The organism is Pseudomonas sp. Tul2A7, from assembly GCF_054790505.1.
In genome coordinates this window covers 2,198,295-2,426,557 of sequence record NZ_CP186499.1, presented here as the reverse complement: position 1 = coordinate 2,426,557, position 228,263 = coordinate 2,198,295, and the positions used below count along the sequence as shown (strand labels likewise).

At 59.2% G+C, this 228,263-nt stretch carries 207 protein-coding genes, 1 other RNA gene and 2 pseudogenes (1 of these 210 only partly in view); 80 read left to right on the top strand and 130 right to left on the bottom strand.

All coding sequences use genetic code 11. The annotated features are described in order from the left end of the window. Window positions 1-144: 144 nt before the first annotated feature. The 10 genes from gcvP to ACOYXJ_RS10810 form a co-directional block, all read right to left on the bottom strand. Window positions 145-3,018: an aminomethyl-transferring glycine dehydrogenase gene (gene gcvP / locus ACOYXJ_RS10855; RefSeq protein ID WP_460369399.1), complete on the bottom strand. Its 2,874-nt coding sequence runs from the start codon at window positions 3,016-3,018 to the stop codon at window positions 145-147. A 253-nt stretch (window positions 3,019-3,271) separates the two neighbouring features. Next, the gene (gcvH, locus tag ACOYXJ_RS10850; protein ID WP_122596654.1) at window positions 3,272-3,655 is read right to left on the bottom strand and encodes a glycine cleavage system protein GcvH; all 384 of its coding nucleotides are present in this window, start codon (window positions 3,653-3,655) and stop codon (window positions 3,272-3,274) included. A 49-nt stretch (window positions 3,656-3,704) separates the two neighbouring features. Beyond that, window positions 3,705-4,787 (bottom strand): glycine cleavage system aminomethyltransferase GcvT, encoded by a 1,083-nt coding sequence (gcvT, locus tag ACOYXJ_RS10845; RefSeq protein ID WP_460369397.1) that lies wholly within the window; start codon window positions 4,785-4,787, stop codon window positions 3,705-3,707. 156 nt (window positions 4,788-4,943) lie between these two features. Continuing rightward, entirely contained in the window at window positions 4,944-6,560 is a 1,617-nt protein-coding gene (locus ACOYXJ_RS10840; RefSeq protein ID WP_460369395.1) for an ABC transporter permease, read from the bottom strand. A gap of 244 nt (window positions 6,561-6,804) precedes the next feature. Next, the gene (locus ACOYXJ_RS10835; RefSeq protein WP_016772637.1) at window positions 6,805-7,809 is read right to left on the bottom strand and encodes an extracellular solute-binding protein; all 1,005 of its coding nucleotides are present in this window, start codon (window positions 7,807-7,809) and stop codon (window positions 6,805-6,807) included. Window positions 7,810-8,030: 221 nt separating this feature from the next. Further along, the gene (locus tag ACOYXJ_RS10830; RefSeq protein WP_460373122.1) at window positions 8,031-9,248 is read right to left on the bottom strand and encodes a 2-octaprenyl-3-methyl-6-methoxy-1,4-benzoquinol hydroxylase; all 1,218 of its coding nucleotides are present in this window, start codon (window positions 9,246-9,248) and stop codon (window positions 8,031-8,033) included. 9 nt (window positions 9,249-9,257) lie between these two features. Then, window positions 9,258-9,743 (bottom strand): DUF4442 domain-containing protein, encoded by a 486-nt coding sequence (locus ACOYXJ_RS10825; protein ID WP_150793745.1) that lies wholly within the window; start codon window positions 9,741-9,743, stop codon window positions 9,258-9,260. Further along, on the bottom strand, window positions 9,736-10,923 hold the full coding sequence (gene ubiH / locus ACOYXJ_RS10820) for a 2-octaprenyl-6-methoxyphenyl hydroxylase (RefSeq protein WP_123454486.1): 1,188 nt from the start codon (window positions 10,921-10,923) through the stop codon (window positions 9,736-9,738). The genes ACOYXJ_RS10825 and ubiH overlap by 8 nt, the downstream gene beginning before the upstream one ends. Further along, window positions 10,920-12,254: a Xaa-Pro aminopeptidase gene (gene pepP, locus ACOYXJ_RS10815; protein ID WP_102901403.1), complete on the bottom strand. Its 1,335-nt coding sequence runs from the start codon at window positions 12,252-12,254 to the stop codon at window positions 10,920-10,922. The genes ubiH and pepP overlap by 4 nt, the downstream gene beginning before the upstream one ends. 27 nt (window positions 12,255-12,281) lie before the next feature. Further along, window positions 12,282-12,842 (bottom strand): YecA/YgfB family protein, encoded by a 561-nt coding sequence (locus tag ACOYXJ_RS10810; RefSeq protein ID WP_460369391.1) that lies wholly within the window; start codon window positions 12,840-12,842, stop codon window positions 12,282-12,284. Between the two features lie 118 nt (window positions 12,843-12,960). Here ACOYXJ_RS10810 and ACOYXJ_RS10805 point away from each other — a divergent pair, with 118 nt between their 5' ends. The 4 genes from ACOYXJ_RS10805 to ACOYXJ_RS10790 all read left to right on the top strand — a co-directional run bounded on the left by ACOYXJ_RS10805 (window position 12,961) and on the right by ACOYXJ_RS10790 (window position 14,378). Continuing rightward, window positions 12,961-13,170: a TIGR02449 family protein gene (locus tag ACOYXJ_RS10805; RefSeq protein ID WP_016985919.1), complete on the top strand. Its 210-nt coding sequence runs from the start codon at window positions 12,961-12,963 to the stop codon at window positions 13,168-13,170. Continuing rightward, on the top strand, window positions 13,167-13,484 hold the full coding sequence (locus tag ACOYXJ_RS10800; RefSeq protein WP_034151990.1) for a cell division protein ZapA: 318 nt from the start codon (window positions 13,167-13,169) through the stop codon (window positions 13,482-13,484). The genes ACOYXJ_RS10805 and ACOYXJ_RS10800 overlap by 4 nt, the downstream gene beginning before the upstream one ends. 30 nt (window positions 13,485-13,514) lie before the next feature. Further along, window positions 13,515-13,693: non-coding RNA, 6S RNA (gene ssrS / locus ACOYXJ_RS10795), on the top strand. A 79-nt stretch (window positions 13,694-13,772) separates the two neighbouring features. Further along, window positions 13,773-14,378 carry a 5-formyltetrahydrofolate cyclo-ligase gene (locus ACOYXJ_RS10790; protein WP_016985918.1) on the top strand — a complete coding sequence of 202 codons (606 nt, stop codon included), beginning with the start codon at window positions 13,773-13,775 and terminating at the stop codon, window positions 14,376-14,378. A 36-nt stretch (window positions 14,379-14,414) separates the two neighbouring features. Here the strand turns inward: ACOYXJ_RS10790 and ACOYXJ_RS10785 are convergent, their stop codons facing one another. Continuing rightward, window positions 14,415-14,570 (bottom strand): hypothetical protein, encoded by a 156-nt coding sequence (locus ACOYXJ_RS10785; RefSeq protein WP_016985917.1) that lies wholly within the window; start codon window positions 14,568-14,570, stop codon window positions 14,415-14,417. Window positions 14,571-14,767: 197 nt separating this feature from the next. Between ACOYXJ_RS10785 and ACOYXJ_RS10780 the strand changes: the two genes are divergently transcribed. Next, a complete protein-coding gene (locus ACOYXJ_RS10780) occupies window positions 14,768-15,220 on the top strand; it encodes an EVE domain-containing protein (RefSeq protein WP_150706313.1) in 453 nt (150 codons plus the stop codon). A 141-nt stretch (window positions 15,221-15,361) separates the two neighbouring features. Here ACOYXJ_RS10780 and ACOYXJ_RS10775 read toward each other — a convergent pair whose 3' ends face one another. Next, on the bottom strand, window positions 15,362-15,769 hold the full coding sequence (locus ACOYXJ_RS10775) for a flagellar basal body-associated protein FliL (RefSeq protein WP_191626866.1): 408 nt from the start codon (window positions 15,767-15,769) through the stop codon (window positions 15,362-15,364). Between the two features lie 150 nt (window positions 15,770-15,919). Here ACOYXJ_RS10775 and ACOYXJ_RS10770 point away from each other — a divergent pair, with 150 nt between their 5' ends. Then, window positions 15,920-16,897: an NADPH:quinone oxidoreductase family protein gene (locus ACOYXJ_RS10770; protein WP_150793749.1), complete on the top strand. Its 978-nt coding sequence runs from the start codon at window positions 15,920-15,922 to the stop codon at window positions 16,895-16,897. Between the two features lie 54 nt (window positions 16,898-16,951). Here the strand turns inward: ACOYXJ_RS10770 and ACOYXJ_RS10765 are convergent, their stop codons facing one another. After that, a complete protein-coding gene (locus ACOYXJ_RS10765) occupies window positions 16,952-17,563 on the bottom strand; it encodes an energy transducer TonB (RefSeq protein WP_460369386.1) in 612 nt (203 codons plus the stop codon). A gap of 185 nt (window positions 17,564-17,748) precedes the next feature. After that, complete coding sequence (locus ACOYXJ_RS10760; protein WP_095119867.1) at window positions 17,749-18,366, bottom strand: flagellar basal body-associated protein FliL; 618 nt, start codon at window positions 18,364-18,366, stop codon at window positions 17,749-17,751. 224 nt (window positions 18,367-18,590) lie between these two features. Here ACOYXJ_RS10760 and glpT point away from each other — a divergent pair, with 224 nt between their 5' ends. Next, on the top strand, window positions 18,591-19,940 hold the full coding sequence (glpT, locus tag ACOYXJ_RS10755; protein WP_016985912.1) for a glycerol-3-phosphate transporter: 1,350 nt from the start codon (window positions 18,591-18,593) through the stop codon (window positions 19,938-19,940). On the opposite strand, the gene ACOYXJ_RS10750 is transcribed toward glpT, so the two are convergent. The 7 genes from ACOYXJ_RS10750 to ACOYXJ_RS10720 form a co-directional block, all read right to left on the bottom strand. Beyond that, the gene (locus ACOYXJ_RS10750) at window positions 19,916-20,584 is read right to left on the bottom strand and encodes a gamma-glutamylcyclotransferase (protein WP_150793751.1); all 669 of its coding nucleotides are present in this window, start codon (window positions 20,582-20,584) and stop codon (window positions 19,916-19,918) included. The genes glpT and ACOYXJ_RS10750 overlap by 25 nt on opposite strands. A gap of 197 nt (window positions 20,585-20,781) precedes the next feature. Beyond that, the gene (locus ACOYXJ_RS10745) at window positions 20,782-21,750 is read right to left on the bottom strand and encodes a CDP-6-deoxy-delta-3,4-glucoseen reductase (RefSeq protein ID WP_034151997.1); all 969 of its coding nucleotides are present in this window, start codon (window positions 21,748-21,750) and stop codon (window positions 20,782-20,784) included. Then, entirely contained in the window at window positions 21,750-23,216 is a 1,467-nt protein-coding gene (ubiD, locus tag ACOYXJ_RS10740) for a 4-hydroxy-3-polyprenylbenzoate decarboxylase (protein ID WP_008081413.1), read from the bottom strand. The genes ACOYXJ_RS10745 and ubiD overlap by 1 nt, the downstream gene beginning before the upstream one ends. An 80-nt stretch (window positions 23,217-23,296) precedes the next feature. Beyond that, window positions 23,297-25,252, bottom strand: coding sequence for an acyltransferase family protein (locus tag ACOYXJ_RS10735; protein ID WP_460369382.1), 1,956 nt, complete (start codon window positions 25,250-25,252; stop codon window positions 23,297-23,299). A 140-nt stretch (window positions 25,253-25,392) separates the two neighbouring features. Next, window positions 25,393-26,652, bottom strand: coding sequence for a transcription termination factor Rho (gene rho / locus ACOYXJ_RS10730; protein ID WP_003229334.1), 1,260 nt, complete (start codon window positions 26,650-26,652; stop codon window positions 25,393-25,395). 250 nt (window positions 26,653-26,902) lie between these two features. Beyond that, the gene (gene trxA / locus ACOYXJ_RS10725) at window positions 26,903-27,232 is read right to left on the bottom strand and encodes a thioredoxin TrxA (RefSeq protein ID WP_003206727.1); all 330 of its coding nucleotides are present in this window, start codon (window positions 27,230-27,232) and stop codon (window positions 26,903-26,905) included. Between the two features lie 120 nt (window positions 27,233-27,352). Next, window positions 27,353-28,060, bottom strand: coding sequence for a FadR/GntR family transcriptional regulator (locus tag ACOYXJ_RS10720; RefSeq protein ID WP_460369380.1), 708 nt, complete (start codon window positions 28,058-28,060; stop codon window positions 27,353-27,355). Between the two features lie 256 nt (window positions 28,061-28,316). Between ACOYXJ_RS10720 and ACOYXJ_RS10715 the strand changes: the two genes are divergently transcribed. From ACOYXJ_RS10715 to ppx, 5 genes are all read left to right on the top strand, one after another. Then, window positions 28,317-29,102 carry a transporter substrate-binding domain-containing protein gene (locus ACOYXJ_RS10715; protein WP_007911166.1) on the top strand — a complete coding sequence of 262 codons (786 nt, stop codon included), beginning with the start codon at window positions 28,317-28,319 and terminating at the stop codon, window positions 29,100-29,102. 21 nt (window positions 29,103-29,123) lie between these two features. After that, the gene (locus ACOYXJ_RS10710; RefSeq protein WP_460369378.1) at window positions 29,124-29,792 is read left to right on the top strand and encodes an amino acid ABC transporter permease; all 669 of its coding nucleotides are present in this window, start codon (window positions 29,124-29,126) and stop codon (window positions 29,790-29,792) included. Next, window positions 29,789-30,439: an amino acid ABC transporter permease gene (locus ACOYXJ_RS10705; RefSeq protein ID WP_460369376.1), complete on the top strand. Its 651-nt coding sequence runs from the start codon at window positions 29,789-29,791 to the stop codon at window positions 30,437-30,439. Before ACOYXJ_RS10710 ends, ACOYXJ_RS10705 begins: the two co-directional genes overlap by 4 nt. Continuing rightward, complete coding sequence (locus ACOYXJ_RS10700) at window positions 30,426-31,163, top strand: amino acid ABC transporter ATP-binding protein (protein ID WP_007911148.1); 738 nt, start codon at window positions 30,426-30,428, stop codon at window positions 31,161-31,163. The genes ACOYXJ_RS10705 and ACOYXJ_RS10700 overlap by 14 nt, the downstream gene beginning before the upstream one ends. Before the next feature lie 220 nt (window positions 31,164-31,383). Continuing rightward, window positions 31,384-32,886 carry an exopolyphosphatase gene (gene ppx / locus ACOYXJ_RS10695; RefSeq protein ID WP_016985904.1) on the top strand — a complete coding sequence of 501 codons (1,503 nt, stop codon included), beginning with the start codon at window positions 31,384-31,386 and terminating at the stop codon, window positions 32,884-32,886. Window positions 32,887-33,132: 246 nt separating this feature from the next. On the opposite strand, the gene ppk1 is transcribed toward ppx, so the two are convergent. Then, window positions 33,133-35,358: a polyphosphate kinase 1 gene (gene ppk1 / locus ACOYXJ_RS10690; RefSeq protein WP_038359078.1), complete on the bottom strand. Its 2,226-nt coding sequence runs from the start codon at window positions 35,356-35,358 to the stop codon at window positions 33,133-33,135. A gap of 18 nt (window positions 35,359-35,376) precedes the next feature. Further along, window positions 35,377-36,390 (bottom strand): porphobilinogen synthase, encoded by a 1,014-nt coding sequence (gene hemB, locus ACOYXJ_RS10685; protein ID WP_077574993.1) that lies wholly within the window; start codon window positions 36,388-36,390, stop codon window positions 35,377-35,379. A 207-nt stretch (window positions 36,391-36,597) separates the two neighbouring features. On the opposite strand from hemB, the gene ACOYXJ_RS10680 reads away from it, so the two are divergent. Together ACOYXJ_RS10680 and elbB are read left to right on the top strand one after the other, a co-directional pair. Beyond that, on the top strand, window positions 36,598-37,248 hold the full coding sequence (locus ACOYXJ_RS10680) for a DedA family protein (RefSeq protein ID WP_150730804.1): 651 nt from the start codon (window positions 36,598-36,600) through the stop codon (window positions 37,246-37,248). A 279-nt stretch (window positions 37,249-37,527) separates the two neighbouring features. Then, complete coding sequence (gene elbB / locus ACOYXJ_RS10675; protein WP_038359087.1) at window positions 37,528-38,196, top strand: isoprenoid biosynthesis glyoxalase ElbB; 669 nt, start codon at window positions 37,528-37,530, stop codon at window positions 38,194-38,196. Window positions 38,197-38,313: 117 nt separating this feature from the next. Here the strand turns inward: elbB and ACOYXJ_RS10670 are convergent, their stop codons facing one another. Together ACOYXJ_RS10670 and ACOYXJ_RS10665 are read right to left on the bottom strand one after the other, a co-directional pair. Continuing rightward, window positions 38,314-38,769 carry a YaiI/YqxD family protein gene (locus ACOYXJ_RS10670; protein WP_007911138.1) on the bottom strand — a complete coding sequence of 152 codons (456 nt, stop codon included), beginning with the start codon at window positions 38,767-38,769 and terminating at the stop codon, window positions 38,314-38,316. Between the two features lie 105 nt (window positions 38,770-38,874). Beyond that, window positions 38,875-40,770 (bottom strand): FTR1 family protein, encoded by a 1,896-nt coding sequence (locus ACOYXJ_RS10665; RefSeq protein ID WP_460369372.1) that lies wholly within the window; start codon window positions 40,768-40,770, stop codon window positions 38,875-38,877. 189 nt (window positions 40,771-40,959) lie between these two features. On the opposite strand from ACOYXJ_RS10665, the gene ACOYXJ_RS10660 reads away from it, so the two are divergent. The 5 genes from ACOYXJ_RS10660 to ACOYXJ_RS10640 all read left to right on the top strand — a co-directional run bounded on the left by ACOYXJ_RS10660 (window position 40,960) and on the right by ACOYXJ_RS10640 (window position 45,723). After that, window positions 40,960-42,360, top strand: coding sequence for a COG3014 family protein (locus ACOYXJ_RS10660; protein ID WP_460369370.1), 1,401 nt, complete (start codon window positions 40,960-40,962; stop codon window positions 42,358-42,360). A gap of 207 nt (window positions 42,361-42,567) precedes the next feature. Continuing rightward, on the top strand, window positions 42,568-43,962 hold the full coding sequence (locus tag ACOYXJ_RS10655; RefSeq protein ID WP_460369368.1) for a COG3014 family protein: 1,395 nt from the start codon (window positions 42,568-42,570) through the stop codon (window positions 43,960-43,962). A gap of 15 nt (window positions 43,963-43,977) precedes the next feature. Then, on the top strand, window positions 43,978-44,352 hold the full coding sequence (locus ACOYXJ_RS10650; protein ID WP_460369366.1) for a YcfL family protein: 375 nt from the start codon (window positions 43,978-43,980) through the stop codon (window positions 44,350-44,352). A 36-nt stretch (window positions 44,353-44,388) separates the two neighbouring features. Next, window positions 44,389-44,976 (top strand): penicillin-binding protein activator LpoB, encoded by a 588-nt coding sequence (gene lpoB, locus ACOYXJ_RS10645; RefSeq protein ID WP_016772610.1) that lies wholly within the window; start codon window positions 44,389-44,391, stop codon window positions 44,974-44,976. A 3-nt stretch (window positions 44,977-44,979) separates the two neighbouring features. Next, a complete protein-coding gene (locus tag ACOYXJ_RS10640) occupies window positions 44,980-45,723 on the top strand; it encodes a penicillin-binding protein activator LpoB (protein ID WP_460369364.1) in 744 nt (247 codons plus the stop codon). Window positions 45,724-45,837: 114 nt separating this feature from the next. Here ACOYXJ_RS10640 and rhtB read toward each other — a convergent pair whose 3' ends face one another. From rhtB to ACOYXJ_RS10625, 3 genes are all read right to left on the bottom strand, one after another. Beyond that, entirely contained in the window at window positions 45,838-46,470 is a 633-nt protein-coding gene (rhtB, locus tag ACOYXJ_RS10635; protein ID WP_038359113.1) for a homoserine/homoserine lactone efflux protein, read from the bottom strand. A 193-nt stretch (window positions 46,471-46,663) separates the two neighbouring features. Continuing rightward, window positions 46,664-47,245, bottom strand: coding sequence for a mechanosensitive ion channel family protein (locus tag ACOYXJ_RS10630; protein ID WP_102901420.1), 582 nt, complete (start codon window positions 47,243-47,245; stop codon window positions 46,664-46,666). Further along, window positions 47,245-49,155 (bottom strand): ATP-binding cassette domain-containing protein, encoded by a 1,911-nt coding sequence (locus ACOYXJ_RS10625; protein WP_102901421.1) that lies wholly within the window; start codon window positions 49,153-49,155, stop codon window positions 47,245-47,247. Before ACOYXJ_RS10625 ends, ACOYXJ_RS10630 begins: the two co-directional genes overlap by 1 nt. A gap of 50 nt (window positions 49,156-49,205) precedes the next feature. Between ACOYXJ_RS10625 and ACOYXJ_RS10620 the strand changes: the two genes are divergently transcribed. Then, complete coding sequence (locus ACOYXJ_RS10620; protein WP_460369361.1) at window positions 49,206-49,667, top strand: TIGR02444 family protein; 462 nt, start codon at window positions 49,206-49,208, stop codon at window positions 49,665-49,667. Here ACOYXJ_RS10620 and ACOYXJ_RS10615 read toward each other — a convergent pair. Further along, window positions 49,664-50,884, bottom strand: a complete 1,221-nt coding sequence (locus ACOYXJ_RS10615) for an AlgP family protein (protein WP_460369359.1) — start codon at window positions 50,882-50,884, stop codon at window positions 49,664-49,666. The genes ACOYXJ_RS10620 and ACOYXJ_RS10615 overlap by 4 nt on opposite strands. Window positions 50,885-51,076: 192 nt before the next feature. Between ACOYXJ_RS10615 and ACOYXJ_RS10610 the strand changes: the two genes are divergently transcribed. After that, window positions 51,077-51,742 carry an FKBP-type peptidyl-prolyl cis-trans isomerase gene (locus tag ACOYXJ_RS10610; protein ID WP_460369357.1) on the top strand — a complete coding sequence of 222 codons (666 nt, stop codon included), beginning with the start codon at window positions 51,077-51,079 and terminating at the stop codon, window positions 51,740-51,742. Window positions 51,743-51,802: 60 nt separating this feature from the next. Here the strand turns inward: ACOYXJ_RS10610 and ACOYXJ_RS10605 are convergent, their stop codons facing one another. The 7 genes from ACOYXJ_RS10605 to ACOYXJ_RS10575 form a co-directional block, all read right to left on the bottom strand. After that, the gene (locus ACOYXJ_RS10605) at window positions 51,803-52,261 is read right to left on the bottom strand and encodes an Rsd/AlgQ family anti-sigma factor (protein WP_016985889.1); all 459 of its coding nucleotides are present in this window, start codon (window positions 52,259-52,261) and stop codon (window positions 51,803-51,805) included. A gap of 183 nt (window positions 52,262-52,444) precedes the next feature. Then, complete coding sequence (locus tag ACOYXJ_RS10600; protein ID WP_150706298.1) at window positions 52,445-52,996, bottom strand: disulfide bond formation protein B; 552 nt, start codon at window positions 52,994-52,996, stop codon at window positions 52,445-52,447. 218 nt (window positions 52,997-53,214) lie between these two features. Next, the gene (locus ACOYXJ_RS10595; RefSeq protein WP_102901425.1) at window positions 53,215-54,453 is read right to left on the bottom strand and encodes a heme biosynthesis protein HemY; all 1,239 of its coding nucleotides are present in this window, start codon (window positions 54,451-54,453) and stop codon (window positions 53,215-53,217) included. After that, window positions 54,450-55,592: a uroporphyrinogen-III C-methyltransferase gene (locus ACOYXJ_RS10590; protein WP_102901426.1), complete on the bottom strand. Its 1,143-nt coding sequence runs from the start codon at window positions 55,590-55,592 to the stop codon at window positions 54,450-54,452. The genes ACOYXJ_RS10595 and ACOYXJ_RS10590 overlap by 4 nt, the downstream gene beginning before the upstream one ends. 16 nt (window positions 55,593-55,608) lie before the next feature. Beyond that, window positions 55,609-56,370 (bottom strand): uroporphyrinogen-III synthase, encoded by a 762-nt coding sequence (locus ACOYXJ_RS10585; RefSeq protein ID WP_460369354.1) that lies wholly within the window; start codon window positions 56,368-56,370, stop codon window positions 55,609-55,611. Then, window positions 56,367-57,308, bottom strand: a complete 942-nt coding sequence (hemC, locus tag ACOYXJ_RS10580) for a hydroxymethylbilane synthase (protein ID WP_150793768.1) — start codon at window positions 57,306-57,308, stop codon at window positions 56,367-56,369. Before hemC ends, ACOYXJ_RS10585 begins: the two co-directional genes overlap by 4 nt. A 138-nt stretch (window positions 57,309-57,446) precedes the next feature. Then, window positions 57,447-58,193 carry a LytR/AlgR family response regulator transcription factor gene (locus tag ACOYXJ_RS10575; RefSeq protein WP_095119840.1) on the bottom strand — a complete coding sequence of 249 codons (747 nt, stop codon included), beginning with the start codon at window positions 58,191-58,193 and terminating at the stop codon, window positions 57,447-57,449. A gap of 470 nt (window positions 58,194-58,663) precedes the next feature. Between ACOYXJ_RS10575 and argH the strand changes: the two genes are divergently transcribed. Then, complete coding sequence (gene argH / locus ACOYXJ_RS10570; RefSeq protein ID WP_077575009.1) at window positions 58,664-60,058, top strand: argininosuccinate lyase; 1,395 nt, start codon at window positions 58,664-58,666, stop codon at window positions 60,056-60,058. 106 nt (window positions 60,059-60,164) lie between these two features. Here argH and ACOYXJ_RS10565 read toward each other — a convergent pair whose 3' ends face one another. Beyond that, window positions 60,165-60,824 (bottom strand): glutathione S-transferase family protein, encoded by a 660-nt coding sequence (locus ACOYXJ_RS10565; RefSeq protein ID WP_460369351.1) that lies wholly within the window; start codon window positions 60,822-60,824, stop codon window positions 60,165-60,167. Window positions 60,825-60,947: 123 nt separating this feature from the next. On the opposite strand from ACOYXJ_RS10565, the gene ACOYXJ_RS10560 reads away from it, so the two are divergent. The 3 genes from ACOYXJ_RS10560 to ACOYXJ_RS10550 all read left to right on the top strand — a co-directional run bounded on the left by ACOYXJ_RS10560 (window position 60,948) and on the right by ACOYXJ_RS10550 (window position 64,762). After that, window positions 60,948-61,238, top strand: coding sequence for a hypothetical protein (locus tag ACOYXJ_RS10560; RefSeq protein ID WP_095119838.1), 291 nt, complete (start codon window positions 60,948-60,950; stop codon window positions 61,236-61,238). Between the two features lie 253 nt (window positions 61,239-61,491). Beyond that, window positions 61,492-61,737, top strand: coding sequence for a TIGR02647 family protein (locus ACOYXJ_RS10555; protein WP_003229392.1), 246 nt, complete (start codon window positions 61,492-61,494; stop codon window positions 61,735-61,737). Window positions 61,738-61,918: 181 nt separating this feature from the next. Beyond that, complete coding sequence (locus tag ACOYXJ_RS10550; protein ID WP_460369348.1) at window positions 61,919-64,762, top strand: class I adenylate cyclase; 2,844 nt, start codon at window positions 61,919-61,921, stop codon at window positions 64,760-64,762. A gap of 7 nt (window positions 64,763-64,769) precedes the next feature. On the opposite strand, the gene rnk is transcribed toward ACOYXJ_RS10550, so the two are convergent. The 3 genes from rnk to cyaY all read right to left on the bottom strand — a co-directional run bounded on the left by rnk (window position 64,770) and on the right by cyaY (window position 65,895). Beyond that, window positions 64,770-65,189 (bottom strand): nucleoside diphosphate kinase regulator, encoded by a 420-nt coding sequence (gene rnk / locus ACOYXJ_RS10545; RefSeq protein WP_223026484.1) that lies wholly within the window; start codon window positions 65,187-65,189, stop codon window positions 64,770-64,772. A gap of 147 nt (window positions 65,190-65,336) precedes the next feature. After that, window positions 65,337-65,558, bottom strand: a complete 222-nt coding sequence (locus tag ACOYXJ_RS10540; protein WP_150776008.1) for a DUF1289 domain-containing protein — start codon at window positions 65,556-65,558, stop codon at window positions 65,337-65,339. 4 nt (window positions 65,559-65,562) lie between these two features. Continuing rightward, window positions 65,563-65,895 carry an iron donor protein CyaY gene (gene cyaY / locus ACOYXJ_RS10535; protein WP_077575013.1) on the bottom strand — a complete coding sequence of 111 codons (333 nt, stop codon included), beginning with the start codon at window positions 65,893-65,895 and terminating at the stop codon, window positions 65,563-65,565. Window positions 65,896-66,179: 284 nt separating this feature from the next. On the opposite strand from cyaY, the gene lptM reads away from it, so the two are divergent. From lptM to ACOYXJ_RS10505, 6 genes are read left to right on the top strand one after another with little or no spacing between them, the layout of a single operon-like run. Then, the gene (lptM, locus tag ACOYXJ_RS10530) at window positions 66,180-66,353 is read left to right on the top strand and encodes an LPS translocon maturation chaperone LptM (RefSeq protein ID WP_042561715.1); all 174 of its coding nucleotides are present in this window, start codon (window positions 66,180-66,182) and stop codon (window positions 66,351-66,353) included. A 9-nt stretch (window positions 66,354-66,362) separates the two neighbouring features. Further along, on the top strand, window positions 66,363-67,610 hold the full coding sequence (lysA, locus tag ACOYXJ_RS10525; RefSeq protein ID WP_008084572.1) for a diaminopimelate decarboxylase: 1,248 nt from the start codon (window positions 66,363-66,365) through the stop codon (window positions 67,608-67,610). A 3-nt stretch (window positions 67,611-67,613) separates the two neighbouring features. Then, window positions 67,614-68,444, top strand: coding sequence for a diaminopimelate epimerase (gene dapF, locus ACOYXJ_RS10520; RefSeq protein ID WP_007911094.1), 831 nt, complete (start codon window positions 67,614-67,616; stop codon window positions 68,442-68,444). Between the two features lie 13 nt (window positions 68,445-68,457). After that, window positions 68,458-69,183, top strand: coding sequence for a DUF484 family protein (locus ACOYXJ_RS10515; protein WP_102901433.1), 726 nt, complete (start codon window positions 68,458-68,460; stop codon window positions 69,181-69,183). A gap of 2 nt (window positions 69,184-69,185) precedes the next feature. Next, the gene (xerC, locus tag ACOYXJ_RS10510; protein ID WP_460369343.1) at window positions 69,186-70,085 is read left to right on the top strand and encodes a tyrosine recombinase XerC; all 900 of its coding nucleotides are present in this window, start codon (window positions 69,186-69,188) and stop codon (window positions 70,083-70,085) included. Further along, window positions 70,082-70,789 (top strand): HAD family hydrolase, encoded by a 708-nt coding sequence (locus ACOYXJ_RS10505; RefSeq protein ID WP_460369340.1) that lies wholly within the window; start codon window positions 70,082-70,084, stop codon window positions 70,787-70,789. Before xerC ends, ACOYXJ_RS10505 begins: the two co-directional genes overlap by 4 nt. Before the next feature lie 183 nt (window positions 70,790-70,972). Here the strand turns inward: ACOYXJ_RS10505 and sutA are convergent, their stop codons facing one another. The 4 genes from sutA to glnK all read right to left on the bottom strand — a co-directional run bounded on the left by sutA (window position 70,973) and on the right by glnK (window position 73,757). Continuing rightward, window positions 70,973-71,299, bottom strand: coding sequence for a transcriptional regulator SutA (gene sutA / locus ACOYXJ_RS10500; RefSeq protein WP_007920420.1), 327 nt, complete (start codon window positions 71,297-71,299; stop codon window positions 70,973-70,975). A gap of 102 nt (window positions 71,300-71,401) precedes the next feature. Beyond that, the gene (locus ACOYXJ_RS10495) at window positions 71,402-71,827 is read right to left on the bottom strand and encodes a secondary thiamine-phosphate synthase enzyme YjbQ (protein WP_007920418.1); all 426 of its coding nucleotides are present in this window, start codon (window positions 71,825-71,827) and stop codon (window positions 71,402-71,404) included. A gap of 215 nt (window positions 71,828-72,042) precedes the next feature. Next, on the bottom strand, window positions 72,043-73,380 hold the full coding sequence (locus ACOYXJ_RS10490; protein WP_038359173.1) for an ammonium transporter: 1,338 nt from the start codon (window positions 73,378-73,380) through the stop codon (window positions 72,043-72,045). Between the two features lie 38 nt (window positions 73,381-73,418). After that, window positions 73,419-73,757, bottom strand: coding sequence for a P-II family nitrogen regulator (gene glnK, locus ACOYXJ_RS10485; protein ID WP_002555808.1), 339 nt, complete (start codon window positions 73,755-73,757; stop codon window positions 73,419-73,421). A gap of 414 nt (window positions 73,758-74,171) precedes the next feature. On the opposite strand from glnK, the gene ACOYXJ_RS10480 reads away from it, so the two are divergent. Both ACOYXJ_RS10480 and ACOYXJ_RS10475 read left to right on the top strand, forming a co-directional pair. Next, window positions 74,172-74,432, top strand: coding sequence for an accessory factor UbiK family protein (locus tag ACOYXJ_RS10480; protein WP_007920416.1), 261 nt, complete (start codon window positions 74,172-74,174; stop codon window positions 74,430-74,432). 359 nt (window positions 74,433-74,791) lie between these two features. After that, window positions 74,792-75,319 (top strand): BRO-N domain-containing protein, encoded by a 528-nt coding sequence (locus ACOYXJ_RS10475; RefSeq protein WP_460369337.1) that lies wholly within the window; start codon window positions 74,792-74,794, stop codon window positions 75,317-75,319. Here the strand turns inward: ACOYXJ_RS10475 and ACOYXJ_RS10470 are convergent. Beyond that, a complete protein-coding gene (locus ACOYXJ_RS10470) occupies window positions 75,202-75,510 on the bottom strand; it encodes a helix-turn-helix transcriptional regulator (RefSeq protein WP_460373120.1) in 309 nt (102 codons plus the stop codon). The two genes, ACOYXJ_RS10475 and ACOYXJ_RS10470, sit on opposite strands and share 118 nt — an antisense overlap. Window positions 75,511-75,786: 276 nt before the next feature. Between ACOYXJ_RS10470 and ACOYXJ_RS10465 the strand changes: the two genes are divergently transcribed. Next, complete coding sequence (locus tag ACOYXJ_RS10465) at window positions 75,787-75,984, top strand: hypothetical protein (RefSeq protein ID WP_150793774.1); 198 nt, start codon at window positions 75,787-75,789, stop codon at window positions 75,982-75,984. A 146-nt stretch (window positions 75,985-76,130) separates the two neighbouring features. After that, a complete protein-coding gene (locus ACOYXJ_RS10460) occupies window positions 76,131-77,624 on the top strand; it encodes a YifB family Mg chelatase-like AAA ATPase (RefSeq protein ID WP_150706288.1) in 1,494 nt (497 codons plus the stop codon). Here ACOYXJ_RS10460 and ACOYXJ_RS10455 read toward each other — a convergent pair. The 3 genes from ACOYXJ_RS10455 to ACOYXJ_RS10445 all read right to left on the bottom strand — a co-directional run bounded on the left by ACOYXJ_RS10455 (window position 77,621) and on the right by ACOYXJ_RS10445 (window position 82,132). Next, complete coding sequence (locus tag ACOYXJ_RS10455) at window positions 77,621-78,835, bottom strand: aldose 1-epimerase family protein (RefSeq protein ID WP_460369335.1); 1,215 nt, start codon at window positions 78,833-78,835, stop codon at window positions 77,621-77,623. The genes ACOYXJ_RS10460 and ACOYXJ_RS10455 overlap by 4 nt on opposite strands. Before the next feature lie 219 nt (window positions 78,836-79,054). Further along, the gene (locus ACOYXJ_RS10450) at window positions 79,055-81,031 is read right to left on the bottom strand and encodes a methyl-accepting chemotaxis protein (RefSeq protein ID WP_460369333.1); all 1,977 of its coding nucleotides are present in this window, start codon (window positions 81,029-81,031) and stop codon (window positions 79,055-79,057) included. A gap of 180 nt (window positions 81,032-81,211) precedes the next feature. Continuing rightward, window positions 81,212-82,132, bottom strand: a complete 921-nt coding sequence (locus tag ACOYXJ_RS10445) for a LysR substrate-binding domain-containing protein (RefSeq protein WP_034152038.1) — start codon at window positions 82,130-82,132, stop codon at window positions 81,212-81,214. Window positions 82,133-82,291: 159 nt separating this feature from the next. On the opposite strand from ACOYXJ_RS10445, the gene ACOYXJ_RS10440 reads away from it, so the two are divergent. After that, window positions 82,292-83,689, top strand: coding sequence for a NorM family multidrug efflux MATE transporter (locus ACOYXJ_RS10440; RefSeq protein ID WP_150793794.1), 1,398 nt, complete (start codon window positions 82,292-82,294; stop codon window positions 83,687-83,689). A 110-nt stretch (window positions 83,690-83,799) separates the two neighbouring features. Here the strand turns inward: ACOYXJ_RS10440 and ACOYXJ_RS10435 are convergent, their stop codons facing one another. After that, on the bottom strand, window positions 83,800-85,473 hold the full coding sequence (locus tag ACOYXJ_RS10435; RefSeq protein ID WP_150793795.1) for a putative bifunctional diguanylate cyclase/phosphodiesterase: 1,674 nt from the start codon (window positions 85,471-85,473) through the stop codon (window positions 83,800-83,802). Window positions 85,474-85,735: 262 nt separating this feature from the next. Between ACOYXJ_RS10435 and rep the strand changes: the two genes are divergently transcribed. Together rep and ACOYXJ_RS10425 are read left to right on the top strand one after the other, a co-directional pair. After that, window positions 85,736-87,745, top strand: a complete 2,010-nt coding sequence (rep, locus tag ACOYXJ_RS10430) for a DNA helicase Rep (RefSeq protein ID WP_150793796.1) — start codon at window positions 85,736-85,738, stop codon at window positions 87,743-87,745. Between the two features lie 57 nt (window positions 87,746-87,802). Further along, window positions 87,803-88,375 (top strand): xanthine phosphoribosyltransferase, encoded by a 573-nt coding sequence (locus ACOYXJ_RS10425; protein WP_102901445.1) that lies wholly within the window; start codon window positions 87,803-87,805, stop codon window positions 88,373-88,375. Between the two features lie 120 nt (window positions 88,376-88,495). Here the strand turns inward: ACOYXJ_RS10425 and srmL are convergent, their stop codons facing one another. After that, complete coding sequence (gene srmL / locus ACOYXJ_RS10420; RefSeq protein WP_460369329.1) at window positions 88,496-89,644, bottom strand: PheS-related mystery ligase SrmL; 1,149 nt, start codon at window positions 89,642-89,644, stop codon at window positions 88,496-88,498. Between the two features lie 455 nt (window positions 89,645-90,099). On the opposite strand from srmL, the gene ACOYXJ_RS10415 reads away from it, so the two are divergent. Further along, on the top strand, window positions 90,100-91,038 hold the full coding sequence (locus ACOYXJ_RS10415; protein ID WP_460369327.1) for a hypothetical protein: 939 nt from the start codon (window positions 90,100-90,102) through the stop codon (window positions 91,036-91,038). Window positions 91,039-91,149: 111 nt separating this feature from the next. Here the strand turns inward: ACOYXJ_RS10415 and ACOYXJ_RS10410 are convergent, their stop codons facing one another. From ACOYXJ_RS10410 to dadA, 6 genes are all read right to left on the bottom strand, one after another. Continuing rightward, the gene (locus tag ACOYXJ_RS10410) at window positions 91,150-93,072 is read right to left on the bottom strand and encodes an acetyl-CoA hydrolase/transferase C-terminal domain-containing protein (RefSeq protein ID WP_460369325.1); all 1,923 of its coding nucleotides are present in this window, start codon (window positions 93,070-93,072) and stop codon (window positions 91,150-91,152) included. A gap of 361 nt (window positions 93,073-93,433) precedes the next feature. Further along, entirely contained in the window at window positions 93,434-93,847 is a 414-nt protein-coding gene (locus ACOYXJ_RS10405; protein ID WP_460373118.1) for a c-type cytochrome, read from the bottom strand. A gap of 181 nt (window positions 93,848-94,028) precedes the next feature. Further along, window positions 94,029-94,577 (bottom strand): cupin domain-containing protein, encoded by a 549-nt coding sequence (locus ACOYXJ_RS10400; RefSeq protein ID WP_007920393.1) that lies wholly within the window; start codon window positions 94,575-94,577, stop codon window positions 94,029-94,031. 88 nt (window positions 94,578-94,665) lie between these two features. Further along, the gene (gene alr / locus ACOYXJ_RS10395; RefSeq protein ID WP_460369323.1) at window positions 94,666-95,739 is read right to left on the bottom strand and encodes an alanine racemase; all 1,074 of its coding nucleotides are present in this window, start codon (window positions 95,737-95,739) and stop codon (window positions 94,666-94,668) included. Window positions 95,740-95,833: 94 nt separating this feature from the next. After that, window positions 95,834-96,187 carry a RidA family protein gene (locus ACOYXJ_RS10390; RefSeq protein ID WP_038359209.1) on the bottom strand — a complete coding sequence of 118 codons (354 nt, stop codon included), beginning with the start codon at window positions 96,185-96,187 and terminating at the stop codon, window positions 95,834-95,836. Further along, a complete protein-coding gene (gene dadA / locus ACOYXJ_RS10385; RefSeq protein ID WP_095113224.1) occupies window positions 96,159-97,463 on the bottom strand; it encodes a D-amino acid dehydrogenase in 1,305 nt (434 codons plus the stop codon). Before dadA ends, ACOYXJ_RS10390 begins: the two co-directional genes overlap by 29 nt. A 156-nt stretch (window positions 97,464-97,619) precedes the next feature. On the opposite strand from dadA, the gene ACOYXJ_RS10380 reads away from it, so the two are divergent. Continuing rightward, window positions 97,620-98,108, top strand: coding sequence for an Lrp/AsnC ligand binding domain-containing protein (locus ACOYXJ_RS10380; RefSeq protein WP_003177284.1), 489 nt, complete (start codon window positions 97,620-97,622; stop codon window positions 98,106-98,108). Window positions 98,109-98,218: 110 nt separating this feature from the next. Here the strand turns inward: ACOYXJ_RS10380 and ACOYXJ_RS10375 are convergent, their stop codons facing one another. Beyond that, complete coding sequence (locus ACOYXJ_RS10375; RefSeq protein ID WP_064389779.1) at window positions 98,219-98,572, bottom strand: YkgJ family cysteine cluster protein; 354 nt, start codon at window positions 98,570-98,572, stop codon at window positions 98,219-98,221. Window positions 98,573-98,720: 148 nt separating this feature from the next. Between ACOYXJ_RS10375 and ACOYXJ_RS10370 the strand changes: the two genes are divergently transcribed. Then, window positions 98,721-100,031, top strand: a complete 1,311-nt coding sequence (locus tag ACOYXJ_RS10370) for an NAD(P)/FAD-dependent oxidoreductase (protein ID WP_460369320.1) — start codon at window positions 98,721-98,723, stop codon at window positions 100,029-100,031. Window positions 100,032-100,089: 58 nt separating this feature from the next. Here the strand turns inward: ACOYXJ_RS10370 and ACOYXJ_RS10365 are convergent, their stop codons facing one another. Next, window positions 100,090-100,335: a DUF1127 domain-containing protein gene (locus ACOYXJ_RS10365; protein WP_460369318.1), complete on the bottom strand. Its 246-nt coding sequence runs from the start codon at window positions 100,333-100,335 to the stop codon at window positions 100,090-100,092. 179 nt (window positions 100,336-100,514) lie between these two features. Between ACOYXJ_RS10365 and ACOYXJ_RS10360 the strand changes: the two genes are divergently transcribed. Next, on the top strand, window positions 100,515-101,948 hold the full coding sequence (locus ACOYXJ_RS10360; protein WP_150793803.1) for an aminotransferase-like domain-containing protein: 1,434 nt from the start codon (window positions 100,515-100,517) through the stop codon (window positions 101,946-101,948). On the opposite strand, the gene ACOYXJ_RS10355 is transcribed toward ACOYXJ_RS10360, so the two are convergent. The 4 genes from ACOYXJ_RS10355 to ACOYXJ_RS10340 all read right to left on the bottom strand — a co-directional run bounded on the left by ACOYXJ_RS10355 (window position 101,935) and on the right by ACOYXJ_RS10340 (window position 106,389). Next, a complete protein-coding gene (locus ACOYXJ_RS10355; RefSeq protein WP_460369316.1) occupies window positions 101,935-102,435 on the bottom strand; it encodes a DUF1120 domain-containing protein in 501 nt (166 codons plus the stop codon). The genes ACOYXJ_RS10360 and ACOYXJ_RS10355 overlap by 14 nt on opposite strands. A 14-nt stretch (window positions 102,436-102,449) precedes the next feature. Next, on the bottom strand, window positions 102,450-104,843 hold the full coding sequence (locus ACOYXJ_RS10350; RefSeq protein ID WP_460369314.1) for a fimbria/pilus outer membrane usher protein: 2,394 nt from the start codon (window positions 104,841-104,843) through the stop codon (window positions 102,450-102,452). Further along, on the bottom strand, window positions 104,840-105,556 hold the full coding sequence (locus tag ACOYXJ_RS10345) for a fimbria/pilus chaperone family protein (protein WP_150793806.1): 717 nt from the start codon (window positions 105,554-105,556) through the stop codon (window positions 104,840-104,842). The genes ACOYXJ_RS10350 and ACOYXJ_RS10345 overlap by 4 nt, the downstream gene beginning before the upstream one ends. A gap of 161 nt (window positions 105,557-105,717) precedes the next feature. Continuing rightward, window positions 105,718-106,389 carry a DUF1120 domain-containing protein gene (locus ACOYXJ_RS10340; RefSeq protein WP_150793807.1) on the bottom strand — a complete coding sequence of 224 codons (672 nt, stop codon included), beginning with the start codon at window positions 106,387-106,389 and terminating at the stop codon, window positions 105,718-105,720. 356 nt (window positions 106,390-106,745) lie between these two features. On the opposite strand from ACOYXJ_RS10340, the gene ACOYXJ_RS10335 reads away from it, so the two are divergent. Next, window positions 106,746-108,308 carry a phospholipase D family protein gene (locus ACOYXJ_RS10335; RefSeq protein WP_150793808.1) on the top strand — a complete coding sequence of 521 codons (1,563 nt, stop codon included), beginning with the start codon at window positions 106,746-106,748 and terminating at the stop codon, window positions 108,306-108,308. 85 nt (window positions 108,309-108,393) lie between these two features. Here the strand turns inward: ACOYXJ_RS10335 and ACOYXJ_RS10330 are convergent, their stop codons facing one another. Both ACOYXJ_RS10330 and ACOYXJ_RS10325 read right to left on the bottom strand, forming a co-directional pair. Beyond that, entirely contained in the window at window positions 108,394-109,539 is a 1,146-nt protein-coding gene (locus ACOYXJ_RS10330; RefSeq protein ID WP_150793809.1) for an MFS transporter, read from the bottom strand. A gap of 192 nt (window positions 109,540-109,731) precedes the next feature. Further along, on the bottom strand, window positions 109,732-111,225 hold the full coding sequence (locus ACOYXJ_RS10325; protein WP_122596715.1) for an aldehyde dehydrogenase: 1,494 nt from the start codon (window positions 111,223-111,225) through the stop codon (window positions 109,732-109,734). Between the two features lie 239 nt (window positions 111,226-111,464). On the opposite strand from ACOYXJ_RS10325, the gene ACOYXJ_RS10320 reads away from it, so the two are divergent. Both ACOYXJ_RS10320 and ACOYXJ_RS10315 read left to right on the top strand, forming a co-directional pair. Beyond that, window positions 111,465-111,827, top strand: coding sequence for a cupin domain-containing protein (locus ACOYXJ_RS10320; RefSeq protein WP_150793810.1), 363 nt, complete (start codon window positions 111,465-111,467; stop codon window positions 111,825-111,827). 159 nt (window positions 111,828-111,986) lie between these two features. Then, the gene (locus ACOYXJ_RS10315; RefSeq protein WP_007920378.1) at window positions 111,987-112,196 is read left to right on the top strand and encodes a hypothetical protein; all 210 of its coding nucleotides are present in this window, start codon (window positions 111,987-111,989) and stop codon (window positions 112,194-112,196) included. A 76-nt stretch (window positions 112,197-112,272) separates the two neighbouring features. On the opposite strand, the gene rpmG is transcribed toward ACOYXJ_RS10315, so the two are convergent. Together rpmG and rpmB are read right to left on the bottom strand one after the other, a co-directional pair. After that, the gene (rpmG, locus tag ACOYXJ_RS10310; protein WP_003177274.1) at window positions 112,273-112,428 is read right to left on the bottom strand and encodes a 50S ribosomal protein L33; all 156 of its coding nucleotides are present in this window, start codon (window positions 112,426-112,428) and stop codon (window positions 112,273-112,275) included. An 11-nt stretch (window positions 112,429-112,439) separates the two neighbouring features. Next, a complete protein-coding gene (gene rpmB / locus ACOYXJ_RS10305) occupies window positions 112,440-112,673 on the bottom strand; it encodes a 50S ribosomal protein L28 (RefSeq protein WP_007920377.1) in 234 nt (77 codons plus the stop codon). Between the two features lie 448 nt (window positions 112,674-113,121). Here rpmB and ACOYXJ_RS10300 point away from each other — a divergent pair, with 448 nt between their 5' ends. Continuing rightward, on the top strand, window positions 113,122-114,708 hold the full coding sequence (locus ACOYXJ_RS10300; RefSeq protein WP_460369309.1) for an ABC transporter substrate-binding protein: 1,587 nt from the start codon (window positions 113,122-113,124) through the stop codon (window positions 114,706-114,708). Between the two features lie 132 nt (window positions 114,709-114,840). Here ACOYXJ_RS10300 and radC read toward each other — a convergent pair whose 3' ends face one another. Next, window positions 114,841-115,515, bottom strand: coding sequence for a RadC family protein (gene radC, locus ACOYXJ_RS10295; protein WP_150793813.1), 675 nt, complete (start codon window positions 115,513-115,515; stop codon window positions 114,841-114,843). Window positions 115,516-115,648: 133 nt separating this feature from the next. On the opposite strand from radC, the gene coaBC reads away from it, so the two are divergent. The 4 genes and pseudogenes from coaBC (at window position 115,649) to argB (ending at window position 119,943) form a co-directional block, all read left to right on the top strand. After that, window positions 115,649-116,857: a bifunctional phosphopantothenoylcysteine decarboxylase/phosphopantothenate--cysteine ligase CoaBC gene (gene coaBC, locus ACOYXJ_RS10290; RefSeq protein ID WP_102901457.1), complete on the top strand. Its 1,209-nt coding sequence runs from the start codon at window positions 115,649-115,651 to the stop codon at window positions 116,855-116,857. A gap of 5 nt (window positions 116,858-116,862) precedes the next feature. Next, complete coding sequence (dut, locus tag ACOYXJ_RS10285; protein WP_034152055.1) at window positions 116,863-117,318, top strand: dUTP diphosphatase; 456 nt, start codon at window positions 116,863-116,865, stop codon at window positions 117,316-117,318. A 325-nt stretch (window positions 117,319-117,643) separates the two neighbouring features. Beyond that, a pseudogene (locus tag ACOYXJ_RS10280) lies at window positions 117,644-119,020 on the top strand (phosphomannomutase/phosphoglucomutase); the annotation flags it as partial. Between the two features lie 17 nt (window positions 119,021-119,037). Beyond that, on the top strand, window positions 119,038-119,943 hold the full coding sequence (gene argB / locus ACOYXJ_RS10275; RefSeq protein ID WP_007954443.1) for an acetylglutamate kinase: 906 nt from the start codon (window positions 119,038-119,040) through the stop codon (window positions 119,941-119,943). A gap of 168 nt (window positions 119,944-120,111) precedes the next feature. On the opposite strand, the gene pyrE is transcribed toward argB, so the two are convergent. Beyond that, entirely contained in the window at window positions 120,112-120,756 is a 645-nt protein-coding gene (gene pyrE, locus ACOYXJ_RS10270; RefSeq protein WP_008078597.1) for an orotate phosphoribosyltransferase, read from the bottom strand. 82 nt (window positions 120,757-120,838) lie between these two features. On the opposite strand from pyrE, the gene ACOYXJ_RS10265 reads away from it, so the two are divergent. Next, window positions 120,839-121,618 (top strand): exodeoxyribonuclease III, encoded by a 780-nt coding sequence (locus ACOYXJ_RS10265; RefSeq protein ID WP_007920349.1) that lies wholly within the window; start codon window positions 120,839-120,841, stop codon window positions 121,616-121,618. An 80-nt stretch (window positions 121,619-121,698) separates the two neighbouring features. On the opposite strand, the gene gltS is transcribed toward ACOYXJ_RS10265, so the two are convergent. The 3 genes from gltS to rph form a co-directional block, all read right to left on the bottom strand. After that, a complete protein-coding gene (gltS, locus tag ACOYXJ_RS10260; protein WP_150793816.1) occupies window positions 121,699-122,910 on the bottom strand; it encodes a sodium/glutamate symporter in 1,212 nt (403 codons plus the stop codon). Between the two features lie 357 nt (window positions 122,911-123,267). Then, window positions 123,268-123,636 carry a DUF4870 domain-containing protein gene (locus tag ACOYXJ_RS10255; RefSeq protein ID WP_150793817.1) on the bottom strand — a complete coding sequence of 123 codons (369 nt, stop codon included), beginning with the start codon at window positions 123,634-123,636 and terminating at the stop codon, window positions 123,268-123,270. A 28-nt stretch (window positions 123,637-123,664) separates the two neighbouring features. Continuing rightward, window positions 123,665-124,387, bottom strand: coding sequence for a ribonuclease PH (gene rph, locus ACOYXJ_RS10250; RefSeq protein WP_016985814.1), 723 nt, complete (start codon window positions 124,385-124,387; stop codon window positions 123,665-123,667). Window positions 124,388-124,657: 270 nt separating this feature from the next. Here rph and ACOYXJ_RS10245 point away from each other — a divergent pair, with 270 nt between their 5' ends. From ACOYXJ_RS10245 to ACOYXJ_RS10220, 6 genes are all read left to right on the top strand, one after another. Continuing rightward, entirely contained in the window at window positions 124,658-125,521 is an 864-nt protein-coding gene (locus ACOYXJ_RS10245; protein WP_095119905.1) for a YicC/YloC family endoribonuclease, read from the top strand. A gap of 12 nt (window positions 125,522-125,533) precedes the next feature. After that, entirely contained in the window at window positions 125,534-126,154 is a 621-nt protein-coding gene (gmk, locus tag ACOYXJ_RS10240) for a guanylate kinase (protein ID WP_008078609.1), read from the top strand. 168 nt (window positions 126,155-126,322) lie between these two features. Then, window positions 126,323-126,586 carry a DNA-directed RNA polymerase subunit omega gene (gene rpoZ / locus ACOYXJ_RS10235; RefSeq protein ID WP_016985812.1) on the top strand — a complete coding sequence of 88 codons (264 nt, stop codon included), beginning with the start codon at window positions 126,323-126,325 and terminating at the stop codon, window positions 126,584-126,586. A 57-nt stretch (window positions 126,587-126,643) separates the two neighbouring features. After that, window positions 126,644-128,749 (top strand): bifunctional GTP diphosphokinase/guanosine-3',5'-bis pyrophosphate 3'-pyrophosphohydrolase, encoded by a 2,106-nt coding sequence (gene spoT, locus ACOYXJ_RS10230; protein WP_064589822.1) that lies wholly within the window; start codon window positions 126,644-126,646, stop codon window positions 128,747-128,749. A gap of 24 nt (window positions 128,750-128,773) precedes the next feature. Then, complete coding sequence (locus tag ACOYXJ_RS10225) at window positions 128,774-129,154, top strand: RidA family protein (protein ID WP_003229509.1); 381 nt, start codon at window positions 128,774-128,776, stop codon at window positions 129,152-129,154. 68 nt (window positions 129,155-129,222) lie between these two features. After that, window positions 129,223-129,963, top strand: a complete 741-nt coding sequence (locus ACOYXJ_RS10220) for a hypothetical protein (RefSeq protein WP_460369304.1) — start codon at window positions 129,223-129,225, stop codon at window positions 129,961-129,963. A 139-nt stretch (window positions 129,964-130,102) separates the two neighbouring features. On the opposite strand, the gene ACOYXJ_RS10215 is transcribed toward ACOYXJ_RS10220, so the two are convergent. Continuing rightward, a complete protein-coding gene (locus ACOYXJ_RS10215) occupies window positions 130,103-130,960 on the bottom strand; it encodes an SDR family oxidoreductase (protein WP_460369302.1) in 858 nt (285 codons plus the stop codon). A gap of 188 nt (window positions 130,961-131,148) precedes the next feature. Here ACOYXJ_RS10215 and exbB point away from each other — a divergent pair, with 188 nt between their 5' ends. The 6 genes from exbB (at window position 131,149) to ACOYXJ_RS10185 (ending at window position 138,051) form a co-directional block, all read left to right on the top strand. Continuing rightward, the gene (gene exbB, locus ACOYXJ_RS10210; protein ID WP_460369300.1) at window positions 131,149-132,102 is read left to right on the top strand and encodes a tonB-system energizer ExbB; all 954 of its coding nucleotides are present in this window, start codon (window positions 131,149-131,151) and stop codon (window positions 132,100-132,102) included. Between the two features lie 6 nt (window positions 132,103-132,108). Beyond that, complete coding sequence (gene exbD / locus ACOYXJ_RS10205) at window positions 132,109-132,537, top strand: TonB system transport protein ExbD (RefSeq protein WP_007920333.1); 429 nt, start codon at window positions 132,109-132,111, stop codon at window positions 132,535-132,537. Continuing rightward, a complete protein-coding gene (locus tag ACOYXJ_RS10200; protein WP_116028517.1) occupies window positions 132,534-133,280 on the top strand; it encodes a TonB family protein in 747 nt (248 codons plus the stop codon). Before exbD ends, ACOYXJ_RS10200 begins: the two co-directional genes overlap by 4 nt. A gap of 276 nt (window positions 133,281-133,556) precedes the next feature. Continuing rightward, a complete protein-coding gene (locus tag ACOYXJ_RS10195; RefSeq protein WP_007920331.1) occupies window positions 133,557-134,486 on the top strand; it encodes a hydrogen peroxide-inducible genes activator in 930 nt (309 codons plus the stop codon). A 9-nt stretch (window positions 134,487-134,495) separates the two neighbouring features. Then, a complete protein-coding gene (gene recG, locus ACOYXJ_RS10190) occupies window positions 134,496-136,571 on the top strand; it encodes an ATP-dependent DNA helicase RecG (RefSeq protein WP_460369297.1) in 2,076 nt (691 codons plus the stop codon). Window positions 136,572-136,650: 79 nt separating this feature from the next. Beyond that, entirely contained in the window at window positions 136,651-138,051 is a 1,401-nt protein-coding gene (locus tag ACOYXJ_RS10185) for an aminoacyl-tRNA deacylase and HDOD domain-containing protein (RefSeq protein ID WP_034152069.1), read from the top strand. Between the two features lie 62 nt (window positions 138,052-138,113). Here the strand turns inward: ACOYXJ_RS10185 and ACOYXJ_RS10180 are convergent, their stop codons facing one another. Beyond that, window positions 138,114-139,475 (bottom strand): NHL repeat-containing protein, encoded by a 1,362-nt coding sequence (locus ACOYXJ_RS10180; protein WP_460369295.1) that lies wholly within the window; start codon window positions 139,473-139,475, stop codon window positions 138,114-138,116. Between the two features lie 173 nt (window positions 139,476-139,648). Continuing rightward, window positions 139,649-140,032 carry a helicase gene (locus ACOYXJ_RS10175; RefSeq protein ID WP_039757355.1) on the bottom strand — a complete coding sequence of 128 codons (384 nt, stop codon included), beginning with the start codon at window positions 140,030-140,032 and terminating at the stop codon, window positions 139,649-139,651. Between the two features lie 581 nt (window positions 140,033-140,613). On the opposite strand from ACOYXJ_RS10175, the gene ACOYXJ_RS10170 reads away from it, so the two are divergent. Beyond that, a complete protein-coding gene (locus ACOYXJ_RS10170) occupies window positions 140,614-140,985 on the top strand; it encodes a DUF6124 family protein (RefSeq protein WP_016985802.1) in 372 nt (123 codons plus the stop codon). Window positions 140,986-141,047: 62 nt separating this feature from the next. Here the strand turns inward: ACOYXJ_RS10170 and ACOYXJ_RS10165 are convergent, their stop codons facing one another. The 37 genes and pseudogenes from ACOYXJ_RS10165 to tssA form a co-directional block, all read right to left on the bottom strand. Continuing rightward, window positions 141,048-142,151, bottom strand: a complete 1,104-nt coding sequence (locus ACOYXJ_RS10165; protein WP_460369293.1) for a hypothetical protein — start codon at window positions 142,149-142,151, stop codon at window positions 141,048-141,050. Window positions 142,152-142,214: 63 nt separating this feature from the next. Further along, entirely contained in the window at window positions 142,215-143,231 is a 1,017-nt protein-coding gene (locus ACOYXJ_RS10160) for a hypothetical protein (protein WP_460369291.1), read from the bottom strand. A 24-nt stretch (window positions 143,232-143,255) separates the two neighbouring features. Continuing rightward, window positions 143,256-144,017 carry a lysozyme inhibitor LprI family protein gene (locus ACOYXJ_RS10155; RefSeq protein WP_238156312.1) on the bottom strand — a complete coding sequence of 254 codons (762 nt, stop codon included), beginning with the start codon at window positions 144,015-144,017 and terminating at the stop codon, window positions 143,256-143,258. Further along, on the bottom strand, window positions 144,014-144,877 hold the full coding sequence (locus ACOYXJ_RS10150; RefSeq protein WP_460369289.1) for a tetratricopeptide repeat protein: 864 nt from the start codon (window positions 144,875-144,877) through the stop codon (window positions 144,014-144,016). The genes ACOYXJ_RS10155 and ACOYXJ_RS10150 overlap by 4 nt, the downstream gene beginning before the upstream one ends. 4 nt (window positions 144,878-144,881) lie before the next feature. Beyond that, the gene (locus ACOYXJ_RS10145) at window positions 144,882-145,337 is read right to left on the bottom strand and encodes a hypothetical protein (protein WP_460373115.1); all 456 of its coding nucleotides are present in this window, start codon (window positions 145,335-145,337) and stop codon (window positions 144,882-144,884) included. A gap of 86 nt (window positions 145,338-145,423) precedes the next feature. Next, the gene (locus tag ACOYXJ_RS10140) at window positions 145,424-145,933 is read right to left on the bottom strand and encodes a hypothetical protein (RefSeq protein ID WP_460369287.1); all 510 of its coding nucleotides are present in this window, start codon (window positions 145,931-145,933) and stop codon (window positions 145,424-145,426) included. Then, window positions 145,930-148,380 carry an alpha/beta hydrolase gene (locus ACOYXJ_RS10135; RefSeq protein ID WP_460369285.1) on the bottom strand — a complete coding sequence of 817 codons (2,451 nt, stop codon included), beginning with the start codon at window positions 148,378-148,380 and terminating at the stop codon, window positions 145,930-145,932. Before ACOYXJ_RS10135 ends, ACOYXJ_RS10140 begins: the two co-directional genes overlap by 4 nt. Before the next feature lie 9 nt (window positions 148,381-148,389). Beyond that, window positions 148,390-149,784: a TIGR01777 family oxidoreductase gene (locus tag ACOYXJ_RS10130; protein ID WP_460369283.1), complete on the bottom strand. Its 1,395-nt coding sequence runs from the start codon at window positions 149,782-149,784 to the stop codon at window positions 148,390-148,392. A gap of 139 nt (window positions 149,785-149,923) precedes the next feature. Continuing rightward, window positions 149,924-151,291 (bottom strand): lysozyme inhibitor LprI family protein, encoded by a 1,368-nt coding sequence (locus tag ACOYXJ_RS10125; RefSeq protein WP_460369281.1) that lies wholly within the window; start codon window positions 151,289-151,291, stop codon window positions 149,924-149,926. Between the two features lie 20 nt (window positions 151,292-151,311). Then, window positions 151,312-151,773 (bottom strand): XAC2610-related protein, encoded by a 462-nt coding sequence (locus ACOYXJ_RS10120; protein ID WP_460369279.1) that lies wholly within the window; start codon window positions 151,771-151,773, stop codon window positions 151,312-151,314. Between the two features lie 38 nt (window positions 151,774-151,811). Further along, entirely contained in the window at window positions 151,812-152,741 is a 930-nt protein-coding gene (locus ACOYXJ_RS10115; protein WP_460369277.1) for a tetratricopeptide repeat protein, read from the bottom strand. Between the two features lie 293 nt (window positions 152,742-153,034). Then, window positions 153,035-153,622: a hypothetical protein gene (locus tag ACOYXJ_RS10110; RefSeq protein WP_460369275.1), complete on the bottom strand. Its 588-nt coding sequence runs from the start codon at window positions 153,620-153,622 to the stop codon at window positions 153,035-153,037. Window positions 153,623-153,756: 134 nt separating this feature from the next. Beyond that, window positions 153,757-154,857, bottom strand: coding sequence for a tetratricopeptide repeat protein (locus tag ACOYXJ_RS10105; protein ID WP_460369273.1), 1,101 nt, complete (start codon window positions 154,855-154,857; stop codon window positions 153,757-153,759). Next, complete coding sequence (locus tag ACOYXJ_RS10100; RefSeq protein ID WP_460369271.1) at window positions 154,854-158,000, bottom strand: hypothetical protein; 3,147 nt, start codon at window positions 157,998-158,000, stop codon at window positions 154,854-154,856. The genes ACOYXJ_RS10105 and ACOYXJ_RS10100 overlap by 4 nt, the downstream gene beginning before the upstream one ends. Further along, window positions 158,000-159,001, bottom strand: a complete 1,002-nt coding sequence (locus ACOYXJ_RS10095; RefSeq protein WP_141232666.1) for an SEL1-like repeat protein — start codon at window positions 158,999-159,001, stop codon at window positions 158,000-158,002. Before ACOYXJ_RS10095 ends, ACOYXJ_RS10100 begins: the two co-directional genes overlap by 1 nt. A 38-nt stretch (window positions 159,002-159,039) precedes the next feature. Next, window positions 159,040-161,076, bottom strand: a complete 2,037-nt coding sequence (locus ACOYXJ_RS10090) for a type VI secretion system Vgr family protein (protein WP_460369269.1) — start codon at window positions 161,074-161,076, stop codon at window positions 159,040-159,042. A gap of 28 nt (window positions 161,077-161,104) precedes the next feature. After that, window positions 161,105-162,106: a serine/threonine-protein kinase gene (locus tag ACOYXJ_RS10085; protein ID WP_460369267.1), complete on the bottom strand. Its 1,002-nt coding sequence runs from the start codon at window positions 162,104-162,106 to the stop codon at window positions 161,105-161,107. Further along, the gene (locus tag ACOYXJ_RS10080) at window positions 162,103-162,831 is read right to left on the bottom strand and encodes a PP2C family protein-serine/threonine phosphatase (protein WP_007920303.1); all 729 of its coding nucleotides are present in this window, start codon (window positions 162,829-162,831) and stop codon (window positions 162,103-162,105) included. The genes ACOYXJ_RS10085 and ACOYXJ_RS10080 overlap by 4 nt, the downstream gene beginning before the upstream one ends. Next, window positions 162,831-166,370 (bottom strand): type VI secretion system membrane subunit TssM, encoded by a 3,540-nt coding sequence (tssM, locus tag ACOYXJ_RS10075; RefSeq protein WP_460369265.1) that lies wholly within the window; start codon window positions 166,368-166,370, stop codon window positions 162,831-162,833. The genes ACOYXJ_RS10080 and tssM overlap by 1 nt, the downstream gene beginning before the upstream one ends. Window positions 166,371-166,383: 13 nt before the next feature. Continuing rightward, window positions 166,384-167,259 carry a type IVB secretion system protein IcmH/DotU gene (icmH, locus tag ACOYXJ_RS10070; protein ID WP_016985783.1) on the bottom strand — a complete coding sequence of 292 codons (876 nt, stop codon included), beginning with the start codon at window positions 167,257-167,259 and terminating at the stop codon, window positions 166,384-166,386. 5 nt (window positions 167,260-167,264) lie between these two features. After that, window positions 167,265-168,596: a type VI secretion system baseplate subunit TssK gene (gene tssK, locus ACOYXJ_RS10065; RefSeq protein WP_007920300.1), complete on the bottom strand. Its 1,332-nt coding sequence runs from the start codon at window positions 168,594-168,596 to the stop codon at window positions 167,265-167,267. A gap of 2 nt (window positions 168,597-168,598) precedes the next feature. Continuing rightward, window positions 168,599-169,099 (bottom strand): type VI secretion system lipoprotein TssJ, encoded by a 501-nt coding sequence (tssJ, locus tag ACOYXJ_RS10060; protein WP_007920299.1) that lies wholly within the window; start codon window positions 169,097-169,099, stop codon window positions 168,599-168,601. A 5-nt stretch (window positions 169,100-169,104) separates the two neighbouring features. Then, the gene (gene tagH / locus ACOYXJ_RS10055) at window positions 169,105-170,301 is read right to left on the bottom strand and encodes a type VI secretion system-associated FHA domain protein TagH (protein WP_007920298.1); all 1,197 of its coding nucleotides are present in this window, start codon (window positions 170,299-170,301) and stop codon (window positions 169,105-169,107) included. Between the two features lie 18 nt (window positions 170,302-170,319). Further along, a complete protein-coding gene (locus tag ACOYXJ_RS10050) occupies window positions 170,320-170,460 on the bottom strand; it encodes a hypothetical protein (RefSeq protein WP_007920296.1) in 141 nt (46 codons plus the stop codon). A 93-nt stretch (window positions 170,461-170,553) separates the two neighbouring features. Beyond that, the gene (locus ACOYXJ_RS10045) at window positions 170,554-172,074 is read right to left on the bottom strand and encodes a sigma-54 interaction domain-containing protein (RefSeq protein ID WP_460369262.1); all 1,521 of its coding nucleotides are present in this window, start codon (window positions 172,072-172,074) and stop codon (window positions 170,554-170,556) included. A 10-nt stretch (window positions 172,075-172,084) separates the two neighbouring features. Beyond that, window positions 172,085-174,742, bottom strand: coding sequence for a type VI secretion system ATPase TssH (gene tssH, locus ACOYXJ_RS10040; RefSeq protein ID WP_460369260.1), 2,658 nt, complete (start codon window positions 174,740-174,742; stop codon window positions 172,085-172,087). Window positions 174,743-174,753: 11 nt separating this feature from the next. Then, entirely contained in the window at window positions 174,754-175,761 is a 1,008-nt protein-coding gene (gene tssG, locus ACOYXJ_RS10035) for a type VI secretion system baseplate subunit TssG (RefSeq protein WP_034152087.1), read from the bottom strand. Next, window positions 175,725-177,512: a type VI secretion system baseplate subunit TssF gene (gene tssF / locus ACOYXJ_RS10030; RefSeq protein WP_122596749.1), complete on the bottom strand. Its 1,788-nt coding sequence runs from the start codon at window positions 177,510-177,512 to the stop codon at window positions 175,725-175,727. The genes tssG and tssF overlap by 37 nt, the downstream gene beginning before the upstream one ends. A 27-nt stretch (window positions 177,513-177,539) precedes the next feature. Continuing rightward, on the bottom strand, window positions 177,540-177,992 hold the full coding sequence (locus tag ACOYXJ_RS10025) for a hypothetical protein (RefSeq protein WP_460369257.1): 453 nt from the start codon (window positions 177,990-177,992) through the stop codon (window positions 177,540-177,542). Continuing rightward, window positions 177,989-178,348, bottom strand: coding sequence for a hypothetical protein (locus tag ACOYXJ_RS10020; RefSeq protein WP_007920282.1), 360 nt, complete (start codon window positions 178,346-178,348; stop codon window positions 177,989-177,991). The genes ACOYXJ_RS10025 and ACOYXJ_RS10020 overlap by 4 nt, the downstream gene beginning before the upstream one ends. A gap of 40 nt (window positions 178,349-178,388) precedes the next feature. Next, window positions 178,389-178,766 carry a hypothetical protein gene (locus ACOYXJ_RS10015; RefSeq protein ID WP_460369255.1) on the bottom strand — a complete coding sequence of 126 codons (378 nt, stop codon included), beginning with the start codon at window positions 178,764-178,766 and terminating at the stop codon, window positions 178,389-178,391. Between the two features lie 22 nt (window positions 178,767-178,788). Then, window positions 178,789-179,172, bottom strand: coding sequence for a hypothetical protein (locus tag ACOYXJ_RS10010; RefSeq protein ID WP_460369253.1), 384 nt, complete (start codon window positions 179,170-179,172; stop codon window positions 178,789-178,791). A 1,239-nt stretch (window positions 179,173-180,411) separates the two neighbouring features. Beyond that, window positions 180,412-180,705 (bottom strand): annotated as a pseudogene (locus tag ACOYXJ_RS10005) (PAAR domain-containing protein); the annotation flags it as partial. A gap of 11 nt (window positions 180,706-180,716) precedes the next feature. Next, window positions 180,717-181,124: a type VI secretion system baseplate subunit TssE gene (gene tssE / locus ACOYXJ_RS10000; RefSeq protein WP_123454704.1), complete on the bottom strand. Its 408-nt coding sequence runs from the start codon at window positions 181,122-181,124 to the stop codon at window positions 180,717-180,719. Window positions 181,125-181,133: 9 nt separating this feature from the next. Further along, entirely contained in the window at window positions 181,134-182,609 is a 1,476-nt protein-coding gene (gene tssC / locus ACOYXJ_RS09995; RefSeq protein WP_016772499.1) for a type VI secretion system contractile sheath large subunit, read from the bottom strand. 25 nt (window positions 182,610-182,634) lie between these two features. Next, window positions 182,635-183,138 carry a type VI secretion system contractile sheath small subunit gene (gene tssB, locus ACOYXJ_RS09990; protein WP_003229587.1) on the bottom strand — a complete coding sequence of 168 codons (504 nt, stop codon included), beginning with the start codon at window positions 183,136-183,138 and terminating at the stop codon, window positions 182,635-182,637. A gap of 32 nt (window positions 183,139-183,170) precedes the next feature. Then, window positions 183,171-184,733, bottom strand: coding sequence for a type VI secretion system protein TssA (tssA, locus tag ACOYXJ_RS09985; RefSeq protein ID WP_038359349.1), 1,563 nt, complete (start codon window positions 184,731-184,733; stop codon window positions 183,171-183,173). Window positions 184,734-185,447: 714 nt separating this feature from the next. Here tssA and tssI point away from each other — a divergent pair. Genes tssI through ACOYXJ_RS09970 form a run of 3 tightly spaced genes read left to right on the top strand, consistent with a single transcriptional unit; the run spans window position 185,448 to window position 190,552 of the window. Then, window positions 185,448-188,798 carry a type VI secretion system tip protein TssI/VgrG gene (gene tssI / locus ACOYXJ_RS09980; RefSeq protein ID WP_460369251.1) on the top strand — a complete coding sequence of 1,117 codons (3,351 nt, stop codon included), beginning with the start codon at window positions 185,448-185,450 and terminating at the stop codon, window positions 188,796-188,798. After that, window positions 188,791-189,459 carry a DUF2931 family protein gene (locus tag ACOYXJ_RS09975; protein ID WP_460369249.1) on the top strand — a complete coding sequence of 223 codons (669 nt, stop codon included), beginning with the start codon at window positions 188,791-188,793 and terminating at the stop codon, window positions 189,457-189,459. The genes tssI and ACOYXJ_RS09975 overlap by 8 nt, the downstream gene beginning before the upstream one ends. A 13-nt stretch (window positions 189,460-189,472) precedes the next feature. Beyond that, window positions 189,473-190,552 carry a hypothetical protein gene (locus ACOYXJ_RS09970; RefSeq protein ID WP_460369247.1) on the top strand — a complete coding sequence of 360 codons (1,080 nt, stop codon included), beginning with the start codon at window positions 189,473-189,475 and terminating at the stop codon, window positions 190,550-190,552. Window positions 190,553-190,647: 95 nt separating this feature from the next. On the opposite strand, the gene ACOYXJ_RS09965 is transcribed toward ACOYXJ_RS09970, so the two are convergent. The 3 genes from ACOYXJ_RS09965 to ACOYXJ_RS09955 form a co-directional block, all read right to left on the bottom strand. Continuing rightward, a complete protein-coding gene (locus ACOYXJ_RS09965; protein ID WP_003213368.1) occupies window positions 190,648-190,923 on the bottom strand; it encodes an HU family DNA-binding protein in 276 nt (91 codons plus the stop codon). Between the two features lie 190 nt (window positions 190,924-191,113). Next, window positions 191,114-192,262: an NAD(P)/FAD-dependent oxidoreductase gene (locus tag ACOYXJ_RS09960; protein WP_460369245.1), complete on the bottom strand. Its 1,149-nt coding sequence runs from the start codon at window positions 192,260-192,262 to the stop codon at window positions 191,114-191,116. Window positions 192,263-192,282: 20 nt separating this feature from the next. Continuing rightward, complete coding sequence (locus tag ACOYXJ_RS09955) at window positions 192,283-192,450, bottom strand: rubredoxin (RefSeq protein ID WP_003437744.1); 168 nt, start codon at window positions 192,448-192,450, stop codon at window positions 192,283-192,285. 201 nt (window positions 192,451-192,651) lie between these two features. Here ACOYXJ_RS09955 and ACOYXJ_RS09950 point away from each other — a divergent pair, with 201 nt between their 5' ends. Continuing rightward, window positions 192,652-193,212, top strand: coding sequence for a chorismate--pyruvate lyase family protein (locus tag ACOYXJ_RS09950; protein WP_460369243.1), 561 nt, complete (start codon window positions 192,652-192,654; stop codon window positions 193,210-193,212). Further along, complete coding sequence (ubiA, locus tag ACOYXJ_RS09945) at window positions 193,212-194,102, top strand: 4-hydroxybenzoate octaprenyltransferase (protein WP_110718154.1); 891 nt, start codon at window positions 193,212-193,214, stop codon at window positions 194,100-194,102. Before ACOYXJ_RS09950 ends, ubiA begins: the two co-directional genes overlap by 1 nt. A 112-nt stretch (window positions 194,103-194,214) precedes the next feature. On the opposite strand, the gene ACOYXJ_RS09940 is transcribed toward ubiA, so the two are convergent. After that, the gene (locus tag ACOYXJ_RS09940) at window positions 194,215-194,598 is read right to left on the bottom strand and encodes a COG4315 family predicted lipoprotein (protein ID WP_460369241.1); all 384 of its coding nucleotides are present in this window, start codon (window positions 194,596-194,598) and stop codon (window positions 194,215-194,217) included. 151 nt (window positions 194,599-194,749) lie between these two features. Between ACOYXJ_RS09940 and phoB the strand changes: the two genes are divergently transcribed. The 3 genes from phoB to ACOYXJ_RS09925 all read left to right on the top strand — a co-directional run bounded on the left by phoB (window position 194,750) and on the right by ACOYXJ_RS09925 (window position 198,251). Next, window positions 194,750-195,439, top strand: a complete 690-nt coding sequence (gene phoB, locus ACOYXJ_RS09935) for a phosphate regulon transcriptional regulator PhoB (protein WP_007896474.1) — start codon at window positions 194,750-194,752, stop codon at window positions 195,437-195,439. Between the two features lie 74 nt (window positions 195,440-195,513). Next, complete coding sequence (gene phoR, locus ACOYXJ_RS09930) at window positions 195,514-196,800, top strand: phosphate regulon sensor histidine kinase PhoR (protein ID WP_263597610.1); 1,287 nt, start codon at window positions 195,514-195,516, stop codon at window positions 196,798-196,800. A gap of 110 nt (window positions 196,801-196,910) precedes the next feature. Continuing rightward, window positions 196,911-198,251, top strand: a complete 1,341-nt coding sequence (locus ACOYXJ_RS09925) for a hemolysin family protein (protein WP_007920256.1) — start codon at window positions 196,911-196,913, stop codon at window positions 198,249-198,251. 128 nt (window positions 198,252-198,379) lie between these two features. Here the strand turns inward: ACOYXJ_RS09925 and ACOYXJ_RS09920 are convergent, their stop codons facing one another. The 8 genes from ACOYXJ_RS09920 to ACOYXJ_RS09885 form a co-directional block, all read right to left on the bottom strand. Beyond that, window positions 198,380-199,276 carry a peptidoglycan DD-metalloendopeptidase family protein gene (locus tag ACOYXJ_RS09920; protein ID WP_460369238.1) on the bottom strand — a complete coding sequence of 299 codons (897 nt, stop codon included), beginning with the start codon at window positions 199,274-199,276 and terminating at the stop codon, window positions 198,380-198,382. 208 nt (window positions 199,277-199,484) lie between these two features. Next, entirely contained in the window at window positions 199,485-200,441 is a 957-nt protein-coding gene (locus tag ACOYXJ_RS09915; RefSeq protein ID WP_150649061.1) for a response regulator, read from the bottom strand. A 176-nt stretch (window positions 200,442-200,617) separates the two neighbouring features. Beyond that, the gene (gene phoU / locus ACOYXJ_RS09910; RefSeq protein WP_007954334.1) at window positions 200,618-201,379 is read right to left on the bottom strand and encodes a phosphate signaling complex protein PhoU; all 762 of its coding nucleotides are present in this window, start codon (window positions 201,377-201,379) and stop codon (window positions 200,618-200,620) included. A gap of 71 nt (window positions 201,380-201,450) precedes the next feature. Continuing rightward, a complete protein-coding gene (gene pstB / locus ACOYXJ_RS09905) occupies window positions 201,451-202,284 on the bottom strand; it encodes a phosphate ABC transporter ATP-binding protein PstB (RefSeq protein ID WP_034152104.1) in 834 nt (277 codons plus the stop codon). A 132-nt stretch (window positions 202,285-202,416) separates the two neighbouring features. Beyond that, window positions 202,417-204,087 carry a phosphate ABC transporter permease PstA gene (gene pstA, locus ACOYXJ_RS09900; protein ID WP_077575089.1) on the bottom strand — a complete coding sequence of 557 codons (1,671 nt, stop codon included), beginning with the start codon at window positions 204,085-204,087 and terminating at the stop codon, window positions 202,417-202,419. 16 nt (window positions 204,088-204,103) lie between these two features. Then, entirely contained in the window at window positions 204,104-206,137 is a 2,034-nt protein-coding gene (locus tag ACOYXJ_RS09895) for an ABC transporter permease subunit (protein WP_191622651.1), read from the bottom strand. Window positions 206,138-206,559: 422 nt separating this feature from the next. Then, window positions 206,560-207,558: a phosphate ABC transporter substrate-binding protein PstS gene (locus tag ACOYXJ_RS09890; RefSeq protein WP_150793849.1), complete on the bottom strand. Its 999-nt coding sequence runs from the start codon at window positions 207,556-207,558 to the stop codon at window positions 206,560-206,562. Window positions 207,559-207,798: 240 nt separating this feature from the next. Beyond that, entirely contained in the window at window positions 207,799-209,097 is a 1,299-nt protein-coding gene (locus ACOYXJ_RS09885; RefSeq protein ID WP_186613271.1) for an MFS transporter, read from the bottom strand. A 376-nt stretch (window positions 209,098-209,473) separates the two neighbouring features. On the opposite strand from ACOYXJ_RS09885, the gene ACOYXJ_RS09880 reads away from it, so the two are divergent. Beyond that, window positions 209,474-209,878, top strand: coding sequence for an acyl-CoA thioesterase (locus ACOYXJ_RS09880; protein WP_003229628.1), 405 nt, complete (start codon window positions 209,474-209,476; stop codon window positions 209,876-209,878). 57 nt (window positions 209,879-209,935) lie between these two features. Beyond that, on the top strand, window positions 209,936-210,835 hold the full coding sequence (locus ACOYXJ_RS09875) for a D-hexose-6-phosphate mutarotase (protein WP_460369234.1): 900 nt from the start codon (window positions 209,936-209,938) through the stop codon (window positions 210,833-210,835). Between the two features lie 126 nt (window positions 210,836-210,961). Here ACOYXJ_RS09875 and ACOYXJ_RS09870 read toward each other — a convergent pair whose 3' ends face one another. The 5 genes from ACOYXJ_RS09870 to ACOYXJ_RS09850 form a co-directional block, all read right to left on the bottom strand. Then, entirely contained in the window at window positions 210,962-211,498 is a 537-nt protein-coding gene (locus ACOYXJ_RS09870; RefSeq protein WP_460369231.1) for a DUF3299 domain-containing protein, read from the bottom strand. Between the two features lie 92 nt (window positions 211,499-211,590). Further along, entirely contained in the window at window positions 211,591-211,836 is a 246-nt protein-coding gene (locus ACOYXJ_RS09865; protein WP_007920223.1) for a GlsB/YeaQ/YmgE family stress response membrane protein, read from the bottom strand. Between the two features lie 110 nt (window positions 211,837-211,946). After that, the gene (locus ACOYXJ_RS09860) at window positions 211,947-213,029 is read right to left on the bottom strand and encodes a 5-(carboxyamino)imidazole ribonucleotide synthase (protein ID WP_150793852.1); all 1,083 of its coding nucleotides are present in this window, start codon (window positions 213,027-213,029) and stop codon (window positions 211,947-211,949) included. A 10-nt stretch (window positions 213,030-213,039) separates the two neighbouring features. Continuing rightward, window positions 213,040-213,531, bottom strand: coding sequence for a 5-(carboxyamino)imidazole ribonucleotide mutase (gene purE / locus ACOYXJ_RS09855; RefSeq protein WP_007920220.1), 492 nt, complete (start codon window positions 213,529-213,531; stop codon window positions 213,040-213,042). Between the two features lie 331 nt (window positions 213,532-213,862). Then, the gene (locus ACOYXJ_RS09850) at window positions 213,863-214,771 is read right to left on the bottom strand and encodes a LysR substrate-binding domain-containing protein (RefSeq protein WP_095113189.1); all 909 of its coding nucleotides are present in this window, start codon (window positions 214,769-214,771) and stop codon (window positions 213,863-213,865) included. Between the two features lie 180 nt (window positions 214,772-214,951). Between ACOYXJ_RS09850 and aspA the strand changes: the two genes are divergently transcribed. The 3 genes from aspA (at window position 214,952) to ACOYXJ_RS09835 (ending at window position 219,502) form a co-directional block, all read left to right on the top strand. Next, window positions 214,952-216,376, top strand: coding sequence for an aspartate ammonia-lyase (gene aspA, locus ACOYXJ_RS09845; RefSeq protein ID WP_064116482.1), 1,425 nt, complete (start codon window positions 214,952-214,954; stop codon window positions 216,374-216,376). Window positions 216,377-216,873: 497 nt separating this feature from the next. Next, window positions 216,874-218,325 carry an alanine/glycine:cation symporter family protein gene (locus ACOYXJ_RS09840; RefSeq protein WP_460369228.1) on the top strand — a complete coding sequence of 484 codons (1,452 nt, stop codon included), beginning with the start codon at window positions 216,874-216,876 and terminating at the stop codon, window positions 218,323-218,325. A 172-nt stretch (window positions 218,326-218,497) separates the two neighbouring features. After that, on the top strand, window positions 218,498-219,502 hold the full coding sequence (locus ACOYXJ_RS09835; protein ID WP_150793854.1) for an asparaginase: 1,005 nt from the start codon (window positions 218,498-218,500) through the stop codon (window positions 219,500-219,502). A gap of 72 nt (window positions 219,503-219,574) precedes the next feature. On the opposite strand, the gene ACOYXJ_RS09830 is transcribed toward ACOYXJ_RS09835, so the two are convergent. After that, window positions 219,575-220,006, bottom strand: a complete 432-nt coding sequence (locus ACOYXJ_RS09830) for a hypothetical protein (RefSeq protein ID WP_150793855.1) — start codon at window positions 220,004-220,006, stop codon at window positions 219,575-219,577. Window positions 220,007-220,412: 406 nt separating this feature from the next. Here ACOYXJ_RS09830 and ACOYXJ_RS09825 point away from each other — a divergent pair, with 406 nt between their 5' ends. From ACOYXJ_RS09825 to ACOYXJ_RS09815, 3 genes are all read left to right on the top strand, one after another. Next, complete coding sequence (locus ACOYXJ_RS09825; protein WP_460369226.1) at window positions 220,413-221,405, top strand: AraC family transcriptional regulator; 993 nt, start codon at window positions 220,413-220,415, stop codon at window positions 221,403-221,405. A gap of 124 nt (window positions 221,406-221,529) precedes the next feature. Further along, on the top strand, window positions 221,530-222,561 hold the full coding sequence (locus ACOYXJ_RS09820) for a histone deacetylase family protein (RefSeq protein WP_460369224.1): 1,032 nt from the start codon (window positions 221,530-221,532) through the stop codon (window positions 222,559-222,561). 132 nt (window positions 222,562-222,693) lie between these two features. Further along, window positions 222,694-227,295 carry a dermonecrotic toxin domain-containing protein gene (locus tag ACOYXJ_RS09815; RefSeq protein WP_460369222.1) on the top strand — a complete coding sequence of 1,534 codons (4,602 nt, stop codon included), beginning with the start codon at window positions 222,694-222,696 and terminating at the stop codon, window positions 227,293-227,295. Here ACOYXJ_RS09815 and pdxR read toward each other — a convergent pair. Then, window positions 227,252-228,263: the 3' portion of a MocR-like pyridoxine biosynthesis transcription factor PdxR gene (pdxR, locus tag ACOYXJ_RS09810; protein WP_460369220.1), read on the bottom strand. The gene runs 542 nt beyond the window's last position; only the last 1,012 of its 1,554 coding nucleotides appear in the window; its start codon lies off the right edge, out of view — the gene reads right to left on this strand; the stop codon is at window positions 227,252-227,254. The two genes, ACOYXJ_RS09815 and pdxR, sit on opposite strands and share 44 nt — an antisense overlap.

Here is a 228,263-nt window from a genome sequence, read left to right as displayed (position 1 = left end):
TTGCCCGGATTTCAGATTCACCACAATCCCTCGTAGGAGTGAGCCTGCTCGCGATAGCGGTGTATCAGACAAATTCTCCGGTGACTGATCCACCGCTATCGCGAGCAGGCTCACTCCTGCAGGGGAACTGTGTGGGCCTAAGTATCAGCGGTAGTCGTCCACCGGGACGCAGGCGCAGAACAGGTTGCGATCGCCGTAGACATTGTCGACCCGATTCACCGCCGGCCAATACTTGTGCGCCTTCGTGTGCGCATCCGGGGTAATTCCTTGCTCAATGCTGTACGGCCGCTCCCAGACTCCAGTGACATCCGCCAAGGTATGCGGTGCCCGCTTCAGCGGATTGTCCTCGGCCGGCCAGTTGCCGTTCTGCACTTCGCTGATTTCCGCACGAATGCTCAACATTGCGCCGATAAACCGATCCAGTTCCGCCTTGGATTCACTCTCGGTCGGTTCGACCATCAACGTCCCCGGCACCGGGAATGACATGGTCGGCGCGTGAAAGCCGTAATCCATCAGACGCTTGGCTACGTCTTCCTCACTGATGCCGGTCTGCGCCTTCAACGGTCGCAGGTCGAGAATGCATTCATGAGCCACACGCCCGTTGCGTCCTGTGTACAACACCGGGAACGCGCCGGATAAATGTTGCGCCAGGTAATTCGCCGCCAGGATCGCCACTTCACTGGCGTCCGCCAATTGCGGCCCCATCATGGCGATGTACATCCAGCTGATCGGCAAAATACTTGCGCTGCCCCATGGCGCCGCGCTGACGGCGCCGTTCTGCGCCAGTGGCCCAGCAATCGGCACCACCGGGTGATTGGCGACGAACGGCGCAAGATGCGCGCGAATGCCGATCGGGCCCATACCCGGCCCACCGCCGCCATGAGGAATGCAGAAGGTCTTGTGCAAATTCATGTGCGAGACGTCGGCGCCGATGTCCGCCGGCCGCGCCAGCCCGACCTGCGCATTGAGGTTGGCGCCGTCCATGTACACCTGACCGCCGTGTTTGTGGATAACTTCGCAAATCTCGCTGATGCCCTCCTCGTACACACCGTGAGTCGACGGATAGGTTGCCATCAGGCACGACAACTTATCCCCAGCCTCGGCGGCTTTCGACTTCAAATCTTCCAGATCGACGTTGCCGGCCTCGTCGCACTCGACGATCACCACACGCATGCCGGCCATTTGCGCCGAGGCCGGGTTGGTACCGTGAGCCGAGGACGGAATCAGGCAGATATCCCGCGCGCCCTGCTGCCGGCTCTCGTGATATTTGCGGATCGCCAGCAGCCCGGCGTATTCGCCTTGGGCGCCGGAGTTGGGCTGCATGCAGATTGCATCGAACCCGGTGATTGCGCAGAGCCAGCGCTCCAGTTCTTCGATCATCAAGGTGTAACCAACTGCCTGCTCACGCGGCACGAACGGATGCAGGTTGGCGAATTGCGGCCAGGTGATCGGGATCATTTCGCTGGTGGCGTTGAGCTTCATCGTGCAGGAACCCAGCGGGATCATCGACTGGTTGAGCGCCAGATCCTTGTTCTCCAGTTGTTTGAGATAGCGCAGCATCTCGGTTTCGCTGTGATGGGCGTTGAATACCGGATGGCGCAGATAAGGCGTCTTGCGCTGAAGGTTGTCGGGGATGCCGGAAACCAGTACTTCGGCGTCGAGATCGTCGACGTTCAACCCGTGATCGGCACCGAGCAGTACATCGAACAGTTTCGCCACGGTGCGTTCATCGCAGGTCTCATCGAGACTCAGCCCGACCCGACCACGGCCGAGAATCCTCAGGTTGATCTGTGCAGCCTGGGCGCTCTTGATAATCGCGGTTTGCGCACCGCCGACGTCCAGCGTCAGCGTGTCGAAGAACTGCGTATTGACCCGGCTGATGCCTTTGCGCTCAAGCCCCGCCGCCAGAATGCAAGTCAACCGGTGCACACGCTGGGCGATGCGTTTCAAGCCTTCCGGGCCGTGATAGACCGCGTAGAAACTGGCGATGTTGGCCAGCAATACCTGCGCCGTACAGATGTTCGAATTGGCCTTCTCCCGGCGGATATGTTGTTCGCGGGTTTGCAGGGCCATGCGCAGTGCCACGTTGCCCCGGGCGTCCTTCGACACACCGATGATCCGCCCCGGAATCGCCCGTTTGTATTCCTCACGACTGGCAAAGAACGCTGCGTGCGGCCCGCCATAACCCATCGGCACGCCGAATCGCTGAGACGAGCCGAACACCACATCGGCACCCAGCTCGCCCGGCGGCGTCAGCAACAGCAGACTCAACAAATCCGTAGCGACACAGGCCAGCGCCTGTTGTGCATGCAAGTGATCGATCAGTGGACGCAGATCGCGAACCTCGCCATGGGTGTCGGGATACTGCAGCAGTGCGCCGAACACCTGATGCTGTTTCAGGTTATCCACAGCGTCGATGATCAGCTCGAAGCCGAAGCCTTCGGCGCGGGTCTGCACCACGGAAATGGTTTGCGGGTGGCAGTTCTCATCGACGAAAAACAGATTGCTCTTCGACTTCGCCACACGCTTGGCCAAAGCCATGGCTTCCGCCGCCGCCGTGGCTTCATCGAGCAGCGAGGCGTTGGCCAATTCGAGGCCGGTGAGGTCGATGGTCAACTGCTGGAAATTCAGCAGCGCTTCGAGTCGGCCTTGAGCGATCTCCGGTTGATAGGGCGTGTACGCGGTGTACCAGCCTGGATTTTCCAGCACGTTGCGCAGAATGACGGTCGGCGTGAGGGTGCCGTGGTAACCCATGCCGATCAGACTGGTCCAGACCTGGTTCTGCTCGGCGTAACCGCGCAGTTTGGCCAGCGCGGCCTGTTCATCGAGGGCGGGCGGCAGATCCAGTGCGCGATTGAAGCGAATGCCCGGCGGCACGGTCTGCTCGATCAGTTCGACCCGGCTGCCGAGGCCGAGGCTGTCGAGCATCGCCTGTTGTTCGGCAGCATCGGGGCCGAGGTGACGGCGCAGGAAGGCATCGGGGTCGCGTAACTGGCTCAGGGACGGCAACTGGGACATGACGGGCTCTCTCTTGGCTGGCGCTCAGCGTCAATGCAACACGGTCAAACCAGCATAGCAGCCCACATCGCCACCCATTTTCAGAGCAACCGCTTTCCCCTTGTGGGAGCGAGCCTGCTCGCGAATGCGGTGTGTCAGTCAATTCAAATGTTTCTGACACACCGCATTCGCGAGCAGGCTCACTCCTACAGGGGATTTGTATCGCCCATGAAAAAGCCCCGACGAGTCGGGGCTTTGGGGTGTTGCTTAACACTTACTCGCCGATGGCAGCCTTATAAGCAGCAGCATCCAGCAGCTTGTCCAGCTCAGCCTTGTCGCTTGGCTTGAGCTTGAAGATCCACGCACCGTACGGGTCGGAGTTCAGCAGCTCCGGCGAGCCGCCCAGCTCTTCGTTGATTGCGATGACTTCACCGCTGATCGGCGAATAGATGTCGGAAGCAGCTTTCACCGATTCAACGACGCCAGCCTGATCTTCAGCGGCGAACACCTTGCCCACTTCAGTCAGCTCGACGAACACCACATCGCCCAGCGCTTCCTGCGCGTGATCACTGATGCCCACGGTGACGGTGCCGTCAGCTTCCAGACGTGCCCATTCATGACTTTCGGCAAAACGCAGTTCAGCGGGGATATTGCTCATCTTCGGTGTCCTCGGAATTGGGTCAGCGGTCATGCCCGCCGGAAAAAGGTTAGATCAAAGTTTTGCCATGGCGTACGAAGGTCGGTTTGACCACTCGTACCGGGTACCACTTGCCACGGATTTCCACTTCGGCGCGGTCGGCGGTGGCCATCGGAACACGCGCCAGGGCAATCGATTTGCTTAGCGTAGGAGAGAAACTACCACTGGTGATCTCCCCTTCGCCAACATCGGCGATACGAACCACTTGATGAGCACGCAAAACACCGCGCTCTTCCAGCACCAGGCCGACCAGTTTGTGTGCAACACCGGCGGCTTTTTCCGCTTCCAGCGCGGCGCGGCCGATGAACTGGCGCGTAGTCGGTTCCCAGGCAATGCTCCAGGCCATATTCGACGCCAGTGGCGAAACATCCTGATGAATGTCCTGACCGTAGAGGTTCATTCCGGCTTCAACGCGTAGCGTGTCACGGGCGCCGAGGCCGATCGGGGAAATGCCGGCGCCGACCAGATCGTTGAAGAACCCCGGCGCCTGACTGGCCGGCAGGCAGATTTCCAGACCATCTTCACCGGTATAACCGGTACGGGCGATAAACCAGTCACCGTCGGTGTAGCCTTCGAAGGGTTTGAGGTGCTGGATCAGCGTGGCGCGGGACTGGGTCACCAGTTCGGCAATCTTGTGCCGGGCCTGCGGGCCTTGTATGGCGAGCATCGCCAGCTCGGTGCGCTCCTGCAGTTGCACGTCGTAATCGCCGCGCTGCGCGTTCATCCAGGCCAGATCCTGATCGCGGGTGGAGGCGTTGAACACCAGACGATAAGCGTCATCGAGGCGGTAGACGATCATGTCGTCGACGATGCCGCCGCGCTCATTGAGCATGGTGCTGTACAACGCACGGCCGGGGCGGTGCAGGCGGTCGACGTCATTGGCCAGCAAATGCTGCAGCCAGGCTTTGGCCTGGGGGCCGGTGACATCGATCACGGTCATGTGGGATACATCGAACACCCCGCAATCGCGGCGCACTTCGTGGTGCTCCTCGACCTGCGAGCCGTAATGCAGGGGCATGTCCCAACCGCCAAAATCGACCATCTTCGCGCCGAGGGCGAGATGCAGGTCATACAGAGGCGTACGCTGTCCCATGGGTTTCTCCTTCCGGGCGTGGCGAAGGTGCGGACAGTCGCTGCACAGCGTGAAAGCCTTGTAATAGAAGGCCTTCAGCCAATTTCAGCGAAAAGATCTGTCAGACGAACCGCACCGAATGCCGCGCATTGTAGCCGCATGATTCAGGACTCACTACTAAGTGTTTCGATGGGCGGAGCGGCGAATCAGGCCGATGACCGGTAACAATCCAACCAGAACCAGAGTCAGCGCCGGCAAAGACGCCCGCGCCCATTCGCCTTCGCTGGTCATTTCAAAGATGCGTACGGCCAGCGTATCCCAGCCAAACGGGCGCATCAGCAGGGTCGCGGGCATTTCCTTGAGCACGTCGACGAACACCAGCAACGCCGCGCTCAGCGTGCCGGGCAGCAACAGCGGCAGATACACTTTGAAAAACAGTCGCGGCCCACTGACACCCAGGCTACGTGCCGCTTCGGGCAAAGAGGGCCGTATACGCGCCAGACTACTTTCCAGCGGGCCGTACGCGACCGCCACAAAACGCACCAGATACGCCATCAGCAACGCGGCCAGGCTGCCGAGCAGCAACGGTTTGCCTGCGCCACCGAGCCAACTGGAAAGCGGAATCACCAGTTCACGATCCAGATAACTGAACGCCAGCATGATCGATACCGCCAGCACCGAGCCCGGTAGGGCGTAGCCAAGGTTGGCCAGAGCAACACCAGAGTTGATCGTCTGCGTGGGTGCCAAGCGCCGGGCAAACGTCAGCAGCAAAGCAACGCTGACAGTGATCAACGCCGCCATGCCGCCTAGATAAAGGGTATGCAGGATCAGCCCGGCGTAGCGTTCATCCAGATCGAATCGCCCGCGCTGCCAGAACCAGACAACCAGTTGCAGCACCGGAATAACGAAGGCGCAGGCGAACACCAGGCCGCACCAGCTCATCGCCGCAAAGGCCTTCAGTCCGCGCAGGTGATACAGCGCTTTCACCCGCGGCCGCTCGTTGCTTGCCCGGTTGGCGCCGCGGGCACGACGCTCGCCGTACAGCACCAGCATCACCACCAGCAGCAACAGGCTGGCCAGTTGCGCCGCACTCGACAGGCTGAAGAAGCCGTACCAGGTCTTGTAGATCGCCGTGGTGAAGGTATCGAAGTTGAACACCGACACTGCACCGAAATCTGCCAGGGTTTCCATCAGCGCCAGCGCCACACCCGCGCCAATCGCAGGGCGCGCCATCGGCAATGCCACACGCCAGAACGCTTGCCACGGCGATTGCCCGAGCACCCGCGCCGCTTCCATCAGGCCTTTACCTTGGGCGAGGAACGCGGTGCGCGCCAGCAGGTAAACGTACGGGTAGAAGACCAGCACCAGCACGATAATCACCCCGCCAGTGGAGCGCACCCGTGGCAGGCGCAGACCGGTGCCGAACCATTCCCTGAGCAGTGTCTGCACCGGGCCGGCAAAGTCGAGCAGGCCGACGAAAACGAAGGCCAATACGTACGCGGGGATGGCGAACGGCAGCATCAGCGCCCAGTCGAGCCAGCGCCGCCCGGGGAATTCACAGAGGCTGGTGAGCCAGGCGAGGCTGACGCCGAGCAGCGTTACGCCGACACCGACGCCGACGACCAGCGTCAGGGTATTGCCCAGCAGGCGTGGCATCTGGGTTTGCCACAGGTGCGACCAGATTTGCTGATCGATGGTTTGCCAAGAGAGCAGCAGAACACTCAGGGGCAACAGCACCAGCGCGGCGATGGCGAAGACGATGGGGTACCAGCGGCGTTGGGCGGGGTGGGCCACTTTTGGGTCTCTGGGGGGATTGGGTGTTCTTGGATTGAGTATTTCAGGTTGGGATTTTTGCCCTCACCCTAACCCTCTCCCAAGGGGAGAGGGGACTGACCGCGTAGTTTATGAGAATTACGCCGACCTGAGATATCGAGTCGAACTCAAGTTTCGAAAACAACACAGATCGGCTCCCTCTCCCTCCGGGAGAGGGCTGGGGTGAGGGCAGCGATCTAAAGTGAACAGTGTTATCGGAAAAGCCTCAATTCCAACCCGCCCGATCCATCATCCGGATCGCCTCGGCCTGACGCTTGCCCGCCACTTCCACCGGCAAGGTATCGGCGATGAACTTGCCCCACGCCGCCACTTCTTCCGAAGGTGCCACCGCCGGGTTGGCCGGGAACTCCTGGTTCACGTCAGCAAAAATCTTCTGCGCTTCAGGCGTGGTCATCCACTCGACCAAAGCCTTGGCCGCTTCCGGGTGCGGCGCATGTTTGGTCAGACCGATGCCCGACAGGTTCACGTGCACGCCACGATCGGCCTGATTCGGCCAGAACAGCTTCACCGGCAGCTCCGGCTTCTGCTTGTGCAGGCGACCGTAGTAGTAAGTGTTGACGATGCCGACGTCGCACTGGCCGGCGTTGATCGCCTCGAGCACCGCAACGTCATCGGAGAACACGTCAGTGGACAGGTTGTTGACCCAGCCCTTGAGGATTTTTTCGGTTTTCTCGGCGCCATGGACTTCGATCATGGTCGCGGTCAGCGACTGGTTGTAGACCTTCTTCGCCGTGCGCAGGCACAGGCGCCCTTCCCAGTTCTTGTCAGCCAGTGCTTCGTAGGTGGTCAGCTCGCCCGGTTTCACGCGTTCGGTGGAGTAGGCGATGGTCCGCGCGCGCAGGCTCAGGCCAGTCCAGGCATGGGTGGACGAGCGATATTGCAGCGGGATATTGGCGTCGATTGTCTTCGAGGTGAACGGCTGGAGAATGCCCATCTGCTCGGCTTGCCAGAGGTTGCCGGCATCGACCGTGAGCAACAGGTCGGCAGTGGCGTTTTCACCTTCGGCCTTGATCCGCTGCATCAGCGGCGCTTCCTTGTCGGTGATGAACTTGATCTTCACCCCGGTCTTGGCGGTGTAGGCATCGAACACCGGTTTGATCAGCTCATCGATGCGCGACGAGTAAACCACCACCTCATCAGCGGCCTGGGCCGTTGTGCTGCCGATCAGGGTCAGGGCCAGTGCGGTCAGAAGACGCTTGGGTGCCAACATGGGAGTGGTCTCTCGGTCGGGAATTGTGGGCCAAATGATAAGGACTCACATTTACCACCTCAATCGAACTCTTTTTGAAGGAGTTACCAGATGTTGCACAGTTTGAAAATTGTGGTGCCTGGACGGGCGCCTTCGCGAGCAGGCTCGCTCCCACATTGGAATGCATTTCAACTGTGGGAGCGAGCCTGCTCGCGAAGAGGCCATCAGCAGCAACGAAAAGATCAAGGCTTGGCGAGGGCCGGTAGATCGCCCGTCAAACCAAGGGCCTCACGCACAAACAGCGCCTTCGCCTCCGGCATCTGCTCCACCAGCTTCAACCCGGCATTCCTCAGCCAACGCACCGGCAACGGATCAGCCTGGAACAACCGCTCAAAGCCCTCCATCGCCGCCATCAACGCGAGGTTATGCGGCATGCGCCGACGCTCGTAACGGCTCAGCACTTTCACATCCGCCAAACGCTCACCGCGCTCCGCGGCCTGCAACAGCACTTCCGCCAGCACCGCCGCATCGAGGAAACCCAGGTTCACACCCTGCCCCGCCAACGGGTGAATGGTGTGCGCCGCATCGCCGATCAACGCCAGGCCTTCCGCCACATAACGCTTGGCATGGCGCTGACGCAGCGGCACGCACAGTCGCGGATCGGCACTGATGACTTCGCCGAGACGCCCCTCAAAGGCACGCTCCAGCTCACGGCAGAAAGCCGCCTCATCCAGCGCCATCAATCGCTCGGCCTCGCTCGGCGTGGTCGACCAGACGATCGAACACCAATCCTGCTGCCCGTCACGTTCCAGCGGCAGAAACGCCAGCGGCCCGTGATCGGTAAAGCGCTGCCACGCAGTCATCTGATGCGGTTTGCTGCTGCGCACGCTGGTAACGATGGCGTGATGCAGGTAATCCCACTCACGCGTCGCCACACCAGTGAGACGGCGAACAGCTGAGTTGGCGCCGTCAGCGGCAATCACCAGCGGCGCGCGCAACTGCCGACCGTCAGCCAGCGTCAGCAGCCAGTCATCACCCGAGCGACGCATCTGTTCCAGCCGCGCATTGGCCAGCATGCCCAGATCGCAATCGTGCAAACGGTCGAGCAAGGCGTCCTGCACCACACGGTTTTCGACGATATGACCCAGCACCTCGGCGTGCACACTGCTGGCCGAGAAATGAATCTGCCCGGTGCCGCTGCCGTCCCAAACGTGCATGTCGGTGTACGGGGTGCTACGGCGTTTGGCGATGCCGTCCCAGACGCCGAGGCGTTCAAGAATCCGCTGGCTGGCCGCCGATAACGCGCTCACCCGCGGTTCAAACGCCGCGCCGGCATCGAACGGTTTGACGCTCAGCGGGCTGCCGTCGAGCAGCAGGACTTCGAGTCCGCTGTCCTGCAACGCCAACGCCAAAGCGCTGCCGACCATTCCGGCTCCGACAATCAGCAGATCTGCGCGCATTTCCATGCTTTAAGCCTGTCTCGCTTGCGGCTTGAGCCGCACGTAAAGGGTTTTACCGACCCGCGCCACCAGATTGCCGGCGCCGTCATGAATGTCGACCTGCAACTGCGGCAGGTATTTCCCGCCATCGGCGGTCTGCCGGCGAATCTCGGCGAGCAAGGTCTCGTCGATAGTGAAGCGGGCGAACACCGGGCCTTTACCCGGCGCAATGAAATCGATATCAGCCGCCTTGTCCCAGACGATGTAACGCGAACCGAGGTTTTCCATGAGCATCAGCATGAAAAACGGATCGACCATTGAATACAGGCTGCCGCCGAACTGGGTACCGACGTAGTTGCGGTTGTACCAGCCCAGCCCCATCGACACCTGCACGTCGCGAAAGTCATCGCTGATGTGCCGAACCCGAACACCGGCGCCAAGGTACGGCGGGTAGAACGTCATGACCCAGCGCATCAACCGCGCCTTGCCGAATTTAGCGGTCAACCACTTAAGCATCCGGTCGCGTTCCCAAACCCATGGCCTGACGCGCAAACCAGCGCTTGGCCGGCGGCAACAGATCGAGACCGAGCAAACCGATGTTGCGGCCCAGCGAAACCAGCGGCTGGGTGCTGCCGAACAGGCGCGTGACCTGATCGGAGAAGCCGACGGTGAGATCCTGATCGAGACGCTGACGCTCGCGATACGCCTGCAACGTGGCGAAGTCGCCCAGCGGTTTGTCGCTGGCGAGCAGCGCGGCAGCGAGGGCATCGGCATCACGCAGGGACAGGTTGAAACCCTGCCCGGCAATCGGGTGCAAACTGTGCGCAGCATTGCCGAGTACGGCCAGATGCGAGCGCACCTGCTCTTCGGCCTCGACCAGCGTCAGCGGATATAAATGCCGCGCGCCGACCTGTTTCAGCGTGCCGAGGCGGTAACCGAATACGCCCTGCAATTCGCTGAGGAAGTCGCGCTCGCTCAAGTCAGCCAGACGCTGCGCGTCCATGCCCAGACGGGTCCAGACCAGTGCGCAGCGGTTGTCCGGCAGCGGCAGCAGCGCCATCGGCCCTTCGTCAGTGAAGCGCTCGAAGGCCATGCCGTTGTGCGCTTCGCTCGGGGTGATGTTGGCGATCAGCGCGCTCTGGTTATACGGACGCTTACGCACATTGATGCCCAACTGTTCGCGCAGCCCGGAGCGACCGCCATCAGCGAGCACCGCGAGATCGCATTCAAGGGTGGTTTCATCGTTGAGGGTCAGGCGATAACCGTCGGGCAGCGGTTCCATGCGCGTGACTTCCGCCGGGCAACGCCAGCTGATCACGTCTTTATCGATGTGCTGCCACAGGCACTGGCCGAGCCAGGCGTTTTCCACCACATAACCGAGCGCCGGCACACCCTCTTCCATCGCAGACAAACGCGCGGTAGAGAAGCGACCACGGTCGGAGACGTGAATCTGTTTGATCGGCTCGGCGCGGCGGGAGATTTCCTGCCACACGCCCAGACGTTGATAAATCTGTCGCGAACCGAAGGACAGCGCCGACGAACGTGCGTCATAGCTCGGCTGCCAGCTGTCGCCGGGAGCGAACGGCTCGATCAGCACAATTTTCCAGCCACGTGCCTTGGCCCCGGCCTGCAAGGCCAACGCCAGACTGGCGCCGACCAGACCGCCACCGATGATTGCCAGATTGACTCGACTCATGCCGCGTGTGTCCTTGCTTGCGCCATCAGCGCTTCGATGTCGGCGACGGTTTTCGGTACGCCGGTGGTGAGGATTTCACAGCCCGTTTTGGTCACGACCACGTCGTCCTCGATACGCACGCCAATGCCGCGCCATTTCTTCGCGACGTTCTGATTGTCCGGGGCGATGTAGATGCCCGGCTCCACGGTGAGTGCCATGCCGACCTCGAGCACACGCCATTCGCCGCCGACCTTGTACTCGCCGACGTCGTGTACATCCATGCCCAGCCAGTGACCGGCGCGGTGCATGTAAAAGGCTTTATAGGCTTCGCTGGCGATTAACTCGTCGACCTCGCCTTGCAACAATCCGAGCTTCACCAGCCCCGTGGTGATCACTCGCACTGTGGCTTCATGCGCCTGATTCCAGTGCTTGTTCGGGGCGATTTCGGCGAACGCGGCTTCCTGCGAGGCCAGCACCAACTCGTAGATCGCTTTCTGCTCGGGCGAAAACTTGCCGTTGACCGGCCAGGTGCGGGTGATGTCGCTGGCGTAGCAGTCGATTTCGCAACCGGCGTCGATCAAGACCAGGTCGCCATCCTTGAGCAGCGCGTCATTCTGCTGGTAATGCAGGATGCAGCTGTTGCGCCCGGCGGCGACGATCGAGCCGTAGGCCGGCATCTTCGCCCCGCCCTTGCGGAATTCGTAATCGAGTTCGGCTTCGAGGCTGTACTCGTAGAGCCCGGCCCGACTGGCCTGCATCGCCCGAATATGCGCTTGCGCCGAGATCCGTGCGGCTTCGCGCATCACCTTCACTTCTGCCGCCGATTTATACAGACGCATGTCGTGCAGCAGATGATCCAGGGCAACGAATTCGTTCGGCGGCTGGGCGCCAAGGTGCGCTTTGGAGCGGATCACGTTGATCCAGTCCATCAGGTGGCGATCGAATTCGGGGTTGCTGCCCATCGCCGAATACACCCGGTCGCGGCCTTCGATCAGGCCCGGGAGGATGTCGTCGATGTCGGTAATCGGGAAAGCGTCGTCGGCACCGAAGTCGCGGATCGCGCCTTCCTGCCCCGCGCGCAGACCGTCCCACAACTCGCGTTCGGCATTGCGCTCACGGCAGAACAGCACGTACTCGCCATGTTCGCGGCCGGGCATCAGGACGATGACGGCTTGCGGCTCGGGAAACCCGCTGAGGTACTGGAAATCACTGTCCTGACGGTAGACGTGCTCGACGTCGCGGTTGCGAATAGCGACCGCGGCGGCCGGCAGGATCGCGATGCTGTTGGGTTCCATCTGCGCCATCAGGGCCTTGCGGCGACGGCTGTATTCCGCTTTCGGGATATGGGTCATGGGCAGATGGCTTTCCCTGGCACGCGATTAATGCAGCGACGGCTTGGCGGCTGGCGGCACGTCGGTTTTCTTGGTTTCCGAGAACAGCAGCAACGGCGCGACGCGCAGGTACTCCATGACTTCCATATAGTCGGTTTCGCCGTCTTCGGATTCTTCGAGGGCGTCCTGCACTTGGGAAATGGCGGCCAGATCCTGCAGCACTTCGGTGGCTTCAGTGCTGAGCATGCTGCTGTCGCGGCAGTTCAGGCCGAAACCGCTGAGGAAGCCCTGGCACCATTCGCCCAGTGCAGCGGCGCGGTCGGCCAGCGGTGCGTCATCGGTCGGCAGCAACAGAACAACGGTGACGTCGTCGCCGGTCAGCTCGCCTTTGACCATCTCTTGCAAGCCGATCAAGGCGTTGCGGACGTTGTCCTGAATGTCGCCTTCGAGCAGTTCGGCGGCGTCGATCAGCCAGCCTTCGTTATCGAAGCCGGCACCGGCGCAGCTGCGTCCGAGCAGCACGCCATGCAGTTCGGCAGGCGAGACGTTGTGGCCGCTGGCAGTCAGCAGGGTGGCAAAGGCTTGGTACGGGGAATTCGCAATGGTCATGGGCAGCTAGGCGCCAGACGGCGCTATGTCTAGAATGAAGGCCTTGTATCCTACATCGACAGACTCGCCAAGACTATTAAAGGCTGTCCGCCAGCTAACCCATCAGACAGTGAAACCAATGGAAGACAACGACCTGCAAGCGCTGATGGCCAGACTCGAACTGCTGATTGGCCGAGTCGAGCAACTAAAGAGTCAAAATGCACTCTTACTAGCTCAGGAAAAGACCTGGCGCGAGGAACGCGCTCACCTCATTGAAAAAAACGAAATCGCCCGGCGTAAGGTCGAATCGATGATTTCGCGCCTCAAGGCCCTGGAGCAAGACTCATGAGTTCAAGCAATAGCGTCACCGTGCAGATCCTCGATAAAGAGTATTCGATCATCTGCCCGCAGGAAGAACGCAGCAATCTGGTCAGCGCCGCCCGTTATCTGGATGGCAAAATGCGCGAAATCCGCAGCAGCGGCAAAGTCATCGGCGCCGATCGCATTGCCGTGATGGCCGCGCTTAACATCACCCATGACCTCTTGCACAAAGAAGAGCGCCCGGATATCCAGGCCAGCGGTTCGACCCGTGAACAGGTGCGCGACTTGCTCGATCGTGTCGATCTGGTGCTTGCCGACGATCAGAACACCACCAAGGGCTGATTCGACTGGCCGCTTGCGGTATACTCGCGGCACTCCCTGGGGTGCTTGCCAGTTGACGATGTCCCTGAGCCGATTCGCACTACCCTGGAAGTTGCACGTTGGGCTGGTGTGCATGTCCGCCAGACGGAAAGCCTTAAAGTCTACTGCATCTTCCACCTTGAACTTTCGGGTTCAAGGGCTAAGTTGACAGCGGTTCATCCGGGGAGCCTGATTCGAATCCGATGTCGGTGAATGCCGACATCGGATTTTTTATGCGTACGTTTTCGTCCAACCTGCCGAAGCCGAACCATGACCGAACCCGCGCTGCTACCCCGCCCGCAACTTCGTCGCCTGCTGCGCAAGGCGCGCCGCGCGCTCACGCCGGGCGAGCAACGCCAGGCAGCCAAAGGCCTGTTCCGGCAGTTGGCCCAAGACCCGCACTTTCGTCGGGCGAAACACATTTCCCTGTACCTGCCCACCGACGGTGAAATCGATCCGCGCCTGCTGCTGCGTGAAGCCCAGCGCCGAGGCAAAGCCACGTACCTGCCAGTGCTCAGTGCCTGGCCGCGAACCAAAATGGTCTTCCAGCGCATTCGCCCCGGCGAGAAGCTCAAAGCCAATCGCTTTCGCATTCTTGAGCCGCGGGCCAATCTGGCTCGGCAACGCAAGGTCTGGGCGCTGGATCTGGTGTTGTTACCGCTGGTGGGTTTTGATGACGTCGGCGGACGCTTGGGAATGGGCGGCGGTTTTTACGATCGCAGCCTCGCGTATCTGGCCCGGCGCCAGAACTGGCGCAAGCCGACGCTCTTAGGGCTGGCTCATGAATGTCAGAAGGTCGAACGCTTGGCGCAAGCAAGCTGGGATGTACCGTTGCAAGGCACGGTCACCGATAAAGCGTGGTATTTCGCGGGATAGGACGCCGCACAGAACAGCGGCGTCGAGAAAGCAGTTTCAGCGCTTGAAAGCGGTCGACTGTTGAACCTGTTGCGCGACTTCAATCGGCGCATCGGCCTTGTTCGACCACAGGCTCTGCGCGTAACCGGTGGTCACGACACCCAAGCCAAACAAAATTACCAAAGTCCATAGTAAATCCGGTTTGCGTTTCATCGATTGCCCCCCTCAAGGCACATCATCACGATGACAGCAGCGGTTTCCGTTTGTAGGCCGTGCAGCAGCGTCAAGCTTTAAAGGCCGGCATTTTGCGACAACGTGAACCTGCGCGCAAACGCTGACGTCAACCGACCGTCGGTTTGTCATAAAATTGCCCGACAACCTGCCCAATGACCGTTTCAGGAGCAAAAACCATGGCCTATTGGCTGATGAAGTCCGAGCCCGAAGAACTTTCGATCAAAGGCCTGGAAAAACTCGGCAATGCGCGCTGGGATGGGGTTCGCAACTATCAGGCGCGTAATTTTCTGCGCGCGATGGCAGTGGGCGATGAGTTCTTTTTCTACCATTCCAGCTGCCCGGAGCCGGGAATTGCCGGGATTGGCAAAATAATCGAAGCGGCGTACCCGGATCCCACCGCACTGGAACCGGAGAGTCATTACTTCGATCCCAAGGCCACGCCGGAGAAAAATGCCTGGAGTGCGATTGACGTTGAACACGTCGAGACGTTTGCGCGGGTGTTGAAGCTGGATTATCTGAAACAGCAGACGGCGCTGGCGGAGATGCCGTTGGTGCAGAAGGGTTCGCGGTTGTCGGTGATGCCAGTGACGGCGGAGCAATGGGCGGCGGTGATTGCGCTGAAACCCTGATTCATTGGCGCCTGATAAATCGCTTTCGCGAGCAGGCTCGCTCCCACAGGGTTACTCGGTGAATGCAAAAATGTGCATCACTACAAATCCACTGTGGGAGCGAGCCTGCTCGCGAAGAGGCCCGCCCGGACAACAAATGACTTACTGAATGATCAGGTTGTTGAACAACAGATCTTCAACCACCGGCTTGCCGGTCTCGTCATTCATCACTTGCTGGGTCTGTTTCAACGCTTCCTGACGCAGCTTCTCTTTACCCTCGATGCTGCCCATCGCATCGGTGGTCTGCTGAGTGAACAGCGCTACCAACTGATTGCGGATCAAAGGCTCGTTGGCCTTGACCAGTTTGCTCGCCTCTTCACCGGTCACGCGCAATGCCACATCGGCCTTGTATACCTTGAGCTTTGGCGTGCCGTCCAGCCCGTAGTTGCCCACGAACGGCGGGCTCAGGGTGATGTAGCTTACCTTCGGCGCCTCGCCTTCTTTGGCTTCTTCGGCCAGCGCTGCCACAGGCAGAGACAGGGCCAGCAACAACATGATCCACGCTTTCACAATTCGCTCCTTATCCGGTTTGCGGCCTAGCATAACGACCCGCCGCGCAAGCACAAGCTTATGGCTGACTATCAGGGCCGGGCATGCTCGTTGACCCGTTGACTGACACACCTACACTTATCGGCCATCACTCCCAAAGGAATAGCCCTGATGAAAGCCGTGCTGTGCAAAGCCTTCGGCCCTGCCGAATCGCTGGTGCTGGAAGACGTCGCCAGTCCTGTCGTGAAGAAGAACGAAATCCTGCTGGACGTGCACGCCGCCGGGGTCAACTTCCCGGACACGCTGATTATCGAGGGCAAGTACCAATTCAAGCCGCCCTTTCCGTTTTCACCGGGTGGCGAAGCGGCCGGCGTGGTCACGGAGGTCGGGGAAAAGGTCAGTCATCTGAAGGTCGGTGACCGGGTCATGGCTCTGACCGGCTGGGGCAGTTTTGCCGAACAGGTCGCGGTGCCGGGCTATAACGTGCTGCCGATTCCACCGTCGATGGATTTCAACATCGCTGCTGCCTTCAGCATGACCTACGGCACCTCGATGCACGCGCTCAAGCAGCGCGCCAATCTGAAAGCAGGCGAAACCCTGCTGGTGCTTGGCGCATCCGGTGGCGTCGGCCTGGCGGCGGTGGAAATCGGCAAAGCCATGGGCGCCCGCGTCATCGCTGCCGCCAGCAGCGCGGAGAAACTGGCAGTGGCCAAAGCTGCCGGCGCCGATGAGTTGATCAATTACGGCGAAACCAGCCTCAAGGACGAAATCAAACGCCTCACCGACGGCCAGGGTGCCGATGTGATTTACGACCCGGTCGGCGGCGATCTCTTCGATCAAGCCATCCGCGCCATCGCCTGGAATGGTCGTCTGCTGGTGGTCGGCTTCGCCAGCGGGCGCATCCCGGAGTTGCCAGTCAACCTCGCCCTGCTCAAAGGCGCGGCGGTGCTCGGCGTGTTCTGGGGCTCCTTCGCCCAACGCCAGCCGCAGGACAACGCGGCGAACTTCCAGCAGTTGTTCGCCTGGTTTGCCGAGGGCAAGTTGAAACCGTTGGTGTCGCAGGTCTATCCGCTGAGCAATGCGGCGCAGGCAATCAATGATCTTGGCCAGCGCAAGGCGGTGGGCAAGGTGGTGGTGCAGGTGCGCTGAGTGACCTTTCGATAAAGGCCAGAATCTCCGGTTCGGTCGTTCTGGCCTTTGTTATCAAAGCAACTCACGAATCTCCTCCGGCAACAGGCTCATGAATTTGCGCGTAGGGCTGTCTCGACAAGCCCTGACGATCTTCTCAACCTGCCGGTTCATCTTGGCAATCATTGCCAGACGTTGTGCGTCCGGTAACTGGGTTTTATGGAAGACGTTCGTAAGATAGGCGCGGGTTTGTGCGAACGCCGCCGAATCGATCCATGAATACTCGGCAATGTTGGCGAGATTCTCGTTAACCGTTCGGCATCGCAAGACTTTCAGTTGCTGATTGACATGAATGGGCTGATCCAGATCGAGCCGAAAGGCTATCGGCGCGACGACTTCCTGCTTTTCGGGTTTGCCCTCCTCAACGTCCCAAGGTTCGAAACGCCACTGCGCCAGCGCGACTCTGACCGCCTCGGCCAGATCGGGGTGATCGCTGTTCAGAATGCTGATCTCGCTGACCGAGCCGTCCGCCCTGGCGATGAAACGGGCCTTCACCTCACCCGTAATCCCTGCCCTGGACAGCGCTTGAGGATAAACCGGTCTGGGGTTGTCTTCAGGAATCAAAAGCACCTCTCCCGGCGCAACACCGCCGACGACCAACAAAAACAACGCCACAATCCACCGCATACCCCACCCCTAGCGCTCGAATGCCAATCCCGGCAACAACACAAAGGTTACGGAGCGATGACGCTTAACTGAATGGCGCAACTTCTGCTTTGGGTGCAGGACATTTCCCAAGACAACACGGTAAATCGGGCGAAAGCGCCACGCGAATGCTCAGAGGTAACTCTTCTGACGGATTCCTTTACCACTCAGCCTGCAATATCACCCGGCATCAGATGTTCCTGAACCTTTTCGCTACGCGACTGGATTAACTGCCCCTTGTCATCGAAGCGCAGAACAATCAGCCAATCGTAAACATCGACCGGCCATTTCGGCTGGCCGATCAGTGCCGGGCCGTCTCCACCGAACGCCGCAATCAGTTTGTTGATATGGCTGTGGTGCCAGGCGATCAACACGGTTTTCGCCTGATTATTCTTGCGCAGCGAGCTGACCAGTTTGTCGACGTCGTTATTGGCGTAGGGCTGCTCGATCGGCAGTTGCAGGCGTTGGGACAGTGGAATCAGCGTCTGTCGCGGGCGGATGCTTTCCGGGCTGTCAGCGGTAGCGATCAGACGTTGAGGCGTGAGTGTCTGGTCATCCAGTTGCAACGAGGTGAAATAGTCCGCGTAAGCGGCGGCGCGCTGTTCGCCCCGGGCATTGAGTTCTCGGCCGACATCAGGCTTTTCCGCATGGCGGACGATCAATACGGTGACATTGCGCAGGCCTGGTGCTGCAGAACCTTGGGCGAAGCTCAGTGCCAACACTGAAACAGTCACCGCGGCGACCATCAACAGCCTGGGCAATAGCCTGCGAACTTTCGGGGTCATCGTTTATCTCGAGATATCAGTCGATCTGTAGATCGCGAGTCTAAGTCACAACGTCCCGAGCGCGACAAAAACGCCCTGTTCTTACAGCTGAGCGACAGGTTCGTAAAGGAACACGCGACATCCAACATTTTCCGCTATTTGCTCGATGCGAACCGGTGCTATTTTCGGTAACGAAACTGTAACATTCGCATCCGCAGTCAAAACAAGAAATCTGGAGCTCTTGAATGTTTGCTTTCTTTCGTCCTGCCGCACATCAGGCTCCATTGCCTGAAGAAAAAATAGACAGCACGTACCGACGCCTGCGCTGGCAGATCTTCGCCGGTATTTTCTTTGGCTACGCGGGTTACTACCTGCTGCGCAAAAACTTCTCGCTGGCCATGCCGTACCTGATCGACGAAGGCTACAGCCGCGGCGATCTGGGTCTGGCGATGTCGGCAATCGCCATTGCCTACGGTCTTTCCAAGTTCCTCATGGGCCTGGTGTCCGACCGTTCCAACCCGCGTTACTTCCTGCCGTTCGGCCTGCTGGTGTCGGCCGGTGTGATGTTCATTTTCGGTTTCGCACCTTGGGCAACGTCCAGCGTGACCATGATGTTCATCCTGCTGTTCATCAACGGCTGGGCCCAGGGCATGGGTTGGCCGCCAAGTGGCCGGACCATGGTGCACTGGTGGTCGCAGAAGGAACGTGGTGGCGTGGTGTCCGTGTGGAACGTGGCGCATAACGTCGGCGGCGGTCTGATCGGCCCGCTGTTCCTGCTCGGCATGGGCTTGTTCAACGACTGGCATGCAGCGTTCTACGTACCGGCAGCCGTGGCGTTGGGTGTGGCCGTGTTCGCGTTCATCACCATGCGCGACACCCCGCAATCGGTTGGCCTGCCGCCGATCGAGAAGTACAAGAACGACTACCCGGAAGGCTACGACGCCAGCCACGAAGACGAATTCAGTGCGAAAGAGATCTTCGTCAAATACGTGCTGCGCAACAAAATGCTCTGGTACATCGCCATGGCCAACGTCTTCGTCTACCTGCTGCGTTACGGCGTGCTGGACTGGGCGCCGACCTACCTGAAAGAAGCCAAGGGTTTCACCGTCGATAAAACCTCGTGGGCCTATTTCTTCTATGAGTGGGCGGGTATTCCGGGCACGCTGCTGTGCGGCTGGATGTCGGACAAGATCTTCCGTGGCAACCGTGGCCTGACCGGCATGGTGTTCATGGCGCTGGTGACCGTTGCGACCCTGGTTTACTGGCTGAACCCGGCCGGCAACCCGACCGTCGACATGATCGCGCTGTTCTCGATCGGCTTCCTGATCTACGGCCCGGTGATGCTGATCGGCCTGCAAGCGCTGGAACTGGCACCGAAGAAAGCCGCTGGCACCGCTGCCGGGTTTACCGGTCTGTTCGGTTATCTGGGTGGCTCGGTCGCGGCGAGTGCGGCGATGGGCTACACCGTTGACCATTTCGGCTGGGACGGTGGTTTCGTGCTGCTGGTGGGCGCTTGCCTGCTGGCGATGGCCTTCCTCGCCCCGACGCTATGGCACAAGCAAGTCGCCAGTCAGAGCCGTGAAGCGGTCGCTTGATCAGTCTGTGACTTACAGCGCTTGAGCCGCGCCTCCAGATTTCGATCTGGCATGGCGTGGCTGCGCAGGGCGTGTGCGGTCTGCTCGACATAATCGCGAGTGGTGCCGTAACGCCCGCTGGCGCTTTCGAACACCTGGCTCAGCACGTGATCCGGCAAGTTGCCGGCATAGCTGGGCAGGTGTCGCTCCAAAACGAATCCCAACGCCTGAACCTGACTGCCATCTTCGAGCCGGCAGTTGAGCCAGTGTGGCCGATAGGACGGCACCGGCATTTCGCGTTTCCACAAGGCGTACAGCGCAGTGTCGAGATTGTCTTCCGGCAAGCGATAGGCGAAGCCGCTGCACGAACCGCCACGATCCAGACCAAACACCAGACCGGGCATTTCCGGCGTCCCGCGGTGCTCGTGGGACCACAGGTACAAGCCGCGATGGTAGCCGTGCACGCGCCCCCGTACGCGTTCCACTGCCGAACATTCCGGCCGCCAGATCAGCGAACCGTACGCGAACAGCCACACCGGCCCGCCCTTGTGGCGCGCCATGGTCGATTGCATGGAAGCGAGAAGTTGTTCGTGCGTCAGCTGCGGCCCAAGATCGAGCCGCGGAGGGTAATTCAGATTCAGAAAAGCGTTTTCAATGGCACTCATGGCGAATAGCGTTCAGCTCCCCGCGGGTAAAGAATTACTTAATAGAACGCACCGCTGTAACAATAAGGCACATATGTTTTAAGGCAATTTGAGTGCCATGGCACAGTTCTTAATTGATTGCCTGATTGATATATAACCTAGCGGTATTTATGCAATTACATAAATACCGATCGGCTATATAGAGAGTTATAACGGATTCAGGAGCGGGGAGCGTAAGCGAACACGTCGGCACGCATTTGATGGGCGTCCATCCCGGCTTCGACCAATGCGTCCAGCGTGCCGTAGACCATGGCCGGCGAGCCGCTGGCATAGACGTGCAGCGGTTTCAGGTCAGGGAAGTCTTCACAGACCGCCTCGTGCAGCATGCCGCAGCGCCCTTCCCAACCGCATTGATCGCTGACGACTTTGTGCAGGAACAGATTGGGCAACTTCAGCCATTCATCCCAATGTTCGATCTCATAGAAATCTTCTGGGCGGCGCACGCCCCAGTACAGATGCACCGGGTGTTTGAAGCCGTTGGCGCGGCAGTGCTCGATCAGCGCATGAATCTGGCCCATGCCGGTGCCGGCGGCAACCAGCACCAGCGGTCCATCCGGCAATTCTGCCAAATGCGTGTCGCCGAACGGCAGCTCGACCCGCACCATCGCGTTGCGTTGCAGCTGTTCGATCAGGCTCAGTGCACTGGCTTCGCGCGCCAGCACATGGATTTCCAGATCACGCCCACCGTGCGGCGCCGAGGCCATGGAGAACGCTGACTTCTCACCGTTCTCACGCTCGATCATCAAGTACTGCCCGGCGTGATAACGCGGCGGCTTGCCCGCCGGCGCACGCAAACGCACGCGCCAGGTGTCGCCACCCACATCGCGGCATTCGATGACCTGACATGACAGGCTACGCACCGGCAGTTCTCCCAATGCGAGCACGCCATCCCACAGCAGGATGCAGTCTTCCAGCGGCTCGGCTATGCAAGTGTAGAACTCGCCGTGGTCATGCACCTTGCCGTCCTGCGCGACACTACCTTCAACCAGCAGCGCCGCACACACATGACAATTGCCGTTGCGGCAGCTTTGCGGGCATTCGTAGCCCAAGCGCCGCGCGCCGTCGAGAATCCGCTCACCGGGCTGTATCTCAAGCACTGCTCCGGAGGGCTGCAGGGTTACACGCATCAATCTATTCCTAACTGATTCCAGATGGCATCGATCCGTTGGGTGACGGCGTCGTCCTTGACGATCACGCGGCCCCACTCGCGAGTGGTTTCGCCCGGCCACTTGTGGGTGGCATCGAGGCCCATTTTCGAACCCAGGCCGGAGATCGGCGAGGCGAAGTCGAGGTAGTCGATCGGCGTGTTGTCGATCATCACCGTGTCGCGCTTGGGGTCCATGCGCGTGGTGATGGCCCAGATCACGTCGTTCCAGTCACGGGCGTTGATATCGTCGTCGGTGACGATAACGAACTTGGTGTACATGAACTGTCGCAAAAACGACCAGACACCGAGCATCACGCGCTTGGCATGGCCCGGATACGACTTCTTCATGGTCACGATGGCCATGCGGTACGAGCAGCCTTCCGGCGGCAGGTAGAAATCGGTGATCTCAGGGAATTGCTTCTGCAGGATCGGCACGAACACTTCGTTCAGCGCCACGCCGAGAATCGCCGGCTCATCCGGCGGACGGCCAGTGTAGGTGCTGTGGTAGATCGGTTTGATCCGGTGGGTGATGCGTTCGACGGTGAACACCGGGAAGCTGTCGACTTCGTTGTAGTAACCGGTGTGGTCGCCGTACGGGCCTTCGTCGGCCATTTCGCCCGGATGAATCACGCCTTCGAGGATGATCTCGGCAGTGGCCGGCACTTGCAGGTCGTTGCCCCGGCACTTGACCAGTTCGGTGCGGTTACCGCGCAAGAGACCGGCGAAAGCGTATTCGGAAAGGCTGTCCGGCACTGGCGTCACCGCGCCAAGGATGGTCGCCGGATCCGCACCCAGGGCCACGGACACCGGGAACGGCTGACCCGGATGCTTCTCGCACCACTCACGGAAGTCGAGGGCGCCGCCACGGTGGCTGAGCCAGCGCATGATCACCTTGTTGCGGCCGATCACTTGCTGACGGTAGATGCCGAGGTTCTGGCGCTCCTTGTTCGGGCCTTTGGTGACGGTCAGGCCCCAGGTGATCAACGGGCCGACGTCGCCGGGCCAGCAGGTCTGCACCGGCAGCATCGCCAGATCGACGTCGTCGCCTTCGATGACCACTTCCTGGCACACCGCGTCTTTGACGACTTTCGGCGCCATCGAGATGATCTTGCGGAAGATCGGCAGTTTCGACCACGCGTCTTTCAAGCCCTTCGGCGGCTCCGGCTCCTTGAGGAAGGCCAGCAGCTTGCCGATTTCACGCAGCTCGCTGACCGACTCGGCGCCCATGCCCATGGCTACCCGTTCAGGCGTACCGAACAGATTGCCGAGCACCGGAATGTCATAGCCAGTCGGTTTTTCGAACAGCAGCGCCGGGCCCTTGGCCCGCAGCGTGCGGTCGCACACCTCGGTCATCTCCAGCACCGGCGAGACGGGAATCTGGATGCGTTTCAACTCTCCGCGCTGCTCAAGCTGCTGCACGAAATCCCGAAGATCCTTGAATTTCATTGACGATGGCACCCTCAAAATAGGCGTACATCCTACCTGCTCTGACGGGCAAACAGCAGCCCGTCAGGCACCGGCATCGCTCAATTGTGCCTCGCGCCCAGCAGCAACGGTGCAAACAGCGGGCTCAGTCGGGCGCTGCCGACATCCGACAGGTGATCCTCATCCTTGTACTGCGAATGACCATTGACCTCGATACTGCAGATTCCGTTCGCACACATCAGCGGTGTTGGATCGATCACGTGAACCCCCGGATCGGCAGCGCTCATGGCGTCGAACAAGGTACTGAGGAACTGCTGTCGCGCCAGATGCTCTTCAAGCGGACGGCCCAGCCCCTCGGCCGAACGCCCGATGCGCGCCAGACTGGTCAACCGGTTGATGATGCCTTTACGTTGTAAAGGCACTTCTTTGAACAACCAGACTTGCGCGCCCGCCGCTCTCAGCGCGGCCACTCGCGCCTTGAGTGCAACGGCCATGCGTTGCTCGGCCTGGGCAGTAGTGTCGTGGGCGTTGAGCAGTACTTTTTTATCGCCGTCTTCACGGCCGTACACATAAAGGCTCCAGTTCGAGGCCAGCACTACGTCCTTGATACCCAGGCTGCGCACACGCTCCATGGTTTGTTCGTTGAAGTCTTTGCAACGCTGACGCGGATCATCGCTCAGAATCGGTGGGCAGGCGCTCATGCTGTACAGCCACACCGGACGTCCTTCGCGGCGGGCATTGCTTTCGATGGCCGGCAGCAACGCAGCGGTGTGGCTGTCGCCCCAGAACAATTGCGTGGCCGGGACATCCTCGCGCCCACCCACCAGGCATGCCTTGTCCAGCGACTTGTCCTGGGTGACCAACATGCACTTCATCTGCCCGGCGCGCCATTCCCGCGACTGTGCATATTCCAGCGCTTTGCCGGTCAGCCGTTGTGGCACACCGTCAGCTGAACGGATCGCCGAGCCCGTCGCCACCAACACGACAATCGCAGCCACAGCCCCGGCCAATATGGCGTTACGCCCGGCCAGCAGGCGTTTTTCCCGAAACGGCAACTCGACATAGCGCAGGCTCAGCCACGCCAGTCCCAGCGCCATGGCCATCCAGGCGAACGCCTCGACAGGCTGAATACCGTCGATGGAAATCGCGTTGGCGTAGACAAAGACCGGCCAATGCCACAGGTACAGCGAATAGGAGAGCAACCCGACCCAGACCAACGGCCGCAGGCTCAAGAGTTGCGCGGTCCAGCTCTGACCCTGCGCGCCCGACCAGATCAATGCCGTGGTACCCAGTACTGGCAGCAACGCCGCCCAGCCCGGAAACACCGTAGATTTGTCGAACGTAAACACCGCAAACAGCACGGCAGCCAGACCCGTGATGCCAACCGTTTGATACAACCACGGGCGCACCGCCTGCTTCGGCGCCGGTGTCACCGCGAGCATCGCGCCGCAGAGCAGCTCCCAGGCCCGGGTCGGCAGCGAGAAGAAGGTGAATTCCGGTTTGTGTTCGATATACGCGATATTCAAGCCGAACGACACCAGCAACACCGCGAACAACATCCAGCGCCAATGCCGGACATAACGGATCAGCACCGCCATCAGCAGCGGAAAGAAGATGTAGTACTGCTCTTCTACCGCCAGCGACCAGGTATGCAGCAGCGGCTTCAGATCGGAGGCCGGCTGGAAGTAGCCATCCTCACGCATGAACAGGATGTTGGAGATGAACAATGACTGATAGCGCACTGTTCGCCCAAGTTCGGAGAAGTCCTTGGCCGTCAGCAGCAGCCAGCCCAGCGCCAACGTGACCAGCATGACCACGCTCAGCGCAGGAATGATGCGACGGGCACGGCGCGCCCAGAAATCAATGAACCTGAAGCGCTGTGCGCTGATTTCTCGGAACAGAATGGTGGTGATCAGGAATCCGGAAATGACGAAAAAGACGTCCACCCCGACAAATCCGCCACTGAATGTACTGAATCCGAAATGAAACAGTACGACAGGAATAACCGCCAGTGCCCGTAATCCGTCGATATCACGGCGATTGCCAAACGTGTGCATGAAAACCTTTCTCTTTTTGGATACAGCGTCCCTGGAAAGCGCGAAAGTTATCAGCAGCGTACATTTCAATCCAGACACAAATAATCCGGCGCAAAAAAAAACGCCCCTTTCGGGGCGTTCTTTTTCAAACCGCTTACGTATTACTTGCGCTTCATCGACAAGAAGAACTCGTCGTTGGTCTTGGTCGTTTTCAGCTTGTCGACCAGGAACTCGATGGCAGCCACTTCGTCCATCGGGTGCAGCAGCTTGCGCAGAATCCACATGCGCTGCAGTTCGTCGTCGGCGGTCAGCAACTCTTCGCGGCGGGTGCCGGAGCGGTTGATGTTGATCGCAGGGAACACGCGCTTCTCGGCGATCTTGCGATCCAGAGGCAGTTCCATGTTGCCGGTACCCTTGAACTCTTCGTAGATCACTTCGTCCATCTTCGAGCCGGTTTCAACCAGCGCGGTGGCGATAATGGTCAGCGAGCCGCCTTCTTCGATGTTCCGCGCAGCACCGAAGAAACGCTTTGGCTTCTCCAGAGCGTGGGCATCGACACCACCGGTCAATACCTTGCCGGAGCTCGGGATCACGGTGTTGTAGGCACGGGCCAGACGGGTGATGGAGTCGAGCAGGATCACCACGTCCTTCTTGTGCTCGACCAGGCGCTTGGCCTTCTCGATCACCATTTCAGCAACCTGCACGTGACGGGTCGGCGGCTCGTCGAAGGTCGAGGCAACCACTTCGCCGCGCACGGTGCGCTGCATTTCGGTCACTTCTTCCGGACGTTCGTCGATCAGCAGCACGATCAGGTGAACTTCAGGGTTGTTACGGGCGATGTTCGCTGCAATGTTTTGCAGCATGATCGTTTTACCGGCTTTCGGCGGTGCAACGATCAGACCGCGCTGGCCTTTGCCGATCGGGGCGCACAGGTCGATTACACGACCGGTCAAGTCTTCGGTGGAACCGTTACCGGCTTCCATCTTCATGCGCACGGTCGGGAACAGCGGGGTCAGGTTCTCGAAGAGAATCTTGTTTTTCGCGTTCTCGGGACGATCGAAGTTGATCGTGTCGACCTTGAGCAGAGCGAAATACCGCTCGCCTTCCTTCGGAGGGCGGATCTTGCCAACGATGGTGTCACCGGTGCGCAAGTTGAAGCGGCGGATCTGGCTTGGCGAGACGTAGATATCGTCCGGGCCGGCCAGGTAGGAAGCGTCAGCGGAGCGCAGGAAGCCGAAGCCGTCCTGGAGAATCTCCAGCACGCCATCACCGGAGATTTCCTCGCCGCTTTTCGCGTGCTTTTTCAGCAGGGAGAAAATCACGTCCTGCTTGCGCGAACGGGCCATATTTTCTATGCCCATCTGTTCGGCCAATTCGAGCAGTTCGGTAATCGGCTTTTGCTTGAGTTCAGTCAGATTCATATAGGAATGACGTAATCATTTATGGAGGGGGGGAAATTAAGCTTTTGGCTTAATGAGGCCGCGCCGCGGAGAAGGCGACAGGATCGCGAACTAATTCGAAAAGGAGTGCGTCGGCGACGGCTAGCAGGGGGCAATGGAGAAACCAGTGCGGGGCCGAATGTACCACCTGAGTTTCAGAGCGTCTAGCCCTGAATACGCAAAAAGCCCCGCTATTTTGCGGGGCTTTTTTTCAGGCACTTTACAGCGACGCTTAGATGTTGGCGTCGAGGAAAGCAGCCAGTTGCGACTTCGACAGGGCGCCGACTTTGGTCGCTTCAACGTTGCCGTTCTTGAACAGCATCAGGGTCGGGATACCACGCACGCCGTGCTTGGCCGGGGTTTCCTGGTTCTCGTCGATGTTCAGTTTGGCAACGGTCAGCTTGCCTTTGTAAGTCTCGGCAATCTCGTCCAGTACCGGAGCGATCATTTTGCAAGGACCGCACCATTCAGCCCAGTAATCGACCAGGACAGCGCCTTCGGCCTTGAGTACGTCGGCTTCGAAGCTAGCGTCGCTAACGTGTTTGATAAGATCGCTGCTCATGGAATTCTCCAGGTTGTAAGCAAAAAAACGTGGCCCATCATAGCCGCCCTTCCCCTGTTCAGGAAGCCGCAGTTGATTGAGTCTTGCTATGGCACTCGATGAGTTTGGGTATAGCTCAAGTCACGCCGTGGCGGGGGCGATGAAGGAAATTCCGGTACGCAGGGCGGCGTTGCGCACGTGTTCCTGCATGGCTTTTTGCGCAGCAGCAGAGGCCCGGCGAGCGAGGGCGCGGAGGATCTTGCGGTGTTCCTGCCAGGTTTCCATGGCGCGTTCGGCACGGATGAACGGTAGTTTCTGGCTCTCCAAGAACATTTCAGCGCTGGCCGTAAGGATGCTCAGCATCGCCTGATTGCCGCTGGCCAGCAGAATGCGTCGGTGGAACTCGAAGTCGAGTTTCGCCGCCGCGTCAAAGTCGCCGGCCTTCAACTGATCGCGCATGGCCGCGACATTGTCTTCCAGCGCATCCAGATCGAACGTGCTCAACGTCACCGCCGCCAGCCCCGCCGCAAATCCTTCCAGCGCATAGCGCAGTTGAAAGATGTCCAGTGGCGACGCCTGCGCCGCGAACGACCAGCCCGGTGCGTTTTCGCCACGCGACAATTCCACTGGCGACTGCACGAACACGCCCTTGCCCGGCTGAATGCTGACCACACCCAGCGCACTCAGCGACGACAACGCCTCACGCAACGACGCCCGACTCACGCCCAATTGCAGCGCCAGATCCCGTTGCGACGGCAAGGCATCACCCGCGCCGAAACCCTGCTCGGTGATCAGTTTGCGGATCGCTTGCAGCGCCACTTCGGGTACCGCACGGGAAATCGAATTCATGTTTTTTCAGACGCGCCAGGCCAATGTGCGGCTAGTTGTAAAGCTATTCGCCGAGTCCGGCAAGTCGTGCCCCAGCGGGGTTCGGTGCTGCGGAGCGATGCGCGATAGCGGTGCGAAAAACAACCTGACTGTTCAGACCAGTAAGACCGAACAAACCCGCTGAAACCGCGGCCTGCCACGACGAAAGCCACGTATTGGCACGGCCCATGCTCTGTCCGAACGCAGAAATCACTTCCCGCCGATCCGGAGATTGTTCATGACCAAGCGTTACAGCGCCCTCCTCGCCGCCCTGTTTTCCTCTTTGTTGCTCAGCCAGGCTCCCGCTCACGCCGACGGTCTGGACGACGTGGTCAAGCGCGGCACGTTGAAAGTCGCCGTGCCCCAGGACTTCCCGCCATTCGGCTCGGTCGGCCCGGACATGAAACCTCGTGGTCTGGACATCGACACGGCGAAATTGCTGGCCGATCAACTCAAGGTCAAACTCGAACTGACCCCGGTCAACAGCACCAACCGCATTCCGTTCCTGACCACCGGCAAGGTCGACCTAGTGATCTCCAGCCTCGGCAAAAACCCCGAGCGCGAGAAAGTCATCGACTTCTCCCGCGCTTATGCACCGTTCTACCTCGCCGTGTTCGGCCCGCCAGACGCGGCGATCGCCAGCCTCGACGACCTCAAGGGCAAGACCATCAGCGTCACCCGTGGCGCCATCGAAGACATCGAACTGACCAAGGTCGCCCCCGAAGGCGTGACCATCAAACGCTTCGAAGACAACAACTCGACCATCGCCGCTTACCTCGCCGGCCAGGTCGACCTGATCGCCAGCGGCAACGTAGTGATGGTCGCGATCAGCGAGAAGAACCCGAAACGCGTGCCGGCGTTGAAAGTGAAGCTCAAGGATTCGCCGGTCTACGTCGGCGTGAACAAGAACGAAGCGGCGCTGCTGGCCAAGGTCAACGACATCCTGACCACCGCCAAGGCTGACGGCGCACTGGAAAAGAATTCGCAGACCTGGCTGAAAGAGCCGCTGCCGGCCGATCTCTGATCGACTGCGCGGGAGACCTTCATGGCTTATCAGTTCGATTTCATGCCGGTGGTGCAGAACACCGACCTGCTGTTGCGCGGGGCGCTGTTCACCCTTGAGCTGACGGCCATCGGCGCGTTGCTCGGGGTTGGCGTCGGGATTGTCGGGGCACTGGTGCGAGCGTGGAACATCCGCCCGTTCTCGGCGATCTTCGGCGTCTACGTCGAGTTGATCCGCAACACGCCGTTTCTGGTGCAGTTGTTCTTCATCTTCTTCGGTTTGCCGTCGCTTGGCGTGCAGATTTCCGAGTGGCAAGCGGCGGTGCTGGCGATGGTGATCAACCTCGGCGCCTATTCGACCGAGATCATTCGCGCCGGCATTCAGGCGATCCCGCGCGGGCAACTGGAAGCCGCAGCGGCATTGGCGATGACGCGCTTCGAGGCGTTCCGCCATGTGGTGCTGCTGCCGGCGCTGGGCAAGGTCTGGCCGGCGCTGAGCAGCCAGATCATCATCGTCATGCTCGGCTCGGCGGTGTGTTCGCAGATCGCCACCGAAGAGTTGAGTTTTGCCGCCAACTTCATTCAATCGCGCAACTTCCGCGCCTTTGAAACCTATGCGCTGACCACGCTGCTCTACCTGTGCATGGCGCTGCTGATCCGCCAGTTGCTGAACTGGATCGGCCGGCGCTACATCAGCAGGAGCCGCGCATGAGCGATTTCACCTTCTGGGACATCCTGCGCAACCTGCTCACCGGCCTGCAATGGACATTGGCATTGTCGCTGGTGGCGTTCATTGGCGGCGGGATTGTCGGGTTGCTGATCCTGATCATGCGCATTTCGAAAAATACGCTGTCTAGCAGCATCGCCCGCACCTGGATCGAGCTGTTCCAAGGCACGCCACTGCTGATGCAGCTGTTTCTGGTGTTCTTCGGCGTAGCGCTGGCCGGGATCGAAATCTCGCCGTGGATGGCCGCAGCGATTGCCCTGACCTTGTTCACCAGCGCCTATCTGGCAGAGATCTGGCGCGGCTGCGTCGAGTCGATCTCCAATGGCCAGTGGGAAGCCTCGGCGAGTCTGGCGCTCAATCCGCTGGAGCAACTGCGCTATGTGATCCTGCCGCAAGCACTGCGCATCGCCGTGGCACCGACCGTGGGCTTCTCGGTGCAAGTGGTCAAAGGCACCGCCGTGACCTCGATCATCGGCTTTACCGAGCTGACCAAGACCGGCGGCATGCTCGCCAACGCCACGTTTGAACCGTTCATGGTCTACGGCCTCGTCGCCCTCGGCTACTTCCTGCTCTGCTACCCCTTGTCCCTCAGTGCGCGCTACCTGGAAAGGAGACTGCATGCCTCTGCTTAGAATTTCCGCCCTGCATAAATACTACGGCGATCACCACGTGCTCAAAGGCATCGACCTCAGCGTCGAGGAAGGCCAGGTGGTAGCAATCATCGGCCGCAGCGGCTCGGGCAAATCCACCCTGCTGCGTACGCTTAATGGTCTGGAGTCAATCAACGACGGCGTGATCGAAGTCGACGGCGAATACCTCGACGCCGCCCGCGCCGATCTGCGCAGCCTGCGGCAGAAAGTCGGCATGGTGTTTCAGCAATTCAACCTGTTCCCGCACCTGACCGTCGGCGAAAACGTGATGCTCGCGCCGCAAGTGGTGCAGAAAGTGCCGAAAGCCAAAGCGGCGGAACTGGCGCGCGAGATGCTCGAGCGCGTGGGTCTTGGGGAAAAGTTTGATGCGTTCCCGGATCGACTCTCTGGCGGTCAGCAGCAGCGCGTGGCGATTGCCCGGGCGCTGGCGATGTCGCCGAAGGTTTTGCTCTGCGACGAAATCACCTCGGCGCTCGACCCGGAACTGGTCAATGAAGTGCTCAGCGTCGTGCGGCAACTGGCCAAGGAAGGCATGACGCTGATCATGGTCACCCACGAAATGCGCTTTGCCCGCGAGGTGGGAGACAAATTGGTGTTCATGCACCATGGCAAGGTGCATGAGGTGGGGGATCCGAAGGTGTTGTTTGCCAATCCGCAGACGGCGGAGCTGGCAAACTTTATTGGCACGGTTGAAGCGACAGCCTGAATCTGCCTCATCCTGATCGTTCCCACGCTCCGCGTGGGAATGCAGCCAGGGACGCTCCGCGTCCCGAAAGCGGACGCAGAGCGTCCGGTGAGGCATTCCCACGCAGAGCGTGGGAACGATCAGGTTCGGGGGGCGCGCTCCGGCGGTTTGAACCATGCGCGTTGGCGCCAGCGTTTGATCGTGGCACGATGTCGGGGTTATCGACCGAGACCCCCTGACCATGCCGCAATCCCAAGCCAAGAATCTGTCCCTGATCGCCGCAATCGACCTGGGCTCGAACAGCTTTCACATGGTCGTGGCCAAGGCCCAGAACGGCGAAATCCGCATTCTCGAGCGCCTCGGCGAGAAGGTTCAACTGGCTGCCGGCATCGACGATGAGCGCAAGCTCAACGAAGAATCGATGCAGCGCGGCCTCGATTGCCTCAAGCGCTTTGCCCAACTGATCAACGGTATGCCGCTCGGCGCCGTGCGCATCGTTGGCACCAACGCTTTGCGTGAAGCGCGCAACCGCCTCGAATTCATCCACCGCGCCGAAGAAATCCTCGGCCACCCGGTGGAAGTCATTTCCGGCCGTGAAGAAGCGCGTCTGATCTATCTGGGCGTATCGCACACCCTCGCCGACACCCCGGGCAAACGTCTGGTCGCCGACATCGGCGGCGGCAGTACCGAGTTCATCATCGGCCAGCGTTTCGAGCCGCTGCTGCGTGAAAGCCTGCAAATGGGCTGCGTCAGCTTCACCCAACGCTATTTCAAGGACGGCAAGATCACCCCGGCCCGCTACGCCCAGGCGTACACCGCAGCACGGCTGGAGATCATGAGCATCGAACACGCCCTGCACCGCCTGACCTGGGATGAAGCCATCGGTTCCTCGGGCACCATCCGCGCCATCGGCCTGGCACTAAAGGCCGGCGGTCATGGCACTGGCGAAGTGAATGCCGAAGGTCTGGCCTGGTTGAAGCGTCGGCTATTCAAGCTCGGCGACGTCGACAAGATCGACTTTGAAGGCATCAAGCCGGACCGCCGAACAATCTTCCCGGCAGGTCTGGCGATTCTCGAGGCGATTTTCGACGCCCTCGAACTGCAACGCATGGATCACTGCGACGGCGCCCTGCGTGAGGGCGTGCTCTACGACCTGCTCGGTCGCCATCATCATGAAGACGTGCGCGAACGTACGTTAACTTCGCTGATGGAGCGCTATCACGTCGATCTGGAGCAGGCGGCGCGTGTGGAACGCAAAGCCTTGCACGCGTTCGATCAGGTCGCGGTGGACTGGGAACTGGATGACGGTATCTGGCGCGAACTCCTCGGCTGGGCGGCGAAAGTGCACGAAGTCGGCCTCGACATCGCTCACTATCACTATCACAAGCACGGCGCTTACCTGATCGAACACTCGGACCTCGCCGGCTTCTCCCGCGAAGACCAGCAGATGCTCGCGCTATTGGTGCGCGGCCACCGCCGCAACATTCCCAAGGACAAGTTTGCCGATTTCGGTGACGACGGCGACAAGCTGATTCGCCTGTGCGTATTGCTGCGCTTTGCGATCCTGTTCCATCACATTCGTGGCACGCAGGCGATGCCGCAGGTGGTGTTGCACGCTAAGGGCAACACTTTGGATGTGGAATTCCCGGAGAACTGGCTGGATGAGAATCAACTGACTCAGGCGGATTTCGGGCTTGAGGCGGATTGGCTGACGCGGGTGGGGATTGTGCTGACTGTTCACTGAGTTAAATCTTAGGCGCAAAAAAGGCGATCCTTCTGGATCGCCTTTTTTATAGGGTTCGACTTGAGAGCGGAGGTGAACCTTCCCCTCACCCCAGCCCTCTCCCGAGGGAGAGGGAGCCGATTTGTGGACTTTTCAAAACCTGAGTTCGACTCGATTTCTCAGGTCGGCGTATAGCGTGAGACACCTCGGTCAGTCCCCTCTCCCTCCGGGAGAGGGCTAGGGTGAGGGGCTCTTTTGCTCTTGGCTTTAGCTGCTCACCGGCAATATCGGGCTACCCAACCGCTCCAGCAACGTCGCCTGCGCACTCCTCGGGTTCTGGTTACCGGTCGGCGTGTTGCGGATGTAACGACCGTCCGACTGCAAGCTCCAGCTATGAGTGTTATCAGTCAGATACAGCTCCAGCTCTTTCTTCACCCGGGTCAGCAGTTTTTTGCCTTCGACCGGGAAGCAAGTCTCGACGCGCTTGTCGAGGTTGCGCTCCATCCAGTCGGCGCTGGAGAGGAACATCTGCTCGTCGCCGCCATTGAGGAAGTAGAACACCCGCGTGTGCTCAAGGAAGCGGCCGATGATCGAGCGCACATGAATGTTGTGCGAAACCCCGGCAATCCCCGGACGCAGACAGCACATGCCGCGCACCACCAGATCGATGCGCACGCCTGACTGGCTGGCCTTGTACAGCGCGCGAATGATCTTCGGATCGGTCAGCGAGTTGAACTTGGCAATGATGTGCGCCGGCTTGCCTTCGACGGCGAACTGGGTTTCGCGGGCAATCATGTCGAGCATGCCCTTCTTCAGAGTAAACGGCGCATGCAGCAGCTTCTTCATGCGCAGGGTTTTACCCATGCCGATCAACTGGCTGAACAGTTTGCCGACGTCTTCGCATAAAGCGTCGTCGGAGGTCAGCAAGCTGTAGTCGGTGTACAGCTTGGCGTTACCGGCGTGGTAGTTACCGGTGCCGAGATGCGCGTAACGGACGATTTCGCCGGCCTCACGCCGCAGGATCAGCATCATCTTGGCGTGGGTCTTGAAGCCGACCACGCCGTAGATCACCACCGCACCGGCCGCTTGCAGACGGCTGGCCAGTTGCAGGTTGGACTCTTCGTCGAACCGCGCACGCAGCTCGATGACCGCCGTGACTTCCTTGCCGTTACGCGCGGCATCCACCAGCGCATCGACGATCTCGGAGTTGGCGCCGGAGCGGTACAGGGTCTGGCGTACAGCGAGAACGTGCGGGTCTTTCGCGGCTTGACGCAGCAGGTCGACCACCGGGGTGAACGACTCGAACGGGTGCAGCAGCAGAATGTCCTGCTTGCTGACTACGCTGAAGATGTTTTCGCTGTTCTGCAGCAGTTTCGGGATCTGCGGGGTGAACGGCGTGTATTGCAGCTCCGGATGGCTGTCCAGACCGGTGATGCTGAACAGCCGCGTCAGGTTGACCGGGCCGTTGACCTGATACAGCTCGCTCTCGCTCAGGTTGAACTGCTTGAGCAGATAGTCCGAAAGGTGTTTCGGGCAAGTGTCAGCGACTTCCAGACGCACCGCATCGCCGTAGCGGCGCGAGAACAACTCGCCACGCAGGGCGCGGGCCAGGTCTTCGACGTCTTCGGAGTCGAGCGCGAGGTCGGCGTTTCGGGTCAGACGGAACTGGTAGCAGCCCTTGACCTTCATCCCCTGGAACAGATCATCGGCGTGGGCGTGGATCATCGACGACAGGAACACATAGTTGTCGCCGGGGCCACCAACTTCTTCCGGCACCTTGATGATCCGTGGCAGCAGGCGCGGCGCCGGGATGATCGCCAGACCGGAGTCGCGACCGAAGGCGTCGATACCTTCCAGCTCGACAATGAAGTTCAGGCTCTTGTTCACCAGCAACGGGAACGGGTGCGTCGGGTCGAGGCCGATCGGGGTGATGATCGGTGCGATCTCGTCACGGAAATAGCGGCGCACCCAGGTCTTGATCTTGACCGTCCAGTGGCGGCGACGGATGAAGCGCACTTGGTGCTTTTCCAGCTCCGGCAACAGAATGTCGTTGAGGATCGCGTACTGACGATCGACGTGACCATGGACCAGCTCGCTGATCCGCGCCAGCGCTTGATGCGGCTGCAAGCCGTCAGCACCGGCCTGTTCACGGGCGAAGGTAATCTGCTTCTTCAGGCCGGCGACGCGAATTTCAAAGAATTCGTCAAGGTTGCTGGAGAAGATCAGCAGGAACTTCAGGCGTTCCAGCAACGGATAGGACTCGTCCAGCGCCTGTTCCAGCACGCGGATATTGAATTGCAGTTGCGAAAGCTCACGGTGGATGTACAGGCTGCTGTCATCCAGGCCCGGTATCGCAATCACTGGCGCCGCCGCGACAGGTTCGGCGACGGGCGCGGGTGGCGCAGGCTCCAGCTCCGGCGGGGTCTCGGTGATTTGCTCGACCACCGGTTGAGCTTCTTTTACTGCAACTTCCGTGAGTCCTTCGGTATTCATTGAATGTTCCTGGGAGGGCTATTTCTGCTCTCGTAACAATTGAGCGGCGCGGACAGCAAAGTAAGTCAGGATGCCATCAGCGCCGGCACGTTTAAAGGCGGTCAGTGATTCGACAATCACCGCCTCGCTCAACCAGCCATTCTGGATCGCCGCCATGTGCATGGCGTATTCGCCGCTGACCTGATAGACGAAGGTCGGCACTTTGAAGGCATCTTTTACCCGGAAAAGAATGTCCAGATACGGCATGCCCGGTTTGACCATGACCATGTCCGCGCCTTCAGACAAGTCCGCACCGACTTCGTGCAGCGCTTCGTCGCTGTTGGCCGGGTCCATCTGATAGGAGGCCTTGTTGGCCTTGCCAAGGTTCGAGGCTGAACCCACGGCATCGCGGAACGGGCCGTAATAGGCGCTGGCGTACTTGGCCGAGTAAGCCATGATCCGCACGTTGACGTGACCGGCGATTTCCAGTGCTTCGCGGATTGCCTGAATGCGACCATCCATCATGTCCGACGGCGCGACAACCTGAGCGCCGGCTTCGGCATGGGACAAGGCCTGACGGACCAGCGCGTCGACGGTGATGTCGTTCTGTACGTAGCCTTCTTCGTCGAGAATGCCGTCCTGACCGTGGGTGGTGAACGGATCAAGCGCAACGTCGGTGATCACCCCCAGTTCCGGGAAACGCTCTCGCAGCGCGCGGGTGGCGCGCTGGGCGATGCCTTGAGGATTCCAGGCTTCGGCGGCGTCGAGGGATTTCAATTCAGGTGGAGTGACCGGGAACAGCGCCAGCGCCGGAATCCCCAGTTCGACCCACTTCGCAGCCTCTTCGAGCAACAGATCGATAGTCAACCGCTCTACACCGGGCATCGAGGCCACGGCTTCGCGGCGGTTTTCACCGTCGAGCACGAACACCGGCAGGATCAGGTCATCGACCGTCAGCACATTTTCCCGCACCAGCCGACGCGAAAAATCATCACGACGATTGCGGCGCAGGCGTGTGGCAGGGAACAGACGATTGGCAGGGGTAAAGCTCACGGCGGACTCCTGAGCCCGCGCAAACGGGCGAGCGTGACAGTTATAGACGGCCATTATGACGAACAGATGACAGTTATGTGTGCCCCGTGACATGTAGCCGCATTCCATTGTCAGTGTAGGAATTGTTCACGTCGAGACACATTTGGACACTTTCATGAATGTGTCCGAAGGGTTAGGCTGCGCGTTCATTTCGCCAGCACCCAGACAATGCTCCAACAATTTCTGCATGACTTTGGCTACTTTGCCTTGTTCCTCGGCACGTTTTTCGAAGGCGAAACCATTCTGGTGCTCGCGGGCTTCCTCGCGTTCCGTGGATACATGGACATCAATATGGTGGTGGTCGTGGCGTTCTTCGGCAGCTATGCCGGTGATCAGCTGTGGTATTTCCTGGGGCGCAAGCACGGACGCAAATTGCTCGCGCGCAAACCGCGCTGGCAGATGATGGGCGACCGCGCGCTGGAGCACATTCGCAAGCATCCGGACATCTGGGTTCTGAGCTTCCGCTTCGTCTATGGCTTGCGCACAGTGATGCCAGTGGCGATCGGTCTGTCGGGTTATCCGCCGGGGCGTTATCTGCTGCTCAACGGCATCGGTGCAGCGATCTGGGCGACCGCGCTGGCCGCTGCGGCTTACCACTTCGGGGCGGTGCTGGAAGGCATGCTCGGCAGTATCAAGAAGTACGAGCTGTGGGTGTTGGGTGCATTTCTGGTGCTGGGCGTTGGCCTGTGGCTGCGCCGTCGTTTCAAGAATGCCCGTCTCGCCAGGCAGGTCTACGCCGACGAGCAAGCCGCAAAAGCTGCACTGCTGAATCAAGCTGAAGTGAGCAAACCTGCCGAACCGAAGACGCCAGCCGAGTAACTCGCTGGCGACTGGCGTACAGCCCTGTGCACTGCGCGGGCTGGCCGCCTCTTTCAGTCATTTATCCCCCTCTGCGCTAGCGGACTTCCGTTCGTCAGCGGCGTTCTCACGCCAAAAATCACCCGCTCATCACGCAACAGACTTGCCAAATAATGAACACCCCGCCGTTGTTGCGATCCATGTAGAAAGCGCTCCATGCAGGTGCAGCCGCGACTTGGGCCTATGGCAACGCGCGACAATTTAGTGGACATTTAGCGCCATGAATCTGGAGAGAAACCCATGAGCAAAAAAGTTGCAGTGATCCTGTCCGGCAGTGGCGTGTACGACGGCGCCGAGATCCATGAAAGCGTCATCACCCTGCTGCGCCTCGACCAACGCGGCGCGCAGGTGCAGTGCTTCGCCCCGAACATCGCGCAATTGCATGTGATCAATCACCTGACCGGCGAAGAAATGCCCGAGTCGCGCAACGTCCTGGTGGAATCAGCGCGGATTGCCCGCGGCAACATCAAGGACATCCGCGAAGCCGACGTCGACGACTTCGATGCGCTGATCGTGCCGGGTGGGTTTGGTGCGGCGAAGAACCTTTCGAACTTTGCCGTTGAAGGCGCAGGCTGCAGCGTGCAGCCGGAAGTGTTGGCACTGGCCGAGGCATTTGCCGAAGCGGGCAAACCGGTGGGCCTGATGTGCATTTCCCCGGCATTGGCGGCGAAGATCTATGGCCCGGGCGTGACCTGCACCATCGGCAACGACGCCGACACGGCCACGGCAATGAACAAGATGGGCGCCACCCATGAAGATTGTGCGGTAACGGAAATCATCGAAGACAAGGCGCGCAAACTGGTGACGACCCCGGCTTACATGCTGGCGCAGAACATCAGTGAGGCGGCTTCGGGGATCAACAAGCTCGTGGATCGCGTCCTCGAACTGACCCACGAAAACGACGCCTGACACGGTCTACTGTAGGAGTGAGCCTGCTCGCGATGGCGGTGTATCAGGCACATATCTGTTGAATGACCGACCGCTATCGCGAGCAGGCTCACTCCTACAAGGGGATTTGTGTAGGGCTTAAGGTTTGCGCGTCAGGCGGGTGAGGATCCGGTCCAGCGCATTGGCAAACGCTTGTTTCTCGCGATCGCCAAACGGTGCAGGTCCACCGCTCATCTGGCCTTGTTCACGCAGGTCAGTGAACAGATTGCGCACGGCCAGGCGCTCGCCCATGTTCTGCGCATCGAACTCCTTGCCACGCGGATCCAGCGCCGCGACACCCTTCTTCACCAAGCGATCGGCCAATGGAATATCGCTGCAAATCACCAGCTCACCCGGTACCGCGTGCTCGACCAGATAATCGTCTGCCGCATCCGGGCCGCTCGGCACCACGATCAACTTGACGATGGCCAGCCCCGGTTTGATCTGCGGCTGCCCGGCCACCAGCACCACTTCAAACTGACGCTTGAGCGCAAACTTCACCACCAGATCCTTCGCCGCCCGTGGGCAGGCGTCGGCATCGATCCATACACGCATTTTTCTAACCTCCAAAAACAATTCGCGAGCAGGCTCGCTCCCACAGAATACACACCGTCCCTGTGGGAGCGAGCCTGCTCGCGAATGTGAGCGCAGCGAATGCTGTTAAGCGACTACCCGTCGCTTCTCAGCCATCCAACTGCGCCCATACAACACAGCAATCGCCAGAATCGCCACCGCCTGCGCCGTCAGCGAATAGGCATCGGCATGAATCCCCAGCCAATCGAATTCAAAGAACGCCACCGGCCGCGTGCCGAAGATCCCGGCTTCCTGCAACGCCTTCACGCCATGCCCGGCAAACACCACCGACAACGCGCAGAGCAGCGCCGCGTTGATGCTGAAGAACAGCGTCAGCGGCAGTTTCGCCGAACCGCGCAGAATCACCCACGCCAGCCCCACCAGCAGCACCAGCGCCGTCGCACCGCCGGCGAGTACCGCGTCATGCCCGGCCGGGCCGGCCTGCAGCCACAGGGTTTCGTAGAACAGGATCACTTCGAACAACTCGCGGTACACCGAGAAGAACGCGAGGATCGCGAAGCCGAAACGCCCGCCGCCGCCAACCAGGCTGCTCTTGATGTAATCCTGCCAAGCCGCGGCATGGCGACGGTCGTGCATCCACACGCCCAGCCACAAGACCATGACACTGGCGAACAGCGCCGTCGCACCTTCGAGCAGTTCACGCTGCGAACCGCTGACGTCGATCACATACGCCGCCAGCGCCCAGGTGCCCAAACCCGCCAGCAGCGCGAGGCCCCAACCGACGTTGACGCTGCGCACCGCCGATTGCTGGCCGGTGTTGCGCAGGAACGCGAGGATCGCCGCCAGCACCAGAATCGCTTCCAGGCCTTCGCGCAGCAGAATCAGTAAACCGGAGATGTAGCTCAGCGACCAGCTCAGACCATCGCTGCCAAGCAACCCGGCGGACTCTTTCAACTTCGCCTTGGCCGCGTCCAGACGCTGCTCGGCCTGCTCGACCGGTAAGCCGTCCTGCAACGATTGCCGGTACGCCATCAGCGATTTTTCAGTGTCCTTGCGCACGTTGGCGTCGACGTTATCCAGCGAGCTCTCGACCAGTTCGAAGCCTTCCAGATACGCCGCGACCGACAGGTCGTAAGCCTGATCGTGTTCGCCGGCGCGGTAAGCGGCGAGGCTCTTGTCCAGCGTTGCGGCGGTGTAGTCGAGCAACTGCGCCGGGCCACGCTTGACCTGCGGCGGCTGCCCGCGTTGCGCACGGAACGTCGCCGCCGCTTGCGGGCCTTCGGCAGCCTGCACTTCGGCCGGGGTCTGGCGGGCCAGATCGGCGATGTTATAGGTCTTCTCGGCTTTGGCCGCCGCCGGATCGGCGCTGAAACCGGCGATGTAAGTCGCCAGATCCCAACGCTGGCGATCATCGAGCTGATCGGCAAACGCCGGCATGTCGGTGCCTTCGACGCCTTGGCCGAGGGTGTTGTAGATCGCGTACAGGCTCAGGTGATCCAACCGCGCCGCATCACGCAGATTGGCCGGTGCCGGGGTCATGCCGAGTCCCGCCGGGCCATCACCGGCGCCGCTGTCACCGTGGCACACCGAGCAATTCTGCGCATAGAGCGGTGCGCCGCGAGTCGGATCCGGAGTGATGATCGGTGCCTGGCTGACTTCATACGCCACCGCCAGTTGCGCGCCCAGTTGCCGCGCCTGACGGGCCACTTCGGCGCCGTCCTGCTTCGCGGTGATCGCTGCCTTCAATGCGCTGACACCTTGCTCCAACGCAGCTTTTTCAGGCTTGGCCGGCATGCCGGCGATCAAGCCTTGCAGCGCTTGGGTGAACTCCAGTTGCTCGCGATATTCGGAGTCATCGACCACCTTGCCTGCGGCTACCGTCGGCGGGTAGTCGGCGCTGATGTAGTCGAGCAGGTGCAGCGCTTGCGGTGCGCCTTCCACGGTATCGGCCAGCAGATTGAAGCTGCTCAGGGCAAACAGCGGGAACACCAGCCAGGCCAGAAAACGGGACGAGGCAGTCATGGAGGATTCTCAAATGGAAATGCGAAGTTACATATTGTTCACTTCGAACGCGTTTCCCTCAAGCTTTGTCGACGTAGCGCCACACATGACGCAAGCCATCGGCCTACAAAAATGCCACATCACTTAGCCACTATTGCACCCTATACTGCGCGACCTGTCGCATTTCCCGCTCAAGGATGAACCCCTTTCATGCGCCATCGCTTGCACTTGCCCCTGTTGATCGCCGCCGTTGTGCACCTGAGCGGCTGCGGTGCGTATCGCAATTACGATCTGGAACTGCAACAGACCACCGATCAGTTCAAGGCCGGCAACATCAACAGCACCCTGTCCGTGATCGAGGCGAACAACCCGGCTGCGGAAAAAGACCTGCTCTACTATTTCGAAAAGGGCACTGTACTGAGTGCCGGCGGCGAGTTTGCGCAGAGCCAGACAACCTGGCGCAGCGCCGAGCAGATGATCATCGAGCGCCAGGACACCATTGAAACCACCGGCGACAAGTTGCTCGCCGCCATGGGCGATCACTGGGGCAGCATCATCAATGACAAGCTGCGCCGCTACGATGGCTACGACTACGAAAAAGTCATGCTCACCACGCAAATGGCCCTCAACCAACTGGCCTTGAATGACTTTGACGGCGCCCGTGCCGACATCAAGAAAACCCACGAGCGCGAAGCGCTTATAGCCCGCCAGCGGGAGCTGGAATACGAGCGTGTCGAAGAAGCGGCCAAGGCCCAGGGCGCGCGCGTGCATTACAAGGATCTGCAGGGTTACCCCGTGGTAATGCTCGAATCGCCTGCGGTGATTGCTCTGAAAAACGGTTACCAAAGTGCATTCAGTCACTATCTCGCCGGCTTCACTTACGAAGCGCTGGGCGAGAAAGATCTGGCAGCGCCCGGCTATCGTCAGGCAATAGAACTGCGTCCGGACATGGCGTTTTTCCAACAGGCATTGCGCGACCTCGACAGCCCTGGCTTGAAGGCAGACGAAAGCGATGTACTGATCATCGTGCAGAGCGGCCTGGCGCCGGCCCGAAGCTCCGTGCGCGTGCCCTACCCGGTGAAGCTCGCGGACGGGCAAGTCATCGTTGCCAATGTTTCGTTTCCTGTGATGGTTCCCGACACCTCGACCCCGGCATTCAATCAAGTGGCTATTGATGGTCGTCAGAAAAAGCTGACTGCGGTCAACAGCATTACCGACATGTCCCTGCGCACCCTGCGTGACGACATGCCGGGCATTATCCAGCGCACAACCTATCGGGCATTTCTGGCGGCCGATGTTCAGGCTACGGACAATCGACGCGATCCGAGCAAAGCCTCCTACGTCACGCACTGGGATGGCTTCGAGCAGGCCGACACCCGCACCTGGCGCACCCTGCCCAACCTCACCCAGGTTGTGCGGCTACGCCTGAAAAAAGGTGACCACCTGATCAGCCTGCCTAACGCGTCCGGGGCTGCGCCACTGAAAATCCGTATCGACCAGAACCGCCAGGTTATCGGCCTGCGTGCCTTGGGTGATCGGGTGTTTGCCAATGGCAGCGCATTTCAGTCGGATGGGGCGCCGGCAAAGAGCGTGGTATCCAACCTGAAATAAGTAATGGCACCAAACTAACAAGTGCGATTAAAAAGCTATTACATAGCCATCACCGCCTGCTTATAATGCCGCGCCCGCGTTATTGCGATCGGGCATTAAAGCTCCTCTAGTTATGAGGAATTGGCAGGAGGCCAGCGCCACTGTCGATGGGTCACACCAGCCCGACCAGCATCCGCGGCTGTATTACTCCAGGGAAGAAGTACCCCCATGGCATTCCGCGCCCCCACTCTGATCGCGCTCAGCGCCGTCACTCTGCTGTCCGGCTGTTCGGCGTTTCGCAACTACGACTCCGAACTGGCACAGACCAACCAGCAACTGGCCTCCGGCAACGTCGACGCCGCGCTGACTCTGCTGGAAAAGAACAACACCGGCCCCGACAAAGACCTGCTCTATTACTTCGAGAAAGGTGAGTTGCTGCGCGCCAAGGGTGACCTCTCCGGCAGCCAGAATGCCTGGAGCAGCGCCGATGGGGTGGTCGGTCAGTGGGAAGATGCCGTCAAGCTCGACACCGGTAAGTACCTGGCCCAGTTCGGCAGCTTCATCGTCAACGACAAAGTGCGTCGCTACGAAGGCTACGACTACGAAAAAGTCATGCTGACCACGCAGATGGCCCTGAACCTGCTGGCGGTCAATGACTTCGACGGTGCGCGTACCGCGATCAAGAAGACTCACGAACGTGAAGCGGTGATCGCCGAGTTGCGTGACAAGGAATACCTCAAGAGCGAAGAAGAGGCCGAGAAAGAAGGGATCAAGACGCAGTACAAAGACCTGCAGGGCTATCCGGTCGCCAGTCTCGACGCGCCGGAAGTGGTCGGTCTGAAAAACAGCTACCAGAGTGCGTTCAGCCATTACCTGTCCGGTTTCGTCTATGAAGCGCTGGGCGAAAAAGGCCTGGCTGCACCGGGCTACCGCAAGGCCGCCGAACTGCGTCCGAACACGCCGCTGCTGGAACAGGCGCTGGTCAACCTCGACAAGCCGAGCAAATCCGACGACAGCGACATCCTCATCGTTGTCCAGAGCGGTCTGGCCCCGGCCCGTGACTCGATCCGCGTGCCGTTGCCATTGCCGATTTCCAACAACGTGGTGATCACACCGTTGTCGTTCCCGATCATCAAGCCTGACACCTCCACGGCGACTTTCGCGCAGATCGGCGTCGACGGTCAGCAGGTCGACCTGACCGCGCTCAACAGCACCACCGCGATGTCCCGCCGCGCCCTGCGCGACGATATGCCGGGAATCATTGTGCGCACCACCGTGCGGGCGATCACCAAGGGTGTAGCGCAGAAGCAGATCAACGAAACCAACCCGCTGGCCGGTCTGGCCGTCGGTATCTCTTCAGCTGTGCTCGAAGGTGCCGATACCCGTACGTGGCGCACCCTGCCGGATTACACCCAAGTGGTGCGTCTGCGTCTGAAAAAGGGTGAGCATCAGGTTACCCTGCCAAGCGCCGTCGGCGGTTCAGTGGTCAAGGTCACTGTCGATCAGCGTTATCAAGTGATCACCCTGCGCGCCGTGGGCAACCAGGTGTTCGCCGGTGGCCTCGCCGCACACGTCATCCCGAGCGCCGGCGCGACCAACGTCGCCAGCCTCAAACAACCTTAAGAACGGAGTCTTTGCATGCGCTTCAAACTCATCGCCGTCGCCGCCCTCGCCTTTTTGGCGAGCGGCTGCGCCACCCCGCCACCGCCAGAGCCGGGCAGCGCCGCGAGCAAAGTCGTGGCCATGGGTCCGCAGAAACACATCGTCGTCGGCGCCATGCGCGTCGCCCGCGAAAACGGCTTCATGACGGTCAATGTGCAGTTGAGCAACACCCTCAACAGCAACAAGATTTTCTACTACCGCTTCGCCTGGCTCGGCGCGGAAGGCTTCCCGATTGCCGAAGAAGAAGTGTGGAAAAGCCAAATGATGTACGGCGCCCAGACCAGCTTCATTCAAGGCATCGCCCCGACCCCGAAAGCCGTGGACTTCCGTCTGGAAATCAAGACGCCGTAAGCCTGCCACCCTATTCCTGTTTTAGAGAGCACTCCCATGTTTGCACGCTTTTCCTGCATCGCCGTCATCGCCCTGCTGGCCTCCGGTTGCGCCAACACCTCGCCGACCCTGGGCAGCAAGAACATCAGCTACGGCGACACCAAAGCGGTTGAAACCGTGACCAACGAATTCGGTTCGACCGACCTGCAAATGATCGCCGAGTCGATGACCCGCTCGCTGGCTCAGTCCGGCATCCTGCAGGGCCGTCCGGTGGTTCAGGTCTACGACGTGAAGAACAAGACCAGCGAGTACATCGATACCCGCGAAATCACCACCAGCATCAAGACCCAACTGATGAAGACCGGTGTGGCCCGCTTCGCCAGCGACAACAACGCGATGCAAAGCCAGGTTGACCAGCTCAAGCTGCAAAACCAGAGCGGTCTGTACAAGAAAAGCACCGTGGCCAAGACTGGCAACATGGTTGCCGCCAAGTACCGCATCGAAGGCTCGATCAGCTCGATCGTCAAGCGCAGCAGCGACTACAAGGACGTCTTCTACAAATTCAGCCTGCAACTGATCGACGTTGAAAGCGGTCTGGCCGAGTGGATGGACGAAAAAGAGATCCGCAAAACCACGGAGCGTTAATCAATGCGCACATGGATTGGCATGATGGCCCTGGCTTGCGCGTTCAGCGCGCAGGCGGCCCCGAAAGTCGCGGTGACGGATCTGGCGTATCAGGAACGTGTGGAGCAATACATCCACATCGTTTCGGCCCAGAGCAATCATCGCGAGGGTTACTACAGCTCCAGCGGCTCGTCGAGCTACAACGAGATTGAAGCAACGACCAGCTACATCGAACAGACCGAGCTGCGTAAATTCACTGGCGACATCAAGGGTGAAATTCTGCGTACCGGTATGTTCCAGCTGGTGCAGGGCACGCCGTACACCGCGTCGTCCAAAGGTGACGTCTATGACGTGATCAAGCGCATCAAGGCCGGCAACTTCAAAGGCGCCGACTATGTGCTGTTTGGTACGGTGTCGGACATCGACTTCACTCAGGACATCAACGAGCTGGCGAACACCGACAGCTATTCGGCGGTGCTGGGCCTGACATTGGTGGCGGACTTCAGCCTGATCAACACCAAGACCTTCGAGATCACCTCGGCCTTCACGGCGATGGGCGAAGCGCAGGACACCAAACTGGTGAACCACCGCGACATCAAGATCTCGCTGAACCGTCCACGGGTGGTGCGTGACGTGTCCAAGGCCTTGGGTGAAGACGTGGCCGGGCAACTGAGCATGCAGCTCGGTGGCGGCGGTTACGAGCAGCCTCGTGAAGCACCGCAGCGCAACAATCTGCCGCGTGATACCGCGCCGGTGATTTTGCGCTGATGACTGGCCCCTGATCTTTCCCATGCACCGCGTGGGAATGCATCCCGGAACGCTCCGCGTTTCAGCCACAAAAAAGGCGACCCGCAAAGGTCGCCTTTTTTCTGCCCGCGATGTTTATGCCGCCGCTTTACGCAACGTCGCCATAAACGCCGCCGCGCCGATGAACAACCCGGCAAACGTGCGGTTCATGCGCTTCTGCTGCTGCGGTGTGCGCAACAGACGCAACACCTTCGACGCCAGACCGGTGTAGCCGGCCATGACGATCAAATCAACGCAGATCATCGTCACGCCAATCACCAGATACTGAATCAGCAACGGCGCATGCGGGTTGATGAACTGCGGCAGCACCGCGAGCATGAAGACCAAAGCCTTGGGGTTGCTGATGTTCACCAGAAAGCCACGGAATATTAGCGCCAGCGGTTTGCCGATCGGCCGCACCGCCGCGTCATCACTCATGTCCATGGGCAGCGCGCGCCATTGCTTGATGGCCAGGTACACGAGGTAAGCCACACCAAACCATTTGATCGCGTGGAAGGCCGTTGCCGAAGCGGTCAGGATCGCGCCAACACCGGCGCCGACAATCGCGATTTGCACCGCCAGACCAATCTGCAGGCCAAGGGCGTTCCAGTAACCGCGCCAGAAACCGTATTGCAGACCGCTGGACATCGACGCAATGGCGCCAGCACCCGGAGACAGACTGATCACCCAGCAGGCGGCAAAAAACGCCAGCCATGTTTGAAGCTCCATCGCACACCTCGACTCATGCTCGTGACAAATGCCTAAGCTAATGCGGGTTTGAATGGATGACTACCGATTTTTTGCTGAATGTTGCAGGTGCTGCTGAGGGCCCCTTCGCGAGCAAGCTCGCTCCCACAGTAGACCGCGATCTACTGTTGGAGCGAGCCTGCTCGCGAAGGCGCCAGATCAGACGCCGCAGAAATCACTTTTCGAAACCGCTCGACGGAAACACATCCGTCCCACGCCAACGCCGCACCGAACGCTGGAAGAACAAGCTGTTCGGCACCTGCACCATCGCGCTGCCAGTCCCCAACTCTTCCGCCTCGATCAACGTGGTGTAAAGCAGATTGATCGCCACCACTCGCCCCTTCACGCCGGGCTTGTCGGTGGTGTCCACCAGCTCAACGATATCCCCCAACCGAAACGGCCCGACCGTGAAGATCAGAATCGCGCAGAGCAAATTCGACAGCACGCTCCACATCGCAAAGAACGCCACCGCCGCCACCGCGACGAAACCCGACAGCGCCGTCCACAACACCGTGGCCGAGACACCGAGGCGCTCCAATACGAAGATCAGTGCACTGCCCATGATCAGCCAGCGCAGCACACCACGCAGCGGCATCAGCAACTGCGGCGGGAACGGATAGCGCTCACCCAATCTTGTCAGACCTTTGGCAACGAAGCGCTGGGTAAGGTAACCGGCCAGCAGGATCAGCAGAATCTGCACCGTGAACCAGACCGGCTCGACCCACACCGCCGGCAGCGGCAGCTTGAACGCATCCATCAGGACAGCGCCTCCAGCTCCGCCTGCATGCTTTCCAGCACCTCGAGGGCTTCCATCCACGCTTCTTCCAGCTCGCCTTCGCGAACCTTCAGTTTGGCCTGTTCGGCGAGCAGATCACGCAGTTCGTTCTTGCGCGCCGGCTCGTAGATGTCGCTGTCGCCGAGGCTGGCATCGACCTTGGCGAGTTTCTCGTGAAGCTTGCCCAGTTCGGCTTCGAGCTTGTCGGCTTCACGCTTGTGCGGGGCCAGTTGCTGACGCAACGCGGCGGCCGCCTGACGCTGAGCCTTCTTGTCGGTCTTGTCCGGATTGACCGGGGTGTTGCTGACCGGCGCGTTGCGCTGGCGGTATTCCACCAGCCAGCGTGCGTAGTCTTCGAGGTCGCCATCGAACTCTTCGACCTTGCCGTCAGCGACCAGGTAGAAATTGTCGGTGGTGCTCTTGAGCAAATGCCGATCGTGAGACACCACCAGCACCGCGCCGCTGAATTCCTGCAGCGCCATGGTCAGCGCCAGGCGCATTTCCAGATCGAGGTGGTTGGTCGGTTCGTCGAGCAGCAACAGGTTCGGACGTTCCCAAGCGATCAACGCCAGGGCCAGACGCGCCTTTTCACCACCGGAGAAATTCAGCACTGGCTCGTCGATGCGCGCACCACGGAAGTCGAAACCGCCGAGGAAGTCGCGCAGGGTCTGCTCGCGTTCGGTCGGCGCCAGACGCTGCATGTGCAGCAACGGGCTGGCCTTGGAATCCAGCGAGTCGAGTTGATGTTGAGCGAAGTAGCCGACCACGGTGTTCTCGCCACGGGTCAGGCGCCCGGCGATCGGTGACAGCTCGCCGGCGAGGTTCTTGATCAGCGTCGATTTACCCGCACCGTTCGGGCCGAGCAGGCCGATCCGCGCACCCGGGGTCAGTTGCAGCTTGACCTTCTCCAGGATGGTTTTTTCGCCGTAACCCAAGCTGGCATCGGACAGGTCGATCAGCGGGCTGGAGATCTTGCTCGATTCGCGGAAGACGAAGTCGAACGGCGAATCGACGTGGGCCGCCGACAGCTCTTCCATCCGCTCCAGTGCCTTGATCCGGCTCTGCGCCTGACGGGCCTTGGTCGCCTGCGCCTTGAAGCGGGCGATGTAGCTTTCCATGTGCGCACGTTGCGCCTGCTGCTTCTCGTAGGCCTGCTGTTGCTGGGCCAGACGTTCGGCACGCGCACGTTCGAACGCGGTATAGCCGCCACGATAAAGAGTGATCTTGCGCTGATCGACATGCGCGACGTGATCGACGACTTCATCGAGGAAATCACGGTCGTGGGAGATCAGCAGCAAGGTGCCCGGGTAGCTTTTCAACCACTCTTCGAGCCAGATGATCGCGTCGAGGTCCAAGTGGTTGGTCGGTTCATCGAGCAACAACAGGTCCGACGGGCACATCAAGGCCTGCGCCAGGTTCAGACGCATCCGCCAGCCACCGGAGAAATCCCCGACCTGACGATCCATCTGCTCGTTGGTGAAACCGAGACCGGCGAGCAGCTTGCGCGCCCGCGCATCGGCGGTGTAACCGTCGGCGCTGTCGAGTTCGGAATGCAGACGGGCCTGAGCGGCACCGTCGTGCGCCGCTTCGGCGGCGGCGAGGTCACGTTGCACCTCGCGTAGACGCAAGTCGCCATCGAGCACATAGTCGACGGCAAGGCGCTCGAGCGTCTCGATTTCCTGGCGCATATGGGCGATGCGCCAGTCAGCCGGCAGGAAGCAATCACCCGAGTCGGGGTGCAGCTCACCCCGAATCAGGGCGAACAGGCTCGATTTGCCGGCGCCGTTGGCACCGATGAGGCCGGCTTTGTGGCCGGCGTGCAGGGTCAGCTCGGCGTCTTCTAGCAGACGTTGCGGGCCACGCTGTAAAGTCAGGTTCTGAAGTCGGATCATAATGGCGGCGGAGTCTACCAGCTTCGCTCACAACTGGCGCGAGTAGCACGATGTCCTCTGACCTGTGGAGCTTTTCCCTTGCCACCTACGCCCGAGCGGGTGTGGAAGATGCCTGCCTGCAACTGCAAACGGCGGGGGCCAATGTCTGCCTACTGCTGTGCGGCTTATGGCTGGAACAACGTGGCGCAACCTGCGACGAACAACGCGCAAGGCAGCTTCAGGCGCTGACCGGTCAGTGGGATATCGAGGTGGTGCAGCCGCTGCGAACCCTGCGCATGCAATGGAAAGCGCGGGCGGTGGATGACGCGGTTTTGAAAGGCATGCGCGAGCAGATCAAATCACTGGAGCTGGAAGCTGAGCGAGCGTTGCTGTCACGGCTTGAGGGTGTGGCGCAGGAGTGGATGCAAAACGACGCAGGCCCGGAAACCTGGCTGGAAGAATTGGCCGGCACGGCAGCCAGCCCGAACCGCGACGCGCTGCAAGTGCTGCGCGTCGCGGCAACCGACACTTAGGAAGCGCTGGTTGGGTTGTTGCTGGTGCTCGACACAGCGGCTGGCGATGGCGCAGTCGATGGCGTCGAGGTAGTCGCGGCTGGAGCAGCTGCCGATGGCGCAGCCGACGCTGCCGGTGCGGCAGGCTTAGCGGCAGGCGCGGTAGCCGGTTTAGCGGCAGCTGGTTTGGCAGCGGCTGGCTTTTTAACGGCTGGTTTTGCAGCTGGCTTGGCGGCTGGTTTTGCAGCAACAAGCTTGGCACCAGCAGTCGCTGGTTTGGCAGCAGCGGCCGGTTTAGCGGCTGGCTTGGCTGCCGGTTTGGCGGCGGCATTCACGGCTGGTTTGGCAGCAGCTTTTACTGGTGCTTTTGCTGGTGCTTTTGCAGCTGGTTTGGCGGCAGCTGGTTTAGCGGCAGTCTTGGCAGCTGGTTTTGCAGCAGCAGTTTTAGCAGCAGGTTTTGCGGCAGCTTTGGCAGCAGGTTTGGCAGCGGCGGTTTTCGCTGGAGCAGCTTTTGCTGCAGCTGGTTTGGCGGCTGGTTTAGCAGCGGCGGCACGGGTAGCCGGCTTGGCAGCGGCAGTACGCGCAGCAGGTTTTGCCGCCGTGGTTTTAGCTGCTGGTTTTGCAGCGCTCGCCGCAGCAGGTTTCTTCGCTGCAGGTTTTGCGGCCGCTTTGGCAGCTGGTTTTGCAGCGGCTTTCACCGGTGTTTTTGCAGCTGGCTTGGCAGCGGTTTTAGCAGCAGCTTTTGCAGCAGGCTTGGCCGCTGCGGTTTTCGCTGGAGCTTTTGCAGCAGCAGGTTTGGCCGCGGCTTTCTTCGCCGGTGCCGCTGCCGGTTTGGCTGCGCGGGTGGACAATACTTTGCCCACGGCTTCTTGAACGCGACCAACACCCTGAGCCAGTTTCAGGCTTTCCTGGGCATCGCGCTTGAGTTGCAGAATGTAGCTGCGAGTGTCGGACTGACGATCCTTCAAGGCATCGAGCAGGTCTTCCAGTTCTTTCACGGCGCCTTTGGCTTTGGTCTGTGCCTTGGCTTTGCCGGCGGCAGCTGCGTCCTGCAATTTGGTGCGGGACTTGTGCAGTTTTTCTTGCGCCTTGCCGCGTTGCTTTTCCAGTTTGGCGAGCAGTTTTTCAGCATCAGCCAAAGCTTGAGAGCAAGCGTTTTCCAGATGCTCGAGCAAGCTGCCCGAGAGTTGTTGGAGTAAGTGCAACGGAGTATTTACAGGCTTCTTGGTGGCCGACATGGTTTACCTCCTGGCTGACGTGAGTGCGGCTCATACTAGACCTCTGCAGTTACCGCCGCTAGGGCATCTTGACAGTATCGATTGCGTTGCGTTGCACCGAATCGAAAATGTTCTGCGCGAAGGCAAAAGCAGTTCACCGTTGGCGACGTTCGCGCTGGCATAATCCACCGCATCTCAGGACGGAGAGTGCCCATGTCGCGCTACTTTTTTTTATCCCTCTGCATGGTTTTTTCGGCCGCTCACGCTGACCAGAAAACCACGGCGAACGACGCTCACGATCTGGCCTACAGCCTCGGTGCCAGCCTCGGTGAACGGCTGCGCCAGGAAGTCCCGCAATTGCAGATTCAAGCGTTGGTCGACGGCTTGCAGCAGGCTTACCAAGGCAAGCCGCTAGCATTGAGCGAGGCACGTATCGAGCAGATTCTGGCCGATCACGAATCGCAGAATGCCGAACACTCGGCACAGCCTTCGAGCGACGCGGCGATGGAAAACGAACAGCGTTTTCTCACCGCTGAAAAAGCCAAACCAGGCGTGAAGGAACTGGCCGACGGCATCCTGCTCACCGAGCTGACGCCTGGCAACGGCACCAAGGCCGGGCCCGATGGAAAAGTGCAGGTGCTGTATGTCGGTCGATTGCCAGACGGCACCGTGTTCGATCAGAACACTCAGCCGCAATGGTTCAATCTCGACAGCGTGATTGCCGGGTGGCGCACTGCGTTGCAGAACATGCCGGTGGGCGCGAAATGGCGACTGGTGATTCCATCGGATCAGGCCTATGGCGCCGACGGTGCCGGCGACCTGATCGCACCGTTCACACCGCTGGTATTTGAAGTGGAGTTGCGCGGCGCCACCAGTTGAGCAGGCAATAAAAAACGGTGCGCTTTTGGGCGCACCGTTTTTTTCGATCAGGGAAAAAGATCAGGCCTGAACCGGATCCTCTTCCTTGTGTGCTGTGTGCAGCACTTCAATCAGACAGTCTTCGAGTTCGAAGCGCTCGTGCAGCAGGCCACCGAGTTCCTTGAACTTCTCGGCTACGCACTTGCCTTCATCGCACAGATCGTTGAAGGCGAGCAGCTTCTCGGTGATGACGTCGATGCGCGGATAGATCGTCTCGGCGAGCTCCAGACCGCGCTTGTCGTTGAACGCCTTGGCTTCGCCAGTCAGCTGTTCATAGATTTCGAAGTGCCCGGCCGATACATAATCGACCAACACACCGCAGAATTCCTGCAAGGGCTTGCGGCTCTCGGACAGCGACTCAGGCTGTGCGCCGAGCTTGTCGTAGGCGCCGATCAGCTCTTCACGCTCCTGCAACCAGCGGTCGATCAGCAGATGAACTCCACCCCAGCGTTCCTGAGCATTCTGACAACTTTCGAGCATGGCGATCTCTCTTCCCTTGTGGGTCATGCTGCTCTACACCCGCGCCCCTCTTTTGATTTTGACTTGGGGGACGGCCGGGCAGAGCGTCATCGAGCAACATAAATCCAATGACACGTGCGGGCCAGATTATGCCCGCACGCCTATGGCTTCAAGGTACGCAGGAGATAAAGTTCATACAAGTGTTTAATCCCGCAGCAGCTGTCGGTGCGACGCTTCGCCGCTGAGCGGGCGTTGCAGAGCACTCCAGACCAGCCGTAACAATTGATATACCGCCAGTATCGATACCGCGACAAAGAACAACAGGCTCCACTCCGGGATGCTCAGGTCGAACAGCGTCCAGGATATTTCCGCGCAATCGGTGCCGCCGCTAAACATCCTTTGCAAGGCGCAGATCCAGGGCAGACCACTGAACAATGTCTCGGGGTGCGGAGTACATTTGAGCAGTTGCAGCATCGGGTCACTCTGTATCAATACCTGTCGCCAGGCAGCCGTAGTGCCGCCCAGGCTCGCGACCAGCGTCAACAGCCAGTAGAACCACAAACCGACACGCCCGGGGCCGTGCACCGCTGCCATGCCACTGGACACGCACAGCAGCGTGAGGAACAGGCGCTGCACCAGACACAGGCTGCACGGCGTCAGGCCGACAGCATATTCAAGATAATAGGAAGCTCCCAGAGCGAAGGCCCCCGCAGTGAAAGCCATGAAGAACAAGGAGCGTGAGCAGGCCAACGACATGGCTTTTCCGTAACAGTAGAGACAGACGGTTACGGTAGAGGAAAGCGTGTCAGCCTTTCAAGGCGAGGCCCTGCCGACAGTTCACCAGAGGTGTAGGGAAAACCCGACAGGTTCAAGAGGAAATGGTGTAGCCCGCTGTAGGACTTTGCCTGGGACGATTGCTGAAGTTGAAATTTCAGCCACAAAAGGTAAGCGAGGGAGCGAGCTCCCTCACCACTTCAGACCTGCGCTGGAACCGGTAACGGCGCGGCCAGCAGGCGTTCGTCGAGCAGACCGAGGCCTTCCTGGAACAACTGATTGCTGCGTTCGGTATCGCCCAACTGTGCTAGCAGGCGCGCCAGCTCTGCACAGGCCTCCGGATTGCGCTGCACACGCAGGCTGCTTTCCAGATAATCCCGCGCTTTACCCCAAAGACTGGTTTGCAGACACAACCGGCCGAGGGTCAACAGCAAGCTCGGATCGTGCGGATGATCCTTCAGCCAGCCTTCGGCGGTTTGCAACTGACGGGCCGGATCACTGCCGCGCACCAGACCATAGAGGCGGGCCAGATGGCTGTCGTACTTGCGCTTGAGGGCAGTGCGCAGCACTTCTTCCGCTTCGACCTGAGCGCCCAACTGCCGCAACTGTTCGGCATACGCCAGCACCAACGGCGGTTCCTGACGCTGTGCCGAGGTGAGTTGCTCCCAGGCGCGCGTGAGCGACTGCAAACCAACGCTGCCATCCTCTTCACGCTGTGCGGCCAGAGACAGGTTTTCACCCCAGGCGCGGCGTTCGAGTTCGGCCAGTTCGGCGCGCGGCAGGACTTTGTCCTTGCGCAATTCCGGCAGCAAACGAATCACCGCCGACCATTCGCCGCGCTGCTGATACAAGCGCTGCAACTGACGCAGCGTCTGCGCATTGTGTGGATGGCGATCGTGCATCGCTTGCAGGGTCACCAAGGCACCGTCGGTATCACCACGATCGGTCTGCAACTGCGCATGGCTCAAGGCAATCGCCAACTCTGCCTGCGGCTGACGCTCCAGCGCGCGCTCCAGCAAACGATCGCACTCTTCGTAATTGCCTTGTTCGTTGGCCGCGCGGGCAGCGCCGAGGTAGTACAGCAGCGGCTGGCGCTCGGCCTCAGCCGCTCGATACAGATGACGCTGCGCGCTGGCCCAGCGACCTTCGGCCAGATCCAGTTGACCGTGCTCGATCGCCACTTGCACGCGCCGACTGCGGTTGCGGCGCGACCATGGATTGACCACGCCACTCGACGTCATGACCAGCTCGACCAACGCTTTGATGCCCCAGATCAGCAGCCACAACACCGCGATCACCGCCAGCGTTGCCCAAAGACTCGCTTCGTAACGGAAGCTCTTGTAGGCAATCAGCACGTAGCCGGAATGCTGGGCCACTGCAAAGCCCAGTGCCGCCGTCGCCGCGATCACCAGAAACACGATCACATACAGGCGTTTCATGGCGTGGCCTCCTGCGCAGTATTGGCCGCAGGTTTGGCAAAGGGTTTCACCGACTCTTCGGCGTTGACGTTGCGTCGCTCAAGGTAGGCTTGCACGGCACTGAGGGTGCCGGCCAGATCAGGCGTCGTGACTGTGACCGGTTCCTTGCTCAACTCACCGACCTGTTCGAGCATCACTTTGCTTTGCGGATTGTCCGGATTGAAATTGCCCTTGAGCACATCACGCGCTTCGGCCAGTGCCTGGGTGTAGACCGGCGCCTGCCCGTTGAGGGCGGCCCACTGCGCCTGCTCCAGTGCCAGGCTCAGCGCCAGGCGCACCTGACTCAGGCTCTGCCCGGCCAGCAGCGGCCGCACATTTTTGTCGGCGTTGAAATCGATACGGATGTAGCGCGAGACCTGATCCCACCACTGCGCCCAACGACTGGCACCGTCACCGTCAGCGGTCAGGCCCAGCAGCGATTCGCCGCGATCCTTGTACTCCGGCGCCAGCTCGGTGAGTTCGATGACTTGATCACGCAGTGCGCCGAGCCGCAGGAACAGTCCGGTGCGATCCGGCTGCGCGGTGCTGCGCAGCGCCACCAGGGTTTTTGCTACTTGCTCGCGAGCGGCGAAAGAGCCGGGATCGTTCTGCTCACGGAGGATTTCGTCAGCCCCCTGCACCAGCGCTTGAGCACTGCTGATGTCCTGCAACGCCGAAAGACGCAAGCTGGCCAGACGCAGCAGGTGCTCGGCCTCGGCCAGACGCCAGTCCTTGCGGCTGGCACCGAGAACCGTTTCCAGACGCTGATTAAGGCGCTGTTGATCGCCCTGAAGTTGCGTCACCAGACGCTGGCGCTCGGCGAGTTCGTCGGCCCCCGGTAGCTGCGCGAGGCGCTCGGTCAGGCGCTGCTCATTGAGCTTCAGGCTCTGCGCCTGATCGTTCAAGGCCTGCACTTCACCGGACTGCTGCTGAGTATTGGTCTGCAGGTGACGGACCTGCCAGACACCCCAGCCACCGATCGCGACGCCGGCAGCGCCGAGCAACAGGGCGACGATGGCCAGTCCATTGCCTCGGCGCGGCTCTATGGCCGGCGGTGGAGTTTCAACCTGGGTTTCAATCACAGGTTGCACATCATCTTTAGGCAAGGCTGTTTCGCTCACGTATCCATCCTTTGCATTAGAAAACGGGTACGGGATGCTCCCGTAGCGCCGTCAGCAAAGCCGCGGCACTCGCGCCGCGGCAATCCACAACTGTTTGAGCCCCGGCGGCAAATGCCTGCTCGGCGACTCTTGGGCTTGGTACAAACAACGGCAATTGCGCGATTGCCGGCCAGGCATCGCCGGCCATCTGACGCAGGTGCTCGAAACCCTGTCCACTGCTGACCACCAGCCCGTTCAAGCGTTCCGCTTCGATCCGCCGTGGCAGTTCATCCGGGGCATAGGCTGGCAGGTCGCGTCGATACAATTCCAGATACTCGACACTAGCACCTAGCTCACGCAAGCGCTCGGCAAGTAGCTCGCGCCCGCCCTCCCCGCGCAGGATCAACACCCGCGCACCGGACTGGCCGACCGCCTCACGCAGACGCGGCAATTGCAGCAAGGCTTCGCTGTCATCACCGGCGGCCGGGAAATTCGCGTCCAGACCGTGATCCAGCAGAATCTGCGCGGTCGCCGCGCCGACACTGAACCACGGCATCGTCAGCGCAGAACTGCCGTCGAGCAGATCCAGCGCAATACGTGCCGCGGGCTTGCTGACGACGATCACTGCGCTGCAACCGGACAGCTGCGCCATCGACTGACGCATTTTGTCAGAGACTGGCAGCGGGACAATTTCCAAAAGCGGCAGGCAACTGCTGAAAATCCCCTGCGCGGCCAACGTCGCGGCCAGCGCCGCACAGTCTTCCGCAGGGCGTGTCAGCAGCAGGCGCCAGCCAGTCACTCGTGACCTGCCTCGCCGTAGACCGCTTTGAGAATGTCGTCGGCGCCCTGGCTGAGCAAGTCTTCAGCGACCTTGACGCCCAATGCTTCGGCATCGGTACGGGGCGCGCGCGCTTCAGCGCTCAGCAGCTTGCCGCCACTCGGTTCACCGACCAGACCACGCAACCACAACTGCTCGCCTTCGAGCACGGCATAGCAGGCGATCGGCACTTGGCAGCCGCCATTCAGATGTTTGTTGAGAGCCCGCTCTGCGGTCACACGCGACGTGGTATCGGCGTGATGCAGCGGCGCGAGCAAGGCGTGGATTTCAGTGTCGGCGCTACGGCATTCAATGCCGACCGCACCTTGGCCACCGGCCGGCAGACTGTCGTCGACGCTGATCGCCGAGGTGATGCGCTCTTCGAAACCAAGACGGATCAGACCGGCCGCCGCGAGGATGATCGCGTCGTACTCACCGGCATCGAGCTTGGCCAGGCGCGTGTTGACGTTGCCGCGCAGGAAGCGGATTTGCAGGTCCGGACGACGGGTCAGCAACTGTGCCTGACGACGCAGACTCGACGTGCCGACAATGCTGCCGGCAGGCAACGCCTCCAGGCTGGCATAGGTGTTGGAGACGAAAGCATCACGCGGATCTTCACGCTCGCAGATGCAGAACAGGCCAAGGCCTTCAGGGAAGTCCATCGGCACGTCTTTCATCGAGTGCACAGCGATATCGGCTTCGTTTTCCAGCAGCGCGGTTTCCAGTTCTTTGACGAACAGGCCCTTGCCGCCGATCTTCGACAGGGGCGAATCAAGCAGCTTGTCGCCGCGACTGACCATGGGCACCAGCGTCACCTGCAAGCCCGGATGGGCCGCTTCCAGACGAGCTTTGACGTATTCGGCCTGCCAGAGGGCCAGCGCACTTTTACGGGTGGCGATGCGGATTTCGCGAGAGGACATGGATCAATCCGTACTGAATAGATACGGCGGATAATAACAGCTCAGCCAAATCCACTTTGACTTGAATCAGAGTCGGCACGGCCTCCCTGGCCGCCAATGCCTGGTAAATAGAATGAAGAACCGCCCGGAATGACCGGGTTACAGCCCCTGCATCATCTTGCGCACACCGGCCACATGCCGACGGCTGACGATCAGCGCATCACCATTGAGACCTTTGAGGAACAACTGGAAATGCCCCAGCGGCGTACGTTGTAAACGTTCGATGCGGTCGCGGGCGACCAGGGCGTTGCGGTGGATGCGCACGAAGCGTTCACCGAATTCGTCTTCAAGGGCTTTGAGCGGCTCGTCCAGTAACACTTCACCGGCCTCGTGGCGCAAGGTCACGTATTTGTGGTCGGCGATGAAGTAGACCACCTGATCCAGCGGGATCAGTTCGATGCCTTTGCGGGTACGGGCACTGATGTGGCTGCGCGGGCCGGTGCCGCTTTCGGCAGCGGGACGGGTCAGGGCCGAGAGTTGCGTCCGATTGGGACGTTCAGCCCGTTTCAGGGCGTCATGCAGATGTTCAGTTCGCACGGGTTTCACCACATAGCCCACGGCGCTGGCCTGCAGGGCTTCCACGGCAAATTCATCGGGGCTGGTGCAAAACACCACGGCCGGCGGCGTTTCGCGTTCGCACAGACGGGCAGCGACCTGCAGGCCATCGAGGCCTGGCATACGGATATCGAGTAGCACGATATCCGGCTTGTGGCTGTCGATCAGTGCCAACGCCTCTTCGCCATTCGTGGCGCTGGGCTCCAGAACTGTGTAGCCCTCGAGCTCGCTCACCATTCGGCTGAGGCGCTCGCGAGCAAGTGGTTCGTCATCAACGATCAGGACATTCATATTGCGCTGGATTCCTGCGTGAGTCTCGCACAAGGATAGCGTAGACAGGTGAAGTGACGTCCGTCACCGCGATCCACGCTAAGACTAGCCCGAGCGCCAAAAAGTGCCGTACGTCGGCCAGCAATATTTGCCAGTGTCCGGGTCGTACTGCTCAAAGCCCGCTGTTTCCTGCGTTTTTCACGGGGATTGCCGAAGGACAATTACACCCATCCCCTCTTCTTATAGTCGGCGTCCAGGCCTTTGCCCGATCCAAGTCACACCGACCCTTATGTCCAACTGTAGACGCTTGCCGGGCCGATATTGCTCAATCGAAAAATATCCTTGCGCAAAACCTCCGGGGCCAGCGCCGACTATGCCGCACACAATGAGAAAAAACGTATCGACCAGTGTCAGCGACAGGATTGGCAACCCTGTTATTATCCGCGCCAGCGTTTCACGCCTTTTTTCTTCAAGCCGATACGAGCGAATTCATGAGCACTGACAAGACCAATCAGTCCTGGGGCGGCCGCTTCAGTGAACCCGTCGACGCCTTCGTCGCCCGCTTCACCGCCTCCGTCACTTTCGACCAGCGCCTGTATCGCCACGACATCATGGGCTCGATCGCCCACGCCACCATGCTGGCCAAGGTCGGCGTGCTGACCGATGCCGAGCGCGACAGCATCATCGATGGCCTGAAGACCATTCAGGGCGAAATCGAGGCCGGCCAGTTCGACTGGCGCATCGACCTTGAAGACGTGCACATGAACATCGAAGCACGCCTGACCGACCGCATCGGCGTCACCGGTAAAAAGCTGCACACCGGGCGTAGCCGCAACGACCAGGTCGCGACCGACATCCGCTTGTGGCTGCGTGACGAAATCGACCTGATCCTCGCTGAAATCACCCGCCTGCAGAAAGGCCTGCTGGAGCAAGCCGAGCGCGAAGCCGCGAGCATCATGCCCGGCTTCACTCACTTGCAGACCGCACAGCCAGTGACTTTCGGGCACCACATGCTGGCCTGGTTCGAAATGCTCAGCCGCGACTACGAGCGCCTGGTCGACTGCCGCAAGCGCACCAACCGCATGCCACTAGGCAGCGCCGCGCTGGCCGGCACCACCTACCCGATCGACCGTGAATACACCGCGCAACTGCTGGGCTTCGACGCGGTTGGCGGCAACTCGCTGGACAACGTTTCCGATCGCGACTTCGCCATCGAATTCTGCTCGGCCGCGAGCATCGCGATGATGCACTTGTCGCGCTTCTCCGAAGAGCTGGTGCTGTGGACCAGCGCGCAATTCCAGTTCATCGATCTGCCGGACCGCTTCTGCACCGGCAGTTCGATCATGCCGCAAAAGAAAAACCCCGACGTGCCAGAGCTGGTGCGTGGCAAGACCGGCCGCGTGTTCGGCGCACTGATGGGCCTGCTGACCTTGATGAAGGGCCAACCGCTGGCCTACAACAAGGACAATCAGGAAGACAAAGAGCCGCTGTTCGACGCCGCCGACACCCTGCGCGACTCGCTGCGGGCCTTTGCCGACATGATCCCGGCGATCAAGCCAAAGCACGCGATCATGCGTGAAGCGGCGCTGCGGGGTTTCTCCACCGCGACCGATCTGGCGGATTATCTGGTGCGTCGTGGTCTGCCGTTCCGTGATTGCCACGAGATCGTTGGCCATGCCGTGAAGTACGGCGTCGACACTGGCAAGGATCTGGCCGAGATGAGCCTGGAAGAACTGCGCCAGTTCAGCGATCAGATCGAGCAGGATGTGTTTGCCGTGCTGACCCTGGAAGGCTCGGTGAATGCCCGTGACCATATCGGCGGCACTGCGCCGGCGCAGGTCAAGGCGGCTGTGGTTCGCGGCCAGACGCTGATCGCCAGTCGCTAAAAGCAAAAGCCAAAAGCATCGCGAGCAGGCTCACTCCTACATTGGAACGCGTTCCCCTGTAGGAGTGAGCCTGCTCGCGATAGCTGCGTTCAACTCACTACAAAAATCACTTCTTGGCAGCGATCATCGCCAAAAACGCCGGCATCGCCGCCTCCTTGTCCGCCGCAATCTCCTGCACATGCGGATTCTGCTCAAGCCGCTCAAGCAGCGCCTTCGCCTGTGGCATCTCCGCCAGCAAATCGATCCCGAACAGCTTCTGCCCGACCGCACAGGCCAGCGGCACGCTGTAAAGGAAGTACAAATCGGCAATGCTCAAACTGTCGCCCGCCACGTACGGGGCGAATTTGCCATGTCGGCCCAGCGCCGCAAAACCCAGCTGCAATTCAGTCTTGGTCTTTTCCTTGATCGCCTCCGGCAGGGTCATGCCAAAGAACGCCTCGCCGTAACAAGCGCGTCCCGGCAGCTCGATGTACAGCTCGATTTCCTTGGCAATTGCCAGCACCTGTGCGCGCTCGAACGGATCGCTCGGCAGCAGCGGCGTGCCTTTCTGGGTCTGTTCGAGGTATTCGAGAATGATCGCGGTCTCGTTAATGAAACCGACGTCCACGCCCAGCACCGGTACCTTTCCGCGCGGGCTGATGGCCAGTGATTCCGGGGTCTGCGCCGGGTAGAACGTGACCTCCTCGAACGACAGGCCTTTTTCCAGCAGCGCCAGTTTGACCATGTTGTAGTAGTTGCTGACTGAGAATCCGTAAAGCTTGAGCATCACATAGCCTCCAGGCCGTGCGGGGTGGGCAGTGCCTGTTTATAGATCGCGCAGGCCAATCGCGCCAGCAGCATCACGCCGCTGAATGCGGGTAAACTGGCGCCTTTCCTTGAGGAGCCTGCCATGAGCGAGCCGACAGACATCGACAACGACAATGACGAAGAAGAGTTCGCCGAGGCTACGTTGATCGAAGCCATCGAGAACCAGATCGAAAGCGACAACCCGCCAGCGGCCAAAGCGACTTTCAACAAGCTGACACTGGTCGGAACTGAGCGTGAAGAAATCCTCAACCTGATGGCGCATGTGCTGGCCTATGAGATTGACGCGATGCTCGATGAAGACCGCGCGTTCAATACCGAATGGTACGAAGCGGCGTTGCGTGCATTGCCAGAACTACCACCGGAAAAGCAGTAACCCCGATCCTGTAGGAGTGAGCCTGCTCGCGATAGCGTTCTGTCAGTGATGAATATGCTGACAGGCACTGCGCTATCGCGAGCAGGCTCACTCCTACAATGTTTGTAACGTATCCATCCGGCCAACTCCCGCCTCCCGACTACACTGGAATCCGCCTCAAGACAAAATCCCTGATCTGAGCACTGGACATGCCGCAAAAGCGGGTTCACCTTAGGGACGCTGTCGTCCAATTCCTAGAAAGTCTGGAGTCCTTATGTCGCTTACCCCTGAGTTGGTTGCCGAACTGGAAGTCCTCGCACTCTTCAACCTGGACAGTTCCCAGGAAGGTCTGAAAATTCATCAGACCGCTGCCCCGAAACACATTGCTGCCGCCAAACGCCTCTTTGAAAAAGAACTCACCGACCAGCCCGATGGCGGTTATCTGACCAGCCTCGGTCGCGACGCTGCACAAAATGTGCAAACCGTGCTGACCATTCTGAGAGAGCAGGAAACCGCCTGATCCCCTGACTTCGCCCACGGGAACTCCTGCCACGGGATTTCCGCGGGCCTGCCCGGCCTCCCGCGATATAAATCTGACGTCAAAAAACAAATTCAGCTTAAAAGTCCCGCTGCGCTAAGGCTAAACTGCCTGACATTCCGAGACCCTCTACGTCCGAGCCTGCGAGCCGGTTTGAGCTGACATGACGCGCACCCACGAAATCCGCCCCGACCTGGACGAAGGCATCGACCGCAAGGTACTCAGCCAGCTGCGCGCGCGTTTTCTCAAACTCAATGAAGGCCGCCTCGGCCGCGCCCTGGAAGGTTTGTCGACGCGTCAACAGAGCGTACTGACGTTGTTGCCGCTGTTCTTCCACGTCAACCATCCCCTGCTGCCGGGCTATGTCTCGGGCAGTACACCGGCCGGCCTGTCGAATTACGAGCCGGACGCCAATACGCTTGCCGAAGCGCAACGCCTGACCCGTTCGTTCTCCTACAAGCCGCGCCACGGCAGCAACCCGCCACGACCGATCCACGGCCTGTTCCTGATGGGCAGCCTTGGCACGCTGGCACAGGCCGATCAGAGCGACATGGACGTGTGGGTCTGCCACGCGCCTGACTTGAGCGAAAGTGAACTCAGTGAGCTGAGCAAGAAATGTCAGTTGCTCGAAACCTGGGCTGCGAGCCAGGGCGCCGAGGCGCATTTTTTTCTGATCGACCCGCAGCGCTTCGTCAAAGGCGAACGCGACACCCAGCTCAGCTCGGAAAACTGCGGCAGCACTCAGCACTATCTGTTGCTGGACGAGTTTTACCGCACCGCAATCTGGCTGGCCGGGCGCACGCCGATCTGGTGGCTGGTGCCGGTTTACGAAGAAACCGCCTACGACCTCTACACCCACACCCTGCTGTCCAAGCGTTTCATCCGCGCCGACGAAACCCTCGACCTTGGCCATCTGGCGAGAATCCCGCCGGGCGAGTTCATCGGCGCCGGATTGTGGCAGCTGTTCAAGGGCATCGAGTCACCGTACAAATCGGTGCTCAAACTGCTGCTGACCGAGGTCTACGCCAGCGAACACCCGCAGGTGCAGTGCCTGAGCCTGCGCTTCAAAAAAGCCGTGTTCGCCAACCAACTGGATCTGGATGAACTGGACCCGTACATGGTCGTGTACCGGCGCATTGAGGAATACCTCACCGCGCGCAACGAGCCGGAGCGGCTGGAACTGGTGCGCCGCGCGCTGTACCTGAAGGTCAACCGCAAGCTCACCGGCAACAGCCGCACCCAGAGCTGGCAACGCACGTTGCTGGAACGACTGGCCAGCGAATGGCATTGGGATCAGCGACAACTGACCCTGCTCGACAGCCGCAGCCAGTGGAAAGTCCGCCAGGTCAGCGCCGAACGCCGCGCGCTGGTCAATGAGCTGAACTACAGCTATCGCTTCCTGACCCAGTTCGCCCGCACCGAGCAGACCGTCAGCCTGATCAACAAGCGTGATCTCAATGTGCTCGGCCGCCGGCTCTACGCAGCCTTCGAGCGCAAGGCCGACAAGGTCGAGTTCATCAACCCCGGCATCGCCCCGGATCTGGCCGAAGACACCCTGACGCTGGTGCAGTCGCGCAATAAAAAGGAGCCCGGGCAAACCCAGTGGGGCCTGTATAACGGCAGCCTCACGGCGCAGGAGTGGGAACACTTCGCGCCGATCAAGCGCAGCCGCGAATTGCTTGAATTGCTGACCTGGTGCCACCGCAACGGCGTGATCGACAGCAGCACGCGCCTGGCCCTGCATCCCGGCACCAGCGACCTGAGCGAGTTTGAGCTGTTCAACCTGCTCGGCAGCCTGCAACAGTGCATCGCCCTGCCCTTGCCTACAGTGGCTGAAGAGCCATTGCTGCGCGCCGCGGTGCCGAGCGAAGTGCTGATTCTGGTCAACGTAGGGATTGACCCGCTAAAACATCACCGCGACCTCAATATCCTGATGACCACCGAGCGTACCGACTCGCTGAGTTACGCCGGCGTGCGCGAAAACCTCGTGTTGACCCTCGATCAAGTCACGCTCAACAGCTGGAACGAAGTGCTGGTCAACCGCTTCGATGGCCCGCACGCCCTGCTCGATTGCCTGCGCGATTACCTCAACAACCTGCCCCGCGGGGCTTTGCAGCCGTCGTTGAAGGTGCGCTGCTTCTGCCACAACCGTGCACAGTTCATCGCCCGTCGCGTCGAGGAAATCATCGACACCGCGCAAAATCTGTTGCTCAGCGAACTGAATCATCGCTACCTGATTCAAGTGCAGCAGCATTATCACGTGCTGGAATTGGTACCTGGTCAGGTCAACCACGTCGCGCTCGCGACATTGCCAGCGTTGCTGGATTACCTTGGTGAAGAACAGCCGCGCTACAGCCCGCTGCACCTGGATCCGATGGCGCTGGAAGATCACGACCTCGCGCTGATCCTGCCGATGGGTCAGCCGGAATGCATTCAAGTGTTCTACCGGATCACCGATCAGCAGGCCGAGTTGTACGTATTGGATGAGTTCAATGCGCTGTGGCAGCAACATTTGCCCTATCACGACGAGCAGAGTCTGCTGGTGCCGTTGCAGCGTTTCCTGCAATCGATTCTGTTCCGCCGCGAAGCCGTGCTGCCGATGGACGCCGGCCCGGATGCCCGTCTCGAAACCTTGTATTACCAGTTATTGCCTTCGGGTCCGGGGCGCGCGCGCCGAGTCGAAGCGCGGCCGGCACCGCAGACGCCAGTGAACAAGCCGTTCTACGACGTGCAGGCGATCGTCGGCAAAGCCGCACCGGGCGAAGTGCAGGTCACCCTGTATTGCAATCAACGGGAATTCAGCGAGCTGGAACATGGCGACCAGCTGTTCAGCGTGGTCGCCCGGGAGATCGTCGAGCAGCGCCGCGACAGCGAACGCTATCGCTGCTACATCACCGACCTAGACCTTTCGGGCCTGCTCGGTGACGGGCAGAGTTCAAGCAATCTGTATCTGCGCTACAAGGCCGACCTGGAGCGCGCCCTGAACGAGGCACTCGAACAGGTCTGAGGCGGGCTTACTCGCGGAAATCACCGCCGTTGGCCGGCTGCGATTCAACTTCGAGCAACGTCAGTTTGAGGGTCTTGCCACCCGGTGCCGGCCAGTCGATGTGCTGACCGACTTTCAGGCCCAGCAACGCGCTGCCGACCGGAGCCAGGATCGAGATCTTGCCTTCATCGGCGTTGGCATCCTTCGGATAGACCAGCGTCAGGTGATAGTCCTTGCCACTGCCTTCTTCGCGGCAATGCACACGGGAATTCATCGTCACGACATCGGCGGGCACTTCATCGTGGCCGACCACGGTATCGGCGCGGTCCAGCTCGGTTTGCAGCGCAATCACGCCCGGCGCAGCCTGGTCTTTATCGTTCAGGCTATCGATCAGGCGTTCCAGACGTTGCACGTCCAGACGGGTAAGGGTGATGGAAGGTGCGGTCATGATCCGAGCAGACTCCTTTCTTCTGCACACAAAAAAAGCAAAACCCCGCCAAAAAAGACGGGGTTTTCACCAGGCCTCGATGGGTTGAGGCGTGTTCGGACACTATCACAGCTCAAAAAATATACAAGTCACCCACCCGGCCAGCCCCTACATTGAAGAATTGCGGCGGTCTGCGGCTTGGGCGCAGATGACCCGGCGGCGTTGATCGTCCGCCGAACGCCATTCGCGAATGTCTTCGACATGGCGGAAGCAGCCGAGGCAGACCTTTTGCTCGTCCAGTCGGCATACACCGCTGCACGGCGAAGGCACTGCCGGGCTGATGTTGCTGTAGAGCGGCTTCGGAGGCCGGGCGGGAGCAGTCTCAGTCACGGAATCACAGACCTTCGAAATCGAATTCGGCGCCGGCCTGCTGCTTGACGATGCGCTCGAGCATTTCGCCCAATTGCTCTTCGCTCTTGTCGCACATCCAGCGCTCGCTTTCTTCGTCGTAGTCGAAGTGGAAACCACCGGACACCGCCGCCAGCCACAGCTGACGCAGCGGCTCCTGGCGGCTGAAGATCAGCTGCGAGCCGTTTTCGAACTTGACGGTAAGCACACCGGCCGAGCTCTCCAGGTCGATATCCAGATCACTTTCGTCAAAGATGTCTTCCAGTTTTTCCTGGGTTTCATCGACCAGATCGTGAAAACGGGCTTCGGACAAACTCATTGCGGCAACCTCAAAAAATGTCTGATCAGGCTCAAGCGCCGAAAGATACGGACGCTGCTGGCCGATTGCAAAGATTAACGACCTGTGGGAGCGAGCCTGCTCGCGAATGGCCGGCACATTCAACATTATTGCTGGCTGACCCGCCGCATTCGCGAGCAGGCTCGCTCCCACAGAGATATTGGTGCATTTAGAGAGCCCCGCCGGACGGGAGGGCCATCACATAGGCAAGCCGCCGGGTGGCCGGTATACTCCGGCGCAATTAACGCATTTTCAAGGATTTCGCCATGAAGCGCCTGATCTCTTCCCTTGCTGCGCTCGTCGCGGTTGCCTGCCTTGTTTCGGCCTGCGGTCAAAAAGGCCCGCTGTACCTGCCCGATGATGATCAGGACCCGGCCGAGCAAGCCCAGTCTTCGCAAAAGCAGCCTGCTTCGAAAGCACACAAGCACGACGTTTACTAAGGGATCGCCATGGACGCTTTTAACTACCGTGGCGGGGAGCTGTTCGCGGAAGGCGTGGCGCTGTCAGCCATCGCCGACCGTTTCGGCACGCCCACTTATGTTTATTCGCGCGCGCACATCGAAGCCCAGTATCTGGCCTACGCCGATGCGCTGGCCGGCATGCCACATCTGGTTTGCTTCGCGGTCAAAGCCAACTCCAACCTCGGCGTGCTGAATGTCCTGGCCCGTCTCGGTGCCGGTTTCGACATCGTTTCCCGTGGCGAGCTGGAACGCGTGCTCGCCGCTGGCGGCAGCCCTGAGAAAATCGTCTTCTCCGGTGTCGGCAAGACCCGTGACGACATGCGTCGCGCGCTGGAAGTCGGCGTGCACTGCTTCAACGTCGAGTCCACCGACGAGCTTGAGCGCCTGCAAGTCGTCGCCGCCGAGCTGGGCGTTCGCGCACCGGTATCGCTGCGCGTGAACCCGGACGTCGATGCCGGCACCCATCCGTACATTTCCACCGGTCTCAAAGAGAACAAGTTCGGCATCGCCATCGCCGACGCCGAAGACGTGTACGTGCGTGCCGCGCATCTGCCGAACCTGGAAGTGGTTGGCGTTGATTGCCACATCGGCTCGCAACTGACCACGCTGCCACCGTTCCTCGATGCCCTTGATCGTCTGCTGGATCTGGTCGATCGTCTCGGCGATTGCGGCATTCACCTGCGCCACATCGATCTCGGTGGTGGTCTGGGCGTGCGTTATCGCGATGAAGAGCCGCCATTGGCTGCCGACTACATCAAAGCCGTGCGCGAGCGTCTCAACGGTCGTGATCTGGCGTTGGTGTTCGAGCCGGGCCGTTTCATCGTTGCCAACGCCGGCGTGCTACTGACCCAGGTCGAATACCTCAAGCACACCGAACACAAAGACTTCGCCATCGTCGACGCGGCGATGAACGACCTGATCCGCCCGGCGCTGTATCAGGCATGGATGGACGTCACGGCGGTCAAACCGCGTGACTCCGCTGCGCGCAAATACGACATCGTCGGCCCGATCTGCGAAACCGGCGACTTCCTCGCCAAGGATCGCGAACTGGCCCTGGCCGAAGGCGATCTGCTGGCCGTGCATTCGGCCGGTGCCTACGGTTTTGTGATGAGTTCCAACTACAACACCCGTGGCCGTGCCGCCGAAGTGTTGGTAGACGGTGATCAGGTTTTTGAAGTGCGCCGCCGCGAAACCGTGGCCGAGCTGTTTGCCGGCGAAAGCCTGCTGCCGGAGTAACCCATGCTGCTGCGTTTTACTAAAATGCACGGCTTGGGCAATGACTTTATGGTTCTCGACCTGGTCAGCCAGCACGCGCATATTCAGCCCAAGCACGCCAAGCAATGGGGCGACCGCCACACCGGCATCGGTTTCGACCAGTTGCTGATCGTTGAGGCGCCGAGCAATCCGGATGTGGATTTCCGTTACCGGATTTTCAACTCCGACGGATCCGAAGTTGAGCAGTGCGGCAACGGTGCACGCTGCTTCGCCCGTTTCGTGCTCGACAAGCGTCTGACCGCCAAACGGCAGATCCGCGTCGAAACCAAGGGCGGCATCATCGAACTGGACGTGCGTAACGACGGCCAGATCGGCGTGAACATGGGCGCCCCGCGTCTGGTGCCGGCGGACATTCCGTTCGAAGCGCCGGCGCAGGCGACCAGCTATCAGCTGGAAGTCGACGGTACCACGGTCGAACTGGCCGCCGTATCGATGGGCAACCCGCACGCGGTATTGCGCGTGCAGGACATCAACAGCGCACCGGTGCATGAACTGGGGCCGAAAATCGAACACCATCCGCGCTTCCCGGCGCGAGTGAATGTCGGTTTTCTCCAGGTCATCGATCGTAACCGCGCGCAATTGCGTGTGTGGGAACGCGGCGCCGGGGAAACCCAGGCCTGCGGCACCGGCGCGTGTGCAGCGGCTGTCGCTGCGATCAGCCAGGGGTGGATGGATTCGCCGCTATTGATCGACCTGCCCGGCGGGCGTCTGTCCATTGAGTGGGCAGGCCCTGGCCAACCGGTGCTGATGACCGGTCCGGCAGTGCGTGTATATGAAGGACAAGTACGTCTTTGAGTGAGCAGAAACCATGACCGATAAGCCTCAGGTACCCGCCCGACAGTCCGACGAATCAGCGTCCGAGAGCCTCGAGGCGGCAGCGGTTGCCGCATACCTCGAGGCGCATCCGGACTTCTTCGTCGAGCACGAAGAACTGCTGCCCGCCTTGCGCATTCCCCACCAGCGCGGTGACACCGTTTCGCTGGTCGAGCGGCAGATGACTATCCTGCGCGACCGCAACATCGAGATGCGTCACCGCCTCTCGCATTTGATGGACGTCGCCCGCGACAACGATCGCCTGTTCGACAAGACTCGTCGCTTGATCCTGTCCCTGATGGACGCCAGCAGCCTGGAAGACGTGGTGATCAGCGTCGAAGACAGTCTGCGTCAGGACTTCCAGGTGCCTTTTGTCAGCCTGATCCTGCTCGGTGACAACCCGGCACCGGTCGGTCGCTGGGTTACCCACGCTGACGCCCAAGTCGCCATCGGCGGCTTGCTCACCGAAGGCAAAAGCGTCAGCGGCAGCCTGCGCGAGCATGAACTGGACTTCCTCTTTGGCGAAGAACAGCGCAAGCAAATCGGCTCTACCGCGGTGGTCGCGGTCAGCCACCAAGGCATCCACGGCATTCTGGCGATCGCCAGCCGTGATCCGCAGCACTACAAGAGTTCGGTCGGTACGCTGTTCCTCAGCTATATCGCCGAAGTCATGGGCCGCGTGCTGCCACGGGTCAACAGCTCCCTGCGCTCGGTACGCTGAACATGGAACGGCAACTGGACGCTTACTGCGAACACCTGCGCAGTGAGCGACAGGTGTCGCCGCACACGCTGTCGGCCTACCGCCGCGACCTCGACAAAGTCCTTGGCTGGTGCGTCAAACAGAACATCGGCAGCTGGGCAGCGCTGGATATTCAGCGCCTGCGCAGCCTGATCGCTCGCCTGCATGCGCAAGGACAATCTTCGCGCAGCCTCGCCCGGTTGCTCTCGGCGGTGCGTGGGCTTTACCACTATCTGAATCGCGAAGGCCTCTGCGACCATGATCCGGCAACCGGTCTGGCACCGCCGAAAGGCGAGCGACGCCTGCCGAAAACCCTCGATACTGACCGTGCTCTGCAACTGTTGGAAGGTGCAGTCGAGGATGATTTTCTTGCGCGTCGGGATCAGGCGATTCTGGAGTTGTTCTATTCCTCGGGGCTGCGTTTGTCAGAGCTGACCGGGCTCAATCTTGATCAGCTCGACCTCGCCGACGGCATGGTCCAGGTGCTCGGCAAGGGCAGCAAAACCCGTTTGCTACCGGTGGGTAAAAAGGCCCGCGAAGCACTGGAACAATGGCTACCGTTACGGGCCATGACCAACCCCGCAGACGACGCCGTATTCGTCAGCCAGCAAGGTCGACGCCTTGGCCCGCGAGCGATTCAGGTGCGGGTCAAACTGGCCGGCGAACGCGAACTGGGGCAGAACCTGCACCCGCACATGCTCAGGCATTCTTTCGCCAGCCATCTGCTCGAATCCTCGCAGGATCTGCGCGCTGTGCAAGAATTGCTCGGCCACTCCGATATCAAGACCACGCAGATCTACACCCACCTGGACTTCCAGCACCTGGCGGCGATCTACGACAGCGCCCATCCACGGGCCAAACGCATGAAAGGCGATGATTCATGAGCATCCAGTTGATCACCTTCGACCTCGACGACACGCTATGGGACACCGCCCCGGTGATCGTCAGCGCCGAAGCGGTATTGCGCGAATGGCTGAGCGAACATGCGCCGAATCTGGGCGCGGTGCCGGTCGAACATTTGTGGTCGATCCGTGAGCGGGTATTGGCTAATGAACCGGGGCTCAAGCACCGGATCAGCGCTCTACGTCGGCGGGTGTTGTTTCATGCGATGGAGGACGCCGGCTACGCCCATGGCGAAGCCACCGACTTGGCAGACAAGGGTTTTGAAGTGTTCCTGCATGCGCGGCATCAGATCGAAGTGTTCCCTGAAGTCGAGCCCGTGCTGGAGATTCTCGCCAATCACTATGCGCTTGGCGTGGTCACCAATGGCAACGCCGATGTGCGCCGGTTGGGGTTGGCGGATTACTTCAAGTTTGCCTTGTGCGCGGAAGATATCGGCATCGCCAAACCGGATGCGCGGTTGTTTCATGAGGCGTTGCAGCGTGGTGGCGCCACGGCCGAAACCGCCGTGCACATAGGTGATCATCCGGGGGATGACATTGCCGGGGCGCAGCAGGCGGGATTGCGGGCGATCTGGTTTAACCCGGCGGGTAAGGCCTGGGAGGCGGATCGCCTGCCGGATGCCGAGATTCGTAGCCTGAGCGATTTGCCAGCCGTTCTCGCACGCTGGAATGCCCCCTCGAACTGACACAGTTCCCTTGTAGGAGTGAGCCTGCTCGCGATAGCGGTGTATCAGATACATCTGGGTTGACTGACACACCGCTATCGCGAGCAGGCTCACTCCTACAGGGGGATAGTGGCGCGTGCGGAATTCCAGACATGAAAAAGCCCGCAGCGACGGCGGGCCTTTTCAGCAAGCCAGCGGCACGCCTCAGATAGGGCGGCTACCGTACTTGTTGTCTGGCTTCTTCGGCGGATCGGCGACCACATTGGCCTCCACTTCCTGCACTTTTCCGCCGCGAGACAGGAACTCTTCCATGGCCTTGGCCAGGGCGTCGCGCTCCTTGTTCTTGGCTTCAATGCTCGGCAACTCGTCTACCGACACCGCAGCCTTGGCTTTGCCTTTGGCAGCCGGGGCCGGCGTATCGTCGCCGCCATCGTCGTCAGCAACGTCTTCCGCTGCTGCTTCCAGACCTTCCTCGGCCTCGTCTTCGTCGCCTACTTCGAGGTCGTCGTTTTCCAGATCATCGTCGCTCATGTTCTACCTCATGACTTGCGAAAAGCAGATTAGTTATAGACCAGCTTTGGCAACTGTCGAAAGTCGCCGTTAAAAAATCAGTAACCATTGGTGACCAACGGTTTATGCCCCTTCACCGTGCAAGGTGGCGAGGACTTTTCGGGCACCGCCATGATCACGGTGCTCGCCCAGATAAACGCCTTGCCAGGTCCCCAGTGCCAGGCGACCTGCCGAAACCGGCAGACTGATCTGGCAGCCAAGCACGCTGGCCTTGAAGTGCGCCGGGAGGTCGTCCAGGCCTTCGTCGTTATGCTCATAGCCGTCTGTTCCTTGTGGGATCAGACGATTGAAAAATCGTTCGAAGTCGCGACGTACCGCCGGATCGGCGTTCTCGTTGATGGTCAACGACGCCGAGGTATGCTGCAGCCACAAATGCAACAGACCGACCCGGCACTCCCTGAGTTCAGGCAGCCCCGCGAGTAACTCGTCCGTTACCAGATGAAAGCCCCGGGGCCGTGCCCGCAGGGTTATCAGAGTCTGTTGCCACATACAGTTCTCCGCACGTTCGGGGCGCATTCTAGCGCGCTCTGGGAAAAAACAAAGGCCCTAATATTCCTGCAATCATGTAAGCCATTGGCCGCAGAAAAACGCCCGTCGTAAACACGACCAAAGCAGTACGAAAAATCCTTTCAGCTGCTCTCTGAATGACAAATTCCGGACAAAAAAATGCCCGGCGAACCGGGCAAATTTTTTAATGCGGGTACTTACAGGTTGTAGCCGCGTTCGTTGTGTTGTGCCAGATCGAGGCCAACCGACTCTTCTTCCTCGGTCACGCGCAGACCCATGACGGCGTCCAGGACCTTGAGGATGATAAAGGTGACGATCGCGGTGTAGATCACCGTGAAGCCCACGCCTTTGACCTGAATCCACACTTGCGCACCGATATCAGTCACGGTGCCGAAACCACCCAGAGCGGGAGCTGCGAACACACCGGTGAGGATCGCGCCGAGGATACCGCCGATACCGTGCACGCCGAAGGCATCCAGGGAATCGTCATAACCGAGTTTGCGTTTCAGGGTGGTGGCGCAGAAGAAGCACACCACACCCGCCGCCAGACCGATCACCAGTGCGCCCATCGGGCCCACGGTGCCGGCTGCCGGAGTGATCGCTACCAGACCGGCAACCACACCCGAAGCGATGCCCAGCGCGCTTGGCTTGCCGTGGGTGACCCACTCGGCAAACATCCAGCCCAGTGCGGCGGCAGCGGTAGCGATCTGAGTGACCAGCATCGCCATGCCGGCGGTGCCGTTGGCCGCTGCAGCGGAGCCGGCGTTGAAGCCGAACCAGCCGACCCACAGCATCGCCGCGCCCATCAGGGTGTAACCCAGATTGTGCGGAGCCATCGGGGTGGTCGGGAAGCCTTTACGTTTGCCCAACACCAGGCAGGCAATCAGACCGGCGACACCGGCGTTGATGTGCACCACGGTGCCGCCCGCAAAGTCGAGCACGCCCCAGTCCCACATCAGGCCGCCGTTGCCGGACCAGACCATGTGCGCGATCGGCGCGTAAACCAGGGTGAACCAGATAGCCATGAAGATCAGCATCGCGGAGAACTTCATCCGCTCGGCGAACGCACCGACGATCAGCGCCGGGGTGATGATCGCGAAGGTCATCTGGAAGGTGATGAACACCGCCTCAGGGAACAGCGCCGCTGGGCCGGTCAGGCTCGAAGGCGTGACACCGGCGAGGAACGCCTTGCCCATGCCGCCGAAGAACGAGTTGAAGTTGACGACGCCCTGCTCCATGCCGGTGGTGTCGAACGCAATGCTGTAGCCATAAATGACCCACAGGATGCTGATCAGACCGGTAATGGCGAAGCACTGCATCATCACGGAAAGAATGTTTTTCGAGCGAACCATGCCGCCGTAGAACAGCGCCAGGCCCGGGATGGTCATGAACAGCACGAGGGCTGTCGAGGTGAGCATCCAGGCAGTGTCGCCAGAATTGAGGACTGGGGCCGCCACTTCGTCTGCCGCCATTGCAAGGCTTGGCATTACGATGGACAACAGGGCTCCTAGCCCTGCGAATTTACGCAGAGTCATATTGTTTTCTCCTGGGGCGTTGGGGTTTGTGGCGGCGTTTAAATCGCGTCGGTATCGGTTTCGCCGGTACGGATGCGGATCGCCTGTTCCAGATTGACCACGAAGATCTTGCCGTCACCGATCTTGCCGGTGTTGGCCGCCTTGGTGATCGCCTCGATAACCCGATCCAGATCCTTGTCGTCGATGGCCACGTCGATTTTCACCTTGGGCAGAAAATCGACCACATATTCCGCGCCGCGATACAGCTCGGTGTGACCCTTCTGCCGGCCGAAGCCTTTGACTTCAGTAACGGTAATGCCCTGCACGCCGATTTCGGACAGCGACTCGCGCACGTCGTCCAACTTGAACGGCTTGATGATGGCAGTGACTAGCTTCATGAAAACTCTCTCCCGAATTGGTGGACTTGCCCCAGGAAAACAAACCCGACTCAAGTCTAAGCGCAGTGCCTGGCTTTGTAACGCATCGTCGGCCTTACCTGCCCGACTGACGCCAGCTAACCGCTGCCGACGAAACTCCCCGCTCCGTCTGCCGCACTGCATTCGTCACAGCGACTGCATCAGTGCATGGGTCGAAGGTGACTAAGCAGAAACCTTGCCATCTCGCCAAAATCCCCTGATTTCAATCCCTTGGCCGCTGCCGCAAGCCATCCCGTGCAAAACGCCATCCGGATACGCACAACAACGGTGCGTCGCCATCCGTCCGCCTGCGCGAAAAGCGTGCATCCCTGACCACGAGATTGACTATAGACACTGCGTGATACACTGCCGGCCATTGTTTCCAGGACATCCACCATGCTCGCGCCCAAAGACTTCCTCGACGCCCTGAGCGGCACCGCCTCCCGCCTGTTCAGCGGCGACACCCCGCTGCCGAAAGCCGAAATCGAAAGCCAGTTCAAGATGCTGCTGCAGAGTGCGTTCAGCAAACTCGATCTGGTCAGCCGTGAAGAGTTTGATAGTCAGATGGTTGTGTTGGCGCGTACTCGCGCTCGACTTGAGAGTCTCGAAGCCAAAGTCGCCGAGATGGAAGCCAAGCTGACGCCGCCCGCTGAATAATCCGCGCCCCCTGTAGGAGCTGCCGAAGGCTGCGATCTTTTGATCTCCAGCCCTTCAACCATCCCGGCAACGTCCTACAACCTGAATGACCGCCGTCCGATTGCGCCGAAAAGCCCCGGTTCCTAAGCTCATCCGATGCTGAATGTTCAGCACCGGGTTTGGCGACCTGGAAAGCTTAAGGCGCACGACTACCATGATGGCGGCTACATTTACCGCCTCATCGAGTTATGGCGGTTGTGCGTGGGAGATCTTCGGGTCTGCCGGGTTCCTTTTGCTCCGGTTCGCCAACCCGCGTACAACTGCCACCCAATCGTTTGGCGACGATTGAGGGCAGCCCCTTAAGCAAGAGGAACTGCTCAATGAATCAAGAAGAGACTTGTCTGACCCCGCACATCTTCACCCGCCACAAACTCCCCCTCCACGCCCTCCTCATCCAGAACCAACCCTGGTTCTGCGCTCGAGACCTGAGCCGCCTGCTGCACATCTACCTCAACGAACGCATGCTGCGAAAACTCGACCCCGACCAATACCAGACCCGCAAAACCCTTATCCACAACCAGATCGAAAACACCCTGCTGATCAGCGAATCCGGCATCTACGCCCTCCTCGTCTACCACTACTGCCCCGAATACCGCTCGCTGCGCGAATGGCTCACCCACCAGGTCATCCCCACCCTTCGCGACGCCCAACACCCCAGCACAAGCGAACGCCCACACCTGAGCCTGCTCAATTGGCCGGACATGACGTTGAGTTTGTTGCATTGGAATAATCAGCCGTGGATACGGTTACAAGATGTGCCGCTGATGATGGTGGAACGGGAACAGACCAAGCGCCCAATGACGGGGCCATGGTGGAAAAGAGCTTCGCGGATGCTGCAATCGCTATAAACCCGCATGCCGGAGCTGGGCCCTGCGCAATCGTAAGTCGATTGGAGATTCATCCAGAACTCAGGCGTAGTGTTGAGATGAGTGGCAAGGCTGATTGCCAGATCGGCGCAGATCCTCAGCTGGCATTTCACAAGCTTTTCGATCTCACTTTCGGGCCAGTTCGTGGGCATGGCCAGATCCATGACAGTCATGCCCAACGGCTCCATGAATTCCTTATTCAGAACCTCGCCCGGATGAATCGGGCGCATACCATTGCGGTTCATTTCTCGACTCCAGAGGCTGCGTTGAGTGGCCAAACTGGAACATCCGACTCCCGGATACAAGACCTTCACCCCCCTTTCGCCGGCGTCCTACAACTATTAGGGCATGGCCCTACAAACATTAGCGTCTGCGCCTGATTACGCGACTTTTCCTCCTTGTACTACGGTGGCCAACAAAGCATCTGTCATCCAAAAAAAGAGACCTCAATGAAAGACAAAAAGAGAAGGGCAAAGCTAGAAGAGATTGTTGGATATCACGCTGAAGCACTTCGGTTAGCCGGAGGTATTTCAGCCAATCAGCGTCGTTTTATTGAGGTAGCGGCCAAGTACGGTAAAGAACTCGAACCGGATGGTTGGCTGGCCGGGGGAGGAAGCCAAGTAAGAAATCCCGAAGAAGAAAACTAATGTGGCGCCTCTACTGAAGGTGGAAGGGCACCTTGGCAACATCCAGTGAAGGTTTGCCCTCGCATCCGTGCCACTTGGACTCGCTCTCCCAACTACCCTTAAAAAACCCGCAGGAAGCGGCCCCCGATTCAGCTCAAGGAACGACCATGTCCCTCTCCATCGTCCACAGTCGCGCCCAGATTGGCGTGGAAGCCCCCGCTGTCACCGTCGAAGTTCATCTGGCCAACGGTCTGCCGTCGCTGACCATGGTCGGGCTGCCCGAGGCGGCGGTGAAGGAGAGCAAGGATCGGGTGCGCAGCGCGATCATCAATTCCGGGCTGCAGTTTCCGGCGCGGCGGATCACCTTGAATCTGGCGCCGGCGGATCTGCCCAAGGATGGCGGGCGGTTTGATCTGGCGATTGCCTTGGGGATTCTGTCGGCGAGTGTGCAGGTGCCGTGTCTGACGCTGGATGATGTGGAATGTCTGGGAGAGTTGGCGTTGTCCGGCGCAGTACGAGCGGTGCGCGGGGTTTTGCCGGCAGCATTGGCGGCGCGCAAGGCGGGTCGTGCGCTGGTGGTGCCGCGGGCGAATGCCGAGGAGGCGTGCCTGGCCTCGGGGTTGAAGGTGTTTGCGGTGGATCATTTGCTGGAGGCGGTGGCGCATTTCAATGGACATACGCCGGTTGAGCCGTATGTATCAGACGGGTTGATGCATGCCAGCAAGCCTTATCCCGACTTGAATGAAGTGCAGGGGCAAGTGGCGGCGAAACGGGCATTGCTGATTGCCGCAGCGGGTGCCCATAACCTGCTGTTCAGTGGGCCGCCGGGAACGGGTAAGACATTGCTGGCCAGCCGATTGCCGGGACTGTTGCCGCCGCTGGCCGAGAGTGAAGCGCTGGAGGTGGCGGCGATTCAGTCCGTCGCCAGTGGCGCACCGCTGACCCATTGGCCGCAGCGTCCCTTCCGTCAACCGCACCACTCGGCATCCGGGCCGGCACTCGTTGGTGGCAGCTCGAAGCCGCAGCCCGGCGAAATCACCCTCGCCCACCATGGTGTGCTGTTTCTCGATGAGTTGCCGGAGTTTGATCGCAAGGTATTGGAGGTTTTACGCGAGCCTTTGGAGTCAGGACATATCGTCATCGCCCGAGCGAAGGATCGCGTACGTTTTCCGGCACGCTTCCAGTTGGTGGCGGCGATGAATCCCTGCCCTTGTGGATATCTTGGCGAGCCCAGCGGCAAGTGCTCGTGCACACCGGACATGGTGCAGCGCTATCGCAACAAGCTATCGGGGCCGTTGCTGGATCGGATTGATCTGCACCTGACGGTGGCGCGGGAAGCGACGGCGTTGAATCCTGCGATTAAACCCGGCGAGGACAGCGCCAGCGCTGCGGCATTGGTGGCCGAGGCTCGCGAACGACAGCAGAAGCGTCAAGGCTGCGCCAACGCGTTTCTCGATTTGCCAGGACTGAAAAAACACTGCAAGTTATCCACAGCCGATGAGAAATGGCTGGAATCAGCCTGTGAACGGCTGACGTTATCGCTGCGCTCAGCACACCGGCTACTCAAGGTCGCCCGCACTCTGGCAGACCTTGAGCAAGTCGATGCAATCAAACGCGAACACTTGGCCGAGGCGCTGCAATATCGGCCGGCAACACCTTAATGCTCGGTCAGATCCACCAACGGCGTCTGCCGCACTTCGGTCTCGCGCCCCGCCTGAATCTCGGTCACACGCTTCAAGGCCTTATCCACAGCACCTTTGTCCGCGAGCAGGCTGTAGCTGATCTGGAACTGTTTGTGTTCTTTCGGTGCAATGGTCGGCACCAGATTCAGCGGACGCTGATAGCGGCGATTGTAGGAAAAGCTGGTGCCCGGCTCCAGCCCGGTGACATAGCCCTGGCCTTGCGTATCGGTGTTTTTCCACAGGGAAAACACTGGCAACTGCTGGGTATTGAAGCCGACGGAGACGCCGAGGCTACCGGCCTTATTGTGCAAAACGGTCAGGGTTTCACCTTTGGCGTCGGCATAGGGCACGACGTTGTAGACGGTTTCGTCATAGTCCTTGGTCGGCGCGCGATAGGTCTGCCAGTCAGCCAGATCGCCCTTGGCCTTGTCGTTGAACGGCGATACCTGTTTAACCGGTGCAGCAAAACGTGCGCCCTGCTCGAGGAACGGCGTGCTGAAATTGCTGTGATACAGCGCCTGGTATTCCTTCGGATAATCGCCGTTGTTGGTCAGCGTATCGTTAAGTGCGAAGCGCACGCTGCCGGGCTCGGTGACCAGTTCAGTGACGACCGAGAAGTCGACTTTCTTGAACGCCTGCTCTTTCAGTTCACCGCGCAGGCTGATGGCGTAGGGTGGCTTTTCGTCGATGTGCAGCGTGACGGTACTGGCCGGGATGTTGGCAGCGCGTCCGTGCAGGGTCAGCAGCTCACCATTGTCCATGCCGGGATGGCCGACCCATTCGTAACCACAACGGGTCACCAGCTCATTGAAGCCTTCCAGCCAGCCCAGACCACCGCGGCCGTTGAGTTCGATGAAGGCCGGGTTGACCACATCCTTGACCGGCGAATCCCAGCCCATGCGCACGTTGCCAACAGAGGCGTGCAGAACGTTCATGCCTCGGGTTGGCACCACCGAGAGTTTCATCGTGCCGTTATCGATATCGACGATGCTGACGCCTTCCTGCCGCCCACCGTGCAAGGTACGCAGGCTTACAGAAAAGGGTTTGTCGGTTTTCACGCCAAGCTGCTCACTGGTGATGGTCCAGTTTTGCGCGGGCTTGTTGGTATCGAGAAGGACGTAATCCCAAGCCATGGCGTGGGAGGCAGCAGTGAAAGCGCCGAGGGCGACGGCGAGTTTGAGCGGGGTCATGGCAGCAGCCTTTATTGGAGTTGTGCCATTTTTATAGCGCTGCGGAAACGTTTCAGCAAGTGTATTAGATCGACAGATTGCATGTTCTGCCGAAGATCTTCAGTAATGCAATCGCGAGCAGGCTCGCTCCCACAGGGGATCCGGGTCTTCACAAAATCTGTGAATCACACCGAACACTGTGGGAGCGAGCCTGCTCGCGAAAGCTATTTCAAAGGTGCATCAACGGAAGCGATCAACCTCGGAACGCAAATCCGCCGCCAGCTTCTCAAGCTCCTTGGCGGTAACAGCCAGGTTCGACACAACCTCACGCTGCTCACTGTTGGCCAGTGCAATGCTTTGCAGGTTACTGCTGAGCAAGGTCGCGGTGCTGCTCTGCTCCTGAGTCGCCGTGGTGATCGCAGCAAACTGCTGCCCCGCCGAACGGCTCTGCTCGTCAATACGTGCCAGCGCCGAAGCGACATTGGCGTTGCGCGACAGGCCTTCCTGCATCAGCACATTGCCTTGTTCCATTGTGCTGATCGCGTTGCCGGTTTCCTGCTGGATGCTATGGATCATGCTGGAAATCTCGTCGGTCGCCTGACGGGTGCGCGAAGCCAGGCTGCGCACTTCATCAGCCACCACGGCAAAGCCGCGACCTTGTTCACCGGCACGGGCCGCTTCGATGGCAGCGTTGAGCGCCAGAAGGTTGGTCTGTTCGGCAATCGAGGTGATCACGCCGACGATGCCGCCGATCTCCTGGGAGCGCTGGCCAAGGGTGTTGATCACCGTGGCGGTGCTGTTCAGGGCACCAGCGATTTGCTCCAGAGAGGACGAAGCTTCTTCCATCGAGCTGCGACCAATCTGCGTTTGCTGCGCGTTTTCCAGAGCCAGACGCTGGGTGGCGCCCATGTTGTCGGCGATGTTCAGCGAGGTGGCGCTGAATTCTTCAACCGCGCCGGCCATGCTGGTGATCTCGCCGGACTGCTGCTCCATGCCGTCATACGCGCCGCCGGACAAACCGGACAATGCTTGCGCACGGCTGTTGACCTCTTCCGAAGCGCGGCGGATGTGCTCGACCATGGTCGACAGCGCCTGGCTCATCTGGTTGAACGCGCGGGACAGTTGACCGATTTCGTCGTTGCTCGACACGTTCAGGCGCACGCTCAGATCGCCGGCGCCCAGAGCTTCGGCTTGCCGAACCAGGTCGCTCAGCGGCGCCAACTTGCTGCGCAGCAGCCAGACCACAGAACCGACCGCCAGCAGCATCGCCAGCAAACTGCCGATAGCCAGTTGCGTGCCAACGCTCCAGGTCACCGCACGAATCTCGGCTTTTGGCATGCTCGCCACGACCGCCCACGGCCCACCGTCGAACGGCACCGAGACGCTGTAGAAATCTTCAGCCTTGTCGCTCCAGAACTGGCCTTTGCCCGGGGTTTTGGCCAGGCCGCCAATCACCGTAACCGCCTGATCCAGCGCTTGGACACCCGCCGGAGCCACCAGCCATTTGTTTTGCTCATCGAGCAGCGCCAGCGAGCCGGTCTGACCGATGCGGAAGCGCTTGAGGTTGTCGAACTGGGCGTTCTGCGCGTCGGTGTAGTCGAACCCGACAAACAGCACGGCAATCACTTTGCCGCTGCCGTCACGCACGGGCGTGTATTGAGTCATGTAGGAGCGATCAAACAACAAGGCGCGACCGACATAACCCTGCCCCGCCATCAGCTTCGCATAGGCCGGGTGCGCGTGATCGAGCAAGGTGCCAATGGCGCGAGTGCCATCCTGCTTGGTCAGCGAGGTGCTGACCCGTACGAAGTCTTCGCCGCTGCGCACGAACAGCGTGGCGACGCCAGCGGTCATCTGCTTGAACTCGTCGACTTCCTTGAAGTTGTTGTTCAGCACTTCACTGCCCAAGTGCAGGCCCGGGGTCTGGGTGCCGGCGACGGTCACCGGTTCACTCGGGTGAATGCTCAAACCTGCGCTGAAACGCTTTTCGAACAGCCCGCTCAGACGCTGCGTGCTTTCGCGCAGCGTGCCGTGGAAGGTGCTCAATTGGTCGGCGAGCAGACGCGCTTCACTGGCGAGATGCTCTTCACGGGTAGCAAGGTTGGCGGTATCCAGCGAACGCAGGGCGAATACCGTACTGCCGCTGATAACAATCGCCAGTATCACGGCGAGCGCGAGGCCCAGCTGCGAGGCGATCCGAGCGCGAGGTTGAGACATGGAAAGCTCCTGACCGAACTTCCCGATCCTCCTTGATCGCAGCTCGGATAATTTTCTAATGGGGTGAATCCTGGATACCGGCACGACGGTTCCACATGCACGTATTCGGCGGTAAAGCCGAATACTTGAGCGAGCAGCAGGGTTATGGCACAAGGCCGCCATTGTGGCGGCTCGAACGTTTCAGCTCAAGCGCGCAACCGCCGGCAGTTCCATGGCGCGGACTTCGCCTTGCAGGAAGTCGCTGAGGCGGCGCAAACGTTCACCTCCCGGACGGGTCTTTGGCCACACCAGGTAATAATTCAGTCCGCTGGCGACGGCCGTCGGCCACGGCAAGCTCAGTCGTCCCTGCGCCACATCTTCGGCGACCATCAACAGGTCGCCCATCGACACACCATAACCGCGCGCCGCGGCGATCATCCCTAACTCGAGGGTATCGAACACCTGTCCGCCCTTGAGCGACACCTGATCGGACAGCCCCATGTGCTCCAGCCAACTGCGCCAGTCACGACGATCCGGGGTCGGGTGGAGTAATTCGGTGGACGCCAGCCGGGCCAAATCCCATGGCTGATCATTCAGCAGGTTTGGCGCACCCACCGGAATCAGTTCTTCGGGAAATAACAGGCTCGCCTCCCAGTCCGGTGGAAAATGCCCGTCACTCAACAGCACAGCGCAATCAAAAGGCTCATCGTTGAAGTCCACCGAATCCACATCCATCCAGGCGCTGGTCAGTTGCACTTCGTTGCCCGGCTGCAAGTGGCGGAAGCGACTGAGCCGTGCCAGCAGCCAGCGCATGGTCAGGGTCGACGGCGCCTTCATGCGCAGAATGTCGTCTTCGGCGCGCAAGGTATTGCAGGCCCGCTCCAGCGCCGTGAAGCCTTCGCGGATGCCGGGCAACAGCAGGCGAGCGGCCTCGGTCAGTTGCAGGTTGCGACCACTGCGATGGAATAGCCGGCAAGCGAAATGATCTTCCAGGGTTCGAATATGCCGACTGACTGCGCTCTGGGTGATCGACAACTCTTCCGCCGCACGGGTGAACGAACTGTGCCGTGCCGCCGCTTCAAATGCGCGCAGGGCATACAAGGGAGGAAGACGACGAGACATGCAGAAAGCTCCTACAGCGGGATGCAGCCGACGTGAAAGAATGTGTTCAAGATGAGTTTTAATCATGCCACCCATCCTTTTTATCCCTTTGTGCAAAGCCTGCCAAGCGCCGAGAATCCTCGATCTCCTGTTCCCTCTGAAAATCGAGTGGTGATGACCATGCAGCATCCTGTGCGTACCGAACTCTGGGCCATCCTGCGGCTGTCGGGGCCGTTGATCGCTTCACAGTTGGCGCACATGTTGATGGTGCTGACCGACACCCTGATGATGGCGCGCATCAGCCCCGAAGCACTGGCCGGCGGCGGTCTGGGCGCGGCGAGCTATTCGTTCGTGTCGATCTTCTGCATCGGCGTGATCGCAGCCGTCGGCACGCTGGTGGCGATCCGCCAGGGCGCAGGCGACATTCTGGGCGCTGCACGCCTGACCCAAGCAGGGTTGTGGCTGGCGTGGCTAATGGCACTGGGCGCCGGCTTATTGCTGTGGAACCTGAAACCGGTGTTGCTGCTGTTCGGCCAGACCGAAACCAACGTCAACGCTGCCGGGCAATTCCTGATCGCCCTGCCCTTCGCCCTGCCCGGCTACCTGAGCTTCATGGCCCTGCGCGGCTTCACCAGCGCGATTGGCAGGGCGACACCGGTGATGGTCATCAGCCTCGGCGGCACAGTGGCTAACTTTCTGCTCAATTACGCGCTGATTACCGGTATGTTCGGCCTGCCGAAACTGGGGTTGATGGGGATCGGGCTGGTCACAGCGATTGTCGCCAACTGCATGGCGCTGGTGCTGGCTTGGCATATTCGCCGGCATCCAGCCTACGACGCTTATCCGTTGCGCGCGGGCCTGTCGCGGCCCAATCGGCAATACCTGAAGGAACTGTGGCGCCTCGGCCTGCCGATTGGCGGCACCTACGCGGTGGAAGTCGGGCTGTTTGCCTTTGCAGCGCTGTGTATGGGCACCATGGGCAGCACACAAATGGGCGCGCACCAGATTGCCCTGCAGATCGTTTCGGTAGCGTTCATGGTGCCAGCCGGTATGTCGTATGCGATCACCATGCGTATCGGCCAGCATTACGGCGCCGGTCAGTTGCTGGATGCACGCATGTCGGGCCGGGTCGGCATCGCGTTCGGCGCGGTGGTGATGCTGGCTTTTGCCATGGTGTTCTGGCTGTTGCCGAATCAGTTGGTCGGCTTGTTCCTCGACCATAACGATCCGGCGTTTGCCGAGGTGATCCGCCTCGCGGTGAGCCTGCTGGCCGTGGCGGCGTGGTTCGAGCTTTTCGACGGCACGCAGACGATTGCCATGGGCTGCATTCGTGGCCTCAAGGATGCGAAAACCACGTTCCTGGTCGGGCTCGCCTGCTATTGGCTGATCGGTGCGCCGGCGGCGTGGTGGATGGCGTTCCATTTGAACTGGGGGCCGACGGGCGTCTGGTGGGGATTGGCGTTGGGGTTGGCGTGTGCGGCGGTGAGTTTGACACTGGCGTTTGAATGGAAGATGAAGCGGATGATTCGGTTGGAGCCTGCGTCGTCGAATCACTACACAGTCGCTCAGGCCGACTGAGATCCCTTGTAGGAGTGAGCCTGCTCGCGATAGCGGTGTATCAGTCGAAGCAAAATGTTGACTGGTAGATTGCTATCGCGAGCAGGCTCACTTCTACATTGGTTATGTGGTCAGTTCACGATTTCGAGGGCTGGCTGCTGACTCGATCCAAACGTCAGATATTCCACCAACTCCGCCAACGGCAACGGTCGGCTGATCAGATAACCCTGCACCTGATCGCAGCCAAACCCGCGCAGCAGCTCCAGTTGCTCCGGCGTCTCAACCCCTTCCGCGACCACTTCCAGATGCAGGTTGTGCGCGAGATTGATCATCGCGTGCACCAGTTTGCGGTTCTCCTCACGTTGCTCCATGCCACCGACAAAGCTCTTGTCGATCTTCAGCAAAGTGATCGGCAGGCTGTTGAGGTGCACGAACGACGAGAACCCGGTACCGAAATCATCCAGCGAAAAACGCACGCCGAGGCGACCAAGCGCATCCATGGTCTGCTTGACCAGATCGCTGCGGCGCATCACCGCGGTTTCGGTCAATTCGAATTCCAGCCATTGCGCCTCGACGCCGCGTTCGGCGATCAAGCGGCTCAATGTCGGTAACAGCTGACTGTCCTGAAACTGGCGGAACGACAGGTTGATCGCCATGTGCAGCGCCGGCAATCCGCGTTCGCGCAGCGCCTGCATATCGCGCAAGGCCCGGGAAATCACCCAGTAACCCAGCGGCACAATCAAGCCGCTCTGCTCGGCCAGTGGCACGAACTCGCTCGGCGGCAGCAGGCCGCGCTCGCTGTGACGCCAACGTACCAACGCTTCGAGACCGACAATCTGGCCATCCTGCATGTTCAGACGGGGCTGGTAATGCAGCTCCAGCTCATCGCGGCGCAAGGCCCGGCGCAGTTCGCTTTCCAGATCAGCCATGCTCCGCGCATTGCGGTTGATACGTTCGTTGAAGATATGAAAGGTGCAGCCCTGCGTACTCTTCGCCTGCTGCATGGCGATGTGCGCGTGCCACATCAGCGGGTCGGCGCCGCCCTGCGCGCGAGCGTGGGCGATGCCGAGGCTGGAGCCGATCAGCAGGCTTTCGCCATCGACCCAATACGGTTCGGCGAGCGCTTCGGTGATGCGTTCGGCCATCCACTCGGCGCGCTGCGGCGCACGGCGGGTGTCGATCAGCAAAGCGAATTCATCGCTGCCCAGCCGCGCCAGTTGATCACCGGCCTCCAGCTGGCTTTTCAGCCGTGCGACCACTTGCAGGATCAAGCGATCACCGGCCTGATGACCGAGGGCGTCGTTGGCGTGGCGGAAGTTGTCGAGATCGAGATGCCCGAGGGCCAGGCCGCGACCGTCGTTTTCCGCGAGGCGCGCGGCGAGCAAGGTCTGAAAACCCTGGCGATTGGCGATGCCGGTCAACGGATCCTGTTCGGCGAGGCGTTGCAGGGTGTTTTCGAGAACGCCGCGTTCGCGCACATGGCGCAGACAACGGCGCAGCATGCCGGCGTCGAGGGCGTCGAACACCAGCCAGTCACTGACGCCAACCGGTGCGGTGTCCGGTTCGTGCTCCAGCAGCAATACCGTCGGCAGGCTGCAACGGCCCGGTGCCGGTTGCAACGCCGGAAGGGTCAACAACACCGCATTGCGGTTGTCTTCGAACAAACTGCTGACCGAGTCCCAGCTCGGCGCGCTGATCAGCACCGCCGCGCTCCCCATCGGAGCCAGACACTCGCGCAATAACGCTGTCCACGCTGGCTCTTCGGCCAGTAGCAGCAAACGCAAGGGTTCGACAGGCGTAGACAAGCTAGCTCCCTAGACTCTGCAATGATGTGGGCGGGGCATTATGCCGTTGCACCGTTCAATGACCAAATGACAACGGTTATCAAAACGTTATTTTGTGTCACGAAGGAGAACATTAGCCGCAAAATCACCGCGCATCCTCCGCGAAAGTAACAAAACCGGCAAATTTGAATCGCGCGGTACGTCACAAGTCGGACAGAGCAGCACAATTCTCTGAGCCTGTTAAAATGCCGGCCCATTTCGTCAACGACTCCCGAATTTTCGTATGTCCCGACTCAATCCCCGGCAGCAAGAAGCCGTGAACTACGTCGGCGGCCCTCTATTGGTGCTCGCCGGTGCTGGCTCCGGCAAGACCAGCGTGATCACGCGCAAAATCGCGCACCTGATCCAGAACTGCGGCATCCGCGCCCAGTACATCGTCGCCATGACCTTTACCAACAAGGCCGCGCGCGAGATGAAAGAGCGGGTCGGCACCCTGCTGCGCGCCGGCGAAGGGCGCGGCCTGACGGTCTGCACGTTCCACAACCTCGGTCTGAACATCATCCGCAAGGAACACGTGCGGTTGGGCTACAAGCCCGGTTTCTCGATCTTCGACGAGACCGACGTCAAGTCCCTGATGACCGACATCATGCAGAAGGAATACGCGGGCGACGACGGCGTCGACGAGATCAAGAACATGATCGGCGCTTGGAAAAACGACCTGATCCTGCCGCCTCAGGCTCTGGAGAACGCGCGTAATCCCAAGGAGCAGACCGCCGCCATCGTCTACACCCACTATCAGCGCACGCTGAAAGCGTTCAACGCGGTGGACTTCGACGACCTGATCCTGCTGCCGGTAAAGCTTTTCGAAGAACACGCCGACATCCTCGAAAAGTGGCAGAACAAGGTGCGCTACCTGCTGGTCGACGAATATCAGGACACCAACGCCAGCCAATACCTGCTGGTAAAAATGCTCATCGGCAAGCGCAACCAGTTCACCGTGGTCGGCGACGACGACCAGTCGATCTACGCCTGGCGCGGCGCGCGGCCGGAAAACCTGATGCTGCTCAAGGACGACTACCCATCGCTGAAAGTGGTGATGCTCGAGCAGAATTACCGCTCCACCAGCCGCATCCTGCGCTGCGCCAACGTGCTGATCTCGAACAACCCGCACGAATTCGAAAAGCAGCTGTGGAGTGAAATGGGCCACGGCGACGAGATCCGCGTGATCCGCTGCCGCAACGAAGACGCCGAAGCCGAGCGCGTGGCCATGGAAATCCTCAGCCTGCACTTGCGCACCGACCGGCCGTACAGCGATTTCGCGATCCTCTATCGCGGTAACTATCAGGCCAAACTGATCGAGCTGAAACTGCAGCACCACCAGGTGCCGTATCGCCTGAGCGGCGGCAACAGCTTCTTCGGCCGCCAGGAAGTAAAAGACCTGATGGCCTACTTCCGCCTGATCGTCAACCCGGACGACGACAACGCCTTCCTGCGGGTGATCAACGTGCCGCGCCGGGAAATCGGCTCGACCACCCTGGAAAAACTCGGCAACTACGCCACCGAACGCAAGATCTCGATGTACGCCGCCACCGACGAAATCGGTCTGGGCGAGCATCTGGACAGCCGCTTCACCGATCGCCTGTCGCGCTTCAAGCGTTTCATGGACAAGGTCCGCGAGCAGTGCGCCGGCGAAGACCCGATCTCGGCGCTGCGCAGCATGGTCATGGACATCGACTACGAGAACTGGCTACGCACCAACAGCTCCAGCGACAAGGCTGCCGACTACCGGATGAGCAACGTCTGGTTCTTGATCGAGGCGTTGAAAAACACCCTCGAAAAGGACGAAGAAGGCGAAATGACCGTCGAGGACGCCATCGGCAAACTGGTCCTGCGCGACATGCTGGAACGTCAGCAGGAAGAAGAGGACGGCGCCGAAGGCGTGCAGATGATGACGCTGCATGCGTCCAAGGGGCTGGAATTCCCCTACGTGTTCATCATGGGCATGGAAGAGGAAATCCTCCCGCACCGCTCCAGCATCGAAGCCGACACCATCGAAGAAGAACGCCGCCTGGCCTACGTGGGCATTACCCGCGCGCGTCAGACCCTGGCTTTCACCTTCGCCGCCAAGCGCAAGCAGTACGGCGAGATCATCGACTGCGCGCCGAGCCGCTTCCTTGATGAGCTGCCGCCGGACGATCTGGCCTGGGAAGGCAACGACGACACACCGACCGAAGTCAAAGCCGTGCGCGGCAACAACGCATTGGCCGATATACGCGCGATGTTAAAGCGCTAGAATTGACCACTTTTTACTAGACCTTCGGCGCACAAGGCGCCAAATGAGGACAGCTTCATGGAAGCATTGCACCAGAAAATCCGCGAACAAGGCATCGTGCTTTCCGACCAGGTCCTGAAGGTCGACGCCTTCCTGAACCACCAGATCGACCCGGCCCTGATGAAGCTGATCGGCGACGAATTCGCCTCGCTGTTCAAGGATTCGGGCATCACCAAGATCGTCACCATCGAAGCCTCGGGCATTGCCCCGGCGATCATGACCGGTCTGAACCTCGGCGTGCCGGTGATCTTCGCCCGCAAGCAACAGTCCCTGACCCTGACGGAAAACCTGCTGTCGGCGACCGTTTACTCGTTCACCAAAAAGACCGAAAGCACCGTGGCCATCTCGCCGCGTCACCTGACCAGCAGCGACCGCGTGCTGATCATCGACGACTTTTTGGCCAACGGTAAGGCCTCGCAAGCGCTGATCTCGATCATCAAACAGGCCGGCGCCACCGTCGCCGGCCTGGGCATCGTCATCGAGAAGTCGTTCCAGGGCGGCCGCGCCGAACTGGACTCGCAGGGTTACCGCGTAGAGTCGCTGGCTCGCGTGAAATCGCTGACAGGTGGCGTGGTCACCTTCATCGAATAAGCCAGCAGCACCGCAGTCCCCCTGTAGGAGTGAGCCTGCTCGCGAAGGCGTCGTGTCAGTCGATACATTCTTTGACTGACACACCGCGTTCGCGAGCAAGCCCGCTCCCACAGGTAAGTCTCAAGCCTTCGACAAATCCATTCTGTACCCTGCCCCCGGCACTCCCTCATGCATCGCAGCTTGAATATCCGCGTACAAGGCATTCGCCTCGCCGGTAGTAATCGAGCGCGAACAATCCCGTAGCACCACATGCAAAAGCACGTTCTCCTGACCCGGCAACATTCCGAGTCGCTCAATGGCTTGCGCCGGTAAATCCGAACGCTGCCAACGCCCCTTGATTCGCATCTCCTCAATCCATCCAGAACAATCCCCTGCCGCCTGCAACATCCTCTCGGTCAATACCTCTTCACTCAATCCCGGCGTTACCGCCAACGAGATATCGCGGGCAATCGACGGCAAACGAGATACCGCAGTCCACGGATCCAGATCATGCATCTGCGCCTGCACGCGCACATTCTGATCACGCAACAAACGAATATCAGGAATGCCTTTGCGCAACATCGTCAGGCGATCCAGCCCCATCCCAAGAGCGAGCCCGCCATGGCGCAGAGGATCAATCTGCAAACGCTGCAATAGCGACTTCGCGATACGCCCGCACTCAAGAACCTCGACCGGCACGCCATCATTCAACACATTCACTTCAATCCCGCCCTCGGTGTAGTGATGTGGACTATCGCTATAAACCCAGGATTTTTCAGGAACGGCCAACTGCAAAATATCGCCAACAAGACGCAGCAAATGCTCGTGGGATGCCAACTCCGGGTCGCCCAACACCCAAATGTCCATTTGATGCGGCTCGGCGCAATGCCAACGATCTCGGCTATCACGCCTGAAGGTAATGCCTGGCGCTGCCAGCAAAATGGTTTGTCCCGGCTGACGAACCTCGGCGGCCCGCTGAAGCGCCGCAGGTATTTGGCTGGTGGTCTGTGTTCGCAAAAGCGAATGCTCATCGACCCAACGTGTGTGCTCACTGCCGAGGGTAATTTCTGCCGGGTCGTAACCCAGCAAACCGTAGTTTTCTTCGGCGGACACAATCCTTGGCCCAACCTGCAACTGTGCTCGGGGCCAGCCCTTTTCTTCGAGACCCTGAAGGACTTTATTCAGTAATAGTCGAACAGCGTGATCAGGGTGGCTCTTTTCGGTTAAGTCAGTGAGGAGTAAGGCTTGGTGGACAGATACATCTGTCAGGTATTTCTTTGATATATGCACTTTGTGCCCCTGTATTTATGGTTGGCATGAGCCCCAAAAAACAAACCCATAAATAAAACCTAACCAGACAAGACCGCTCACCACAATTTAAAAATATTGAATTTACAACTTTCAGATTAAGCCTACAGACGCAATCCGCTTAAATAACCGAACCACCCACCTCACAAAACAAGACAGACGAAATGATTCTTAAAAAGCAAAAATAATTATTTAACACCATCTCAAACTTATGCATTAATCCGCTCACTCCCATACAACATGGGGGACCACAACAAAATCAGCAAAAGGACAATAAAATGCAAACTGAAAAAACCATAAAAGAAAATCTTAATCGAATCACTTCTGGCCCGGACAATTTCGGGTGGGCACCGTTAGCCTGGGCGCATACTGAAGATTAATTGAAAGCACCGCGCGGCAACCGCCCTTGCCGCGCACTTCAAAATAAGGAGGGTTTTATGTCACCGCCAAATATAGCGTCGACGCTCTTCAATCATGAAGAATTTTCGATTATCGCCGACTCGAATGAATTCCTTAGAGAATGCGAGTTCTTGGGTTTCGCAACGGCCAATATTGCTCAGTTAGAGACATTCCCACAAAACAGCATCATTTTTTCTTTCAGCAACGAAGCTGCAAAAATGACATTTGAGATCGCCAAAAAAACAGAGCGCAAAAAAATCATCTTCTGCGCAACCCAAGTATTTGAGCCATCCTTAGCCGCCGCGCTATACAGCCTAAGGCTTCTGATGGGCAGCGATTTTCAGCAATCGCTCTGCTCGCAGCGAGCTGTATTGAATATGCTTAACTCCCACCGGACCTTTTCGTTATCTGGCAACGAATCCAATGCAACCGTATCTATTCTTCCCCATGCACAGCCTTATGCATTACTTGGCGAAGATGTGACCGAAAACTTCGTACAGTCCGTCGCAGAATTTTTTGAAGTTCATTACGCACATATGAACCCATTAGAGCCCTGCCCTTTTATATTCTCAGGCACGTTGAATGTTTCCGGAATACTGACTGTACTCAGAAAGCCTAACCCCGAATTACCTGCCGGTGTAAAAACATCTCTAAAATGGCTAAGCGATCGGATATCAAACGAAGAGACCTTGCTCACAATAGAAGAAAACAATATAACCTCATTGAGAATAAATAACGAAGAACATATAAAGCTTCTGGATCTGGCTGCGGGCAAACGCGGACTGAAACTTACGGAATTTGCCATCGGTGTTAACGAATCCATCTCGAACAAAATCGATTACAAAATCAACTCCCAAATGAACGAGGGAGTCAGCGGTGTTCATTTAGCTATTGGTGATGGTTCCTCTGGCTACCACATAGATTTTCTTAGCCCATCCGTGAGCGTCCATCCAACTCATTCGCTAGAATGCGCTTAATATGTAGGAGTGAGCCTGCTCGCGATAGCGTAGTGTCAGCTGATATTTTCGTCGGCTGATACACCGCCATCGCGAGCAGGCTCACTCCTACAGTTGTTTTGGGTCAGGGAGTTATTGGGTGGTGGCTTTGAGGCCGGTGAGGAGCAGGCGTTGGAAGAGGTCTTCTTTCAGGCCTTCCGGATTTGTGAGTTGCATGCGTTCGAGGTGTTCGGGGTAGAGCGATGCCTCGGGGGCGTCGAGGGCGGCTTTGCCGAGTTCGAGGATTTCGGTGAGTTTGAACTTGCTCTTCAGCCAGTTCAGCGCGCGCAGCAGATCCCGTTCGATCGCGGTGAAATCACAGCCCAGCGGATACTCCGGGAACAGGTTCGGATGCCGTGCGGCGATCGCTTGCAAACGCTGTGGTGTGTTGTCGGCGAAGCGTGGATCGAGGCGGAAATCCTTTGGCAGCTTGCCGACCTTTTGCGCTTGCTCGATCAAGCCTTGCTGGAAACGGGAATCGCTGATGTTCAGCAGCGACTCGATCACCACCGCGTCGGATTTACCGCGCAGATCAGCGATGCCGTATTCGGTCACGACGATGTCGCGCAGGTGCCGTGGGATCGTGCAGTGGCCGTACTCCCAGACGATGTTGGAACTGACGTCGCCACCGGACTCACGCCAACTGCGCAGAATCAGAATCGAACGGGCATCGTGCAACGCGTGACCCTGCGCGACGAAGTTGTACTGCCCGCCGACGCCACTGAGCACGCGCCCGTCTTCCAGTTGATCCGCCACGCCGGCGCCGAGCAAGGTCATGGTGAACACGGTGTTGATGAACCGCGCATCAAGGCGCTGCAGACGCTTGAGCTCTTCCTGCCCGTACAACTCGTTGATGTAGCTGATGCGGGTCATGTTGAATTCGAGGCGTTTGCTCTGCGGTAACTCGCGCAGGCGCTCGTAGAAACTGCGCGGGCCGAGGAAGAAGCCGCCATGCACCGAGATGCCGTCGGTCTGCGCCGACTCGTCGAGGGTGCCGGCGTTGGCCTGTTCCTGCGTCAGCACATCGGGGTAGACCTTGCGCCGGATGATCCCGGCATCCGCCAGCACCAGCAGGCCGTTGACGAACATTTCGCTGCAGCCGTAAAGGCCTTTGGCGAACGGCCCGGTGCCGCCCTCGCGGTTGATCAACTGCGCCCATTGGCTGAGGTTGATGTCGTCGAGCAACGCCTTATAACCGGCGTTATCCGCCTGACGCGCCAGCAATGCGGCGGTCAACGCGTCACCCATCGAACCGATGCCGATCTGCAACGTGCCGCCGTCACGCACCAGCGTACTCGCGTGCAAGCCAATGAAATGGTCCTGAAAGCCCACGGGCATGTTCGGCGTGGAGAACAGCGTGCTGCTGTCCTTCGCGTCGATCAGCAGGTCGAAGGTGTCGATATCGACTTCGGCATCGCCGGGCATGTACGGCAGATCGGTGTGCACCTGGCCCACCAGCAAAATGGTCTCCCCGATTTCGCGGCGCTTGGCGATCAGCGGCAACAGGTCGAGGGTGATGTCGGGATTGCAACTCAGGCTCAGTCGATCGGGATGCTCGCTGCTGCTGGCCAATAACTGCGCCACCAGATTCAGGCCAGCGGCGTTGATGTCGCGGGCGGCGTGGCTGTAGTTGCTGCTGACGTAATCCTGCTGGGCCGGTGCGCTGTTGAGCAGGCTGCCGGGCTGCATGAAGAACTGTTCGATGCGGATGTTGGCGGGCAGGTTGTCGCGGTGCAGGTCGGCGAGGAAATCGAATTCCGGGTAGTCACCGAAGACGCGCTCGACGAAGGGTTCGATGAAGCGTTTCTGCAAACCGTCGCCCAGGTTCGGCCGGCCAAGGCACAGGGCGGTGTAAATCGTCAGTTGCCGCTTGGGCAAGTCTTTGATCCGCCGGTACAGCGCGTTGACGAAGTGATTGGGCTTGCCCAGGCCCAGCGGCATGCCCATGTGGATGTGCGCCGGCAAGCGTGCCAACACGTCGTCCACTGCCTGTTCGATCGAACACAACTGCACCATCTGAAGCCTCCTGCCCGTTCCGTGAATAGGGGTAGACCGAGCTTGCCTTGAGTTTGCTGCAAAGAACAGCTTCAGAGTGAGTGTGCGCTGTTCTTGAAATGTTTTTCCGACTCGAAATTGTTGCCCTCACCCTAGCCCTCTCCCAGAGGTAGAGGGGACTGAATGGGCGATATTGGGGAGGTACGCCGACGTGAAATAACTTTGCTGAATCCATAATCGCTAAGGTCTTTCAGGTCGATGTATAGCGAAAGACACCTCGGTTGGCCCCCTCTCCCTCCGGGAGAGGGCTGGGGTGAGGGGCTCTTGAATCGCAGGCACAAAAAAACCGTCCGAAGACGGTTTTTTTCATCAGATGCACGCCTTACTTCAGGCCGGACATTTTCTCGATTGCGCCTTTCAGGTCGGCGTCGGTGCAGTCAGCGCAGGTGCCTTTAGGCGGCATGGCGTTGATGCCGGTGATGGCCTTGGCGAGGATGCCGTCGAGGCCGCCCTGGTGATCGGCGCGTTCCTTCCAGGCGGCGGTGTCGCCGATTTTCGGCGCGCCTAAAAGGCCGGAGCCATGGCACGCGTTGCAATGTTTGGCAATGATTGAGTCTGGAGTCTTCGCATCACCGCCGCCGGCAGTCGCAGCCACTTCCATCCCCTTGCACTCCTTCCCTTGCACACACACCTGGCCAACAGGCTCGAGGCGTTTGGCAATGTCGTCATTCGTCGCAGCTTGAGCGCTGACAGCCCAGAGGGCCAGTACGGTTGCTGGTGCGGCCAGCATTTTCATAATTAGGTTCACGCGTTCACCCTCAATGGTGGCTATTCACGCCTGCGGCCACGGTTCGCAGGCGGGCGGAAGTATAGCGGGTAGCCCGTCACACTGAAACAACCCCATAGTCGAAGGGGTTATACCGCACGGTAGAAAAACTCTCCGGGTGCCTTTGCCGTAATGGCCTGGCGCCTCTTTGTTAAAAATTCGCCGGCGTGGCTGCGCTGATTAGTCGCGCAGGCGCGTCGAACGGATTACGGAAACGATGCGGCTTGGTACTTTCAAAGTAGTAGCTGTCGCCGGCTTCGAGAATAAAAGTTTCCAGACCCACCACCAGTTCCAGACGACCTTCCACCAGAATCCCGGTTTCTTCGCCTTCATGGGTGAGCATTTCTTCGCCAGTATCGGCGCCCGGAGGGTAGATTTCATTGAGGAAAGCGATAGCGCGACTGGGGTGCGCGCGGCCGACCAGTTTCATGGTCACGGCGCCGTCGGAAATGTCGATCAGCTCGTTGGCCTTGTAGACGATCTGGGTCGGGACTTCCTGCAGGATTTCTTCGGAAAAGAACTCGACCATCGACATGGGGATGCCCCCCAGCACCTTTCTCAGCGAACTGATCGAAGGGCTGACGCTGTTCTTTTCGATCATCGAAATGGTGCTGTTGGTGACGCCCGCGCGTTTGGCGAGTTCACGCTGGGAAAGCCCTTTGAGCTTGCGGATCGATTGCAGTCGTTCACCGACGTCCAAGGCGGGAGCCTCCTGATGTTGTAAGAATATTGAGCGTTATCATGGCGACAGCGTTCAGTATTTACAACACTTGGCCCCCGCAGTGGCGTCAACCCTCGGAATAGAGCCTTGGCACTCGACGCAGGTTGCAGAAGATCTGGTACGGAATGGTCTCGGCCCACTGCGCCACTTCACTGGCGAGGATGTTTTTTCCCCACAACTCGACGCTCGAACCGAGGCCTGCTTCCGGCACATCGGTCAGATCGATGCAGAGCATGTCCATCGACACCCGACCGAGAATGCGGCTGCGCTTGCCAGCGACCAAAACCGGCGTACCGGTCGGCGCCTGACGCGGGTAGCCGTCGGCGTAACCCATGGCGACCACGCCGATGCGCATCGGCTTGTCGGTGATGAATTTGGCGCCGTAGCCGATCGGCTCGCCAGCGGGCAGCTCACGGACGCAGATGACTTTCGATTCCAGGGTCATCACCGGTTGCAGGCGATCAGCCACGGCGTTGGCTTCTTCGAACGGGGTCGCGCCGTAAAGCATGATGCCCGGGCGCACCCAGTCACTGTGGATCTTGGGCCATCCGAGCACGGCCGGCGAGTTGCGCAAGCTGACTTCCGCCGCCAGACCCTGACGCGCCGCTTCAAACACCGCGACTTGCTCGGTGCTGCTCTGCGCGTGCAGTTCATCGGCGCGGGCGAAGTGGCTCATCAACACAATCTTCGCCACTTTGCCGCTGGCCAACAGACGCTGGTAAGCCGCCGGATAATCCTTTGGATGTAGACCGACGCGGTGCATGCCCGAATCGAGCTTCAGCCAAACAGTGATCGGTTTGCTCAGGGATGCCTGTTCGATCGCTTCGAGCTGCCACAGCGAATGCACCACCGTCCAGAAATCATGCTCGACGATCAACGCCAGCTCATCGGCCTCGAAGATCCCTTCCAGCAACAACACTGGCGCACGAATACCCGCGGCGCGCAGCTCCAGAGCCTCCTCGATGCAGGCCACGGCAAAACCGTCGGCCTCGGCTTCCAGCGCCTGCGCGCAACGCACCGCGCCATGGCCATAGGCGTCCGCCTTGATCACGGCAAGCGCCTTGGCGCCGGTGACTTCGCGGGCAATTCGGTAGTTGTGGCGCAGGGCTTCTAGGTCGATCAGGGCACGGGCAGGACGCATGGCGGCAGACTTCTAGGCGGTCATGGGAATAAAAACCGGCGCCGACTGACGACGTGAACCGCCAACAGCGCCGGGAGAGGGATCTTTACAACGGTTACGGCAACGCGGCGACGATGGAAATCTCTACCAGAATGCTCGGCTTGGCCATCTTCGCTTCGACGGTGGCACGGGCCGGGGCGGCGCCTTTGGGCAACCACTGGTCCCAAACCGAGTTCATCCCGGCAAAGTGTGCCTCGATGTCGTTCAGGTAGATCGTCGCCGACAACAGGTGCTGTTTGTCAGTCCCGGCCAGATCAAGCAAACGCTCGATATTGGCCAGTACGTCACGGGTCTGCTGTTCAATCCCGGCGTCGAAGTCGTCGCCGACCTGCCCCGCCAGATACACGGTGCCGTTGTGGCTGACGATCTGACTCATGCGCTCATTGGTGAGCTGGCGCTGGATTGCCATGTTTTGCGGACTCCTGGATTTTGTTGCCGTAACGGGAAATATCGAGGCCTTCGGCGCTGATCTGTGGCTTTTTCTTCGCCATCAGGTCGGCCAGCAAACGGCCGGAACCGCACGCCATGGTCCAACCGAGCGTGCCGTGACCGGTGTTGAGAAACAGGTTCTTGAACGGCGTGGCGCCAACGATCGGCGTGCCGTCCGGCGTGGTCGGACGCAGACCGGTCCAGAAACTCGCTTCGGCCAGATTGCCGCCCTGAGGATAAAGGTCGTTGACGATCATCTCCAGGGTTTCGCGGCGACGCGGGTTCAGCGACAGGTCAAAACCGGCGATCTCGGCCATGCCGCCAACGCGGATGCGGTTGTCGAAACGGGTGATCGCGACCTTGTAGGTCTCGTCGAGAATAGTCGACGTCGGGGCCATTGCCGGGTTGGTGATCGGCACGGTCAGCGAGTAACCCTTGAGCGGATACACCGGGGCTTTGATGCCCAGCGGCTTGAGCAGTTGCGGCGAGTAGCTGCCGAGGGCCAGCACGTAGCGGTCGGCGGTTTCCAGCTTGCCGTCGATCCACACACCGTTGATGCGATCACCGGCGTAGTCGAGTTTCTGGATGTCCTGGCCGAAGCGGAATTCGACACCGAGCTTCACCGCCATTTCGGCAAGACGGGTGGTGAAGATCTGGCAGTCGCCGGTCTGATCGTTCGGCAGGCGCAGGGCACCGGCGAGGATGTCAGTGACACCCGCCAGCGCTGGCTCAACGCGAGCAATGCCGGCGCGGTCGAGGACTTCAAACGGTACGCCGGACTCTTTCAGCACGGCGATGTCTTTGGCGGCGTTATCCAGTTGCGCCTGGGTGCGGAACAGCTGAGTCGTGCCGAGGCTGCGGCCTTCGTAGGCGATGCCGGTTTCGGCGCGCAATTCATCGAGGCAGTCGCGGCTGTACTCGGACAGACGCACCATGCGCTCCTTGTTCACCGCGTAACGGCTGGCGGTGCAGTTGCGCAGCATCTGCGCCATCCACAGGTACTGGTCGATGTCGGCGGTGGCCTTGATCGCGAGAGGGGCGTGGCGTTGCAGCAGCCACTTGATCGCTTTGAGCGGCACGCCCGGCGCAGCCCACGGCGAGGCGTAGCCCGGCGAGACCTGGCCGGCGTTGGCGAAACTGGTCTCCATGGCCGCAGCGGGCTGCCGGTCGACCACCACCACTTCAAACCCGGCACGGGCCAGATAGTAAGCACTGGCGGTACCGATGACGCCGCTACCCAAGACCATTACGCGCATTTTTGTATCCCTCATCGCGGCAGGGCCGCGTACGTCTGTTGTTAGAGCAATGATGCGCGCAGTGTAAAAAAGAAATGCCAGTGCTTTTCACTATATAAGCGCCTATATTTGGCGACAATTCTCGGCAAAAACCCTTTTCACGGAGGCGCATCCCCTATGCGTACCAACACTCAGACCAAACGTGAGCTGGACAAGATCGACCGCAACATCTTGCGGATCCTGCAGGCGGACGGACGGATTTCCTTTACCGAACTCGGCGAAAAGGTCGGCCTCTCCACCACGCCCTGCACCGAGCGCGTGCGGCGTCTGGAGCGCGAAGGAATCATCATGGGCTACAACGCCCGGCTGAATCCGCAGCACTTGAAGGGTAGCTTGCTGGTGTTTGTCGAGATCAGCCTCGACTACAAATCCGGCGACACTTTCGAGGAGTTCCGCCGCGCGGTGCTGAAGTTGCCGCACGTGCTGGAGTGCCATCTGGTATCAGGGGATTTCGACTATCTGGTGAAGGCACGGATTTCCGAGATGGCTTCGTACCGCAAGCTGCTGGGCGACATTCTGCTGAAGCTGCCGCATGTGCGGGAGTCGAAGAGTTATATCGTGATGGAAGAGGTGAAGGAGAGCTTGAGCTTACCTATTCCGGATTGAAGATCGGTGGCGCTCCATTCGCGAGCAGGCTCGCTCCCACAGGGGAATGCATTCCAAATGTGGGAGCGAGCCTGCTCGCGAAAGCGTCGACTCGGTCCCGAGTGAACGCGTTAAACCAACACCTGCCGATTCGCCGCCATGTACTCGAAAATCTGCTTTTCAACTCGCGGATGAATCAACTCCACCGGCCGCCGCTCATTCGGGCACGGCAAGGTTTTGGTCGTGCCGAACAGCCGGCAAATCAGCGGCCGCTCCTCATATACGGTGCAGCCATTCGGCCCCAGGTGCACACAGTTCAACTCCTCCATCGCCGCATCCTGCTCGGCGCGGGTCTTGCGCGGCAGGCGCGCCATTTCTTCCGGTGAGGTGGTCACCGGCCCGCAGCAGTCATGGCAGCCGGGCACGCACTCGAACGAGGGGATCTGCTGACGCAAAGTGCGGATTTTCTGGCTGTTGCAGCTCATTGCAGCGGTGACCGAGGTGAAATAGACGGCAATTGTGCCGCAAAAGTCGCGATCCAGACACCGCAGGCCGACCAATGTTGCCCGCGCTCGGGCGTGCGGCTTATGCTCCGTCAAATTTTCTCGACACCTTAGCCGTTGGATGACGCCCATGACTGCCCGCGCCTTCACCTCCGCGAGCCAACCCCACGTTGCCTCTTATTACGCCGCCAGCAGCTTGCCGCAGCCGGATCATCCTGCGCTGCAGGGTGAAATAGTGGCTGATGTCTGCGTGGTTGGTGGCGGTTTTTCCGGGTTGAACACGGCGCTGGAACTGGCTGAACGCGGCCTCAGCGTAGTGTTGCTGGAAGCGCACAAGATCGGTTGGGGTGCCAGTGGCCGCAACGGAGGGCAATTGATTCGCGGGGTCGGTCACGGCCTCGATCAGTTCACCAACGTCATCGGCGCCGACGGCGTGCGCGAGATGAAACTGATGGGCCTGGAGGCGGTGGAAATCGTTCGCCAGCGGGTCGAGCGTTTTCAGATTGCCTGCGACCTGACCTGGGGCTACTGCGACCTCGCCAACAAACCCGCCGACCTCGAAGGCTTTGCCGAAGACGCCGAGGAACTGCGGGGCCTCGGTTATCGTTACGAAACCCGTTTGCTGCAAGCCCACGAAATGCACACGGTGGTCGGTTCCAAGCGCTATGTCGGTGGTTTGATCGACATGGGGTCAGGGCATTTGCATCCGCTCAATCTCGCATTGGGCGAAGCAGCAGCGGCGCAGCAACTGGGCGTCAAACTGTTTGAACACTCGGCAGTGACGCGTATCGATTACGGCCCTGAAGTCAAAGTCCATACAGCTCAAGGTTCGGTGCGCGCCAAGACCCTCGTGCTCGGCTGCAACGCGTATCTCAGTGATCTGAATCCGCAACTCAGCGGCAAGGTCCTGCCCGCGGGCAGCTACATCATCGCTACCGAACCGTTGAGCGAAGAACAGGCGCACAGCCTGCTGCCGCAGAACATGGCGGTCTGCGACCAGCGTGTCGCGCTGGATTACTACCGGCTCTCGGCGGATCGTCGTTTGCTGTTCGGCGGGGCCTGCCATTATTCGGGACGCGACCCGAAAGACATCGCCGCGTACATGCAACCGAAGATGCTCGAGGTTTTCCCGCAACTGGCCGGGGTGAAGATCGATTATCAGTGGGGCGGCATGATCGGTATCGGCGCGAACCGCTTGCCGCAGATTGGCCGGCTCGCGGATCAGCCGAATGTGTATTACGCCCAGGCGTACTCCGGGCACGGCGTGAATGCCACGCACCTGGCGGGCAAGTTGCTCGCCGAGGCGATCAGCGGCCAGCACAGCGGTGGCTTTGATCTGTTTGCCAAGGTGCCGCACATCACCTTTCCGGGCGGCAAGCATTTGCGTTCGCCGTTGTTGGCGTTGGGGATGTTGTGGCATCGCCTCAAAGAGCTGGTCTGAACCACCCTCTGTTGATCGTTCCCACGCAGAGCGTGGGAACGATCGGTGCCCACAGATCTCAGATCCGCCAGAACGGCTTCAACCCCTCCTCCTGCGCCTGCTCACGGGTCAGCCCGATATCCTTGAGCTGATCCGCCGTCAGCGCCAGCAATGCCTTGCGCGTGTGCAGACGATGCCACATCAGACCCCAGCGGCTCAGGCCGGACGGTGCATTACGCAGGGTCTCATTGCGCGCACGATCCTTCTGCCCAGCCTCCAGTTCCTGACTGTGTAACGTCAGCCGCACATCGCTCAAGCCGTTCATTTTCAATGCTCCTGTTTACTTGGGTAGCCAGAGATTCCATGATGCGCGGGCGAGCAAAACCATTACAGATTCAAAGCAACTGTATTAACTCCATACAGATTTACCGCTTTGCAGACTGAATTGACGATTTTTCTCGCATCTGTACTGGTCTTCCGAAAACCCTGCACCGAGGCAGCGCCATGACCCTCTACGTAAACCTCGCCGAATTGCTCGGCACGCGCATCGAACAAGGCTTCTATCGCCCCGGCGACCGCTTGCCGTCGGTACGTGCCTTGAGCGTTGAACACGGGGTCAGTCTGAGCACGGTGCAGCAGGCCTATCGCATGCTCGAAGACAGCGGACTGGCCACGCCGAAACCCAAGTCCGGCTACTTTGTGCCAGTCGGTCGCGAACTGCCGGAACTGCCCGTCGTCGGCCGCCCGGCGCAACGGCCGGTGGAGATTTCGCAGTGGGATCAGGTGCTGGAATTGATTCGCGCAGTGCCGCGCAAGGATGTCGTGCAACTGGGTCGCGGCATGCCCGACATCAGCTCGCCGACCATGAAACCGTTGCTGCGCGGCTTGGCACGAATCAGCCGTCGCCAAGACATGCCCGGTCTGTATTACGACAACATCCACGGCACCCTCGAACTGCGCGAACAGATTGCCCGGTTGATGCTCGATTCCGGCTGCCAGTTGAGCGCCAGCGATCTGGTCGTGACCACCGGTTGCCACGAAGCGCTGTCCACCAGCATCCACGCAATCTGCGAGCCGGGCGACATCGTCGCGGTGGATTCGCCGAGCTTCCACGGCGCCATGCAGACCCTCAAAGGTCTGGGCATGAAAGCCCTGGAAATCCCCACCGACCCACTCACTGGCATCAGCCTCGAAGCGCTGGAACTGGCGCTTGAGCAGTGGCCGATCAAAGTCATCCAGCTCACCCCGAACTGCAACAACCCGCTCGGCTACATCATGCCGGAGTCGCGCAAACGCGCGCTGCTCACCCTTGCCCAGCGCTTCGACGTGGCGATCATCGAAGACGACGTGTATGGCGAACTGGCCTACACCTATCCGCGCCCGCGCACGATCAAATCCTTCGACGAAGACGGTCGCGTACTGCTCTGCAGTTCGTTTTCCAAAACCCTGGCGCCGGGGCTGCGCATCGGTTGGGTCGCGCCGGGGCGATACCTCGAGCGCGTGCTGCACATGAAATACATCAGCACCGGATCGACCGCGCCACAACCGCAGATCGCCATTGCCGAATTCCTCAAATCCGGCCATTTCGAACCGCATTTGCGGCGGATGCGTTCGCAATACCAGCGCAATCGCGACGTGATGATCGATTGGGTGACGCGCTATTTCCCCGCCGGAACCCGCGCCAGCCGTCCACAGGGCAGCTTCATGTTGTGGGTTGAATTGCCGGAAGGTTTCGACACGCTGAAACTGAATCGTGCACTGCTCGACCAAGGCGTACAGATTGCCGTCGGCAGTATCTTTTCTGCCTCGGGCAAGTACCGCAATTGCCTGCGCATGAACTACGCGGCCAAACCGACAGCGCTGATTGAAGAGGCGGTGCGCAAGGTCGGTGCGGCGGCGATCAAACTGCTCGCCGAGTCCGAGCTCAGTCCAGTCTGAACACGCCTTCGCCGTCCAGTCGGGTCAGATCCGCGACCCGGCTGGCCTCGTTGCTGATTTGCCCCTCGACTTCGAATTCGATATCCAGGCGTCTGCCGCTCGCCAACAGTGGCAGAAGGCGTTCGCCGGGGCGCAACACGTCGTACTCCCCTGCCCTTTGCGTGACAACACCGTCGACGCGCACCGCCATCACCTTCAGCCGCAACGTGCCAATGCCGAAGCGATAACGCTCGGCGTCAGCCCCCGGCGCATCGAAACGCAATGTCAGCGGTGACGCCTGATCGCAGACAACCTGCACTTGCACGCGGCGACTGCCAAAACTCAGTTCATTGGCACCGGCACTTTGCTGCAACAACGCGCCCCGGTCGGTCAGGCCAAAATCAAACGCAGGCGGACTGACTCGCACCTCGCACGCCTGGTTCTGCGCCCACGCCGCCGTGCAGCACAGCCACAGCATTGCCACACTCGAAACGTTGAAAACTGTCATCGGAAAATTCCTCATCACGCGTCACTGCAACGCGCGGACGCAGATTCGTAAAGCTCATCGGGATCGGCTTCTTCAGCCAGTTCGAAGGTCAGATGACAGCGCGAGCCATCGGCCTTTTGCACGTGCAACGCAGCGTCCGCCTGAATGTCGGAAAGAAAAATCCGTCCGTCATCGAGCACGCTGGTGACGTAGCGGCCCTGCTCATCAAACACCCCGAAACCCTTGCCGACGACTTGATCATCGGCCGTGTGTGCGTGCAGCAAGACGCGCCGGGACGTGGCCATCTGAAACTCCAGTCGCTGCACCGAACCGCGCGCCGCTGCGATCTCGCGGTAGCCGTTGAGCACGTCGACATTGCGCGCCAGGCTCGCGGTGTCGATCTCCACCCGCGTGTTGCGATAGGCCGGCACGCTGGCCACCACCGCGCGCCCGGCGGCGTCCGTCCACACCGGCCCGTAAGGCGTGCGCAACTTGACCCCGGCGGCATCCCCGGCCTTGAGCAGGGCAAAGGTCTCGCGCACGGTGTAGGGCGATAAGGTCAGGCCTTCGCTGTGCAACGCGACGCCGCCCCTTGCGCCGAAGTCGTAACCGGTCGAACCGGAGCCGCGCTGCGAATAACCCAGATCAACCTGGGTGTAACGCGGCAGCAGGTTGAGCCGGCCACTGACATCCGCCTCGCCGTTTTCCGGGCGCTCGACCGTGGCGCTGTAGGCCACGGCGTCGTTGATCTGCTGATTCAGACGCAAGCCGCTGCGGGTGCCGCTGAGGTCGTCCTTGCGGACAAAACTGCGCAGCGCGCCGCTGCGACCCATCGGCACGCTGACCGTCAGATAGGTCGCAAAACCACGGCTGTCATGCGCCGAACCGCCCATGTCACGCTCCAGACTCAACGACACGCTGGTGCGCTGAAACATCCGTGACCACGAGGCGCTGAGGCGCGAACTGGTGTCGTCTTCAAAATCGGTGAAGCGTGAAAATCCACCGGAAAATGATCCCAACAGTAGGCTCGCGCCGCTGAGCCCCAGCGTCATCTGGTTGCGAATGCGTTGATCCGGTTGATCGGTGTCGCGATTCCACGTGGTATCGGACAACGTGCGAAAACCCTGCACTTGCTGAGTGACCGACAGGTTCGCCGAGACGCGCTCGGTCAGCGCCGTGCTCAGGCTGAGCTGAAACTGCGCACCTACCTGATCTTCGCGACGGGCGCGGGACACCACCTGACGCAGTCCCAACGCTGTGCGTGGCAACAACGGAATTTGCAGCGCCATCCCGGCCGATTGATAGTCGCTGCCGAGCATCGCTCCCGCCGTCAGTTGCTTGCCGGCGGCCAAACGCCAATCCTTGCTCGCGGCGACAAAATCAGGCGCGTCGCGATCATCGCGGGCATAGCGACGAACGCGTCCCGCCGTCACCGCGAAACCCGGCTGGCGGCCCGGCGCCAAACCACCAAGGCTGTCTCCGGGAACGATAAAACTGCGTTGCTGGCCATCCTCTTCGTACACGGTGACTTCCAGATCCAGGCTCTGGCTGAGCAGCGGCAGACCCACCAGCGAAAACGGCCCTGGCGGCACCAGCGTGGTGTAGATCAGCGCGCCGTTCTGCCGAACCTCGACCCGGGCGGCGGAATAAGCGATGCCCTCGACGTGGGCGCCTTCACTGTCCGCCTCCAGCTCCCCCAACGCGGCTTCAGGCTGCAATTGCACACCGGTGAAAGCCTCGCCGGCAAACAATGGCGAGGCCATGTTGAGCTGACCGAGTTGCATGTTGGTTTGCAGCGACTCGAAGGTGCGCGAAGCGTAGGCATACAGATGCTCGGTCTGGCTGCTGCCCTCGAACGCCGCGTAGGACTGACGGCTGCGCAGCGCCCAGTCGTTGATGTTCAAACCCAGCTCGGTGTTGAGGCTGCGGTAGTGTGTGGTCTGGCCAACGTACTCGTTGCCCAGCACCAGCGCGTCGTAGTTGAACAGCGCAGCGCTGCCACCGTGCGCGTAGTTGCGACGCGCCGCAGCCGTCGGCGCCACGAGCCCGGTGGGCAGCAGCAGTTCGATCTGTTCCTTGCCCGGATCAAGCCGCGCGATCACGCCGTCGAAGCTGTCGACGAAGCGCCTGCAATCAAGGTTCGGCAACGCCTCGACGCGCATATTTGCCTGTTCGAGCAACGTTTCGGTGGCACACAACTCGCCCTGCTCGTCGAACGTCGCCAGCACTCGTCCTTTCGGCACACCGTTGACGCTGAGCAGCACCGAATGCGTCCCCTGCTGAAAGCGCGGCGCGTCCTGAAAGTATTCCGCCAGTTGCAGATCGAGCCCACGGGCGCGCAACACGTTCGGGTCGAAGGTGACCGACTCGGCGCAGGCATTCGCCGACGCCAACAGGCTGAGCAGCGCAAGGCTGTGACGGTAACTCATTCACCGGTCACCAGCGGCGCATCGAAATTGCCGGCAGCGAAACCGTACATCGTCGCCGGGTACAGACGCACTTGAGTCGCCGTCGCGGGCAGCGGCGATGCGGACGTCAGACGCAGTTTTTCGCCGGGCAAAATGTAGCTGCGGCCCAGGTCCACCGAAGCATCGCCGGGCAGCAGATTGACGGTATTGGCCAGACGCACCACATAAGGGCTGGGATTGCTGACCTGCAGTTGAGTGTCCTGCACTGACCACTTCAGCAGCGTCCATGGCTGGCGTTCGATGGGCAGGTTTTTCGGGCGCAGAATGGCGGGAATGTTCTGTTTTACGGTCAGGCTGACCCGCGCATTACCGCCCTTTTCCAGCGGCTGAATGCCTTCGAAAATCACCCGTTTCAGGCGCTCGGTTTGCAGCGGCTCAGCGCTACGCAGAATGAATCGCACCAGTTGCGTGCCACCGCTTTCCACCCGGGCTACTGGCGGGGTCAGCAGCAACAGCAGCTCGGTGTCTTCCGGGACATTTTCAATGCTCGTGTGCAGGAGAGCCGGGAGCGGTTCAGTGTTGGTGATGTTGATACTGGCTTCGCCGGTGGACTCTTCGAGAATCAGGATCGGCGTTTGCGGCACCATGCCGGCGGCGTCGGCCACGGATGTTGCGCTCGATAGAAGCAGCACCGCCATCAGGGCGGTGGTTGAAAAACGTTGAATTTGAGGCATGACGATTCCCTGGCGCCCCATTTTTCGCACCGTCGGCGCAAGGGCCCATCGTTGAAACACAAACGTAAAAAGGTGCGCCTGTAGCGCAAAAAAACGACGCACCGCAAGGACTGCGGCGCGTGCTTGATCAGGTCGAGAGTGTGCTCACGACATCCCTGGACTCAGAGGTAAACCAGCTCGAACGTCGCGGAGCCGTCCAGAGTGATGTCCGAGCCTGTAGGCAGCGCATTGGCCGGGCCGACGACTGGAACCAGTGTCATTGGGAGGGTGTGGATGCGGCCGTTGCTTGGGCCTTCAGCGATGCTGCGTCCCCAGGAATAGTGAATATAGCCGCCACCCGAAGCGGTTTTGCCCACCAGCGTCGCGGAAGGCTGATGCCATGTCGGCCCGCCGATACCACCACCTTGCTGATACATCAGGGTCATCGATGAACTGTCCACGGTTGGCGTGCCATGTCTCAAGCCATACCCGCCAATTTTCACTCCGCTGGCAGCGCCCATTCCGTAGATGTACATGTTTTCTGCACGGCCATCGATGGTGATACCGTCCAACTGTGTGGCGGCCTGGTTGTCATGTACTTTTACGGCTACAGGCACCTGACCATTGCAGGTCATGCTCAGCGTAATATTTTTCAAAGCCAACTCGGTTTGCGCATTGGCATTCAAATCCGCCGCCGAGATCTTGCCCAGATCAACAAGGCTGCCCCCGGCAAAACTTGGCGTGCACGCGGTAGGAATAATCGTGCCACTCAGCGTGAGGCTGGCACTTTCTGCGAGGGCAAGAACAGGCAACACCGTAGCCACCACCGTGGCGCTGATGAAAAGCTTTTTCATGAGAAATTCTCGTTCCGTAAGAATTAAAAGGACGACAGCAAGTAGCGCATCGTCTGGCGTGAAATAGCGAAAATTCCTGCCTGACAACGCCCGGCCATTATTGCGATTTGCCCGTGTTTCCGATGTAAGACGAAGTTACAAAGCACCCAGAGAAAATTCGCCTGAGGCCGTAGCTGACAGGAGTAGGAGAAATGCCCTACTTCAAAAATTCTCTTTTCCTGCCCGTCGGCCATTGCCTACACAGCGCTCAAACCGGGCGGTTCCCCACGGCAGATTTTTCCTGAATCAAACGCCGCCGATGACGGTCATAACCCGTGCCATACTCCGATCCCTACTCACACGCGGAATGATCCGACTTGCGATCCAGCCCTCTCCTGCTTCTGATCTTCGTGTTGTCGCTCGCCGGCTGCGCCAGTGTCGATGTGCAACGCGAGCCCAGCCAGGCCTTGCCGGCCAGCAGCTCGGCTTTTGGCCGTTCGATTCAGGCTCAGGCCGCGCCGTATGAAGGCCGCTCCGGCTTCCGCCTGCTGTCCAACAGCACCGAATCTTTCACTGCCCGCGCCGAGCTGATCCGCCACGCGCAGGTCAGCCTCGATTTGCAGTACTACATCGTCCACGACGGCGTCAGCACGCGAATGCTCGTCGAGGAATTGCTCAAGGCTGCCGACCGTGGCGTGCGCGTACGCATCCTGCTCGACGACACCACCAGCGATGGTCTCGACCAGATCATCGCCACGCTGGCGGCGCATCCGCAGATCCAGATTCGTCTGTTCAACCCGCTGCATCTGGGCCGCAGTACCGGCGTGACCCGCGCGGCCGGGCGCCTGTTCAACCTGTCGTTGCAGCACCGGCGCATGCACAACAAATTGTGGTTGGCGGATAACAGCGCGGCCATCGTCGGCGGGCGCAATCTGGGCGATGAGTATTTCGATGCCGAGCCGAACCTGAATTTCACCGACATCGACATGCTCAGCATGGGGCCGGTGGCCGAGCAGCTCGGGCACAGTTTCGATCAGTACTGGAACAGCGCGCTGAGCAAGCCGATCGAGGAATTCCTCTCCAGCAAACCGTCGGCCAAGGACCTGCAGAACACCCGCACGCGCCTGGAAGAATCGCTGGAAGAAACCCGCCAACAGAATCACGCGCTGTATCAGCAGTTGATGACTTTCACCACCGAGCCGCGCATGGACATCTGGCGCAACGAGCTGATCTGGGCGTGGAATCAGGCGTTGTGGGACGCGCCGAGCAAGGTGCTCGCCAAGGACGAGCCGGATCCGCACTTGCTGCTGACCACGCAACTGGCGCCGGAACTGAACAACGTCAGCAAAGAGCTGATCATGATTTCGGCGTACTTTGTGCCGGGGCAACCGGGGCTGGTCTATCTGACCGGGCGCGCCGATGCCGGCGTCTCCGTGAGTCTGCTGACCAACTCACTGGAAGCCACCGACGTGCCGGCGGTGCACGGTGGGTACGCGCCGTATCGCAAGGCGCTGCTGGAACACGGTGTGAAGCTATATGAGTTGCGGCGCCAGCCTGGGGATAACGATGGCAGTGGCCCGCATGTGTTTTACAGCAAGTCGTTTCGCGGTTCGGATTCGAGTTTGCACAGTAAGGCGATGATTTTTGATCGACAGAAATCGTTTATCGGCTCGTTCAACTTTGATCCGCGCTCGGTGTTGTGGAATACCGAGGTCGGGGTGCTGGTGGACAGTCCAGAACTGGCTGAGCATGTGCGTGAGTTGGCGTTGCAGGGTATGGCCCCGGCGTTGAGTTATCAGGCGAAATTGCAGGACGGGAACATCGTCTGGGTCACTGAAGACAATGGTCAGATGCATACGCTGACCAAGGAGCCGGGGAGTTGGTGGCGACGGTTTAATGCGTGGTTCAGCACCAGCGTCGGCCTGGAACGCATGTTGTGATCAAACAGAGAACTCTGCTCTAGAGGGCTTTTGTGGCGAGGGGATTTATCCCCTCGCCACAGGTATCAGTGCTTCAAACTCCTCGTCAGGCAGGTTCTGTCACCGGGCCGAATGCCCCTTGGCGCAACAGCAAAATCACCAACCCAAACGCCCCGATCGCCATCAACAGCGGCAACGCATGCCCGCTGATCCACTGGCTCCCCGCCCCCGCCGCCAAAGGCCCGATCAAACAACCCACGCCCCACAGCTGCGCGATATGCGCATTCGCCCGCACCAGCGCATCGTCGCGATAACGTTCGCCAATCAAAATCAACGACAGCGTGAACAGGCCGCCAGCGCTGGCGCCAAACAGCACCCACAACGGCCAGATCAGCAGCGTATCGAGCAACAGCGGAATCGCCAGACTCGACAACATCAACACCACCGCGCAGCCGGCAAACAGCGTGCGTCGCGACAGGTAATCGGCCAACGCGCCAATCGGCAGTTGCAGCAACGCATCGCCGACCACCACGGTGCTGACCATCGCCAGCGCGATTTCAGCGGTGAAGCCCTGTTGCAGGCAATACACCGGCAGCAACGTCAAAATCATCGCCTCGAACGCTGCGAACAATGACACCGCCCAGGCAATCGCCGGCAGCTCACGCGCAAACCCCCATAGATCGCGAAACGTCACGCTGCTCGCTTCACTGCTCGGCGCACCGCTGCGGCCCAACAACAGCAACGGCGAAACCAGCAGCAGGCCGACGCCCACCCAGAATCCGTAATCCTCTTCGGTGCCAAGCGCACCCAGCAGCAATGGGCCAGACAGCTGGCTCAACGCATAACTGCTGCCATACAGCGCCACCAGACGACCGCGCCAGTGCTCGACCACCAGTTGATTGATCCAGCTCTCGCCGAGGATGAACACGATGGTCAGGATCACGCCGATCATCAGGCGCAGCACCAGCCAGATCGGGTAGCTCGGCAATAACGCCAGCAAGCCGATCGACAACGCGCCCGCCCACAGGCACAGGCGCATCAGATTGGCCGTGCCGAAGCGCGCCGCCAGATGACTGGAAATCTTCGCGCCCAACAACACGCCAATCGCTGGCATCGCTGCCATTACACCGATGGCGAAGGAACCGTAACCCCAACCCTCCAGGCGCAACGACACCAACGGCATACTGACCCCCAGGGCCAGACCGACACTCAAGACAGACGCCAACACGGCGAAATACGTCGCCCACCGCATGTTCCACGCTCCTGTGGATAATTATTTTTTGGAGGCCACATCAAACAAATGTGGGAGCGAGCCTGCTCGCGAATACGGCTGCACATTCAGCACATGGGCTGACTGATACACCGCTTTCGCGAGCAGGCTCGCTCCCACAGGGATCTGCTTCGTCTGGAGGTTCTGCTCTTGCGAACAGACCCTCCTAACGGCTTACAGCTTGATCCACGTCGCCTTCAGCTCGGTGTACTTGTCGAACGCGTGCAGCGACTTGTCGCGGCCGTTGCCCGACTGTTTGAAGCCGCCGAACGGCGCAGTCATGTCGCCGCCATCGTACTGATTGACCCACACGCTGCCGGCACGCAGGGCCTTGGCAGTCAGGTGCGCCTTGGAGATGTCCTGGGTCCAGACCGCAGCGGCCAGGCCGTACGGCGTGTCGTTGGCGATCTGGATCGCTTCTTCAGCGGTATCGAAAGCGATGACCGACAGCACTGGCCCGAAGATTTCTTCCTGAGCGATCTTCATCGCGTTGCTCACGCCGTCGAAAATCGTCGGCTCAACGTAAGTGCCACCGGTTTCCTGCAGAATGCGCTTGCCGCCAGCCACCAGTTTGGCGCCATCGGTATGACCGGATTCGATGTACGACAGCACAGTGTTCATCTGCTGCGTGTCGACCAGCGCACCAACGTTGGTGGCCGGATCCAGCGGGTTGCCCGGCTTCCAGGTTTTCAGTGCCTCGATCACCATCGGCAGGAATTTGTCCTTGATCGAACGCTCGACCAGCAGACGCGAACCGGCGGTGCACACTTCGCCCTGGTTGAAGGCGATGGCGCTGGCGGCGGATTCGGCAGCAGCCTGCAAATCCGGCGCATCGGCAAAGACGATGTTCGGGCTCTTGCCGCCGGCTTCGAGCCAGACGCGTTTCATGTTCGACTCGCCGGAGTAGATCATCAGTTGCTTGGCGATCTTGGTCGAACCGGTGAACACCAGCGTGTCGACATCGTTGTGCAGGGCCAGCGCCTTGCCGACGGTGTGGCCGTAGCCCGGCAGCACGTTGAGCACGCCTTTCGGAATACCGGCTTCAACAGCCAGCGCGGCGATGCGGATGGCGGTCAGCGGGGATTTTTCCGACGGCTTGAGGATCACCGAGTTACCGGTCGACAATGCCGGACCGAGTTTCCAGCAGGCCATCATCAATGGAAAGTTCCACGGTACGATGGCGCCGACCACCCCCACTGGCTCGCGGGTTACCAGACCCAGTTGATCGTGCGGCGTGGCCGCGACTTCATCGTAAATCTTGTCGATCGCTTCACCGCTCCAGCTCAGCGCTTGCGCCGCGCCCGGGACGTCGATGTACAGCGAATCGCTGATCGGCTTGCCCATGTCGAGGGTTTCGAGCAGGGCCAATTCTTCGGCGTGCTGCTTGAGCAGGCCGGCAAAACGGATCATGGTGGCTTTGCGTTTGGTCGGCGCCAGGCGCGACCAGACGCCGGAATTGAAGGTGGCGCGGGCATTTTCCACGGCGCGCTGTGCGTCGGCGGCGTCGCAGCTGGCAATCTTGCCGAGCAGACGGCCATCGACCGGGCTGATGCACTCGAAGGTCTCGCCGGAGACGGCGTCGGTGTATTCGCCATTGAGGTAGGCGCGGCCTTCGATTTTCAGGTCGCGGGCGCGTTGTTCCCAGTCGGCACGAGTCAGGGTGGTCATTTCGAGTGTCCTCCGCTTGTTGAATACGAGCGCCGCGCGATCTTCGCCAGCGTCCTCAGGAATTCTGCCCGGCCAGCCGGTTTTTCGGCCAGAGGCACCCGCCACCCTAAACCAGCGGCCGGGGTTGTTTCAATATATTTGACATAAGGTGGCCATACGGCCTTGCGGTGTTGATTTTAATCAACATAGACTTTGGCCCTTTCCAGCCAATCGCGCCGTATTCACGGGGGATAACAACAATGAACATCCAGAACGTCGTCGACATCAGCCTGACCAGCAGCGAAGCCGAACGCTATCGCCCGGACCCGGCGAAAGTGCTCAAGGGCGACCCGGAGCAAGCCGTGTTCCATCAATACGACAGCCCGTGTGGGCAGATGGGCGTTGGCGTGTGGGAAGGTGCGGTTGGGCAGTGGACGGTGAACTACACCGAGCACGAATACTGCGAGATTCTGCAGGGTGTGTCGGTGTTGCGTGACAGCGATGGCAATGCCAAGACGTTGCGTGTTGGCGATCGATTTGTGATTCCGGCGGGGTTTCGTGGCACCTGGGAAGTGCTGGAGGCTTGCCGCAAGATCTATGTGATCTTTGAACAGAAAAGCTGATCCGACACACACGGTGACGAGCAGGGTAAGGCATATCCAGCAGGTTTGAGTGAAACTTCGACTGGTCGCTTAGGAATCGAGAAAAGATCAGTCAAACCAGGAGGTTAGTCTGATTCGATGAATAAGGGGCCTCAACTCAAACCAAAGCAAGGAGGCACAATGTCCAGCCAATGCAATCTCTACAACGCGCAATTTTTCCTCGGTGATGTTGCTACTACTGACAATCTGCTCGCTGTGCGCAACGCAGCCGGAGTAACAAAGCATCGCCTCGAAGTGCCGGACGGCATGTACAACCTGCGCACTGATGCGGACCGCATCAGGGTCCTGGTCAACGAGAAAAACGAGATCATTGAACTGATCTGTGGTTGATCGATCACGCTTCAAGGCAACAAAAAAGGCCCGTATCGTGAGATACGGGCCTTTTTCGTAAGTCGGGAAAAATCAATTACTTGATTTTGCCTTCCTTGTAGATCACGTGCTTGCGAACAACCGGATCATATTTCTTGATCTCGATTTTGTCCGGGGTAGTACGCTTGTTCTTGTCGGTAGTGTAGAAGTGACCAGTACCGGCGCTCGAGATCAAACGAATCAATTCACGCATGATTAGCTCCCTTAAATCTTGCCATCGCGGCGAAGTTCGGCGAGCACGACAGTGATGCCACGCTTGTCGATGATACGCATGCCTTTGGCAGATACGCGCAGACGCACAAAACGTTTCTCTTCTTCAACCCAGAAGCGGTGATGCTGCAGGTTCGGCAGGAAACGACGACGGGTTTTGTTGTTTGCGTGGGAAATGTTATTCCCAGTCACCGGACCCTTACCGGTAACTTGACATACTCTCGACATGCCTCAGCCCTCTAAAACCACATGCCCAACCCGGCATGGGTTGGCCGCTTAATCTCTCAGTCATTTGGCGCCAGGCGCCGCGTTTCTTTAGAGGTCTTACCGGCTACACCTACAGTGAAGGAACCGGGCCCCTAGAAAAGAGCGCTGCTTTATACCAGAAAGACTTCGGAGCAACAACAATCGGTGTGCAATCAATCGGTAAAAAGGCGTTTTTTTGGCCCGCGAGCGCCTTGGATAAAGGCTGGCAACGGTTTTTACCACTCGTCGCAGAAAACCACCCTTGCCGGCGGTTCAGACTTTTTAACGCGCGCCACGGTCTGAAAAACCGCCATCACTGTGCCCCGAAAATGCAAAAGGGGGATAGTCATTTGTAATCCAGACCTCTAGGGTAGGCCTTTTCCAGACTGCACTTGCAGATGGGCCTTCGATCTGTAAAAGGAAACCGACCATGCGCCTCGCTGCCCTACCCCTGTTGCTCGCCCCGCTCCTGCTGAGCCCCCTGGCCCAGGCCGCCGCGCTGAGCGTCTGCACCGAGGCCAGCCCTGAAGGGTTCGACGTGGTGCAATACAACTCGCTGACCACCACCAACGCCTCTGCCGACGTGCTGATGAACCGTCTGGTGGATTTCGACACCGCCAGCGGCAAAGTCGTGCCGAGCCTGGCCGACAGCTGGGAAATCAGCACCGACGGCCTGACTTACGTGTTCAAGCTGCGTCCGCAGGTGAAATTTCACACCACCGAATACTTCAAGCCAAGCCGTGAACTGACCGCCGAAGACGTCAAATTCAGCTTCGACCGCATGCTCGACCCGGCCAACCCGTGGCACAAAGTCGCCCAGAGCGGCTTCCCGCATGCGCAGTCGATGCAGTTGCCGGCACTGATCAAGAAAATCGACGCACTTGACCCGCTCACCGTGCGCTTCACCCTTGATCATCCGGATTCGACATTCCTGGCGACCCTGAGCATGGGCTTCGCTTCGATCTACTCCGCCGAATACGCCGACAAGCTGATGAAGGCCGGCGCGACCGACAAGCTCAACAGCCAGCCGATCGGCACCGGCCCGTTCGTGTTCAACCGTTTCCAGAAAGACGCGGCGATCCGCTACAAGGCCAACCCGGATTACTTCGGCGGCAAGCCTGCGGTGGACCCGTTGATCTTCGCCATCACCCCGGACGCCAACGTGCGCCTGCAGAAACTGCGGCGCAACGAATGCCAGATCGCCCTCTCGCCGAAACCACTCGACGTACAGGCCGCGCTGAAAGAGCCGACACTAAAAGTCGAAAAGACTGACGCGTTCATGACCGCTTTCGTTGGCATCAACAGCCAGCACCCGCCGCTGGACAAGCCGGAAGTGCGTCAGGCGATCAACCTCGCCTTCGACAAGGCCAACTACATCAAAGCTGTGTTTGAAGACACCGCCGAAGCCGCCAACGGCCCTTACCCGCCGAACACCTGGAGCTACGCGAAGAGCCTGCCGGGCTATCCGCATGACATCGCCAAAGCCAAGGCGCTGATGGTCAAGGCCGGTTTGAAGGATGGTTTCCAGACCACTATCTGGACGCGTCCGTCAGGCAGCCTGCTCAACCCGAATCCAAGCCTCGGCGCGCAGATGCTGCAGTCGGATCTGGCAGAAATCGGCATTCAGGCGGAAATCCGCGTGATCGAGTGGGGCGAACTGATTCGTCGCGCCAAGGCTGGCGAGCATGATCTGCTGTTCATGGGTTGGGCGGGTGACAACGGTGACCCGGACAACTTCCTCACGCCGCAGTTTTCCTGTGCGGCGGTCAAGTCGGGCACCAACTTCGCCCGCTACTGCAATGCCGATCTGGACAAGCTGATCAGTGCCGGCAAGACCACCAGTGAGCAAGGCGTGCGCACCAAGCTGTACGAACAGGCGCAGACGCAGATTCAGCAGCAGGCGTTGTGGCTGCCTCTCGCACATCCGACGGCCTACGCACTGACACGTAAGGACGTGCAGGGTTACTCCGTGAGCCCGTTTGGCCGGCAGGACTATTCCAAGGTCAACCTCAAATAACCTGCCTTACACATAACCTGTAGGAGTGAGCCTGCTCGCGATAGCAATCTTCCAGCCACCAAACATGTTGACTGAAATGAAGCCATCGCGAGCAGGCTCACTCCTACATGGACTTGCGTTTTGTCCCTAGAACTACATCCAGCCACACTCCGCCATCGACAGCGGCTCACTATCGCCAACGATGAAATGATCGAGCACCCGCACATCAATCAGCTCCAGCGCCTTCTGCAGACGCTTGGTCAGCAATCGATCCGCCTGACTGGGGTCAGTGTTCCCCGATGGATGGTTGTGGCACAGGATCAACGCAGCGGCGTTATTGGCCAGACATCGCTTCACAACCTCGCGGGGATGCACGCTGGTGTTGTCGATCGAGCCGCGAAACAGTATTTCGAAATTCAGGACTTGATGTTTGGAGTCGAGAAACAGGCAACCAAACACCTCATGCGGTTCGTGACGCAGCATCGCTTTCAGATAATCGCGAACGACCTGAGGGTTTTCCAAGGCTGGTTTCTGCCGTGACTTCTCAGCCAAATGCCGCCTGTTCATTTCCTGAGCCGCCTGCAGTTGCGCAAACTTCGCCGGCCCGAGCCCCAATTGTTTGCTGAATGCGTGCTGATCGGCCTCAAGCAGCAAACGCAGGCTGCCGAATTGAGTCAACAGATTGCGCGCAAGGTCCACAGCGCTTATTCCGGGCAATCCGGTGCGCAGAAAAATCGCCAATAATTCAGCGTCCGAAAGACTCGCTGCCCCATGCTCCAATAACCTTTCCCGCGGGCGTTCCGCCGCAGGCCAATCGCGAATACTCATACACATTCCCTGTCTGTGGGCGCCGCTGTTCCGTAGCGGTCGCTGTGATATCGTAGCCCATCTTTTTTGCGGTCGATTCAACCCTGGGGAGGGGCATCGCATCGCAGTCATCAACGAAATGAAAGGCAGACCTATGCAGCGGCTGTATCGGAAACGCATCGTTCTGGGCGTCGGCGGCGGCATCGCGGCCTACAAGAGCGCTGATCTGGTTCGTCGCCTGATCGACCAGGGCGCCGAAGTGCGTGTGGTCATGACCCACGGTGGCGCCGAGTTCATCACCCCGCTGACCATGCAGGCGCTGTCCGGCCACCCGGTGCACCTCGACCTGCTCGACCCGGCCGCCGAAGCCGCGATGGGCCACATCGAGCTGGCCAAGTGGGCCGATCTGGTGCTGATCGCCCCGGCCACCGCCGACCTGCTCGCCCGCCTGGCCCAAGGCATTGCCAACGATTTGCTGACCACCCTGGTGCTGGCCACCGACGCTGTCGTCGCCGTTGCTCCAGCGATGAACCAAGCGATGTGGCGCGATCCGGCAACCCAGGCCAACCTGCAACTCCTCGAAAGCCGTGGCCTGAAGACCTTCGGCCCGGCCTCGGGCAGCCAGGCCTGCGGCGACGTCGGCATGGGCCGCATGATGGAAGCCACCGATCTGGCGCAATGCGCAGCGGATTGCTTCCAGCGTCAGGCGCTGACCGGCAAGCATGTGGTGATCACCGCCGGCCCGACCCAAGAAAACATCGACCCGGTGCGCTACATCACCAACCACAGCTCCGGGAAAATGGGCTTTGCCCTCGCCGAAGCCGCGGTAGAAGCCGGCGCCCGTGTCACGCTGATCAGCGGCCCGGTGCACCTGCCGACGCCGGATCGCGTCACCCGTATCGACGTGGTCAGCGCCCGCGACATGCTCGCGGCCTGTGAATCCTCGATCCCGTGCGACGTGTTCATCGCCTCGGCAGCCGTAGCGGACTACCGCCCGGAAGTCGTCGCCCCGCAAAAACTCAAGAAAGATCCTACGAGCGGCGACGGCTTCGTCCTGCAAATGGTGCGCAACCCGGACATCCTGGCCACCATCGCGACCCGTCCCGACCGTCCGTTCAGTGTCGGCTTTGCCGCCGAGACCGAACACCTGCTCGACTACGCTGCACGCAAGCTGAAGGACAAGAATCTCGATTTGATCGTCGCCAACGACGTCGCCAACCCGAGCATCGGTTTCAACAGCGAAGAAAACGCCTGCAGCGTGATTGACCGTGCGCTGCACGCCACGGTTTTCGCCCAGACCAGCAAGAGCAAGATCGCTCGCCAACTGGTCACTTTTATCGCCGAACGTCTGAACCAGGTTTAATTTACATGCACGCTTTGCAAGCCAAGATCCTCGACCCACGCATTGGCACCGATTTCCCGCTGCCGCAATACGCCACCCCGGGCTCCGCCGGCCTCGACCTGCGCGCCATGCTGGATCAGGACATCGTGATCAAACCGGGTGAAACCGTGCTGATCCCCACCGGTCTGTCGGTTTACATCGGCGACCCGAACCTCGCCGCGCTGATCCTGCCGCGCTCGGGCATGGGCCATAAGCACGGCATCGTGCTGGGCAACCTCGTCGGTTTGATCGACTCCGATTACCAGGGCCCGCTGATGGTGTCCTGCTGGAACCGTGGCCAGAGCGATTTCACCATGACCGTCGGCGAACGTCTGGCGCAACTGGTGCTGGTACCGGTGGTGCAGGCGCACTTCGAAATGGTTGAAGAGTTCGTCGAAACCGAACGCGGCACCGGCGGGTTTGGCCATACCGGCACCAAATAACCGGAGTCATCTCCTGTAGGAGCTGCCGCAGGCTGCGATCTTTTGATCTTGATCTTAAAAAAACAAAGTCAAAAGATCGCAGCCTTCGGCAGCTCCTACAGGGGAAATTTGTGCAGTTTCAGCGGCAGGTTTTAACACCGAAAATCAAGGTTTTGCCGGCCCAAAGCCACGCCAGCCGAGGCGTCATGGCCCTTTCACACCACGAACTCTCTGTGAAAAACGCCGTCATACCCTTCAGTTTGAGCCTGCCGTCGAACGATTCGTCGGTCTGTCCCGCCCCTTTCGAGATGGAGCATTTCCGTAGATGAGCACCCCAGCCAAGATTGCCCCGAAGCTGCCCGACAGCATTTTCCGCGCCTATGACATTCGCGGCACCGTGCCGGAATTCCTCAATGCCGAAACCGCTTACTGGATCGGCCGCGCCATCGGTTCGCAGAGCCTGGCCCAAGGTGAGCCGAACGTATCCGTCGGCCGCGACGGCCGTTTGTCCGGTCCGGAGCTGGTTGCAGAACTGATTCGCGGTATCGCCGAGAGCGGCTGCCACGTCAGCGATGTCGGCCTGGTGCCAACGCCGGCGCTGTACTACGCCGCCAACGTCCTGGCCGGCAAATCCGGGGTGATGCTCACCGGCAGCCATAACCCGTCGAACTACAACGGCTTCAAGATCGTCATCGCCGGCGACACCCTCGCCAACGAACAGATTCAGGCCCTGCATGAACGCCTCAAGACCAACAACCTGAGCAGCGGCACCGGCAGCGTCACCCAGGTCGAAATCCTCGACCGCTACAACACCGAAATCGTCCAGGACATCAAACTGGCACGACGCCTGAAAGTCGTGGTTGACTGCGGCAATGGCGCGGCCGGTGTGATCGCCCCGCAATTGATCGAGGCGCTGAACTGCGAAGTCATCCCGCTGTTCTGCGAAGTCGACGGTAACTTCCCGAACCATCACCCGGATCCGGGCAAGCCTGAGAACCTCGTCGACCTGATCGCCAAGGTCAAGGAAACCAACGCCGACATCGGCCTGGCCTTCGACGGCGACGGCGACCGTGTCGGCGTGGTGACCAACACCGGTAGCATCGTCTACCCTGATCGTCTGCTGATGCTGTTTGCCCGTGACGTAGTGGCGCGCAACCCGGACGCGGAAATCATCTTCGACGTCAAATGCACCCGCCGTCTGGTGCCGCTGATCAAGGAATACGGTGGTCGGCCGCTAATGTGGAAGACTGGTCATTCGTTGATCAAAAAGAAAATGAAACAATCCGGCGCGCTGTTGGCCGGTGAAATGAGCGGGCACATCTTCTTCAAGGAGCGCTGGTTCGGTTTCGATGACGGCATCTACAGCGCCGCACGGCTGCTGGAGATCCTCAGCAAAGAAAAATCCACCGCGGAAGAGCTGTTTGCGACCTTCCCGAACGATATTTCTACGCCGGAAATCAATATCCATGTGACCGAAGAGAGCAAATTCAGCATCATTGATGCACTGCACGACGCACAGTGGGGCGCAGGCGCTGACCTGACCACCATCGACGGCGTGCGAGTCGATTACGCCAAAGGCTGGGGCCTGGTGCGCGCCTCCAACACCACACCGGTGCTGGTGCTGCGCTTCGAGGCCGATGACGAAGCTGAATTACAGCGCATCAAGGACGTGTTCCACGCCCAATTGAAACGCGTTGCACCTGATCTCCAACTACCGTTCTGATCCACCCGGAGCCCTGAATGACCCTCGAACGCGATGCCGCCGCCAACACTGCCAAGGTCCTGTCCGAAGCGCTGCCTTACATCCGACGCTACGTCGGCAAGACCCTGGTGATCAAATACGGCGGCAACGCGATGGAAAGCGAGGAGCTGAAAACCGGCTTCGCCCGCGACATCGTGCTGATGAAAGCCGTGGGCATCAATCCGGTGGTCGTGCACGGCGGTGGCCCGCAGATCGGTGATCTGCTCAAGCGCCTGTCGATCGAAAGCCACTTCGTCGATGGCATGCGCGTCACTGACGCCGCGACGATGGACGTGGTCGAAATGGTCTTGGGCGGTCAGGTCAACAAAAGCATCGTCAACCTGATCAACCGCCACGGCGGCAGCGCCATCGGCCTGACCGGTAAGGACGCCGGGCTGATTCGCGCGAAGAAGCTCACCGTCACCCGTCAGACCCCGGAGATGACCCAGCCGGAAATCATCGACATCGGTCACGTCGGCGAAGTGGTCGGGATCAACACCGAACTGCTTAACCTGCTGGTCAAAGGCAACTTCATCCCGGTCATCGCGCCAATTGGCGTGGGTGAGAACGGCGAGTCGTACAACATCAACGCCGATCTGGTGGCCGGTAAAGTCGCCGAAGCGCTGAAAGCCGAGAAGCTGATGCTGCTGACCAACATCGCCGGCCTGATGGACAAGTCGGGCACGGTGCTGACCGGCCTGAGCACCCAGCAGGTCGACGACCTGATCGCCGACGGCACCATCTACGGCGGCATGCTGCCGAAGATCCGTTGCGCGCTGGAAGCGGTTCAGGGCGGCGTCGGTAGCTCGTTGATCATCGACGGTCGTGTACCGAATGCGATCCTGCTGGAAATCTTCACCGACACCGGTGTGGGTACGCTGATCAGCAATCGCAAGCGTCCGTAAGCTTTAGCGCAAACAAAAAGACCCCGCTCAGCCTGACTGAGCGGGGTCTTTTTTTGCCGGCGATCCCTGTGGGAGCGAGCCTGCTCGCGAAGACGGCGGCACATTCAACATTGATGCAAGCTGACCCACCGCTTTCGCGAGCAGGCTCGCTCCCACAGTGCTCCGCCGTTAAACGCCGAACTGGGCGCGATAGGCTTCCACGGCGGGCAGGTGTTGCTTGAGCTGCGGATCATCGGCGAGGAATTCCAGCACCTGATTCAGCGAAACAATGCTGATCACCGGAATGCCGAAATCACGCTCGACTTCCTGGATCGCCGACAACTCACCGTTGCCGCGCTCCTGACGGTTCAGGGCGATCAGCACGCCGGCAGCCTTGGCGCCGTCCTGCGAAGCGATGATCTGCATCACTTCGCGGATTGCCGTACCGGCGGTGATCACGTCGTCGATGATCAGGACGTCGCCGGTCAGCGGGGCACCGACCAGACTGCCGCCTTCGCCGTGGGCCTTGGCTTCCTTGCGGTTGAAGCACCATGGCAGGTCACGGTCGTGATGCTCGGCCAGCGCCACGGCAGTGGTTGCCGCCAGCGGAATGCCTTTGTAGGCCGGGCCAAACAGAACGTCGAAGGGAATACCGCTTTCAGCGATGGCTGCCGCGTAGAAACGCCCCAGCTGCGCCAGAGCCGAGCCCGAGTTGAACAGGCCGGCGTTGAAGAAGTAAGGACTGGTGCGCCCGGACTTCAGGGTGAACTCACCGAAGCGCAAAACGCCGCGATCGATGGCAAAACGAATGAAATCGCGCTGATACGCTTGCATGAAAAAAACCCCAAATACCACGGATTTAGCTAATTAGCTTGACGCCGTGTATCATACACGCACGCGATTTTTGGGGCCATTTATGCGGATCATCAGTGTGAACGTCAATGGTATTCAGGCTGCAGTCGAGCGTGGTTTGCTCAGTTGGCTGCAAGCACAGAATGCCGACGTCATCTGCCTGCAGGACACCCGTGCCTCCGCCTTTGAACTGGATGACCCAGCCTTCCAACTGGATGGCTACTTCCTTTATGCCTGCGATGCTGAAGTCCCTGCCCAAGGTGGCGTGGCTTTGTATTCGCGGTTGCAACCGAAGGCTGTCATCAGCGGTCTCGGTTTCGAGACGGCCGACCGCTACGGGCGCTACCTGCAAGCAGATTTCGACAAAGTCAGTATTGCCACCTTGCTGCTCCCTTCGGGGATGAACGGCGATGAGGACTTGAACCAGAAGTTCAAGCTCATGGACGACTTCGGCAAGTACCTGGACAAACAGCGACGCAAACGTCGCGAGTACATTTATTGTGGCTCGCTGTACGTGGCGCAGCAGAAGCTCGACATCAAGAACTGGCGCGACAGCCAGCAATCCCCGGGTTTCCTGGCGCCTGAACGCGCCTGGATGGACGAGATTGTCGGCAACATGGGCTACGTCGATGCCCTGCGCGAAGTCAGCCGCGAAGGCGACCAGTACAGCTGGTGGCCGGACAACGAACAGGCCGAGATGCTTAATTTGGGCTGGCGCTTCGACTACCAGATCCTGACCCCGGGCCTGCGGCGCTTCGTGCGCAGCGCACGCCTGCCACGTCAGCCACGGTTCTCGCAGCATGCGCCGTTGATTGTCGACTACGACTGGACGCTGACCATCTAAGCGACGTTTCGCAGTACAAAAAATGCCCGTATCGCAAGATACGGGCATTTTTTATGCCTGCGCTCAAGGCGGAATCGAACTCAGACGGCGGCGAAGAACGGCAACATCAAGTACAGCTTGATCACGACGACATTGATAATGTCGATGAAGAACGCCCCGACCATCGGCACCACCAGAAACGCGATCTGCGAGGGGCCGTAGCGCTGCGTCACGGCCTGCATGTTGGCAATGGCAGTCGGCGTGGCGCCCAGGCCAAAACCGCAATGCCCTGCCGCCAGCACGGCCGCATCGTAGTTGCGGCCCATCAGCCGGAATGTCACGAAGATCGCGAACAGCGCCATGACCAGCGCCTGCACAGCCAAAATGATGAAGATCGGCAACGCCAGCGCAGCCAGATCCCACAACTTGAGCGACATCAGGGCAATCGCCAGGAACAGTGACAGGCTGACATTGCCCAGTACCGAGACTTCACGCTCAAACACCTGATACAAGCCCAGCGCTGAAAGCCCGTTGCGCAGCACCACGCCTATAAACAGGACGCAAACAAACGTCGGCAACTCGAATGCGGTCCCCTGCAGCAGGCCGTTCAACAGATTGCCCGCCAGCAAACTGACCGCGATCAAGGCGAGTGTTTCTATAAACGAAAATGGGGTAATCGAGCGTTCTTTGTTTGGTTGCTCGAAGCCTTTTGGCAACCGCGGCGGCACATCCTGACTCTGACCACCGGGCACCTGCACTCGCTTGATGAGCAAGCGCGCGACCGGTCCGCCGATCAAACCACCCAGCACCAGACCAAACGTCGCGGAAGCCATCGCCAGTTCGGACGCAGAGGCCAGACCGTACTTCTCGCTGAATACCGTACCCCACGCAGCACCCGTGCCATGGCCGCCCGCCAATGTGATCGACCCGGTCAACAGCCCCATCAATGGATCAAGCCCAAGCATTTTTGCCAAGCTGATACCCATCGCATTCTGCACCACCAACAGCCCGGTGACCGCCAGGAGAAATATCCCGACGATGCGCCCGCCTTTCTTCAAGCTGGCAAAATCTGCGCTTAGACCGATGGTGGCAAAAAAGGCCAGCATCAGAGGTGTCTGCAGAGAAGTATCAAAACGAATTTCAATATCGAACGTTCGCAGCAGCAACAACAGCAAGGCAACTACCAGACCACCCGCTACAGGTTCAGGTATATTGTAACTGCGCATGAAACCAACACGCATAACGAGCCCGCGCCCTAGCAGAAGCACTAAGGAAGCAGCCACAAGTGTTCCGTAAAAATCGAGCTGAATCATTGGGATTGTTCTTGGTTATATATTCAGAGGCGCGCTTTTTACCTGCACGCACCTCATGAACCGGCTGATTGTCTCAACACTGATTACTCGGAAATTCAAAAGCCTTCGATGGCTTGAATATATCTTAATATTTCAGGAGAAATATTATTCGGCCAACTTTAACAATCGTCGCCTTTGATTCCAAGGCCATAAATCCAAACTAAGCCAATGCAGTTGTGACCAAAAGTGTATATACGGAAAGAGTATCGACCAGTCATCGCGGTCAGATTATTCCTACATATAGTAGAGACTAATTTAGTTGCATAAATAAAAATTCCCTGACAGGTCGGGGCATTGGTTTTAAACTTTTCGAATTTCTTATTTGATCAGCCGCCAGGTAAACGGATATCGATAAGGAAAACCTTCATTGGCTTTCACACCGGCGATGATCGTCAAAACCAGCGCGCCGATCGCCAGTATCCCCAGCAGGAAGAACCCGATGATCAGCACCATCAGCAGGAAGCAAATCAACGAGGCGATGGCGACGGTGATCTGAAAATTCAACGCCTCCTTGCCCTGCGCATCAATGAACGCATCTGTCTCGCGCTTCATCTGCCAAAGGATCAAGGGTCCGATCAGATTGCCGAACGGAATCCAGATCCCCAGCAAGGCGGACAAGTGACAAAACATCGCCCACTGGCGAACCTCCTGGCTCGGTTTGGGCAGCAGCTCTTGCTCGTCACTCATCGTGTCCTCCTTGCGGTTATGCACCTGCTCAGTCGGCCAGTGCAGCCTTTTGCAGTTCGAAGATTTCGTTCATGCCCTGCTTGGCCAGTTCCAGCATGGCGTTCAAGTCTTCAGGCTGGAACGGCGCACCTTCGGCAGTGCCCTGCACTTCGATGAAACCACCGGTGCTGGTCATCACTACGTTGAGGTCGGTCTCGGCAGCGGAATCTTCAAGATAGTCCAGATCCAGCACGGCCTCGCCCTGATACATGCCGACCGATACGGCACCGATCATCTGCTTGAGCGGATCGCCGCCCTTCAGGCCGCCACGCTTCTTGATCACTTTCAGCGCATCAACCAGCGCAACCATGGCACCGGTGATCGAAGCCGTGCGAGTACCACCGTCAGCCTGGATCACATCGCAGTCGACGTACAGGGTCACGTCGCCCAGCTTGGACATGTCCAGCGCAGCGCGCAGGGAACGACCGATCAGACGCTGGATTTCCAGGGTGCGACCGCCCTGCTTGCCACGGCTCGCTTCACGCTGGTTACGTTCGCCAGTGGCGCGCGGCAGCATGCCGTACTCGGCGGTCAACCAACCTTGGCCCTGACCTTTAAGGAAACGCGGCACGCCGTTTTCGACGCTAACGGTGCAGATGACTTTGGTATCACCGAATTCGACCAGTACGGATCCCTCGGCGTGTTTGGTGTAGTTGCGGGTAATGCGGATCGAGCGGAGCTGATCGGCAGCGCGACCACTTGGACGTTTCATAGGGAATACCTGTACTGGGGACGGAAAACTGCCGAGCATTATAGAGCCCTGCACCGCGACTGGGCACTTGTTAAAAATCCCGACCGACGATCGAAGCCCCTGAAACACCCATTACCGACGGGCTGCAGCCCTTTGTCACACCGTGTGTTTGGGCGCATTCGCCGCACTGCGCTACAATCCTGCGCCTTTGCTGCCAGTCGGCTTAAATTCATTCATATCGTGCTCGCGAAACTCACGTTTCGCGCCGATCTGCATTGCGAGGTCACCGCCATGGTGCACAGCATGACCGCCTTCGCCCGCGTCGAAAAAGCCGGCGCACAGGGCACCCTGAGCTGGGAGCTGCGCTCGGTCAACAGCCGCTATCTGGAGCCCCACCTGCGCCTGCCGGAGTCGTTTCGCGACCTCGAGGGCGCGGTACGTGAAGCGCTGCGTCAGGGCCTGTCGCGGGGCAAACTCGAATGCACCCTGCGTTTCACCGAAGAAAGCACCGGCAAAACACTGCAAATCGATCGCGAGCGCGCCGCGCAGTTGGTCGCCGCCGCTGAGACGGTCGCTGGTCTGATCAAGAATCCTGCCGCATTGAATCCGCTGGAAGTGCTGGCCTGGCCCGGCGTATTGGTGGGCGATGCGACTGACCCGCAGGCATTGAACGCCGACGCACTGGCCCTGTTCAATCAAGGCCTGAAAGAGTTGAAGGCTGGCCGCGAGCGCGAAGGCGCGGAGTTGGCACGCTTGATCAACGAGCGCCTGACCTCTATCGAAGAAGACGTGGTGACCCTGCGTGAACTGGTGCCGCAAATGCTTGCGACCCAGCGCCAGAAAGTCCTCGACCGCTTCGCCGACATGAAGGCCGAGCTGGACCCGCTGCGCCTCGAACAGGAAATGGTCATCCTCGCGCAAAAAAGCGACGTGGCCGAAGAACTGGATCGCCTGAGCACCCACATCATTGAGGTACGCCGGGTGCTCAAGTCCGGCGGTGCGGCCGGACGCCGCCTCGATTTCCTGATGCAGGAACTCAACCGCGAAGCCAACACACTGGGCTCCAAGGCCTTCGACCCGCGCAGCACCCAAGCCGCCGTCAACCTCAAGGTGTTGATCGAGCAGATGCGCGAACAAGTGCAGAATATTGAGTAAGGCAACCCCGACATGACCCACAGCACCGGCACCCTGTACATCATTTCCGCGCCATCTGGCGCGGGCAAGAGCAGCCTGGTCAAGGCGTTGACCGACGCCATACCGGAAATTCGCGTTTCGGTTTCCCACACCACCCGCGCCATGCGCCCGGGTGAAGTGGACGGCGTGAACTATCACTTCGTGACCCGCGAAGAGTTCGTGAAGATGGGCGAGCATGGCGACTTCCTCGAACGCGCCGAAGTCTTCGGCAACTTCTACGGCACCTCGCAAAGCCGTCTGCAGCAGACGCTGGACGAAGGTCACGACTTGATTCTGGAAATCGACTGGCAGGGCGCCGAGCAAGTGCGCAAATTGATGCCGCAAGCGCGCTCGATCTTTATCCTGCCGCCGTCGCTTCAGGCCTTGCACCAGCGCCTGACCAACCGCGGTCAGGACAGCGACGAGATCATTGACGGGCGGATGCGCGAAGCGGTCAGCGAGATGAGTCACTATGTCGAGTACGACTACCTGATCATCAACGACGATTTTGCTCACGCACTGGATGATCTGAAGGCGATTTTCCGCGCCAATCAACTGCAGCAGAAACGCCAGCAGGTACGTTTCGGCAAATTGCTGGCTGAGTTGCTGGGTTAAAACAGCACTTCCCAAAACAGCTGCAAGCGCTTTACATTGGTGCTTGCAGCGCGTTGAAGGGCTTGGTCAAAAAATCAGCGCTTCCCTAATCGCTGGTGATTTTTTAAACTGTTGAGTCCGCTCGCCCAACCGGGCAGCGCGCATATTGCATTCGCTCCGAGGAATACCATGGCCCGCGTAACCGTTGAAGACTGCCTGAACCACGTGGAAAACCGTTTTGAGCTGGTCATGCTCTCTACCAAACGTGCCCGTCAACTGGCCACCGGCGGCAAAGAGCCACTGGTTCAGTGGGAAAACGACAAGCCTACCGTTGTAGCGCTGCGTGAAATCGCTGAAGGCCTGATGAGCTACGAGTTCATCGCCGAGCAGGAAATCGTCCAGGATGAGCCGCTGTTCGCAGCGTTCGAGGACGAGTCCAACGAGGCCGTCTAAGCCTATGCCTGGTCGACGTAGCACGGCGCGGGGTCACAACCTACGGCAGGAATTATCATGCCGAGCATAGACGCCCTCGCCGATCGCTTATCGACCTACCTCGGCAATGACCAGGTCAACCTGGTCCGCCGAGCGTATTTCTACGCCGAACAAGCCCATGACGGTCAGCGCCGTCGCAGCGGCGAGGCGTACGTCACGCATCCTCTTGCCGTGGCCAATATTCTTGCCGACATGCACATGGACCATCAGAGCCTGATGGCCGCGATGCTGCATGACGTGATCGAAGACACCGGTATCGCCAAAGAAGCGCTGCAAGCGCAGTTCGGTGAAACCGTGGCCGAACTGGTCGACGGGGTCAGCAAACTGACCCAGATGAATTTCGAGACCAAGGCCGAAGCCCAAGCCGAAAACTTCCAGAAAATGGCCATGGCCATGGCGCGCGATATTCGCGTGATCCTGGTCAAGCTCGCCGACCGCCTGCACAACATGCGCACGCTGGAAGTGCTGTCCGGCGAAAAACGCCGGCGGATCGCCAAGGAAACCCTCGAAATCTACGCGCCCATCGCCAACCGGCTGGGCATGCATGCGATCCGCATCGAATTCGAAGACCTCGGCTTCAAGGCCATGCACCCGATGCGTTCCGCGCGGATCTACCAGGCGGTCAAACGCGCCCGGGGCAACCGCAAGGAAATCGTCAACAAGATCGAAGAATCCCTTGGCCATTGCCTCGCGATCGACGGCATCCAGGGCGAAGTGAGCGGTCGGCAGAAACACCTCTACGGCATCTACAAGAAAATGCGCGGCAAGCGTCGGGCCTTCAACGAGATCATGGACGTCTACGCGTTCCGGATCATCGTCGACAAGGTCGATACCTGCTACCGCGTGCTGGGCGCTGTACATAATTTGTACAAACCGTTGCCGGGGCGCTTCAAGGATTACATTGCGATCCCCAAGGCCAACGGCTATCAATCGCTGCACACCACGCTGTTCGGCATGCACGGCGTACCGATCGAGATTCAGATCCGTACCCGTGAAATGGAAGAGATGGCCAACAACGGCATCGCCGCCCATTGGCTGTACAAATCCAGCGGTGACGAGCAGCCGAAAGGCACTCACGCCCGTGCCCGCCAGTGGGTCAAAGGCGTGCTGGAAATGCAGCAACGTGCCGGCAATTCGCTGGAATTCATCGAAAGCGTGAAGATCGACCTGTTCCCGGACGAGGTCTACGTCTTCACCCCGAAAGGCCGGATCATGGAGCTACCGAAAGGCTCCACGGCGGTCGACTTTGCCTACGCGGTACACACCGACGTCGGCAACAGCTGCATCGCCTGCCGGATCAACCGTCGACTTGCACCGCTGTCCGAACCGCTGCAAAGCGGCTCCACGGTCGAGATCGTCAGCGCCCCAGGCGCACGACCAAACCCGGCGTGGCTCAACTTCGTGGTCACCGGCAAGGCGCGCACGCACATCCGCCATGCGCTGAAACTGCAACGTCGCTCCGAGTCCATCAGCCTCGGCGAACGCCTGCTGAACAAAGTGCTCAACGGTTTCGACAGCGCGCTGGAGAAGATCCCGGCCGAACGCGTCAAAGCGATGCTCACCGAGTACCGCCTCGAACTGATCGAAGATTTGCTCGAAGACATTGGCCTCGGTAACCGCATGGCCTACGTGGTCGCCCGCCGCCTGCTCGGCGAAGGCGAACAGCTGCCAAGCCCGGAAGGCCCGCTGGCAATTCGCGGTACCGAAGGTTTGGTACTGAGCTACGCCAAATGTTGCACGCCGATCCCGGGCGACCCGATTGTCGGGCACCTGTCGGCGGGCAAAGGCATGGTCGTGCACCTGGACAACTGCCGCAACATCAGCGAAATCAGGCACAACCCGGAAAAATGCATCCAGCTCTCGTGGGCCAAGGATGTCACCGGCGAATTCAACGTCGAACTGCGCGTCGAGCTGGAACACCAGCGCGGCCTGATCGCCCTGCTGGCCAGCAGCGTCAACGCAGCCGACGGCAATATCGAGAAAATCAGCATGGACGAACGCGATGGTCGCATCAGCGTGGTCCAGTTGGTGGTCAGCGTCCACGACCGTGTGCACCTGGCCCGCGTGATCAAGAAGCTGCGCGCCTTGACCGGGGTAATTCGCATCACCCGCATGCGTGCATAACCTGCCTATTACAAGGAGTCATTCATGACCAAAACCGTAATCACCAGCGACAAGGCCCCGGCCGCCATCGGTACTTACTCCCAGGCGATCAAGGCAGGCAACACCGTTTACATGTCGGGGCAGATTCCTCTGGACCCAAAAACCATGGAACTGGTTGAAGGCTTCGAAGCCCAGACCGTCCAGGTGTTCGAGAACCTCAAAGCCGTGGCTGAAGCTGCTGGCGGTTCGTTCAAGGACATCGTCAAACTGAACATCTTCCTCACCGACCTGAGCCACTTCGCCAAGGTCAACGAGATCATGGGCAAGTACTTCGACCAGCCATACCCGGCCCGCGCCGCCATCGGCGTGGCTGCCCTGCCAAAGGGTTCGCAGGTTGAAATGGATGCCATTCTGGTCATCGAGTGATGCGCACGGCGCGGCCTCCAAAGCCGCGCCGACTGCTCTGCAAGAAAAGGTTTTGAAAGGATTCCACCATGCGCAAAGCGCTAGCTCTCCCGCTGCTCGCCATTTTCCTCGGCGGCTGCGCCAGCAACCCTGCCGACCGTGACATCAGCGGCACCTGGATCAATCAGGTGGCGATCGATGCCGCAGCCAAGGGCGGCCCCCTGCGCGAAGCGCTTCAGGCCTACGGCCCGAACCTGGAATGGGACGTTAACACCAAGGCCAGTCAGGCCCGCTACACCAACGGTTTTGAGAACGTCGAAGGACGGCTGCTGGGTGAACAATCCGGCGCCTGGAAAGTCGACTTCTATGGCAGCTCCGCCAGCGAGCTGAAACGCGACGGCGGGCAACTGCAGCAAGCCGCCAGCGACAACGAACCCGAGCAGGTCTTCGACCGTGCGCAGATTCCGGTGCCGGAAGGCGCGCCGATCGGTGCCAGTTTCGAACGCGCGCTGTATTCGGCCTATCTGGGCGGTGACTGGAAAATCACCAACGGCCAGGGCGAAGGCAGCACGGTGCAATTCCAGGCTGACGGCCAAGTGTCCGGCTTGCCCGGAGCCGATCGCTACGCACTTTGTCTGGCCGGCGATTGCGCATCGATGAGCAACGGCAACGACAGCATGTGGTTGCAGCAGAACGGCCAGGGCAATAACTGGATCTTTGTGCGCAAGGGCAAAGAGCTGGAAATTCTGCAGGCGGTGAATGCCGCGTTGGCGGATGAACAACCGCAGTTCACCGCCGGTGAGCGCAAGTGGTTGCTCGAGAAGCAGTAACCCGCTTCTGAATTCGCAGCTATCCCCTGTAGGAGTGAGCCTGCTTGCGATAGCGGTTTAACAGTCAGCACAAGTGTTGAATGTTATGACCCCATCGCGAGCAGGCTCACTCCTACAGTTGTTTTGGGGTGCCAGGAAGTCAGCATTTACCTTCGAGGATCGCGGCGTAACCTTCGCGGTAGCTCGGGTACGTTGGCGTCCAGCCCAACGCTTTCGCCCGGGCATTGCTGCAGCGCTTGCTACCGGTTCGCCGCACGCTCGCGTCGTCCGCCCACTCGGTAACGCCCAGATACTCACGCAACCAGCCTACGACTTCCGCTAACGGCGCCGGCGCATCGTCAACGCCGATATAGAAATCCTCCAGCTTTACGCCCTGCCGGTCTTTCTCCAACAGAAACGCCAGCAATCCTGCCGCGTCGTCAGCATGAATCCGGTTGCCATACAGCGGGGGTTCGACCGCCACGCGATAACCGCGACGTACTTGAGTGAGTAGCCATTCGCGGCCCGGACCATAGATCCCGGTCAAACGCAGAATGCTCGCAGGAATGCCACTCTTAAGCGCGACCTGCTCAGCCTCAAGCATCAATCGTCCTGAATAACCGGCAGCGATGGTCTCTGAGTTCTCATCGACCCACTCACCCTCCTGCTGCCCATACACACTGCTGCTGGACACGAAGATCAGCCGCTCAGGCACCTGCCCATAGTCGTCGAGCCAACTCAGAACATTCTGCAAACCCTGCACATAAGCCGCGCGATAACCGGCTTCATCGTGATCGGTTGCCGCTGCGCAATACACCAGATAGTCCACGGCACCCACCGGCCAGGTCGCCGGACAGTCTTCGTTGAACAGGTCGCCGGCAACGCCAACCACACCGTCAGGCAGCTTCGAAACGTCCCGGCGCAGGCCATGAACTTCCCAGCCAGCCGCCAGCAATTGCTTGGCCAGACGACTGCCGACATCACCACAACCGGCAATCAAAACAGAAGGCGCGGACATCAAAAAACTCCTATCGGAAAGACACAGACTAGCCTCGGGACAGGACGAGCGGCTAGCAATGCAGGAAAAAAAGATACTCTATTACTTTTGTTAACAAGAATTACTTGCAATAATGCATGCCACTTTTGTTCTCGGCCTCACGAGGCCTGGAAGAGCATTAACGTTTTTCTATCTCAGGTCCGGCCAGCATGACACGTAATCAAATCCCCGCTTCGCCAACCAATCGACCTCGCGCCTGGAGCGCAGTGGCGGCTCTGCTGCTCAGCTTGATGCTGGCGCCGACTGCCGCTTTCGCCGACGCCCAGGCACCTGCAACGCCAGCCGCCACCGAGCAAAGCGCACCAGCTGCCGCTCCGGCTGCCCCGGCCGCTACCGATCCGGTGCAAGCGGTTGACGCTGCCGACGCTCCTGAAGTTCTCGAAGCCGACAACAGCCTGGGCATGGCCCACGACCTGTCGCCGTGGGGCATGTACCAGAACGCCGACATCATCGTGAAAATCGTGATGATCGGTCTGGCCATCGCTTCCATCATCACCTGGACCATCTGGATCGCCAAAGGCTTCGAGCTGATGGGCGCCAAGCGTCGTCTGCGTGGCGAAATCGCCGCCCTGAAGAAAGCCACCACCCTTAAAGAAGCCAGTACCACTGCCGGCAAGGAAGGCACCCTCGCCAACCTGCTGGTGCACGACGCGCTCGAAGAGATGCGCCTGTCGGTCAACAGCCGCGAGAAAGAAGGTATCAAGGAACGCGTCAGCTTCCGTCTCGAGCGTCTGGTAGCAGCCTGCGGTCGCAACATGAGCAGCGGCACGGGCGTCCTCGCCACCATCGGTTCCACCGCGCCGTTTGTCGGCCTGTTCGGTACCGTGTGGGGCATCATGAACTCCTTTATCGGCATCGCCAAAACCCAGACCACCAACCTTGCTGTCGTAGCGCCCGGTATTGCTGAAGCACTACTGGCCACCGCACTGGGTCTGGTTGCCGCGATTCCAGCCGTAGTGATCTACAACGTCTTCGCCCGCTCCATCGCCGGTTACAAGGCGCAGGTTTCCGACGCATCGGCAGAAGTTCTGCTGCTGGTCAGCCGCGACCTCGACCACCAGCCTGAGCGCAGCTCGCAGCCGCACATGGTCAAAGTGGGGTAATCGGCCATGGGCCTGCATTTGAAAGAAGGCGCAGACGACGATCTGGCCGAGAACCACGAAATCAACGTCACGCCGTTCATCGACGTGATGCTGGTGCTGTTGATCATCTTCATGGTGGCGGCTCCATTGGCCACCGTGGACATCAAAGTCGACCTGCCGGCCTCTACCGCCAAACCGGCGCCGCGGCCAGAGAAACCGGTGTTCCTCAGCGTCAAGGCTGACCAGCGCCTGTACATCGGCGACGATGAAGTGAAAGCCGAAACCCTCGGCGCCGTGCTCGACGCCAAGACTCAGGGCAAGAAAGACACCACCATCTTCTTCCAGGCCGACAAAGGCGTGGATTACGGCGACCTCATGAGCGTGATGGACAAGCTGCGCTCCGCCGGTTACCTGAAGGTCGGTCTGGTCGGACTTGAGACGGCAGCCAAGAAATGATCACGACGCGCCATAAGCTGACGCGTTACAGCGGTAGCCTGGCCGTGGTGCTGGGCGTTCACGCGCTGGCCATCGCGCTGGCGCTGAACTGGACCGCCCGCCCGCCCATCGAATTGCCGCCGCAGGCAATGATGGTCGAGCTGGCCCCGGTTCCGGCCCCGCCACCGCCTGCTCCGCCGAAGGTCGTCACACCGCCGCAGCCACCGGCTCCGGTGGAAGAGTTGCCGATTCCGAAGCTGGCCGAAGCACCGAAAGCTGAAATCGCGGTGCAGAAACCCAAGCCAAAGCCCAAGCCTAAACCGCCGAAGCCGATCGAGAAGAAGCTGCCTGATCCACCGAAGGAAAAACCTTCCGAGGAGAAACCGGCCGACACGCAACCGACTCAGGCACCAACGGAGAAATCCGCCCAGCCTGCACCGGGTCCTTCGCCGGCTCAGATGGCTGCCAAAGCCAGTTGGCAAGGCACCCTGCTCGCGCATTTGGCCAAGTACAAAAAGTACCCGGCCAGTGCTCAGGCACGGGGCAAGGAAGGCTTGAACCGTCTGCGTTTCGTGGTCGATGCCGAAGGTAATGTGCTGTCGTTCGAACTGGTGGGCCGTTCCGGCAACGCTGATCTGGACCGGGCAACTCTGGAAATGATCCGCCGCGCGCAGCCGCTGCCCAAGCCACCGGCCGACATGTTGAACAATGGCTCGATCGAAATTGTGGCGCCGTTTGTTTACTCGCTGGAACGCCGCCGCTAAGGCACATCGCCACACCTGTGGGAGCGAGCCTGCTCGCGAAGAGGCCGTGTCAGTCAGCTCATGTTTGTCTGACCCACCGCTTTCGCGAGCAGGCTCGCTCCCACAGGGGTTATGTGGTGAAGGTTAGATCGAGATAAAGGCACCGAAAGGTGCCTTTTGCGTATCTGCGCGCGGCAAACCTACATTGCCCGGTGTCGCATGCCTCCCTCAGTCTGATAACGTGCGTCTATCGATTGCAGCCGGTATGCTTGGCCCGCATCTTCATGGACGCTTGCTATGACCCTCACAGAATTACGCTACATCGTTACCCTCGCCCAAGAGCAGCATTTCGGCCACGCCGCCGAACGTTGCCACGTCAGCCAGCCGACCCTGTCGGTGGGCGTGAAAAAGCTTGAAGACGAACTCGGTGTGCTGATTTTCGAGCGCAGCAAAAGCGCCGTGCGCCTGACCCCGGTCGGCGAAGGCATCGTCGCCCAGGCGCAGAAAGTGCTCGAGCAAGCCCAAGGCATTCGCGAACTGGCCCAGGCCGGCAAGAACCAGCTGACCGCCCCATTGAAAGTCGGCGCAATCTACACCGTCGGCCCGTACCTGTTCCCGCACCTGATTCCGCAACTGCACCGGGTCGCCCCGCAGATGCCGTTGTACATCGAAGAAAACTTCACCCACGTGCTGCGCGACAAACTGCGCAACGGCGAGCTCGACGCGATCATCATCGCCCTGCCGTTCAACGAAGCCGACGTGCTGACCCTGCCGCTATACGACGAGCCGTTCTATGTCTTGATGCCGGCCCAGCACCCGTGGACGCAAAAAGAAACCATCGACGCCGGCCTGCTCAACGACAAGAGCCTGCTGCTGCTCGGCGAGGGCCACTGCTTCCGCGACCAAGTGCTGGAAGCCTGCCCGACCCTGACCAAGGGCAACGACGGCGCCAAGCACACCACGGTCGAATCCAGCTCGCTGGAAACCATCCGCCACATGGTCGCCTCCGGTCTGGGCATCTCGATCCTGCCGTTGTCGGCCGTCGACAGCCATCACTACGCCCCCGGCGTGATCGAAGTGCGCCCACTGTCGCCGCCAGTGCCGTTCCGCACCGTGGCCATTGCCTGGCGCGCGAGCTTTCCACGGCCAAAAGCCATCGAGATCCTCGCCGACTCCATTCGCCTGTGTTCGGTGGCCAAGCCAGCGGCACCGGTTACGGCCGGTTAAGCGAGCGTCATGACGGAGTTGTCGCAAGTGTCGGTGACGGCACTCAAGGGTGTCGGCGAAGCCATGGCCGAGAAATTGGCCAAGGTCGGTCTTGAGAACCTGCAGGACGTGCTGTTCCACCTGCCGCTGCGCTATCAGGATCGCACCCGTGTGGTGCCGATCGGTGCGCTGCGGCCGGGACAGGACGCCGTGGTCGAAGGCACCGTCAGCGGCGCCGATGTGGTCATGGGCCGCCGCCGCAGTCTGGTCGTGCGCTTGCAGGACGGCACCGGCGGCCTGAGTCTGCGTTTCTACCATTTCAGCAATGCGCAGAAAGAAGGCCTCAAGCGTGGCACGCGGGTGCGCTGCTACGGCGAAGCCCGACCCGGCGCGTCAGGACTGGAAATCTACCACCCGGAATACCGCGCCATTACTGGTGACGAACCGCCGCCAGTCGATGAAACCCTGACCCCGGTCTACCCGCTCACCGAAGGCCTGACCCAAGCGCGTCTGCGCCAGTTGTGTCTGCAGACGCTGACCCTGCTAAAGCCAGATACGCTGCCCGACTGGCTGCCCACCGAACTGGCGCGCGACTATCAACTCGCGCCGCTGGCCGATGCGATCCGCTACCTGCACAACCCGCCCGCCGATGCCGACGTCGATGAACTTGCCCTCGGTCATCACTGGGCCCAGCATCGCCTCGCTTTCGAAGAACTGCTGACGCACCAACTGTCACAGCAACGTCTGCGCGAAAGCATGCGTTCACTGCGCGCGCCAGCGATGCCGAAAGCGAAAAAGCTGCCGCCGAAATATCTGGCCAACCTCGGCTTCAACCCGACCGGCGCGCAACAGCGCGTCGGCAACGAAATCGCCTACGACCTCAGTCAGCACGAACCGATGCTGCGCCTGATTCAGGGCGACGTCGGCGCCGGCAAAACCGTGGTTGCCGCCCTCGCCGCCCTGCAAGCGCTGGAGGCCGGTTACCAAGTCGCGCTGATGGCGCCGACCGAGATTCTCGCCGAGCAACACTTCATCACCTTCAAGCGCTGGCTCGAGCCGCTGGGCATTGAAGTCGCATGGCTGGCCGGCAAGCTCAAGGGCAAGAACCGCGTTACTGCGCTGGAACAGATCGCCAGCGGCGCACCGATGGTGGTCGGCACTCACGCGCTGTTCCAGGACGAAGTGCAGTTCAAGAATCTGGCGCTGGTGATCATCGACGAGCAGCACCGCTTCGGCGTACAGCAACGTCTGGCGCTGCGGCAGAAAGGCGTCGGCGGACGCATGTGCCCGCACCAGCTGATCATGACCGCCACGCCGATTCCACGGACATTGGCGATGAGCGCCTACGCCGACCTCGACACCTCGATCCTCGACGAGCTGCCGCCCGGTCGAACCCCGGTCAACACCGTGCTGGTCACTGACACCCGCCGCGTCGAAGTCATCGAGCGCGTGCGCGGTGCCTGCGCCGAAGGCCGTCAGGCCTATTGGGTATGCACGCTGATCGAAGAGTCGGAAGAGCTGACCTGTCAGGCCGCCGAAACCACGTTTGAAGACCTCACCCTCGCCCTCGGCGAACTGAAAGTCGGGTTGATCCACGGGCGCATGAAACCCGTCGAGAAGGCCGCCGTCATGGCCGAATTCAAGGCCGGCAACCTGCAATTGCTGGTCGCCACCACAGTGATCGAAGTCGGCGTCGACGTGCCCAACGCCAGCCTGATGATCATCGAAAACCCCGAGCGTCTTGGCCTCGCGCAACTGCACCAATTGCGCGGGCGCGTTGGCCGGGGCAGCGCCGCCAGCCATTGCGTGCTGCTCTACCATCCGCCGCTGTCGCAGATCGGTCGCCAGCGCCTGGGCATCATGCGCGAGACCAACGACGGTTTCGTCATCGCCGAAAAAGACCTCGAACTGCGCGGCCCCGGGGAAATGCTCGGCACCCGTCAGACTGGCCTGCTGCAATTCAAAGTCGCCGACCTGATGCGCGACGCCGACTTATTGCCCGCCGTACGCGACGCCGCGCAAGCCTTGCTGGAACGCTGGCCAACCCACGTCAGCCCATTACTCGATCGCTGGTTGCGTCACGGGCAGCAATACGGCCAAGTGTGAGCACCGTCGCAGTTTCTGACAGATCGTTCCGACCAAGCTGGTTATACTCCTGCCATTGTTTCAAAAACGGATACAGATCATGACCGAAGCCGCTCTCGCCCCCGAATCTCCGCACGCGCCGTCTGTCATTCGGCTGCTGCTAGGCAAACTCGGGATCGCCTACGAAGAAGTGCTCGACCACCACGGCCTCAATGCATCGCGCAAGGTACAAGCCGTGTTGCTGGACGACGCCGTCGGCGCGCTGATGGTGCTGTTTCCGCAGAGCCAATTGCTCGACCTCAACCGCCTCGCCGAACTGACTGGCCGTCGCCTGACCGCCGTGTCCACCGAGCGCCTGGAAAAGATGCTCGGCAAACACAGCCTGAGCCTGCTGCCAGGCCTGCCGGCGCTGACCAGCTCGCCGTGCCTCTACGAAGAAAGCCTGCTGCGCGAACCGAAGCTGCTGATCAACTCCGGCGAGCCGGGCCTGCTGCTGGAAATCGCCAGCGAAGACTTCAAGACCATGCTGACCAAGGCCAGCGCCGCCAACTTCGGCGAAGCCCTGAGCAGCATCCGCCCGAACCTCGACCGCCCGGACGATGACCGCGAGGAAATCACCCAGGCCGTGCAAGCGTTCACCGCGCGGCGCATTCAGCAGCGTCTGGAAGCGACCATCGAGATTCCGCCGCTGGCCGAAACCGCGCAAAAAATCATCAAACTGCGCGTCGACCCCAACGCCACCATCGACGACATCACTGGCGTCGTTGAAACCGACCCGGCGCTGGCCGCGCAAGTGGTGAGCTGGGCGGCGTCGCCGTACTACGCCTCGCCGGGCAAAATTCGTTCGGTGGAAGACGCGATCGTCCGCGTGCTCGGTTTTGATCTAGTGATCAACCTCGCGCTGGGTCTGGCCCTCGGCAAGACCCTGAGCCTGCCGAAAGACCACCCGCAACACACCACGCCGTACTGGCAGCAATCGATCTACACCGCCGCCGTCATCGAAGGCCTGACCCGCGCCATGCCGCGCGCCCAGCGCCCGGAAGCCGGCCTGACGTATCTGGCCGGTCTGCTGCACAACTTCGGTTACCTGCTGCTGGCCCACGTCTTTCCGCCGCACTTCTCACTGATCTGCCGCCACCTGGAGGTCAACCCGCACCTGTGCCACAGCTACATCGAGCAACACCTGCTCGGTATCAGCCGCGAACAGATCGGCTCGTGGCTGATGCGCTACTGGGACATGCCGGACGAGCTGGCCACCGCGCTGCGCTTCCAGCACGACCCAAGCTACGACGGCGCCTACGCCGAATACCCGAACCTCGTCTGCCTGGCCGTGCGCCTGCTGCGCAGCCGCGGCATCGGCTCCGGCCCGGATGAAGACATTCCGGATGCACTGCTCGAACGTGTCGGCCTGACTCGCGAAAAAGCCAACGACGTTGTCAGCAAAGTCCTCGAAGCCGAAGTCCTGCTGCGCGAACTGGCCTCGCAGTTCAGCCAGGCATAAAGAAACCGCTCTCACGGATCATTCTTGTTCGTGAGAGCGGCCATTACAGCGTCGTTCATTCATCAGGCAATGAAACGTGCTATCCATCCGCTTGTAGGAAAACTCAACCGGTCTTTCCAATACTCACCGCAGATGACGATTTTATTATGCGCGGTGACGTGCAGATCCAAATTACTTTCCAGTTTCTCAGCCTGATCAAAAGATACCCACCCACTACCGTTGAACGTCGAATCGAGCTCGCCGGTAAGGCGATAACGTGCGCAAACAGCGTGCATCTCATCAGTAGCAAGCCGTCCACCACTGGTGCCAGCAACAATCAACTTGCTTTCATCCTCGTCGCCAAAGGCGCAGCTCGACCAATTCTGGCCAATCTCAGGCACAACTTTGGTACATAACGGCTGGCCATTGTTGAACAGAGGGTGAGGTGAGCCATCCGCACTGAGTACGACAATCACCCCTTCCCCCTCGAGGAAGCCTTCACCGGCCTGGCCTCCTATCAAAGCAATCATTCCGTCCTTTTTCCTCACGGCAATATCGCGAAAAATCGGCAGCCGATCAGAGGACACAATAGCTGTCTTGAACTTGTCGTCGCGCATTCCATCTTTTGTGAAGCGCACGGCATAGGTACCGAAGGTGCCTTCATCATGAAAGTCGCCATACACCACCAAGCTACCGTCCGCTTGCACAGCCAATCCACGGGCGGCGTTATCGCCTGCCGGACTCAACTCAGCCAGTTCAACAGTGGCCGAACCGATTTTGTTGAAGGTGTCGTCAAAAGTGCCATCAGGATTGAGTCGCATGACCAAGCCTTTGGTTTGCTCTGCCACATGATCAAAGCCAAAATAGACCAACGCTATTTTGCCGTCTGGCAACTCGATACCGGACGCTCCAGAACTGGCGGTGCTCTGAACAGCAGGCTTAATATTTCGAGATACATTTTGGCGTGCGCGTGCAGCCTTGGCCGCTCGACTTAGTGTTACGGGTACCGAACCGTACGGGAACGTGACCACACCGTCTTCACCAAACTCATCGTTGAGTCGACCGTCCGGCAGCAACTGGATGGCAATGAAACCACTTTCATAACTCGGCGACTGCGACGTGTAATCGACCGTAATCAGCAACCCACCATTACTGAGCAAGCTTGCGCCCAATTTTCCTGATAGGAGTTTTTCCCCAGTCAAAATCCGCGCAAAACCTTGCTGGTTCTCGCCAAACCCGGTACCGACATCAAGCAGTCCCTTTTCAGTTAGCCGTGCCGCTACGAAGCCAGGGAAAACACCTGACTCATTCGCCACGACGAGCAGCCGACCGTCAGGCAAAGGGAGGACAACTTGCGGGGCAATGCTGACAAACTCAGGAAACGCCCAATCGAGTTTGCCGTCATTGGCGAATGTTGAATCAAGTTCACCTGCTTGTACGGTCATGTTGATAACTCTCCAATCCGGATAAGTCCCTTTACTGCTGGACGATCCCTATGAAGCCTCAACATGCAAACAAAAACACCTGTCACTTCTGACAGGTGTTAGTGGTGTTACGCGCCAATTGACCGACTTATCGAGCCAAACCGATTACCCACCGGGTTTTAAAAAATGGCGCTTCACGCCTTAGGCTTGGCCTTCCTCGGCTTCAAATATTTCATCAAACCCTGAAACCACATCACCAGCGCAGGATTACCCTTCAGCTGGATCGACTTGTCCTGAATCCCCTGCATAAACGCCAACTGCTTGTTCTTCGCCTGCATCGTGGCAAAGCCATAACCGGCATCTTTAAACGCAATCGCAAACGCCGGCTCTGCCACCACACCGGATTTGCTGGTAATGCGCTGATCCTTGACCACGAAATGCCGCGCCACTTTCCCGTCCAGCGTCTGCAGCTGAAACACCAGATCCTTGTCACCCAACTGCTGCTGGAACGCAGGATTTGTCCGGCTGGCCTTACCCATCAACAAACCCATCATCCACAGAAGAAAACGAAATTTCATGCGCACAGCCTCAAAAGGAAAATGAACGGCCGAGGCAGTGTAAGGGATTCGGACGATAACGCCAGTATCTGACGCTGTTGGAGGATGATGCAGCCCATTTCCCGCACGATGACTGCCAAGTCACGATTCAGCGCTCGCCCCCTGATCGTTCCCCCGCTCCGCGTGGGAATGCATCCCGAGACGCTCCGCGTCTCACCACTCACCTTTCCTACACCTGTTGAAACACATCCCTGTAGGAGCTGGCGAAGCCTGCGATCTTTTGATCTTCCGGCCCGCGAATCTATGGGAAATTTCCTGCAAAGTGCGGGGCTGTCCATGAACTAGGCGAGTTGGTGCGGTGGGGATAGGCTCTGTGGGTCGCCGCAAAATCGGTGACTCGGACGTGCAAGTCCAGACTCGTCATGCATTCAGTTATGGCTATTCGCCGGGTGTTTTCCTATGCTCGCGAACTGTTATGGCGGCTGTGTATGGGAGGCCTTCGGGTCTGCCGGTTTCCGAGTCCGGTCTTGCACACCTATACACAGCTGCCACCCTTTCGAAGCAAGCGAAACGGTGTTGGCTCCATAACTCGGAAAATACCTATGATCAAACCAACACCCAATCCCCCAGAAAACCCCGATATTTCGCCCTACGAATCTCTGGAATCAAAGAAATTCCACGAAGCCGCCGAGCGCGCCCTCGACCACCATTTCAAACCAGCCGTCGAACCACATCCCAAACGTGAGAACGGCCTCTTCAAACTCTCCCCCGGCACCGACGCCGAAGCCCTCATGGCCAACGCCTCCGAAGACCTCCTGTCCATCAGCGTCATCGCCTGCGACCTCGCCGACGACCTCCACGGCTCACGCCGCTCGGTGGCACTGGCCCTGAGCAGAATGGCGGACGGGGTGAGATTGATGGTGGAAGGGACGCTCGACCAGATCGAAGTGCGAAGCGTGGCGGCCAAGCCGTAGCGAGATTTGCGGATGAAAAAAGGGGACGTTAAGTCCCCTTTTCTGATCCTCAACAACAACGACTAGCGAAAATCCTCCGCACTTTTTGGACGTGTCTCCAACCCGAAAATCGCTGCGCGGTGGATGTACGCATCCCCACCCGCATTACAGGACTGTCGAAATACGACCTTGTCGCCCTTGAGTACAGAGAGATAACTCACGAACGCCTGATTAACGAGGTAGGTGTAAACACCGCTTTTGAACTTGATGATGTTCAGGTTCACGCTGCCTTCCGACGCATCCACAACAAAGAATTTGCCCTTGGGCGGCAAAGCCGTCTTCGGATAGCTCATTTCTATTTTGCCCGGCACGCCGTAACGGTACTGAACAGAACCGGCCGTGGGTTTGCTGTTCCCTCGCGCACAAATGGAAACCGTCTTGCCACCCTGCAGCGGGCAACTGAAGTAAATGTCTTCGTCATCTGAACACAACGTTCCATCCTGCCCGCCCTTCAAAGGCGCTGTTTCTTGCGAGACGCGTTCTGGTATTTGAGTGACATCGGCGCAATTGGACAAACACACCAGCTTCGAAAGCTCCGGAACATCACTTTCAGTAAACAGGTACGTCGCTGAACCGTCACGGTTGCGGGCGTGGTAAACGGGAACACTGACGGCCAGCCCCTTGGCGGATACGGGCACGACCTCATCCTTCCCTGAGACGACCCAGCCTTCAGCACCACCGCACAACGCCTCCAAGGCAACGTCACTGAAGGGTTCTTTCGTTGGCACTGCGAACGGCTTGGCATCACCTCGGCAGTCGTAGCCGTGCCAGTAGGGACCCGTATTCGGATTAATGTCTATCGAGAAAATATAGGCGCCGTCGAGAACTACTGTCCCGCTGTTGTAGGTAAAAACCAGCCAACGGCGGGACTTTGCCTGGGAGTAATTTTCGTTCGCCAGGATGTAACGCTCGCCATCTCGATACAGCCAGAAACCACTCATTGCCCCGGCTGATTCCGCCTCCTCTGAAAGACGCTGTCCGGATTTTGCGTCCACAAGAACGTTGTCTCTCAGCGCCAATGCGCAATCGCTGTCAGCGTCCATGCAGGACTTGAGGGACGGGAATATTGGCCCCGCCGCCACAGAGAAAGAACACAGCAATAACGCGATCAAGACTAATCTTTTCAACTTGCCTCCCTGCTTATGATTTACGGGGCTGATTAAACTTTCCTCACCGCAGATCTCTGCGTCTTAAAGCGAGTAATCCATCACTTCTTCCAACTGCCAGCATTGTCCACGGACAAACCGATACTCGAAGACGTAGTCGGTATCTGGCTTCTGCAGGATCGCGATCGCCTTGTCACCCCGCTCTTCCTTGACGGTCAACGTCAGGCCCTGGGCCTCTCGCTTCGCCGGATCCGGGATTATTGGGAACTTGAGCTGATCACCGCTGAGACTGTTTTTTTGCATCTCGGGCTCGGGGTCGCCGGCCACGGTTGTGACCATTTTCAGCGGCTGTAGGACGAAGGCTTTCTGCAACTCCGCGCGTTCAGAGAAGGCTGAGAGGAATGTTGAAAAGTCGGGCGAGGGACACACTTCACCGTCGATCTTTAACGCTTTCTGGCGGATCTCCTGTTGCAGTTTCGAATCGGCAATGATTTTTGCATCAAGGTCTGCCAGACGCTTTTTGATACTAGTTGCATCCTTGTAGGCACACACAACATCGACGCCGTTTTCAAGGTCTCGGCCGTCTCGGCAATCCTGCAATTCGGGGTCTGGTGGATCACCGCGAAAAAACCGCAACGACAACCGTTCGCCCTGCTTGATGAGTGGCAATTCCAGCGTCCAATAGGTGTAGCCTTCGAAACCACCGTCTGCCTCTTTTTGCCTCATGAGCACGTAAAGGGACTTCCCCGCTCGCTCAGGGAATTTGCGTTCGAAAAAAAACACCGATGCGACTTCATCACCCACGAGCGGCGCCACAAACGAGAGTTCTGGCCTCGTGGCACTCATTGTCGTGTAGAAAACCTCCCCACCGGGAACGTAGGCACCTGTCGTCTGACCTTTGAGTGTGTTCTTCAAGAACAACACGGTGATCTTCTGCCCGCCCACCGTTGCCACCACCGGCGGATGCATTTGCTTGATGGTTTGCAGGTCATCCGCCGTTGCCGTTTGCGCGGTAAAACCGATGATCGATGCGAGCAAGCACACACAACTTGAAAACCTGTTCACTTCCATTACTTCCTTGTCGATCGACGAATTGATCAATCTTCAATAACTAGCGCGAGGGCATCACGATGACTCAGGTTCGCCACATTTCAGCGCTTTTATTTGCTCGTTCTTGATCGGAATCACACAGGCGCGACGCTTCTCACCGGGCGCGCGAAGCTCCGTAGTGCTTAACGTCAGGTGCAGACCGTCATCTGTAAATACAGGGGCCTCGAATCCAGCATCGGCGTAACCGGACTGGAATGACTTGCCGTCAAAACTGCAGAACCGCGTCAATGACAACACTCGCCATCCACCGTCAGGCGCGAGAATTTGGACCGTCAAGCATGGGTTGTCGAACGAGTAGAGATAGCGCGCGACTACATCCTGGTAACGCTTCGCGCCGGATCTGGACACCTTATTCATATCAACCACATCACCCGAGTCATCTGCCACGATCCTGTCCAGATATGCAGCGCGTTCCAGGCTCATTCTGATGATGCAGCTATCGACGGTTGTAGAGTGAAGCGCCGTATCAGGGTCGATATCCGTGGCTTCGAGCGGGCATGTGGTATCGCGCAACTTGATCCACGCACGCTGTGACTCTCTGGCGATGGCCATGAAAGCCTTGCCCTGTTCAGGGTCGCGTTTTTGCTGAACCTCAAACCTTGCCATCAGCTTTTTGTAGCTGGCATTGAGGTTGGCGTCGGCCCGCTTAAGTTCGGCCGCCACGCATTGATTAAATTCCAAGCTAGAGGTAATGACTTCGCATTCGTCCTCGGCGTGCGCATATAACGCGCATAGCATCCCAAGAGGTAACGCGATAAAGCGGACAATCCTGTTCAATTTTTCATTCCCTGATGTGCAGTTCGCTCAATCACTCTTTGCGGAATTTTCTGCGCCTTGCCGTCGGCGCTCATCGCGTCGCGGTACTCGCGGTAATAACGCTGCGCTTCTTCTTTCCGATCAAGGCGCCAGAGTGAATCGGCGATGTTCAACATCAGCACCGTGCGTTTACCAACGGCCTCAACGCCGCGATAAAACTTCAGCGCCAACTCATCTCTACCGCCCTCGGCCAAATAGAAGGCCAAGTCGTTAAAAGCTTGAACATTGCGCGCTGGTGGGTGACAAGCCATATAGGACTCTGGACTTATAGTGCGAAGATTGAATGCGAGTTCTTCCACGCGAGATTGCGGCATCTCAATATTTGAGACCTGCTTCAATAAGTCCTTTGGAGACGGCGTCTGCAGGACGAGGTCAGGCGCATCCTCTTCCCCGGAAGTCCACCGATTGCCCTCCCACTTGCCGTAGCAAAACCTGGCTGCAGGCTGACTGAGCACGCAACCGGTCTCCATCGAAATGACCCCGCAACCAGTTTCCTCTGTTGGGATTTCTTCACCCTCCTGGCCAATGACAACGCCATACAGAGTCTGAAGGAGGAGCAATGTTTTCTTGTCGGGACTTAACCAAGCCTCATGCGTTTCAGTACCCACCGCGGGTACATAGAGGGGAAACGTTTTTCCATTGGCGGTAAACGAGGCAACCGCCGACTCCGCAGCAGGCCTGCCCCATGTCTTGTCCTTCAGCGTTACTAAGTGCCCGCCAACCCCCACGATCTGAATATTTTCAGACAAGGCATTGGCTGAAGCTGACAGGCCCATGACAAACATCAACCGCTTAAGACTGACCGCGAGAAGACGGTTCATCCACTCACTCCTCATCCATCGGCGACGATTCCACGTCGGTCATGCTCAGCAGCCGGAATTCGTTGTTCACAAATTCGTAGTAACGGTCCCGGTTACCACTTTCCAACGCATTCCCTTGGGCATCTTCTTCGCCGTCGAGCGTGATGCCGGAGACGATGATCAAGCGGCTGTCGGGCTGGTAAACCATGCCGAAGGTGCTGCCGTCGTAAGCATTCGGCAGACCGCCAACCACTTCACCGGTCTGGGCGTCCAGCACCTCGCCGCAAATGGCGCTGCCGCCACAACTGAGCCTGTACAGAATGTAATGGCCGGCGAAGTTGACCTTGCCTTTCAGGGCTTGCACCCGTGCCTGATCCATCATTGGGCTGCTGTTCTCTTGCGGCACCAGCTTATGGTTGGGGCCGGTGAAAACTGGCGTGACGGTGTAATCCTTGAAGGTTGGATCGGCAGCGAATGCCATGGACGCGGCAGCCAATATCAAGCTGCCGAGAAGAACCGAAAATCCTTTCACGTAGTAACTCCGTAAATGCCGTGGGGACCGTCGGCTTACTCAGCCTGCCCTTCGTAACGCTGTGTCTGCGGGTCGAATTGCCACAGATGTGGCCGGGTCATGCCCTTTTCACCCTTGTAGCGAATCCGCCCGCGCTTGTCCCTGATGTAGGAGTAGATCTCGATGTCCTTGAACTCACCTCCCCCCTTGGCTGGGCCGTCCAGAACTTTGACCCCGGCGAAGTAACCGCCGCCCGAATACCTCAAATAACCACGGCACTGGATCAGGAAGGCGAATGTGCTATCCATTGATGAGCCAATGCCGACGCGGGAATTGAAGATGAAGTCTTCGATGCCATCGCCATTTAGATCGCCGCGAAAAACCACGTGGCCCGGATCGATAGAAAACTCTTTTCCATCGAGATTGGAAAGTATGTCTTCCGGATGTTCACTGCTCTGCGACCATTGCGATAAGAAATATTTTGAGTCAGCTTCCTGATTGCAAACATCTGCCGCCATAACCGCTATCGGCAACCAGCTCACACATAACACCAGCAATCGTTTCACTTCGCATCCTTCGAATTGATCAATTGCAACTCACCATCCCGATACAACACCTCACACCCCACCCACGCCGGATCCACCTGCGGCATCACCGCCGATGGCTTGCGCAGCTCCCGCAGCAACGTCGAGCCATGGGACAAGCGACCACCCATCCGTGCAATCACCGCCCGCGCAGTTTGGTAATGCGCGTGCCGCCCCGGATCGAGGGTGTCTTCGAGCAAGATGTCGGCGCCGAGGATGCCTTGCACCTGCCCCGGATAAATCATGAACCCGGTGGCCTGTTCCGCACCTTCGCGACCGTCCTGCCAGAAGCTGCCATCGCGGGTGCGCACGTCGGGATGCGGCGCGAACCAATGCTCGCGGTCCGCCAGCGGCATGGCGTGGTGCAGGCGGAAGAAGATTCGCATGAGGTTGTCGCGATACCACTCGCGCACTTGCAGGTAGTAGCCGCGCAGGCCCGGCAGACCGGTCAAATGCGCGAGGTGGATCAGCCCTGACCATTGCGGGAATGGTTGTAACGGCAGCTCAGTTGCCGCCGGCCGAGGCGTAGCGGGATCGGTTTCCCACGGCAATCGATGCGGACTGTTTTCAAGATTGTCGTAAGCGGTCGGCGGGCGGCCCATCCAATCACCGCCACTGCTGGCCAGCGCCGTGGCGATGCACAGATTGCCTTGCACGACGAACACGTAAAACCGGGTGAACCAGTCCGCCAATTGCTGACCATCGGCAACTTGGGCGACGAGTTCGGCCAGCTCTTGATCAAAGCGCTGCAAGCCGCTTTCAAGATTCAGCAAATGCCCGCGAGCCTTGCGTTGCATACGCAAAAACAGCGGCAACGAACGCAGCATCTTCAGCGGTTGCCACGGCAGATGCGGCGTCGCGCCGCCAACTTCACCAGCGTAGTTATCGGCGCTGATGCCCCAGTCGGCCAACCGGGCGAGAAACAGATCATTGTTGATATAGGACGCGCCGCCGAACACTGCGGTGAACGGCTCGTTGTCCTGCAACACCCGCGCATCCCAACGCGCCATGATCGCAGGGATACTCGCTGCCGCGCGGCGCTGGGCGTATTCCACCAGAACGCTCGGTTGCGGCGGCAGGATCTCGGCGATGTTCGCGGCAGTGAGGTGTCGGCGCCAGCCGTAGTCGCTGATCGGCCGGTATTGCAGCAGCCACAGTTGTGAGCCGTCCCAGGCCCATTCGACGTCTCCGGGCACGTAGTGGAACACGCGCAGCACGTCTTGCAGAAAGCGCCACAGCAAGTCTTCGGTCAAACCATGGGCCGGCGTGAACGTGCCGCTGCGCCAGGCATCGCCGAGCCGCGAAAGCGTTGCCCGCGAGGGGCTGACGTGACCGTCGGCCAGCGATTCGAGATGGCCTTCAACCCACTCAAGTTCTACCGAGAGATGGCGCACGAAAGCGATGCCGGAAACGACCGGCGTGATGAAGCGCTGCACCACCACTTCCTCGACACCTTCGGCCGTCAGTTCGGCAATGCGTTTCGGCACATTGGCGGTCGGCTCGCGCAGATAGGTTGTGCTCAAACCGGCATTCGCCGAATCGGCCTGATCCTCGCCATAACTGGAGGAGCGCACCGCCCATGTCACATCAGGTTGGGCGGCGAGAAATGCCGGCAGACGCGGATCGCTGCAATCGTTGAGCGTCAGTGCCGCCGGCACCGCTTGCCGCGCCAGTTCAGCCAGGCGCAAACGCCCGCCCTTGGTGTGCGCGACAAACCCGCGCTCGCCCGACTCCAGCCACTGCGCGAACTGCGCAGGCGAGTCGATCCACGGGTAATGACCCCAACCGGGTTTCAGGCTAATGGTCAGATCAGCGCGGGCGAGAATCGCCGACCACGCCGCCGCTTGCTCGATGCCGAGCACCGCGTCCTGATCGCCCCAAACCAACTCGACCGGATCAGTGATCCACTCCAGCAGCGGCAGCGCAGTGTCGGCGCGAATCAGATCCCAGTGCGGCACAAACGCACGGCAGCGCGCATAGCCGGAGCCCATGCGCTGGTACTGCTCGGGCGTCCAGGTCTGGTTGGAAAACTTGCGCGCGAACAGCGTGGGTTTGTTCGACAGCAGCCAGTGGATGGTCTTGCGGATCGGCAGCGGTGACATCAGCGCCGGCAATCGACGCTGCCACAAAAATGCCCCAACCGGCGCCAACAGAACACTGCGGGAAAAGTGTCCGGGCCGACGCTGCAACGCATGCAATACAAGCAAGGCATTGACCCCGACCGCCATGATCGCGCTGCCCTGCTCAGTCATCGCCAGCAAGGTCTGCGCGTAGTCCGCCAGATCTTCGCAGGGTGGCTGCGGATTGGCGCCGAAGCCCGGCAACTCCAGCGGCACGACTTCGTAGCGCTGGAAGTGCGGCAGCGCGTCATCCCACCAATCGGCAGCGCTGCCGTTGCCGGCCAGCAGGTACATCAACGGCTTGCTCATGAGCGATCCTCAGGTCAGATCGCGCAGAGCGGCGTCGAGGGTTGGATAGCGGAATGTGTAGCCAGCCTCGGTCAAACGCTGCGGCACCACGCGCTGACCGTCGAAGAACAACTGCGCCATCTCGCCTGCCAATGCGCGCACTGGCGCGGCGGGAATGTGCAACCACACCGGACGCTTGAGGACCTTGCCGGCCTGCTCGGCGAACGCGGCCTGACTGACCGTTTCGGGCGCGACCATGTTGTAGGTGCCGCGCAAACTTTCATCGTCGAAGGCCAGGGCGATTACCTGAAGCACATCGTCACGATGCACCCAGCTCATGATCTGCTGACCGTCGCCCATGCGCCCGCCGAACCCCATGCGGAATGGCAGCAGCAACGGCGTCAACGCACCGCCCGGGCCGAACACCACACCGAGACGCAGCACCACCTGACGCACGCCAAACTCAGTGGCTGGTTGTGCGGCAGCTTCCCAACGCGCGCAGAGTTCAGCCATGAAGCCGTCGCCCTTGCTGGCGTGTTCGTCGAGGCTTTCGCTGGCATCGCGCACGCCGTAGAAACCGATGGCCGAGGCTTGAATCCATAGCGCTGGTTTGTGCTTGGTGTTCTTCAGCCAGGTCATCAACGCTTCGGTGGTGCCGACTCGGCTGGCGAGCAGTTGCGCCTGACGCTTGGGAGTCCAGCGTGGGCCGGCGACAGGGGCACCGGCGAGATTGATCACTACGTCGAAGGCTTCGTCGTGGCTGAGTTCGCTGAGCGAATGCACGCAGCGGACGCGGCCGTTGAATAGATTGGCCGCGCTCAACGGATCGCGCGTCAGTACGCTGACCGAATGGCCCGCGTCGAGTAATTGATTGACCAAGGTTTCACCGATGAACCCGGTGCCGCCGGTGATTAGCACACGCTTGAAAGTGCCGCCGGCAAACGGGTTGGATTGGCTCGGAGTCTTTTCTGAAGGGGATTTCCGGCGGTCATGCCGATACAGCCAGAATAACGGCGGCACCAACACCAGCAACGCAAAACCGTCGAGCCACAGGTGCGACCAAACCTGTTGTTGCGCCGAGAGCCACATGTCCTGCGGCGCCCATAACAGGATGCCAGCGATCAACCAGCCCCACACTGCCGGGGTTTTCAAGCGATTGCCCAAGTGCACCAGCGCGAGCATGTACAACGAATAACTTTGCAGCGTCGCGCCGAACAGCGCGAGCCACCAGACTTGTTGTTCGTGGCCGGCCGCAGGTACCGCATCGCCGCCCCAGAATGCGAGTTCGAGGGTGTGCAGATAGCCGTCGAGTAATCCGGAATGGCCGGCCCAGGTCAGGGTGAGGCCGGCGAGAATGTGCACGATTGCGGCGGCGTATAGCCAGAGCACTAGCGCGGGGCGAAGGGAGTTCGAGGGGGCTGGCATTCCGTGTCCTGAGCGCATTCCTTGGGGGTGGGGGAGTTTAAAGGAAAATCGCGGTCGTCAGATGCTCAAAAACTAAACGTTTTACCGGACTGATTCAGACTCAACGACTGCGAAAACGCATCAGACATGACCCGGCATTTCAGATGCAGTGACTGGCTTTGATCGGTTCAACGCCTGACGATCCCAATCGCCCCACGTTGAAGATGCCCAACTGATTACCTTTGTCAGCCGCCATCTGATAACAGGCTAACGCCCGGGACATATCCTTCGTTCCAAACTCGCCACCTTCAAAGGTCGAGGCCAGATAATTCATCGCATCAGCGGAGCCCATGGAAATAGCACGAATAACCTGCTCTTTTGCCTGCTCGGGATTGAGGCAAGGGCCGTTATAGTCAGTGGAGTTTCCTGAACAAAGAAACGTGGCATAGGCCAGCGCGCCACTTGGTATTTTCGAGGCCGCTTTGAACAGCGCCTCAACCTTCGGGGTTTCCAACTGAGACGCCATTTGCGAAAGGCTTAGGCTTGCCGCCGACAGGCTCGCCTGTGCGTCACCCGACTCTGCAGCACACACAAAATTTTCCAGCGACGCTTCAATCAACTCCACCGTCAGCGGGTATTGTTCAAGAAACCCCAGCCCACCTAGCGCTTCGGCACGCTGATAACAGAAGTTCTCGGCGCGGCTCATTCCCGGGTTCTCTGTTGCGACAAGATCCTTCTCGCTGATCGACCAATCCTCAATCCCCTCAAGCACCCAACATGCCTGACGAGAGAAGTTGAAGATTTTCACATTGCTGTTGCCTGCCCTCTTATCCACCACATTGACGTGACTATCATCAACCTCTTCGATCTCGACGCCAGGTATCTTGCCGGGTGTGATTGCAGCCATCAGCGGATAGGTGAACGTTGTTCCACTAATACCCGAGGTCGAAGGCTCAAAGGTACTTCGATCCTTCCCAGCTACCGGTTTCAACACCAGCGACTTGACCGTCATCGCCGTGAGACGGCGCTGTGATTCGCTGTTGGCGGAAAACGCCGTCAGGAACGGCGCGAACTCCTCCGAGGGGCAAGCGTCGCTGGTCGGTGCCGTCGAAGCGCTCTTATCGGATGCAAGCGCAGGGACAATCTTGTCCAGATACGCCGAGCGCTCGCGGCTCATTCTGGCGATGCACGAGTTAACGGCGAACACATGCGCCGGCATCCCCGTCTCGATTTCGAATGCCTCCAAAGGGCAGTTCGCATCGCGCAACTTCAACCACGCACGTTGCGACTCTTTGACCTTCGCCGCGTACTCCGCGCCCAATGCCGGATCTGCTCGATAGTCAGATTCAAGCCGCGTCATCAACTGCTTGTAACTGACATTCAACTGCGTATCGGCAGCCTTCTTCGCCGCCTCCGAACAGGGCACCATTTCCAGGCTTGAGGTGACATGGCTGCAATCGTCCTGCGCATAGGCCGCTGAAACTGGCAGTAGTAGCGCGGCTAGCAGGGTAAAAACAAAACGGTTCAATGTGTTCTTCCTTGAGTCATTCAGGTTTTGCGTTTGGTGAATCGGGTGATGCATTGCTTGGGTATGTTCATTTCCCAGTAAGTGCTGAGCAACGCTTTGCGCTTTTGGTCGACGCGCAGGTTAACGAAGCCATCGCCGCAGTCCGGCTGTAACTCTTCGAAGGCGCCGGTTTTGACTTGGTAAATGAACACCCGGTAGTAGTGGTAAGTGCCCATGCCGTCATCGAGTTGCCAGACCGCGAAATCCTGGGCGCCGTCGAAATTGAAATCGTCGAACTGCATGTGGAGTTCGTTTTCGGCTTCAAAATCGATTGTTCGAGACTCACTGTGCGTTTCGCTTTTAACCGCGATGTTCAGTTTGGAGCCTTCGAGAATCAGCGTCGCGTCGACGCCTTTGGTTGGACTGAACGTGGTGGTTTCGGCCAACGCCGGGATTGTCCACAGCAGGCCGAGCAGAGATACCGCTAGAGTTTTGAATTGCATGTGCTCGCCCTACTCCTCCCCGTGAAACGCGGCTCGTCTCAATTGCAGTTTTCTCGAGATTTCGCTGCCTGCGGAATACGTTCACCCTTTCCGTTCATTGTCATTTTTTCGATGTATTCCTTATAAAGCGGACATGCGTCGGACTTCATTCCGATATCCCAATAAGCATCTGCCAAATTCAATGTTGCAACGACTCTCTCCGGAAACTTTTTATGAATCCCCCTCAAAAGCAAAGCAGCTAAAACATTGTTTTTGCTACGATACAAATAATAAGCATAGTCATTTAGAGGCCCGACATTATCATTGGAAATTATCAACGTTAGCTCATACACCAGCTCTTGAGGAATACTCCTCCTTACCTTGTTCCCGCTATCATCGAGCCCATAAAATAATTCTCCTTTTTCGCCCTGAGGAAGCTTACCAAGAATATATTTTAAGTCTTTCCTGATTTCTGCAAGCTGATCCTCATTACTCAAATAGCTAAAATTGGGACCATTTTCGGAGAACTGAGAAAATAGGGTGCAACACGCCACACGCTGAACATTAAACTTCTGCGGAAATAGTGCTTCAACTGGTACCCTCTCACCACCCAAGGTATATTTTTCATCTCTACTAGGTTGCGCCCAAGTAGATTTTTTATAGAGAACCCAGTCTTTCCGCGCAGAATTCCATTTAAAACTATACTGCGTAAGATCAGTATTACGAGTATAGAAATCCAGCAACAACGAAAACTCACCTGGTAGATAACCTACAGATAACCCACCGTCTCCAAGTTCAAAAACCCCCGAAACTGACTTGTTACCCCCACCAACATCTATAATAATTCGCGAAATTGTACCGTCATCCTCAAGTGGTCTAACACCATACGAATCGCAGATTCCATCCCCATTCAGGTCAGCCTCGCAGCTAGAACTCGCATTGACCACTGACGCCATGAGCGCGAAAACTAAAAAAGCTACCACCCTCATTCTAAGGTCCCCTCAAGTGCAACTATGCGCGCTTCGGCATATTTTTTAGCCGCTGAAAATAAAAATGGACAACAAAGGGGACAGATTTATTTGGGCTCAACGATAAAACAAACAGATAAATAAATCCGTCCCCTTTACCACCTGACTTAAATTGCCAATGTGGTGACGTATGCGCTGGATCATCTGGAAGACTAGATGGCGGTGAAGCAGGAAGTCACACCGCAAGAGGATACACGGGACGGATTCAGCTAAAAATGAACCGCTCCGTTTCTCTATTGCCGCGCACACAACTTTTAATGTTTTTTGTCCTGCAAGCTAAAGTAATTTTTAATGCTCGCCGCATCTTTATAAGCACAGACCACTTTATTTCCCGTTACCAGATCTGCCCCCTCCATACAATTATCTAGAGCTGGGTCAGGCAAATCGCCACTAAAATGAAGCAAGGATACACTTCCACCATCTCTCCTTATTGGAAACTCCATTACCGAATAAGCAAAACCGTCAAATGCCGAGTTCGACAATTTTCTTTTTGTCAACACAAACATAGACTTTCCGGCTCTCGCAGGGGACTTCCACTCGTAGAAAAATACAGAAGCGATCTGATCCCCCTCAACCTTCCAAACATAGTTTAGAGAGGGTTTACCGGAGCTCAATGATGAGTAATATATCTCAGCATCGGCAACATGCTCTTCTTTAGCTATCGCCTTCAGACTATTTTTCAAAAAAAATACAGCGATCTTTTCTTCGCCCAAAGAGGCTACCACCGTAGGATGGAATTCACCTATTGTGGGTGCGGCGTCCGCAAACACATTGGACGCTACGAAACCAAAAACTACATACGGAATAAAATGCCGCTTAAATAGAGTTAAATATTTTTTCAACTTTATATATCCTTTTTAGGAAAAAATGGAACAGACCACGTTTTTCGTGGCAAATACTAAAACCGTGATCTGTCCTCATTTCACCCTAAGAGCTGCCCGCGGGACGGACTAAAAAAATAAATCCGTCCCTTTTATTACGATCGCTCTAAAACTCTCTTAGGAATTTTCATGGCTTTTCCCGACTGCTGCATCATAGAGATATATTTTTTATAGTTCTCTGCAGCCAAATCTTTTTGGCTCAACCCCCAATATGCATCAGCTATATTCAAGTAAGCGACAGTTCTCTCTGGTTTTTCAGAAATCACCTTTCTTAGCAGTTCAACCGATTCTGAATAATATCCTGCCTCAGCAAACAAAAATCCGAGATCATTGGACCAACCCACCTTGTCAGGATAGAAATACGCTTCAGCTATGTAGCTTTCAGGTGCACACGACTCACTACTGCCCCCATCGGCAACAAGATAACCCATAGATTCTATGAGCTTATTTTTATCATTATTTTTGTATGCAACGAGTGCTTGGTCTGCCGTCGAGACAACAAAGGATGACATGAGTTTTTCACCTTTCACCCGCCCCGCCTGAATGTCCAAATTTAACTTTTGAAGATATTCAAATGCAGTCGCACCGTCGAAATCTTCAAGTGATTTAGAAATCAAAACATTCAGAGGTAAAATATAAGCACTCTTAAGAGACCTATCGCACGATTCATTATTAACCGTATAGACAATCCGGCTAACTGCCACACTTTTGCGAGTAGCATCATATTCAAATTGAACATTAAAATTCTGCGACGTTTGGTCTTCTTTTTTTGTAATCAAATTCAAAACATCTCCCACAACGTGAGCGTCTGAATTGAAGGTGTATATTTCCCCTTGAGAATCCACAACACCTATAGTTTTATCGACGCCTTTAACAACAGAAACATTGAAGCCGTCATAACTTTTAGGCGAATACACATTATTAATTTTCGCCAATGCCGATTTTGCGCTCAATATAACCGAGTCTTTCCCAGACACCTCAGCAACCAAGACTAGTTTGTCGGGAAGTGCAGCATCGTCATTTTTTACGACCAGGAGTCTTGGAGACTTTAATCCAGGAACCAAACCAACATCAAACTGTTTCTTCACCATTTCTGCAGGAGGAACACTATCGTTTGCAGTACCAAGCGAAGACTGGCCAGCAAGAAAAATAAATAAAAAAATCTGTAGACACCAAAATTTTTTTAAAATAATCATTTATTAAGCTCCTGATAAATCGCTGTAAAATTAGTCCTGCGCTCCGCATAACTATCAGTATGCTTATTAACTACTTCTGTAATTTTATTAGTAGAGTCCGTATTTGGCGCGACTAGATTATTTATATTATTTACATCCCAAAACCCCATAGCCGATAATAATCCTATTTTTGTATCCAGCAACTGGTCTGGATTGGAAACCATTTCAATGGTTTCCTCAGGTATTTTTTGCTTTAAGCGGTCCTCTACCGCCTGATAGTTTGATTTCCACGTCAGCTGAATAAAACCTTTGCCTTTATACTTCTTACCTTCTTCACAGCCACCCGCAGTCAATACAAATCCACCTTGAACTGAGTTGCAGCAATAAATACGCTTCGCGATCTCGTCTTCATTTGGGAATTGAGAATATGCTTTATTTTTACGAATCGTATAGGCGCTCTTTGCCGCAGGGCTTAGTGCATTATACTGCGCCATTGTAATGCGTTTATATCCATACAGTTCAGCTTCCGCAGGATATGTGTTGAAATACCTTCCAAACTTAGACCTGAGAGCTTCAGCTGAATACCAAAGATCTTCTACCTTACCTACCAAGGCGCTACCAACCTCGGTCTTCACTTGAGCAAAAAACTGAGCCATTTTCGGCGCGGTATTAATTTCAAATCGATCAGCATACTTATTAAATAACCCCCTTACCTCCTCACGCTTTTGATCGGTAGAGTCTGGGAACATTTTCTTCATTTGATCGAAAGAGATCAGTTCCGCGGCCGATGAAGTAAACCCAGCTATGAACTCTATCGGATGAAAGTGCCAAACTAGACTGGATTCAACTGACGCTTTTCCAGATAGCTCATCCCAGAAGATAAATTTATCTATCCTCTCTTTTTCATGAGCCTTTAATTTTGGCGAATGCTCTAAAATATCATCCAGCCGAGCCCATTTTGGTTGATTAGCTCTATCTTTCCATTCCGTTGGATGCTTGGCGACAAGCTTTGACCATTGAGAGCGTGTGTCAGTATCCTTCAACGCGTCGGCCAACTCTGATGCGTCTATCTCTTTATTATTATCTTTATCGATTTTTTCAAACAATCTTTTGAAGAAAACGGGCATATCGTTTGGATCGAGAAATCCATCAGCAGCAGCGTTTGACTCCTCCACTATCTGAAAGCCCAGCTTCGCCCAATCATGCTGCGATATTAAAGTGGCGCCAGCCTTACGTACTAAACCGGCCACGTTTTGCCCTTCGTCTATTACATTGATCTCATACCACTCTTGTGTATCTTTATAAATCGGCGCTTTGCTTAACTCTACAGCATGCAGTTCTTTCAGAGAAACTTCCCCAGTGGCTGGGGCCTTTAACTTAACCAGAGAATTTTTGGCTAAATACAAATACTGTCTGCCAACTTTTAAGGCAGCAGTATTATTCAAAAAGTCTTCTATACCTGTATCAGCGGTAAAAATTTCTATATGGGCTTGGAACTTACTACTAACCTCCCCAGCTTCAGTGACATTCTCCATTTGCCCAAGGTAACCGACAGGATCTCCCGCCTTAATTCCAACTCCTATATTCAAAACAGTGTCAACAGATGCCGGTTCAGCTACACTCCATTTTAGAACATTATTTTCCGAAGTATTTTCAACACACGCCCAGAATGTCGGTGGCACATTTCCTGTGGCGACCGGACCACCACTCACCAGCGTGCATTCGGCCATACGCTGCAGGGATGGCCCGACAACTAAATTCAAAACTTTTTGACTATCAAAAGCTACGACGCTGTTCATCATCAACTGCAAGGCACCGAGCGAAGCACCCGCTGGCTTGCCATTAGTAGGATCTGACGGTGCACCGAAAAGGGGAAGCTTATTAACTACTGTCCCATGAACCTTGCCCTGCCAATAGGTTGGCCGCTCTCGCTCTGGTACCTTTTCTTCCAACCAAACTCTATCACCGGCGTTGTTTTTATAGGGTTCGCCGGCCTTTAAGTACGCAAACCAGACTTCACTCCCTACTTCTCGTGTCTTTTGTGAGTTTACCTGCACACTTCCAGATATGATTTTACCTTTAGCATAAATTCGGTCTGTACCCGCGACCGGACTTTGATCTAAGATTTCAAGTTTCGAGTCTTTATTTAACTTACCCACAGACACAATACTAGATGACACTGGCAATTCGTCATATGCTTTAAAATCATTGACCTGCATTGTCACTTTCGGCTTAGGCGCTTCCTCAGGAGGTATAGGATAACGATCAAACGGTAGCAAATGCATATATAGGCTATAGAATGTCAGCTTATTTTGCTTCCCCTTATTCGCCCCTTCTTCTGGATTAGGTGCAGACTTATACTCGTGCCGGACCAGACAGAAAGAATTCGAATACTTTAATTTTTTTGAACTCCCACCTGCATCAAATGATGATTCTAGATATTCTTTATTTAGGCGATAAGCAACGACTTCACCATCAGCCATACACCGTAATGGTTCATCCAATACACATTGGGGAGCGCTTGCATTGCTAACATGTAGTCCGCCATGCCAGAATTTGTTACTACCTAACAAATAATGACCAGATACTTCGCTCTCTAGTACCTTATATACTTCGTCAGCCCCAGTGAACTGCTTGCCATCTGGTTTACGGAATGGATATTGGAAGCTCATCAGCGGAGCTGGGCCTGCTGGTGCAGGGGCCGGCGCAGGATTAGATGCGGGTGCTGGTTGTGCGCCTCTGAATTGGGGCCTCGGGCGTAAAAATTTTTCAGGCATTGGCCAGTAACCACTACCCGCCCCATACTTGGCAGATTTCGGTCCGTTTGAAGACTGTGAACCGAAGAAATTTCCCCTATCTCGAACAGGCGACCCGGAGATGTCTTCGATGACCCCCGTATGTCCATGAAAGTTTATCCACAGCGCAATATCGCCAGGCTGTACTTCCGTAAGCGGGATCACATCAAAATAAGTAGTGTCGGTATTCAACCCTGATGTTGTGAGGTAAGGGATCGTATACCCCGCATCCTTCAGCATTCGATACAGAAGCCCGGAGCAGTCGATTTCCTTCTTGCCATCGTTATCATGGTCAGTCTCGCCCTTGAAAGGGCCGTACTCGTAACCAGTGCGATATTGCTGCCTTTGTTCAAGTAGTCCTGTGCTCATCAAAAGCTTCCTGCTTCAAAACATTGAATAGAGTTATCGCTGACGACGCCTCGGGCTGCCAAGCGCTCAACCAAAGCGGTAGCCGTCTTGGGATCGGTTTTCTGAATATTCCGGTAACACGCCATCGCGCGTGGCAAGTCAGCCGCTACGAGGGCTCCCGCTTCGTACACTTCACCTAATCGAATCAGTGCGTTAGTCGAACCTAGGCGGGCGGCACGCTCCAATGTCGCTATTGATTCTCTGGGATTAATACAACCGTGACTTTCGTCGTATTCACCTTCATCGCAATAAAAATCTGCGAGAGTCAAGCCGGCATCCGGCACTTGCTCTGAAGCTTGAATCAATAACGCCACGATTCTGGAATTCTCCAAGCGTGGCGCCTGCCCAGAAAGGCTGATTCCCGCAGCAGCAAATGCTGCTTGCGCCGAACCCTTCCGGGCGCCATCTAAATAGCTATCCAATGCCGCGGCGTACAAATAGATCCCTGATTCGGGAGAGGCCTTGTTTACCAACCTGTCGAATATGACGCCTTTTTTGAGTTCCAGCTCACCGGGCGTTAGTTTCTCAGACTGAGTGATCTCTTCCATGACCGCATCGATTGCCCAGTTCTCCACTCGATTCAGAGCCCAGCAATCACTGTGTTTGAAAAGAAAAATCTTCAAAAAATGGCCCGCCTCATCTCGGACGACCACCCTGTCAGGCACCTTGGTTTCAATAGTGAGATCCAATTTGGCAGCATTTTCCGGAAGCAGCACCTTCAACTCATCGGCGGAAATCGAGCCCAGGCTCCGTTCGACAACCTTCGGTATTTTCCCATCAGCTATCACGTGAACATGCTTCACAGGAGACGCAATAAACGCTTTCTGTGTCTCTGGCTCAGATGCAAAAACTTTTACGAAATCAGCAAAATTGCCACTTGGGCATTGGGCGGTGCTGGACGAAGAGGCAAAGGCCCCCGAAGTCATCCCCCAGCACAACAAAACAATCGAAAACCACTTCATCTGCCTTACGTACCTGTTTGTTGTCATCACGACACTCATCACTCAGAAAACACAAAAAAAGCCTTGGGCTTAACCTTCTCAGGCGGCGCATTCAACAACGCCTGATCCATCAAACTCCCCGCCTTATCCTTATCCGCCGCCCCCGGCAGCACCGGCGGTTTAATCCCGATCCCCGTGCCGGAGCCAGCCGAGCCCCCGGCATTGATCTTGATCACCGGCCCAACCACCGTAACCCCACCGCCATCAAGCTTGATAAAGCTCCCACCCCCAAGAATGGTCAGCTCCGTCCCCGCCTCAATAACAATCTTGTCCCCAGCCTTAAGGTGAATCTCTTTCCCCACACTCGTCAGCTGCGCAGTCCCCAACTTCACATGCTGGTTTTGCCCAACCGTCAGGTGATCATCCAGCTTCGCTTCAACCTTGCGGTCGGCAATCGTGGTGCGGTGTTCTTCAGCCTTCAGCTCGGTGTAGGTGTTCTTAACCACCGTGTCATGGCGTTCATTCCCGACCCGAATCTTCTGGTCATGCTCAACGTTCTCATCCCAATCGCGCTGCGCATGAATGTAGATCTGCTCCGCACCTTTCTTGTCTTCAATACGCAGTTCGTTGTACCCACCACCACCCGGCGAGCTAAGGGTTTTGAACACGCTGCGCGTCTTGTTCGCCGGCAAGGCGTACGGCACCGGGTTTTCCTTGTGGTACAGGCAGCCGGTCACCAGCGGTTGGTCGGGGTCGCCTTCGAGGAAAGTGACGAGGACTTCCATGCCGATGCGCGGAATGCTGATTGCACCGTAGCGGTCGCCGGCCCAGGAGCTGGAGACGCGCAGCCAGCAGCTGGTTTTGTCGTCGGCCTGGCCTTCGCGGTCCCAGTGGAACTGGACTTTGATGCGGCCGTATTGGTCGCAGTGGATTTCTTCGCCTTTGGGGCCGGTGACCATGGCGGTCTGGCTGCCGAGGACGCGTGGTTTCGGGTGTTCGAGGGCTGGGCGGTAGAACACGTCCCACGGGGTGGCGAGGAAGGTGTTGCGGTAGCCTTGGTGAAAGTCGTCTTTATTGTCGGTGGTGTCGCTGGTCACGCCTTCTTCGAGGACTTGCGGCTGCTTGCCTTCGTGAAAGATTTCGGTGAGCAGCCACAGGTCGTTCCACTCGCTGCGCGGGTGGTCGGACATGGCCATGAAGTGGCCGCTGACCAGTTTGGTCTGGTCGCCACGGCCCTCGGCCTGGCGGTAGTCGGCGCGGTGGCGTTCGAGGGCGCGCTGGCTGAGGAACTTGCCACGGGCGCGGTCGATGAAGCGGCCCGGGTAGTCGTAGTCTTCGAGATCTGGCTCAGTGCTTTCGCCATCGGGTCTGTAGGCCGCTTCCATTTGCAGGCGCGGTTTTTCGAAGTCGTAGTCGCGCCGTGTGATGCGGCTGGTGCGGGTTTCCAGGCGCAGTTTGAAGCCTTTGATCACCGGTTCTTCGGCGACCATGCCGCTGCCTTGCACGTACGCGGTTGGCTGGCCGAGGTCGGGGAACACGGTCTGGTCGTCGCCGAACACCAGCAGGTGGCCTTTATCGCTGTGCTGGAAGTGGTAGTGAATGCCTTCCTCTTCGCACAGGCGCTGGACGAAGTGCAGGTCGGTTTCGTCGTATTGCACGCAGTAGTCGCGATCCGGGCACGGCTGGCTCAACTGGAAACTGTAGGCGTTACCTTTGATGCCGTGCTCTTCAAGGATCAGCGCGATGATTTTCGGCGCCGACATCTGCTGGTAGATGCGCTGGTTGGTGCGGTGATGCAGGTATTGCAGTTGCGGCACCATCGACACTTTGTAGCGGGTCAGACGCTTGCCGGCATCGCCTTGGGCGACGCGGTAGATCTGGCCATGGATGCCCGAGCCTTGTGGATCGAATGCGAGGAAGGCCTGCTTGTGCAGCAGTTGTTCGAGGTCCAGATCCGGGTTTTCGCTGACCAGTTCGAGGTCGAAGCGATACGGCTGGCTGATGCCTTCGGTGCCGGTGAACGACAGCACTTGCAGGTCGCCGACGTAGTCTTCGACCTTGAGGCTGAAGTGGGTTTCGTTAGCTGGGTTGAACATAAAGTGCTCCCTGTTCGAATGTCATCCGTTACGCCCGAAGTCGCAGACGTTGCAGCCAGGACGAAGTGGCGCCCAAGGCGTCACGCAATTGTTGGGCAGTGATGGTGCGTTCTGCCGGGTCGAAGCTCAGCGCGGTTCGCAGCGCTGGCCAGCCGTGTTTCGGTAAGTTCGCCGGTGCTTGCAGTTCGCGCTCCAGGTGCTCGTCGCGGGCCTGGTTCGAGGGCAAGCGGCGGAACGGGTGTTTGCCGCCCGCCAGTTCGTAGATCACGCAGGCCACGCCGTACACGTCCGCGCTGGCCGACAACGGTTGGCCCTCAAGCAGTTCGGGGGCGGCGTAGCCCGGGGTCCAGGCGTTGAAGCGTTCGCGGCTCAGGTGCGGCAGGCCGGGCATCACGCCCTCCTCTGCCTGACCGAGGCCGAAGTCGAACAGGCGCAGGCCGTCTTCGCTGAGCATGACGTTGCTCGGTTTCATGTCACCGTGCAGCACGCCGCGACCGTGGGCGTAGGCCAGCGTGTCGAGCAGCGGCAGGACGATGTCGCGCAGTTCTTGCCACGGCAGGCCGAGGGGCCGCTCGCAGAGCAATTTGTCCAGGGTCAGGCCACGCATGTATTCCATGGTGATGAAGGCCCGCTGGCAGTCGGTGTCGACTTCAAAGGTGTGCGCACGCACGACGTTGTCGTGGCGCAGGCGTCGGGTCAGGGCGAACTCGCTGTAGAGCAAGGCACTGGCGTCCGGCGATTCGGCAAATTCTTCGCTGAGGATTTTCAGCGCAATGTAAGGGTCGGGATCACCGAACTGTTCGTGCAGCAGATCCCGCGCCCGGTAAACGGCGCCCATGCCACCGGCCCCGAGCAGACGCTCGAGGTGGTAGCGACCGGCGAGTACATCCGGCAGTGCACCGATGCTGGCCTTGGTTGGCGCCAGCAAAGGTTCTGCTTTGTTTTGCTTGGCGAAGGCGAAGTAGGTCAGGTTGTTGGCCTGTTCTTCGCTCATCAGCAAGTCATCGACTGAGGATTCGATTTCAGTCATTGGCGGATCACCACGGCTGTCAGGTTGTCGCGCGCGGCGCCACGCAGGGCGCCGTCGAACAAACGTTCCAGCGCCACGTGCGGCGCGCTGAGGCTGAGGGCGTTGCCGAGGGCATCGCTGCTCAGGCCCTGATACAAACCATCGCTGCAGAGCAAAAACGCATCGCCCGGATAGACCTCGAGCTCCAGTACATCCAGAGTCAATGTTTCGGCCGCGCCAACAGCTCGGGTCAATGCCTGAGCCGCCGGATGCGCCGCCGCTTGTTCGACGCTCATTTGCTGTTCGTCGATCAGTTGCTGTTGCAGCGAATGGTCTTTGGACAGCTGATACAGCCGCTGCCCACGCCACATGTAACAACGGCTATCACCGGCCCAGATGCAGGCCGCGCGATTGCCTTCCACCAACAGCGCCACGACGGTGCTGCCCATGATGCTGTCGTGACGTCCGGCGGTGACCGTCAACTCCTGCCCCAAACGCCGGTTCAGCCAGTGCAGGCACTGGCGGATGGCTTTGAGGCGTTCGTCGAAGTCCTCGTGTTGCGGCAGTTCAGCCAGGCTGGCGACGATCAACTGGCTGGCGATGTCGCCACCCTGATGACCGCCCATGCCGTCCGCGACCACCCACAGCCCCTGCTGTGGCGAGTCGAGGAAGGCATCTTCGTTGCGCGCCCGCACCTTGCCCGGGTCGGTACGCGCCGCGCTGCGCCAGGCACTGGCCACCAGCATCAGAGCTGCACCGGCATACGGAAGGTGCGCAGTACGCCCATGTCGAACGGGTTCGGCGTGCGCTGGCTGGTCAGCAGGTAGTTGGCGCGCAGGCCACCTACGTCGGCTTTCAGCACCAGCACGTCGCGACCGCTCAGGTATTCGGTCTGCATCAGGTCGAACAGGCGGAACAGCGACCATGGGCCGGAGTTCTTCTCGATGCCGATCGGGCGACCGGCCATTTTGTCCATGACCAGACTGGTGCGACCGTCTTCAGCGTCGGTCGGCCATTTGAACGACATTGGCAGGATCGGACCGTGGCGGTATTCCATGGTCTTGTCGCCGAACTTGAACTCGGAACGGCTGACCGCCGGGTCGAGGGTGTACGGCTCCAGTTTGAACTGCACGGTCGGCTCGGCCGGGTTGATCGAGAAGAAGCTCTGACGAATCGTCAGCGCGGCGGCCATCTGGTCGAGGTACATCTTCGATACCGGCAGGCTGTGACCGTCGACACTGCGCATGCGGTAGTTGCCCGGATCGCCGCTGACGAACGGACGCATGTAGCTGTCGAAGAAACGGTCGACGGTGCCTTGAGCGCGGAAGAACTCGCGGAAGTCGCTGATCGCCACGTCGCTGGTGCTGCTGGCGCTGAACGGATAACGCTTGCTGATGGTTTTGCCATACACGCTGTACAGCTCGTTCTGATAACGGCCGTTCAGGTATTGGTAAGCATCGTTGAGCACCAAACGCCACGAGTCTTCAGCCAGCACGTTGAACCACACGCTGAGCGGACGCGGCAGACGGCTGGACGCATTGCGCAGGTTGGTCAGCGCATCACGCTGGCCGCTCATGCGGGTTTTCGCCATTTCGAACGCGGCTTGTTCCGGCGTACTGGAACGGGCCAGACCGGCCAGTTGCAGTTGCAGATCGTTGAGCGCGCTCAGTGCCGGGGTCAGGTCCGCCGCCGGGCCGTTGTTGTCATCGAGCAAACGATGCAGCGGTTCGAAGCGGCGTTGCAGCGATTTCTTCGCGGTGTCCGGCAGGGTCTTCGCCACGTTCAGGGCCGAAGCCTTGTCCGCTGCGGCGGCGGCAAGTTTGCCAACCTTACCCAGTTTGCCTTTCTGCCCGGCCAGCGCATCAGCAGCGTCGCCAGCTTCTTCGACAGGGTCTGCAGCGGCCTGGAAGCGGGTGTTCTCACGCACTTCAGTGAGCAACGCCAGTACCGGCGAGTTGGCTGAGGTCAGGCCCGCCAGTTGTTCGGCGCCTTCACCGGCGTCGCTGATCGGCGGCAGGGCAACCTGGCCAACCGCTTCGCTCCAATAGTTGGCGTAGTCGCGGAAGTACAGTTGCTCCAGCTCGACCATCAGACGACGCAAGTCCATGTCGCTGATGCCCGCGCCTTCACCCAGCACCCAGTTGTCACGCAGGATGTCGGTAACCAGCGCCGAACCCTGTACCGAGAAATACTGCTGATAACCGGTTTGCGTGTAGAAGCCCGGGATCACGTATTCGGTGCCGATAAACAGCGAGCCTTGTGGACCGAGGTGTTGGCTGAAACGGTAGTCCGGCAGGTTGCGCGCCTGCTCGCGGAGCATGCGGTAAACCACCGTGGCCAGCGATTCGCTGCGCAAGACCTGACGCGCCTGAGTGACCAACTGATCGTTCAGCGGGTAGATAAACGGCTGCTTCAGCAGACGTTCCAGATGCGCGCTTAAACCGTTCTGCACAGCGGTGTTGCCGGTGTAGCGCGTCGACCAGTCAGTGGCGACCCAGTCCTTGAGCCACGCGGCATCGCGACGATCCTTCATGTTCAACATCAGGTACGCGCGCAGGCTGTTGAGCAGGCGGTCGCGGTCCTTCATGTTGGCGCGGATCTGCCCTTCGAGCATCGTCGCTACCCGTGGCAGCAGTTGCTTTTCAAGCTCGCGCTCGTAAGCCTCTTTGACCACTGGATTGACGTCTTCGCCCTGATACAGACCGCCACGTTCGTGATACGAAACGTCGCCCTTCTTCGGGAACACCTGCGTCGCGGCGTAGCTGCTGTCGAGGGTTTTCAGTACGCCCATGGCGTCATCACGCGGCGACAATGCCGTGCGTTGTTGCGTCCAGTTCTGCGCCAGATTGCGCAAGTTTTCCAGACGCTCGTAGTTGGCCGAGAAACCGCCCGCCCAGAGCATGCCGAACAGTGCCAGCGCCGCCAGTGCGCCGACGTACAACGCACGTTGGCCCCAATGAATACGGCTGCGCTCGCGCTTGTCCAGACCGGCCAGGTCGGATTCAGGGAAAATCACCTGGCTGAACAAGTGATGGATAAACCGTGAACGACCGCTGCGCAGGGTCGGCAGCACACCGGCATTCAAGCCGAGGCTGGCACCGATGCCGGCGGTGGTCGAGTCCATCTCTTGAGTCAGGTGCGGTGCGCTGGTCAGGTAGAAACCGCGCAGTTGCGTGGCACGCTGATAACGGTTGCCAGTGAACGCCATGTCGACGAACAGGCACAGGCGCTCGCCGATCTGCCCGAGTTGATGCGGGAAGTCGAGGATGCGGCCACGGCGCTGAGTGTCGCGCTCGGAGTGCATGCGCATGATCACTTGGCTGTTGAGGCGACGCAGCAGTTCTTCGAACTCGTTGCGCAGCACAGCGACGTCGGTGCCGACCTGATCCTTGCGGAAGCTGGTGCCGAGCACTTGATCGCTTTCTTCGCGGGTCAGTTGATCGAAGAACTCGTCGAAGCCGAGCAGCTTGTCAGCCTTGCTCAGGACCAGATACACCGGCACATCGACGTGCAGTTTCTGATGCACGTCTTGCAGACGGCCGCGAATCTGGCGCGCGAGGGTGTCGATGTCCTGCTCACTGCCACCGAGCAGGGTTTCCACCGGAATGGTCACCAGCACGCCGTTCAACGGACGCCCGCGACGACGCTTGCGCAGCAGCTCCAGCAATGTCGTCCAGGCACCGCCGTCGACTTCCACATCCGGTTGCGTGGTGTAACGCCCGGCGGTGTCGATCAGCACACCGTGGTCGGCGAAATACCAGTCGCAATGACGGGTGCCGAGGGTGTCGCGGGTCAGCTTGCGGTCGATCTTGTTGATCGGGAATTCCAGACCGGAGAAGTCCAGCAGGCTGGTCTTGCCGGAAGCCTGCGGACCGATCAGCAGGTACCACGGCAAGTCGCTGCGCCAGCGCTCGCTGCGGCCGCGATACAGGCTGGAAGTCTTCAGGGTTTTCAGCGCGTCTTTGAAGCGCGCCTTCAACTCCTTCTGTTCTTCGTCGATCAGCTCTTCACGGCGAATGCGATCCTGGCCGTCTTCGCTTTCTTCCTCGGCTTTCTTGCGGATACCCGCGCGCCAGCTGACGAAGACCATGGTCAGGCCCCAGATCAGGAACAGCACGGCAATGGTCAGCAAGCGCGAGGTCGGGCTCTCCCAGAACTTGTAATCATCGACTGCCAACAACGGGCCGACGAACCACACCAGCAGCGCCACGAACAGCACCAGCAGCAAGGTCCAGACCCAGGTCTGGCGCAGGAAGGCGCCGACTTTCTTGAAAAACTTTTTCATCACACGTCCCTGTTTACGGCTGCGACTGCGGTTGCACCGCGGCCGGATCAAGCGGCTGATAAGGTTGCAGAACGGTGTCGCGCTGCTCGCCCAAGACCCAGGCGAAGCCCGAATACATCACCACCAGACAGACGAAAGTGAACAACACCACCATCCACGCCGGCACAATGCGCACCAGGTTGCGACGCTGATCGTTGAGGCCTTCCCAGTGCGGCGACAACTCGCGCGGCACGTCGCCACGCAACTGACGGATCTGCCGATACAGAGCATCGCGGATGCCTTCGAGTTCGAGCATGCCGCGTGCCTGGACGCGGTACTTGCCCTCGAAACCGAGGGACAGGCACAGGTACATCAGCTCGAGCATCGGCAAGTGCTTGACCGGGTTCTTCGACAGTCGATCGAGCAACTGGAAGAACTTCTCGCCACCAAAGGTTTCGTTGTGGAAGCTGCTCAGCAGGCTCATCTGCGACCATTCGCTTTCGTTGCCCCACGGCGTGGTCACGACAGCTTCGTCGACCACGGTGCAGAGCACGTAACGCGCGGCCATCACCTGGCTGCTTTCGGCGCCGTTGTGCAGGGCGCGTACTTCAAACAGCTTGAGCCCGGCAGTCAGGCGCTCGTTGAGTGCGTACAAGTCTTCGCGGGTTTCGCTGTGCTTGAGACGCACCACTTCCGAAAGCAGCTCGGACGAGGCCGCGACCAGCGAATTGAGGCTGATGTTGAACGCTTCGGCCGGGCGCAGGCGCGCGGCGTAGATCATGCGTTCTTCCAGTTGCTCGAAACGCGGCGGCGCGGCGAAGTCGGTCAGCGGACTCGATGCCGGTCCGTGGCCCTGACGATCGAGCAGGACGGTTTTGTCGTCCTGGTTGTAATCCGTTTCCTTGATCATGTCGGTCAGTTCCTGATGGCCCAGAATTTCAGTTCAAGCTCGGCGAATTCGCCGGACACGTGGAACGCGAAACCGCCGGAGCGCTCGAGTTGTGCCAGGTCTTCGGAACTGAGTTCGAGGATGAAATAGGTTTTGTTCGAATGGAACGCGATCTGCCGCGGGGCCACCGGCAACGGTTTGACCTTGATCCCCGGCAAGTGCAGGTTGACCAGTTGGCGGATACGCTCCACCGGGCCGACCTTGAGGTGCGCCGGCAAGCGGTGGCGCAGTTCTTCGGAGTCGCAGTTGGCACTCGCTGCCAGCACGAACGACGCCGAGCCAAGCAGTTTGTGGTCGTGCAACGGCGAGACGATGATGCCGTACTGACGCGCTTGCAAAATCAGTTCGATGGCGTGCTGTTCGAGCACCATCGACAGCACCTGACGAATTGCTTCCATCAGTTTGCGGAAGCTCCCGCCCTGGTCGGCGTGGGAGTAGCGACTGTCCAGACGCGGACGTTTGCTTTCGCCGGAGAAGGTCGCCAGATCGCCGAGCATGGTCAGCAGCGTGCGGTACAACTCTTCCGGGTGCACTTGCTCCAGGCCGAGGTAGTGACGCAGCAGCAGTTCGGTGCGGTTGATCAGTTGCAGCATCATGAAGTCGCCGACCTCGGCACCGCCGACCTTGCCGTTGGAGCGAATCCGCTCGGCAATCGTGTCGCCACGGTGGTTGAGCATGCTGATGACTTCTTTCAGGCACGACAGCAGATAGCTGGAGGCGTGGGCCTGAATGTAGGTCGGCACGAAGTCCGGATCGAGGCTGATCACGCCGTCGGGCGTGGTGTCGAGCACGTCGCAGATCTTCAGCTTCACGTAGGCCTGATCGCTCTGCTGCTCGCCGAGCAACAGTTTGAAGTCCGGGCGACCGCAGCTGACCTGGCTGGCGGAATCGTCGCCGGCGTTGGAGTCGGCCACTTCAGCGTCGTACGCGGTGTAACGCGCGAGCACGTCGGATTGCTCCGGACGGCGCGACTCGATGTGGTTACCGGTGACCAGCGGCAGCGCCAGGTAGATCGGCGTGTTGCCGGTGTTCGGCGGTACGTCCAGCGCCAGCGGCTCGGTATTGCCACCCAGTTCGAACAGGCTGCCGTCCGGCAGAATCCCCGAGGCTTCACTGATCACCAGTTTGCCCATGTTGAGGAACTGCAAGTCGATCTCCAGATTGAGGAAACCCCAGGTGTAGCCACCGAGCAATTGCGTGCGGGTTTTCATCTGGTGATCGTAATAACGATCGTTGTGCTGGAAGTGCTGCGGACGCAGCAGCATGCCTTCCTGCCAAATGACTTTATGGGTATTCATGATCAGTCATCCGCCTTGGCGAGCACTTGATTGGTGTTGCGGATGCCAGTCTGATCCAGAGTCAAATCGACTTCGGTAACTTCCAGCGGAGTGATCTGAACGGTGTGGCGCCATTGGGTGTCGGGCAAGTCGCGGTAAGCGGCGAGAACGCCCACATAAAGGCTGCCCTCTTCCACCTTGAGCTTCATTTCCACGGTTTCACCCGGGCGCAGCTCGAGTTCTTCGCTGGCCACCAGATCCGGGTTGAGGGATTCCTTGGCGCGTTCGTAAAGGCTGAAGAAATCAGCGTTCTCGAAGGTCACCGGGTGCTTGAGTTCGAACAGGCGCACGACGATCGGCGACGGCCGACCGTTGAGGTCCGGGTTGAGCTGATCGCTGCCGGTCAGCTTCAGGTTGATCTTGGTCACTTTCGAGTACGGCGACAGCGACGAGCAACCGGCGAGCAGCACCAGCACGGTGAGCGCAGTCAGCGTCTTGAAAAAAGCGGTCGAGCGGCGAGACATGCGCATCATCCTTGGTGGTCGGTGTGGAGGGTGGAGATCAGGCGGATCTGTTCTTCGTAAGCCTGGGCAAAATCGCGGGCCAGCAGGCGCTCGCTCCAGTCATCGTCCTGACGCAGCGCCTGGTGATAACGGCCGAACGCTCTCCAGCGCCCGCCCGATGTCGCGATCAACGGCTTGTTGTCACGCTCGAAACGCAGGGTCAGTTGCTCCGGCGAGAAGTGCTCCAGGGTGCCGCGCACGGCGGCGCGGCTGGCGGTCAGCAGTGCAACTTGATGCGCCTGAAGATCGCGGAACGCGCGGGAGATGGCTTGCTCGGCCGGCAGATGACCGGGCTTGCTTGGCTGCAACAGAATCTGCAGCGCTTCGCTCGGATCGACGGCGAATTTCAGCGGGTTCTTGTTGGTGCCTTGCACGGTGGTCTGGGCCAGACGCAGTTCGTTTTTCAGCTCGGAACGGGTACGCAGGCTCTGCTGCAGACCGCCGATGCTTTGGCGCAACAGACGCGCAGCGTTCAGCGCCAGGGCTTCGCGTTCGTCGTGACTGAGGCCTTTGACGTCGACGCCCAACGCCGCACCGAAGTGCTCCCAGAAACCTTCGCTTTGACGCTCAACGGCTTTCGGTGCCGGAGCGGGCTCAGGTTCGACGGGGGCTGCAATCAGCTCCGGCACCATCAGGCTTTCCATGTCGATGCGTGCGTAGTCGGCGCGTTGACGGGAATCCTCAGGCTTGGTGTTCGGCGCCAGCAGTTCGTCGATTTCCGAGTACACACGCTCTTGCTGCTCGAGGGCGTTGAGCGGATCGAGATCGAGGAACGCGTCGTCGGGAATGATGCTGCCAGCGGCGCGTGGACGACCGACTTCACCGTCGAAGGTCGCCGGGTCGCGTACCAGGCGCGCGCGAATCTCGAAGTCGCCCAGCACGTAGGTGCTGCCGTGTTCGATGCGCACCGGTTCGCCTTTGTGCAGGCGTGCGCCGCTCTCGCCGTCCTGGACACCGTTGCTGCTGGTGTCGGTGAGGAAGAACGTGCCCTCGCGGTAGCTGACAATCGCGTGGTGATTGGACAGGTGACGCTTGCGGTCAGGGATGATCCAGTCGCAGTCCTCGCCCCGCCCGATCACGCCGCCAGCCTGTTTAAAGGTCTTCTGGCACAACTCGGTGGGCACGAACTGCTTGGTGTTCAGCATTTCGAAAACCAATTCCATGTTTGATGCTCCTTGCGGTCACTTGCCGCGATTGACCGCTTGCGGATCACCCAACGGGCGATAGTCGTTGTCGTTGAATTTGTAGTTGCCGCTACAGCCGCCCAGGCCGCATAGAACGACGAGGGTCAGCAGGACAGCTTGCCAGTGACGAACAGACATCAGAGGGTCTCCAGGGGTAGACAAAGCACAAAGCGCCGACCCTTGCGGGCGGCGCTGAAATTGGTTTTTGCGAGGATTTCGATGACGTTTTGCCTACCCATCGAAATCTCCCAGATTGATGTTCAAACGGCCGAGCCGATACAGCAGCGTGCGCCTCGGCAGCCCGAGTTCGCGGGCGGCGAGGGTCTGGTTGCCGTCGTTTTTGCGCAGGCAGTCGAGCAATAACGTGCGTTCGACCTGCTCCAGACGTTCGCGCAAATTCAGGTGGCTGTTGTCTTCCGGCATCGGCTCCATGCGCAGGGAGAAATGCTCGGCGAGCAACTCGCCGCCTTCACACAACAACACCGCACGCTCGACCAGAGCCTTGAGTTCACGCACGTTGCCGGGGAAGTTGTAGCCGGACAGATGTTCCAGCGCGGCACTCGACCAACGCACCGGATCGCGTTGCAAATACGTGCAGGTCTTTTCGGCGAAGTGCTGGGCCAGTTCGAGGATGTCGCCGTCGCGCTGACGCAGCGCCGGCAGCTCGATCGGGAATTGCGCGAGGCGGTAGTACAAGTCCTCACGGAATTTGCCCTCGCTGACCAGCGTCGACAGATCGCGGTGCGTCGCGGCGATGATGCGCACGTCGATCTTGTGGGTGTCGTTGGAGCCCAGCGGACGAATCTCGCCTTCCTGCAATACGCGCAAGATCTTCGCTTGCAACGACAGCGGCATGTCGCCGATCTCGTCGAGCAACAGCGTGCCGCCATTGGCCGCATCGAACAGCCCGGCGCGGTCGCGGTCGGCACCGGTGAAGGCGCCTTTGCGATAGCCGAACAGCTCGCTTTCCAGAAGATTTTCCGGAACCGCCGCGCAGTTCTGCACGATGAACGCCTGAGAACGACGCGGGCCGCAATCGTGAATCGCCCGCGCGACGACTTCCTTGCCGGTGCCGGTTTCGCCGCGCAACAGCACGGTGTACGGACTGTGCAGTACTTTGCTGATCAGCGAATGGGTCTGGCGCATCGCTGCGCTTTTGCCGATCAAGCCATAACCACTGATGCTCGGCACGCTGCGTGCCACTGTTGCCGATTCCGCCAGCGGTTGACGCAGGCGTTGCAGCAGATGCAACTGGCCAAGCACGAACGAGCCGAGCTGGCCGAGGGAATCAGCGAAGCCTTGCAGGTGGGTGCGACGACGGCTGGCGCATAGCAGCAAACCTTCAACAGCTTTGTGCTGATTGACCAGCGGCACGCACAACAGCGACTGCCACGGCGAGGTCGCCGCCGGCAGAAAACTGGTTTCGTGCAGGCTGCCGCTCAAGTCATCGAGGCACACCACGCGGTTCTGGCACAGGGCGAATTGCAGCAGTTGCTCACCGTTGTAATCCGCTGGCAGGCTCGCCGCTTCGCGCGGTTGCAAGGCGCCGTCGAGGCATTCGGCGTTCATTCCCAGGCACGTGTGTGTAGCGTCGAGCAGATACAGCTGCGTCAATTCGCAACCGCTCAACTCGGCCAGACCGCGCACGAAGTCACCCAGCAACGCAGCACCGTCCGCCGCGCGCGACAGACTGGCGAACTGCGCCAGCAACGCTTCGGCATAGACCAGTGGCTGCGGCACCTGAGTGAACATCACACCCACCTCAGGCGAACTCGCAGGTCACGCTGGCATCGCCGTCGATCGTGGCGTGCACGCGCTTGAGGCTTTCACCGGTGGCCATGGCGTCGAGCAGACGATCCGCCACCAGCGGCAGCACGTGCTGATCGAGCAGATGGTCGATCAGGCGCGCGCCGCTGTCGCTTTGCGTGCAACGCTCGGACAGGTGATCGACGAGGTTCTGGCACCAGCTGAAATCCAGCTGACGACGATTGAGGCGCTCGCCGAGACGACCGAGTTTGATCTCGATCAGCTCGCGCAATACCGGGCCGCCGACCGGGTAGTACGGCACCACTTTCATCCGCGCCAGCAGCGCCGGTTTGAAGTGTTTGCTCAGCACCGGGCGAATGGTTTCTTCGAGGACTTCAGCGGTCGGCCGTGCGCCGTTCTCGCAGAGGTCGCTGATCTTGTCGCTACCGAGGTTCGAGGTCATCAGGATCAACGTATTGCGGAAGTCGATCTCACGACCCTCGCCGTCGTTGGCCACGCCTTTGTCGAAGATTTGGTAGAACAGGTTAAGCACGTCCGGGTCAGCCTTTTCGACTTCATCGAGCAGCACCACCGAGTACGGCTTCTGGCGTACGGCTTCGGTGAGCATGCCGCCCTCGCCGTAACCGACGTAGCCTGGTGGTGCGCCGATCAGACGGGAAACGGTGTGCTTCTCCTGGAACTCGGACATGTTGATGGTGGTGATGAAACGATCACCGCCGTACAGCAAGTCAGCCAGGGCCAGCGCGGTTTCGGTTTTACCGACACCGCTCGGGCCGACCAGCAGGAACACGCCGACCGGTGCGTCAGGCTTGTTCAGGCCGGCAGCGGTGGCGCGCATCGAGCGATCCAGTGCGTGCACGGCTTGTTCCTGGCCGCGAATGCGCGTGCGCAGGTCGGTGGCGAAACTGGCGACTTTGGCGTTGTGTTCGCGGGCCAGTTGCGCCAGCGGCACGCCGGTCCAGGCGCTGATCACTTCGGCGACCAGACGCGGGCACACTTCGAAGCTGACCAGACGCTCTTTGACTTGGGCGGCGGTCAGGGCGCTGTGGGTTTCGTTGAGTTGGGCTTCCAGCGCTTCGACGCTTTGGCCTTCTTCGACTTCGGCGGCAACGGTTTCGATCACGGTGCCTTCGGCGTCTTCTTCAACGGTGACCACGGGTTCGACCGCTGCAGCTTCGCGGGCCTTGGCCAGTTGCTGACGCAATTCCAACAGGCGCTCGGCCAGTTGCTTCTGTTCAGTCCACAGGGTTTCCAGCGCGACCATTTCGTCTTCGGCTTCGTCGAGACGAGCTTCCAGAGCATCCAGCGCTTCGTGGTCGATCAGCAGACCGGCTTCGGCATCGCGGCGCAGCGCCTGACGCTGGCGGCCACCTTCAGCCAGTTCGCCACGCAGGCGCTCTAGACTTTCAGGGGCGGCGGCGAGGCTGATGCGTACGCGGGCGCACGCGGTGTCGAGCACATCGACGGCTTTGTCCGGCAGTTGCCGACCGGCCAGATAACGTGCGGACAATTCCGCCGCCGAGACCACCGCGTCATCACGCAGATAGATGCCGTGGCTCTTCTCGTAAACCTGGGCCAGACCACGGAGGATGGTCACCGCTTCGCTGACGGTCGGTTCGTGCAGTTGCACCGGTTGGAAACGACGGGCCAGCGCCGGGTCTTTCTCGAAGTATTTCTTGTACTCGGCCCAAGTGGTCGCAGCGATGGTGCGCAGTTCGCCACGGGCCAGCGCCGGCTTCAGCAGGTTGGCCGCGTCGGAACCGCCCGCGTTGCCGCCCGCGCCGATCAGGGTGTGGGCTTCGTCGATGAACAGAATGATCGGTTTCGGCGAGGCTTTGACTTCGTCGATCACGCCTTTGAGACGACGTTCGAATTCACCTTTGACGCTGGCGCCGGCCTGCAAAAGGCCCATGTCCAGCGACAGCAGTTCAACGCCTTTGAGCACTTGCGGTACTTCACCGGCAGCAATGCGCGAAGCCAGGCCTTCGACGATGGCGGTCTTGCCGACACCGGCCTCACCAACCACGATCGGGTTGTTCTTGCGGCGACGGGCGAGGATGTCGACCATCTGGCGGATCGCGCCGTCACGGCACAGCACCGGGTCGAGTTTGCCGTCGCGGGCCTGCTGGGTCAGGTTGTGGGTGAAGCGCTGCAGCAGCGATTCGCCCTGCGCGGCAGGTTTACCGTTGGCCGCCGGTTGCTCCTGTTGCGACAGGGCAAATTCTTTCAGGCGATCGATGTTCAACTTAGCGAGCAGCGGCTGATAACGGCTGCCGGCATAGCGCATCGGATTGCGCAGCAGGGCGAGGATCAGCGCGGCGTCTTCGACCTGGGTCTGGCCCAGTTCGAGGTTGGCCACCAGCAGCGCGTCTTGCAGCCACTGCACCAGTTCCGGGGCGAACACCGGATTACGCGAAGCGCTGTGTTCGACGCGCGATTGCAGCGCGGCGCTGAGCTCACCGGCGTCGACGTCGGCATCCTGCAGTGCGCGCGACAGCAAGCCGTTCGGACGCTCGAGCAGGCCGAGCATCAGGTCTTCGACAAGGATCTTGCTACCGCCACGGGCCACGCAACGCTCGGCGGAACGTTCCAGATCACGACGGGTTTCGGCGTCCAGCGCCTGGATGAGTTGTTGCAGGTCTACGTTGATCATGGCTCACGTCCTTAATGAATTTTGCTGCCCAGGGTCACCACGCCGTCCGCTTTCTCGCGGCCCAGCCAACTGGTCCAACCGAGGCGACAGGCGTTCTGCTCACCGATGCGCAGTTCGCGGATTTCTTCCTGGCGCAACACCAGGCGGATGTCGTAATCGAGCGGGTCACGCAGGGTGAACCGCACCAGCGCGCAGAGCGGCTGGTAACCAAAACCGATCGGCAGGAATTCATGGAATCGCTGCCAGTCGAGTTCGGTGATGTGAATGCGGAATTTGCCGCTGCGGTCGCGCACGTGTTCGCCGAGCACAAGGTCTTCGCCGAGCAGGCTGTTGGCGCGGCCCAAACGATTGCGCTGCTCTTCGAGAATTTCCACGCGGCGCTCGATGCACTGCTCGATGACCAGGTCTTCGTGCTTGAAGTAGTAACGCAGCACGGCTTCGATCAGCGCCGCCGAGTGCGCCCGCAAACTGAGCAGACCGAGGTATGGCAGCAGGCGTTTCCAGTTGAGTTCCTTGGCCTTGCGAATCTCTTCGCCGCCCAGACCGATCAGGGCGAACAGCTGCGAGGAAAACGGGTCAATCGCGCCGCTCTGGAAGCTCGCGCGGTAGCGGTATTTGCGCCAGATCGGCAGCATCAGCCGTTGCAGGCGATGGTGAAACAGGTCGAGGAAGTTGCGCGTCGGGTTGCCGTCTTCGCTGTCGCCCAGGGCTTGTTCGCCGTAGAACGCCGGCAACGGCGAACCCGAGCCGACCAGGCCGATCAGGTTGAAACGCATGCGCGCGCGCATCTGCCCGTGTTCTTCGAAAAACTCGACGCGATCGACGTCGCTGCGCGGAAAGCCCAGGCTCGGGTTGGCCTGAAACTCCACGTGGTCGTACAGATCGTCTTCGCTCAGGTACGGGTGTGCTTCGCGCAGCCGGTCGATCACCAGCAGCACGGCCTGAAACAGCGAGTACTCGCGTATTACCTTGGTCAGCCCGCTTAAAGCAGGGGCTGCAGGCCCATACGTGGTGTCCATTGGTACACCTCTCCCTGTGTGCTTTTTACGCGCAGCTCATGAAATGAATTGAGACTGGCGTAAAGCGCGAAAAACTCGTTAAGAACCGAAGCGAAAACGAACAGGTCGCCTTCGCCGATGTACCCTTCCGGGTCGATGGTCAGTTCGGTGCGCAAACCGCGCACCGGCAACCCACGGTGCAAGCGGTCGACGTGGTGATGCTTGATGTGCTTGAGGCCGCCGAGCAGGCGTTTGCTGACCTTCTCCGCGTGCTGGTCGTAGTAGCGCGGCAGGTCATAGGTTTCGAGAATCACCTTCAACGCATTGACGTCGGCCAGCGACAGATAGTTAAGCGACATGTTGCTGATCAGCTTCCACAGGAAGTCACGGTTCAGCGGTGGCGCGAAGCTCGACGTGGCCGGGGTGATGTTGCGGAAGCTCAAGAACTCCGGCGTCTCTTCGCAGGCCATGCAGATGTCGCCAAGCTTGAGCTTGCGCGGCAGGTTCTGGTTGGTGCAGATCAGCTCGATCGACAGGGTTTCGTGGGCTTCGGTGTGGCGGATGCCGAAGCTCAGGTAGGTGTCGAGGCCGTCGTGCAGCAAGGACGAACGCTGGCGGATGCTGTAATGCGGACGGCTGTTGGGCACGTCGAAACTCGGGTCGTGCTCGAAGGATTCGAACGGCACGTATTCCTGATAACCGAGGCCGCCGGGCTTCCAGCCGGTCACGGTTTCCACCGAAAACACACCGCAATTTTCCAGATCGTATTCCGCCGGCAGCAACAGGTATTCGTCCTGCTTGCCATCGAGGCGAATCGGCAGTGCGTCGTGGGCGAACAGGTTGGCAATCGGCGTGCAAAACAGCTTCACATTATCCAGGGTCGGACGCATACGCATGATGCCGCTCTTGCGGATATCGAAGCGCAATTCCAGGCCGCGCATCTGCTTGAGGGTGTCTTCCGGCAGCGCGTTGATGATGTCCAGACCGTTGACGTCGACGAACAGGAACTTGTCCTGAAAGGCGAAGTATTCCTGCAGGTAGCGATAGCCGCGGAAGGTGTTCAGCGGATACGGGATCAACGCTTCTTCTTCGGCAAAGCCCACCGGTTTGACCCGATCACCGGGAATCTTGAACGCCATCGGCTTGCCGCTGACGCCATCAATCGGTTTACCGGCGCCGTCGAGCGGGATCAGTTCGATGCCTTCAAGGTTGCGCAGCAGGCTCAGATAAAGCATCTGGCTGATGTAGCGCTCGCCGGCAAAGTGCAGACGCAGCTTGCTCAGTTCCAGTTCACCGAGGTGGCCGTCGGCACTCATTTCCAGACGCAGGCTGAGCAGCGAGCCGTCGCCCTTCACCGAGTAGTTCAGCGCGGCCAGATCCAGCGGCAAGACTTCGGTCGGGTAGCAAGTACGGAAGCGGCAACGCACGTCTTCGATCGGTTTGCTTTCAATCGGTGTATCACGCTCGACGCGCAACGCAGGCCCGGAACGCTTGAGCGGATCGAACTGCAAAATACTGAACGCCGGCAGCGGGCGCATGTAGTTCGGCCACAGCAACTGCATCAGCGAATGGCTGAGTTCCGGCAGCTCGTCATCGAGCTTCTGGCGCAGCCGCCCGGTCAGAAACGCAAAGCCTTCGAGCAACCGCTCCACGTCCGGATCCCGCCCGGCCTGCCCCAGATACGGCGCCAACGCCGGACTACGCTCGGCGAAACGGCGACCGAGCTGGCGCAGTGCGGTGAGTTCGCTTTGGTAGTAGTGGTTAAAGGACACGGGTTACCTGCCTGGTAGTGGAACTCATCAAAAAAATATCCTGTAGAGCGCGACCGTCACGCCGGCACAGACGTAACCGCCAATCAGGAGAAACGGCACAATCGAGATCCAGCCGTACGCCATGTAGGCATCACTGAGCTGACCGACGGCCAGACTGAGCAAGCCATACAGCATCCATGGCACGGCATAGAACGGGATGAACTTCACCGGCGCCCACCAAACCATCCGCAATGCCTGCTGCTCGTTGCGGCTCTGCGCCGATCGGGACATCCATAGCGAAAAACCCAAAAGCCCGGGAATTCCCCACCACAACAGGTACTGCCAATAAATCCCGGACGACTCGGGTGTTGAATACTCGCCATTCCACAGGTCATAGGAACTGATCGCCAACACCGCCAGCAATGGCCACCATAAGGCCACCATGAAGAAGCTCAGTTGCGCACGACTAAGCATGAGCATCTCACTTGATGAGTCGGTCATCGGCGAACCTCCACAGCGTGATCCATGCACCATGTGCGGACATCGCGCTTGTCGAAGCCTGCGCACCCATTGTCTTTTGCGATCACGCGATATGAATGTTCAGGGACGTACGCAAAAAAGTAATAGTTGTCCCTGTCCTCACCGTAGAGCCAGTAAGACGAAGAACCTTGATTGATTTCGTAAGGTTCGAATGTCCAGATGGACGACTGCGCAGGGATAAAATTTTCGCGGTCCATCAGCAACATAAAAGCGTTGGAAAGCGCGTGCGCAGCAAAATAGAGCATGCAAGCGAACGCTCCCACCACGAGTAGCAAGCGCTGCAGCCAAATCATTGCGAAGCGACCTGAGTCGGTCATGCGTCCGTCTCCTGCCCCGGGGTCGCTGGCACGTATTTATTCATCGCTGCGCAACTCCCTGTTTTTGCGGCGTGATCGCGACACCCGTATAGACATAGAGCTCTTCACCGCCGTAGCCACCAATTGCCGCAGTGCTGAGTGGATGGCTGTCCCTGGTGCCATATCGAACCCAGCCTTCAGTCCACATCCCACCATTTTCGTGACGAATTTCCACGTAATAGTCCGGCGCTTCGTGCTTGGTAATCTCGACGAATACCCCACCATCCTCGGCGCCAATCCACAACGCGTGGGGATGCGCGAACAGCTTTGGTTCGGTCGAGCTTTCCATTCGCACCAGCAGCGCGAAGCCGACCAGAATCGTCAGCAAACCGACCGAGCTGAGAAAAGCGATGAGACATTGCCAGGCTCTGAGTTTCATCGAGCCAACCCGAACAAGTGCTTCATGGGCAGAAAGCCCCGGTATCGACCGTCCACGAACGGACAGCTTTTTCTTCAGTTTTTTTGATGCTCGCTACTGCCTTTCGCAAGGTCTGCGCGTCGATGGACTTAGTCGCGTTCTGGCTTTTGATCGACAGGCTGTACTGGTCGCTGATCTGACCCGATACGTCTTCACCGAATGACTGGTAGTTGCCGATGGAACTGCGCTGGTTCGGGTTTAACGTGAAACTGCGTGGCTGATCGTCATAGTTGGAGTCGTTCGCCAACGTCAGCTCCAGTGGTACTCCACACGTGTTCAGCAGGTAAACATCATTGCGATAGACCTGCTGCGTAGCGCATGCAGTCAGCGAAACGAAGCACGCGAAGAAGCTTACCCATCTCATCATCAAAATCGTCCTTGGCAGTTTCATGGACAAACCGAAGCCTCGCTGATTGTCCACTCGCGCTGGTACACCTGCTGAGCAGCACAGCCATAAAGGGAAACGAACGGCAAGATGAGACCGGTCAACCTAGTCATCGAACTCGACCCTTGCCAGCCAAAGCAGGCTTTTGACGTCCTGTTCAGACGCCGCCATTCTCTTTTGCAGATCAGCGGAGGACTGCGTGTAACTGCTGAAGTAATGCATGACATCCACCTCGCCGGCGTTCGGCGTCGGGTGGTTGTCCTTTGGGTTTTGCATCAATGTCGATGTTTCTTTGTGAGTCCAGGAGTAACCGGGGATGATTCCCCCGCCGTACTCATTGAGAATCAAATGACCAAACTCATGAGCCGACGTTTCTTTGAACTCTTCTCTGGCAATGTCTCTAGCGAACTCTGGAGTTCGACGTCGTTGAACAACGTAGCTTTCATAGGCATAACCGGCGTTGTGATAAACCTTTCTTGCAATCGCCAGACTGGTGGAACGACCAAAGTCCTTCGACAAGGAGTCAATCAACGGGAAATTCCCGGCTTTGGGCTCGACGTTGATCTCGGTTTTGACCGTGACTTTGTAAAGGCCTTTGCTGGTCGTGATGCCCTCGGCGATACCGCCGCCGCGTGAGCCATTACGCGACCAGTACAACTCGATACCTTCCTTGGCCCAGCCAAGCAACGTGCTGAAAGGCGTGGGTACCAGTCCGGGTGTGGAACCACTGCTGCCGCCATCCGAAAAGCTCGGGCGCAACGTCACTTCAACGGTCTTGGCGTTGCGGTCAACACGCACATCGACCCATTTCACCTTTTTAGCCGAGCAATCAAGCTTCACTTCAGTCACTTGCTGCTTCCCCGCCCCGGTCGCGGTGAGGCGCACTTTCAGGTTCGGGCTTTTCAGGACCTTGGTATCGAGGATGCCGGCCGTGTCGTAGCCGTCCCACTGCCATGAATGCTTGCCTGGTGGCAGGAACGGTGCGGTGTTGGCCTCGGCGTATACCAGCTTCTCGCCGTCCAGCACTTCCAGCTTCACACTGTCAGCTGCGTCCATGCGGTTCTCGACGACGAAATCGACCAACTCACGGTTTTTCGATGTTCCTGATTTCAGCTCGTCGAAGTCTGGAATTTCCAGCGGCGTCAGTACCGAGTTGCCACCGGACTTCAAACCCAGTCGGTAATCCAGCGCCGCGACAACCGCTATAGCGGCAAGCCCCGAAAATGGCACTGGCGAATGCGAATTCCCGATGATCACCGTCCCGGAACCTGCCGTAACCTTATTCCCGTGAGATCCAACGGAGCCGACCGTGGCGGCCGGTTTTCCATTGATCAACACCGTGGTCGCCAGATCGCCGACCATCGCACCACCACACGCCGAGGCATCGCCTTGGCGGGCGGCCGCGAGGCCATCGAAGAACACGTCGCCGGAACCGGCGGCGATCGGGTTGGTACCGTGGCCTGGAAGTGGGCAAGCGGTGGGGTCGGATACGCGTGCTGCTGGTTTGCCAGACATCGGGGATCTCCTTAGGTGACCTTCACTTGACCGCTGCCATCCAGGCGCGCGGAAAAACTGACCTGACGCTTGAACCCTTCAACTTCCAGCAGGCCTTCGATGCTGAAGGCGAGGCGCAGTTGATCGTGGTCACGCGGCAGGGAAATGACACGCACATTGCTCAGGCGCGGCTCGTAGGCTTCGATGAAGTTTTCGATGGCCAGACGGGCCTGACTCAGGGAGTCGTGCAGGCTCAGACGCATGTCATTGAGATCGGGCAACCCGTAGTCGGAAAGCGTTTGCACGCTGCCGGCCCGGGTGCTGAGCATTTTGGCCAGATGGGCAGCCACTGACGCCATGGCACAAGCCTCAAGGCTGTTGCCCTTGCGTAGTTGCGCGTCGCCGTTGAGGCGTTCGAACAGGCTGCCGTATCCGTCCATGAGTCGCTCTTACTCTTTGTCCAGCTTGCCAACCAGCGACAGGGTGAAATCGGCACCCATGTACTTGAAGTGCGGACGCACGTTCAAGCTCACGCGGTACCAGCCCGGCTCGCCTTCAACGTCGCTGACGATCACTTGCGCAGCGCGCAGCGGACGACGGCCACGCACTTCGGCGCTCGGGTTTTCCTGGTCGGCGACGTACTGACGGATCCACTTGTTCAGTTCCAACTCGAGGTCGGTACGCTCTTTCCACGAACCGAGTTGCTCGCGCTGCAGCACTTTCAAGTAGTGAGCCAGGCGGTTGACGATCATCATGTACGGCAGTTGGGTGCCGAGCTTGTAGTTCAGCTCTGCGGCCTTGCCTTCTGCGCTGATGCCGAAGAACTTCGGCTTCTGCACCGAGCTGGCGGAGAAGAACGCCGCGTTGTCGGAGCCTTTACGCATGGTCAGGGAGATGAAGCCTTCCTCGGCCAGTTCGTATTCACGACGGTCGGAAACCAGAACTTCAGTAGGAATCTTGGTTTCGATTTCGCCCATGCTTTCGAAATGGTGCAATGGCAGGTCTTCAACTGCGCCACCGCTCTGCGGGCCGATGATGTTCGGGCACCAGCGGAATTTGGCGAAGCTGTCGGTCAGCTTGGTACCGAACGCGTAAGCAGTGTTGCCCCACAGGTAGTGCTCGTGGCTGTTGGCAACGGTTTCCTTGTACACGAACGATTTCACCGGGTTTTCTTCCGGATCGTACGGGTTACGCAGCAGGAAACGCGGCACGGTCAGGCCAACGTAGCGGGAGTCTTCCGAAGTACGGAAGCTCTGCCATTTGGCGAATTGCGGGCCTTCGAAGTGGTCTTTCAGATCTTTCAGATCCGGCAGGCCGGTGAAGCTTTCCAGACCGAAGAATTTCGGGCCGGCAGCAGCGATGAACGGCGCGTGCGACATGCACGAAACGCTGGCCACGTACTGCATCAGCTTTACGTCTGGCGAGCTTGGCGACATGTAGTAGTTGGCGATGATCGCGCCCACAGGCTGACCACCGAACTGGCCGTATTCAGCGGTGTAGATGTGCTTGTACAGGCCCGACTGCATGACTTCCGGCGAATCTTCGAAATCGTCCAGCAGGTCTTCTTTCGAGACGTTGAGGATTTCGATCTTGATGTTTTCGCGGAAGTTGGTGCGGTCGACCAGCAACTGCAGACCACGCCACGAGGATTCCAGCGCCTGGAAGTCCGGGTGGTGCAGGATTTCGTCCATCTGACGGCTGAGCTTGGCATCGATCTCGGCGATCATGCGGTCAACCATGGCCTTCTTGACCGGCTCACCGTTGTTCTGCGGCTTGAGCAGTTCTTCGATGAACGCCGACACACCGCGCTTGGCGATGTCGTAGGCTTCGTCGTCCGGAGTCAGACGGGTTTCGGCGATGATGCTGTCGAGAATGCTGTATTCGCCGCTGGCGGCGCTCTTCTCTTGTGCTGCGCTAGTGCTCATTGTGTTGGCTTCCTTGGCTGGAGTCTCAGGCGTCCGGGGCTGCGGCGTTCAGGCCCAGCTCACCGAGTACGCGACCGCGGGATTCGTCGTCGGCGAGCACGCCTTCGATCGCTTTACGGAACGCAGGTGCGTTACCCAGCGGGCCTTTGAGGGCCACCAGCGCATCGCGCAGTTCCATCAGTTTTTTCAGCTCAGGCACTTGCTCGACCAGGCTGGCCGGGTTGAAGTCCTTCATCGAATTGACGCGCAGTTGCACAGCCAGCTCGTCGGCCTCGCCATCTTCCTGCAGACGGTTCGGCACGCTCAGCGTCAGACCCAGTTCTTGCTTGGCCAACACTTCGTCGAAGGTCATCTTGTCGATGCTGATCGGCTTGCGATCTTCGATTTTGCGATCGTCCTTGCGGTGGGTGTAGTCACCGATTGCCAGCAGCTTCAGCGGCAGTTCAATCTCTTCCTGAGCACCGCCGGTGGCGGGTTTGAAGGTGACGTTGATGCGTTCCTTGGGGGCTACCGAGCCTTCTTTGGCCATGGCTTTTCTCCTTGCGGTTGTGGCCCTGGGGCCTATTCGAGTACCACTTCGAGGTCGAGGTGGCACAGCCTGCGATAAATCTCTTCCTTGCGTTCACGTACGGCATGGTTCTGCGGCAACAACTCGCAGCAGCTATGCAGTAGATGCAGCACTTCCAATGCAAGATCGGGCTCCCAGGCGTGCAGGCCTGAGTCCTGTAATGTCTGATCGAGGGTTTCCAGCTGGTTCTTGGCCAGTTCGTATTTCTTGGCCATGAAGCACAGCCGTGCGAGGGCGAACTGCCAGAAGAAGCGCTCGCGCCCGCCATGGGCCGACTGCAAACCTTGCTTGAGCGTCTGCACGGCCGGCTTCAGGCCTTCCTTGCGCAGCAGCGGCAGGACTTCTTCGAGGGCCTTTTCCCAGGCCGGCTGGGTTTCGACGTTTTCGCTTTCGACCTTGCGCGGCGCACTGGCGCTTTGCAGGTGCGGCATGACGTTGGCGGCGATCCACGCCCGGGTGGACGGATCGGCAAACGGCGCGCCGTCATGGAAGCGCAACTCGACGATGCCGGGCAGCCGTTGAACCAAAAGCGCGAAGTGGATTTCCACTTCGCGCATTGCCAGCTCGGCGTTGAGGTTCTGGAGACACTCCCAGACCATCCTCTGGCCATCGAACCAGAACGGCGCCTTCGCCAGGCTCGCCTCCAGTTCCACCAGCAGATCAGCGTATTTGCCCTGATCGAAACGGTCCTGATAGAGCTTGAGTTTTTCCAGCGGCAGACCGCGTAACACGGTGATCTGCTCGGCGTTGCGCTCCGGCACCGCGTCAATGGTCATCCACAGCAGCGTGCGATTGAGGCGCAGGGCGCGCAGGTCGGTGGCTTTCTGCTTGAGCCACCAGGCGCACAGCGGCCGGGCGCTTTCCTGTTGGGCGCGCAGGGCTTTGTGCGCCTCGCGCTCGTTGTCGATCGGTGCGCCGGGGGTGAGCAACTGACTCGCCGCCTGCTTGACCTGCGCCACCGCCGCACCGACCACACCGGGGGCCGGCTGGTTGTCGGCCGCGCGCTGGATCATGGTTTTCAGGCGACGGGAGATCGGCAGCAGCAGCGGCGAATCATCGCCCAGGTGCTCAGCACACGCCGCTTCGAGACCGGACAGGTGCTCGGAGAGCTGCCGGAACATCGGCAACTGCTCTTTGATCGCAATGTTTTCGGTGATGACTTGCTCGAGACGCGGCACCAGCCAGCCGATGGCGGCGGCACGGGTGCGGGGTTTGAGCGGGTGAACGTCGGCCCAGTTGTTTTCCGACAGATGGTGCAGCAGACCGAGGCCGGCCAGCAGCCCGGGGAAGGATTCGCGCTGGTACAGCGACCAGGTCAGCCAGGCGCCGACACGCAAATCCTTGGATTGGGTACGCAGCAGATTTTCGCTGTTTTCGCGAATTTTCAGCCAGTCGATCTGCCCGCTTTCGTGCATCGACGAGGCTTTGGCCAGCTCGCTTTCCAGCGCCTCGAATTCGCTCGAAAAACGAACGTCTTCGCCCGCGAAATTCTCTTTGGAAACAGAGACTTTAGCGAGTTCGAGGTAATGGGCGGAAAGTTTGCTTGAGTAGGACATCCATGGCCTTTATTAAGGATTACAGTCAGGCGCCTATTGGAGTAACCGCGGCGCGGGACAGTATCGAAGAGCGGTGGTGCGACTCATCCAATTGAGATGTGCTCTTTCAAGTGGGCGCATCGTAATCACTATGATGGCCACTAGCAAGCATCTGATTAAACAACAAGACGAAGTGTTCATTGGGGCCTGTAGGAGATTGCCCTATATGTCGCAAGGGAATCCCTGATAGTCATTTATATTCGCCACATTTCTGTCTCCCCCGCCAAAGCCCTGAGCCAGAGCGCTTCTGTACGGCGAGACGACATCCTCCCGGACGCTCGTCCCATTACAGGGTGGCAAGCATGACAACTCTTGAAAAAAATAGAAGTAGGACACTTCCGAAAATGCATCAGCCTCTTTGAATAATTCAGCGAGGACAATGACGAACAGAAAAAGTGCCATCAATTTGATGGCAAATTACTTTGTGAAACTTTCAGCAGGCCGGAAACACTGCACATTCGTGCTAATTCAATAGTTATCGAACTCCCCTCCTACAGTCATTTCCTTCAATTCACACAACACCTTACAACCCGGAAGTCTCTGACAAATGTCAGAGACGGTTCTTACATCAATTTATTTCCCCCGCAGCTAGCGTGCCTTGGCAAATTTTTTATGCGTGGCGATCACGGAGGATCGGACACCGCGCGTCGACTCACCTTGCTTAAGGACAAGCGTATGTTCAGTACGGGCAATTGCGCGCCTTTTAACCTGCAAATTCCCGGAGTTCGCCACGACTTCAAGGTGCTCGCGTTTGAGGGTGATGAAGCCATCAGCGGCCTGTACGCCATCCGTATTGAGCTGGTCAGCGAACGAGCGGATATCGATCTGGAAGGTCTGCTCAGTCAGCCGGCGTTTCTGCAATTCGGGTTTAACCAAGAAGGCATTCACGGACGCATTGAAGATGTGCGGATGGGTGAAGCCGGAAAACGCCTCACCGATTACCAACTGACGCTGGTGCCGGCGTTGTACTACTTGCAGTTCAGCCATGACCAACGGATTTTTCAGCAGCGCACGGTGCCGCAGATCATCGCGCAGGTGCTCAAGGGTCACGGTATTCAAGGTGATGCCTTCAGCTTTCATGTCACCCCGAATCCGCCTCGCGACTATTGCACTCAATACGCGGAAAGCGATTTTGAATTTATCCAGCGGCTGTGCGCCGAGGACGGTATCGCCTGGCATCACCAGCATTCGACAGACGGCCATTTGCTGGTGTTCACCGATGACCAGGTGTTTCTCCCCAGGTTGGCTGCGACACCGTATAAGCAGGAATCCGGCATGGTGGCCGAGCATCAGGTGATCAGCCGATTTGGTGTGCGTAACAGCACGCGCACCAGCTCCGTCACCCGCCGTGACTACGACCTGAAGCGCCCGAGCCTGTTGCTTGAAAGCTGCTTCACCGCCGGGTTCACTCCAACGCTTGAGGACTACCGCTATCCGCTGCTGATCGAGAACGAAAGGCGCGGCAAACAAATTGCCCGTCAGGCACTGGAGCGCCACCGTAGCGATTACGAACTGGGCGACGGCGAAAGCGATCAGACGAATCTGCGTTGTGGCCACCTGTTTGAGCTGACCGGACACCCGCGTAAAAAGTGCAACGACCTGTGGTTTCTGCTCAGCGTTGCCCATGAAGGCCGACAGCCACAAGTGCTTGAGGAGTTCGGCCCCAGCGACGTCAAAACCGCCGATGGTTTTACCCAAGGCTACCGAAATCGCTTTAGCGTGATTCCCGCTGAGGTGGTTTTCCGGCCTCCGCTGCCTGCACCACGCCGCCCGCTGGTGATCCAGACCGCACGGGTTACCGGCCCCGAAGACGAAGAGATTTACTGCGATGAGTTAGGTCGCGTGAAGATCGAACTTCCTTGGGATCGCAAAGAACTCAACAGTGAGCGCAGCAGTTGCTGGGTACGCGTGGCGAGCAGTTGGGCCGGAGATCATTTTGGAGCTGTGACCATTCCGCGGGTCGGCATGGAAGTCGTGGTGTCCTTTTTGGAGGGTGACCCGGACAAACCACTGATCACCGGGTGTGTGGCCAACAGAGTTACCACGCCGCCCTACTCTTTACCCGACCACAAGACCAAAACCGTCTTGCGCAGCGAAAGCTCGCCGCGCAATGGCGGCTACAACGAACTGTCGATTGAAGATCGCGCGGGACAGGAACTGATCTACTTGCGCGCGCAACGCGACATGGCGCAGAAAATCGGCAACAGCCTTCAACTGGAAGTGGGCAACGAACGCCGCGAAACCATCAATGGCAGCAGTTACACCCAGGCTGGAAAGTCTCTCGACATCGAGGCCGGCCAGCAAGTGCATCTGAAGGCCGGCGCCAGTGTGGTGCTGGATGCCGGGGCTAGCATCACGCTGAAAGCCGGTGGCCATCACCTCGTGATCGACGCGGGCGGTATTTTCAGCAGCACGGAAATCAAGACGGGCCGCAAGCCACACGACAGTGAAGCGCCCAATCTGCTGCTTCCAGGCCTGGATGGAGCGTTTCCCGTTGCGCCAGCGGTACACGCACCTACAGAGGACGAACTCGAAGAAGAGGAGGAAGAAGTCGAGCTGGACGATGAGACGCCGGAGGGAATTACTTTGCGTATCGGCGTGTTTTTCGATGGCACCGGGAATAACAAGGCCAACAGCGAGACGGTCGCCGCGTGCTACGCCGCAGACGCCAATCTTGCGGAAGCGGCTGCAGAGATCCAGCAGCACTGCGCCACCTACGGTTACGACGGAAACGGGAGTTCGCCGGACAACAGTTATGGAAACGATGTGAGCAATATTGTGCGGCTGTATGAGCTGTATACGGATCATTCCTTCGAAACACTGCCGGAGAAAACGAGAAACGCCTCTTTGCGCGTGTATATCGAAGGTATTGGCACAACAGCTGACGCAGGTGACTCACTTTACGCACAAGCGACAGGCCGAGGAGAGACTGGCGTATCGGCTCGTGTGGAGCAGAGCCCTGAAAAAATCATTCGCCAATTTCGCTCACTGATCGATAAGAACCCCAATCTACTTATAGAAAAGATCGAATTCGATATTTTCGGCTTCAGTCGAGGTGCCGCTGCGGCTCGACACTTTGCAAATGAAGTTCTCAAAGGCAATCGCAGTATTCTTGCGGATGCGCTTCCAGCAGGTTCTCCGGCTCTCTCCAGCACCTTTGACTGGCAGCCGCAATCAAGTATCAGCATTAATTTCATAGGTTTGTTTGACACCGTTGCAGCAATCGCCAACCCATGGCTGCTCGATTTTACCGGCGCTAACAGCAGAAACCACGGTCTCGATTTAAAGCTGCCTGATGGTTGCGCCAAAAAAGTAGTCCATCTGGTTGCGCGTGATGAATATCGCGAGAACTTCGCACTTAACAGCCTGGGCGACATCGATCTGGCTTTGCCCGGTGTTCACTCGGATCTGGGCGGCGGTTACTTGCCCAGGGCCAAGGAAAAACTTCTGCTGAGCAACCCGATCACCAGCACTATCAGCCGAGACAAGGACGCGACCCGCAGTGTGGCCTATGTTGCGGCCGAGAAAGAAGCATTTGCCTGGTATGCAAAAGGCGTCATCGATGAGGACGTCCCGGGCAGTCATTTGCGCGTGGCATTTTGGGAAAGAGCCGTTACTCAATCAACAGCAAATGGTAGATCAAGCCCGGATCCTCAAAAGCGGGTTTACGCGGCGGCCAGCATTGAGCGGCCAGTACATGGCGAGCTGTCGCTGGTGTATCTGCGCATCATGCGTGAGCTTGCGGTTAGGCATGGAGTGCCATTCCAAGAGATTGACGAGAATGAGCCAAGACTGGCCCTGCCTGCGGAATTGATCCCGATCCACGCCAAGCTTGAAGCTTATGCGCTTGGAAAATCATCCGTCGAAGCGCTGACTATCAAAGAAAGGGCTTTGTTACGTAGCCGCTATATACATCTTTCCGCTCACTGGAATGCAGCCAAGGGCTTGAACAGCAGCGACTTGAATATTGTTTTCATCAACCGACCAACCAAGAACAATCAACGAGTGGTGCACCCCCATGAATGACTTCACTCGACCTATCAGGAAAACAATGTACTTCCTTCTAGGCATATTATTGGCCGGCTGCGGACTAGACGTCTCCCAGGCTGCGGACAAGCTGCCATGGTTTCTTGGCTTTGGAGCACCGGACTACATGGAGGTCTGGATTGAAACCGCCGATGTGGTGGATATTCGAGAGCGAGTATTCCGACGTGCCGGAGCCGGGATTGCTTCGGTAAGAACTCCCGCTGATAACAAAGGCACGCCCGCAGGGTGGCCAGAAAACCCCGGAAGTGGCGCAGGGCGGGACGTCACCGGCGCCGACCTGCCCCGTTTGATCTATGTACGATGGCAATCCCAGGCCGAACCTCAAACCTATGAGGCTTACATCACCATTTCCGAATCGGCCCGGGAAATCATGCGCAAGCCGGAAAAAGCTTTCTGCAGGGCTGATGGAAAATGGATCACCGATTACCGCAATGATATCGGTATCGGTCTGGCACCCGGCGGCATAGCAAAGGTCTGGCTGGGCGGCCCCTGCTTTAAGGCGGTCGAAATTGCCCGCGTTCAAGGAACAATCAATCCCAAAGGCCCTTACGAGGGTAAATCCGGCGGTAAACATCGGCCTCTAACCGACGTATCCAAAGCCTACATCGAAAAATTCGGCATCCCCTTCGGGAGCTGGTAAGGAGCATTACCTCATGGAATTGAAACCGCTGTTGTTCGCAGCGCTGATGTGGCTTCCCGCTACCCAGGCGTTTGCAGACACCTCGTCACTGGACGGCCATTACTACCTGTCTGGCGCCATGGAAATGGCCGCCGAGTTGCTGTTGCGTAAGGACGGCAGCTTTTCTGCTGGTATCGCCTACGGATCGACTGGCGGTTTCGCCAAGGGAAACTGGTATGTCGAGGAAAACACTCTCATGCTGGAGCAAGAGCCTGCTGCCCAACCAGCAAAGAAGCTTTCCTACAATCTTTCACGCGAGAGAACTCTGGTCGAACTCAAGGAGCATGCCGACAAAGAAAGCAATGAGTTGGCTAAAGAGAGCTACGTTTTAGAGCTTCGTTACGATCACCAACCTCCGCCGCCGCCCCTGAAGCCCGTGATGGTCAGTCTCGAGTTCAATTCAGGTCCACCGGGTCAATTGCTCCTGAACTCGAATCAACAAACAGACCTCTGGTTTCCTTACGATCACCAGAGAACGCTGAAAAAAATCGGCTTTGGCACAGATCAAAATCGTGGAACCTATCAATGGTTCAATGTCGCGGAGGATAGCCGAGCCTTTAACATTGGTTGGAAGAAACGAAAAAACCAACCCTTAATGTTCGAACAACCCATCGGATTTGATCTGGCGACCACCAGCCGTTATCTGGCTGCAGAAGAGCGAGAACGAGTTGACCATAACTATTGGTTGACGTTTTATCACTTCGATCCGGTCTCACCACCCGCGATCCATCCAGTGGAAGTTCATTGGCAATTCGAAGACGGTTCGACGTTGAAGGAGGTTTGGACAGACTCGCAGCGAAACACGCTGACACTGCCGTTCTCCCCAAATAAAGCATTGGCAAAAATCGGCTTACATACACAAAATTCTCCTGATGAAATCGAGTGGTTCACCGTCATGCCGGAAACTCGATGGGCGACGCTGGACTGGCAAGCCTATCCTGACCCTGCCAACGGCGATCTTTCTGTGTTGTTCAAAGATCTGCAATTAGCCATCGAACCCAACTGCTTGGCCGTCAATTTTGGCAACGGTAAGGCCTGCTTCCGGCGTCAATAAGCCGATCCGTCAGCCACAAAAAATGGGCACCCAACCGCAATTGGTGTGCCCATTTTTCATACGGTTCTCCCGGTTATTCGAGGAGTTCGCCGCAATTAAGGATTAACGCTGTCTTTCAACGATTTGCCTGGCTTGAACGCAACGGTGTTGCTGGCCTTGATTTTGACCGGCTCGCCGGTCTGCGGGTTTTTGCCGGTGCGGGCGCCGCGGTGGCGTTGCAGGAAGGTGCCGAAGCCGACCAGCGTGACGCTGTCCTTGCGGTGCAGAGCGCCGGTAATTTCTTCGAGAACGGCGTTGAGTACGCGGTTGGCCTGTTCTTTGGTCAGATCTGCTTTTTCAGCGATTGCAGCGGCGAGTTCTGGTTTACGCATTAGTGAAGCCCCTTTGACGGTTTTTTGTTGTTATGTCCGTGCTGTTCTCGTTGGAACAGCGCCCAAGGCGCCGCAGGCTCTACTCTGCGGCAGACGGGAGTGAGAATGGCACGCGGATACCGGCGGCGCCAGTCTCCCCGCGACCTTTGTAGGGGCAAAAGCGGGGTGATTCCGACAGAACGACCGGTATTTACGCCAGCAGGGCCGGAAGCTGTTTGTTCAGGGCGAGTTTTTCCATCACGGCTGCACCGGTCAGCGCGTAACCGAGCAATTGGCCGTCGGCGCTGTGGCACAGGGCTTTGATGTCGGCGCCCTGCCCTTCAACCGTCCAGACGCCTTCGCTGCCCCGTGGCGGCGGCGAAACCACCAACGGGCACACAGGGGTTTTCACGGTGATCGGCATCGGGCCGTAGCTGACGGCGGTCGGGTTACCGGCGAGTGTTTGTGCCAGTGCTCGCGCACAGCTCATGAGGGGCATTACGTACAGCAGATTCAGCCCGTCGACCTCGGCACAGTCGCCCAAGGCGTAGATATTGGCGTGGGAGGTTTTCAGGTGCCGGTCGACCACGACACCGCGATTGACCTGTACGCCCGCAGCGGCCGCCAGATCGATGCGTGGGCGCAGGCCAATCGCCGACACCACCACGTCGCACGGGATGACCTGACCGTCGGACAGGTGCGCTTCCAGTCCGTCGGCGACTTTCTGCAATCGGGTCAGCACGGGGCCGAGGTGGAATTTCGCACCGAGGCTTTCCAGTCCGGCCTGCACGGCAGCCGCAGCGGCCGGGTGCAGCAGCATCGGCATGACTTGTTCGCACGGCGCCACCAGTTGCACTTCGTAGCCGCCGAGAATCAGGTCATTGGCGAATTCGCAGCCGATCAGGCCGGCGCCGAGCAACAACACCCGGCGCGTGCCCGCCGCAGCGGCGCGGAAACGTGCGTAGTCTTCGAGATCGTTGATCGGGAACACCAGATCCGCGCCATCGCCTTCGATGGGCACACGCACGGTTTCTGCACCCCAAGCGAGGATCAGATCGCGGTAATAAACCGCTTCTTCGCCGATCCACAAGCGCTTGTGGCCGGCATCGATGCCGCTGACGCGCGTATGAGTGCGCACCTCGGCCTTCAACTGCTCGGCCATGGCGCCCGGTTCGGCCATGCTCAGGCCATCGGCGTCTTTGTTCTTGCCGAAACCGGTGGAGAGCATCGGCTTGGAGTAAGAGCGGCCGTCATCGGCGGTGATCAGCAGCAGCGGGGTTTCGCTGTCGAGTTTGCGAAACTCCCGGGCCAGGTTGTAGCCCGCAAGGCCAGTGCCAATGATGACGACAGGTGCGCTCATGCCTTACTCCTTGATTGTGCTTAGTTGATTTCGATCATTTCGAAGTCCATCTTGCCGACGCCGCAGTCCGGGCACAGCCAGTCTTCCGGTACGTCTTGCCACAGGGTGCCCGGCGCGATGCCGTCATCCGGCCAGCCATCGGCTTCGTTGTAGATCAGGCCACAGACGATGCATTGCCACTTTTTCATTCAGGTACTTCCTCAGGGTTCAGGCTGGGTGCCGGCGCGGACGGTCGATGGGTGTTGCGCTGCCATCCGGCTCAGGGCGTTTTGTACTGATGGAGCCGGGCAGATGCAAGCCTGTTCGGCGCAATGGCGACCCGGATCAATCAATAGCGCAGCTCACCATGGTAAGCTCGCCGCCTCATTTGCGGCCAATAATGACTCATTGTGCAACATTCAAATGCCTGCCCGACCCCGCTCTGGCTGACCCAAAGCCAACTGACGCCCCTCCCCGATTCGTTGACCCTCGACTGGCTGTTCGACGAAGGCTCCCTCACCCGCCGACTGACCCGGTTGTCCAATGACGGCTTCAGCGTCACGCCGCTGTTTGAAGGCTGGGACACCTTGCGCGCTGACGAATGCGCCGCACTGGATCTGGCCGTGGGCAGCGAAGGCTGGGTGCGCGAGGTGTATTTGCGCGGTCATGGCGAGGCTTGGGTGTTTGCTCGCAGCGTCGCCTCACGCGCCGCTTTGCAGGGCGACGGTTTGCACATGGACGAACTGGGCAGCCGCTCGCTGGGCGAATTGCTGTTTTGCGATCAGGCGTTCCAGCGCCGCGCCCTCGAAGTTTGCCACTACCCTGAACAATGGCTGCCGCCAGCCGCCAAAGCGCCAGAATTGTGGGGCCGGCGTTCGCGCTTCGACCGTGGTGCGCTGAGCGTACTGGTCGCGGAAATCTTCCTGCCGAACCTGTGGACCGCCGCCCGCGCCCATCCGGAGAACTGCTGATGTATCAGAGCCTGCTCAAGTCGCTGAATCGCTTGAACCCGCGTGCTTGGGATTTCATTCAGTTGACGCGGATGGACAAGCCGATCGGCATTTACCTGCTGCTGTGGCCGACGCTATGGGCGCTGTGGATTGCCGGCAAAGGTTCGCCGTCGCTGGCCAACGTGGTGATTTTTGTCCTCGGCGTGGTGCTCACCCGCGCCGGCGGCTGCGTGATCAACGACTGGGCGGATCGCAAGGTCGACGGCCACGTCAAACGCACCGCACAACGACCATTGGCGGCCGGCAGAATCAGTTCGAAAGAAGCGCTGGTGTTCTTCGCGCTGTTGATGGGTGTGAGTTTTCTGCTGGTGCTGTGCACCAATGCGCCGACGATCTGGCTGTCGCTCGGTGGTCTGGCATTGGCGTTCACTTATCCGTTCATGAAGCGCTACACCTATTACCCACAAGTGGTGCTGGGTGCAGCGTTTTCGTGGGGCATGCCGATGGCGTTCACCGCCGAGACCGGCGAGTTGCCGGCGGCGGCCTGGCTGCTGTGGATCGCCAATCTGCTGTGGACGGTGGGTTACGACACCTATTACGCGATGACCGATCGCGATGACGATTTGAAGATTGGCGTGAAGTCGACGGCGATTCTGTTTGGCGAAGCGGATCGAGTGATCATCCTGAGCTTGCAGGCGTTGTCGCTGGGTTGCCTGTTGCTGGCCGGTTCGAAGTTCGAGTTGGGGATGTGGTTCCATCTCGGCTTGCTGGTGGCTGCCGGGTGCTACGCGTGGGAATTCTGGTACACGCGGGATCGCGACCGTATGCGTTGCTTCAAAGCGTTTCTGCACAACCACTGGGCCGGGTTGGCGATTTTCGTCGGGATCGTGCTGGATTACGCGTTGCGCTAAACACCAATCAATGTAGGAGTGAGCCTGCTCGCGATAGCGGTGTGTCAGTTAACGAAAATGCCGACTGATACACCGCTATCGCGAGCAGGCTCACTCCTACAAGGGACCGCGCTTACTTGGCTTTGGCGACTTTCCACGCGCCGTCCATTTTGCCGTCACCGGTCATGTCACCGGCTTTCTTGTCCATCACGAAGGTGTACAGCGGCATGCCTTGGTAGGCCCATTGCATCGTGCCGTCGTCGCGTTTGATGACAGTCCAGTCACCCATCGACTTGTCACCCGCGGTCGCCATCAACGGCGGCCAGTTGGTTGCGCATTTGTCGTTGCACATCGACTTGCCGCCCGAGTCCTTGGCGAAGGTATACAGGGTCATGCCCTTGTGGTCGGTGTACATGCCGTCCTTCTCCATCGCCGGCTCCGCAGCCAGCGCAAATCCAGGCAGAGTCAGGGCCGCAGCCATCAGCAGGGCTTTGAAAGAAACAGTCATTTGAGTCATGGAAACCTTCTTTTGTGGTTGTCAGGATTCGGACTTAGAGCTTAGTTCAGGATTTGCACAATCGCCGCCGGACTAAAATACTGTCACACGACTGCAATAATTCCGTTATCTAATGCGGCGCAAGACAGTTAAATGACAAGAGGATTAAGGCATGGTTGGCAGGAGCATTCTGATCGTCGACGACGAAGCGCCCATTCGCGAAATGATCGCCGTTGCGTTGGAAATGGCCGGCTATGACTGCCTCGAGGCAGAGAACTCGCAGCAGGCCCACGCCATCATCGTCGACCGCAAACCGGACCTGATCCTGCTCGACTGGATGCTGCCCGGCACCTCGGGTATCGAGCTGGCCCGCCGCCTCAAGCGTGACGAGCTGACCGGGGACATCCCGATCATCATGCTCACCGCCAAGGGCGAAGAGGACAACAAGATCCAGGGTCTGGAAGTCGGCGCCGACGACTACATCACCAAACCGTTTTCCCCGCGTGAACTGGTCGCCCGTCTCAAAGCCGTGCTGCGCCGCGCCGGTCCGACCGACGGCGAAGCGCCGATTGAAGTCGGTGGACTGCTGCTCGACCCGATCAGCCACCGCGTGACCATCGACGGCAAACCCGCCGAGATGGGCCCGACCGAATACCGTCTGCTGCAATTCTTCATGACCCATCAGGAACGCGCCTACACCCGTGGCCAGTTGCTGGATCAGGTCTGGGGCGGCAACGTCTATGTTGAAGAGCGCACCGTCGACGTGCACATCCGCCGCCTGCGCAAGGCCCTCGGCGACGCCTACGAAAATCTGGTACAAACCGTGCGCGGCACCGGCTACCGGTTTTCCACCAAGGCCTGAGCCGACCGCCAGACTCGCTGACAAGGACCGTATTTCCCGTGAATCAAAACTGGCATGGCACCCTGATTCGCCACATGCTGTTGCTGGTCACCGCCAGCCTGGTGATCGGCCTGATCACCGGCTATTACGGCTGGAGCCTCGCGGCGGGTCTGGGGATTTATCTGGGCTGGACGCTCAAGCAATTGCTGCGGCTGCACGAATGGCTGCGCCAGCATCAACCCGACGAAGCACCGCCCGACGGCTATGGCCTGTGGGGCGAGGTGTTCGACAGCATCTACCACCTGCAACGCCGCGACCAACGCGTACGCGGGCGCCTGCAAGCGGTGATCGACCGGGTGCAAGAGTCCACTGCTGCGCTGAAAGACGCGGTGATCATGCTCGACAGCGACGGCAACCTGGAATGGTGGAACCGCGCCGCCGAAACCCTGCTCGGTCTCAAGACGCCGCAAGACAGTGGCCAACCGGTGACCAACCTGGTGCGCCATCCGCGCTTCAAGGAATACTTCGAGCAGGACAGCTACGCCGAGCCGCTGGAAATCCCCTCGCCGACCAATGATCGCGTGCGCATTCAGCTGTACCTGACCCGCTATGGCAACAACGAACACCTGATGCTGGTGCGCGATGTCACGCGTATCCATCAACTCGAACAGATGCGCAAAGACTTCATCGCCAACGTCTCTCACGAGTTGCGCACACCACTGACAGTGATCTGCGGCTATCTGGAAACCCTGCTCGACAACGTCGAAGAAGTGAATCCACGCTGGAGCCGTGCCCTGCAGCAGATGCAGCAACAGGGCGGGCGCATGCAGACGCTGCTCAACGATTTGTTGCTGCTGGCGAAACTCGAAGCCACTGATTATCCATCGGACAACCAGCCGGTGCAGGTCGACACCCTGCTGCAATCGATCAAGAGCGATGCGCAGCAATTGTCCGGCGCAAAGAACCAGCGCATCACCCTCGACGCTGACGCCGGCCTGTTGCTCAAGGGCAGCGAAGCGGAGTTGCGCAGCGCGTTTTCCAATCTGGTGTTCAACGCGGTGAAGTACACCCCGGCCGAGGGCAACATCCGCATTCGCTGGTGGGGTGACGATCAAGGCGCACACCTGAGCGTGCAGGATTCCGGGATCGGCATCGACAGCAAACACTTGCCGCGCCTGACCGAACGCTTCTACCGCGTCGACTCCAGCCGCAACTCCAACACTGGCGGCACAGGCCTGGGCCTGGCCATCGTCAAGCACGTGTTGCTGCGCCACCGCGCACGCATGGAGATCAGCAGCGTGCCCGGTCACGGCAGCACGTTCACCTGCCATTTCGCCCCGGCTCAGGTAGCCCAGGCGCGGGCGATCAGCGCCGCTGAGTAATGTCGCACTAGGCAATCGCCAGGTCAGCCGCTACATTGGCTGACTTGTGCCTGCCTTTCAGGCGCGACTTTTCTCTCTTTTGAATCACACGGAACCCGCAAAACTCCATCATGGATCCTTCCCCTGGCTTGTCCCTCGCTACAATTTTCGCCGACTTCGGCATGATCCTTTTCGCTCTGATCCTGGTTTTGCTCAACGGCTTTTTCGTTGCGGCGGAATTCGCCATGGTCAAACTGCGCTCGACCCGGGTCGAGGCCATCGCCGATCAGAACGGCTGGCGTGGGCACATCCTGCGCACCGTACACAGTCAGCTCGATGCGTACCTCTCGGCCTGTCAGCTGGGTATTACCCTCGCCTCGCTTGGCCTCGGCTGGGTCGGTGAGCCGGCGTTCGCACACATCCTCGAACCGCTGCTGAGCGCGGTCGGCGTGCAGTCGCCGGAGATCGTCAAAGGTGTGTCGTTCTTCACCGCGTTCTTCATCATTTCGTACCTGCACATCGTGGTCGGCGAACTGGCCCCGAAGTCCTGGGCGATCCGTAAACCCGAGCTGCTGTCGCTGTGGACGGCGGTGCCGCTGTACCTGTTCTACTGGGCGATGTACCCGGCGATCTACCTGCTCAACGCCAGCGCCAACGCGATTCTGCGTATCGCCGGTCAGGGCGAACCCGGCCCGCACCACGAGCACCATTACAGCCGCGAAGAACTGAAACTGATCCTGCACTCCAGCCGTGGTCAGGATCCGAGCGATCAGGGCATGCGTGTTCTGGCGTCTGCGGTGGAAATGGGCGAACTGGAAGTGGTCGACTGGGCCAACTCCCGCGAAGACCTGATCACCCTGGAATTCAACGCACCGCTGAAAGAAATCCTGGCGATGTTCCGTCGCCACAAGTTCAGCCGTTATCCGGTGTACGACAGCGAGCGCCAGGAGTTCGTCGGCCTGTTGCACATCAAGGATCTGCTGCTGGAACTGGCGGCGCTGGACCACATTCCCGAGTCGTTCAACCTGGCTGAGCTGACCCGTCCGCTGGAGCGCGTGTCACGGCACATGCCGCTGTCGCAGTTGCTGGAGCAGTTCCGCAAGGGTGGCTCGCACTTCGCCGTGGTCGAGGAGGCTGACGGCAACATCATCGGCTACCTGACCATGGAAGACGTGCTGGAAGTGCTGGTCGGCGACATTCAGGACGAACACCGCAAGGCTGAGCGCGGGATTCTCGCCTATCAACCGGGCAAGCTGCTGGTGCGTGGTGACACGCCGCTGTTCAAGGTGGAACGCTTGCTGGGCATCGACCTTGATCACATCGAAGCGGAAACCCTCGCCGGGCTGGTCTACGAAACCCTGAAACGGGTGCCGGAAGAGGAAGAAGTGCTGGAAGTCGAAGGCCTGCGGATCATCATCAAGAAGATGAAAGGGCCGAAGATTGTGCTGGCCAAGGTGTTGATGCTGGATTGATGGGCTGATCCAGCACCGCGCCGCCCCTTTCGCGAGCAGGCTCGCTCCCACTCTGGAATGCATTTCAACTGTGGGAGCGAGCCTGCTCCGGGCGGCGTTCCGACGAAGGCGTCAGATCAGATACCTCATCACTGCTTGCCCAACGCAAAGTTGGGCAACGCCCCCAGCGGCTGATTGAACTGATACGGAATCGACACCAGCCCGTCTCCGGTATTGCGCTGCACCACAAAGTGCAGGTGCGGACCGCTGCTGTTGCCGGTGTTGCCTGACAGCGCCAACGGACTGCCCACCGTCACCCTTTGCCCCTCGCGCACGCTCACCGAACCTTGTTTGAGGTGCAGGTACACGCCCATGGTGCCGTCGTCGTGCAGCACTCGCACAAAATTGCCGGACGCATCCGAGCCACGCCCGGTTTGTGAATTCTCGGTCTTCACCACCACCCCGGCCCGCGCGGCAATGATCGGCGTGCCGACCGGCATGGCGATGTCCATCGCGTACTTGTTCTTCGGCCCGTAGTGGCTGTATTGGCCGTTGGCGCCCTGGCTCAGGCGGAACGGCCCACCGCGCCATGGCAGCGGATAACGATAGCCCTGCGCGGTTCCAGCGGGGTCGCCGAGGGAGTAGTGAAATTGCGGCGTATACACCAGCGGCTGCTTGCCGGACACCGCCGTCAGCAGCGCCAGCCGCGTATTGCTGCGTGCCGGCAGCACGCGGCGGATGGTTTGAGTCGGTGCACCACGCACATTGCTCAACCCGGTAAACGCCAGTGCCACCTCAACCGGCGCATACAGATCGTTGCGTACGAACACTACGTCGGTGCCCTTCTGCTTCTTGATATCGAGGTAGACCTGGCGCTCGAGGCGTTCGACCATCCGATCCTGAAAGACGAACACCTGCGCGCCTTTGCTCGGGCGGTCGCTGTACGAGACCACGCCGTTGGCATCGGTGGATTTGTAAATGGTCATGGCCACAGCCGAGGTGGAGGCCATGAAGAGACCATAGAGAAACAGCAGGCGCGCGAGCATGGGCAAGAGTCTGTCGAAAGGAAGGCCTGGAAATGAGCCTAGCAGGTGAAGCAGACCAGGCTAGTCGACAGATGTTTCAAATTGGCCAGTCTGGGAGATTGGTGGTGCAAGTGATGGCCCCTTCGCGAGCAGGCTCGCTCCCACATTTGGAATGCATTCCAGGGTGGGGCGAGCCTGCTCGCGAAGGCGGACTGTCAGGCGACGAAGATCACGCGCCCGGAACGAAGTGCTTCTGCGCCGTGCCGCGAGCGATCAGGCGGGAGATGTAGTCGAGCTTCTGCGCATCCTGATCGACGAAACGGAAGGTCAGTTGCAGCCATTCGCTGTCCGGTTTCTGCTCAAACGCGACGACGGCGTGCAGATAGCCGTTGAGGCGAGCGATTTCGGCGTTGTCGCCCTGCTCCAGATCGAGCACGGCGCTGTCGAGGATCTGCGGCAGGGTGTCGGTGCGTTTTACCACCAACAATGCTTCCTTGATGCTCAGGGCCTTGATCACGCATTGCTGAGTACCGCTTGGCAGACGCAATTGGCCTTGGCCGCGACCGCTGGCCGGCGCCGACGCGGCGGCGGGTGCCTTGACCGGAGGGCTGTTGAGCAAGCCACGGGATGGCGCAGCAGCGGGCGCTGGCGCGGCAGCAACCGGTTTGGCAAACGGGTTGACCGCAGCAGCTGCCGGCGCGCCGCCGACCACGGCAGGCTTGCCGCCGGTCAAGGCGCTCAGGGAGTCGTTGCCGAACGCCGAGTTCATTTTGGTCGGCGCGCTGTTCATCAGGGTGTCGAGCTTGCCGACCTTGTTCAGCGCCTGCTTGACCTTGGTCAGCAGTTGCTCGTTGGTGAACGGCTTGCTGACGTAGCCGGAAACACCGGCCTGAATCGCCTGCACGACGTTTTCCTTGTCGCCACGGCTGGTGACCATGACGAACGGCATGGTCTTGAGGTTGTCTTGCTCTCGGCACCAGGTCAGCAGCTCGAGACCGGACATTTCCGGCATTTCCCAGTCGCACAGAACCAGGTCAAACGCTTCCCTGGCCAGCATGGCCTGAGCCTTTTTACCGTTGACGGCGTCCTCGGTGCGGATCCCCGGGAAGTAATTACGCAGGCACTTTTTCACCAGGTCACGAATGAACGAAGCATCGTCCACGACCAACACACTGATCTTGCTCATCCAACACCCCTATTAAAATCCCGGCAAGCATAACGCTGGCTGATGGCACATTGCCAAAACTCTTCAGTCACGCCGGGACTTTTCGTTCGCGGGTGCTGCTTTTTAATCGAATCTGCCCATGAAAAGCACAAACAAAAACGCCCGGCCAAAGGGCCGGGCGCTTTTCTCAGGCAATCTTACTTATCGTCAGCATCGCCCGGAACATTAGCGGTTTCGCCGCTTGTCCCTTCAACTTCTTCTTTCATGCGCTTGAGGCCCATGTGGCGCACGTCGGTGCCGCGCACCAGGTAAATGACCAGTTCGGAGATGTTGCGCGCGTGATCGCCGATGCGTTCCAGCGAACGCAGCACCCAAATGATGCTCAAGACCCGCGAGATAGAGCGCGGGTCTTCCATCATGTAGGTGGCCAGCTCACGCAGCGCAGTCTTGTATTCACGGTCGATGATCTTGTCGTACTGCGCCACCGACAACGCCAGATCGGCGTCGAAACGGGCAAACGCGTCCAGTGCATCGCGAACCATGTTGCGCACCTGGTCGCCGATGTGGCGAACCTCGACGTAACCGCGCGGCGCTTCGCCTTCTTCGCACAACTGAATCGCGCGGCGGGCGATCTTGGTCGCTTCGTCGCCGATGCGTTCAAGGTCGATCACCGACTTGGAAATGCTGATGATCAAACGCAGGTCGGACGCCGCCGGTTGACGACGGGCGAGAATGCGCAGGCATTCTTCGTCGATGTTGCGTTCCATCTGGTTGATCTGGTCATCGATCTCGCGCACCTGCTGAGCCAGACCTGAGTCGGCCTCGATCAGTGCAGTCACCGCGTCGTTGACCTGCTTCTCGACCAGCCCGCCCATGGCCAGGAGGTGGCTGCGCACTTCCTCAAGCTCAGCGTTGAACTGCGCGGAGATGTGATGGGTAAGGCCTTCTTTACTAATCATGTTGGCGTCCTTGGAGCGTCCGGTAAGGTGCGGTGGGCCGCAGCGTCAATTCTGTGAATAACCCGCAACTGTCAGCCATAACGACCGGTGATGTAGTCTTCGGTCTGCTTCTTCGCCGGATTGGTGAACAGGGTGTCGGTGTCGCCGAATTCGACCAGTTTGCCCATGTACATGAACGCCGTGTAGTCGGACACCCGCGCCGCCTGCTGCATGTTGTGGGTCACGATGACGATGGTGAACTTGGATTTCAGCTCGTAGATCAGCTCTTCGACTTTCAGCGTCGAGATCGGGTCGAGGGCCGAGCACGGTTCGTCGAGCAGCAGCACTTCCGGCTCAACCGCGATGGTACGGGCGATCACCAGACGCTGTTGCTGACCACCGGACAGACCGAGGGCTGACTCGTGCAGACGGTCTTTGACTTCGTCCCACAGCGCCGCGCCTTTCAACGCCCACTCGACCGCTTCGTCAAGGACGCGCTTCTTGTTGATGCCCTGGATGCGCAAGCCGTAGACCACGTTTTCGTAGATGGTCTTCGGGAACGGGTTGGGCTTCTGGAACACCATGCCGACGCGACGACGCAACTCGGCAACGTCTTCGCCTTTGCGATAGATGTTGTTGCCGTACAGGTTGATCGCGCCTTCTACGCGGCAGCCGTCAACCAGGTCGTTCATGCGGTTGAAGGTACGCAGCAGCGTCGACTTACCGCAGCCGGACGGGCCGATGAACGCGGTCACGCGCTGCTTCGGGATGTTCATGCTGACGTCGAACAGTGCTTGTTTCTCGCCGTAGTACAGGCTCAGGCCCGGTACTTCGATGGCCACGGTTTCCTGCTCGAGACTGAGGCTCTGCTTGTCGCGGCCCAGGGCAGACATATTGATGCCGTGGGTATGTGTTTCGTGCTGCATGGGAGGCTCCCTGTGCTAACAAATTCGGTTCGGTTTTTTGTAGGAGTGAGCCTGCTCGCGATTCAGGCGCTGCGGTTTGTCTATGAAACCGCGGTGTTGCCATCGCGAGCAGGCTCACTCCTACATAAGAAATCAGCTATCCAGCGCTTTGTACTTTTCGCGCAGGTGGTTCCGGATATAAACGGCCGACAGGTTCAGTGTCGCAATCACCAGCACCAGCAACAGCGCCGTGGCGTACACCAGCGGACGCGCCGCTTCGACGTTCGGGCTCTGGAAGCCGACGTCATAGATGTGGAAGCCCAGGTGCATGATCTTCTGATCCAGGTGCAGGTACGGGTAGTTGCCGTCCACTGGCAGCGACGGCGCCAGTTTCACCACACCCACCAGCATCAGCGGCGCCACTTCACCGGCGGCGCGAGCCACGGCGAGGATCATGCCGGTCATCATCGCCGGGCTGGCCATCGGGATCACGATCTTCCACAAGGTTTCAGCCTTGGTCGCGCCCAGCGCCAGCGAACCTTCACGCACGGTGCGCGGAATACGTGCCAGACCTTCCTCAGTCGCGACGATCACCACCGGCACCGCCAGCAACGCCAGGGTCAGCGAGGCCCACAGCAGACCCGGTGTACCGAAGGTCGGTGCCGGCAGTGCCTCGGGGAAGAACAAGCGGTCGACCGAACCACCCAGCACGTAAACGAAGAAGCCCAGACCGAATACGCCGTAAACGATCGCCGGAACGCCCGCGAGGTTGTTCACCGCGATACGAATGATCCGCGTCAGGGTGTTCTGTTTGGCGTATTCACGCAGGTACACCGCCGCCAGTACGCCGAACGGGGTGACGATCATCGCCATGATCAGGGTCATCATCACGGTGCCGAAGATCGCCGGGAAAATCCCGCCTTCGGTGTTCGCTTCACGCGGGTCATCCGAAAGGAATTCCCAGATCTTGCTGAAGTAGAAACCGACCTTGGTGAAGGTGCTCATCGCGTTCGGCTGGTAGGCGTGAACCACTTTGCCCAGACCGATTTCGATCTCTTTGCCGTTGGCGTCACGAGCGGTCAAGGCATCGCGGTTGAACTGCGCATGCAGATCGGCCAGGCGCGCTTCGATGTCCTGATAACGCGCATTCAACTCGGCACGCTCGGATTCCATGTCCGCTTGCGCGGTGGCGTCGAGCTTGCCTTCCAGTTCCAGTTTGCGACCGTGCAGACGGATGCGCTCCAGACCTGCGTTGATTGCACCGATGTCAGTCTTTTCCAGCGACTTCAGTTGTGCCGCCAGACCGTTCACACGGTTGATCCGCGCCTGCAGCTCTGGCCACGCGGCCTCGCCCTCGGCGATGACCTTGCCGTCCTGTTTGACGTTGACCAGGTAGCCGTAGAAGTTGCCCCACTCGCGGCGCTCGATCGCCATCAGTTCTGGCGGCGTAGTCTGGTTGGTCAGCCACTCGCCGACGATCCAGGTGAAGTCGTTGCCATTCAGATCACGGTTGCCGACCTTGATCAGCTCGCGGGTCATGAATTCCGGGCCTGCATCCGGCACCGGCAAACCGGCGCTCTTCAGACGGGCGCGGGGCACTTCTTCTTTCTGTACCACTTCACCGATGACCAGGTGATTGGCCTGGCCCGGTACATCGTAGTTGGCGTGGACCAGGTCCGCCGGCCAGAAGTGACCGAGACCGCGCACGGCAATCACCGCCAGCAGGCCAATGGTCATGATGACCGCGATGGACACCGCGCCACCGCTGATCCAGACGCCTGGGGCGCCGCTCTTGAACCATCCTTTCAGGGAGTTCTGTTTCACAGACTTCTACCTTTGCTTAAAGCGACGAGTATTTCTTGCGCAGACGCTGACGAATCAGTTCTGCCAGGGTGTTCATGACGAAGGTGAACAACAGCAGCACCAGCGCCGAGAGGAACAGCACGCGGTAGTGGCTGCCGCCGACTTCCGACTCGGGCATTTCCACCGCGACGTTGGCGGCCAGGGTGCGCAGGCCTTCGAACAGGTTCATTTCCATGACCGGGGTGTTACCAGTGGCCATCAGCACGATCATGGTTTCGCCGACCGCACGGCCCATGCCAATCATCAGCGCCGAGAAGATCCCCGGGCTGGCAGTCAGGATTACCACGCGAGTCATGGTCTGCCACGGCGTGGCACCGAGGGCCAGCGAGCCGAGGGTCAGACCACGCGGCACACTGAACACGGCATCTTCAGCGATCGAGTAGATGTTCGGGATCACCGCAAAACCCATGGCCAGACCCACCACCAAAGCGTTGCGCTGGTCGTAGGTGATGCCGAGGTCGTGGGAGATCCACATGCGCATGTCACCGCCAAAGAACCAGTTCTCCATGAACGGGCTCATGTACAGCGACAGCCAGCCCACAAACAGGATCACCGGAATCAGCAGCGCACTTTCCCAACCGTCCGGGACTTTCAGGCGGATCGATTCAGGCAGACGGCTGAAGGTGAAACCGGCGACCAGAATGCCGATCGGCAGCAACATCAAAAGACTGAAGATGCCCGGCAGATGCCCTTCCACATACGGCGCGAGGAACAGACCGGCGAAGAAACCGAGGATCACCGTCGGCATCGCTTCCATCAGTTCGATCACCGGTTTGACCTTGCGGCGCATGCCCGGGGCCATGAAGTAAGCGGTGTAGATCGCAGCGGCAACCGCCAGCGGCGCCGCCAGCAGCATCGCGTAGAACGCGGCTTTCAGGGTGCCGAAGGTCAGTGGCGACAGGCTCAGCTTCGGTTCGAAGTCGGTGTTGGCCGCAGTCGATTGCCAGACGTACTTAGGTTCGTCGTAGTTTTCGTACCAGACCTTGCTCCACAGCGCGCTCCACGACACTTCCGGGTGCGGGTTGTCGAGCAGCAACGGTTGCAGCTTGCCGCCGGCTTCGACGATCACGCGGTTGGCGCGTGGCGACAGACCGAACAGGCCTTGGCCTTCCACCACTTGATCGACCAGCAAAGTGCGGTGCGCAGTGCTGTGGAACACGCCGAGCTTGCCGCTGGCATCCAGGGCGAGGAAGCCTTTGCGACGCTCTTCAGCGCTGATTTCAACGATTGGCGTGGTGCCCATCTGGAAGGTGCGGATCTGCTTCAGGCGCAGCTCGCCGTCGGTGTCGCGGGCCATGAACCATTGGGCCAGACCACCCTTGGAGTCGCCGACGATCAGCGAAATGCCACCGACCAGTTGCGTGGTCGCGGTGACTTCAGCGTCAGCGTTTTCCAGCAGTTTGTAGCGCCCGTTGAGGCTCTTGTCGCGCAGGCTGAACACATCGGCCTGAGCGCGACCGTTGACCACGTACAGCCACTGCTGGCGCGGGTCGACGAAGATGTTTTTCACCGGCTCAGTCATCTGCGGCAGATCGATACGCTTCTGCTCGTTGGTGACTTCACCAGTCATCATGTTTTCTTCGCTGGTCAGCGACAGAACGTTGAGTTGCGAACCGGTCGAACCGACCAGCATCAGCGTCGTGTCGGTGGCATTCAGGCTGACATGCTCAAGCGCACCGCCGGCTTCGTTCAGCGCGATCGGTGCCTCACCATATGGATACTCGATAGCCGGGCTGATGGTTTTCTTGCCATCGGGGTAGCTGACTTTATAGGTGTGACGGAACACCAGCGCCTGCCCATTGGACAGACCCACGGCCACCAGCGGATGGCCCGGCTGGTCTTCACCAATCGAGGTCACGCTTGCACCGGCGGGCAGCGGCAGATCGACGCGCTTCAGTTCAGCGCCACTGTCGATATCAAAGAACAATGCCTGGCCCTTGTCGGAAACGCGCATGGCCACCTGATTCTGCTCTTCGAGCGAAATCATCAGCGGCTTGCCGGCGTCCTGCATCCAGGCCGGAGTGATCGAGTCTTTCGCCGTCAGGTCAGCGCCCTGAAACAATGGCGCAACCACGTAGGCGAGGAAGAAGAAGATCAGGGTGATGGCTGCCAGCACCGCGAGACCGCCAACGAGGACGTACCAGCGGGTGAAGCGATCCTTGAGCGCACGAATGCGGCGCTTGCGTTGCAGCTCAGGCGTATTGAAGTCAATGCGCTTGGGAGGATTAGTAGTCATTTGGGAATTGGCCAGATCATTCATGCGCTCACCCTAGCGATCCTGTATGACAGAAAGATGACAATGCAGTGACGCAGCAAATCCACCGCCAGCGGGACTGGCAGAGGATCAAAAATTTGAGGTGTGGAAAAGGCCGGCCTGCGTGCAGATCCGGCCTTTCACCTGAGTCCGGTGGGGTTCACCCTGGACTCAATTTGTTACTTCTTTGCGACAGCGCCGCCTTCTTGCAGACCCAGGTCAGCCAGTGCTTTTGCAGCAACCTTGGCTGGCAACGGGATGTAACCATCCTTCACTACAACTTCCTGGCCCTGTTTGGACAGAACCAGTTTCACGAACTCGGCTTCCAGCGGGGCCAGAGGCTTGTTCGGGGCTTTGTTGACGTACACGTAGAGGAAACGCGACAGCGGGTACTTGCCGTTCAGGGCGTTTTCTTCGGTGTCTTCGATGAAGTCAGTGCTGCCTTTCTTGGCCAGAGCGACTGTTTTCACGCTAGCGGTTTTATAGCCGATGCCCGAGTAACCCACGCCGTTCAGCGAGGAGCTGATCGACTGCACGACCGAAGCCGAACCAGGTTGTTCGTTGACGTTTGGCTTGAAGTCGCCTTTGCACAAGGCTTCTTCTTTGAAGTAGCCGTAGGTGCCCGATACCGAGTTACGACCAAACAACTGAACCGGCTTGTTCGCCAGGTCGCCGGTCACACCCAGGTCACCCCAGGTTTTCACGTCGGCTTTGGCGCCGCACAGGCGAGTGGACGAGAAGATCGCGTCGACTTGCTCCATGGTCAGACCCTTGATCGGGTTGTCCTTGTGTACGAATACAGCCAGGGCATCCACGGCAACCGGGATAGCGGTTGGCTTGTAGCCATATTTGGTTTCGAAGGCTTGCAGCTCGTTGTCCTTCATCTTGCGGCTCATCGGGCCCAGGTTAGCGGTGCCTTCAGTCAGCGCAGGTGGCGCGGTCGAAGAACCGGCAGCCTGAATCTGGATGTTTACGTTCGGGTATTCTTTTTTGTAGTTCTCAGCCCAGAGGGTCATGAGGTTGGCCAGGGTATCGGAGCCGACGCTGGACAGGTTGCCCGACACACCAGTGGTCTTGGTGTAGCTCGGGATAGCAGGGTCAACAGCGGCAACCGCGTTGGCAGTCGCAACGCCAGCAGCGACAAAAGTCATTGCCGCCATCAAACGCTTCAGTTTCATGCCTTACTCCTAGCAGATAGGGTGTGTTAAGTCGGGGCCAAGTATCAGCAGGCCGTGTGAACACTCTATGGCTGAAATATGACAATTGGATGAAAGGCCAGCATCCAGAGACAGATCGTTCCCACGCTCTGCGTGGGAACGCCGCCATAGACGCTCCGCGTCCGCATTTGAGAGGTGACGCGGAGCGTCACAGGATGCATTCCCACGCGGAGCGTGGGAACGATCAGGCGGGAGGGGAAATCAGCGCCCCTTCTTCCACAGCCACGCCCCCACCAGAATCCCCATCGCGCACAGCACCGCCACATAGTAGGCAGGGCCCATCGCACTTTCTTTCAGCAGCAGACTGACCACCATCGGCGTCAACCCACCAAAAATCGCATAAGCCACGTTGTACGAGAACGACAGCCCGCTAAACCGCACCACCGGCGGGAAGGCTTTCACCATCACATACGGCACCGCACCAATGGTGCCCACCAGAAAACCGGTCAACGCGTACAGCGGGAACAGCCAGTTCGGGTGATCGGCGAGGCTGTGATAGAAGGTCCAGGAGCTGATCAGCAAGCCCAGGCAACCGAACACAAACACGCGACCGGCGCCGAAGCGATCTGCCAACGCGCCGGAAATAACGCAGCCGATGCTCAGGAACACGATCGCCAGACTGTTTGACTGCAACGACTCGGTCGGCGAGAAGTGATAGACCGTTTGCAGCACGGTTGGGGTCATCAGAATGACCACAACGATGCCAGCGGAGAGCAACCAGGTCAGCAGCATCGAGATCGCAATCGCGCCGCGATGGTCACGCAGCACCGCACGCAGTGGCACTTCTTCAGCCAAGGCTTTACGCAGTTGCAGCTCGGCGAATACCGGGGTTTCGTGCAGCCAGCGACGTAGATACACCGAGAACAGGCCGAACACGCCGCCGAGCAGGAACGGGATCCGCCAGGCGTAATCGGACACCTCAGCCGGCGTATAAATGCTGTTGATCGCGGTGGCGACCAGCGAGCCGAGCAGGATGCCGGCAGTCAGCCCGCTGGTAAGCGTGCCGCAGGCATAACCCATATGTTTTTGCGGTACGTGTTCGGAAACGAAGACCCAGGCGCCCGGCACTTCACCGCCGATGGCCGCGCCTTGAATGACCCGCATCAATAGAAGAAGGATCGGCGCCCACATGCCGATCTGTGCATAGGTTGGCAGCAGACCCATGATCAGGGTCGGCACGGCCATCATGAAAATGCTCAGTGTGAACATCTTCTTGCGCCCCAGCAGGTCGCCGAAGTGCGCCATGACGATGCCGCCCAGCGGCCGCGCGAGGTAGCCAGCGGCGAAGATGCCGAAGGTCTGCATCAGGCGCAGCCACTCGGGCATGTCGGCCGGGAAGAACAGCTTGCCGACCACAGTGGCGAAGAATACGAAGATGATGAAGTCGTAGAATTCCAGCGCACCACCGAGGGCGGACAGCGACAGAGTCTTGTAGTCATTGCGGGTCAACGGTCGTGCGGGTTGCTCGGGCTGCGCGAGGCTCGAAGGCGCTGTGGTCATGGCAAGGGCTTCTCTTATAGTCGGATCTGCCGCCACAACAACGCTGGCGGTGGCTTGGGCAGGTTCGGCACCATAGCAAATTGTTCGAAAAAGCACATAGAGGCGCGTAATTGACGGTCAAAATCAGAACCGGATGGTCGTCGTGGAGTCTACCGACCGATATACTCGCAACCTGCTCCGGTTTGTAGGGGGTTGCTGTGCGAAAACGTCGTTGGCCCGGCCTTTGCTCGGGATTAGCCGGTTTCGCAGAGTTTCTCCTTAGGCGCCTGATGGAAAACGTGACGAACGTAGTAGGTTCGGTGCTGAATCGTTTTTCCCGAAGACGGCTACCACCAGCAATACCAACGAAGAGTCACGGGTCAGAGGCACCCCCGGCATGATAGAGCTCGAACAAGAAGATCCGATCCCGCAAGGCGACCTGGCCCTGCAAATCACCGCACTTCCACGCGAAACCAACGGCTTTGGCGATATTTTCGGCGGCTGGCTGGTGGCGCAGATGGATTTGGCCGGCACCGCGATGGCCAGCCGTGTCGCTGGCGGCCGCGTCGCCACCGTGGCCATTGATCGCATGGCGTTCCTTGTGCCTGTGGCAGTCGGCGCACAATTGTCCTTCTATACCCAGACCCTGGAAATCGGCCGCAGCTCGATCCAGATGATGGTCGAAGTGTGGAGCGACGACCCGCTGTCCAGCGAGTGGCGTAAAGTGACCGAAGCTGTCTTCGTCTTCGTCGCCATCGACGGCAGCGGCCGCACTCGCTCGGTTCCACCACGCGCGCGCTAAACCTCGTGGCCGTTTGACGGTCGATAGTGGTCCTTGTTACTGATCGAGAGCTGTCCCATGAACACGCCCAACGTTGAAGCGGTGAAACTGGATGAACTGAACTGCTGGCGCATCCGCCACGGTCAGGCCGAAGTGCTGGTGGCCCAGCAAGGCGCGCACATCCTCAGTTATCAGATCGATGGGCAACCGCCGATCATCTGGCTCAACGACAAGGCCGACTTCAAAACGGGCAAAAGCATTCGCGCCGGCGTGCCGGTGTGCTGGCCGTGGTTCGGCAAGTTCGAACGCAACCCGCAGAGCGTGCAGGCCATGTACACCGGTGCGCAACCGGCACCCGCGCACGGTCTGGTGCGGGCGATGGATTGGGAGCTGGGCGGTATCGAATCAGAGGCTGACGGCGTCAAGGTCGAATTCAAGCTGCCCTACCCCGAAGGTGGCCTGCCGGGCTGGCCGCATCAGGTCGATCTGACCCTGACCCTGCATTTGTCCGAGCAACTGAGTTTCAGCCTGACCAGCCACAACCGTGGCAGTGACAGCGTCAGCCTGAGCCAGGCGCTGCACACGTATTTCGCGGTCAGTGATGTGCGCAATGTGCACGTCGACGGTGTAGATGGTTTGAATTACATCGAGACGCTGGATGACTGGAAAACCACCAGTCAGCAAGGCGATCTGCATTTTGCCGGTGAGACCGACCGCATCTACCTCGATGCGCCGCCACAGCTGAGCATTGTCGACCAGGCCTGGGAAAGACGCATTGTGCTGACGGCCACAGGTTCACGCACGGCGGTGATCTGGAACCCGTGGATCGATCGCGCGGCGGCATTGGCGGATATGGATAACGATGGCTGGCAGCGCATGTTGTGCATCGAGACGGCGAATGTGATGGATGACATCGTCACGCTCGCGCCGGGTGCGAGCCATACCATGGGCGTCAGCGTGGCCAGCAAACCGCTCTAACCAACACCGCAATACAAAATGTGGGAGCGAGCCTGCTCGCGAAGACGTTGTATCAGTCAACATTCATATGTCTGACACACCGCTTTCGCGAGCAGGCTCGCTCCCACAGTTGTTCAGTGTTGGCTGTTAGAGATCGGACTCCTGCACCACCCGCACCTTGTCCGCTTCCAGCGCATACGCCGCATCGGCCAGGTCATTGCTGACCTTCTCGACTTTCAGCGTGCCGGTCACCCACAACGGCGTGTAGATATCATCCAACTTCAAACCTTTCGGATAACGCACCAGCACCAGTTGATTCGGCGGCGGTGGCGGCACATGGATGCAAGCGCCCGGATACGGCACGAGGAAGAACAGCGTGCTGCGGCCCTTGGCGTCGGATTCCAGCGGCACCGGATAACCACCGATGCGAATGTGCTTGTCGTTCATCGACGACACGGTTTTGGTCGAATACATCACCGCCGGCAAACCTTTGGCCTGCTTCATCCCGCCCTTCTCGGTGAAGGTGCCGATGGCTTCCGGGGAGTTGTGGTCGATTTCAGGCATGGCCTCGAGGGCCTTTTGATCCGACTTGGGCATCAGTTCGAGCCAGTCGGTTTCCGGCAGTTCGCCGGCGTGGGCCAAACCGCTGCCCAGAAAGAGAAGAGTCAACAGAAGACGGCGCATGAAGGTGCTCGGTATAGAAGGGAATGAACGTTGAATCGCCGAGCATTCTAGCCCTCCCGGCCACTTTGGCAGAGAGGGCTTTGTCGCTTTGATCAGTTCTTTTTGATCAGGCCGTAGATCACCAGCAACACGATTGCGCCGACCAGTGCGCCGATGAAACCTGCGCCCTCGCCTGCGTGATAGATGCCCAGAGCCTGGCCGCCGTAAGTGGCTGCCAGCGAACCGCCGATACCGAGCAGGATGGTCATGATCCAGCCCATGCTGTCATCGCCCGGTTTCAGGAACCGTGCCAGCAGGCCGACGATCAAGCCGATAAAGATGGTTCCGATAATTCCCATGGCAATTCCCTCTCAAAGATAGATATGCGAAGCCTAGTCAGACTTTGGCATCCTGCCATGAGAGAACGGCGGCCCCTGAATGGTTCCGCCGTTGCCACATGAAACTGTCGTTACTCGGCGATCAGCGCTTCAACCTTGACGATCTGCGCTTGCAGCGTGGCCATGTCGGCGCAGCGCAGGTTGGCGTGACCGACCTTGCGTCCAGCCTTGAAGGCCTTGCCGTAGTGATGCAGATGGCAGTCTTCGATAGCGATGACTTTCTCAACCGGCGGTACAACACCGATGAAGTTAAGCATCGCGCTCTCGCCAACCTTGGCCGTCGAACCCAGCGGCAGGCCGGCAACGGCGCGCAGGTGGTTTTCGAACTGGCTGCACTCGGCGCCTTCGGTGGTCCAGTGCCCGGAGTTGTGCACGCGCGGGGCGATTTCGTTGGCTTTCAGGCCACCGTCGACTTCAAAGAACTCGAACGCCATCACGCCGACGTAGTTCAACTGCTTGAGCACACGGCTCGAGTAGTCTTCGGCCAGCGCCTGCAACGGGTGATCGGTGCTGGCAACGGACAGCTTGAGGATGCCGCTGTCGTGGGTGTTATGTACCAGCGGATAGAACCTGGTTTCACCATCGCGGGCACGCACGGCGATCAGCGAGACTTCACCGGTGAATGGCACAAAACCTTCCAGCAGGCAGGACACGCTGCCCAGTTCGGCGAAGGTACCAACCACGTCTTCCGGTTTGCGCAGGACTTTCTGGCCCTTGCCGTCATAACCCAGGGTGCGGGTTTTCAGCACGGCAGGCAGGCCGATCGAAGCTACGGCGGCGTCCAGATCGGCTTGCGATTGAATGTCGGCGAAGGCTGGAGTCGGGATGCCCAGGTCCTTGAACATGCTCTTTTCGAACCAGCGGTCGCGAGCGATGCGCAGGGCTTCGGCGCTCGGGTAGACCGGGACGAATTGCGACAGAAATGCCACGGTTTCGGCCGGGACGCTTTCGAATTCGAAGGTCACCAGATCGACTTCATCGGCCAGTTGGCGCAGATGATCCTGATCGCCGTAATCGGCCCGCAGGTGTTCGCCCAGCGCAGCGGCACAGGCGTCCGGCGCAGGGTCGAGGAAAGCGAAGTTCATGCCCAGCGGAGTGCCCGCCAGGGCCAACATGCGACCCAACTGGCCGCCACCGATTACACCGATCTTCATCTCAACAACCTCAGGCAATACGTGGGTCTGGATTGTCCAGGACGCTGTCTGTCTGCTCGGCACGGAAGGTTTTCAGTACCGCGTGGAACTGCGGATGCTTGGCGCCGAGGATGCTCGCCGAGAGCAGGGCGGCGTTGATCGCGCCGGCCTTGCCGATGGCCAGGGTGGCGACCGGAATGCCCGCTGGCATCTGCACGATCGACAGCAGCGAGTCGACGCCCGAGAGCATGGCCGACTGCACCGGCACGCCCAGCACCGGCAGGTGGGTCTTGGCCGCACACATGCCTGGCAAGTGGGCTGCGCCACCGGCACCGGCGATAATCACCTCGATGCCGCGGCTTTCAGCCTCTTCGGCGTACTGGAACAGCAGATCCGGGGTGCGGTGGGCAGAAACCACTTTGACCTCGTACGGGATGCCGAGCTTTTCCAGCATATCGGCGGTGTGGCTAAGGGTGGACCAATCGGACTTGGAGCCCATGATCACGCCAACCAGTGCACTCATCGTCGCGCCTCTTCTCTCTGGAGCGCCCGCAGGCGCGTCATAAAACAACAAGCCACGCAGGTTGCGTGGCTTGATTGTACGAAAAATGGCCGGACGTACCGGCCGAAGGCCGCGCAGTATACCGCAATGAAAGCAATAAACAGCCCCCCGCGCGACCATCTGTCAAATGAGCGAGAGGCCCGGTTTTATTGACTTGAAGGTCAGCGACAGAACACCGCAAATCCCCTGTAGGGGTGAGCCTGCTCGCGATGGCGGTGTATCAGTCACATCATCGTTGAATGTGCAGACGCTATCGCGAGCAGGCTCACTCCTACAAGGGGTCCGCGTAGGCTCAGGAAGCTTGTGCGGCGCCACCCTCGAGCTTGCGCCACAGCAGGCGCACGTTGGCTTTGCGCACCAATGCGCAGCGATACAGACGAATCTCCAGCGGCACGTGCCACTGCGGGCCGCCACAGACCACCAGTTCGCCGCGAGCCAGCTCAGCACGCACGCTCAGTTGCGGAACCCAGGCAATCCCGAGGCCTTCCAACGCCATGCTCTTGAGGCTGTCAGCCATCGCGGTTTCGTAAATAGTGGTGAAGCGCAGTTGACGCTGACGCAGCAAGCCATTCACCGAACGCCCGAGAAACGCCCCGGCGCTGTAAGCCAGCAACGGCACGCTCGCATCACCTTCCAGATCGAACAACGGCTTGCCCTCGGCATCCGCCGCACAGACCGGGAGCATTTCCGTCTGACCCAAATGCAGCGAGGGGAAGATTTCCGGGTCCATCTGCATCGCCGCATCCGGGTCGTAGAACGCCAGCATCAGATCGCAGCCACCTTCACGCAACGCATGCACCGCGTCACCGACGTTGGTCGCTACCAACCGAGTGGCAATGTTCAGCCCTTCATTACGCAACTGCGCGATCCAGCGCGGGAAGAAACCCAGCGCCAGCGAGTGAGCGGCCGCGACTTGCATCACTTCGCCCTGCCCGCCTTCCAGATGATGCAAATGACGTAGCACTTCACCGAGCTGTTCGACCACCGTGCGCGCCGTCACCAAAAACAGTTGCCCCGCTGCCGTCAGTTCGACCGGCGTGCGCGAGCGATTGACCAGAGTCAGCCCCAGTGCAGCCTCCAGACTGCGAATCCGGCGGCTGAACGCCGGCTGGGTTACGAAGCGCCGTTCGGCTGCTTGCGAGAAGCTGCGGGTGGCGGCCAGAGCACTGAAGTCCTCGAGCCATTTGCTTTCCAGATTCATCACGTCCTCCCGGACACGCACCAAAACAGGTCACACGTCTGCCGCGCACGCGGCGTCACACGGGCATTATGCCGAATGTGCATAGGGCAGTGCTGAACAGCATTGGCCCAAAATTTCCCACAAGCCTAGCATTCGCAGCGTTCCGGCACAGACCGGGTCCATATCGAGATGATTTCTATCATGTCCTCCGCTGCATCTTTCCGCACAGAAAACGACCTGCTTGGCGCCCTCGAAGTACCGGCTCAAGCGTATTACGGCATCCAGACTCTGCGAGCGGTGAACAACTTCCGTCTCTCGGGCGTTCCGATTTCGCATTACCCGAAACTGGTTGTCGGTCTGGCAATGGTCAAACAGGCCGCTGCTGACGCCAACCGCGAGTTGGGTCACCTGAGCGAAGCCAAGCACGCTGCCATCAGCGAAGCCTGTGCCCGATTGATCCGCGGTGATTTCCACGAAGAATTCGTGGTCGACATGATTCAAGGTGGCGCCGGTACTTCCACCAACATGAACGCCAACGAAGTGATCGCCAACATTGCTCTGGAAGCAATGGGTCACCAGAAAGGCGAGTACCAGTACCTGCACCCGAACGACGACGTCAACATGGCGCAGTCGACCAACGACGCTTACCCAACGGCTATCCGCCTGGGTCTGCTGCTCGGTCACGACACCCTGCTGGCCAGCCTCGACAGCCTGATTCAGGCGTTCGCGGCCAAGGGCAAAGAATTCGATCATGTCCTGAAAATGGGCCGTACCCAACTGCAAGATGCCGTGCCGATGACCCTCGGCCAGGAATTCCGTGCCTTCGCCACCACCATGGGCGAGGACCTGGCGCGTCTGAAGACGCTGGCCCCGGAACTGCTGACTGAAGTGAACCTGGGCGGCACCGCGATCGGTACCGGCATCAACGCCGACCCGCGTTATCAAGCGCTGGCGGTACAGCGTCTGGCCCTGATCAGCGGTCAACCGCTGGTTCCGGCGGCCGACCTGATCGAAGCGACTTCCGACATGGGCGCCTTCGTGCTGTTCTCCGGCATGCTCAAGCGCACTGCGGTGAAGCTGTCGAAGATCTGCAACGACCTGCGCCTGCTGTCCAGCGGCCCACGCACCGGCATCAACGAAATCAACCTGCCAGCGCGTCAGCCAGGCAGCTCGATCATGCCCGGCAAGGTCAACCCGGTCATCCCGGAAGCGGTTAACCAGGTGGCGTTCCAAGTAATTGGTAACGACCTGGCGCTGACCATGGCAGCCGAAGGCGGCCAACTGCAACTGAACGTGATGGAGCCGCTGATCGCTTTCAAGATCTTCGACTCGATCCGCCTGCTGCAACGCGCCATGGACATGCTGCGCGAGCACTGCATCGTCGGCATCACCGCCAACGAAGCGCGCTGCCGTGAACTGGTCGAGCACTCGATCGGTCTGGTCACCGCACTGAATCCGTACATCGGCTACAAAAACGCCACCCGTATCGCCGGTCTCGCCCTTGAAAGCGGCCGCGGCGTACTGGAACTGGTGCGCGAAGAAGGTCTGCTCGACGAAGCCATGCTCGCCGACATCCTGCGCCCGGAAAACATGATTGCTCCACGTCTGGTTCCGCTGAAAGCCTGAACCGACGCGTTACTTGTAGCACCGCTCACCAGGTCGAGGGACTAGACACCTCTCACCTTTTGAGGGCTTGGGGATTTAGTCCCCAAGCCCTTTTTTTTAACTATTTGAAGGACAAACGTCTTCTGTAGGAGTGAGCCTGCTCGCGATCAACGATGACGCGGTGTGACATTAGAACCGCAGCGCCTGCATCGCGAGCAGGCTCACTCCTACAAAGGCCCGACGCCGGTAACGTCGGGTGTTTCAAAGCCTCGTTTCGTCGCTTGCACCACTACCGTGCAGACGGGCGCGTCACTGATCGGTATAGTGCCGCCCCTCTTCGCGTGAGCGGTCGTCGGTAACGAGGCCATAACCCATGCGAAACCCGAACTAATAACAAACCCGCGAAATGGAACCGGACGAAACCTTCGCCTCACCCGTCGTGCCGCGCGCACACCGGTGTAACACGATGTTTCTTCCATCCAGTATTTGCTTACACAATAAACAGCGAGGAAAAATCCATGCTCGAAGTCATTAACGACTTCCTCTCAGGGAAAGTACTGATCGTGCTCATTGTCGGGCTCGGTAGCTACTTCACGATTCGCTCGCGTTTCGTTCAATTGCGCCACTTCTTCCACATGTTCGCGGTGTTCCGCGACAGCCTCAAGGGCAGCGCCGGGCAACTCAGCTCGTTCCAGGCCCTGATGCTCAGCCTTGCCGGCCGCGTCGGTGCAGGCAACATCGCCGGTGTCGGCATTGCCGTGACCCTCGGTGGTCCAGGTGCGGTGTTCTGGATGTGGGTAACCGCACTGGTCGGCATGTCCAGCAGCTTCTTCGAGTGCACCCTGGCCCAGGTCTACAAGCGCGCCGATGGCGACGGCTTGTACCGTGGCGGTCCGGCTTACTACATCCAGCACGGCCTGAAACTCAAAGGCATGGCGGTGGTGTTCTCGATCCTGCTGCTGGTCACCTACGGCTTTGCCTTCATTGGCCTGCAGTCCTACACCGTGACCCACTCGCTGCAAAACGCCTTTGAATTCAACCCACAGCACACCGGTATCGTCCTCGCGGTGCTGCTGGCGATCACCTTCATCGGCGGCATCAAGCGCATTGCCTCGGTGTCCGACCTGCTGGTACCGATCAAGACCCTGGCCTATATCGGTGTGACCCTGTACGTGATCGGCACCCAGATCGAACACGTGCCCGCCATGCTGGAAACCATCTTCAAGAGCGCCTTCGGCCTCGACCCGGCCTTTGGCGGCCTGCTCGGCAGCGCCATCGTCATGGGCGTGAAGCGTGGCGTGTTCGCCAACGAAGCGGGCCTCGGCAGTGCGCCGAACGTCGCCGCCGTGGCCGCCGTGAAGCACCCGGGCGCTCAGGGTGTGGTTCAGGCTTTCAGCGTGTTCCTCGACACCTTCGTGATCTGCACCTGCACCGCGCTGCTGATCCTGCTGTCGGGCTTCTACACCCCGGGCTTCGAAGGTGATGGCATCGTCCTGACCCAGAACTCGCTGGCCGCCGTGGTCGGTGACTGGGGTCGCATGTTCGTCAGCGTCGCGCTGTCGCTGTTCGTCTTCACCTGCATCCTCTACAACTACTACCTGGGCGAAAACAGCCTGCAGTTCCTCACCCGCAACCGCGCCGCGCTGATGATTTTCCGCGGTCTGGTGCTGGCGCTGGTGGTATGGGGTTCGATGCAGGACCTGTCGACCGTGTTCGCCTTCGCCGACATCACCATGACCTGCCTCGCCTTCGTCAACCTGATCGCCCTGGCCATGCTGTTCAAAGTCGGCATGCGCGTGATGCGCGACTACGACGAGCAACGCCGCGCCGGCGTCAAACAGCCCGTGTTCGACTCCAGCAAATTTACCGATCTGGATCTCGACTTGAAGGCCTGGCCGACCAACCCGTCTGCCGCTGCTGGCAAGACTGAACCCGAGCCGCAAGGCGTGCCTGCTGCAGCGCAACGCTGACAGGTGAATGACGGGCGCATCCCCTGCGCCCGTCAGTTATTGTGATGCAATAACTTGTAGGAGTGAGCCTGCTCGCGATAACGGTTCATCATTCAACATCTATGTTGGCTGAAAGACCGCTATCGCGAGCAGGCTCGCTCCCACAAGGACCTCATCCTTTCGGAGAATCCCCATGAATTCGTCGACCTACCCCGCCGCCCAACACGTCATGGTGCTCTACACCGGTGGCACCATCGGCATGCAGGCCAGCGCCAACGGCCTGGCCCCGGCGTCCGGTTTCGAAGCACGGATGCGCGACTACCTGCACAGCCAGCCTGAACTCGTCGTGCCGCAATGGCGCTTCCGTGAAATGTCGCCGCTGATCGACAGCGCCAACATGACCCCGGCCTATTGGCAGCAACTGCGTGAAGCGGTGGTCGATGCCGTGGATGTGCAAGGTTGCGACAGCGTGCTGATCCTGCACGGCACCGACACGCTGGCTTACAGCGCGGCGGCGATGAGTTTCCAGTTGCTCGGCCTGCACGCCCGCGTGTGCTTCACCGGGTCCATGCTGCCGGCCGGCGTCACCGACAGCGATGCCTGGGAAAACCTCGGCGGTGCGCTGGTTGCCCTCGGCCAGGGCTTGGCGCCCGGTGTGCATCTGTACTTCCACGGTGAGCTACTGGCGCCAACCCGTTGCGCGAAGGTGCGCAGCTTCGGCCGTCATCCGTTCAAGCGCCTGGAGCGTCAGGGCGGCGGTATCAAAGCGCCTTCAATTCCAGCGTCGTTGAACTACAACCAGCCGAAGCAAATGGCCAAGGTGGCGGTGTTGCCACTGTTCCCGGGCATCAGCGCGGAAGTCCTCGACGGACTGCTCGACAGCGGCATCCAGGGTCTGGTGCTGGAGTGCTACGGCAGCGGTACCGGCCCGAGCGACAATCCGCAATTCCTCGCCAGCCTTGGCCGGGCGCGGGATAACGGCGTGGTGGTGGTTGCCGTGACGCAATGCCATGAGGGTGGCGTTGAGCTGGATGTGTACGAGGCTGGCAGTCGTTTGCGCGGTGTCGGCGTATTGTCCGGTGGTGGCATGACTCGCGAGGCAGCGTTCGGCAAGTTACACGGCCTGCTCGGTGCAGGGCTTAACACACAGGAAGTTCGTCAACTGGTTGAGCTGGACCTGTGTGGCGAGCTGGTCTGACCAGCGCTGCCCACTACATCTCTCGTCATAAATAAACCTTCCTGCAAAATTGATGCAGGAAGGTTTAAACAATCAACCTAATGTAACTTCAAATTTTCCGCCGGTAAGTTTGGAGTTATTGTCTCCATCGCCCTGCACATTATCCAGCAATCCAGCGATTTTTTTACTGCCCTCTTGCCACTCGACTCGAATCCAGCCCTTTGTCGCCACCCACTCTTGCACAGAATCCTGAAACAACAAATAAGCAGGGTCGCCGTGCCCCACAAACTCCACTTTCTTATTCAAATGAGCTTTGCCGATTACCACGCCGATAATATTATTGCGGTCCGGATCTCCGCCGCTCATATCGAAGTCCAAAACAATATCATTTGCACGGACTTCGGCGTGAATGACCGGAAACGTTTGCTTTTGACCGTCAACCTCCACAGTGATTTGGCCTTGAAGCGCCTTCTTGCTGCCTTTGAAAAATTCGAGCGGATATTCTTTAGCTTGTGAACGGCTCATTTAAATCTCCTTTTTCGACACATTAGTCAAAATTCATATTTACTGAAAAACCCGCAACACCCACTAAACAACTAGCGACATCCACTGGCAAACTAGACCCGACTTATGGAGCTGTCAAAAAAAATACCTACAAATAAAAATATTCGACAAACGGTTAACAATTCGCCAAAAACCCGTAATTTCTGACAGTAGACCAAGCGCTGCTAAAACTTTAGAATTGAAATGCGCCATGTCCTGCTCTAATTATTCGAAGTCTTATCGTTAACTTTAAAAAACATAACTTGCAACTTGCAAATCTCTCGCCAGTGATTGGAAGTTTAACTTTCAATATATTCTCGACATTACAAATTATCTGAACGGCACATAAATTGCTGGGGTATCCCCATCCATGATCGGGAAACTTCTTATGCTCCACTCCCACCTCACCACCCTTAACGCGGTATCGCTGATCCTCAACACCTTCAGGGCCGAAGGCCTGTCGAGCGAAGCGTTGCTGGCCGGCAGCGGCATCAGTGCGGCGGATCTCAGCCGCGCCGACACGCGCATCACCACCAATCAGGAGATGCAGGTCTGCGCCAACGCGGTCGCGCTCAAGCACGATATCGGTCTGGAACTGGGCCGGCGCATGCATGTTTCCTGCTACGGCATCCTCGGTTACGCGCTGCTGACCTGTGCCACCTTCGGTGACGCTTTGCGTCTGGCGATCCGTTATCCGGCGCTGTTGGGAACACTGTTCGAACTGAGCCTGGAAGACGATGGCGAGCGCGTCTGGTTCGTCGCCGCCGATTACCGCGAAAGTCCGGCGATGGCGGTGTTCAATGCCGAGTTCTGCCTGGTGTCGCTGAAAGTCATTTGTGATGACCTGCTCGGGCATCCGCTGCCCTTGCGCGCGACGCGGTTCGAGCACGCCGCGCCGGACTATCGCAACAGCTATGCCGAACACTTCAACGCACCGTTGCACTTCGCTGCGAAGGACAACGCCTTTGCCTTCGACCGTCACTGGCTCGATCAACCGCTGCCGCTGGCCGATGCCATCACCCATCAAGCCATGGCCGAACGTTGTCGCAAGCAGAACCTTGAGTTCACCGGGCGTCAGGCGTGGCTCGGGCGCATCCGTCAGTTGCTCAGCGCCCAACTCAACGCCGCGCCGGGACTGGAAGGTCTGGCGCAACAGATGAAGTGCTCGCCGCGCACGCTGCGCCGGCATCTCAAGGACATGGGCAGCAGCTATCAGGAACTGCTCGATGAACTGCGCTTCGAACGGGCCAAGCAGATGTTGTGTGAGGATCAGTTGCCGATTTATCGCATCGCCGAAACCCTGGGCTTCAGTGAGACCGCCAGTTTCCGCCATGCCTTCGTGCGCTGGAGCGGCGTGGCGCCGAGCCAATTCAGGGCCTGAAGGGGCGAATTGCGGTCAGGATTTTTGGCCATATCCATCCCCTTTTGGCCTTTCCTGCCGTTCTCTGATTCGCCGCGCGCCGCAACACTGAGGTCAACCGAATCAGCCCTGCGGAGAACAACAAATGCTGACGATCTACTCGGACGATCACCACCTGCACCATGGCCGCTGCGAACTCATCGATGGCCAGCTCAAGCCGTGCTTCGAGATGCCTTCACGCGCCGATCACGTGCTGCAACGTGTACAGAATCAAAATCTCGGCCCGGTCGAGGCGCCGAAGGATTTCGGTCTGGAACCGATCGCCCGCATCCACAGCCGCGACTATCTCGACTTTTTCAAAGGCGCGTGGGCGCGCTGGACTGAATTCAACACCGACGGCGATCTGCTGCCCTACACCTGGCCGGCGCGCACCCTGCGTGCAATCAAACCGACCAGCCTGCACGGCCAGCTCGGTTATTACAGCTTCGACGGCGGCGCACCGATCACCGCCGGCACCTGGCAAGCGGCATACAGCGCAGCGCAAGTCGCGCTGACCGCGCAAGCAGAAATCCAGCGTGGCGCGCGCAGTGCCTTCGCCCTGTGTCGCCCGCCGGGACACCACGCCGCCAGCGATTTGATGGGCGGTTATTGCTACCTCAACAATGCCGCCATCGCCGCTCAAGCGTTTCTGGATCAAGGCCACCAGAAAGTCGCGATTCTCGACGTCGATTACCACCACGGCAACGGCACCCAGTCGATTTTCTATGAGCGCAGCGACGTGCTGTTCACCTCGATCCACGGCCATCCGGAGGCGGAATTCCCGTTCTTCCTCGGCTATGACGACGAGCGCGGCGAAGGTGCCGGTGAAGGCTTCAACTTCAACTACCCACTGCCGACCGGCTCCGCTTGGGACGCGTGGAGCGCCGCGCTCGATCAGGCTTGCGACGAGATCGCGCGCTATGGCGCGGAGATCATCGTTGTTTCGCTCGGCGTCGACACATTCAAGGACGACCCGATCTCGCAGTTCAAGCTCGACAGCCCGGACTATCTGGCCATGGGCAAACGTATCGCCGCACTCGGCAAACCGACGCTGTTTGTGATGGAAGGTGGCTATGCGGTGGAAGAAATCGGCATCAACGCAGTGAACGTACTTGAAGGTTTCGAAAGCGCCGAGTAACCCTAAAAATGGCTGAAGACCCGCGCTCGCGGGTCTTTTTTTGCCCGCAAGATTTATGTACCGCACGCCACCGCGACCCGACCTCTACCTTGCCCCTGATATGAATCTCTATCGTCAGATCAGGAATTGCCCATGCCCGATTTTCCCCGACTCAATACCGTTGATGCAGTGACTCAACTGATGACCGGCCCCTCATTGCGCGAGGTCGCTTCGAAAACGCTGAAACCGGCACTCAAGGCGCTGTACCCGACGCTGGACATCGATCCGCAGCAAGCCATGGTGGTAACACCGTCATGGATCATTGAGGACAAGCGCATCGTCCCGGGCCGCGAGCAGATCGAATCACTGACCGATGCTCTGGTCCGGCTCTCGCTGAACGGAACCACCGTGACCTACCTCGATACAGAGCATTTTCTGACGTTGCAGCCCGGCAGACTGGCGATCCAGCTACCGGTAAAGATTGACGCCGTCGGCCGCCTGCTCAACGAACTCGCGCCCCTCATGTTCGTTTCCTTCAAAGAACAACATATTGCTTATTGGGGCACATTCATCGCTGCGCATCAGCCACGCTGGCAGCAAATGTCGGACGCACTGCGCAACGCGTGGAATGTCAGCGCCCAAATTGGCTGGGATACCGACCAACTGGCCATGGCTCAGGCCGTTTTCAAGGTTCCGGACAAGGAGCAGCGTTTGCCCGCCGACCCCTACAAGACTCGTGCCTGCCTGATTGATCTCGATCAGAGCGAAACCGCTGACGAAGACGGCGGGCATCTGACGCTGCTGGACAGCGCCGTACTGATCGGAACCGTCGGGCAGCGCACGATGATCCTGACGTATTCAGTGCTCCATGGTTTCCAGAGTTTCGACTCGCTGGATGAGCTCGGCGATGCACTGCCGCGCAAATACTGGCAACGCACCTCTACCCACCAGCTCAAGTGGCGGCTGGTGGAACCGCAAGGCGACTTCTTCGATCACCAGGCCTGCACGCTGATCGCGCTGGAGGGCGACGCTCTCGGCGAGATCAGTTACTTCGAAGGGCCATCGTTTGATCTGCTCAACCCGCACACCGGTCGCTCCCGGCAGCCGCCGCCAGCCATCAAATCCGATGTCAACCGTCTACGCCCGATGCTGCCGGCCTGGCTGGACAACGCCGCGCCCGACGATCAGGCCGCTTTCAGTCGTTATCTGCTGGGCCTGACGGCGCTGCAGCAGGAGAACAACGGTCAGTCGTTTCAGGCACAGGTTGCAAGTCTGCAAACATTCACTCGGGAGGCCCTGATACGGCAGATTCTCAAGGAACACCCGACCGCGAGCGACGTGAACATCGACAACATCGAGATCAGCATCACCAGTCTTGAGGTCTGGGGTACGTTCGTCTTGCCGGGCCATATTCAAACCAAGAGCCTGTCGCTGACCGAGCTCGCTCTGCAAAACCTGGCAGGTCTGCCGCTGGGCAATAAAACCGTCCGCTACAAGGACGACAGTGCACTGCCGGGCTGGATGACCGTGGCTTATGTCGAGCAACTGGTGAGCAGCGTCGACATTGGCAAAACCTACCCCGCGCACTTGAAAAAGCTTCTGGTCGACGATGCTGTGCAGGCGGCTGCCTTGCAGAAGCTCTACACCCGTCAGTTGGTTCTCGAACTGCCGCTGCTGGCACTGCAACACAAGATCCGCGGCACAGCAGGTATCGATGAACAGGGTTACCGATACGTGGTCGCCGCGCTCGACGACCGCGCCGAAGCGCGTCAGGTCGGCGGGCAAGAAATCGTCATCCGGCCCTTGGCGTTCGTGGCCCATCGCATGAATTCAGCGGCCGACACCGTGACCAACATGTTTGTCATTGGCCCGCGCGACGTCAGCAAGGGACCCTGTGTGCTTTATCGGCCGCTGTTCGACATGGCATTGATTCAGTACCCCAGTCACGCCAACCTGCTCTATTCAATCCGGCATTCACGACAACTGCGTGAATCGGTACTGGCCTGGTTGCCGGACGATGTGCGATTCAATTACAGCCAATTCGTGTTTACCGCTAAATTGCCGTCGGTCTGGACGATCCCGCAATTGTTGGTCAACCCGCTTACCGCCCTTGATATGTCCGGCCCCGTTACTCTGGGCACTGCCGTCATCGAAGGTGACACTCTGGTGAACTTGCACACCACTAACGCTCAGGCTGTCATCACTCAAGCCGATCGCCAGTCTGTCTCCAATGCCGAATCACGTTGGGCCACACTCAAAAGCGGCGGCTGGATGCTTTTCAATGCGGCATTGCCATTTCTGGGTCGCAGCGTCGGCACGGCGGCATGGATCTGGCAGATCATGGACGACTTGCAGGAGATCAGCGACGTCGCCAACCAAGAGTCCGGCAAGTTTGCCTGGACGGCGCTGGCCGATATTTTCCTCGCGCTGGGCATGGTGCTGGCTCATCGCGCAGCGGTTGGCGACACGCCCCCCGCCGAATCGGCCTATGTGGAACCCGAGGAAGCGCCGCTGACGACAACCCCACGCCCTGCTCCGCTCAAACCGCTGCGCTTGCCCGACATCACCAACACCGAACTGCCCGCTGCCCATGAATCCTCAGTCAACGCCATGGCCGCGCTACGGCGCTCGCCCCTGGCGCTGGCTTCACTGCTCGATCGCTTCAACATCGCCAAACCCGAAGGGCTCGGTGATGCCGCCAGCACAGGTCGCCATCAGCACCTCTACGCACACCAGAGCAAATGGTATGCCCCCGTCGGCAAACGCTGGTTTGAAGTGGTGATCAATGACAACGAAGACGTGCAGATCATCGACTCGCGCCAGCAACCGCTACAGACAGGCCCCTTGCTGACCCATACCGAAGGCGGTCAATGGGTCGTCGACCTGCGCTTGCGCCTGCGCGGAGGCGGGCTGCGCAATCGCCGCAAGGAAGCCAAGAGCAAAAGCGACAAGCAAGCCAAAAAACTGAGCGCCGAACTCAAGGCTTTCGATCTGGCGATGGAGGACAAACAGACCCGACTCGATCAAGCTCACAGCGCAATGCTCAATGCCCAGCCACAAACCAGCGCAGCGGCACGCCAAGCGTATCTGGACACCCTCGATGCGCAGAGCAAGGACTACAGCGCAAACATCAAGAAAATCAAGGCATTGAACCTTGTGCAGGACATTCCCAACTATCGCACGACGATGATCGAGCGGCTGGAGATGCAGTTGTTTCTTGGCCAGGAATGGCTCACCCAGCATTCCACCGACTATCAGACCAATGTCGCGAAGGCGATGGCGATGATTGCGGACGACGCCCGCGTCGAGCGACAGGCGTTTATCGAAACCTGTGAACAAATGACCGATCAGACCCAGGGCATCATCGAAAAGGTCGAGTCGGCGCATAGCCGGTTCCGGGAACTCGAACTACTGGGCAAGGACGCCGTGGAAACCCTGGCCGTTTATCGAAAGGCGCTGCCGACCTACGATTTGAATGATCTCAAGCTGCTGCAGATCAGCCTGGGCCAAGAGATTTGCATCAGACCCGGCGAGGCCGCGAGCCGCGTCGATGCGCTGCAGATACTGGAAACGCTCATTGAAGACGCTGCACTGAATATTCAGAGCTCACTGAACCTGACCGCTGACGAAAGCCTGAGCAATCTGCGCGAACGAGTCGACGCCCTGAGCAATGTGTCGCAACAATTTACCGCGGTGGATCAACGCTTCGCCGATTTTGCCAGGGATTTTCCCGAGCACATTCAGACGGCTCGACTGGGGCACGTGCGCGCTCGAGTCATCGAGTTCAAGGCTCAAACGGATGTGCGACTGGCAGACCTGTTGCGTAACAAACACTTACTGGAACCTCAGCCGGGCCCGTCGAGAGCCCCTTCAGGCTCGGGACCGAACCGAAAAATCATCAAGACCCGATTCAAAGGCACCCTGGTCGGCGAACGAAAAAAGAGTATCGATGGCCAAAACACCGATATGGTTGAAGTGCGTAGCGAGCTGACCGGGGTGATCGCCACTTTTCATGAGAAATCGCCTGGGGAGTGGGTCGAACACGGCAAGACGCAATTGCCTCGTGCCCGGCCGAATCTTAAAAAAAGCATTGAGGGCGGGCAGGCGTTGATCGACGGCCTGCCCGAGTTCGAACAGCGTACCGAGGCCCGCATCAAACGCGCCCGACGACTTCCGGTCGAAATTGAAGAGGCGTTTCACAATCATGCTGCCCGCCTGCGCAAGGCAAACGCTGCGATCGATGAGGCGTTGACCGCAAGCAATCTCACTGCCGGCTCGTCCCCCGGGACGGAAACCCTCGGTCACGCCCTCAACGATGCCGCGACCCGCCTTGACAAAAAAGGCACCCGCCTGCGCAGCCAAATGATCAAACAGCAACCCCCAACGGCAGCAGGGGTCGAGTGGCTGAAAAACCACGGTGAAGTCCTGATCACCAAAACCGTTACTCGACGCAGGTTGGGAAAAAACGCCAACGACTTCCTCGATGAATACGAAGTACGCGATGTGAACACCAAGAACGTACTGTGCTATGCGCACTTTCACTATCCCAGTGTCGACGCCCCGCTGACGCCCATCGGCGCCGCACATGTGAAAGCCGTGGCACAGCGTCGCCTCGGTGGTAAGTACGACCTGCGAAGCCTGAACAATCAGCAGGTGATCGAAATTCATCGCAGCGAGATTCTTTCAAGTCAGCTGGCCGAAACCGTGTTCTTCACGCCCGCCAAACCCGCTGCAACCGGGTCAGAGCCGCTTTGATGGCAGCCTCCGGCACAGCAGCAAAGCCCAGCACCAGACCGGCGCGCTGGTCGGCTGACGTCAAGGAGTCGGGCAACCAGTAGTTGCTCAGACCGTTGATTTCGACATCCACGCGGGCGGCCTGCTCGATCAACTGCTGCTCGCGTGCGATGCCGTCCACCGCCACGGTCAGGTGCAATCCGGCAGAAACAGCAGGCAGAGGACCCACACCGGGGATCTGCGCCGGCCAACCGTCGAGCAACGTATTACGACGGTTAAGCGCAGCCCGGCGCATCCGGCGGATATGCCGCTGGAAATGCCCGGCCGCCATGAACTCGGCCATCACCGCTTGCGTGCTCACCTCGGAATGCCGGACATCCACGGCCCGGCGTTGCGAGAAGGCATCGACCAGCGCCGGAGGCAGCACCAGATAACCGAGGCGCAATGCCGGAAAGGCAACCTTGCCGAAAGTGCCGACATACAGCACGCGCCCCTGTCGATCGAGTGCCGCCAACGGCGCCAGCGGCGCACCGGTGTAGCGGTATTCGCCATCGTAGTCGTCCTCGACGATCCAGCCTTGGTTGCGCTCGGCCCAGGCAAGCAGTTCGAGGCGTCGGGCAAGGCTCATCACCACGCCGGTCGGGTACTGATGAGAGGGCGTCACATACGCCACCCGACAGTCCCCGGTGGCCGACAGCGCCGAGCAATCCATGCCCTCTTCGTCCACGGCAATGCCGTGCAAACGAGCCCCCGCCACGGCGAACGCATGACCGGCCGCGCGGTAGCCCGGATTCTCGATCGCCACAGCATCGCCCGGCTCCACCAGCAACTGTGCACAAAGGCTAATGCCCTGTTGTGCGCCGCTGGTGATCACAATTTGCTCAGGTGAGCACTGCATGCCGCGCGAACTGCGCAGATAGGCAGCGATCATTGCACGCAAACGCGCATCGCCGGACGGATCGCCATAACACAGCTGCTCAAGATCCGGT

Excerpts from the sequence above, each read along its gene's own strand:
- gcvP (WP_460369399.1), bottom strand. The coding sequence starts at position 3,018 with ATGTCCCAGTTGCCGTCCCTGAGCCAGTTACGCGACCCCGATGCCTTC.
- gcvH (WP_122596654.1), bottom strand. The coding sequence starts at position 3,655 with ATGAGCAATATCCCCGCTGAACTGCGTTTTGCCGAAAGTCATGAATGG.
- gcvT (WP_460369397.1), bottom strand. The coding sequence starts at position 4,787 with ATGGGACAGCGTACGCCTCTGTATGACCTGCATCTCGCCCTCGGCGCG.
- ACOYXJ_RS10835 (WP_016772637.1), bottom strand. The coding sequence starts at position 7,809 with ATGTTGGCACCCAAGCGTCTTCTGACCGCACTGGCCCTGACCCTGATC.
- ACOYXJ_RS10830 (WP_460373122.1), bottom strand. The coding sequence starts at position 9,248 with ATGCGCGCAGATCTGCTGATTGTCGGAGCCGGAATGGTCGGCAGCGCT.
- ACOYXJ_RS10825 (WP_150793745.1), bottom strand. The coding sequence starts at position 9,743 with ATGCTTAAGTGGTTGACCGCTAAATTCGGCAAGGCGCGGTTGATGCGC.
- ubiH (WP_123454486.1), bottom strand. The coding sequence starts at position 10,923 with ATGAGTCGAGTCAATCTGGCAATCATCGGTGGCGGTCTGGTCGGCGCC.
- pepP (WP_102901403.1), bottom strand. The coding sequence starts at position 12,254 with ATGACCCATATCCCGAAAGCGGAATACAGCCGTCGCCGCAAGGCCCTG.
- ACOYXJ_RS10810 (WP_460369391.1), bottom strand. The coding sequence starts at position 12,842 with ATGACCATTGCGAATTCCCCGTACCAAGCCTTTGCCACCCTGCTGACT.
- ACOYXJ_RS10805 (WP_016985919.1), top strand. The coding sequence starts at position 12,961 with ATGGAAGACAACGACCTGCAAGCGCTGATGGCCAGACTCGAACTGCTG.
- ACOYXJ_RS10800 (WP_034151990.1), top strand. The coding sequence starts at position 13,167 with ATGAGTTCAAGCAATAGCGTCACCGTGCAGATCCTCGATAAAGAGTAT.
- ACOYXJ_RS10790 (WP_016985918.1), top strand. The coding sequence starts at position 13,773 with ATGACCGAACCCGCGCTGCTACCCCGCCCGCAACTTCGTCGCCTGCTG.
- ACOYXJ_RS10785 (WP_016985917.1), bottom strand. The coding sequence starts at position 14,570 with ATGAAACGCAAACCGGATTTACTATGGACTTTGGTAATTTTGTTTGGC.
- ACOYXJ_RS10780 (WP_150706313.1), top strand. The coding sequence starts at position 14,768 with ATGGCCTATTGGCTGATGAAGTCCGAGCCCGAAGAACTTTCGATCAAA.
- ACOYXJ_RS10770 (WP_150793749.1), top strand. The coding sequence starts at position 15,920 with ATGAAAGCCGTGCTGTGCAAAGCCTTCGGCCCTGCCGAATCGCTGGTG.
- ACOYXJ_RS10765 (WP_460369386.1), bottom strand. The coding sequence starts at position 17,563 with ATGCGGTGGATTGTGGCGTTGTTTTTGTTGGTCGTCGGCGGTGTTGCG.
- ACOYXJ_RS10760 (WP_095119867.1), bottom strand. The coding sequence starts at position 18,366 with ATGACCCCGAAAGTTCGCAGGCTATTGCCCAGGCTGTTGATGGTCGCC.
- glpT (WP_016985912.1), top strand. The coding sequence starts at position 18,591 with ATGTTTGCTTTCTTTCGTCCTGCCGCACATCAGGCTCCATTGCCTGAA.
- ACOYXJ_RS10750 (WP_150793751.1), bottom strand. The coding sequence starts at position 20,584 with ATGAGTGCCATTGAAAACGCTTTTCTGAATCTGAATTACCCTCCGCGG.
- ACOYXJ_RS10745 (WP_034151997.1), bottom strand. The coding sequence starts at position 21,750 with ATGCGTGTAACCCTGCAGCCCTCCGGAGCAGTGCTTGAGATACAGCCC.
- ubiD (WP_008081413.1), bottom strand. The coding sequence starts at position 23,216 with ATGAAATTCAAGGATCTTCGGGATTTCGTGCAGCAGCTTGAGCAGCGC.
- ACOYXJ_RS10735 (WP_460369382.1), bottom strand. The coding sequence starts at position 25,252 with ATGCACACGTTTGGCAATCGCCGTGATATCGACGGATTACGGGCACTG.
- rho (WP_003229334.1), bottom strand. The coding sequence starts at position 26,652 with ATGAATCTGACTGAACTCAAGCAAAAGCCGATTACCGAACTGCTCGAA.
- trxA (WP_003206727.1), bottom strand. The coding sequence starts at position 27,232 with ATGAGCAGCGATCTTATCAAACACGTTAGCGACGCTAGCTTCGAAGCC.
- ACOYXJ_RS10720 (WP_460369380.1), bottom strand. The coding sequence starts at position 28,060 with ATGAATTCGATTTCCCGTGCGGTACCCGAAGTGGCGCTGCAAGCGATC.
- ACOYXJ_RS10715 (WP_007911166.1), top strand. The coding sequence starts at position 28,317 with ATGACCAAGCGTTACAGCGCCCTCCTCGCCGCCCTGTTTTCCTCTTTG.
- ACOYXJ_RS10710 (WP_460369378.1), top strand. The coding sequence starts at position 29,124 with ATGGCTTATCAGTTCGATTTCATGCCGGTGGTGCAGAACACCGACCTG.
- ACOYXJ_RS10705 (WP_460369376.1), top strand. The coding sequence starts at position 29,789 with ATGAGCGATTTCACCTTCTGGGACATCCTGCGCAACCTGCTCACCGGC.
- ACOYXJ_RS10700 (WP_007911148.1), top strand. The coding sequence starts at position 30,426 with ATGCCTCTGCTTAGAATTTCCGCCCTGCATAAATACTACGGCGATCAC.
- ppx (WP_016985904.1), top strand. The coding sequence starts at position 31,384 with ATGCCGCAATCCCAAGCCAAGAATCTGTCCCTGATCGCCGCAATCGAC.
- ppk1 (WP_038359078.1), bottom strand. The coding sequence starts at position 35,358 with ATGAATACCGAAGGACTCACGGAAGTTGCAGTAAAAGAAGCTCAACCG.
- ACOYXJ_RS10680 (WP_150730804.1), top strand. The coding sequence starts at position 36,598 with ATGCTCCAACAATTTCTGCATGACTTTGGCTACTTTGCCTTGTTCCTC.
- elbB (WP_038359087.1), top strand. The coding sequence starts at position 37,528 with ATGAGCAAAAAAGTTGCAGTGATCCTGTCCGGCAGTGGCGTGTACGAC.
- ACOYXJ_RS10670 (WP_007911138.1), bottom strand. The coding sequence starts at position 38,769 with ATGCGTGTATGGATCGATGCCGACGCCTGCCCACGGGCGGCGAAGGAT.
- ACOYXJ_RS10665 (WP_460369372.1), bottom strand. The coding sequence starts at position 40,770 with ATGACTGCCTCGTCCCGTTTTCTGGCCTGGCTGGTGTTCCCGCTGTTT.
- ACOYXJ_RS10660 (WP_460369370.1), top strand. The coding sequence starts at position 40,960 with ATGCGCCATCGCTTGCACTTGCCCCTGTTGATCGCCGCCGTTGTGCAC.
- ACOYXJ_RS10655 (WP_460369368.1), top strand. The coding sequence starts at position 42,568 with ATGGCATTCCGCGCCCCCACTCTGATCGCGCTCAGCGCCGTCACTCTG.
- ACOYXJ_RS10650 (WP_460369366.1), top strand. The coding sequence starts at position 43,978 with ATGCGCTTCAAACTCATCGCCGTCGCCGCCCTCGCCTTTTTGGCGAGC.
- lpoB (WP_016772610.1), top strand. The coding sequence starts at position 44,389 with ATGTTTGCACGCTTTTCCTGCATCGCCGTCATCGCCCTGCTGGCCTCC.
- ACOYXJ_RS10640 (WP_460369364.1), top strand. The coding sequence starts at position 44,980 with ATGCGCACATGGATTGGCATGATGGCCCTGGCTTGCGCGTTCAGCGCG.
- rhtB (WP_038359113.1), bottom strand. The coding sequence starts at position 46,470 with ATGGAGCTTCAAACATGGCTGGCGTTTTTTGCCGCCTGCTGGGTGATC.
- ACOYXJ_RS10630 (WP_102901420.1), bottom strand. The coding sequence starts at position 47,245 with ATGGATGCGTTCAAGCTGCCGCTGCCGGCGGTGTGGGTCGAGCCGGTC.
- ACOYXJ_RS10625 (WP_102901421.1), bottom strand. The coding sequence starts at position 49,155 with ATGATCCGACTTCAGAACCTGACTTTACAGCGTGGCCCGCAACGTCTG.
- ACOYXJ_RS10620 (WP_460369361.1), top strand. The coding sequence starts at position 49,206 with ATGTCCTCTGACCTGTGGAGCTTTTCCCTTGCCACCTACGCCCGAGCG.
- ACOYXJ_RS10615 (WP_460369359.1), bottom strand. The coding sequence starts at position 50,884 with ATGTCGGCCACCAAGAAGCCTGTAAATACTCCGTTGCACTTACTCCAA.
- ACOYXJ_RS10610 (WP_460369357.1), top strand. The coding sequence starts at position 51,077 with ATGTCGCGCTACTTTTTTTTATCCCTCTGCATGGTTTTTTCGGCCGCT.
- ACOYXJ_RS10605 (WP_016985889.1), bottom strand. The coding sequence starts at position 52,261 with ATGCTCGAAAGTTGTCAGAATGCTCAGGAACGCTGGGGTGGAGTTCAT.
- ACOYXJ_RS10600 (WP_150706298.1), bottom strand. The coding sequence starts at position 52,996 with ATGTCGTTGGCCTGCTCACGCTCCTTGTTCTTCATGGCTTTCACTGCG.
- ACOYXJ_RS10595 (WP_102901425.1), bottom strand. The coding sequence starts at position 54,453 with ATGAAACGCCTGTATGTGATCGTGTTTCTGGTGATCGCGGCGACGGCG.
- hemC (WP_150793768.1), bottom strand. The coding sequence starts at position 57,308 with ATGTCCTCTCGCGAAATCCGCATCGCCACCCGTAAAAGTGCGCTGGCC.
- ACOYXJ_RS10575 (WP_095119840.1), bottom strand. The coding sequence starts at position 58,193 with ATGAATGTCCTGATCGTTGATGACGAACCACTTGCTCGCGAGCGCCTC.
- argH (WP_077575009.1), top strand. The coding sequence starts at position 58,664 with ATGAGCACTGACAAGACCAATCAGTCCTGGGGCGGCCGCTTCAGTGAA.
- ACOYXJ_RS10565 (WP_460369351.1), bottom strand. The coding sequence starts at position 60,824 with ATGCTCAAGCTTTACGGATTCTCAGTCAGCAACTACTACAACATGGTC.
- ACOYXJ_RS10560 (WP_095119838.1), top strand. The coding sequence starts at position 60,948 with ATGAGCGAGCCGACAGACATCGACAACGACAATGACGAAGAAGAGTTC.
- ACOYXJ_RS10555 (WP_003229392.1), top strand. The coding sequence starts at position 61,492 with ATGTCGCTTACCCCTGAGTTGGTTGCCGAACTGGAAGTCCTCGCACTC.
- ACOYXJ_RS10550 (WP_460369348.1), top strand. The coding sequence starts at position 61,919 with ATGACGCGCACCCACGAAATCCGCCCCGACCTGGACGAAGGCATCGAC.
- rnk (WP_223026484.1), bottom strand. The coding sequence starts at position 65,189 with ATGACCGCACCTTCCATCACCCTTACCCGTCTGGACGTGCAACGTCTG.
- cyaY (WP_077575013.1), bottom strand. The coding sequence starts at position 65,895 with ATGAGTTTGTCCGAAGCCCGTTTTCACGATCTGGTCGATGAAACCCAG.
- lptM (WP_042561715.1), top strand. The coding sequence starts at position 66,180 with ATGAAGCGCCTGATCTCTTCCCTTGCTGCGCTCGTCGCGGTTGCCTGC.
- lysA (WP_008084572.1), top strand. The coding sequence starts at position 66,363 with ATGGACGCTTTTAACTACCGTGGCGGGGAGCTGTTCGCGGAAGGCGTG.
- dapF (WP_007911094.1), top strand. The coding sequence starts at position 67,614 with ATGCTGCTGCGTTTTACTAAAATGCACGGCTTGGGCAATGACTTTATG.
- ACOYXJ_RS10515 (WP_102901433.1), top strand. The coding sequence starts at position 68,458 with ATGACCGATAAGCCTCAGGTACCCGCCCGACAGTCCGACGAATCAGCG.
- xerC (WP_460369343.1), top strand. The coding sequence starts at position 69,186 with ATGGAACGGCAACTGGACGCTTACTGCGAACACCTGCGCAGTGAGCGA.
- ACOYXJ_RS10505 (WP_460369340.1), top strand. The coding sequence starts at position 70,082 with ATGAGCATCCAGTTGATCACCTTCGACCTCGACGACACGCTATGGGAC.
- sutA (WP_007920420.1), bottom strand. The coding sequence starts at position 71,299 with ATGAGCGACGATGATCTGGAAAACGACGACCTCGAAGTAGGCGACGAA.
- ACOYXJ_RS10495 (WP_007920418.1), bottom strand. The coding sequence starts at position 71,827 with ATGTGGCAACAGACTCTGATAACCCTGCGGGCACGGCCCCGGGGCTTT.
- ACOYXJ_RS10490 (WP_038359173.1), bottom strand. The coding sequence starts at position 73,380 with ATGACTCTGCGTAAATTCGCAGGGCTAGGAGCCCTGTTGTCCATCGTA.
- glnK (WP_002555808.1), bottom strand. The coding sequence starts at position 73,757 with ATGAAGCTAGTCACTGCCATCATCAAGCCGTTCAAGTTGGACGACGTG.
- ACOYXJ_RS10480 (WP_007920416.1), top strand. The coding sequence starts at position 74,172 with ATGCTCGCGCCCAAAGACTTCCTCGACGCCCTGAGCGGCACCGCCTCC.
- ACOYXJ_RS10475 (WP_460369337.1), top strand. The coding sequence starts at position 74,792 with ATGAATCAAGAAGAGACTTGTCTGACCCCGCACATCTTCACCCGCCAC.
- ACOYXJ_RS10470 (WP_460373120.1), bottom strand. The coding sequence starts at position 75,510 with ATGACTGTCATGGATCTGGCCATGCCCACGAACTGGCCCGAAAGTGAG.
- ACOYXJ_RS10465 (WP_150793774.1), top strand. The coding sequence starts at position 75,787 with ATGAAAGACAAAAAGAGAAGGGCAAAGCTAGAAGAGATTGTTGGATAT.
- ACOYXJ_RS10460 (WP_150706288.1), top strand. The coding sequence starts at position 76,131 with ATGTCCCTCTCCATCGTCCACAGTCGCGCCCAGATTGGCGTGGAAGCC.
- ACOYXJ_RS10455 (WP_460369335.1), bottom strand. The coding sequence starts at position 78,835 with ATGACCCCGCTCAAACTCGCCGTCGCCCTCGGCGCTTTCACTGCTGCC.
- ACOYXJ_RS10450 (WP_460369333.1), bottom strand. The coding sequence starts at position 81,031 with ATGTCTCAACCTCGCGCTCGGATCGCCTCGCAGCTGGGCCTCGCGCTC.
- ACOYXJ_RS10445 (WP_034152038.1), bottom strand. The coding sequence starts at position 82,132 with ATGTCTCGTCGTCTTCCTCCCTTGTATGCCCTGCGCGCATTTGAAGCG.
- ACOYXJ_RS10440 (WP_150793794.1), top strand. The coding sequence starts at position 82,292 with ATGCAGCATCCTGTGCGTACCGAACTCTGGGCCATCCTGCGGCTGTCG.
- rep (WP_150793796.1), top strand. The coding sequence starts at position 85,736 with ATGTCCCGACTCAATCCCCGGCAGCAAGAAGCCGTGAACTACGTCGGC.
- ACOYXJ_RS10425 (WP_102901445.1), top strand. The coding sequence starts at position 87,803 with ATGGAAGCATTGCACCAGAAAATCCGCGAACAAGGCATCGTGCTTTCC.
- ACOYXJ_RS10415 (WP_460369327.1), top strand. The coding sequence starts at position 90,100 with ATGTCACCGCCAAATATAGCGTCGACGCTCTTCAATCATGAAGAATTT.
- ACOYXJ_RS10410 (WP_460369325.1), bottom strand. The coding sequence starts at position 93,072 with ATGGTGCAGTTGTGTTCGATCGAACAGGCAGTGGACGACGTGTTGGCA.
- ACOYXJ_RS10405 (WP_460373118.1), bottom strand. The coding sequence starts at position 93,847 with ATGAAAATGCTGGCCGCACCAGCAACCGTACTGGCCCTCTGGGCTGTC.
- alr (WP_460369323.1), bottom strand. The coding sequence starts at position 95,739 with ATGCGTCCTGCCCGTGCCCTGATCGACCTAGAAGCCCTGCGCCACAAC.
- ACOYXJ_RS10390 (WP_038359209.1), bottom strand. The coding sequence starts at position 96,187 with ATGGCAATCCAGCGCCAGCTCACCAATGAGCGCATGAGTCAGATCGTC.
- dadA (WP_095113224.1), bottom strand. The coding sequence starts at position 97,463 with ATGCGCGTAATGGTCTTGGGTAGCGGCGTCATCGGTACCGCCAGTGCT.
- ACOYXJ_RS10380 (WP_003177284.1), top strand. The coding sequence starts at position 97,620 with ATGCGTACCAACACTCAGACCAAACGTGAGCTGGACAAGATCGACCGC.
- ACOYXJ_RS10375 (WP_064389779.1), bottom strand. The coding sequence starts at position 98,572 with ATGAGCTGCAACAGCCAGAAAATCCGCACTTTGCGTCAGCAGATCCCC.
- ACOYXJ_RS10370 (WP_460369320.1), top strand. The coding sequence starts at position 98,721 with ATGACTGCCCGCGCCTTCACCTCCGCGAGCCAACCCCACGTTGCCTCT.
- ACOYXJ_RS10365 (WP_460369318.1), bottom strand. The coding sequence starts at position 100,335 with ATGAACGGCTTGAGCGATGTGCGGCTGACGTTACACAGTCAGGAACTG.
- ACOYXJ_RS10360 (WP_150793803.1), top strand. The coding sequence starts at position 100,515 with ATGACCCTCTACGTAAACCTCGCCGAATTGCTCGGCACGCGCATCGAA.
- ACOYXJ_RS10355 (WP_460369316.1), bottom strand. The coding sequence starts at position 102,435 with ATGACAGTTTTCAACGTTTCGAGTGTGGCAATGCTGTGGCTGTGCTGC.
- ACOYXJ_RS10350 (WP_460369314.1), bottom strand. The coding sequence starts at position 104,843 with ATGAGTTACCGTCACAGCCTTGCGCTGCTCAGCCTGTTGGCGTCGGCG.
- ACOYXJ_RS10345 (WP_150793806.1), bottom strand. The coding sequence starts at position 105,556 with ATGCCTCAAATTCAACGTTTTTCAACCACCGCCCTGATGGCGGTGCTG.
- ACOYXJ_RS10340 (WP_150793807.1), bottom strand. The coding sequence starts at position 106,389 with ATGAAAAAGCTTTTCATCAGCGCCACGGTGGTGGCTACGGTGTTGCCT.
- ACOYXJ_RS10330 (WP_150793809.1), bottom strand. The coding sequence starts at position 109,539 with ATGCGGTGGGCGACGTATTTCGCCGTGTTGGCGTCTGTCTTGAGTGTC.
- ACOYXJ_RS10325 (WP_122596715.1), bottom strand. The coding sequence starts at position 111,225 with ATGACCACCCTGACTCGTGCCGACTGGGAACAACGCGCCCGCGACCTG.
- ACOYXJ_RS10320 (WP_150793810.1), top strand. The coding sequence starts at position 111,465 with ATGAACATCCAGAACGTCGTCGACATCAGCCTGACCAGCAGCGAAGCC.
- ACOYXJ_RS10315 (WP_007920378.1), top strand. The coding sequence starts at position 111,987 with ATGTCCAGCCAATGCAATCTCTACAACGCGCAATTTTTCCTCGGTGAT.
- rpmG (WP_003177274.1), bottom strand. The coding sequence starts at position 112,428 with ATGCGTGAATTGATTCGTTTGATCTCGAGCGCCGGTACTGGTCACTTC.
- rpmB (WP_007920377.1), bottom strand. The coding sequence starts at position 112,673 with ATGTCGAGAGTATGTCAAGTTACCGGTAAGGGTCCGGTGACTGGGAAT.
- ACOYXJ_RS10300 (WP_460369309.1), top strand. The coding sequence starts at position 113,122 with ATGCGCCTCGCTGCCCTACCCCTGTTGCTCGCCCCGCTCCTGCTGAGC.
- radC (WP_150793813.1), bottom strand. The coding sequence starts at position 115,515 with ATGAGTATTCGCGATTGGCCTGCGGCGGAACGCCCGCGGGAAAGGTTA.
- coaBC (WP_102901457.1), top strand. The coding sequence starts at position 115,649 with ATGCAGCGGCTGTATCGGAAACGCATCGTTCTGGGCGTCGGCGGCGGC.
- dut (WP_034152055.1), top strand. The coding sequence starts at position 116,863 with ATGCACGCTTTGCAAGCCAAGATCCTCGACCCACGCATTGGCACCGAT.
- argB (WP_007954443.1), top strand. The coding sequence starts at position 119,038 with ATGACCCTCGAACGCGATGCCGCCGCCAACACTGCCAAGGTCCTGTCC.
- pyrE (WP_008078597.1), bottom strand. The coding sequence starts at position 120,756 with ATGCAAGCGTATCAGCGCGATTTCATTCGTTTTGCCATCGATCGCGGC.
- ACOYXJ_RS10265 (WP_007920349.1), top strand. The coding sequence starts at position 120,839 with ATGCGGATCATCAGTGTGAACGTCAATGGTATTCAGGCTGCAGTCGAG.
- gltS (WP_150793816.1), bottom strand. The coding sequence starts at position 122,910 with ATGATTCAGCTCGATTTTTACGGAACACTTGTGGCTGCTTCCTTAGTG.
- ACOYXJ_RS10255 (WP_150793817.1), bottom strand. The coding sequence starts at position 123,636 with ATGAGTGACGAGCAAGAGCTGCTGCCCAAACCGAGCCAGGAGGTTCGC.
- rph (WP_016985814.1), bottom strand. The coding sequence starts at position 124,387 with ATGAAACGTCCAAGTGGTCGCGCTGCCGATCAGCTCCGCTCGATCCGC.
- ACOYXJ_RS10245 (WP_095119905.1), top strand. The coding sequence starts at position 124,658 with ATGGTGCACAGCATGACCGCCTTCGCCCGCGTCGAAAAAGCCGGCGCA.
- gmk (WP_008078609.1), top strand. The coding sequence starts at position 125,534 with ATGACCCACAGCACCGGCACCCTGTACATCATTTCCGCGCCATCTGGC.
- rpoZ (WP_016985812.1), top strand. The coding sequence starts at position 126,323 with ATGGCCCGCGTAACCGTTGAAGACTGCCTGAACCACGTGGAAAACCGT.
- spoT (WP_064589822.1), top strand. The coding sequence starts at position 126,644 with ATGCCGAGCATAGACGCCCTCGCCGATCGCTTATCGACCTACCTCGGC.
- ACOYXJ_RS10225 (WP_003229509.1), top strand. The coding sequence starts at position 128,774 with ATGACCAAAACCGTAATCACCAGCGACAAGGCCCCGGCCGCCATCGGT.
- ACOYXJ_RS10220 (WP_460369304.1), top strand. The coding sequence starts at position 129,223 with ATGCGCAAAGCGCTAGCTCTCCCGCTGCTCGCCATTTTCCTCGGCGGC.
- ACOYXJ_RS10215 (WP_460369302.1), bottom strand. The coding sequence starts at position 130,960 with ATGTCCGCGCCTTCTGTTTTGATTGCCGGTTGTGGTGATGTCGGCAGT.
- exbB (WP_460369300.1), top strand. The coding sequence starts at position 131,149 with ATGACACGTAATCAAATCCCCGCTTCGCCAACCAATCGACCTCGCGCC.
- exbD (WP_007920333.1), top strand. The coding sequence starts at position 132,109 with ATGGGCCTGCATTTGAAAGAAGGCGCAGACGACGATCTGGCCGAGAAC.
- ACOYXJ_RS10200 (WP_116028517.1), top strand. The coding sequence starts at position 132,534 with ATGATCACGACGCGCCATAAGCTGACGCGTTACAGCGGTAGCCTGGCC.
- ACOYXJ_RS10195 (WP_007920331.1), top strand. The coding sequence starts at position 133,557 with ATGACCCTCACAGAATTACGCTACATCGTTACCCTCGCCCAAGAGCAG.
- recG (WP_460369297.1), top strand. The coding sequence starts at position 134,496 with ATGACGGAGTTGTCGCAAGTGTCGGTGACGGCACTCAAGGGTGTCGGC.
- ACOYXJ_RS10185 (WP_034152069.1), top strand. The coding sequence starts at position 136,651 with ATGACCGAAGCCGCTCTCGCCCCCGAATCTCCGCACGCGCCGTCTGTC.
- ACOYXJ_RS10180 (WP_460369295.1), bottom strand. The coding sequence starts at position 139,475 with ATGACCGTACAAGCAGGTGAACTTGATTCAACATTCGCCAATGACGGC.
- ACOYXJ_RS10175 (WP_039757355.1), bottom strand. The coding sequence starts at position 140,032 with ATGAAATTTCGTTTTCTTCTGTGGATGATGGGTTTGTTGATGGGTAAG.
- ACOYXJ_RS10170 (WP_016985802.1), top strand. The coding sequence starts at position 140,614 with ATGATCAAACCAACACCCAATCCCCCAGAAAACCCCGATATTTCGCCC.
- ACOYXJ_RS10150 (WP_460369289.1), bottom strand. The coding sequence starts at position 144,877 with ATGAACCGTCTTCTCGCGGTCAGTCTTAAGCGGTTGATGTTTGTCATG.
- ACOYXJ_RS10145 (WP_460373115.1), bottom strand. The coding sequence starts at position 145,337 with ATGGCATTCGCTGCCGATCCAACCTTCAAGGATTACACCGTCACGCCA.
- ACOYXJ_RS10135 (WP_460369285.1), bottom strand. The coding sequence starts at position 148,380 with ATGAGCAAGCCGTTGATGTACCTGCTGGCCGGCAACGGCAGCGCTGCC.
- ACOYXJ_RS10130 (WP_460369283.1), bottom strand. The coding sequence starts at position 149,784 with ATGCCAGCCCCCTCGAACTCCCTTCGCCCCGCGCTAGTGCTCTGGCTA.
- ACOYXJ_RS10120 (WP_460369279.1), bottom strand. The coding sequence starts at position 151,773 with ATGCAATTCAAAACTCTAGCGGTATCTCTGCTCGGCCTGCTGTGGACA.
- ACOYXJ_RS10115 (WP_460369277.1), bottom strand. The coding sequence starts at position 152,741 with ATGAGGGTGGTAGCTTTTTTAGTTTTCGCGCTCATGGCGTCAGTGGTC.
- ACOYXJ_RS10105 (WP_460369273.1), bottom strand. The coding sequence starts at position 154,857 with ATGATTATTTTAAAAAAATTTTGGTGTCTACAGATTTTTTTATTTATT.
- ACOYXJ_RS10100 (WP_460369271.1), bottom strand. The coding sequence starts at position 158,000 with ATGAGCACAGGACTACTTGAACAAAGGCAGCAATATCGCACTGGTTAC.
- ACOYXJ_RS10095 (WP_141232666.1), bottom strand. The coding sequence starts at position 159,001 with ATGAAGTGGTTTTCGATTGTTTTGTTGTGCTGGGGGATGACTTCGGGG.
- ACOYXJ_RS10090 (WP_460369269.1), bottom strand. The coding sequence starts at position 161,076 with ATGTTCAACCCAGCTAACGAAACCCACTTCAGCCTCAAGGTCGAAGAC.
- ACOYXJ_RS10085 (WP_460369267.1), bottom strand. The coding sequence starts at position 162,106 with ATGACTGAAATCGAATCCTCAGTCGATGACTTGCTGATGAGCGAAGAA.
- ACOYXJ_RS10080 (WP_007920303.1), bottom strand. The coding sequence starts at position 162,831 with ATGCTGGTGGCCAGTGCCTGGCGCAGCGCGGCGCGTACCGACCCGGGC.
- tssM (WP_460369265.1), bottom strand. The coding sequence starts at position 166,370 with ATGAAAAAGTTTTTCAAGAAAGTCGGCGCCTTCCTGCGCCAGACCTGG.
- icmH (WP_016985783.1), bottom strand. The coding sequence starts at position 167,259 with ATGATCAAGGAAACGGATTACAACCAGGACGACAAAACCGTCCTGCTC.
- tssK (WP_007920300.1), bottom strand. The coding sequence starts at position 168,596 with ATGAATACCCATAAAGTCATTTGGCAGGAAGGCATGCTGCTGCGTCCG.
- tssJ (WP_007920299.1), bottom strand. The coding sequence starts at position 169,099 with ATGTCTCGCCGCTCGACCGCTTTTTTCAAGACGCTGACTGCGCTCACC.
- tagH (WP_007920298.1), bottom strand. The coding sequence starts at position 170,301 with ATGGAATTGGTTTTCGAAATGCTGAACACCAAGCAGTTCGTGCCCACC.
- ACOYXJ_RS10050 (WP_007920296.1), bottom strand. The coding sequence starts at position 170,460 with ATGTCTGTTCGTCACTGGCAAGCTGTCCTGCTGACCCTCGTCGTTCTA.
- ACOYXJ_RS10045 (WP_460369262.1), bottom strand. The coding sequence starts at position 172,074 with ATGTTCACTCAGGTGCCGCAGCCACTGGTCTATGCCGAAGCGTTGCTG.
- tssH (WP_460369260.1), bottom strand. The coding sequence starts at position 174,742 with ATGATCAACGTAGACCTGCAACAACTCATCCAGGCGCTGGACGCCGAA.
- tssG (WP_034152087.1), bottom strand. The coding sequence starts at position 175,761 with ATGGACACCACGTATGGGCCTGCAGCCCCTGCTTTAAGCGGGCTGACC.
- ACOYXJ_RS10025 (WP_460369257.1), bottom strand. The coding sequence starts at position 177,992 with ATGACCGACTCATCAAGTGAGATGCTCATGCTTAGTCGTGCGCAACTG.
- ACOYXJ_RS10020 (WP_007920282.1), bottom strand. The coding sequence starts at position 178,348 with ATGACCGACTCAGGTCGCTTCGCAATGATTTGGCTGCAGCGCTTGCTA.
- ACOYXJ_RS10015 (WP_460369255.1), bottom strand. The coding sequence starts at position 178,766 with ATGAAACTCAGAGCCTGGCAATGTCTCATCGCTTTTCTCAGCTCGGTC.
- ACOYXJ_RS10010 (WP_460369253.1), bottom strand. The coding sequence starts at position 179,172 with ATGATGAGATGGGTAAGCTTCTTCGCGTGCTTCGTTTCGCTGACTGCA.
- tssE (WP_123454704.1), bottom strand. The coding sequence starts at position 181,124 with ATGGACGGATACGGCAGCCTGTTCGAACGCCTCAACGGCGACGCGCAA.
- tssC (WP_016772499.1), bottom strand. The coding sequence starts at position 182,609 with ATGAGCACTAGCGCAGCACAAGAGAAGAGCGCCGCCAGCGGCGAATAC.
- tssB (WP_003229587.1), bottom strand. The coding sequence starts at position 183,138 with ATGGCCAAAGAAGGCTCGGTAGCCCCCAAGGAACGCATCAACGTCACC.
- tssA (WP_038359349.1), bottom strand. The coding sequence starts at position 184,733 with ATGTCCTACTCAAGCAAACTTTCCGCCCATTACCTCGAACTCGCTAAA.
- tssI (WP_460369251.1), top strand. The coding sequence starts at position 185,448 with ATGTTCAGTACGGGCAATTGCGCGCCTTTTAACCTGCAAATTCCCGGA.
- ACOYXJ_RS09975 (WP_460369249.1), top strand. The coding sequence starts at position 188,791 with ATGAATGACTTCACTCGACCTATCAGGAAAACAATGTACTTCCTTCTA.
- ACOYXJ_RS09970 (WP_460369247.1), top strand. The coding sequence starts at position 189,473 with ATGGAATTGAAACCGCTGTTGTTCGCAGCGCTGATGTGGCTTCCCGCT.
- ACOYXJ_RS09965 (WP_003213368.1), bottom strand. The coding sequence starts at position 190,923 with ATGCGTAAACCAGAACTCGCCGCTGCAATCGCTGAAAAAGCAGATCTG.
- ACOYXJ_RS09960 (WP_460369245.1), bottom strand. The coding sequence starts at position 192,262 with ATGAGCGCACCTGTCGTCATCATTGGCACTGGCCTTGCGGGCTACAAC.
- ACOYXJ_RS09955 (WP_003437744.1), bottom strand. The coding sequence starts at position 192,450 with ATGAAAAAGTGGCAATGCATCGTCTGTGGCCTGATCTACAACGAAGCC.
- ubiA (WP_110718154.1), top strand. The coding sequence starts at position 193,212 with ATGTATCAGAGCCTGCTCAAGTCGCTGAATCGCTTGAACCCGCGTGCT.
- ACOYXJ_RS09940 (WP_460369241.1), bottom strand. The coding sequence starts at position 194,598 with ATGACTCAAATGACTGTTTCTTTCAAAGCCCTGCTGATGGCTGCGGCC.
- phoB (WP_007896474.1), top strand. The coding sequence starts at position 194,750 with ATGGTTGGCAGGAGCATTCTGATCGTCGACGACGAAGCGCCCATTCGC.
- phoR (WP_263597610.1), top strand. The coding sequence starts at position 195,514 with ATGCTGTTGCTGGTCACCGCCAGCCTGGTGATCGGCCTGATCACCGGC.
- ACOYXJ_RS09925 (WP_007920256.1), top strand. The coding sequence starts at position 196,911 with ATGGATCCTTCCCCTGGCTTGTCCCTCGCTACAATTTTCGCCGACTTC.
- ACOYXJ_RS09920 (WP_460369238.1), bottom strand. The coding sequence starts at position 199,276 with ATGCTCGCGCGCCTGCTGTTTCTCTATGGTCTCTTCATGGCCTCCACC.
- ACOYXJ_RS09915 (WP_150649061.1), bottom strand. The coding sequence starts at position 200,441 with ATGAGCAAGATCAGTGTGTTGGTCGTGGACGATGCTTCGTTCATTCGT.
- phoU (WP_007954334.1), bottom strand. The coding sequence starts at position 201,379 with ATGATTAGTAAAGAAGGCCTTACCCATCACATCTCCGCGCAGTTCAAC.
- pstB (WP_034152104.1), bottom strand. The coding sequence starts at position 202,284 with ATGCAGCACGAAACACATACCCACGGCATCAATATGTCTGCCCTGGGC.
- ACOYXJ_RS09895 (WP_191622651.1), bottom strand. The coding sequence starts at position 206,137 with ATGCAGGACGCCGGCAAGCCGCTGATGATTTCGCTCGAAGAGCAGAAT.
- ACOYXJ_RS09890 (WP_150793849.1), bottom strand. The coding sequence starts at position 207,558 with ATGAAACTGAAGCGTTTGATGGCGGCAATGACTTTTGTCGCTGCTGGC.
- ACOYXJ_RS09885 (WP_186613271.1), bottom strand. The coding sequence starts at position 209,097 with ATGACCACAGCGCCTTCGAGCCTCGCGCAGCCCGAGCAACCCGCACGA.
- ACOYXJ_RS09880 (WP_003229628.1), top strand. The coding sequence starts at position 209,474 with ATGATAGAGCTCGAACAAGAAGATCCGATCCCGCAAGGCGACCTGGCC.
- ACOYXJ_RS09875 (WP_460369234.1), top strand. The coding sequence starts at position 209,936 with ATGAACACGCCCAACGTTGAAGCGGTGAAACTGGATGAACTGAACTGC.
- ACOYXJ_RS09870 (WP_460369231.1), bottom strand. The coding sequence starts at position 211,498 with ATGCGCCGTCTTCTGTTGACTCTTCTCTTTCTGGGCAGCGGTTTGGCC.
- ACOYXJ_RS09865 (WP_007920223.1), bottom strand. The coding sequence starts at position 211,836 with ATGGGAATTATCGGAACCATCTTTATCGGCTTGATCGTCGGCCTGCTG.
- ACOYXJ_RS09860 (WP_150793852.1), bottom strand. The coding sequence starts at position 213,029 with ATGAAGATCGGTGTAATCGGTGGCGGCCAGTTGGGTCGCATGTTGGCC.
- purE (WP_007920220.1), bottom strand. The coding sequence starts at position 213,531 with ATGAGTGCACTGGTTGGCGTGATCATGGGCTCCAAGTCCGATTGGTCC.
- ACOYXJ_RS09850 (WP_095113189.1), bottom strand. The coding sequence starts at position 214,771 with ATGAATCTGGAAAGCAAATGGCTCGAGGACTTCAGTGCTCTGGCCGCC.
- aspA (WP_064116482.1), top strand. The coding sequence starts at position 214,952 with ATGTCCTCCGCTGCATCTTTCCGCACAGAAAACGACCTGCTTGGCGCC.
- ACOYXJ_RS09840 (WP_460369228.1), top strand. The coding sequence starts at position 216,874 with ATGCTCGAAGTCATTAACGACTTCCTCTCAGGGAAAGTACTGATCGTG.
- ACOYXJ_RS09835 (WP_150793854.1), top strand. The coding sequence starts at position 218,498 with ATGAATTCGTCGACCTACCCCGCCGCCCAACACGTCATGGTGCTCTAC.
- ACOYXJ_RS09830 (WP_150793855.1), bottom strand. The coding sequence starts at position 220,006 with ATGAGCCGTTCACAAGCTAAAGAATATCCGCTCGAATTTTTCAAAGGC.
- ACOYXJ_RS09825 (WP_460369226.1), top strand. The coding sequence starts at position 220,413 with ATGCTCCACTCCCACCTCACCACCCTTAACGCGGTATCGCTGATCCTC.
- ACOYXJ_RS09820 (WP_460369224.1), top strand. The coding sequence starts at position 221,530 with ATGCTGACGATCTACTCGGACGATCACCACCTGCACCATGGCCGCTGC.
- ACOYXJ_RS09815 (WP_460369222.1), top strand. The coding sequence starts at position 222,694 with ATGCCCGATTTTCCCCGACTCAATACCGTTGATGCAGTGACTCAACTG.